This window comes from Pseudomonas sp. NY5710 (assembly GCF_013305665.1).
Lineage (GTDB): Bacteria > Pseudomonadota > Gammaproteobacteria > Pseudomonadales > Pseudomonadaceae > Aquipseudomonas > Aquipseudomonas juntendi.
The window spans coordinates 4,833,390-5,064,075 of sequence record NZ_CP045554.1 but is presented as its reverse complement, the minus strand read 5'-3'; the positions used below and the strand labels follow the sequence as shown (position 1 = coordinate 5,064,075).

The window sequence follows — 230,686 nt, the reverse complement described above, 5'->3', positions numbered from 1 at the left end:
TCTGGTTTCGGTCGAGACCGGCAAGGCACTGACCTACTCGCTGGAAACCCTGCAGGCTCGCGGCAAGCTGTTCGTTGAACACGGCCAGGAGATCTACAACGGTCAGATCATCGGCCTGAACAGCCGTGACAACGACCTGGGCGTGAACCCGACCAAGGGCAAGAAGCTGGACAACATGCGTGCTTCGGGCAAAGACGAAGTCATCGCCCTGGTACCGCCAGTTCGCCACACCCTGGAACAGGCCCTGGAATTCATCCAGGACGACGAGCTGTGCGAAGTCACGCCTAAGTCGATCCGTCTGCGCAAGAAGATCCTGGACGAAGGCGAGCGTACCCGCGCTGCCAAGAAAGCCAAGAACTGAGTTAGCTCAGGCTGAATGAAAACGCCCCCGGTCGAAAGGCCGGGGGCGTTTTCGTTTGTTTGGCGAAGTGGTTTGTAGTCTATGTCTTAAGCAGGCGTAAGTTACGCCACTCATGGGCTTTCCGCCCTTGTGGGGGGCGGCAGGGTGACCTAGCGTGGAGTGATTTCTAGATAAGGAAGCACTCATGAAATACCGGTTCGCGCTCCTCGTCCCCTGCCTGGTGGCGAGCTTGCCCGCTAGCGCGCTGCAGGACTGCACAGGCCTGCGCCCCCAGCACGTTGCGCGCTGCCATATCGACAACGTACGCCAAACCCCGTTGGAGTCCGTGCTGGTTGAACAGGTGTTCGAGCCTGGTTACGCGTTTCGCCGGCTACAGATGGTTTCGCAATCGTGGGCGCCGGAGCCGGTGGTGGAACCACGCCGCTGGCAGCATGATGTGGAGCTGCACATCCCGCACAATGCGGTGCCCGGCAAAGCCCTGTTGGTGGTGAACAACGGCGTGCGCCACGGTCCGGCGCAAACCCCGGACTACGCTCGCGACGCATTGCGTGAGGTCGCCATGAAGACGCAGATGGCCGTGGTCATGGTCAGCGACGCGCCCAACCAGTACGTGACTTTCAGCGATGCCAGCGAGCCCCTGCGTGAAGATGACGCCGTAGCGCATACCTGGGCGCACGCGCTACGTGGGGCCGCAGCCCCGGAGTTGCCCCTGCATGTGCCCATGGCTGCAGCGGCAAGCCGGGCAATGGACCTGGCCGTCAAGGAGCTGCAATTGCAAGGGCTCACGGTGAACCAATTCATCATCACCGGCGCCTCCAAGCGTGGCTGGAGCGCTTGGCTGACGGCATTGGCCGACGAGCGAGTAATGGCCATCGTGCCCAGCGTGATCGTCGTTGCAGATACCTCAGCCATGCTGGCTGGTTTGCGCAAGCGCTATGGCGGCAACTGGCCATTGGCTTTGGCCCCTTACCAGCAGGCCGGGGTGCTGCAACAACTGGGTACTGCGCCCTTCGACAAGCTGATGGCGATGATGGACCCGATGCAGTACCTGGACGAGGACGGCCAGCGCCTGGCGATACCCAAATACCTGGTATCGGCCAGTGGTGACGATTTCTTCGCCCCTGACCCGGTCACCGATTATCAGCAACGCCTCCCAGGGCAGACCAGCCTGAGGGTGCTGCCCAACTCCGACCATGGCGGCGTGCGCCACGCGGTAATCAGTACCTTGGTGCCGGCGCTGGTGCGTCTGCGCGATGAAAAACCGCTGCCCAGCGTAAGAGCGTCAGCCGGCGAGCAGCCAGGACAAACACTTTTCGAGCTGTCCGAGCGGCCTGTGGCCGTGACGGTGTGGACGGCAACCAACAGCCAGGACCGCGACTTCCGTTATGCCTGCGGCGTGCGCTATCAAGCTGAAGCGCTCGCGCCCAGCCAGCGCTTCATGCTGCAGCGGCCGATGCCGGCCGTGGGGTGGCAGGCACAGTTTGTAGAAGCGAAATTCGCGGACGGGTTCATCGCCACCAGTGCGGTCAGCGTGGTGCCGCAGGCGTATCCGGAGCATCCGCCAACAGACCACGGCGGGGCCTGCCAGAGTTTCCCTGCTGGCAGCGGGTGAAAGCCCGCCCAGCTACCTGATCAGCGCCCGACCACCTTGGGCTTGTACGCACAATACCCCGGCCGCGGGCCAACCTTGGGGTGGTTGCGGCAGGTGTCCGGGCGCTTGTCATAAATGGTGCACAGGCGGCTTTTACGATCCAGATACATGCAGTCGTCGTTGCTCATCCGGGTCAGGGTGAAGATGCCTGACTTCTGGTTGAAGCGCTCGATGATGCCTTCTTTTTGCAAGCGCTTGGCCACGTTCTTCGGCGGTTCGTCTTTCTCGAATTCGTCGACTACGCCGATGCGGATCAGATCCTTGATCTTCACCTCCACCGGCAGGGTGCAGCAGGTCGAATGGCAGCCATGGCACATGTTGCTGGTGTAGCGCTGCCAGGTCTCCAGGCGGTCGACTTCGGCTGCGGCGATCAGGGTCGTTTTCATCTTTATAAAGGGCGGATCACGGTCTTGGGGCGCGCGATGATACCGGAATTGTTCAATTTATGAACAACCTTTTGCCGGAATCACCAAGTCGGCATGAAAACTGCGAACCGTAACTGTCTCCCCCTGTCGAAGGGTCTAGTCTGAACACTCTCCCTCCGCTTTCGTCAACTTGCCCGAGGATGCCCCATGTCTCAGGAACCTGAAGCTCGTGACGCCGAAGTCGCGGATTTTCGCGCTGCCGTACTGAACAAGCTGACCTACGCGGTTGGCAAGGACCCGGAGCACGCCTTCGACCATGACTGGTTCGAAGCCATCGCCCTGGCCGCGCGCGATCACATGGTCGACCACTGGATGGACCACACCCGCCAGGCCTATCGACGCAGCCAGAAACGGGTCTACTACCTCTCCCTGGAGTTTCTGATTGGCCGCCTGCTCTACGACAGCCTGAGCAACCTGGGCTTGCTGGACATCGCCCGAGAGGCCCTGGAAGACCTGGACGTGGACCTGGAGCGCATCCGCCTGCTGGAGCCCGATGCCGCATTGGGCAACGGTGGCCTGGGGCGTCTGGCCGCCTGCTTCATGGAAAGCATGTCGACCCTGGGCATTGCCGCCCATGGCTACGGGATCCGCTACGAGCATGGCTTGTTCCGCCAGGCACTGGTCGATGGTTGGCAGCAGGAGCAGACCGAAAACTGGCTGGACTTCGGCAACCCTTGGGAGTTTGAGCGTGCCGAAGTCATCTACCCGATCAGCTTTGGCGGTAGCGTCGAAACGGTGCACGACAGTAACGGCAACCAACGCCAGGTGTGGTCACCTGGCGAGACCGTGCGTGCGGTGGCGTACGACACGCCGGTGGTCGGCTGGCGGGGTTCGAGCGTCAACACCCTGCGCCTGTGGCGGGCACGGGCGCTGGAAGAGCTGCACCTGGAGCGTTTCAACGCCGGTGACCACCTGGGCGCAGTGGCCGAGGTGGCGCGTGCCGAGAGCATTTCGCGTGTGCTGTACCCGGCGGACAGTACCGAGGCCGGGCAGGAACTGCGCCTGCGCCAGGAGTATTTCTTCGTATCCGCGTCACTGCAGGACTTGCTGCGCCGCCACCTGAACCAGCATGCCTCGCTGCTTAATCTGCCCGATGCGGCCGCCATCCAGCTCAACGACACGCACCCGTCCATTGCCGTGGCGGAGCTGATGCGCTTGCTGGTGGACCAGCACGAAATCCCATGGGACAAGGCCTGGGAGCTGACCGTCGGCACCCTGGCCTACACCAACCACACCCTGTTGCCCGAAGCGCTGGAAACCTGGCCGGTGGCGTTGATGGAGCGCATGCTGCCGCGGCACATGCAGATCATCTACCTGATCAACGCGTACCATATCGACAGCCTGCGTGCCAAAGGCCTGCACGACTTCGACGTGCTGCGGGCGGTGTCGCTGATCGAGGAAGACAACGGCCGCCGAGTTCGCATGGGCAACCTGGCATTCCTCGGCTCGCACAGCGTCAACGGGGTTTCGGCGTTGCACAGCCAGCTGATGAAGAGCACGGTGTTCGCCGAGCTGCACAAGTTGTATCCGCAGCGTATCAACAACAAGACCAACGGCATTACCTTCCGCCGCTGGTTGTACCAGTCCAACCCGCAACTCACCGACATGCTGGTGGAGGCGCTGGGGCCGGAGCTCAAGGACGACCCGGAGGGGCGCCTGGCCGGTTTGGTGCCGTTCGCCGACAAGGCGGGTTTCCGCAAGCAGTTCGCGGCTCAGCGCCTGCACAGCAAGCGTGCCTTGGCCAGCATCATCCAGGACCGCGTTGGCGTAACGGTCAACCCCGAAGCGCTGTTCGACGTGCAGGTCAAGCGTATTCACGAGTACAAGCGCCAGTTGCTCAACCTGCTGCATACCGTGGCCCTGTACCAGGCCATGCGCAACGACCCTGGCACCAATTGGGTGCCGCGGGTGAAGATTTTCGCCGGCAAGGCGGCGGCCAGCTACCACCAGGCCAAGCTGATCATCAAGTTGACCAACGACATCGCCCGGGTGGTGAACAACGACCCGACCGTGCGTGGCCTGTTGAAGGTGGTGTTCCTGCCCAACTACAACGTCAGCTTGGCGGAGAGCATCATCCCGGCTGCGGACCTCTCCGAGCAGATTTCCACGGCCGGTTACGAAGCCTCGGGCACCAGCAACATGAAGTTCGGCCTGAACGGCGCACTGACCATCGGTACCCTGGATGGGGCCAACGTGGAAATGTGCGAGCAGGTCGGTGCCGACAACATGTTCATATTCGGCCTGACCGCCCAGCAGGTCGAGGCGCGCAAGCGGGCGGGTGATTTTGGCGCCACTGCGGCGATTGCTGCGTCCAACCGCCTCAACGACGTATTGCAGGCGATTCGCAGCGGCGTGTTCTCGCCGGACGATCCTTCGCGCTACACCGGCTTGATCGATGGGCTGGTGGCCTACGACCGCTTCCTGGTATGCGCCGATTTCGATGCCTACTGGGATGCCCAGCAGCGCGTCGAGGACTTGTGGCACACGCCGGAGCAATGGTGGCGTATGGCGGTCCTGAACACGGCGCGGATGGGCTGGTTCTCATCGGACCGGACCATTCGCGAATATGCTACGCAGATCTGGAAGGCGCTGGATTGAAGATGCCTGCACCGCTTTCTTCACGGGTTCGCTCGCGAAGAAGGCGGGCGCCGACCACCGGCCTGGCACACGCTGAACTACCGACCGATTGTGCCGTCAGAGTGCCGTGGCGAGTCTCATCACTCGCTAGCCTGCAACTCTCCCTGTAAACTGCGGGGGTTTTTCATCTCCCCCATCCTTTCGGAGCCATACATGTCCCGCGTTACCCTGAGTCGCTATCTGATTGAGCAGACCCGCAGCAACAATACCCCTGCCGATCTGCGCTTCCTGATCGAAGTGGTGGCGCGTGCGTGCAAGGAAATCAGCCATCACGTGTCCAAGGGCGCCCTCGGCGGTGTGCTGGGCAGCATGGGCACGGAAAACGTGCAGGGCGAAGTCCAGAAGAAACTGGACGTGATTTCCAACGATATCCTGCTGGAGGCCAACGAGTGGGGCGGCCACCTGGCCGGCATGGCCTCGGAAGAAATGGACAACGCCTACCAGATTCCGGGCAAGTACCCCAAAGGCGCCTACCTGCTGGTCTTCGACCCGCTGGACGGTTCGTCGAACATCGACGTCAACGTGTCGGTCGGCACCATCTTCTCGGTACTGCGTTGCCCTAACGAGTACCTGAGCCAGAATGAAACCCTGAACGAAAACGCCTTCCTGCAGCCAGGCACCCAGCAGGTGGCTGCCGGGTACGCCATCTACGGCCCGCAGACCATGCTCATCCTCACCTTGGGCAACGGCGTGAAGGGCTTCACCCTGGACCGCGAGCTGGGCAGCTTCGTGCTTACCCACGAGAACATCCGCGTGCCGGAAACCACCGCCGAGTTCGCCATCAACATGTCCAACCAGCGCCACTGGGAAGCCCCGGTGCAGCGCTACGTCGGCGAGTTGCTGGCAGGCGAGACCGGCCCGCTGAAAAAGAACTACAACATGCGCTGGATCGCCTCGATGGTGGCCGACGTGCACCGCATCCTGACCCGTGGCGGCCTGTTCATGTACCCACGTGACGCCCGCGAGCCAAGCAAGCCGGGCAAGCTGCGCCTGATGTACGAAGCCAACCCTATGTCGTTCATCATCGAACAGGCCGGTGGCGCCTCTACCAATGGTTACGATCGCATCCTCGACATCAAGCCAGAGAGCCTGCACCAGCGTGTGTCGGTCATTCTCGGCTCGAAAGAAGAGGTCGAGCGCGTTACCGCCTACCACAAGGAGTAAGTCATGCTCGCACCTTGGCAGCCGTTGCTGGAATGGTGGTTCGGTTGGGGCACCAGTGCCCAGGCCGTGGCTGACGAGAAGAGCACGCTGTGGTTCGGCAAGCACCACGATGCCGAGGCCCATGCGCAGTTCGGTGAACTGGTTGAGCAGGCCCTGGCCGGCGGGCTCGACGAGTGGCAGCAAAGCCCGCAGGGCTGGTTGGGTCTGCTGCTGCTGCTGGATCAGCTGCCACGCATGATCTACCGCGACACGCCGCGCGCCTTCGAGGGTGACCGGCGTGCCCAGGTGGTGGCCATGCAGGGCCTGCAGAAGGGCTGGGACTACCAGCTGCTGCCGATCCAGCGGGTGTTCGTGCTGGTGGTGCTGGAGCACGCCGAGGTGCTGGATTGGCAAAACCTGTGCGTCGAACGCTTTCAGGTGCTGCTGGCCGAGCAGCCCGAGGCCAGCCGCCGGTTGTTCGAAGGCTTCCTCGACTACGCCCAGCAGCACCAGCGGGTGATCGCCCGGTTCGGTCGCTTCCCGCACCGCAACCTGGTGCTGGATCGCCCGAGCACCAGCGAAGAGATGGACTTCCTGCTGGAGCCCGGGTCCAGGTTCTGAGATTGCAGGGCCCTGCTACGCAGGCCATCGCCACACAAGGCCGCTCCCACAAGGGGCGGCTTTTTTATTGCCCGTTAACTAATGCTTTGTGATTAATCGCACAGTAGTGGCCACCCGACCAATGGTGTAGGGGTATAGGGGGGAGGGCAGGGAACAAAGGAGGGATTTTCACGTCGAAGGTCACTGCAGGCCACTCGCCTGTCTCATCTACCCAGGAGTGTCCTTCAATGTCGTTGCGTTCCCTCGCCCTGTTGTCGCTGTGCGTCGTGCTGACTGCCTGCAGCAAAATCAACCAGGAAAACTATTCCAAGATCAAGGCCGGTATGAGCAAGGCCGAGGTCGAGCAGTTGCTCGGCACACCGACCGAATGTTCCGGCGCGTTGGGCATGAGCAGCTGCACCTGGGGGGACGAGAAGAGCTTCATCAGCGTGCAGTATGCGGCTGACAAAGTGCTGATGTACTCAGGGCAGGGCCTCAAATGAGGTGTGTGTACCTGCTGATGGCGGTCTGCCTGGCGGTGCTGCTGGGCGGTTGCGCGGGCTCTGTGCATGACCCGTTGGCGCCGAAAACCGCCGGCAACGTAGACCTCAAGCGTTACCAGGGCAAATGGTACGAGCTGGCACGCCTGCCCATGCGCTTCCAGGAGGGCTGCGAACAGTCCGAGGCCCATTACAACCTCAAGCCCGATGGCAGCTACGGGGTACTCAACCGTTGCCGCACCATGGGTGACGAATGGTTGCGCGCCGAGGGACATGCCAATATCCAGGAGCCGGGCCATACCGATAAGTTGTGGGTCGAGTTCGATAACTGGTTCACCAAGCTGGTGCCGGGCGTGGCGCGGGGTGAGTACTGGATTTTGTACGTCGACGAACGCTACCGCACTGCCATCGTCGGCAGCCCGGACCGTAAGTACCTGTGGATCCTGTCACGCACGCCGACCCTACCGGCCTGGCAGCGCGAGAACCTGTTGGCCAAGGCCCGCCAGCAGGGCTATGACACCAGCCGCTTGATCTGGCGCGCTTCCGACCAGCAAATCGTCAAGATGCATTGATGGCAGCGTTGCCGGCCTTATCGCCGGCAAGCCATCTCTCATAGAGCACTACATAACTTATAGATTTAGCAGGGGCCCTGGACTGCCCCCAATAAGTTGGACAGTTTCAGCTAGCAGCCCCTGCAGCATGAGCCCTGTATTTCACAGGGCTCATGCCATTGAGCTTTAGCTTGATGCGGTCATGGTTGTAGTAGTGGATGTACTCATCCAGACCGGATTTCAGTTCTTCAACGCTCTTGAAGCGCTGCGGGTAGAAAAATTCGGACTTAAGCGTACCAAAAAAGCTCTCCATAGCCGCATTATCCAAGCAGTTTCCTTTGCGTGACATGCTCTGCTTCACCCCTTGCTCGGCCAGTTTGTGGCGGTACTGCGAGTGTTGGTAGTGCCAGCCTTGATCCGAGTGGAGTACCAGTTTCGGCTTGTTTCCCAGGCGCTTGAAGGCCTTGCCCAGCATGTTGGTAACCAGCCCAAGGCATGGCCTGCTGGCCACTTCGTAGGCCACAATTTCGGCGTTGTACAAGTCCATCACGGGGGAGAGGTAGACTTTTTCCTGAGCCACTTTGAACTCGGTCACATCGGTCACCCACTTCTGATTCGGGCGCTGGGCGATAAAGTTTCGCTCCAGCAGGTTGGGCGCGATGGTGCCGACGACTCCCTTGTACGACCGATATTTTTTCGGCCGCACGAGTGAGCGAAGATCAAGCTCGATCATCAAACGCTCCACCACTTTTTTGTTAACCAAGGTCCCGCCATTGCGGATCACGATCGCAACGCGCCGGTAACCGTAAAGCCCTTTTTCCTCGTGATAGACACGCTGAATCATCTGCTTCAGAGCAGCATGCTATCAGGTTGGCCTGCGCTTGAAGCTGGTAATAGAACGTACTGCGCGGCAGATCCGCCAACTCCAGAACAGCGGCCAAGGGAAACCTGTCCTTGAGCGCAGACACGATCAGGGTTTTTTGGGCTGCCTTCGCTCCTGCTTCTTCAACTCTTCCAGCTTTTTTAGGTAAGCGTTCTCCATGCGCAGCCATTCAAGCTCAGCCAGCAACTGGTCGCGGCTTTTATCGGTGTCATCAGAGGTTGTGGGTTTGATGGGGTAAGGCTTTTTCGACATGGCAGCAGGTTTTCTTCTCTTGGGAGCAGGCGAAGCCGGACTTCCACTGTAGTACTGCCGCGCCCAAATGCCTATCTGCGAAGACTGACCAAGACCAAAATGGGCGGCGGTCTGGCGCAAGGAAAGCTGATGCTTGTGCATGTACTCAAGGACTGAGCGCTTGTAGGTCGCACTGTACCGCTGGCCTGGTTTACGCAGACTGAACTGGCCATGTTTCTGGAAGCTGGAGACCCAGCGCCGCAGCAGGCTGAAGTCCACTGCAAGTCGCTGGGCTACTTTTCGGAAACCTTCACCACCCTCCAGGTAGGCATGAACGGCTGTAAGCTTGAATTGGTCTGAGTACTTGCTCATATGGACACCCCAAGAAATTGGATTGGTGTCCAACTTCTTGGGGGCAGTCCACCCTGTGGGAGCGGGCGTGTCGAGGCGTCGAACCGCCGCGAACACCGGCGGAGCCGGTGCAAGCCACCGCGGTGGATTTTTCGCGGGCGCGCCCGCTCCCACAGGCCCGCATCGCGCTTACGAATTGGACAGCGCAGCCCGTAGGGCTGTGTGAGCTCCCACAGGTGCTACGTAGTTCTCAAGCTTTGTGATGGCCCTGAATTACCCCAGCAACTGCCGCAGTACCTCGGCAAACGCCACCCGGCTTTGTTCCTCCTGGGCGTGCCGCCCCTGGCGCACTACCCACTGCCCATTCACCATCACATCGCGCACCTGGCGATCGCCGCCGGCAAACAGCCAGCGGTTGAGGATGGCATCACCCTCGGCCATCGCCAGGTAAGGGTCCTGCCCGTCGAGCACCAGCCAGTCGGCACGTTTGCCCACGGCCAGCGCCCCGATTGGCTGCCCCAGAGCTTGGGCGCCGCCCGCCAGCGCGGCGTCATACAGGGTGCGCCCGACCATTGGCTGGTCGCCGCGATACAGGCGGTTGCGGCGCTGGTCACGCAGCCGCTGGCCATATTCCAGCCAGCGTAATTCCTCGACCACGCTCAGCGATACATGGCTGTCTGAACCAATGCCCATGCGCCCGCCCTGGGCCAGGAACTCCACGGCCGGGAAAATCCCGTCGCCCAGGTTGGCCTCAGTGGTCAGGCACAGGCCTGCCACTGCGCCGCTGCGGGCCATGGCTGCCACTTCGTCGGCTGCTGCGTGGGTGGCGTGTACCAGGCACCAGCGCCGGTCGACGTCGACATGCTCGTACAGCCACTGCAGGGGCCGCAGGCCGCTCCAGGCCAGGCAGTCGTCGACTTCCTTCTGCTGCTCGGCGATATGGATATGCACCGGTGCTTGCGTGTTGCTGGCCGCCAGCACTTCGGCGAGCTGCGCCGGCGCCACCGCCCGTAGCGAGTGGAAGCACAGGCCCAGGCGCTGCGCGGGCTGTGCGGCCAGCGCGGGGGCCAGTTGCGCCTGCAGTTGCAGGTACTGGTCGGTAGTGTTGATAAAGCGTCGCTGGCCGTGGTTCGGCGCCAGGCCGCCGAACCCGGCATGGCTGTACAGCACCGGCAACAAGGTCAGGCCGATACCACTGTCAGCGGCGGCCGCACTGATGCGGCGGGATAACTCGGCGGGGTCGGCGTAGGGCTTGCCGGCCTGGTCATGGTGCACATAGTGAAACTCGGCGACCGCGGTGTAGCCGGCCTTGAGCATCTCGATGTACAGCTGGCGGGCAATGACCTGCAGCTGTTCTGGGCTGACCTGGCCGACCAGCCGGTACATCAGGTCGCGCCAGGTCCAGAAGCTGTCGTTGGGGTTGCCAGCAACCTCGGCCAGCCCCGCCATGGCGCGTTGAAAGGCATGCGAGTGCAGGTTGGGCATGCCGGGGACCAAAGGCCCGGCGAGCCGTTCGGCCCCCTCAGGCGCAGCCCCAGGCTCGATACTGGCCACGTAGCCATCGCCGGCGACCTCGATGCGGACATGGCGGGCCCAGCCGCTGGGCAGCAGGGCACGTTCGGCGAAGTAGGCGGGCATGGTGCAAATCCTGTTATTGTTAGCTTGTATATACATATACAGGCGTTTGCCTGCCGGGTAAACTGCGGCAAGCTACCGCCCATTACATTTGCACAAGGATCCAACGCCGTGCCGACACCTCCTGTCTCCGCGCTGGTTGCCCAGATGGGCGAGGGCCCGGCGCCGCTGTATGCGCGGGTCAAACAGATGATCGCCCAGCAGATCGACAACGGCAGCTGGCCGCCGCATCACCGGGTCCCCTCGGAGAGCGAGCTGGTCAACGAGCTCGGCTTCAGCCGCATGACCATCAACCGCGCCCTGCGAGAACTCACGGCCGAAGGCCTGCTGGTGCGCATGCAAGGGGTGGGCACTTTCGTGGCTGAGCCCAAAGGTCGGTCGGCGCTGTTCGAGGTGAACAACATCGCCGACGAAATTGCCGCCCGTGGCCACAAGCATACGTGTCAGGTCATCACCCTCACCGAGGAAGCGGCCGGCTCCGAGCGCGCCCTGGCCTTGGACATGCGCGAGGGCCAGCGGGTGTTTCATTCGCTGATCGTGCATTTCGAGAACGGCGTGCCGGTGCAGATCGAGGACCGTTACGTCAATGCGGCGATCGCACCCGACTACCTCAAGCAGGATTTTACCCGGCAGACGCCCTACGCCTACCTGTCCCAGGTCGCGCCCTTGACCGAAGGCGAGCACGTGGTCGAGGCGATCCTCGCCGAGCCGGAGGAATGCCGGCTGCTGCAGATCGAGCGGGGCGAGCCTTGCCTGCTGATCCGGCGCCGCACCTGGTCGGGCCGCCAGCCGGTGACTGCCGCGCGGCTGATCCACCCCGGATCGCGTCATCGCCTGGAGGGGCGTTTCAGCAAATGAGCCAGTTGCAGGTGCTGCGCGCGCAGGATTACCCGCGCATGCCATGGAAGAACGGTGGCGGTTTCACTGAAGAAATCACCCGCGACAGCGGCGAAGGCCTGGACGGCTTCGGCTGGCGTCTGTCGATCGCCGATATCGAGGACTCGGGCGGCTTTTCCACGTTTGCCGGTTACCAGCGGATCATCACTGTGCTGCAGGGCGACGGCATGCGCCTGGTGGTGGACGGCCAGGCCAGCCGGCCTTTGCTGGCCTGCGATGCATTTGCCTTCAGTGGCGAGAGCCAGGTCAGTTGCAGGTTGCTGGGCGGGGCGATACGCGATTTCAACCTGATCTATGCGCCGCAGCGTTATCGCGCGCGGTTGCAGTGGCTGGACGGTACCCAGCGCATGTACAGCTCGGCGTCGACGGTGTTGCTGTTTGCGGCCTGTAGCCAGGTCGAGGTGGCCTTGGCTGGGCGTGAGACGCAGCGGCTGGGGTTGTATGACTGCCTGCGGCTGGAGGGCAACGAAGCGTTGCTGGAGCTGGATGTGCAGGGGCGGTGCTGCCTGATCGAACTCATTCCAACTTGAGATAGCCGGGGCTGCTTTGCATCCCAATCGCCGGCAAGCCAGCTCCCACAGGTATGCCACAAGTCTCGAAGGCTAAGGTTTACCTGTGGGAGCTGGCTTGCCGGCGATTGGGGCGCGCAGCGGCCCCTTTGTTGTCCTATCCATTCAGCGGACCGTTCCGATTATTTTGGTTGTCCATGCTTGTACATACAAGTAAAGGTGTGTTTGTATATCGACCACGACATACCCGCCCGCGGACGACCGCAGAGGACCCTTCCCGTGACCGACAACAATAAATACCGTGACGTTGAAATCCGTGCCCCACGTGGCAACAAGCTCACCGCCAAAAGCTGGCTCACCGAAGCGCCACTGCGCATGCTGATGAACAACCTCGACCCGCAGGTCGCGGAGAACCCGAAGGAGCTGGTGGTTTACGGGGGCATCGGCCGTGCCGCGCGCAACTGGGCGTGCTACGACAAGATCGTCGAAACCCTGACCCGCCTGGAAGACGACGAAACCCTGCTGGTGCAGTCGGGCAAGCCGGTCGGGGTGTTCAAGACCCACAGCAACGCCCCACGTGTATTGATCGCCAACTCCAACCTGGTGCCGCACTGGGCCAGCTGGGAGCACTTCAACGAGCTGGATGCCAAAGGCCTGGCCATGTACGGCCAGATGACCGCCGGCAGCTGGATCTACATCGGTAGCCAGGGCATCGTCCAGGGCACCTACGAAACCTTCGTCGAAGCCGGTCGTCAGCACTATGGCGGCAATCTGAAAGGCAAGTGGGTACTCACCGCCGGCCTGGGCGGCATGGGCGGTGCCCAGCCACTGGCGGCGACCCTGGCCGGGGCTTGCTCGCTGAACATCGAATGCCAGCAGAGCCGCATCGACTTCCGCCTGCAAACCCGCTACGTCGACGAGCAGGCCACCGACCTCGACGACGCCCTGGCCCGCATCGCCAGGTACACCGCCGAAGGCCAGGCAATCTCCATCGCCCTGCACGGCAACGCCGCCGAAATCCTGCCCGAACTGGTCAAGCGCGGCGTGCGCCCGGACATGGTCACCGACCAGACCAGCGCCCACGACCCACTCAACGGTTACCTGCCCGCAGGCTGGACCTGGGCACAGTACCGCGACCGCGCGCAGACCGAACCTGCGGCAGTGGTCAAGGCCGCCAAGCAGTCGATGGCCGTGCACGTGCAGGCCATGCTCGACTTCCAGAGGCAGGGCGTCCCGACGTTCGACTACGGCAACAACATCCGCCAGATGGCCAAGGAAGAAGGCGTAGCGAACGCCTTCGACTTCCCAGGTTTCGTACCCGCTTACATCCGCCCGTTGTTCTGCCGCGGCGTTGGCCCGTTCCGCTGGGCGGCGCTGTCCGGTGAGGCCGTCGACATCTACAAGACCGACGCCAAGGTCAAGGAGCTGATCCCCGACGACGCCCACCTGCACCGCTGGCTGGACATGGCCCGCGAGCGCATCAGCTTCCAGGGCTTGCCGGCGCGTATCTGCTGGGTTGGCCTGGGGCTGCGTGCCAAGCTGGGCCTGGCGTTCAACGAAATGGTCCGCAGCGGCGAGCTGTCGGCGCCGGTAGTGATTGGCCGCGACCACCTGGACTCCGGGTCGGTGGCCAGCCCCAACCGCGAAACCGAAGCCATGCGCGACGGCTCGGACGCTGTCTCCGACTGGCCGCTGCTCAACGCCTTGCTCAATACCGCAGGCGGCGCCACCTGGGTCTCGCTGCACCACGGTGGCGGCGTGGGCATGGGCTTCTCCCAGCACTCGGGCATGGTCATCGTCTGCGACGGTACCGACGAAGCCGCCGAGCGTATCGCCCGCGTGCTGACCAACGACCCGGGGACCGGTGTCATGCGCCACGCCGATGCCGGCTACGACATTGCCATCGACTGCGCCAGGGAGCAGGGCCTGGATCTGCCGATGATCACGGGCTGATCGCCGGCTTTGGCTCGCACCCCGCAAGGGGTGATACTCAACAACAAGAAGGAGCGCGCAGGCACCACAGACGGGCCTGTGGCTCCAAGCGACTGGAGTAGCAACGTGACCGAATTCACCCTCAAGCCAGGCACCCTGACCCTGGCCCAGCTGCGCGCCATTCACGCCGCGCCCGTGCGCCTGCAGCTGGCTGCCAGCGCCGCGCCAGCCATTGACGCCAGTGTGGCCTGCGTTGAGCAGATCATTGCCGAAGACCGCACCGCCTACGGTATCAATACCGGCTTTGGCCTGCTGGCGTCGACCCGTATCGCCAGCCACGACTTGGAAAACCTGCAACGCTCGCTGGTGCTGTCCCACGCTGCCGGTGTCGGTGCGCCGCTGGATGACGACCTGGTGCGGCTGATCATGGTGCTGAAGATCAACAGCCTCAGCCGCGGGTTCTCCGGCATTCGCCGCAAGGTCATCGACGCGCTGATCGCCCTGGTCAACGCCGAAGTCTACCCGCACATCCCGCTGAAAGGGTCGGTCGGGGCTTCCGGTGACCTCGCCCCCTTGGCGCACATGTCGCTGGTGCTGCTGGGCGAAGGCAAGGCACGCTACAAGGGCCAGTGGCTGTCAGCGACCGAAGCGCTGGCTGTGGCCGGCCTCGAGCCATTGACCCTGGCCGCCAAGGAGGGCCTGGCCCTGCTCAACGGCACGCAGGCTTCCACCGCCTATGCCCTGCGCGGCCTGTTCCAGGGTGAAGACCTTTACGCCGCCGCCATTGCCTGCGGTGGCCTGAGCGTCGAAGCCGCGCTGGGTTCGCGTTCGCCATTCGATGCGCGTATCCACGAAGTGCGGGGCCAGCGCGGCCAGATCGACACCGCGGCGTGCTTCCGCGACCTGCTGGGCGACGCCAGCGAAGTGTCGCTGTCGCACAAGAACTGCGACAAGGTGCAGGACCCGTATTCGTTGCGCTGCCAGCCGCAGGTCATGGGTGCGTGCCTGACCCAGTTGCGCCAGGCCGCCGAAGTGCTGGCGGTCGAAGCCAACGCCGTATCCGACAACCCGCTGGTGTTCGCTGCCGAAGGGGACGTGATTTCCGGCGGCAACTTCCACGCCGAGCCGGTGGCCATGGCCGCCGACAACATTGCCCTGGCCATCGCCGAAATCGGCTCGCTCAGCGAGCGCCGCATCTCGCTGATGATGGACAAGCACATGTCCCAGCTGCCGCCGTTCCTGGTGGAAAATGGCGGGGTCAACTCCGGCTTCATGATTGCCCAGGTGACCGCTGCTGCGCTGGCCAGCGAGAACAAGGCCTTGTCCCACCCGCACAGCGTCGACAGCCTGCCCACCTCGGCGAACCAGGAAGACCACGTTTCGATGGCCCCGGCTGCCGGCAAGCGCCTGTGGGAAATGGCCGAGAATACCCGAGGCGTCCTGGCCATCGAATGGCTGGGTGCCTGCCAGGGCCTCGACCTGCGCAAAGGCCTGAAGACCTCCACCAAGCTGGAGCAGGCGCGCCAGGCACTGCGCAGCGAAGTGCCGCACTACGACCGTGACCGTTTCTTTGCGCCAGACATCGAGAAGGCCGTGGAACTGTTGGCCAAGGGGAGCCTGACCGGTTTGCTGCCGGCCGGTGTGCTGCCAAGCCTGTAATGCCTCTGGGGCCGCCATGCGGCCCAATCGCCGGCCAGCCGGCTCCCACAGTGAGGGAGCTGGCTTGCCGGCGATCTGGCTGCAAGGCAGCCCCCCTCTCGACCTCACGACCACAAAAACAATTCAAGGACGTGACATGCAACAAGCTCAAGGTCTCAAGCGTGGGCTAAGCGCCCGCCACATCCGTTTCATGGCCCTCGGTTCGGCCATCGGCACCGGGCTGTTCTACGGCTCTGCCTCGGCCATCCAGATGGCCGGCCCAGCCGTGTTGCTGGCCTACCTGATCGGCGGCGCCGCCGTGTTCATGGTCATGCGCGCCCTCGGCGAAATGGCCGTGCACAACCCGGTGGCCGGCTCCTTCGGCCACTACGCCACCACCTACCTCGGCCCTATGGCCGGCTTCATCCTCGGCTGGACCTACGCCTTCGAGATGGTCATCGTCGCCATCGCCGATGTGACCGCCTTCGGCATCTACATGGGGTTCTGGTTCCCCGAGGTCGCTCGCTGGATCTGGGTGCTGGGCATCGTGTTCCTGATTGGCGGCCTGAACCTGTGCAACGTCAAGGTCTTTGGCGAAATGGAGTTCTGGCTGTCGTTGCTCAAGGTCGGCGCCATCGTGGCGATGATCCTCGCCGGCCTGGGCATCATGGCCTTCGGCTTCAGCCAGGTGGGCAGCGGGCAGGCCGTTGGCGTGAGCAACCTGTTCGACCATGGCGGCTTCATGCCCAATGGCGTCGGTGGCCTGATCGCCTCGTTCGCCGTGGTGATGTTCGCTTTTGGCGGCATCGAGATCATCGGTGTCACGGCCGGTGAGGCCAAAGACCCACAGCGCGTGATCCCCAAGGCGATCAACGCGGTGCCGCTGCGCATCTTGCTGTTCTATGTGCTCACCTTGTTCGTGCTGATGTGCCTGTACCCATGGCCGCAGATCGGTAGCCAGGGCAGTCCGTTCGTGCAGATCTTCAGCAACCTGGGCATCGGCTCGGCGGCTGCGGTGCTGAACGTGGTGGTGATCTCGGCGGCGATCTCGGCCATCAACAGCGACATCTTCGGTGCCGGCCGCATGATGTATGGTCTGGCCCAGCAAGGCCATGCGCCGCGCGGCTTCAGCAAGTTGTCCAGGCACGGCGTGCCGTGGATGACCGTGGTCGTGATGGGGGCCGCACTGCTGGTCGGCGTGCTGCTCAACTACCTTATCCCCGAGAACGTCTTCCTGCTGATCGCCTCGATCGCCACCTTCGCCACCGTCTGGGTGTGGTTGATGATCCTGGTTACCCAGGTGGCCATGCGCCGCAGCATGCGCCGTGAAGAGGTCGCCCAGCTGAAGTTCCCGGTACCGTTCTGGCCCTATGGCCCGGCCATGGCCATTGCCTTCATGGTGTTCATCTTTGGCGTGCTCGGTTACTTCCCGGACACCCAGGCGGCGTTGATCGTCGGTGTGGTCTGGGTGGTGTTCCTGGTGGCGTCCTACCTGCTGTGGTGCAAGCCGCGGGCAGGGCAGGGCCAGCCAGTTGCAGAGCCGGTTGAGCTACACCGCTAGTACAGGAGATTGTGCATGAGAACCCTCTGGCAGCACTGCCATGCGGCAACCATGGCCGAAGGCCGTTATTCGCTTATCGAAGATGCGGCCATCGTCACCCACGCCGGGCTGATCGAATGGATCGGCCCGCGGGCCGGGCTGGGCCCGGTCGAGGCCGAGCGCACGGTGGACCTGGGCGGCGCCTGGGTCACCCCCGGGCTGATCGACTGCCATACCCACGCGGTATTCGGTGGCAACCGCAGTGGCGAGTTCGAACAGCGCCTGCAAGGCGTCAGCTATGCCGAAATCGCCGCTCAGGGCGGGGGCATTGCCAGCACCGTGCGGGCCACCCGCGCGGCCAGCGAGGATGAACTGTTCGCCAGTGCGCGCCAGCGGGTTCAAGCCTTGATGCGCGACGGCGTGACAACCCTTGAGGTCAAATCCGGCTACGGCCTGGACCTGGCCAACGAACGCAAGATGCTGCGCGTGGCCAGGCGGCTGGCGGATGCCCTGCCACTGACGGTGCGGGCCACCTGCCTGGCTGCTCATGCCTTGCCACCGGAGTACACCGGCCGGGCGGACGACTACATCACGCACATCTGCGACGAACTGCTGCCAAGCCTGGTCGGCGAAGGCCTGGTGGACGCAGTGGACGCCTTCTGCGAACACCTGGCGTTCACCCCGGCCCAGGTCGAGCGGGTGTTCATCAAGGCGCGGGCATTGGGGGTGCCGGTCAAGCTGCACGCCGAACAGTTGTCTTCGCTACACGGCTCCAGCCTGGCTGCGCGTTACCGGGCGCTGTCGGCCGACCACCTGGAATTTATGACTGAAGAAGACGCCATGGCCATGGCCAAGGCGGGCACGGTCGCGGTGCTGCTGCCGGGCGCTTTCTATTTTTTGCGCGAAACGCAACTGCCGCCGATGGACGCCTTGCGCCGCCATGGGGTGAAGATCGCCCTTGCCAGCGACCTCAACCCGGGTACCTCGCCCGTGTTGTCGCTGCGGTTGATGCTGAACATGGGCTGTACGTGCTTGCGTATGACGCCGGAAGAAGCCCTGGCCGGCGTCACGGTGCATGCCGCCACCGCGCTGGGCCTGGGTGACAGCCACGGCTCGCTGGAAGTTGGCAAGGTGGCCGACTTCGTCGCCTGGCAGGTCGAGCGCCCCGCCGATCTGGCGTACTGGCTCGGCGGCGACCTGCCCAAGCGCGTGGTGCGCAGTGGCCATGAGATTTCCAATTGAGGGAGGCAAGATGGACAAGGTATTGAGTTTCCACCAGGGGCATTTGCCGTTGCTGATCAGCATGCCCCACGCCGGCCTCAAGCTGACCCCGGCCGTAGACCAGGGCCTGGTCGACCAAGCGCGCAGCCTGCCCGACACGGATTGGCACATACCACGTCTTTACGACTTTGCCCGGGAACTGGGGGCCAGCGTGGTCGCCGCGCAATATTCGCGGTTCGTCATCGACTTGAACCGCCCGGCTGACGACAAACCGTTATATGCCGGCGCTACAACCGGCTTGTATCCGGCCACGCTGTTCGATGGCGAGCCTTTGTTCAAGCAGGGGCTGGAGCCCACTGCCGAAGCGCGCAGGGCCTGCCTGGCGACAATCTGGCAGCCTTATCACCAAACGATCCGCAATGAGCTGGCGCGCCTGCGGGAAACCTACGGCTACGCGCTGCTGTGGGATGCCCACTCGATTCGTTCGCTGATCCCGCACCTGTTCGAAGGCAAGCTGCCGGACTTCAACCTGGGCACGTTCAATGGCGCCAGTTGCGACCCGGGCCTGGCCGAGCGGCTGGTGCAGGTGTGCAGCCAAGCCCAGGGTTACAGCCATGTGCTTAACGGGCGCTTCAAGGGCGGCCACATCACCCGGCATTACGGCGACCCGGCGCATGACATCCATGCCGTACAGCTGGAGCTGGCGCAAAGCACCTACATGGAAGAGCAGGAGCCGTTTACCTACCGCGAAGACCGCGCCCAGCCGACGCGCGAGGTGTTGAAGGCGTTGCTCCAGGCCGCATTGGCATGGGGCCGGGAGCATCACGGCAAGTAATGGGCGGCGCGCCGTCGCGTGGGTTTACTCAGCTGTTACCCACGAAGGTGAGGGTGAGTTCGCGCAGCAGCGCCAGTTCTTCCTGGTGCTTGTCCTCCCAAAGGCCCTGCTGCAGAGCGACTTCCTCGTGCAGCGGGTGCTCGCTGCCGGACAGCTCCAGTACCCGCTGGCGGTAACGGGCCTCTATCTGCGCGAAGCGCGGCGCATGTTCGCCGCGCAGGCGCTGGGTCCAGCCGGAATTGGCCAGCAGGTAATCGATGAACACTTCACTGTGTTCGCTCTGGCGCACGCTTTCCAGTACCCGCGACAGCTCGCCTCGGGCCAGGTTTGCGGCCCCGCGAAAACGCATGCTGTCGGCGATCGGCAGGTCCAGCTCCCTGGCCAGCTCGCGACGGTAGGCCAGGCGCACCGAGACCAGGTCGCCTGAACCGGTGCGCGTGGCAGCAAGCTTTTCCAGCTGGTCGACGCGGAACAGCCGTAACAGGCGCTGGTGAAGGCTGTGCAGGGTATCGCCAGCGTCGATCAGCAGGCGGTTGGCCATGAGGTACAGTTCGATGTTGTTGAACTCCTGAAGTGCGCCGTCGTGGCACGTCTGCGACCCCGTTTCAGGGTCGGGCAGCGCCGCTGCGGCAATGCTTTCCATGATCGGCCGTTCATCCTGGTTGGCTGCGGCAGCCACCAGCATCAGGCGCACCCGCGCACAGAAGTCGCCCCGGGTGGTGGGGTCGACGAACGGCGCGGCATTGTGCAAACGGCCTGCCAGCCGCAGCAGGTCGCTGCCCTCCAGCTGTTGCCAGCAGCTGCGCAAGGCTTCGTTCTGAGCCTCGTCACCCAGCAGCCAGTCTTCGAGCCTGGGGGTGTCGTCGCCCTGCAACGGGAAATGTGGGTGGTCGAGCGAGCCTTCACTGGAGGAGTTGACCAGCATCAGGTTGTCTGGGATGTCCAGGGCGAACGAGTAACTGCGCTGGCTATCCGAGTAGGCCCGCACGCGCAGGATGGTGGCGTCGGGCAAGGGGTTGTCGAACAACGAAATCGACGAAATCGGCATGGCGTTGTTCAGGTTGGAGAGGATGTGCTCGGGCAGTTGGGTGATGTTATTCGAGCTGAGGTCCAGCAACTCCAGGGGTAGCAGCGCGTCACACCAGTCTGGCCACGCGTGCAGGTTCATGTTGGTCAGTTCGAGGGACGTCAGGTTGGAGGACAACCGCGCAGGCACCTGGGTGATGCTGCCGATGCGGTTGCCAGACAGGTCGAGCGAGGTCAGGTGCTCAAGCTCGGCAAAGGTTTCCAGCATGGTCTGGTCGACCTCCAGGCCCATGTTGCGAAACTCCAGGTAGGTCAGGCGCGGCAGGCGTGGCAAGGCCGATGCCAGTGCAGGCGTAGCACCTTGGTGGGCATCGATGGTCAGGCGGGTGATGTTCGGAAAGCGGGCAAGCAGTTCGCTGAGTTGTGCTGAAGTGCCACTGAGGCGGGTCAGGGTCATCGCATGCACACGCTCGCCGAAGAACGCCGGAAGGCGGCGCGGGAAGTGTTCGATGGCAACGTCCTCCAGTTGCAGGCGAAGGTATTGCTGGCCCTGCTCCTGGCGCTCCCAGAATGCGTTTATCGCCGTTGCCATACGCTGCCGGTCGGTCAGGGCCGCCTGGGTCAACGGGTTGCTCGAACTCGAGGCCTGGACCCAGCCATCGATCGCATCGCGCATGAGTTGCCGCTCGCTGCGGATGCGTTCCAGCCGTTGGTTCAGCGCCAGGGGCTGATCCACGGTGACCTGGGCCGTTTCCGGGCGTTCGTTGAGCAGCAGGCGTTGCAGGTGCATTTCATTGATGGGGTTGCCTTGCAGCGAAATCACCGGCGCGCGTTGCAGCGGCGTTTCCCCCAGCAGGAACGCGGGCAGTGACGTCAGGTTGTTGTCCTGTAACGACAGGTGCCCGATACGATTCAGGGTTTCGCTGTCGATACCGGTGGGCCATTGGCTCAGTTGCATCCGGTTCAAGCCCAGGTAATCCAAGGTAAACCAGTGGAAGCTGGCCCTGTCGATGCCTTGCTGCAGGCGGTTGCCACTGAGGTCCAGATGGGTAAGCCGTGCATGGCCTGCCAGCTCGCCAAGGTGGCTGTTGCTGAACGCCAGGTTCTGGTTGGTCATGGCCAGCCTGCGCAGGTTCGGCAGGGTCGAGGCAATGGTCGGCACGCTGGGCAGCAGCAGCGAGGGGGTTGCTCTGGGGTTGTACGGCCTGCTGATTTCCAGTGCTTCCAGCCCGGGCATCAGCCGCAGCAAGCGTTGCATCAGCCGCTCGCTCTGGCCCCAACCTGCCAGGGTGCCGCTTGGTAGGTCGAGCAGGTGCAGGCTGCGCACGCGGCGGTAGAAGAAATCGGGCAGGGTCAGCGGGATGTCAGTCAGCGGTACGCCTTGCACGCGCAGTTCGGCACCGAGCGCGGCATCATCCTCCAGGGCGGTGTCGTACCAGTGCTGCATGATCGCTTCACGCAGGGTGTCATAGGTGCGGGCCGCCTGGTCGGAGGCCGGTGAAATGGCTTCGCTCCAGTCGTCCAGGCTGCGTTGCAAGGCGTTGCGTTGCTCCATCAGCGTGGTCAGGTATTCGAGGATCTGCAGCCGGTTGCGGCCGTTGGCGGCAAGCGACATCAGCACCTGCTCGGCCGGCCTGCCGGTGCGCTCCGGAATGCCGGTGGCCCTGAGCGTGCTCAGCAGGTGCTGGCGCATGCTGCCCTGGTTTTGGTCATCACCGCTGCTCAAACGGTAGCCAACGCGGCCATCGGCAAGACGCATCGGCGAGCGATAGCCGGGCCGGGGCGGTTGCATGCCCAACGCATCGCGCAAGGCCGGGCGGGGTAACAGCGGGCTCTGTTGCAGCAGGTGCTGAAGGGCCTCGCCGCTGGCGACGCCCAGGCCTTGCATGGCTTCGGGCAAGGCTGCATGCAGCGCGCTGAAGAGCTGCGGGTAGCGACGCACCGCCGCCCCAGGCTCGCCCTGCGCGTGAACGATGTAGCCGGCCGGCGAGTGGGTGATGGTCGCCCAGGGGCTGCTGCCGTGCGCGCCGATGGCATGGTCCTGGTCGGGCCAGTGACTGCGCTGCAACAGGCGCAGCCGCGTGTCTGCGGGCCAGCCCGGCAGGCGGGGCAAGGTTTGCATGATCAGCCGGTCGCTGTCCCAGCTTTGCGCGCCGGCCAGGTACAGGCCCTCATAAGCGCGGGCAAGGCGCACGTGTTGTTGGTAGGCGCGAATTTCCTCGGCCAGGTGCAGAGGCACCTTGCCGGCACCCAGGGCTTGCAGGTCAATGGCACTCGCGTTGCGCACCAGTTCATCGATGATCGGCGCTGGCAGGCTGGGGTAGACCCGGCGGATCACCTCGCTGGTGGCCGGTAGGGGGGTAGCGAGGCGCGCGTACGCCGTGGTGAACGCTGCAGGCCAGGCGCTTTGGTCTGGCAACTGGCGGATGTGGGCATCCAGCTTGAACCGCTGCAGGGTGTCTTCCAGCAGTGCGGGCAACCGCCGGTTGTGGGCCAGGCAGTGGCGCAACGTGTCTTCGTGGATATCGCAGACGTGCAGGATCCGCTGCAAGGTCGCTTCATCGAAAGACCCGCTCAGGTGCCCCAGGCGGCGCAGCAGGCGTGCGCCGTCCCAGTTTTGGGGCTGCTCGGACTCCAGCAACCATGCCCCTGCACCATTGTGCAGCGCTTTGGGCTGGTAGCCTGCCGGGCGGGTCGGGTGTTCAAGGCGGTAACCCGTCGCAGCGGGGGTCACCGAGTAGACCCGGTTTTCCACGGGCAGCCAGGTTTTGCCGCCGTAGTGAAGCAGGCCGGATTCGTCTGGCTCCAGCCCACCCGGCAATACCCGGTCGTGGGCGAAGGGCGCCAGGTCCGCGTGCCACAGGCGGCGCTCGCCGTCGGCCAGGTCGATCGGCTGCAGTTCCTCGATGAATGATGGCGTCTCCACGGGGATCCGCTCGACCACCGGGGTAGCCTGCCCCCCGCCGGCTGCCGCGAGTGCGGCCATGATGGCGACGTTGTCGATCACGTCCATCAAGTAGTCGAATGCCTGCTGGCGATCACCGTCGAGCCAGCTGTCGATGCCCTCGAACGTTTCATTGGCCAGTTGCAGGGCCGTTACCCCAAGCATCGCGGCGCCGAGCGGGGGGATGAACAGGGCGGCAACGTTCAGGCTGACGAAGGCCAGGGCCTTGAAGTAGTCAAGGTGGCGTTGCGCAGTCTTGCCGTTTTGCATGGCTGTCGGCACCGCATGGAACAGCCCGTCATCCCTCAGCCGCTTCTGCCGTTGGCAGGCCAGCTCGTCCAGGTACGGGCGGGTGAAGGGCTGCACGTGCAGACGCACCTGCGCGTTGGCGATGCGCTCCAGGAAGGAGCGCTTGTGCCGATCGGGTAGCAGGCGCTGGCATTCCGGGCGGCGGAACGCAGGCAACTGTTCACGCAGGAACGCTTCGGCATCGGCCCTACTGGCGTGCTGGGTCAACGGCTCGGGCATGCCGGGCAGGTAAAGCACCACCCAACCCGCATACGGGTACACCGGCCCTGGTGGGAATCGGCCGGCGCCCACTGGCCGGCGTGCGTCGAGGCCAATCGCCATGGCCCCGGTCAGAGGAACATGCAGCAACTCGATGCCCGCACACAGAACCGGGCGGCCATCGTGTTCAACCTTTGGCTCACTGGCGAGCTTGAGCAAGGTTGCATGGAGGGCCGTGTCGATCCGGCCCAGCAGGCAGGCGTGGTGAACCTGCAGCTCGAATGTGGAGCGCTCGGCAGCCTTGAACACGCCGGCAATGGCCGGCGCGTTGGGCTGCTCGTCCGGTGGGTCGAGCGCGTCGAGCAGCCGTTGATACTTGCCGCCGATATCCAGCTCGCGTGCCAGGGCCGCGAACGCTTCCGCGACGATGGGCAGTTGCACCGCCTGGGAGGCCAGGCCAACGTCGTTGCTATCGAGAATGGCCGAGGCTTGGCCGCCGGCGCGCAAGCCGTTGGGCTGGGCCTCGAAGGCCTCGAAGTTCTGCAAGGCACTGTGCAGCAGGGGTTGGGTGGCCAGCTTGAGCGCGCGGGACGAGGTGACGAAAGGATCGCCGCCAGGGCTGGAGAGCGCCTCGGTAAGGGCGGCCGCCCTGTTCAGGTTCATCAGGTAGGTACGCTCGACATCGATTGTGGTGCCGAAGCGCTGGCTGACCGCGGTGGACAGCAGCTCGGTGGCATAGCGCTGCAGGTCGGGCAGGGTTGCCAGGAGTGCGCTCAGGTTCGCCTCGGCTTGCACGTGTTGGCCATAGGTTTGCACCAGGGCCTTGGCTACCGTTGGGTTTGCCAGGCATGCGCGTTCCAGCCTGTGGTCGCGCTGGCTGGCCGCTTGGCGCAGCTGGCGGCGCTGCTCTGGCCGGGCGTCGACCACCCAGGCGGGTAGCTTGCTGCTGACCAACTGGTGGTAGAAGTCGGGCTCGCAGGCTGCAGGTTTGGTGGAATCGATCATGGGGAGTCTCACTTCGAGGGTGTTCCCCGATGCTAGGGAGGCTCGCCTGCGCCCTGCACATAAGATGATCTCGCTTAGGTACATGCTCTAAGCGCAATTCAGGTTTATGATGGCCAACGGCCGAATATATCCTCACACGGAGTGCGCGATGCAGACCCTCTACCCGCAGATCAAACCCTACGCCCGGCACGATCTGGCCGTGGAAGCGCCGCATGTGTTGTATGTCGACGAAAGCGGCTCGCCGGAAGGTTTGCCCGTGGTATTCATCCACGGTGGCCCTGGCGCTGGTTGCGACGCCCAGAGCCGCTGCTATTTTGACCCCAATCTGTATCGCATCATCACTTTCGACCAGCGCGGCTGTGGCCGCTCCACGCCCCATGCCAGCCTGGAGAACAACACCACCTGGCACCTGGTCGAAGACATGGAGCGTATCCGCGAGCACCTGGGTATCGATAAATGGGTGCTGTTCGGTGGCTCGTGGGGCTCCACCTTGGCCCTGGCTTACGCCCAGACCCACCCCGAGCGGGTGCATGGCCTGATCCTGCGCGGCATATTCCTGTGCCGGCCGCAGGAAATCCAGTGGTTCTACCAGGAGGGCGCCAGTCGCCTGTTCCCCGACTACTGGCAGGACTACATTGCGCCGATCCCCGCACAGGAGCGTGGAGACCTGGTGGCGGCCTTCCACAAACGCCTTACCGGCAATGACCAGATCGCCCAGATGCACGCCGCCAAGGCCTGGTCCACCTGGGAAGGTCGCACCGCCACCCTGCGCCCCAATCCGCTGGTGGTCGACCGCTTCTCCGAGCCGCAGCGGGCCCTGTCGATTGCCCGTATCGAATGTCACTTCTTCATGAACAACGCGTTCCTCGAACCGGACCAGCTGATCCGCGACCTGCCGAAAATCGCCCATTTGCCGGCAGTGATCGTGCACGGCCGCTACGATGTGATCTGCCCGCTGGACAACGCCTGGGCCCTGCACCAGGCCTGGCCGAACAGCGAGCTGAAGGTGATCCGTGACGCTGGCCATGCGGCCTCCGAGCCTGGCATTACCGATGCACTGGTCCGTGCCGCCGACCAAATGGCACGCCGCTTGCTCGACCTGCCGCTGGAAGAAGCATGAGGGGCCTGCTGCAACGGGTGCGTGGGGCGCGGGTAGAAGTCGCGGGCGAGGTGGTAGGTGCCATCGACCAGGGGTTGCTGGTGCTGGTTGCTGTAGAGCCTGAAGATTCCCGCGAACACGCCGATAAGCTTTTGCACAAGCTGTTGAACTACCGGGTGTTCAGCGACGAGCAGGGCAAGATGAACAAGTCGCTCAAGGATGTGGGCGGCGGCTTGCTGCTGGTGTCGCAGTTCACCTTGGCGGCAGACACCCGCAACGGCCTGCGCCCGAGCTTCTCGACGGCTGCGCCGCCGGCGCTCGGGGCCGAACTGTTCGACTATCTTTTGCAGCAGGCCAACAGCCAATATGCCCCTGTGGCCAGCGGCCGTTTTGGCGCAGACATGCAGGTGCATCTGGTAAATGATGGCCCCGTGACATTTATGTTACAAATTTGAGGTCAATAAACCCCTTGTTCACAGGAAAACAAGGGGTTTTGTACGATAAATAGTTGTTCCAGCCTGATGCGTTGTCACGCGACCTGCTGGATAATCGCGCGCTGCATGGACCTGCGTTCGCAGGTTCGTTTCACTCTGACTCGAGCATTGTCTGGAACCGTTTGGGGAATCATTACGCCCTCTCGGGGTCCGAACAGTGCTCGCCAACCCGGCATTTGTCGCTGGCCGTTGGTTTCATGATCTGTTTTCGGCGAGGGTTGCTCGTGATTGTTAGTCCCCAAAAAGCATCAAGAATCCCCGGCATCCGGTTGCGCAAGGCCCTGATGGCCAGCATGGCCCTGGTTGGCCTGATGAGCGCGGGCCAGCTGTGGGCATTCAATCTTGACGATGTTGCAGCCAAGGCAAAGGATCTGGCCGGCCAGAAGTACGAGGCACCGAAAAGCAACCTGCCGGCAGTGTTCCGCGACATGAAGTTCGCTGACTACCAGAAGATCCACTTCCTGCAGGAAAAGGCCGAGTGGGCCAAGGACAAGACCCCGTTCAAGCTGTCCTTCTACCATCAGGGCATGCACTTCGACACACCGGTGAAAATCAACGAAGTCACCGCGACCAAGGTCGAGGAAATCAAGTACGACCCGAGCCGTTTCGAGTTCGGTGACGTGCCACACGACCCGGATACCACCAAGAACCTGGGGTACGCCGGTTTCCGCGTGCTTTACCCGATCAACAAGGCAGACAAGCAGGACGAAATCATGACCCTGCTGGGTGCCAGCTACTTCCGCGTAGTCGGCAAGGGCCATGTATACGGCCTGTCGGCCCGTGGCCTGGCCATCGACACCGCGCTGCCGTCGGGCGAGGAGTTCCCGCGCTTCACCGAGTTCTGGGTCGAGAAGCCCAAGCCGGCTGACAAGCACTTGGTGATCTACGCCCTGCTGGACTCGCCGCGTTCCACCGGCGCCTACAAACTGATCCTGCGCCCAGGTACCGACACCGTGGTCGACGTGCAGTCCCGCGTGTTCCTGCGTGATCAGGTCAGCCGCCTGGGCATTGCCCCGCTGACCAGCATGTACCTGTTCGGCCCTAACCAGCCGTCCAAAGTGCTCAACTACCGCCCGGCACTGCATGACTCCGAAGGCCTGTCCATCCACGCTGGCAACGGCGAGTGGATCTGGCGCCCGCTGAACAACCCGAAACACCTGTCGGTCAGCAACTTCAGCGTGGAAAACCCGCGCGGTTTCGGCCTGATGCAGCGTCAGCGTGCCTTCAGCGACTACGAAGACCTCGACGACAACTACCAGAAGCGCCCAAGCGCCTGGATCGAGCCGAAGGGTGACTGGGGCAAGGGTACCGTCGACCTGGTCGAAATCCCGACTGCCGACGAGACCAACGACAACATCGTGGCGTTCTGGAGCCCGGAAAAGCTGCCTGAACCCGGCAAGCCGTTCGAGTACGCCTATCGTCTGCACTTCACCATCGATGAACCCAAGTTCCAGGCCCCTGACCTGGGCTGGGTCAAGCAGACCCTGCGCTCCACGGGTGACGTCAAGCAGTCCAACCTGATCCGCCAGCCAGACGGCAGCGTGGCCTTCGTGGTCGACTTCGATGGCCCGGCGCTGGCTGCCCTGCCTGAGGACACTCCGCTGCGCAGCCAGGTCAGCGTGGGCGACAATGCTGAAGTGGTCGAGAACAATCTGCGCTATAACCCAGAGACCAAGGGCTGGCGCCTGACCCTGCGGCTGAAGGTCAAAGAGGCCAACAAGTCGACCGAAATGCGTGCCGCGCTGGTGCGTGATGTGCCAGCCGAACCGGCCAAGCCTGCCCAGGACGCCAAGCAGGACAAGGCCACCGCCAAGCCTGCCAAGGCCGACAAAGCGGACAAGGCCGCCAAGGCCGAACAACCTGCCGCCGACGCGGCGCCCACCAACGGGGCCCCGGCCACCACCGAGAAGGTGCTGACCGAGACCTGGAGCTATCAGTTGCCTGCCGATGAGTAACTCAAGCGCAAGGCCGGAATCGCTTGGCGAGTACCTGGCCCACCTACCACTGGGCGACGAGCAGCGGGCAGAACTGGCCAGCTGCACCTCGTTCAGTGAACTGCACCAACGCCTGGCGGCCAACCCGGCCGCCAGCCCTGCCGAGGCCGTGCAGGCCTCGGTGGGCCCGCGCCTCACCGTAGGCAGCGCCGCCGAGCTGGAAGAGGCCGAAATGCTCGACGTCGACGGCAGCGGCCGCCTGTGCCTGAAGATTGCCCCGCCGATCAAGCGTACCAAGGTCGTGCCGGAGCCGTGGCGCACCAACCTGTTGGTCCGCATGTGGCGCCGCATGACCGGGCGCCCCAATGCACCGCAGCCGCCCAAGCGCGAGCTCCCGGCAGCGCGCTGGCGTACGGTCGGCTCGATCCGCCGTTACATCCTGCTGGCCCTGATGATCGGTCAGACCATCGTTGCCGGCTGGTACATGAAGAGCATCCTGCCGTACCAGGGTTGGTCGTTCGTCGACCTCGACGAAGTGCTCAACCAGCCGTTGTGGGATACGGTGGTGCAGGTATGGCCCTATGCCTTGCAGACTTCCATCCTGATCCTCTTCGGCATCCTGTTCTGCTGGGTGTCGGCGGGCTTCTGGACCGCGCTGATGGGCTTCCTGGAGCTGCTCACCGGGCGCGACAAGTACAAGATCTCCGGCAGCAGCGCTGGCAACGAGCCGATTGCGCCCGAGGCGCGTACCGCGCTGGTGATGCCGATCTGCAACGAGGACGTGCCGCGGGTATTCGCCGGCCTGCGGGCGACGTTCGAATCGGTGGCCGCCAGTGGCAACCTCGACCGTTTCGACTTCTTCGTGCTCAGCGACACCAACGACACCGACATCGCCGTGGCCGAACAGCAGGCCTGGCTGGACGTATGCCGTGAAACCAAGGGCTTTGGCCGGATCTTCTACCGCCGCCGCCGGCGGCGCGTGAAGCGCAAGAGCGGCAACCTCGACGACTTCTGCCGTCGCTGGGGTGGCGAGTACAAGTACATGGTCGTGCTCGACGCCGACAGCGTCATGAGTGGCGAATGCTTGAGCAGCCTGGTGCGCCTGATGGAGGCCAACCCGGACGCCGGTATCATCCAGACCGGGCCGAAAGCCTCGGGCATGGACACCCTGTATGCGCGCATGCAGCAGTTCGCCACCCGCGTGTACGGTCCGCTGTTCACTGCCGGGCTGCATTTCTGGCAGCTGGGCGAGTCGCACTACTGGGGCCACAATGCGATCATCCGCATGAAGCCGTTCATCGAGCACTGCGCGCTGGCGCCGTTGCCGGGCAAGGGGGCCTTCGCCGGCGCCATCCTGTCCCACGACTTCGTCGAAGCGGCGTTGATGCGCCGTGCCGGCTGGGGCGTGTGGATCGCCTACGACTTGCCGGGCAGCTACGAAGAGCTACCGCCGAACCTGCTTGACGAGCTCAAGCGTGACCGTCGCTGGTGCCACGGCAACCTGATGAACTTCCGCCTGTTCCTGGTCAAGGGCATGCACCCGGTTCACCGCGCGGTGTTCCTGACAGGGGTCATGTCGTACCTGTCGGCACCGTTGTGGTTCCTGTTCCTGGTACTGTCGACCGCGCTGCTGGCGACCAACACGCTGATGGAGCCGCAGTACTTCATCGAGCCGTACCAGCTGTACCCGCTGTGGCCACAGTGGCACCCGGAAAAGGCCGTGGCGCTGTTCTCCACCACCATCGTGCTGCTGTTCCTGCCCAAGCTGCTCAGCGTCATCCTGATCTGGGCCAAGGGCGCCGTCGAGTTCGGCGGGCGAGTCAAGGTCACCTTGTCGATGCTGATGGAGATGCTGTTCTCCATGCTGCTGGCGCCCGTGCGCATGATCTTCCACACCCGCTTCGTCCTGGCCGCGTTCCTCGGTTGGGCGGCGACCTGGAACTCGCCGCAGCGCGACGACGACTCCACACCGTGGAGCGAAGCGGTGCGTCGGCATGGCCCGCAGACGCTGCTGGGCATCGCCTGGGCCGGGCTGGTGGCATGGCTGAACCCAAGCTTCCTGTGGTGGCTGGCGCCGATCGTCGGTTCGCTGATGCTGTCGATCCCGGTATCGGTCATTTCCAGCCGCACCCGCCTGGGGCTGGCGGCCAAGGACGAGAAGCTGTTCCTGATCCCCGAGGAATACGCGACGCCGCAGGAGCTGCTGGCGACCGACCAGTACACCCACGAAAACCGCTGGCATGCCCTGCATGACGGTTTCGTGCGCGCAGTGGTCGACCCGCGGCAGAACGCCCTGGCCTGCGCCATGGCCACGGCCCGCCACGGGCAGGCGGCGCCGATCGAGGCGCTGCGTGCCGAGCGCGTGGCCAAGGCCATCGAGGTCGGGCCGAAAGGGCTGGACCTCAATACCCGCCTGGCGTTGCTCAGCGACCCGGTCGCCTTGAGCCGCCTGCACGAGCGGGTCTGGGCCGAGCACAATGCGGCGTGGATCGATGTGTGGCGTGCCTCCATCAAGAACGACCCGCATTCGCCGCTGCTGCCGTTGCATCCGGAGAATGAAGGCCAGCAGGCACTCGCCGGGGCCTGACCGGCCCTTTCGCGGGCGCGCCCGCTCCCACAGGGATCCGCATTTCCCTGTGGGAGCGGGCGCGCCCGCGAAGCTTTAAGGGCCCAACCCCGATTTTGGCCAACAAAGTCCCCCCCAGTGCTAGGTCCCCGGGCCGGCATGCGTTAGCATCCCTCTCCGATAATCCGCATCGGCCGGTACGGCCGTGCCAACACAATAAGATTCGCTACTTTACTTGCTAGGGGACTTGGTGATGATCAAGAAATACCTTTCGCGGCTGCTGGTCGGTGTCACCGCCCTGGTCGCCGTGACAGCGGCGCAGGCCGGCGCCATCGATGATGCGGTCAAGCGCGGCACCTTGCGGGTGGGCATGGACCCGACCTACATGCCGTTCCAGATGACCAACAAGCGTGGCGAGATCATCGGCTTCGAGGTCGATATCCTCAAAGCCATGGCCAAGTCGATGGGCGTCAAGTTCGAGGCGGTGTCCACCGCTTACGACGGCATCATCCCGGCGCTGTTGACCGGCAAGTTCGACATGATCGGCAGCGGCATGACCCTTACCCAGGAACGCAACCTGCGCCTGAACTTCAGCGAACCCTTCATCGTGGTTGGCCAGACCCTGCTGATCCGCAAGGAACTGGCGGGCGAGATCAAGTCGTACAAGGACCTGAACAACGAGAAGTACCGCCTCACCTCCAAGCTTGGCACCACCGGCGAAATGGTGTCCAAGAAGCTGATCGGCAAAGCCAAGTACCATGGCTACGACAACGAGCAGGAAGCCGTGATGGATGTGGTCAACGGCAAGGCTGACGCCTTTGTCTACGACGCGCCCTACAACGTGGTGGCAGTGGACAAGGCCGGTGCCGGCAAGCTGCTGTTCCTCGAAGAACCCTTCACCTACGAGCCGCTGGCCTTTGGCCTGAAGAAAGGCGACTACGACAGCATCAACTTCATCAACAATTTCCTGCACCAGATCAAGCACGACGGGACCTACGATCGTATTCACGACAAGTGGTTCAAGAACAAGGACTGGCTGAAGGAAATGGAATAAAAGCTGGCTTCAAGCCGCAAGCCGCAAGCCACAAGCTTCAAGCTGCAAGTTGCAAGCACAAGCGGACCGTGCACCGATCCGCTTGTGCTTGCAGCTTGCAGCTTGACGCTTTCTGGAGTACCCACGTGATCAAACACAAGAAAGCCCAGTGGCCCTGGCACGGGCTGACCGCGCTGGTCCTGGTGGGCCTGGCGTTCAGCCTGTACATGGCCACCTCGATGATTTCCTACGAGTGGCGCTGGAACCGCGTCCCGCAGTACTTCGCCTACAAGGCCGAGGAAACCCAGCGTGCAGCCGATTACGGCACCGTGCAGGAAATCGTCATTTCCGGCGATAACGCCCGCGTGACGCTGAAGGACGAAAGCGGCGCCGAGCAGGTGCTGGATGTGGACGCGGACAGCCTGCAACTGAGCCGCGGCGACGATGTTGCCGAGGGCGACCAGATCGGTGTGACCCGCCACTGGGCCGCCGGGCCGCTGGCCTGGGGTCTTTGGACCACACTATGGATCTCGGTCGTGTCCGGCGCCTTGGGCCTGGTGATCGGCCTGTTCGCCGGCCTGTGCCGGTTGTCGACCAACCCGACCCTGCGCGACCTGTCGACCGTGTATGTCGAACTGGTGCGTGGCACCCCGTTGCTGGTGCAGATCTTCATCTTCTACTTCTTCATCGGTACCGTGCTCAACCTGTCCCGCGAATTTGCCGGGGTGGCTGCGCTGGCGTTGTTCACGGGCGCCTATGTGGCAGAAATCGTGCGGGCCGGGGTGCAGTCGATCGCCAAAGGCCAGAACGAAGCTGCACGCTCGCTGGGCCTTAATGCCGGCCAGTCGATGCGCCACGTGATCCTGCCGCAGGCTTTCAAACGCGTACTGCCGCCCTTGGCCGGCCAGTTCATCAGCCTGGTCAAGGACACCTCGCTGGTGTCGGTGATCGCCATTACCGAACTGACCAAAAGCGGCCGCGAGGCCATTACCACCTCGTTCTCCACCTTCGAGATCTGGTTCTGCGTGGCAGGCCTGTACCTGCTGATCAACCTGCCGCTGTCGCACATTGCCAGCCGGCTCGAGCGGAGGCTTGCGCAAAGTGATTGAAGTCCGTGACCTGCTGAAAGTCTTCGACACCCGCGGCCACGTGGTCCGGGCTGTGGATAACGTCACCACCCAGGTGGCCAAGGGCGAAGTGGTGGTAGTACTGGGCCCGTCCGGCTCGGGCAAATCCACCTTCCTGCGTTGCCTTAACGGGCTGGAGCACTTCGACCAGGGCCATGTCGCGATCGACGGCCTGCAACTGGCTGACCCGAAGACCGACATCAACGCCTACCGCCGCGAAGTCGGCATGGTGTTCCAGCATTTCAACCTGTTCCCGCACATGACCGTGCTGGAAAACCTGTGCCTGGCGCAGAAGGTGGTGCGCAAGCGCAACAAGGCCGACCGCGAGGCCAAGGCGCGGGCCTTGCTGGAGAAGGTGGGCATTGCGCAGAAGGCCAACGAATTCCCGTCACGCCTTTCCGGTGGCCAGCAGCAGCGGGTGGCAATCGCACGTGCGCTGGCGATGGACCCGAAAGTGATGCTGTTCGACGAACCGACCTCGGCGCTCGACCCGGAAATGGTCGGCGAAGTGCTGGATGTGATGAAAACCCTGGCCCAGGAAGGCATGACCATGGTCTGCGTCACCCACGAAATGGGCTTTGCCCGCGAAGTGGCTGACCGGGTGCTGTTCTTCGACCACGGCAAATTGCTAGAAGACTCGGCCCCGGCCGCGTTCTTTGCCGCGCCGAAAGACCCGCGCGCGCAGGCCTTCCTGCGCCAGGTGCTTTAACCTGCAGCGGCCTCTTCGCGGCTGAAGCCGCTCCTACACGCAACGTGGTCGGTGTAGGAGCGGCTTGAGCCGCGAACACCGGCAATGCCGGTGCCATCCACTGCGATGTCTGCGTCGCGGTCCTCAGATGTTGAACCGCCCGACCATCCCCCGCAGCTGCTGCCCCAGCTGTTCCAGCTCGCCACTCGACACCGCGGTCTGCTCACTGGCCGCACTGGTCTGGTCCGACACATCCCGCACATTCAGCACGCTCCGGTTGATCTGCTCGGCCACCACGCTCTGCTCTTCGCTGGCCGTGGCGATCTGCTGGTTCATGCCCTGGATGTTCGACACCGTGTTGGTGATCTGGCCCAAGGCATCGCCGGCCCTGCGGCTCAGCTCCACACTTTGCTCGGTCAGCTGCTTGCTGTTGTCCAGCAAGCGGGTCACCTCGTCGGTGCCGCTGTGAAGGCTGTCGATCAACTGGCCGATCTCTTCGGTTGCCGTGGAGGTGCGCTGGGCCAGGCCGCGTACCTCGTCGGCCACCACGGCAAAACCGCGCCCGGCTTCACCGGCCCGCGCCGCTTCGATGGCGGCGTTCAGGGCCAGCAGGTTGGTCTGCTCGGATACCGACTTGATGACATCGAGAATGCTGCCAATCCGCTGGCTTTCGCCCGCCAGGTGATGCATGGCCGCCAGGCAATGGTCCATCTGCCCGGCCAGTTGCTCGATGCGGCCGATGGCTTCGGCCACCACTTGGTCGCCCACCTGGGCCTGCTGGTCGGCGCTGGTAGCGGCTTGCGAGGCCTGCTCGGCGTTTTGCGCCACTTCCTGAACCGTGGCGCTCATCTGGTTCATGGCGGTGGCAACTTGGTCGGTTTCCTCGCGCTGCTGGTTGATGCGCAGTTTGGTGTCTTCGCTGCTGGTCGCCAGCTGCGAGGCCGCCTGCGACAGCTGGCCGACGCCCTGGTCGATGCCCCCGATCAGTTCGCGCAGGCTCAAGGTCATCTCACGCATGCTGGTCTGCAACTGGCCCATTTCGTCACGGCGCTGCACGGTGTCGACCTGGCTCAGGTCGCCCTTAGCAATGCGCGCCGCCACCGCCAGGGTCTGGCGCAAGGGCTGGGTAATTTGCAGGGTGATCAGCCAGGCAGCCAGGGCCCCCGCTACCAGTGCCAGCAACGCAACGCTGGTCAGCAGCGAGCGGGCAGCCAGTGCTTCGCGGTCACGTTGCTCGACCTTGCGTTTACCCAGTTCGAGGCTGAGCGCGCGCAACTCGTTGCCCATTCGCTCCATGTTGTTCTGCAATTGCTCGACCCGCACCGCAGCGCGCCGGTATTGGTCCAGGCTGGCGCGGTATTTGGCCAGCTCGACACCGGGCAGCTCGCTGACAGCGCGTGGCAGGCCAAGCGGCGCCAGGCCTTTGAGCAGTTGCTCCAGGCTGGCCTGTGCTGCGTCCAGGGCGCTGTCGCCGACTTTGGCAAAGTCCTCGACCGGGACGAACGTGTAGGCGGGTACCAGGCTTTGCTGGTTGGCACCGTCGACTTGCCGGCTGAGGGTGTCCATTTGCGCCAGGGCACCATTTTGCTGGCTGTGGGCCGGCATGTTCAGCAAAGCCTGGGTCTGCAGCTCGTCGATGGCATCGTTGAGCTTCTGCTCCTGCTCCTGCATCGCCTGGCGCAAGGCCACTCGGTTGGCCACGGTGCGCTGCAACTCGGTGAAGTCATCGCGCAGGCGCTGCAGTAGGGTCAGCTTATCGGTCAGCATCTGGCGCGACTCATCGACGTTGCTGCGCTGCTGCAGGGTGCTGAGCATGCTGTTGAGCTGGTCGAGGATGTTACCGATAGTGGCCTTGCTGGCGTCGTCGTTGAGCACGCGGAAGGTGATGCGCTCTGCGCGCAGGTCTTTGGTCAGGTCGTTGATCCGGCCGATTTCGCTGAGCTGTTGCGAGCGGACGATGGCGTCGTCCAACGCACGCCAGCCGCTGATGGTGGTGGCCAGGGTAAGCAGCAGGACCACAGCGAAGCCGAGGGCCAGCTTGGCAGCCACGCTGATGTTGCCGAGCTTGCGGTTGAGGTAGCCGAGCATGGTGAGTCTCCGTGCGAAAGGGGGAGGGCATGCAGGCGTATTGCCGGCATGACACCTTTGCCCATCGGCAGCGGAGCTGTAGGACTTGACCTGATAATCAGGTAGGAAATTTCGCTGCAGCTAGTAGGAAATGCGCCGCCTGTGCCTGACCTCTACGCGCTGAACTGCCGCGAAGAGGCCAGGCACACCCGATCAAAGCCTGAAGCGCCCCACCAACCCCTGCAAATGGGTACCCAGCCGCGCCAGCTCCACGCTGGAGCTGGCCGTCTCCTCACTGGCCGCCGAGGTCTGGTCGGAAATGTCCCGCACATTCATCACGCTGCGGTTGATCTCTTCGGCTACGGCCGTTTGCTCTTCTGCCGCGGTGGCGATCTGCTGGTTCATCGCCTGGATCGACGACACGGTACGGGTGATGGTTTCCAGCGAGCTGCCGGCGCGGCGGGTCAGCTCGACGCTGCTGTCAGTCAGTTGGCGGCTGCTGTCCATCACGCTGGCCACCCGCTGGGTTCCGCTTTGCAAGCCGGCAATCAGTTCTTCGATTTCTTCGGTCGACTGCTGGGTGCGCTGTGCCAGGCTGCGCACCTCGTCGGCCACCACGGCAAAGCCGCGCCCGGCTTCGCCTGCACGGGCAGCCTCGATCGCTGCGTTGAGCGCCAGCAAGTTGGTCTGTTGAGCCACCGACTTGATCACGTCGAGCACGCTGCCGATCTTGTCGCTTTCGGCCTTGAGCTGGTTCATCGCTTCGCTGGAGTTGATCACTTCGCCGGCCAGGCGCTCGATCTGCGCCACCGCTTCGCCCACCACCCGGTCACCTTCACGGGCCTGCTGGTCGGCCATCAAGGCCGCTTCCGAGGCTTGCTCGGCGTTGCGTGCCACGTCGTGCACGGTCGCGGTCATCTGGTTCATGGCAGTCGCCACCTGATCGGTCTCGACCTTCTGGTTGTTGACCCCGGCGCTGGTCTGCTCGGTCACCGCCGACAGTTGCTCGGCTGCACTGGCGATCTGCGTTACCCCATCGCCGATGCCACCGATCAGTTCGCGCAAGCCTTGGGTCATGCGCTGCATACTGGCTTGCAGCTGGCCCAGCTCGTCACGGCGGTCAACCGGCAGGTTGTGGCTGAGGTCGCCGCTGGCTACTCGCTCGGCGGCGCTCAGGGTCTGGCGCAGGGGCACGATGATCTGCCGGGTGATCGCCCAGGCTGCCAGCAGGCCAAGGGCCAGCGCCAGCACCGTGGCGATCAGCAGCAGGGTCTTGGCCTGGGCGGCAGCGGTATCCCGTACGGCGGTCTGGGAGGTGGTCATCGCCTCGCTGGTCTGCAGCAGCGCTGCGCCGAACTCGACCATGCGTTGCAAGGCTTGATCGCTGGCCGTCTGGGCAGCGCCGAACTGGCTGACCGCATCCCGGTACCCGCCCATGGCGGTGGTTGCATCGTCCAGACTGGCGGCGTAGTCGGCTGGCACCTTGGCCGGCAGGGCACGCAGTTCGAGCAAGGCCTGGTCGATGGCTTTCAAAGCGGTTTGCTGGTACTCGGCATTGCCGCTGTAGGTATAACCGCGGACCTGGAAGCGGGCTTGCTGCAGCAGGGCGCTGACTTCCACGGCGGACTGGTATTGGCTTATGTCGCCGCCCTGGCGCAGGCGCTGTTGCACCCGGTTCAGCAGTTCGACGGCCTTGTCGGCGCTGTCGCCGAGCACTGCGCGGCTTGCCTCGCGGCGTTGGCCGGCCTGCTTCAGCTCGCTGAAAGCCTGCTGATAGCCGCGCACGGCCTCGCGCTGCTGCTCCAGGCGCTGGTGGTCGGCGGGCTGCTCGATCTGCCCGAGCATCACTTGCACCTGGCGATCCAGCGTAGCCAGGGCTTTTTCCAGCTCTGCGACCGAGGCATCGTCACGCTCACGTTGATACCGTTGGCGGGCGATACGCAGTTCCTGAGTGTGCTGCTGAATGACCGAGATGTTCCCCAGCTTGTCGCCACGGCCGATGATGCTGTCCATGCCGAGCCAGCCAGTCAGGGTGATGGCCAGAGTCAATAGCAGGACCAGGCCGAAACCCATTCCCAGTTTGCGGTTCACGCTCATATTGCCCAGCGATTGGGCTAACCATTGATACATGTAGACTCCCGGTCGGCTTGGCAGCACGAAACTTTGTTGTGTTGCCAAGGCCATCGGCGCGGGAAGAGGAAACTTGATGGGCGATTACGTGGCGTTTGCGTCAGAAAATGCGCGAAAGTAGCGCAGTGACGGCCGTCTCCACGCGCAGAATGCGCTCACCCAGCTGCACGGGCGCCAGGCCTGCCTTGCCCAGCAGGTCGATTTCATAAGGAATCCAGCCACCTTCAGGGCCGATGGCCAGGGTCACGGGTTGGTCCACGGCGCGCGGGCAGGCAGGGTACGGGCCGGGGTGACCGACCAGTCCCAGGGTACCAGCAGCGATCGCGGGCAGGCGGTCTTCGACGAACGGCTTGAAGCGCTTCTCAATGATCACCTCGGGCAGTACCGTGTCGCGTGCCTGTTCCAGGCCCAGGATAAGGTTGTCCCGAATGCTTTCCGGCTGCAGGAACGGCGTTTGCCAGAAGCTTTTCTCGACCTTGTAGCTGTTCAGCAGGATCAGCCGCGGTACACCCAGGGTAGCCACGGTCTGAAACAGCCGGCGCAGCATCTTCGGGCGGGGTACAGCCAGCACCAGGGTCAGCGGCAGTTTGGCCGGCGGTTGCTGGTCGAAGGCCACCTCCAGCTCGGCCTGGTGCGGTGCCAGGCGCAGCACCGTGGCCTTGCCCATCAAGCCGTTGACGCGGCCCACGCGCAGCTGGTCGCCTACCGCCACGCGGTGTATTTCCTGCATGTGGGTGAAGCGCCGATCAGCCAGCACCACGCGGTCGGCCGAAACGAAGTCGGCCTGTTCAAGCAGCAGCAGGTTCACGGTTGAGTCGCTGGTGGCTGGTCGTTGGAATCGTCGGCAGTTTCGTCGTGGGCACTGCGCTTGCGCACCAGGCTGCCGCACAGCACGCCGACTTCGAACAGCAACCACATAGGCACGGCCAGCAGGGTCTGCGAGAAGATGTCCGGTGGCGTGAGGATCATGCCGACCACGAAGCAGCCGATGATCACGTAGGGGCGGACCTTCTTCAGGTACTTCACGTCGACCACGCCGATCCACACCAGCAGCACCACCGCCACCGGGATCTCGAAGGCCACGCCAAAGGCGAAGAACAAGGTCATCACGAAATCGAGGTAGTTGGCGATGTCGGTCATCATGGCCACGCCTGCCGGGGTGGCTGCCGCGAAGAACTTGAACATCAGCGGGAACACCAGGAAATAGGCGAACGCCATACCGGCATAGAACAGCAGGATGCTCGACACCAGCAGCGGGATCGCGATGCGCTTCTCGTGGCGGTACAGCCCCGGCGCGATGAAGCCCCAGATCTGCTGGAGGATGAAGGGGATGGCCAGGAACAGCGACACGATCATGGTCAGCTTGAACGGCGTGAGGAACGGTGAGGCCACGTCGGTGGCGATCATCGTTGCGTTGGCCGGCAAGTGATCACGCAGGGGAGCGGAGACCAGGGTGTAGATCTGCTGGGCGAAGGAGAACAGCCCGGCAAAGATCAGGAAAATGACCGCAACGCAGCGCAGCAGACGGGTGCGCAGTTCGGTCAGGTGCGAAACCAGCGGCATTGGCTGGTCGTGTTCCGGATTCTCGCTCATGGGGCTCGCGGCGGTTGAGGCGGTTCAGTGGTTGTGCCCGGGGCGGCCGGCGTTTCCGCTGGCCTGGCAGCGACCCCGGCGGGGGGCTGCACGGTGGCGGTGGTCACGGGCGGCTGTGCCGGTGGCGTCAGCGGGTTGAGGATGCGCTTGGCTTCCTCTTCCATCTGCAGAATGTGCTCGTTGTGCAGCTGGCGGCGGATGTCGTCGGCGCCGATCTCACGCTCCACTTCCATCTTGATGCTGTTGAAGCTGCGCTTGAGCCGCCCGATCCACAAACCTGCGGTGCGGGCGGCGCCTGGCAGGCGCTCGGGGCCGAGCACCAACAGGGCGACCAGGCCGACGAGCAGCAGCTCGCTGAAACTGATGCCGAACATGGGTCAGTCTTTCCGCTGTGGCTCTTGGACCGGCTGTGCCTGGCCCTCGATGGTGTGGCCTGGCTGCGGCTGGGCGGTGTTCTGCACCGGCGGCACAGGCTGGGCAGGCGGTGGGGTTTGCTCGGCCGGCTTGTGCTCTTCATCGTTCATGGCCTTGCGGAAGCCCTTGATCGACTCGCCCAGGTCACTGCCGAAGTTCTTCAGCTTCTTGGTGCCGAATACCAGCACCACGACCACCAGCAGGACGATCCAGTGTTTCCAGTCAAAGATACCCATTTCGTACTCCTGAAAAATGTCAGTGAAGCTTCAGGGGCGCCCAGCGCCCCCGCAAATGCATCAGGCAGAAGGCGTGCGTGCAGCCTTCTCATCATGCCCGGACAGCCCGAAGCGGCGCTCCAGTTCGTCCAGCACCGCTTGCGGATGCTGGCCCAGCGCGCTGAGCATCACCAGGCTATGAAACCACAGGTCGGCGGTTTCGTAGATGACATCGCTGTAATCCTTGCTGTGCGCGGCGTCCTTGGCGGCGATGATGGTTTCGACCGACTCTTCGCCGAGCTTTTCAAGGATCTTGTTCAGGCCCTTGTGGTACAGGCTGGCTACATAGGAGCTGTCGGGCGCCGCTTGCTTGCGTTCTTCAAGCACGGCGGCCAGGCGGTTGAGGGTGTCGCTCATATCAGTGTCCTGCGCTGTAGATGGCATCCGGGTCCTTGAGGACCGGGTCGACGATTTTCCACTGGCCGCCTTCGTAGACGCGATAGAAACAGCTTTCACGGCCGGTATGGCAGGCGATATGGCCCAGTTGCTCGACCATCAGGATGATGACGTCGGCGTCGCAGTCCAGGCGCAGTTCATGCAGCTTCTGCACATGCCCGGACTCTTCGCCCTTGCGCCACAGCTTGCCACGCGAACGCGACCAGTAGATGGCGCGTTGCTCGGCGGCCGTGAGGGCCAGCGATTCGCGGTTCATCCAGGCCATCATCAGCACCCGTCCGGTCTTGTGGTCCTGGGCGATCGCCGGCACCAGGCCATCGCTGTTCCACTTGATCTCGTCCAGCCAGTCTTTCATCGTCGACTCCAAAGCGAGCCCGCTCCTGTACCGGGCCATTTGCGCTAGTGTGCCAGCCACAGGCGCGGCTGGCTATTGGCGCACAATCAGGTAAAGGCCGGCGGCCAGCATCAGCCAGGCGGGCCAGGCTGCAGGCGCGGCCAGGCTGGAGGCCTCGGCAGCACCCGCGGCCAGTACCGCGCCCCCACCCAGCAGGCCGGCCCCGAGCAGGCGCAGCGCCCAGCGGTCGCCCTTGCGGCGCTCTGGCAGTTGCGGGTCATGCAGATGCGGTTGCGACAGGCGTTCGAGCAGGTCGCGGGTCATACCGGCCAGGTGCGGCAACTGCTCGACCTGGCTGTGCAGGTTGCCGAACATGGCCTTGGGGCTGTAGCGCTCGCGCATCCAGCGCTCCAGGTAGGGCTTGGCGGTGCTCCACAGGTCCAGGTCGGGGTACAGCTGGCGGCCCAGGCCTTCGATGTTGAGCAGGGTTTTTTGCAGCAGCACCAACTGCGGCTGCACTTCCATGTTGAAGCGCCGTGCGGTCTGGAACAGGCGCATCAGCACCTGGCCGAAGGAAATATCCTTTAACGGTTTTTCGAAGATCGGTTCGCACACGGTGCGGATCGCGGCTTCGAATTCGTTGACCTTGGTGTGTGCCGGGACCCAGCCCGAATCGATGTGCAACTCGGCCACACGCCGGTAGTCGCGCTTGAAGAAGGCAAACAGGTTGCGCGCCAGGTAGTCCTGGTCTTCGGCGGTGAGGCTGCCGACGATCCCGCAGTCGATGGCGATGTACTGCGGGCTCCACGGTTTGACCGTGCTGACGAAGATGTTGCCCGGGTGCATGTCGGCATGGAAGAAACTGTCGCGGAACACCTGGGTGAAGAACACCTCCACACCCCGTTCGGCCAGCAGCTTCATGTCGGTGCGCTGGTCGGCTAGGGTAGCCATGTCGGTCACGGGCACGCCATAGATGCGCTCCATGACCAATACCTTGGGCCGGCACAGGTCCCAGTACACCTGGGGCACGTACATCAGCTCGGAGCCTTCGAAGTTACGCCGCAGCTGGCTGGCATTTGCCGCTTCGCGCAGTAGGTCGAGCTCGTCGTAGATGGTTTTTTCGTAATCGCCGACGATGTCGACCGGGTGCAGGCGGCGGGCATCGGCAGAGGCGCGCTCGGCGGCCTTGGCAATCAGGAACAGCCAGGCCAAGTCCTGGGCGATGACTGGCTTGAGGCCGGGGCGTACCACCTTGACCACGACCTCTTCGCCCGTTTTCAGGCGTGCGGCATGCACTTGGGCGACCGAGGCCGAGGCCAGTGGCTCGACGTCGAAGCGGCTGAACAGCTCGCCCACCTTGGCGCCCAGTTGCGCCTCGATCAACGCCACGGCGTGTTTCGGGTCGAACGGGGGGACGCGGTCCTGCAGCAGCATCAGCTCGTCGGCGATGTCGGGGGGCAGCAGGTCGCGGCGGGTGGACAGCAACTGGCCGAACTTGATGAAGATCGGCCCCAGGTCCTGCAGCGCCAGGCGCAGACGTGCGCCACGGTTGAGCTCGGACGGCTTGCGCGGCAGCCAGCGCCACGGCATCAGCAGGCGCAGGCTGGCCAGCCACCACGGCAGCAGGGGTTGATCGAACAACAGGTCATCCAGGCGGTAGCGGATGACCACACGCTGAATGCGGAAAAGGCGGCGGACGGCGAGCAGCTTCATGCGTTATCGCTGGAATCAAGGGATCGGGAAAGGCGCTTGAGGCGCGCCTCAAGGCGTTCGGTGTCGAGTTTCAGGGCATCGAGTTCGCTGAAGGCAGCTTCGGCTTCGCGCTTGCCGACCAGCGTGCGCGACTCTTCGGCCAGGTATTCGGACAAATGCTGGCTGAAGCGCGCCAGGCCCTGGCGGGTCCAGCGTGCGCGCAGGCGGATATGGCCGGCCAGCAGGGCCGTGGCCACCGGGCCGAGCCAGCGTTGCAACTCGTGCTCCCAGTCCAGTTCCAGGTCCTGCAGCACACCGAACAGGTCGAGCAGCGCGGCGCTGTCGCCGTGCAGTTCGACCTGCGGGCTGTGCAACACGCCAGTCTTGTCCTTGGCCACGGCCAGTTGCACCAGGCTGCCGGCCGGGGCGCGCAGGCTGCAGTCGACCTCGCCTTGCCAGTGGGCGGCGAGCATCAGGCCCTCTTCATCGGGCAGGATGAACACCTGCAAGGCCGGTTGGCGGCAGTCTATCTCGATGACCTTACCCGCCAGCGCGCCCAGCCGCGGCAGGGCCGTGCTGTCCATGCGCAGGACGCGGTTCAGGCCCTGTTCGACACTGGCAAGCAGCCCGGCCAGCAGCATCAGGGCTTGATTCCCCGGTGCACGGCAACAATGCCGCTGGTCATGTTGTGGTAGGTGACGCGATCAAAGCCGGCCTCGACCATCATGCTCTTGAGGGTTTCCTGGTCGGGGTGCATGCGGATCGACTCGGCGAGGTAACGGTAGCTTTCGGAGTCGTTGGTGATCAGCTTGCCGGCCAGTGGCATGAAGGCGAACGAGTAGGCATCGTAGGCCTTGGACATGAGCTTGTTGGTCGGTTTGGAGAACTCCAGGATCAGCAAGCGGCCGCCGGGCTTGAGTACACGCAGCATCGAGCGGATGGCGGCATCCTTGTGGGTGACGTTGCGCAGGCCGAAGGCAATGGTCACGCAATCGAAATGGTTGTCCGGGAACGGCAGCTTTTCCGCGTCGGCCTGCACGAATTCGATGTTGCCGGCCACGCCGCGGTCCAGCAGGCGGTCACGGCCAACCTTGAGCATCGAGTCGTTGATGTCGGCCAGTACCACTTGCCCGGTCGGGCCGACCAGGCGCGAGAACTTGGCGGCAAGGTCGCCGGTACCCCCGGCGATGTCCAGTACGCGGTTGCCGCTGCGCACACCCGAGAGCTCAATGGTGAAGCGCTTCCACAGGCGGTGCATGCCGCCGGAGAGCACGTCGTTCATCAGGTCGTACTTGGCGGCTACCGAATGGAATACCTCGGCAACTTTCTTGGCCTTCTGACTTTCAGGTACGTCCTGGTAGCCGAAATGGGTGGTGGGTTCGGCGTGGTCGCCTTTGCGCTGGTCGTTCATATCGCTTCACCGAAAAAAATTACCGCCATTCTAGGGCGAACGGGCGGATTTGTCTTGGCGGGGTGTGCCAGTGGCCGGGGGCGGGCATAATGCCGATTATGTCTACATCTTCAGGAACACCCGCATGACCCAGATCAGCGTCGAACGCAACCACTCCCTCGGCCGTGACGCCGCCCGTGCCAAGGCCCAGGCGCTGGTCGACAAGCTCAGCCGCGAGTACGACCTCAAGGCCACCTGGAACGGTGACCGGGTCGATGTCGCGCGCAGCGGCGCCAAGGGTAGCGTGCAGATCGGCGAAGACAGCATCCGCGTGGAGCTGAAGCTGGGCATGATGCTGTCGATGATGGCCGGCACCATCAAGGGCGAGATCGAGCGGGCGCTGGACAAGGCACTGGCCTGACGCCCGCTGTTTTCAGCTGGCGGGGAACGGGATCAGGTCCTCGATCTGGTCCAGGCGCAGGTCACCCCGGTACACCTGGCAACGCTCCGCCGAAGCCTGTGCCCGTTGCAAGCGTTCGTCGCGGCCCATGGCCTCCGGGAACTTCAAATGGCCTTTGGCAAAGCGCCGGGCATTGGCGTTGGCGGTGGTGTAGTGGAAGTGCGCTTCCCAGAGCTTCTGCCTGGGTTGCCGGCGATAGATGTCGTACACATCCAGAAAGTCATTGGCCTTGAGCTGTTTGCGCGCCCTGTTCGGGGCGATTTCGACCTCGTGGGCCTCTACCAGAAAGCGCAGGGCTTTGCTGTCCGGGTAGCGGGTGCCGAGGTAGGCGCAGGTCAAGAGGCGCTGCTTTTCAGCGCGCACTTCGGTGATGGCCTGTTCGATCCTGCTGGCCAGGGGTTGCTCCCGGTCGGGGCCGCTGCGCAGGTTGCCGGCGATTTCTGCCAGGTCCTGCAAGTAGAAATCCAGCAGGTCGGCCAGGCTGTTGGGCCCATCCAGGTGGCGCGCGGCGTGGTTGAGCCTTGCCGCCTGCTGGCTCAGCAGATCATTGCCGATACGCCGCAGGCGCGCGTAGTCAGGCGCAGGCGGAGCGGGGGCAATGGTGTCCCAGTGATCGCCTTGCTGCTGGTAGCGTGCAACGGTTTGCTGGGTCATCGGGTCGATCTGCACGGTTTCGCCGGCCTCCTCGGTTTCCTCCACCACCAGCGACCTGCCTCGCGCCGTGCGGATCACCTTGCGTCGGACAGCCCGCACCCGGTGGGTCAGCGGTTGCTCGGGTACTGCATCCTGGCGATCGGTCGCGGCCGCCAGGTTGGCCATGTCATCCTCGCCAAGGCTTATCAGTGCATTGAGCTCGGCGATGTAGGCCTCGAGTTGGCTGCTGTCCACCGCAGGCATGTTGCGTGAAAGCAGGTATTGGGCATTGCTCAGGGCCAGCTTGTACTCGCGCACGGCGCTCTCCAGGGGCGCCTTTTGCTGTTCGGGCGTCAGGCCGGCGGCAGCCAGGCTGTCGTGGCTCAGCAGTGCCTCGTGGAAATGCTTGCTGCGCAGGGTTTGCTGGGCGAGCAGGGTACTTTCGAAATCGTCTGCGCTGAGCCGGTCTCTGCGGACGATGAGTTGATGCAGGTCACTGATGATCTGGGCGCGGGTAATGAGGGTCGAATACTGCCGGGTGCTGATGAGGCCATCGAGCTTCTTGCGTTTGCCGGGGAACTGGATCTGCCCATCTTGCAAGGCCTCGGCGAGATTCTGGTCCAGGCGTTGGCTGACGCTGAGGATGCGCCTGTGCACAGCCAGTGCGGCTTCGATGTTCTTGCTGTAGTCCAGGTACAGCTCTGCCTGCTCCTGGCCGAACGGCAGTTGCACCAGGCGACGGGACTGGCTCTTGAGCACCTCGTAGTCATTCATGTCGAGCAGGCGGCGGAACTGCTGCAGGTCAGTTTGCAGCAACTGCTCCCACCATTGCCCACGGGCAAATGAAGCGGTGGCTTGCGGGTCGAACCTGAGGTATTTCGGTTCGCCCATGCGGGTGTAGAGTTGTATCTGCTCCCTGATCAGCGTGGCCTGTTTCTCATAGGTGAGTGCCAACACATCGAGGTTGGCGCGCGTCTCCTGGCGAAGCGCCTGCAGCGCGCGCAGGCTTTCCTGCAGGTGTTCCGGCAAATTGTCGAGCGAAGCGCCGGGGTGCTCATCGAGCGATTTCAGGAATGCCTCGAGTGCCTGGTCGTAGGGTTCCACCCGCTTCAGGTAGACACCGACGAAGGTTTCCGTGTTGTTGAGCTTTTGATCATTGGCCACACGGGTCGCCAGCAGGGTGTTGAATGCCTGGGTTTTTTCGTCGATCAGCGCTCGGGCGCTTTTCGGCATGCCTCCGGCAAGGTGCAGGTCCAGCATCCATTCACCGTTCCAGCGTTTCAGCCAAGGGCCACGGCTGCGTTCGCGGCTGGGGAGGTAGTAGCCGTCAGGCTCCGCCCCCCATGACTGCGACCATTCGCTCTGGCTCAGCGGCGGCCCCATGATGCGCATGCCGCTCCAGCTCTCGACCACTTCGTAAGGCACGTGCTGCAACTGCACGTAGTAGCGCCCATCCAGTGCGTACAAACCGCGCATGCGCCCGCTGGCCAACGGCTGCAGCCCACTCAGGCTGACCGGGGCGCGCAGGCGTTCGAGGGCGGCGCGGGCGTCGCGCGGCAGGTTGCCGAGCCGTTGGTCATGGCCCCATTGGCTGACATTCAGCGCTGTCGGCTGGGCTGGCTCGGCGAAGGCTGTCCAGGTTTGCTGTTCCGGTAACGGCTCGGCCAGCGCGGCCGGCGCCCGACGCGGCGGGGCCTGGTACGCGGGTTCGGGCGGTGTGCGGGCAACCGCGGGGCCGTGGGCCAGCAGCATGGCCAGGCTCAGCAGAATATCTGCGCCAGCGAGCCACTTTTCCTGGTCGCTGCCTTCGGTCAGCACGGTCAGGTCACGCCTGATGCCGAGCAGTGCCGTCACCAGCCAGGCCAGCATGCCTGCCGGGCCGCGCAGCAGCGGCGTGACCGTATTGAACGCCACCCAGGCGAACTGCTCGACCAGCGCCCAGCGCAGCTGTTGGTTGGACACGCTCTGCCGCGAGGCCAGCAACAGCAGAACCTCGGCCCGGGCTTGGTAAAGACGGCTGTCCAGGTCGTCGGCCCAGGGGCTGAAGGCCAGGCTGACCGGCACCCTCAGGCGCTCGATGGCAAGCCCCACCAAGGCAGCCCCGGGCGCCAGCAGATGGGCCACCTCGGCCAGCCCGGAATGCAGGTGGGGGTGAACAAAGCCGCCATTGGCGTAAATGGGGCGGGCGTCGTCATCCAGCCAGATGAGGATGTCCTGCTGCAAGGCATGCTCGGTGCGGATGCAGGTGATCAGTTGGTGGCGGCTATCGAACTGCCTGATGGGCTGCCGGGTGTGCAACGGCCGGTACAGTAGCCAGGCCCCGGTGGTGGGTACTTCGATGACGAACATGCCATGCACCGGGTTGCTCTTCGGGCCGCCGGGCACGCTGTTGAATGCCAGCGGCGCCAGCTTCAGCGCGCCGCTGGCATGGGGTTGCCGCCGGCAAAAATCGGCGATGACCTGCCACGTGCGCTCGTCCAGCTGGGCCATGATCTTGGCCTGCAGGCCGCTCAGCAGCAGGCTTGTGCGCCATTCTTCGGCAAAGCGCTGGCGCCGTTGGTCGGCGTCGTTGCCACGTTGCAACTGGTCGTGAACGAATTGCGGGTACTGGCCGCCGATATCCACGCTGTCGACCAGGGTGGCCACGTAATCGAGGTTCATCCAGCTATCCAGTGGCTGCTGGTCGGCGCGTTGAATCGCCGCTGCGACCTGCTCGCCGCCTGGCGGCAGGCGGGTGATGACCAGTTCTGTCAGGCTGATGGTTCTCAGGTGCTCGAGCCGTGCCGGCCCGGTGGAGGAAACCTGCACCACCTGGGCAAGGCTGATTAGCAGCTGATCAGGGTCATACGGGGCCTGCGCAGGGTGGTCATTGCGCATGTGTTCCCGCAAGCGGCGAACCGCGTACTGCTGCAGGTCCTCGATGCCGTCCAGGGATGAACCACCCTGGGCCAGCATCTGCCTGGCCGACAGCGCCAGTAACGCCGTGTGGTACTCGAAACGATCAGTCAGGCTGGCGTTGCCGAGCCAGTCCGGAAACCCTATGGCCGGGGTCGATGGCTGAAGCACAAAACTTGCCGGGAACACCCATGAAGGGTCGCTGAGGGTGTAGAAGCGCTCATCCAGGTCGCTAGCCTTGTCGCCTGGGCGAAGCTGCAGCCGATCGATTCTTTGCAGCAGGCCATTGAGAAGCTGCCGGGCCTGGTAGGCAAACGGGTCCTCGCGCAAGGGCGTGCAGGCCCAGGACATCGAGTCGAACGCATGCTGCTCGTAGAGCGCTTCGCGCAGGGCCAGGGAAAAAGCAGCCAGATCATCGAAGCTACGCACGGTGCCTGAAGGCTGGCACCACAGAATGAGCTCACGGGCACCTTGCCTGCCCGTGACCAGCAGGTCCGGCAGCACCCATTGCAGGGTGTCCCCCGGGCGGGCCAGGAAAACCTGCAACGCTTGCACCTGTGCCGCAGCGTGGCTCTGGGCCAACAGCGCGTACAGCAGGGCTTTCTGGTCATGGTCCAGGCCCTGGCGCTCAAGCGTACCGAGCAGGGCGGCCTTGAGCAGTTGCTGCAGCCATTGCAGGCGGGTCACGTCCGAGTCTTTCTCGCAGCCATTCCAGAAGCTGACCTGCGCCCGCTGGAATGTCTCGCTGAGGGTAGAAAGCATGTTGTCGAAGTCGGTGTTCAGGTCTTCCATGCGCAGGTCGATGGCAGGGTCGCTGTCTTGCGGGCGAAAGACAGCAGGTGGGTCCATGCTCAGCTGGTCGGTCGGCTGGAGCGCCATGGGCTGGCCAGTGAAAAAATGCGTCAGCAGGGTATCGACCAGCTGGCCTGACGCTGTCGGCGGTTGCCCATTCACTCCGCGCAGGATGCTGAAGCCCTGGATCGATTGCAGGTGTGGGTGCTGGCTGCGCGTCCACGGGTAGCGTGCCGCGATGACCTCGAAGCCTGCGCGGGCGATGACTTCGCGCAAGCGCGGGCGATTGGCGAACTGGGTGGCTACAAGCTGCCTGAACGAGAGGGGCGATGACGATGGCATGGCAGGAGGCTCCGGTTGAAGGGAGCCGAATGCTGGAGCAGCGGGCTGCAGCGCCTGTGGTAGATAAAGCAGTGCGCCGATCTTAGGGTGAAGATTCTAATTCCTGCCTCTACCTTATGCTCAAGCCCAACCTCCATGGGCGGTTCCTCCTCCACTCATGAGCATGAGGTACAGAGCATGGCCAAAGTGAATGTGAAGAAAAAGAGCGACGCACCGGGCACGCTGGGTGAGGTGCGGGGTTACGCACGCAAGATCTGGCTGGCGGGCATTGGCGCCTATGCGCGTGTTGGCCACGAAGGCGCCGACTATTTCCACGCGTTGGTCAAGGCTGGCGAAGGCGTTGAAAAGCGTGGCAGGAAGCGCATCGATAAAGAGCTGGACGCCGCCAACCACCAGATCGATGACGCCGCCCAGGAGGTGAGCCGCGTACGTGGCAAGGTAGAAATTCAACTCGACAAGATCGAAAAAGCTTTCGACGCACGGGTAGGGCGCGCCTTGAATCGCCTTGGCATACCGTCTAAACATGACGTTGAGGCGCTGTCGATCAAGCTTGAACAGCTGCACGAGCTGCTTGAGCGCGTCGCGCACAAACCATAAGGAGAGCAGGATGGCTGGCAAGAAGAACACCGACAAAGCAGGCAGCTCCTGGGTCGGCGGGATCGAAAAGTACTCCCGCAAGATCTGGCTGGCGGGGCTGGGTATCTATTCGAAGATCGACCAGGACGGCCCCAAGCTTTTCGACTCGCTGGTGAAAGATGGCGAGAAGGCTGAAAAGCAGGCCAAGAAGAGCGCCGAAGATGTGGCCGAAAGCGCCAAGTCCTCGACCACTTCGCGGGTGTCTGGCGTGAAGGACCGGGCACTGGGCAAGTGGAGCGAACTCGAAGAGGCTTTCGATAAACGCCTGAACAGCGCCATCTCGCGCCTGGGTGTGCCGAGCCGCAACGAAATCAAGGCCCTGCACCAGCAGGTAGACAGCCTGACCAAGCAGATCGAGAAGCTGACCGGTGCCTCGGTGGCGCCGGTTTCCTCGCGTGGGGCAGCAGCCAAGCCGGCAGCCAAACCACTGGCCAAGGCGGCAGCGGCTAAACCTGCAGCCAAAACCGCTACGGCGAAACCTGCAGCCAAGGCGGCCGCGGCAAAACCTGCGACCAAGCCTGCGGCTGCCAAACCTGCAAGCAAGGCGGCAGCAGCGAAATCTGCCGCCAAGCCTGCGGCAAAGTCGGCAGCAGCCAAACCGGCAGCAGCCAAGAAGCCTGCAGCGAAGAAAGCACCGGCCAAGCCGGCGGCCAGCGCTGCACCTGCCGCGACCGATGCCCCGGCCCCGGCTGCAGCCCCGGCCAGCAGCACGCCGTCGGCAGCCAACGGGACCGGTACCCTGATCTGATACCGCATCGCCCTCTTCGCGGGTGGCCCCGCCCCTACAGGTACAGCACGACCCTGTAGGCGCGGGTTCACCCGCGAATGCGTTGGCGGCGGCAGCACAGCCCCTGCAGGCCTAGTCCTCCAGATACTTCATCGCCAACTGCTCCGCAGCCCCCCGCGCCTGAGCCTGCAGGTGCGGCGCCACCAGCATCATCACCTGGTACACCACGATCCCCACATCCCCTTCGCGCCCCAGCACCCGTTGGTAATCCAGCGAGAACAGCAGCGTCAGGGTGATCTGTTCCACCAGTTGCCCCAAGGCCTGGGTGTCACTCTGTACCAGGCCTTGGCCCTTGAGGCTGGCCAGCAGTGCCGCCAGCGTGCGCTTCAAGGCGTTGATCAGGCTGCGCATGCCGCGGGCCAGCTTGGGCAGGCGCCCGGTCAGGTTCGACAGGTCCTGGAACAGAAACCGGTACTGCGCCATGTGCTCGACGATCAGGTGCAGGAACAGCCAGTAGTCCTCGGCATCCAGGCGCACTTCCAGCGGCGGGTCCAGCAGCGGCATCAGCGCTTCCTCGAAACGCTCGAACAACCCCAGCACCAGGGGCTCCTTGCCGTGGAAGTGGTAGTAGAGGTTGCCCGGGCTGATACCCAGCTCGTTGGCAATCTCCAGGGTCGATACGTTCGGCTCGCCCTGCTGGTTGAACAGCTGCAGGGCGCACTCAAGGATACGGTCGCGGGTTTTCATCCAGTCGGTCTGCTCATCGGCTCAGCACGTAGGTGCCGGGCGCAGGGGCCAGCGGCGGGTGGGTGGCGTTGCCCAGGTCGTTGCGTGGCGCCTTGAGCGGCCCGGAGCGCTGGGTGATCCACTCCAGCCACAACGGCCACCAGCTACCCTCGCTGCGCGTAGCTTCGTGGAACCATGCGCGTGGGTCACTGCTCAGCCTGGGGTTGGCCAGGTAATAGGCCTTGGGGTTGCCTGGCGGGTTGATGATGCTCTGGATATGCCCGCTGTTGGCCAGCACGAAGCGCCGATCCCCCCCCAGCAGCAGGGCCGACCGGTACACCGCGTCCCAAGGGGTGATGTGGTCGTTGCTGCCGGCAACGGTAAAACTGTCCACGCTGACCTGTTGCAGGTCGATTGGTGTACCGCAGACCTCCAGCCCGGCCGGGTTGGTCAACGGGTTGAGCTTGAAGAAATCCAGCAGGTCGCCATGTAATGCGGCAGGCAGGCGCGTGCTGTCGGCGTTCCAGTAGAGAATGTCGAACGCAGGCGGCGTCTTGCCGAGCAGGTAGTTGTTGACCCAGTAGTTCCAGATCAGGTCGTTGGGCCGCATCCAGGCAAAGATCCGCGCCACTTCGGCGCCATCCAGCACGCCGCGCTGGTAGGAGCGGCGCTTGGCTGCCTGAAGGGTCTGCTCGTCGGCGAACAGGCTGGCCGGGCTGTCGAACTTACTGTCCAGCAGGCTGACCAGGTAGGTGGCACTGCGCACCCGGCGCAACTGGTTCCTGGCTTGCAGGTGGCCTTGCAAGGCCGCCATGGTCAGGCCGCCAGCGCAAGCGCCCATGAGGTTGGGGTCACGGTTGCCGCTGATGCGGCGGCAGGCATCCAGGGCTTCTTCCAGCGCCTGCACGTAGCTGGACAAGCCCCATTCACGGTGACGCGGGTCCGGGTTGCGCCAGCTGACCATGAATACCTGCAAGTTGTTCTTGAGCATGTACTGGACGAAGCTGTTGTTCGTGCTCAGGTCGAAGATATAGAACTTGTTGATCTGCGGCGGCACCACCAACAGCGGGCGGCTGTGCTGTTTTTCACTCATCGGCCGGTACTGGATCAGCTCCAGCAGTTCGTTGCGAAACACCACCGCCCCAGGGGTGGCGGCCAGGTTGCGACCCACTTCGAAGGCCCGCTCATCGACCTGGCGCGGCAGCCCATCGTTGTGGCGCAGGTCTTCGAGCAACTGGGCCAGGCCGCGCACCAGGCTCTGGCCACCGGTGTTGAACAGCTCTTTCACGGCCAGCGGGTTGAGCAGCGAGTTGCTGGGGGCCAGCGCATCGTTGAGCAGGTTGAACAGAACGTGCGCGCGGGCCCGGTCATCGTCATGCAGCTGGCTTTCGTCGATCCACTGGAGGGTCTGCTGCTGCCAGGCCAGGTAGGCTTGCAGGCCTCGGCGGTAGAACGGGTTCAGGCTCCACGTAGGGTCGCTGAACCGGTTGTCACGCGGGCTGGGCTGAAGCGGTGAATCGCCCAGCATCACCCGCCCCAGTTGCCCGCCAAGGGCCAGCAGGTGATGGGCGGTATGCAACGGGTGGCGCAGCCCGTGGCGGCCGACAGTGCGTAGCGTGGCCAGCAGGTCGCGGCCGCGCAGGCCGAGCATGGCGTGCTGCACGGTCATTTTGGTGGCAGGGAGCGTTTGCGATCCTTTGGCCGGTTTGTCTGTCATGGCAACACTCCCTTGTCTGACCCATTGCGCGTTATAGCCCCTTTCGCGGTACTGGCGGTTACCCTCCCGAGGCCGGGCGCGGGTGCATCACGGCGCGCTGACGTTCTTGCTGCAGGAACTTCATGATGATTGGCGCGACAGCCTCGGCGCGAGTGATCAGGAACAAATGGCCGTCGTCGATAATATGTAGCTGGGCATTGGGAATCCGCCAGGCTAGCAGGCGCATGTTGACCAGCGGGATGAGCGGGTCATCGTCGCCAGCCAGCACCAGGGTCGGCTGCTGGATCTTGTGCAACCAGTGAATGCTGGTCCAGCCCAGGCCGGCGAACAGCTGCCAGTAGTAGCCCACCTTGCCGCCGGAGCGCACCTTGGCTGCGTGGTGCATGGCCAGCTCCGGGTCCCGGCGAAAACCGCCGCCGTAGATCAGTGGAGCAATGCGCAAGACATGCGACGGTTGCACATAGCGCCTGGGGCTGGCCATCATCCACAGCACCTTGGGCTTGCCGGGTACCATCACGGCACCGGCTGCAGTGGCGGCGAGTATCAGCTTCCTGCAGCGTTCGGGGTAGTCGTGGGCGAACTGTTGGGCCAGGGCGCCGCCCCAGGACACGCCAATCACATTGACCTGGCCGTAATCGAGGTAGTCGAGCATTCGTGCCGTCAGCTTCGCCAGCCCAGGGAAGCGATACGGGTGGCGCGGCGTGGACGAGCCGCCGACACCGGGTACGTCGAAAGCGATCACTTCCAGGTCCGGGTCCAGTGCCTCGATGAAGGGGAATACCAGCTCCAGGTTGGCGCCGATGCCATTGAAGATCAGCAGCGGCGTCAAGTGTGGCTTGCCGGGGCGGACGGCGGTGCGGATGGACTGGTTGTCCAGCTCGACGGTCCGGAAGATATACGGTTGCGTCATGCGCGTGACTCTTGGGTGAAATGAACACCGTGGCACCCTGCGGGCCGCCACGGCGCTGCCACTCAACGCTCGTGAACGTAGGTGCCTGGGGCAGCCTCGCCCGCAGCATAGGCACGGTTGCCCAGGCGGGTCGGCGCTTTTTTCAGTTCGCCTGCGCGCTCGGCCAGCCAGCCTTGCCAGTGCAGCCACCAGGAGTCGGCATGCTTGGTGGCATTTTCCTGCCAGGCCAGCGGATCACCCGGGCGGTCGTCACCGGTCATGAAGCGTGCCTTGGGGTTGCCCGGCGGGTTGAGGATGCTCTGGATATGCCCGCTGTTGGACAGCACGAACTCGATCTTGCCCCCGAACAGGTGGGCCGAGCGGTAGCACGACTGCCACGGGGTAATGTGGTCAGCGGTGCCCGCCACGCTGAAAATGTCGCACTGCACGTTTTTCAGGTCGATGGGTGTGCCGCACACTTCCAGGGCGTTGGGGCGTGTCAGCGGGTTGGTCTTGAACATTTCGATCAGGTCGCCATGGAAGGCGGCGGGCAGGCGCGTGGTGTCGTTGTTCCAGAACAGGATGTCGAACACCGGCGGCTCGTTGCCGAGCAGGTAGTTGTTCACCCAGTAATTCCAGATCAGGTCGTTGGGGCGCATCCAGGCGAATACCTTGGCCATCTCGCTGCCTTCCAGCACACCGGCCTGGTAGGAGTGGCGCTTGGCGGCTTCCAGGGTCTGCTCGTCGACGAACAGCGCCACCTGGGTATCCATCGTGGTATCCAGCACGCTGACCAGCAGGGTCAGGGCATTGACCTTGTGCTCGCCGAGGGCTGCGTAGTGCCCTACCAGTGCAGTGCAGGTGATGCCGCCAGAGCAGGCACCGAGCATGTTCAGGTCCTTGCTGCCGGTAATCGCCAATACGGCGTCGACGGCTTCCTTGAGGGCGTCGATGTAGGTGGACAAGCCCCATTCACGCTGGGCCTTGGTCGGGTTGCGCCAGCTGATGATGAAGGTTTGCTGCTGCGAGCGCAGGCAAAAACGTGCCAGGCTCTTTTCCGGGCTCAGGTCGAATACGTAGAACTTGTTGATCTGCGGCGGCACCACCAGCAGTGGCCGGGCGTGCACCTGCTCGGTGATTGGGCTGTACTGGATCAGTTCCAGCACATCATTGCGGTACACCACCGCACCTTCGCTGGTGCCCAGGTTCTTGCCCACCTCGAAGGCGTCCATGTTCACCTGGCTAGGCATGCCGCCGTTGTTGACCATGTCCTTGGCCAGGTTGGACAGGCCGTCGAGCAGGCTCTTGCCACCGGTCTCGAAGAAGCGCTTGACCGCAGCCGGGTTGGACAAGGTGTTGGTCGGCGCCATGGCTTCGGTCATCAGGTTGATGACGAACTGGCCGCGGCTGATGTCCTGAGGTGACAGGTCACTGCTGCCGATCCAGTCCTGCAGTTCGTTGCGCCAGGCCAGATACGTCTGCAGGTAGCGGCGGTACAGCGGGTTGCTGCTCCAGGCCGGGTCGTTGAAGCGTCGGTCGTCGCTTTCCGGGGCCAGGCTGGACTTGCCCAGCAGGACGTTTTTCAGTTCCAGGCCAAAATGGGCCACGTGCTTTGCGCTGTGCAGCGGTTGGCGCACGGCCTGACGCAATACGGTGCGTGCCGAACTCAGCAGGTCTTTGCGGCGAATGCCGATGATCGGGTTCAGCCCCAGGGTGTTTTCCGAGGCCTGCCGCTGCAGCTCATCGTTGTTCTTGTTACTCATCTACGACGCTCCGTTGTCCTGAGACGAGTACCGGTTGCTGTGACGGGGCACAGCCCTGAGCCCGGTACTGCTACTCGGGTGACCAGTGATAAGGAACAGCGGTGCTGCGGGGTTCTGAATACCTGCAGCGTGATGCAGGGAACTTGCCACTCACATTGGTTACCCGACTTTCATGTAATGCGCAAGACGGCCCGTCACTGGGCCGTCTGCCAATCATTCAAACAGATGAAACTAGAAAATGCGCTCTAAACCTTGCAGCCCTTGCGCTAGAGCATGAATTTGACGACCGACTCCGCCGGGTCGCGGGATTTGCCGGCCTTGTGCAGCTCGTCGAGGTATTCGGCCCACAGCTCGTTTTGGCGCAGGCACAGCTGTTCCAGGTATTCCCAGGTGAACAGGCCGCTGTCATGGCCGTCGTCGAAGGTCAGTTTCAGTGCATATTGGCCGGCTGGCTCGATGCCGCTGAGGCCGACGTTGAGCTTGCCGAATTGCAGAATGGGGTTGCCGTGGCCCTGGACCTCGGCGGAGGGGGAGTGCACGCGCAGGAACTCGGCGGGCAGGGTGTAGACCTCACCGGGTGCATAGGTAAGGCTGAGGGTTTTCGAGGCTTTGTGCAGGTTGATGGCGGTGGGCATGCGGGCCATGGGCTGAATCTCTTCTTGGCGACAAGACTCAAGCTTCAAGCTTCGAGCCTCAAGCTGCAAGAGGTGATGCCCAAGACATGTAACGGCCCTGTTTTGCGGTGCTGCAAGCGACGTAGAACAGCTCGTCGCTTGCAGCTTTCCGCTTACAGGATGTAACGCGACAGGTCTTCGTTCTGCGCCAGCTCACCCAGGTGGCTGTTCACATAAGCCGCGTCGATCTGGATCGGCGTTTCGTCATGGGCGCTGGCCAGGTCACCGGCACTGAACGACACCTCTTCAAGCAGGCGCTCCAGCAGGGTATGCAGGCGACGGGCACCGATGTTCTCGGTTTTCTCGTTGACCTGATAGGCAATTTCGGCCAGGCGCTTGATGCCGTCGGCGACGAACTCGATGTTCAGGCCTTCGGTTTTCAGCAGCGCCTGGTACTGCTCGGTCAGCGAAGCGTGCGGCTCGCGCAAAATACGCTCGAAGTCTTCCGGGGTCAGTGCCTTGAGCTCTACACGGATCGGCAGGCGGCCTTGCAGTTCGGGTACCAGGTCGCTGGGCTTGCTCAGGTGGAACGCGCCCGAGGCAATGAACAGGATGTGGTCGGTCTTGACCATACCCAGCTTGGTGTTGACGGTGCAGCCTTCGATCAGCGGCAGCAGGTCGCGCTGCACGCCTTCACGGGACACATCGGCACCGCCCACATTGCCGCGCTTGGCAACCTTGTCGATTTCGTCGATGAACACGATACCGTGCTGCTCGACCGCTTCCAGGGCCTTGGCCTTGAGCTCTTCCTCGTTGACCAGGCGGCCCGCTTCTTCATCGCGGACCATCTTCAGCGCTTCTTTGACCTTCAGCTTGCGCGCCTTGCGCTTACCCTTGCCCATATTGGCGAACAGGCTTTGCAGCTGGTTGGTCATTTCTTCCATGCCAGGCGGCGCGGCAATTTCGACACCTACGGCATCGGCGACTTCGATCTCGATTTCCTTGTCATCCAGCTGGCCTTCGCGCAGGCGCTTGCGGAACAGCTGGCGGGTGTTGGAGTCGCTACTGGTCTGCGCGGCTTCCTCATTGAAGTTGGTCACCCGCGCCTGCGGCAGCAGGGCATCGAGGATACGGTCTTCGGCGGCGTCTTCTGCGCGGTGGCGCACGCGGATGATCTCCTGCTCGCGCAGCATCTTCAGTGCGGCATCGGCCAGGTCGCGGATGATCGACTCGACATCACGGCCGACGTAGCCGACCTCGGTGAACTTGGTGGCTTCGACCTTGAGGAACGGGGCGTTGGCCAGCTTGGCCAGGCGGCGGGCGATTTCGGTCTTGCCGACACCGGTCGGGCCGATCATCAGGATGTTCTTCGGCGTCACTTCGGCGCGCAGCTCAGCCGGCAGCTGCATCCGCCGCCAGCGGTTGCGCAGGGCAATGGCCACGGCGCGCTTGGCGTCGTCCTGGCCGATGATGTGGCGGTTGAGTTCGTGGACGATCTCGCGGGGGGTCATGGACATGATCAATTGGGTCCTTGGGCAGATGAGTCAGCGTGGAAAAGCCCCATCACCGGGATGGGGCGCCAGAACAGCTGAGTCAGTCGGCCAGGTCCTGCTCCTCGATGGTCAGGTTATGGTTGGTGAACACGCAGATGTCGCCGGCGATGTTCAGGGCGGTTTCGGCGATTTCACGGGCCGAGAGGTCGGTCTTGTTCAGCAGTGCGCGGGCGGCAGCCTGGGCGTAGGCACCACCGGAACCCATGGCGATCAGGCCATCTTCGGGTTCGACCACGTCGCCGTTGCCGGTGATGATCAGCGAGGCGTCCTTGTTGGCCACGGCCAGCATGGCCTCCAGGCGGCTCAGGGAACGGTCGGTACGCCATTCCTTTGCCAGCTCGACGGCGGCACGGATCAGGTGGCCCTGGTGTTTCTCCAGCTGCCCTTCAAAGCGCTCGAACAGGGTGAAAGCGTCGGCGGTGGCACCGGCGAAGCCGGCGATGACCTGGCCGTGGTACAGGCGGCGCACTTTCTTGGCGTTGCCTTTCATTACCGTGTTGCCGAGGGATACCTGGCCGTCGCCGCCCATGACGACTTTGCCGTTACGGCGGACAGAAACGATGGTGGTCAAGGGGAGAGTCTCCACGCAGCGGGGCGAAAGTGCCTGATGCAGACTCATATGGGGGTGGGGGGAAGGATTTCAACCGTGGGGGATGAATGGTCGCGCCAGGCCGGGGGCGCCGTGTGAGGGCATTCGCGGGCATGCCCGCTCCCACAGGGTTATCACATGCTTCGAGATGGTGGTGATCCTGTGGGAGCGGGCGTGCCCGCGAAAAGGGTTACTCAGGCCTCGTGGCAAACGTGCCCATCGACCAAGGTATAGCGCACCGCACCCGGCAGGCAGTGGCCGATGAACGGGCAGTTCTCACCCCGCGACAGCCATTGCTCGCCGGCAACGGTCGAGGCTTGCGGGTCGAACAGCACCAGGTCGGCCGCGCCGCCTGCCTTCAGCTCACCCGCAGGCAGGCGCAGGGCGGCAGCCGGGCCGCTGCTCAGGCGCGCGAGCAAGGTGGGCAGGTCGAGCAGGCCGTCCTGCACCAGGGTCATGGCCAGCGGCAGCAGCAGCTCGACGCTGCTGATACCCGGCTCGGTAGCACCGAACGGGGCCAGCTTGGCATCGCGTTCGTGCGGCTGGTGGTGGCTGGAAATCGCCTGGATCACGCCAGACTTCACCGCTTCACGCAGGCCGTCACGGTCAGCAGCAGTACGCAGCGGTGGCTGCACGTGGTACAGGCTGGAGAACTCGCGCAGCGACTCGTCGGTGAGAATCAGCTGGTACAGCGCCACGTCAGCGGTTACCGGCAGGCCAAGTGCCTGGGCCTGGGCGATCAGGCGCGCGCCACGGGCGCTGGTGATCTGGCTGAAGTGCGCGCGCACGCCACTCTGCTCGACCAGCAGGAGGTTGCGCGCCAAGGCAACGGTTTCGGCGCTTTCCGGAATGCCCGGCAAGCCAAGGAAACTGGCCATGGCGCCTTCGTGGGCCAGGCCGCCCTGGGCCAGATCGCGGTCCTGGGAATGGAACACCACGGTCAGGTCGAAGGTGGCGGCATACTCCAGGGCGCGGGCCAGGGTACGGTTGTTGGGGATTTCCTTCAGGCCGTTGCCGAATGCCACGCAACCGGTGTCACGCAGGGCCACCAGTTCCGCCAGTTGCTCGCCTTCCAGGCCTTTGGTCAGGGCGCCGATCGGGTAGACCTTGCTGTTGGCCGCTTCGCGGGCACGGTCGAGAATCAGCTCGGCCACGGCCGAGGTGTCCAGCACCGGCTTGGTTTGCGGTGGGCAGCACAGGCTGGTCACGCCACCGGCCACGGCTGCGCGGGTTTCGCTGGCGATGTTGCCTTTGCGGCTAAAGCCCGGTTCGCGCAGGGCCACGCCAAGGTCGACCAGGCCAGGCGCGGCAACCAGGCCTTGCGCCTGGATCGTGCGGCTGGCGCTGAACCCGGCCGGGGCGGCGCCGATGGCAGCAATGCGGCCACCGTCCAGGTGCAGGTCGGTCACCTGGTCCAGGCCGCTGTTGGGGTCGATGACCCGGGCGCCAAGAATACTGATGGTCACTGGGCGTTCTCCTGGTCGAATTGACGTTGCGCGTTTTGCCCGCTCATGGCCATGGACAGCACTGCCATGCGTACGGCGATGCCGTAGGTGACCTGGTTGAGGATCACCGAATGCTTGCCGTCGGCCACCGCCGACTCAATCTCCACGCCCCGGTTGATCGGGCCTGGGTGCATGACGATGGCATCCGGCTTGGCCCCGGCCAGACGGGCCGTGGTCAGGCCGAACAGGCGGTAGAACTCGCCTTCGCTGGGCAGCAGGCCACCGGCCATGCGTTCACGCTGCAGGCGCAGCATGATCACCACGTCGACATCCTTCAGGCCCTCGGCGAGGTCGCTGTAGACCTTCACGCCGTACTGCTCGATACCGATCGGGATCAGGGTTTTCGGCCCGATCACGCGAATGTCCGGGCAACCCAGGGCCTTGAGCGCCAGCATGTCGGAGCGGGCAACCCGCGAGTGCAGGATATCGCCGACGATCGCTACCGACAGGTTCTCGAAGCTGCCTTTGTGGCGACGGATGGTCAGCATGTCGAGCATGCCTTGGGTCGGGTGCGCATGGCGGCCGTCACCACCGTTGATCACGGCAACGTGCGGGCACACGTGCTCGGCGATGAAATGCGCCGCGCCCGAGTCGGAGTGGCGCACGACGAACATGTCGGCGGCCATGGCTTCGAGGTTGCGCAGGGTGTCGAACAAGGTCTCGCCCTTGCTGGTCGAGGACGTCGACACATTGAGGCTGATCACGTCGGCAGACAGGCGCTGGGCTGCCAGTTCGAAGGTGGTGCGGGTACGGGTCGAGTTCTCGAAGAACACGTTGCACACGGTCTTGCCGCGCAGCAAAGGGACTTTTTTAACGGCCCGTGCACCGACTTCCAGGAAGGAGTCGGCGGTGTCGAGGATCTCGGTCAGCAGTTCGCGGGGCAAACCGTCAAGCGAGAGGAAGTGGCGCAGCTGGCCCTGGTCATTGAGCTGCAGCGGGCGCTTGGCGTCGATTGGCGTCATCGCGGGGGACTCTTAAAGGGCGGAAGCGGGGGCGAGGTCCTGGCGCTCGAGGGCGAGCGGTGCGGGTCCGGTCAATTTTACCCGTTCATCGGGGGCCAGCGACAGGGTGGCGCCGACCACATTCGGGCGGATTGGCAGTTCGCCGGCATCCAGGTCCACCAGGCAGACCAGGGTGACGCTGGCCGGGCGGCCATAATCGAACAGTTCGTTGAGCGCCGCGCGGATGGTGCGGCCGCTCATCAGCACGTCATCCACCAACACCAGGTGCTGACCTTCGACTTCGAACGGCAGCTCGGACGGGCGTACCTGCGGGTGCAGGCCATTCTGGCTGAAGTCATCGCGGTAGAACGAGACGTCCAGGGTACCCATGGCACTCTCGTCGGCCATGGCCTCCTGCAGGGCCTGGGCAACCCAGACACCACCTGTACGAATACCGATGTAACGCGGCTCGCTGATGCTGCGGCGGGCCAGGTGGGCGCGAAGGTCGACAGCCATCTGCCGGACCAGCTCGGCGGGGTTGGGTAGGCTCATTGCGGGCTCCTCGGAAGGGTGCGCCGGGCGTGGCCGGCGGCAAAGATGATCAGGTATTGGCCTCCAGCCAGCCTTGCAGCAACAGGGCCGCGGCGATGGCATCGACCGGGTTGTCGCGGTAGCTGCCGCGCTGGCCGCCACGGGCCATGCGCTCGCCTTTGGCCTCGAAGGTGGTCAGGCGCTCGTCGTGGGTGTGCACGGGCAGGTTGAAGCGGCCATTGAGGCGGCGGGCAAATTTTTCGGCGCGGGCGCTCATTTCGCTGGGCGTGCCGTCCATGTTCAATGGCAGGCCGACGACGATGGCGTCCGGCTTCCATTCGGCAATCAGCTTTTCCACCTGGGCCCAGTCCGGCACGCCGTTCTGCGCCTTCAGCGTGCACAGCTCACGGGCCTGGCCGGTGATGACCTGGCCGACGGCCACACCGATCTGTTTGCTGCCATAGTCGAAACCCAGCAGCAGGCGTAGTTCGGCCATCAGGCGTGGCCCGCCTGGCTGGTCAGCAGGTGCAGGTTGATGCCCAGGCTGGCGGCGGCGGCCTCCAGGCGCAGGTCACTGGCCATTTCAAAAATGATTTGCGGGTCGAACGGGCAGTTGAGCCAGGCATTGTCGGCCAGCTCCGCTTCCAGCTGGCCGGCCTCCCAGCCGGCATAGCCGAGCGTGATCAGGCTTTGCTTGGGGCCGACCCCGGCGGCAATGGCCAGCAGGATGTCCTGCGACGTGCTCAGCGTCAGCCCTTCCAGCGCCACGCTCGCCTGGAAACTGCACTCGCTGCTGTGCAGCACAAAGCCACGGTCGGTCTGCACCGGGCCGCCCTGGTAGATCGGCACCTGCAAGGTGCTGTCCGGCGGCGTTTCGTCCGGGCGCAATTGCTCGAGAATATCGGCCAGGCTCAGTTCCTGCGGCCGATTCACTACCAGGCCCATGGCGCCATGGGCGTTGTGCTCGACAATGTACGTGAGGGTCTGGGCGAAGTTCGGATCGGCCATGTGCGGCATGGCGATCAGGAACTGATGCTTGAGGTAGCTCGGCGTGAGGTTTTTCATGGGGTAGTAGTGTGGCGCCAGGTGGCGAGGCTGACAAGGTTCTCGGTATGCCTGATTTGAGGGCTGCTGCGCAGCCCATCGCCGACAAGCCGGCGCCCACAGGGGCGCGCAGCGGCCCTGGTTCAATTACTGGACAAACGGTCCCCACGGGCAAAGCGCCAGGTGCGGATGATCTCCAGGCGGTCGAACTCGGCCAGGTCCCCGGTAAACGGTGCGAACGGCGCCGCCAGCCGCACGATACGCTGCGCTGCCTGGTCCAGCACCGGCTGCCCGGACGACTCCAGTACCAGCACTTCGTACAGCGAGCCGTCGCGGTTGATCGAGACCATCATGCGCAGGTTGCCGTAGATCTGCTGCCGGCGCGCCTCGTCGGGGTAGTTGAGGTTGCCCACCCGCTCGACTTTCTTGCGCCACTCTTCCTTGTACCAGGCGCCCTTGTCGCGCATGGTCGAGGCAGCGTTCAGGCGGTGGATGCGCGGGCGCTTGGCGTACAGTTGCTGTTCGTTGGACAGCTCTGCCTCCAGGCTGGCGATCTGGCTGGACAGCTGCGAGCTGTCGAAGTCCGGGGCGGGCGCGGCGGGCTTGGGTTGGGCCTTGCTGGGCTTGGGCTTGGGCTCGACCTTGTGCGCCTTGGGTGCGTTGGTCACCACCGCCGACTTCTGCGGGGTTGGTGGCGGCACTACTTCCGGTTTGGCTGTCGGTGGGGGGGTGATCTTGTTGATCTTGCTGTCCTGGAACGGCGCCAGCTCGGTGGTCTTGGGCACGGCCTTCTTGTCCAGGGTGCCGCTGCCTTGCTGGTTGTCCTGGGCCTGGAAATCAGCTTTCTCCGGCGGTTTTTCGCTTTTGAAGGTGGCCAGGGTAATGTCCATGGTATGGCGGATTTCGGCAGGCTTGACCACGGTGAAACCGACGCCGAGGATCAGCGCCAGGTGCACCAGCACAGCCAGGAACAGCGTGAAACCGAGCCGGTCCACAGGGCGAACGCGTGGGGGCAGCAGGTCGGAAGGGATGTCAGCGGGCAGCGTCATCGGGTATCCAGCAACCGCAGGGCGGGGCAGCAGGCCAGGCAAATAGGACCCGCATCATACCCCACTCCGGGTAAATGCCGTGCGTCGGCGGTCAGCGCGCCTGTAACTGGCGATCAATGGCATCCATCAGCTTGCCGCCGATATCGGTGTTGTAGGCGTTGTCGATTTCGCGAATGCAGGTCGGGCTGGTGACGTTGATCTCGGTGAGGTAATCGCCGATCACGTCGAGGCCCACGAACAACAGGCCTTTCTCGCGCAGGGTTGGCCCCACCTGGGCGGCAATCCAGCGGTCCCGGTCGCTCAGCGGGCGCGCCTCGCCGCGGCCACCGGCAGCCAGGTTGCCACGGGTTTCGCCGCTGGCCGGAATGCGCGCCAGGCAGTAGTCGACCGGCTCGCCGTCGATCATCAGGATGCGCTTGTCGCCGTCCTTGATCGCCGGCAGGTAGGCTTGCGCCATGATCTGCTGGGCACCCAGCGCGGTCAGGGTTTCGAGGATCACCGACAGGTTCGGGTCGCCCACCCGGTGGCGGAAGATCGACGTGCCGCCCATGCCATCCAGTGGCTTGAGGATTACATCGCCATGCTTGGCCGCGAACTCGCGGATGATGTCCGGGCGGCGGCTGACCAGCGTGGGTGGCGTGCACTGCGGGAACAGCGTGGCAAACAGCTTTTCGTTGCAGTCACGCAGGCTTTGCGGGCGGTTGACCACCAGCACGCCATCGTTCTCGGCTTGCTCCAGCAGGTAGGTGCTGTAGACGAACTCCATGTCGAACGGCGGGTCCTTGCGCATCAGGATCACATCCAGCTCGGCCAGGGTGCTGTCCTGTTCCTCACCCAGCTCGAACCAGCGGGCCGGGTCGGCGAACACTTTCAGCGGGCGCATGCGCGCACGGGCCTTGCCTTCGCCCTGATACAGGTCGTGCTGTTCCATGTAGAACAGGCTCCAGCCGCGTGCCTGGGCGGCCAGCAGCATGGCCAGCGAACTGTCCTTTTTGTAGGAGATGGACGCGATGGGGTCCATGACAATGCCGAGGCGAACGCTCATGGGGTGGTTCCTCTTGGCGGCGCGTGGCCGCGATGGCTCGAAAGAAAAGTGGCTCAGGGTGGCGCTGCGAACGCCGCCGGTCAAGGGGCGGCGCAGATGGAACGGCCACCCGGAGTGTGCTAAAAATGCAGCTGCAAGCCTTTAGCTACAAGCCTCAAGAGAAAAGCGGTCACGCGCCGATTGGCTTTTTCTTGTAACTTGCTGCTTGCAACTTGCAGCTAAATTCCCATTGGTAGGCGTCTATGGAACAACCCCTGAAGGTGATGGTGATCGACGATTCGCGCACGATCCGCCGCACCGCGCAGATGTTGCTCGGTGAAGCGGGCTGCGAGGTCATCACCGCCAGCGATGGCTTCGATGCCCTGGCCAAGATCGTCGACCACCAGCCTGGCATCATCTTCGTTGATGTGCTGATGCCGCGCCTGGACGGCTACCAGACCTGCGCAATCATCAAGCACAACAGCGCATTCAAGGACACCCCGGTGATTTTGCTGTCGTCGCGCGACGGCCTGTTCGACAAGGCCCGCGGCCGGGTGGTCGGCTCCGATCAGTTCCTGACCAAACCGTTCAGCAAGGAAGAACTGCTCGACGCAATCCGCTCCCATGTGCCCGGCTTTGCCGCACCTCAACAACACGCACCCTGACCGCGCCCCGCCATGGCACGGTCCTACTTTCCTGATGGGGAACCAGCATGGCCCGAGTTCTGATTGTCGACGACTCGCCGACAGAGATGTACCGCTTGACCGAATGGCTGGAAAAGCACGGCTACCAGGTGCTCAAGGCCAGCAACGGTGCCGACGGCGTGGCCCTGGCCCGGCAGGACAAGCCCGATGCCGTGCTGATGGACATCGTCATGCCCGGCATGAACGGCTTCCAGGCCACCCGCCAGCTCAGCAAGGACCCGGAAACCAGCGCCATCCCGGTGATCGTGGTGACCACCAAGGACCAGGAAACCGACCGTATCTGGGCCACGCGCCAGGGCGCCCGCGACTTCCTCACCAAACCGGTGGAAGAAGACGCGCTGATCGCCAAACTCAAAGAAGTGCTGGGGGCTTGACCACCCGCCCGCAGGGTGCGTCGCTGACCGCCTTCGAGCTGTTGCTGGACATTGACCGGCGCTGCCGTTTGCTGGTCGCCGACCAGCCGCCGCAGGACAATCGCCTGCAGGAATGGAGCGGCATCGGCTTTCGCATTGCCGGGCAGTGGTTCGTCGCGCCCATGGGCGAAGTGGCCGAGGTGCTGCGCGAACCGCGCAGCAGCCGCGTCCCCGGTGTGCAGCCGTGGGTCTGCGGGGTAGCCAACCTGCGTGGCCGGCTGTTGCCGGTAATGGACCTGAGCAGCTTCTTTGGCCTGGGCCACGTCGCCCCGGGCAAGCAGCGCCGGGTGCTGGTGCTGGACCATGAAGACCTGTTCGTCGGCCTGCTGGTAGACGAGGTGCTCGGCCTGCAGCACTTTGCCCTCGACAGCCTGCAGCTGTCGCCGCCGCAGCCATTGATCCGCGCGGCTGCCCGCTTTGTGCAGGGGCACTTCCCGCGTGAACGCAATTGGGCGATCTTCAGCCCCTTCGCCCTGGCCCAGGCGCCGGGTTTTCTCGATGTGGCGTTATAGGACCTGCGAACGTGAACACACCCGCCGCCCCCGTCACGGCCACCACCGTGACCCCACGTACCCGCAGCATCGCGCAGATCACCGTGCTGTTCCTGATCCTGATCCTGTCGATCATCCTGCTGTTCGCCAATTTCGCCTACCTGAACACCCAGTCCAATTACGACAAGCAGTACATCGGCCATGCCGGCGAGTTGCGCGTGCTGTCACAACGCATCGCCAAGAACGCCACCGAAGCGGCTGCAGGCAAGGCGTTGGCGTTCAAGTTGCTGTCGGATGCGCGCAACGATTTCGAGCGGCGCTGGGGCTACCTACGCCAAGGTGACAAGGCCACCGGCTTGCCGCCGGCGCCGCCCACCGTGCGTGATGAAATGGAAGCGGTGCGGCGTGACTGGGAAAACCTGCGCAAGAACACCGATACCATCCTGGCCAGTGAACAGACGGTGCTGTCGCTGCACCAGGTGGCGGCGACCCTGGCCGAAACCGTGCCGCAACTGCAGGTGGAGTACGAAAAGGTCGTCGAGATCCTGCTGCAGAGCGGCGCCCCGGCCAACCAGGTGGCGGTGGCCCAGCGCCAGTTGTTGCTGGCCGAGCGGATCCTCGGCTCGGTCAACACGGTGCTGGCCGGTGATGACGCGGCAGCCCAGGCGGCCGATGCTTTCGGGCGTGATGCCGGGCGCTTCGGCCAGGTGCTCGAAGGGATGCTCAACGGCGATGCGGGCATCCAGGTGACCCGTGTTGCAGATGCCGACGCCCGTGCCCGGTTGGCCGAAATTGCCGAGCTGTTCCAGTTCGTTGCCGGTTCGGTGGACGAAATTCTTGAAACCTCCCCAGAGCTGTTCCGGGTGCGCGAGGCGGCGGGCAATATCTTCAGCCTGTCGCAAACCTTGCTCGACGAGGCCTCGCACCTGGCCAACGGTTTTGAAAACCTGGCCGGCGGGCGCACCCTCGATACCGTGGGTGGCTACGCCCTGGGCCTGCTGGCCCTGGCTTCGATCATCCTCATCGGCCTGGTGATGGTGCGTACCACCAACCGCCAGCTGCGTGAGACGGCAGAAAAAAACGAACGCAACCAACAGGCAATCATGCGCCTGCTCGATGAAATCGAAGAGCTGGCCGATGGCGACCTGACGGTGACGGTTTCGGTCACCGAAGACTTCACCGGCGCCATTGCCGACTCAATCAACTATTCGGTCGACCAGCTGCGTGACCTGGTCGCTACCATCAACCACAGTGCGGTGCAGGTTGCCGCCGCTGTGCAGGATACGCAGAACACCGCGCGGCAGCTGGCCAAGGCCTCCGAGCAGCAGGCCGAGCAGATCAGCGAGGCGTCCGAGGCGGTGGGCGACATGGTCGAGTCGATCGACCGGGTTTCCGCACATGCCTATGAATCTGCCAAAGTTGCCGAGCGGTCGGTGGCCATCGCCAACAAGGGCAACGAGGTGGTGCACAACACCATCAACGGCATGGACAACATTCGCGAGCAGATCCAGGACACCGCCAAGCGCATCAAGCGGCTGGGCGAGTCGTCCCAGGAAATCGGCGATATCGTCAGCCTGATCGACGATATCGCCGACCAGACCAATATCCTTGCCCTGAATGCGGCGATCCAGGCCTCGCTGGCGGGCGAAGCCGGGCGCGGCTTTGCCGTGGTCGCCGACGAAGTGCAGCGCCTGGCCGAGCGCTCGTCGTCGGCCACCCGCCAGATCGAGGCGTTGGTGCGCACCATCCAGGCCGACACCAACGAAGCCGTCATATCCATGGAGCAAACCACCGCCGAGGTGGTGCGCGGTGCCCGCCTGGCCCAGGATGCCGGGGTGGCGCTGGCCGAGATCGAAGGGGTGTCGCAGAACCTTGCCGACCTTATCCACAGCATTTCCGACGCCGCTCAGTTGCAGACCTCTTCGGCTGGGCAGATTTCCCACACCATGGCGGTGATCCAGCAGATCACTGCGCAGACTTCCGCCGGTTCTGGTGCGACCGCCGACAGTATTCGCCACCTGGCGCGCATGGCCAGCGAGATGCGCCGTTCGGTGTCTGGCTTCACCTTGCCACCACCTGCCGAGCCCAAGTGAACCGGCCTTGCGATGAGCCGTACTGATATGCCGCGCTGAGGAGTGCCCATGGCTGTAGCAACACTAAGCCCCGAGCGCCACGATACCGTAGCGCTGGCCTGGACCAAGGCCGCCATCCTCGATTGCCTGGGCCAGGCCCGCCAGGCGCTGGAGCGCTTTGCCGGCGAGCCGGGCGAGCTGTCGAGGCTGGCCTTCGTGGTCGACAACCTGCACCAGGTGCATGGTTGCCTTCGCATGCTCGAATTGCGCGGCGCAACACGCCTGGCCGAAGAGCTGGAGCTGTTCGCCAAGGCCTTGGCCGATGGCCAGGTCAGCCCGCGCGGGGATTGCCTGGGCGCATTGTTCCGCGGCCTTGAGCAATTACCGGCGTACCTTGAGCGCTTGCGTGGCGCGCGCCATGACCTGCCATTGGTCATGCTGCCGTTGCTCAACCAATTGCGCGCCTGCCGGGGTGTCGAGCCGCTGGCCCAGGCCAGCCTGATCAGCGGCACGGCGCACCGCTTCGCCGGTGCCGATGACCTGGCCAACCTCGATCTGTCGCTGGGCAATTGGCGTGATCAGCTGCAGGCCGGGCCGGGCAAGGATGCCTTGCGCTCGGTAGTGACCGCGCTGTGCGACGACCTGATGCGCATCAAGGAGCGGCTCGACCAGTTCGTGCGGGGCGACCGCCTGCACCGTGAACAGCTTGACGCTTTGCTGGCGCCCCTGCGGCATGTCGCCGATACCCTCGCCGTGCTGGGCTTTCAGCAGCCACGGCGGGTGATCATCGACCAGGTGCTGGCCTTGCAGGCGCTGGCCGAGGGTGCGCGCGCCGTGGACGATGCGGTGCTGATGGATGTGGCAGGTGCGCTGCTGTACGTGGAGGCTACCCTCAACGGCATGGTCGGCCCGTTGGAAGAAAACGGCCAGGGCGGCCTGGCTGGCTCGGACCTGGCCGAGATTCGCCAGTTGGTGCTGAATGAGTCGCTGAATGTGCTGCAGCAGGCCAAGGACCTGATTGGCGATTGCCTGGAGTCCGGCTGGCCGCCGCAGCGCCTGCAACCCCTGCCGGGGTTGTTGCAGCAGGTTCGCGGGGCACTGGCCATGTTGATGCTGCCCGCGGTGGCCGAGCTGTTTGGGGGGTGTGCCGATTATGTGCAGGGTTGGCTGCAACACCTGGAAGTGGAGCCGCCGGCCGATGAGCTGGCTCACCTGGCGCAGGCCCTGAGCGCGGCCGAGTGTTATCTGCAATGGCGCGTAGCCGATCCGCTGGCCGATGGCCAGCCCTTCATCGACATCGCACGGGCCAGCTTGGCTGCGCTTGGGGTGCAGTGTACGCAACCCACCGCCACTGAGGGCGCCGACTACAGCAGCGATGGCATCGATGATGAGCTGCGCGAAGTGTTCCTCGAAGAGGCCGGTGAGCTGCTACCAGAAATCGAGCGCCACTGGCTGCGCTGGCGTGCCGATAACCAGCAGACGGCAGCGTTGGGCGATGTTCGGCGCGCCTTGCACACGCTAAAAGGCAGTGGGCGCATGGTCCATGCCGAAGCTGTGGCTGAACTGGCCTGGGGCGCCGAACACTTGCTGAACCGGGTAATCGAAGGCCGCAGTGCGCTCAGCGCCCAGGGCGTGGTGGCGCTGCAGCAGGCCTTCGTGCAGTTGCCAGACCTGCTGGCCGACTTTGCCGCAGGCCAGTTACCGCAGCTGAGCGACATCGAACAACTGGCTGGGCATCTGCATGGCCTGGCTGAAAACGACCCACCCGCGGTCGCCGACCTCGATGGCCTCGACCCGCAGTTGCTGGACATCTTCCGCAGCGAAGCGCAAGGCCACCTGGCCAGTCTCGACGCCTTCCTGCAGGGTGCAGGCGGCCATGACACGCCGGTCAGCGATGACCTGCAACGTGCCTTGCACACGCTCAAGGGCAGCGCCGCCATGGCCGGGGTGATGCCGCTTGCCGAACTGGCCACGGCCTTCGACCGCCTGGTACGCGAATACAAAGGCCACCAGTTACCGCTGCAGATGGCTGAAGTCGAGTGGCTTGAGGCTGCCCGCGCGTTGTTCCAGCTGGGCCTGGCACAACTGGACAGCACCCCACTGGCCGCCATTGCCGGGGCCCCGGAACTGATCGAGCGGGTTGGCCAGGCAGTGGACGAGCGGCTGGCCAGCCTGCATGCCGACCCTCGGCAGCAGCGGCGCGGCAGGCATGACCCGCAGTGGGTGGCCAATTTCCTCGCGCAAGCGACGGATACCCTGCTCAACGCCGAGTCATTGCTGTCGCGCTGGCAGCAGCAGCCCGGCCAACGCGATGCGCTGGACACCCTGCTGGATGAAATGACCACGCTGGGCCATGCCGCGCACCTGGCCGACCTTCGCCCAATGGATGACTTGTGCGAGGCCCTGCTCGACCTCTATGGTGCCGTGGAAGAGGGCAGCCTGGCTGCCGATGCAGGTTTCTTCGCCCTTGCCCAGGGCGCCCATGAAGCCCTGATGGACATGCTCGATGAAGTGGCGGCCGGCCAGGATGTAGCGCCGCGCCCGGAACTGGTCGAGCGCCTGCGTGCGCTGCTGGACCAGGCGCTGGCCCCGGATGCCACCGGCCTGGTGGGTATCGACGCGGTCACCCCGCTGCACCCGGACATGGACCTGACCGACGCCTTGGGCCTGGGCTTGCCACGCCCGTCAATGCCGCCGGAAGTGGCCGAGCCCCAGGTCGAGGAGGCCGAAAGCCCTGGCGAGGAGTTGTTGGAGGTATTCCTCGAAGAAAGCTCGGACATCGTCGAAAGCGCCGCTGCAGCCCTGGCCCGCTGGCAAGCCGACCCGCGCAGCAGCGTCGAGGTGGACAACCTGATGCGCGACCTGCACACCCTCAAGGGCGTGGCGCGCATGGTCGAAATCACCCCGATCGGCGACCTTGCCCATGAGCTTGAATTTCTCTACGAACTGCTGGCCGCCGGCCGCCTGCCACCCAGCGCGCCGTTGTTCGCCTTGCTGCAGAACTGCCACGATCGCCTGGCCCATATGCTCGACGCCGTGCGCCTGGGGCAGCCGCTGCACGCGGCCACGGCGCTGATCGACTACATACGCAATTTCAGCAGCGCGGCACTGACCGACAGTGCCGCAGGCCAGGGGCCGCAAGATGCCAGCGCTGCCGAAGTGCCGGCAGCGGCACCCGAGCGCGCCGCCGGCGACATGGTCAAGGTCGATGCCGAACTGCTCGACGACCTGGGTAACCTGGCAGGTGAGCATTCGATCATCCGTGGGCGCATCGAGCAGCAGGTCAACGATGCGCAGTTTGCCCTCAACGAAATGGAAACCACCCTGGAGCGCATGCGCGACCAGTTGCTGCGCCTGGATATCGAGACCCAGGGGCGGATCTCCAGCCGCCAGCCGTTCGAGGGCGATGCCTACGACGATTTCGACCCGCTGGAGCTTGACCGCCATTCGCAGTTGCAGCAGCTGTCGCGGGCACTGTTCGAGTCTGCCTCGGACCTGCTCGACCTGAAAGAAACCCTGGCCCAGCGCGCCCAGGAGGCGCACAGCCTGCTGCAGCAACAGGCGCGGGTGAACAGCCAGTTGCAGGAGGGCCTGACCGCCACCCTGATGGTGCCTTTCGAACGCCTGGTACCGCGTTTGCAGCGGGTGGTGCGACAGGTGGCCAGCGAGCTGGGCAAGCAGGTCGAGCTGGTGGTCGGCAACGCTGAGGGCGAACTGGACCGCAGCGTGCTCGAACGCATGGTGGCGCCGCTGGAGCACATGCTGCGCAACGCCGTGGACCATGGCTTGGAAAGCCGCGAAATGCGCTTGGCAGCGGGCAAGCCGGAGCTGGGTACCATCCACCTGAACTTGCTGCACGAAGGCGCCGATATCGTCATCGAAATGACCGACGATGGTGCCGGCGTGCCACTTGAGGCTGTACGGCGCAAGGCGATCAAACGCGGCTTGCTGGACCCGCAGGCGCACTTGAGCGACCACGAGATCCTGCAGTTCATCCTGCGCCCTGGCTTTTCCACCGCCGAGAAGATTACCCAGATCTCCGGGCGCGGCCTGGGTATGGACGTGGTGCACGAGGAGGTCAAGCAGCTGGGCGGTTCGATGAGCATCGAGTCGGCCCAGGGCAAAGGCGCGCGGTTCCTGATCCGCCTGCCGTTCACGGTGTCGATCAACCGCGCCTTGATGGTGCACCTGGGCGAGGAACAGTACGCCATCCCGCTCAATACCATCGAGGGCATCGTCCGCGTGCCGCCGGCCGAGCTAGCCGCGTGCTACCAGCTGGACACGCCACGCTATGTGTATGCCGGCCACGAATACGAGTTGCGCTACCTGGGCGAGTTGCTGCAAGGCATGCCGCGCCCGAGCTTGCTGGGGCAAAGTGTGCCGCTGCCGGTGCTGCTGGTGCATTCCAAGGAGCAGTCGTTCGCGATCCAGGCCGATGCCTTGTCACCCAGCCGGGAGATCGTGGTGAAAAGCCTGGGGCCGCAATTTGCCGCCGTTGCCGGGCTTTGCGGGGCAACATTGCTGGGCGATGGGCGGGTCGTGTTGATCCTCGACTTGCTGGGCCAGCTGCGTGGCCAGCAGCGCAGGCTGGCGCGCTTGCCCGGGGGCGGCAACCCGCGCCAGTTGCCCGGCCCGGTACCGCGCCGCGCCTTGCTGGTGATGGTGGTGGACGACTCGGTTACGGTGCGCAAGGTCACCAGCCGCCTGCTGGAACGCCACGGCATGAGCGTGCTCACGGCCAAGGACGGTGTCGATGCCATGGCATTGCTGCAGGAGCACCGCCCCGATGTGCTGCTGCTGGACATCGAGATGCCGCGCATGGACGGCTTCGAAGTCGCTACGCGTATCCGCCGTGATGAGCGGCTCAAAGACCTGCCGATCATCATGATCACCTCGCGTACCGGGCAGAAGCACCGCGACCGGGCCATGGCGATTGGCGTGAACGAATACCTGGGCAAGCCATACCAGGAGTCGTTGCTGTTGCAAAGTATTGCCCAGTGGAGCCAGACCCATGCTTGAACTGATTGCCGGCCAGCGCAGCAGCCTGACCGGGTTGTTGCTGCCCTTGGGTGACCGGACCCTGGTGCTGCCGAACGTGGCGGTGGCCGAGTTGAGCGGGCAACGCAACCTGTTGTGCCAGCGCGGCGACCCGCCCTGGCACCTGGGCTGGATCGACTGGCGCCAGCAGCGCCTGCCGCTGATCGGTTTCGAGGCTGCCTGCGGTGGCGAAACGCCGTGCGGGGAGCGGGCGCGGGTGGTGGTGCTCAATGCCTTGGGCGATACCGGCCTGCGCTACCTGGCATTGCTGCTGCAGGACATTCCGCGTTCTTGCAAGCTCGACAGCCAGCTCAACTATGTGGACGTGGCGCTGGGGCGGCTGGAGTTGGCCGCGGTGCAGGTGGGCGAGCAAGTGGCGCGGGTGCCGGACCTGGTTGCGCTGGAAAGGCTGGTGCGTGACGCGCAATTGCAATAGCAGCGCTTGAAGTTTCAAACTTGAGGTTGCGAGCTTGAGGGCGGTGTTCGTTTCACCGCGATCGGCTTGCAACTTGCCGCTTGAAACTAGCCGCTCCTAGAGAGGTCTGTGTTTGCATGTATTACGGTGAACGCTTCAATGCCTGGACGCACCTGGTCGGTGCCATCCTGGCCAGCATCGGTGCCATCTGGCTGATCGTGGTTGCGGGTATGCAAGGTGACCCGTGGAAGATCGTCAGTTTCTCCATCTACGGCAGCACCTTGCTGTTGCTGTACAGCATCTCCACCCTTTACCACAGCACGCGCGGCCGGGCGAAGGTGATCATGCGCAAGCTCGATCACTTGTCGATCTACCTGCTGATTGCCGGCAGCTATACGCCGTTTTGCCTGGTCAGCCTGCATGGCCCGTGGGGCTGGAGCCTGTTTGGCGTGGTCTGGGGGCTGGCAGCGATCGGCATGTTGCAGGAAATCAAGCCGCGTTCCGAAGCGCGGATCCTGTCGATCATCATCTACGCGGTGATGGGCTGGATCGTACTGGTGGCGGTCAACCCCTTGCTGCAGGCACTGGGCACCGCTGGCTTTGCCTGGCTTGCCGCCGGCGGAGTGTTCTATACCGTGGGCATCATCTTCTTCGCCCTCGACAGCCGCCTGCGCCACGCGCACGGTATCTGGCACCTGTTCGTGATCGCCGGCAGCCTTTTGCACTTCGTGGCGGTGTCGTTCTACGTGCGTTAGTTAAAAGTCGCCCCACAACTGCTGCGCCACCGACAGCGCCACTACCGGTGCGGTTTCGGTGCGCAGCACGCGCGGGCCAAGCCGTGCGGCCTGGAAGCCTGCGCGTTGCGCCTGTTCGACTTCAGCGTCGCCAAGGCCGCCTTCAGGGCCGATCAAGAAGGCCAGGGTGGCGGGCCTGGCATGGCTTGTGAGCGGCTCGGCCACCGGGTGCAGCACCAGCTTCAGCTCAGCCTGGGTGCTGCTCAGCCATTCGGCCAGGGTGGTGGGTGGGTTGATGGCCGGCAAGGTGGAGCGGCCGCATTGCTCGCAGGCGCTGATTGCCACCTGGCGCCAGTGCGCCAGGCGCTTGTCGGCGCGCTCGTCTTTGAGGCGCACTTCGCAGCGCTCGCTGATGATAGGCGTGATGGCGTTGGCGCCCAGTTCGGTGGCTTTCTGGATCGCCCAGTCCATCCGCTCGCCGCGGGACAGGCCTTGGCCAAGGTGGATGTGCAGGGGCGAATCGGCCTGGCCGGCGAAGGCCTGGTCGAGGCTGACGCGTACGGTTTTCTTGCCCACTTCGCGCAAATGGCCACGGTATTCCTGGCCGCTGCCATCAAACAGCTGCACGGCGTCGCCGGGGGCCATGCGCAAGACGCGGCCAATATAGTGGGCCTGGGCCTCGGGCAGGTCATGCTCGCCAAGGCTCAGGGGGGCATCGATGAAAAAGCGGGACAGTCTCATGTAGTGCTCGTTGGCAAAGGGAAACGCGCCCTGGGTAGGAGCGGCCTTGTGTGGCGAAAGGGCTGCACGATCAGCCCGGGTCGCGGAAGTCGGGGTGGAAGTTGGCCGGCACCGCCACGCTGATGCGCTCGCGGGTGGCAATGTCGATGCCTTCGCTGGCGACCTCGGCAAGAAAGTCGATCTGCTCGGGGGTGATCACGTACGGCGGCAGGAAATACACCACGCTGCCCAACGGGCGTAACAGCGCGCCGCGGCTCAAGGCGTGTTCGAACACCTTCAGGCCCCGCCGCTGTTGCCAGGGGTAGGCGACCTTACCCGCTTTGTCCTGGACCATCTCGATGGCCAGCGCCATGCCAGTCTGGCGGATTTCGGCCACGTGGGCGTGGTCGGCCAGGTGCGCGGTGGCGCTGGCCATGCGTGCGGCCAGGGCCTTGTTGGCCTCGATCACGTTGTCCTCGGCAAAGATGTCCAGGGTCGCCAGCGCCGCTGCGCAGGCCAGCGGGTTGCCGGTGTAGCTGTGCGAGTGCAGGAACGCCCGCAGGGTCGGGTAATCGTCATAGAAGGCCTGGTACACCTTGTCGGTCGTCAGGCAAGCAGCCAGCGGCAGGTAGCCCCCGGTAAGGGCCTTGGACAGGCACAGGAAGTCTGGGCGGATGCCGGCCTGCTCGCAGGCGAACATCGTGCCGGTTCGGCCGAAACCCACCGCGATTTCATCGTGAATCAGGTGCACGTCGTAGCGGTCGCAGGCCTCGCGCAACAGCTTGAGGTACACCGGGTGATACATGCGCATGCCGCCGGCGCCTTGGATCAGCGGCTCCACGATCACCGCCGAAATGGTCTCGTGGTGCTCGGCCAGGGTCTGTTCCATGCTGGCGAACATGTTGCGCGAATGCTCTTCCCAGCCCATGCCCTCGGGGCGCAGGTAGCAGTCCGGGCTCGGCACCTTGAGGGTATCGAGCAGCAGCGCCTGGTACGTCTCGGTGAACAGCGGCACATCGCCGACCGACATCGCGGCGATGGTTTCGCCGTGGTAGCTGTTGGTCAGGGTGACGAAGCGTTTCTTGCCTGGCTTGCCGACGTTCTGCCAGTAGTGGAAGCTCATCTTCAACGCGACTTCGATGCACGAAGAGCCGTTGTCAGCGTAGAACACCCGGTCAAGCCCGGCCGGGGTCATGGCCACCAGGCGCTCGGACAGCTCGATCACCGGCTGATGGCTGAAGCCGGCCAGGATCACATGTTCCAGCTGGTCGACCTGGTCCTTGATGCGCTGGTTGATGCGCGGGTTGGCATGGCCGAACACATTGACCCACCAGCTGCTCACCGCGTCCAGGTAACGCTTGCCTTCGAAGTCTTCGAGCCATACGCCTTCACCGCGCCTGATCGGGATCAGCGGCAGCTGCTCATGGTCTTTCATCTGGGTGCAGGGGTGCCACAGGACCTTGAGGTCACGTTGCATCCACTGATCATTGAGGCCCATCGGCACTTCTCCTGGCTTTGCGGCGTGGTTCGACCGCGTAAGCCTAAGCAATGCCGCAGGGTAGGACAACCGCCGGGCGGCGGTAGGTAAAAATGTCAGTTGCCAAGGGCACTTGATATCACTGCGCTGGCAGGGCCGGCACAGCTGACGTATTCTTAACGCATCTCGCTCGGGGCATTTCTGCCCCTCCTCGTTCCTGTAACTTCTGACTCGGAGTTCGCCGACATGGCTGCTGCTTGGGTGCGCCTGTGCGCGTTGGTATTGATTGGTGTGTCCAGCGGCGCTGCGCTGGCGAAGGACAAGACACCCACGGCGATCGTCGTCGGCGGTGGCCTGGCGGGCCTTACGGCTGCCTATGAGCTGCAGAACAAAGGCTGGCAGGTGACCCTGCTGGAGGCCAAGGCCAGCATGGGCGGGCGCTCTGGCCTGGCCACCAGCGAGTGGATCGGCAACGCCAAGGCGCAACCTGTGCTGAACCAGTACCTTGAGCGCTTCAAGCTCACAACCCTGCCAGCGCCAGAGTTCGTGCGCACCCCGGGTTACCTGATCGACGGTGAGTACTTCAGCGCAACCGACCTGGCCACCAAGCAGCCGGCCACCGCCGAGGCGCTCAAGCGTTACGAGAAAACCCTCGATGACCTGGCCCGCTCGATCGACGACCCGCTCAATCCACAGGCCACAAGCACGTTGTTTGCCCTTGACCAGATCAACGTCGCCAGCTGGCTGGACAAGCTGCAACTGCCGGCCACCGCCCGGCAACTGATCAACCAGCAAATCCGCACCCGTTACGACGAACCGTCGCGCCTGTCGCTGCTGTACTTCGCCCAGCAGAACCGTGTTTACCGCAACGTCAGTGACCGTGACCTGCGGGCCGCGCGCCTGCCTGGCGGCAGCCCGGTGCTGGCCCAGGCCTTCGTCAAGCAGTTGAAGACCATCAAGACCAGCTCGCCGGTCACCGCCATCGTTCAGGACAAGGACAGCGTCACCGTCAAGGTCGGCAGTGTCGGTTACCAGGCCGATTACCTGGTCATGGCCGTGCCATTGCGCGCCCTGGCCAAGATCCAGATCACCCCGGGGCTGGACAGCCAGCACCTGGCGGCGCTCAAGGGCACTAACTATGGCTGGCGTGACCAGCTGATGCTCAAGTTCAAAAAGCCGGTCTGGGAAAGCCGGGCGCGCATGTCGGGCGAGGTGTTCAGCAACGCCGGTCTCGGCATGCTGTGGATCGAGCCGGCGTTGAAGGGCGGGGCGAACGTGGTGATCAACCTGTCCGGGGACAACGCCCGCCTGCTGCAGGCCTTCGGCGACAAGCAGATGGTCGACCAGGTGTTGATCCGACTGCATGCCTTCTACCCGCAGGCACGCGGTGCGTTCACCGGTTACGAGGTGAAGCGGTATAGCGTCGATGCCGGTACCGGCGGTGCCTACCTGGCCTACGGGCCGGGGCAGATCAGCAAGTTCTGGCGCCTGTGGGAGCGCCCGGTGCAGCGCATCACCTTTGCCGGTGAGCACACCGATGCCTTGTACCCGGGCACCCTGGAAGGCGCCCTGCGCAGCGGCCAGCGTGCCGCCAGCCAGGCCCAGGACCTGCTGGCCGGCAAGTCGTTCGACCCGGCCAAGGCCGCGCCGGTGGCGGCAGCCGCCGCCGGTGCCGGGGCAGCCGCCGCGAGCAAGGGCGGGTTCTTCTCCAACCTGTTCGGTGGCTCGTCCGAGAAGGCGGGCAAGGCTGAGCAGGCACCTGCCAAGGCTGAGTCCAAGGCAAGCGATGAGGCCAAGCAAGACAAGCCAGGCTTCTTCAAGCGCCTGTTCGGTGGCGCTGACGCGCCAGAGGCCAAGACCCAGCCGGTAGCCAAGGCTGACGAAGCGGCGCCGGTCGTTGCCCCTGCGCCAGCGCCCCAGGCAGCACCAGCACCTGCACCGGCGGTGAAGGCGGCGCCAGCCAAGCCTGCTGCGGCCAAGGCCGCCCCTGTCAAGCACGCGCCAGTGCACAAGCCGGCGCACAAGTCAGCGACCAAGCCTGCCGAGCGCAAAAAGGCCAACGCCAAGTCGGAGCCGGCCAAGAAACCGGTCGCCAACCCGCAGGCCAAGGCGGGTTGATCGGTCGCAGTGCCGGCCTCTTGGTGGGTAATCCCGCTCCTGCAACGGACCCTATGGTCCTTGGCGGGAGAGGGCGCCCTGGTAAAGGCCGGCCCTGGCTACCCCATTCACAGCCGTTTGGCGTTAATGTTTCCTTAATGGGAAGCGTTCAGAATTTCTATCGGATATATCGATAATCCGAAGCAATTTTTTCCGCTTTTATTCGATACGTTACGCGTTAGTCTGTGCACAGCTTTCACGGGGAAACACGTCAACATGCAACTGCGCAATTCACCTTCCCGCTACGGCATGGTCAGCATCATCCTGCACTGGGGCGTGGCACTGGCAGTCTTCGGCCTGTTCGGCCTGGGCCTGTGGATGGTCGGCCTCGACTACTATAGCCCGTGGCGCAAAGCCGGCCCCGACCTGCACAAGAGCATCGGCCTGGTGCTGCTGGCGGTAATGCTGCTGCGTGTACTCTGGCGTTTCATCAGCCCGCCACCGCCGGCACCGGCCAACCATGGCAGCTTCACCCGCCTGGCGGCCAAACTGGGCCATCTGGCGCTGTATCTCGGGTTGTTTGCCGTGATGGGCGCCGGCTACCTGATTTCCACTGCCGACGGCGTTGGCATCCCGGTATTCGGCCTGTTCGACGTCCCGGCGTTGATCAGTGACCTGCCGGACCAGGCAGACGTGGCAGGGGTGATCCACCTGTGGCTGGCTTGGGGCCTGGTGATTTTTGCCGTGCTGCATGGCCTGGCTGCTCTCAAGCACCATTTCATCGACCGTGACGCGACCCTGACCCGCATGCTGGGCCGCAAAGCTTGACCCTCAACCTCAATTGCATAGGAAGGAACAGGATGTTGAAAAAGACTTTTGCCGCTCTGGCGCTGGGTACCGCTCTGCTCTCTGCTGGCCAGGCCATGGCTGCTGAGTACAAGATCGACAAGGAAGGCCAGCACGCGTTCGTTGACTGGAAAATCAGCCACCTGGGCTACAGCTTCATCCACGGTACGTTCAAGGACTTCGACGGCAACTTCACTTGGGACAGCGCCAAGCCTGAAGCCAGCAAGATCAGCGTCGACCTGAAAACCGCCAGCCTGTGGTCGAACCACGCCGAGCGTGACAAGCACATTGCCAGCGCTGACTTCCTGGACGTGAAAAAATACCCGGACGCCAAGTTCGTTTCCACCAGCGTGAAGTCGACTGGCGACAAGACCGCTGACGTGACTGGCGACCTGACCCTGCACGGCGTGACCAAGCCGGTCACCTTCAAGGCTACCTTCAACGGTGAAGGCAAAGACCCATGGGGCGGGGAGCGTGCAGGCTTCAACGCGACCACCACGCTGAACCTGAACGACTTCGGCATCAAGGGCCCAGGCCCAGCTTCGCAAACCCTGGACCTGGATATCAGTGTCGAAGGCGTGAAGCAGAAGTAAGCATTGCGTTGCCCATGAAAAACGCCGCCCGTCCGGTAATGCCAGTCAGTTAAGTAATTTGGGGCCGCTTTGCGACCCTTCGCGGGCACGCCCGCTCCCACAGGGGATCGCGCATTCTTGAGTTCAGCGCCTGTGGGAGCGGGCGTGCCCGCGAAGGGCTGCAAAGCAGCCCCAGTAACGCTTAACTGACAGGCATTAGCCCATCGGGCGGCGTTTTTTTTTGCTACCTGGGCGCTTAGCCCTTGCGGGTCAGCAGCGCCGGGCGCTCACCGCGGGGGCGGCTTGGCAGGTCATCCAGCTGCTCAGGCGTAGGGTAACGGTCGAGCTTGGATTCCTTGCGGATGATCACCGGCTGTTTTTCCGCCTGGCGCGGGTTGCGCACGGCTGGCTCCTGCCGGGCAGCATCGTCACGGGCCGGGCGACCACGGCCAGCGCCGCCATCACGACGGGCACCGCCACCGTTGTTGGCGCGCGGCGGGCGTTTTTCGCCGCTGCCACCGCCGCTGCGCTGCTGGCCGCCGCTACGGGCCTGGCCCTGACCACCGGTGTTGCTGCGCTGACCATTGCCTTGGCCCTGGCCCTGACCGCCACCCGGGCGACGATTGCGGCCCTGGTTCTTGCCCTGGTAGGGGCTGACGTAGTCAGCGCGGTTACCGAAGTTGTCGATCTCGTCGTCCAGGAACTCTTCCGGGTCACGGTCGGCCGGAACCTTCGGCACGCTAGGGCTGCTGCTGGCTTGTTGCTGCTGGCGCGGCTTCTTGTCACGCGGCTTACGCGGCTGCTGTTGCCTGTCGCCGCTCTTTTCCTTGTCGGCGGGCTTTTCAGCTGTTTGCTGCTTGGCCTTGCCTTTGTCCTTGCCCTTGTCCTTGCGGCCGCCATTGGCGTCTTTGCCACCTTCGCCGCGGGCCTGCTGGTTACGGCCACCGCGGCCGTTGTTCTGCGGGCGCTCGCGTACTTCAGGCTTTTCAGCTTCTACCTGGCTGGCGTCGAAACCCATCAGGTCGCCATCAGGAATGCGCTGGCGAGTGACGCGCTCGATGCTCTTGAGCAGTTTTTCTTCATCCGGGGCGACCATGGAAATGGCCTCGCCCGAACGGCCGGCGCGGCCAGTACGGCCGATACGGTGCACGTAGTCTTCCTCGACGTTCGGCAGCTCGAAGTTGACCACGTGCGGCAGTTGGTCGATGTCCAGGCCGCGGGCGGCGATGTCGGTGGCGACCAGTACCCGGACGCTGTTGGCCTTGAAGTCGGCCAGCGCCTTGGTACGAGCGTTCTGGCTCTTGTTGCCATGGATGGCGGCGGCGGTCAGGCCGTGCTTTTCCAGGTACTCGGCCAGGCGGTTGGCACCGTGCTTGGTCCGGGTGAACACCAGCACCTGTTCCCAGGCACCGAGGGTGATCAGGTGCGCCAGCAGGGCACGCTTGTGGCTGGCCGGCAGGCGATACACGCGTTGCTCGATACGCTCCACGGTGGTGTTCGGCGGGGTGACTTCGATGCGCTCCGGGTTGTGCAGGAGCTTGTCGGCGAGGTCGGTGATGTCTTTGGAGAAGGTGGCCGAGAACAGCAGGTTCTGACGCTTGGCCGGCAAGCGGGCAAGTACCTTCTTCACGTCGTGGATAAAGCCCATGTCGAGCATGCGGTCGGCTTCGTCCAGGACGAGGATTTCAACGTGGGCCAGGTCGACCTTGCCTTGGCCGGCCAGGTCGAGCAGGCGGCCAGGGCAGGCGACCAGTACGTCGACACCCTTGGCGATGGCCTGGATCTGAGGGTTCATGCCTACGCCCCCGAAGATGCAGGCGCTGACCAGGGGCAAGTCGCGGGCATAGACCTTGAAGCTGTCATGCACCTGGGCGGCCAGTTCGCGGGTTGGGGTCAGTACCAGCACGCGGGGTTGGCGCGGGCCATGGCGCTGCGACTTGTCGGGGTGGCCGGCCGGGAACAGGCGCTCGAGAATCGGCAGGGCAAAGCCGCCGGTCTTACCAGTACCAGTCTGGGCGGCAACCATCAGGTCGCGGCCTTGCAACACGGCGGGAATGGCCCGCTGTTGCACGGGGGTCGGCTGGGTATAGCCCGCAGCTTCGATAGCGCGGACAAGAGCCTCGGAGAGACCGAGGGAAGCAAAGGACATGGGCGATCCTGTTCTCGTTTGGGCTGGGCCCGTATGGGATGTTCTGCCTGGCGCGACGGGCATCGTCGGGATGCGATCGCGTCCGGTCCAGCTGGGCTTTCACTGCACATCCGGGAAACGGAGGGTGGACGCGAAGGTGCGCCAGTGCCGATCGGGATGCCTGTTGCGAGGCCGAGCGTCCGGGCGTGAGCCGGGCGGGAAGGCCCGAGTATAACAGAGCTATCGCGCTGTGCTGCTTTCCTGCTGCTCAACGGCGTTGAGAATGTTTTCGGTGTCGCCTGTGTAGCGGTTGCTGATCGCCGTATAGGCCGCTTCCTGCTTGAAACGCCGCAGTTCTTCGGCAAACGCCTCGGCCAGTGCCTCGCGGCCCGGCTTGCGCACCAGGGCCAGGTACTGGTGCTGGCGCCTGACCACCAGTGGCAGCGCCTCGACCTGCCGTTGCAGGCCCAGCTGCTGCGCCAGGTAATGGCCAGCCTTGCGGTCGGTGATCGCCAGGTCGACACGGCCCAGCATCAGCTTGCCGAAATTGGCTTCGTGGGTGGGCGCGGCTTCGCGCTTGAAGTAGGTGGCCCCGCTGAAGGCTGCGCCATAGGTGTAGCCGGGCGAGGTGCCGACGGTTAGCCCGGCCAGGTCTTCCAGCTGGTTGACCACGTGGCGGCGCACACTGGCCTGGAACAGGATGAACTCGACCTCCGACATGGGCTCTGGCGCGTAGACCAGGTAGGGCTGACGCGACTCGGTCTGGAAGATATCGACAATACCGTCGGCCAGGCCTTGTTCGACCATTGCCAGGCAACGCTTCCACGGCAGGAACTGCCATTCCACCTCGACCCCGAGGCGGGCGAACACCAGGTTGGTCACTTCGTAGTCGATGCCGCGTGGATGGCCGTCCTGCTGGTACACGTAGGGCGCCCAGTCGTCGGAGACCAGGCGCAAGCGTTCGCCCAGGGCCAACGGGCTCAGGCAAACGAGCAGCAGGATCCAGAACAGCCGGGCGATGTTGGGCATGCCGGGAGATTACGCGCTCGGCCGGTGCAAGGCCAGAGGGCAGGGCACCGGGCCATTCAAGCGTGGGAAGACCTGAGCAGGTGATGCTCGATGTCCTTGCGTCGTTCCCCCAGCGACAAGCGCAGCCCGGGGTGGCGCAAGCACTGGCGCAGGCGCTCGGGGTCGGTGGGGCCGTGGCGGGCATTGAGGTTTTCCAGGGCCTTGTCCCACCAGGCCGACGCGCAGGCGCGGTCGAACTCGTTGGCGTAGGGGTAGCAGCCGTACAGCAACTCACGGGCAAACTGACGTTCCTGGGGCGGAAGGGTCAGGCTCAATGCCTTGTAGCCCAGGCGGTGCAAGGCCGGTGGCCGGGGCAGCTGGTCGTTGACCAGGGCGACGTCGGCCAGCGCTGCCAGGCTGAGTGGATGTTGCCCATGTTTGGCCAGCCAGGCCTGGATCTTGGCGCGGAACTGCGCCTTGCGGCTCCAGTAATGGTGAATGACGTCGGAGCATGCCGCGAGCTGCAGGTGACCATGGGCCGCGACTGCCAGGCAGAATTCTTCCAGGGTGTAGGCCTCGCGGGCCAGCGGGTAGAGCGTGTCCATCAGGTCGATGGAGCGGTCCAGGGTGCCGGCGTCGGCGGCAGTGAGGCCGATCACCCCGGAGTTGACCAGGGGCATCTGGCAGTCGGCCAGGCCGCGGGACTGCAGAGGGCCCAGCAGGTTTTTATACAGCAGGCACTTCGGGTTTGCCCCATAGTGCGGGCCGATGGTGTTGCACAGCAGCTTGCCGGGCGCGACCCGGTCGAACAGTTGCAGTGGTGACTTGCGGAAAAAGGTATCGGTGTCGATCAGCACGGCCAGCGGGTGCTGGCGCAGTACCTTGCGCAACAGCACATGCTTGCTGCGAAAGTGGTAGCCGTGCGGGGCGTTCCAGGCTTGGCGCGTGGCCTCGTCCAGTACATGGGTGGTGACCGGTAGCCCGGCGTAGGGTTGCGGGTTGTCGGTGTAGACCTGGATGTCCATGAGGCTGCTGGCGCTACTGCCCAGCTGGGCAAGGGCGCTGACGATGCTGAAACAGGCTTCCTGATGATAGGTCGCGGGGCCAAAAGCCAGGTAGACGAGCTGTGGGCGAGATGGCTGAGGATGCTGCATGGCAGGCAAGACCTGTGTAACCCAAAAAAGAACAAGGCCTTAGTCTATGACCAAAGCCTTAATCATTTCTTAAGCAGACATTGCCAAAAAGTTTCAGCGCGGGAGCTTGAGGTTGTTCCACAGCGCCAGGCTCGCCTCGGCCTGGTTCAGGGTGTAGAAGTGCAGGCCCGGTGCGCCGCCTTGCAGCAGTTGTTCGCACATGCGGGTGATGACTTCTTCGCCGAAGGCCTGGATGCTTGCGGTGTCATCACCGTAGGCTTCCAGCTGCTTGCGGATCCAGCGCGGAATCTCGGCGCCACAGGCATCGGAGAAGCGTGCCAGTTTGCTGTAGTTGGTGATTGGCATGATGCCCGGCACCACCGGGATATCCACGCCCAGCTTCTGCGCGCGCTCGACAAAGTAGAAGTAGCTGTCGGCGTTGAAGAAGTACTGGGTGATGGCGCTGTCGGCCCCGGCCTTGACCTTGTGTACGAAGTTGCCCAGGTCGGCCTCGAAGTTGCGCGCCTGTGGGTGCATTTCGGGGTAGGCAGCCACTTCCAGGTGGAAGTGATCGCCGGTTTCCACGCGGATGAACTCGACCAGGTCGCTGGCGTAGCGCAGTTCGCCGCAGGCCATGCCCATGCCCGACGGCAGGTCGCCGCGCAAGGCCACGATGCGCTTGATGCCGGCGGCCTTGTACTCGGCCAGCAGGGCGCGCAGTTCAGCCTTGGTGTCGCCCACGCACGACAGGTGCGGGGCGGCCGGTACCTGTACTTCGCTTTCCAGCTGCAGCACGGTGTTCAGCGTACGGTCGCGGGTCGAACCACCGGCACCATAGGTGCAGGAAAAGAAGTCCGGGTTGCAGGCAGCCAGCTGGCGGGCTACACCCATCAGCTTTTCGTGACCGGCATCGGTCTTGGTCGGGAAGAACTCGAAACTGTAGCGGCGTTCTTGTGACATCAGGCGTTCCTCTGGCGGCAAGCGGCAAGCGGCGAGCTGCAAGCTGCAAGCTGCAAGCTTCAAGCTGCAAGTAAAAGCCAGATCGGTGATGGCCGGTCTGGCTGGTCATCGTTCAAGGTTTTAAAGGCTGGAGCTACAAGCAGCAACACGGTCTGCTTCTGCTTGCAACTTGCAACTTGCAACTTGCAACTCGCTGCTCGCTGCTCGCTGCTCCAAGCCTGCCGCTTAGTAGCGGTAAGCGTGCGGCTTGAACGGGCCTTCGACGGTCACGCCGATGTAGTCGGCTTGCTGTTTGGTCAGCTGGGTGACCACACCGCCGAAGCCGCGGACCATTTCCAGGGCCACTTCTTCGTCGAGCTTTTTCGGCAGCACTTCCACGGTCAGGCGCTCGGCCTTCTTCTCGGGCGACAGGTCGGCGAACTTCTGCTCGAACAGGAAGATCTGGGCCAGGACCTGGTTGGCGAACGAACCGTCCATGATGCGGCTTGGGTGGCCAGTGGCGTTGCCCAGGTTCACCAGGCGGCCTTCAGCCAGCAAGATCAGGTAGTCGTCGTTCTGCGGGTCGAAGCTGCCGGCACCGGTGCGGTGGATCTTGTGCACCTGCGGCTTGACCTCCTCCCAGGCCCAGTTCTTGCGCATGAAGGCCGTGTCGATCTCGTTGTCGAAGTGGCCGATGTTGCACACCACGGCACGCTTCTTCAGGGCCTTGAGCATGTTGGCGTCGCAGACATTGACGTTGCCGGTGGTGGTCACGATCAGGTCGATCTTGCCCAGCAGGGCTTTATCGATGCTGGCTTCGCTGCCGTCGTTGATACCGTCGATGAACGGCGATACCACCTCGAAGCCGTCCATGCAGGCCTGCATGGCGCAGATCGGGTCGACTTCGGTGACCTTGACGATCATGCCTTCCTGGCGCAGCGACTGCGCCGAACCCTTGCCCACGTCGCCGTAGCCGATCACCAGCGCCTGCTTGCCCGACAGCAGGTGGTCGGTACCACGCTTGATGGCGTCGTTCAGGCTGTGGCGGCAGCCATACTTGTTGTCGTTCTTGCTCTTGGTGACCGAGTCGTTGACGTTGATTGCCGGGACTTTCAGCTCGCCCTTGGCCAGCATGTCCAGCAGGCGGTGCACGCCAGTGGTGGTTTCTTCGGTCACGCCGTGCACGCGGTCCAGTACCTGCGGGTACTTCTTGTGCAGCAGCTCGGTCAGGTCGCCACCGTCGTCGAGGACCATGTTGGCGTCCCATGGCTGGCCATCCTTGAGGATGGTCTGCTCCAGGCACCACTCGTACTCTTCTTCGGTTTCACCTTTCCAGGCGAACACCGGGATACCGGCAGCGGCGATGGAGGCGGCGGCCTGGTCCTGGGTGGAGAAGATGTTGCAGGACGACCAGCGTACTTCGGCACCCAGGGCTACCAGGGTTTCGATCAGCACGGCGGTCTGGATGGTCATGTGGATACAGCCCAGGATCTTCGCGCCCTTGAGCGGTTGCTCGGCCTGGTACTTGCGACGCAGGCCCATCAGTGCAGGCATTTCCGATTCGGCGATGATGGTTTCGCGACGGCCCCAGGCGGCCAGGGAGATGTCGGCAACTTTGAAATCGGTAAAACCAGCAGGCATGTTTGCAGCGCTCATGAGAGCCTCCATTCGTAGTGTGCGAATGGGCGCCGTTGTGCGTTAAGCGCCCGCGAGAGCGAGCAACGCCCCATCCGAGCCTGACAGGCCTAGCCTGCTGCAGCGCCCCTCGGACAGGTGGCGGGCATGGCACCGCTGTGGGCAACCATGTGAAACGGCGCAGATTATAGCTGTGCCTGCCGGCTTGCCCAAGGTTTTCTGTCGATTAATCGCGACGATAGTCGATGTGCAATGGAGCGATCGCGGCCGCTCTGCCATCATGGGCACACGTTAGCCAAGCAGGTCAGGAGTACTGATGAACTTTCACACCCGCAAGTGGGTTAAACCCGAAGACCTCAACCCCAATGGCACACTGTTCGGTGGCAGCCTGTTGCGCTGGATCGACGAAGAGGCGGCGATCTACGCCATCGTGCAGTTGGGCAACCAGCGCGTGGTGACCAAGTACATGTCGGAAATCAATTTCGTCAGTGCCTCGCGCCAGGGCGACATCATCGAGCTGGGCATCACCGCGACGGAGTTCGGCCGCACCTCGATCACCCTCAAATGCGAGGTACGCAACAAGATCACCCGCAAGAGCATCCTGACCGTCGATAAGATGGTCTTCGTCAATCTGGGTGAAGATGGCTTGCCGGCGGCCCATGGGCGGACCGCGATCAAGTATGTGCAGGACCAGTTCCCGGACTCTGCCGTCGAGTGATCGTATGGGGCTGCGCTGCAGCCCATCGCCGGCAAGCCAGCTCCCACAGGGATCGCATCAGGGTTGCCAGGTGCTCGCCGCTGCATGTCTTGTGACAAACACCTGTCAGCCCAGATGCGATCCCTGTGGGAGCTGGCTTGCCGGCGATGGGCCGCAGAGCGGCCCCGGCATTCTCAAGGCTGGGCGCTGACCTTGCGCACCACCCGCCCGATGCTCAAGCCCTGCACCAGGATCGACGACAGCACCACGATGTAGGTGATCGACAGCAGCAGGTCGCGCTCATCGCCCAAGGGTAGCGACAGCGCCAGGGCCACCGAGACCCCGCCACGCAAGCCCCCCCAGGTCAGTACCCGCACTGTGCCTTTGGGCACCGGCCGCCAGCGTCGCAGTAGCACGATGGCCGGGGCCACGGTCAGCAACCGCGACAGCAGCACCGCCAGCGCCAGAACGCCGCCAGCGGCCAGGTGCATCCAGTTGAACGGCAGCAGCAACAGTTCCAGGCCGATCAGGGCGAACAGCAGCGCATTGAGCATGTCATCGATCAGCTCCCAGAAACCGTCCATGTAGCGGCGGGTCATGTCGTTCATGGCCAGGTTGCGCCCCAGGTTGCCGATGATCAGGCCCGCCACCACCATGGCGATCGGCGCCGACACGTGCAGCTCGTAGCACATCGCCGAGCCGCCGATCACCAGTGCCAGGGTCAGCATGACCTCGACCTGGTACTGCTCCACGCTCTTGATCATGCGGTAGGTGGCGTAGCCGATCAGGCCGCCGAAGAGCACACCGCCAATGGCCTCGCGGGCGAACAGCACCGCCGTGTCGCTGATGCTTGGGGTTTCGCCCAGCTGGATGATGCCCAGCAACACGGTGAACACCACCACGGCGGTACCGTCGTTGAACAACGACTCGCCGACGATGGTGGTCTTCAAGGGTTTTGGCGCATTGGCCGTACGCAACGCGCCAAGCACGGCAATCGGGTCGGTCGGTGAAATCAGTGCACCGAACAGCAGGCAGTAGATCAGCGGAACCTGCCAGCCGAACATGGCAAATACCCAATGCGACAGGTAGCCGATGACCACGGTGGCAATCAGCACGCCCACGGTCGCCAGTAGCCCAATTGGCCAGCGGTAGCTGCGCAGGTCGGTGAGGTTGACGTGCAGGGCGCCGGCAAACAGCAGAAATGCCAGCATCCAGTGCATCAGCAGGTCATTGAAGTCGATCTGGTTCATCAGGCCTTCGACGCGCTCTTCCAGGCCAGGGAAGCCGATCAGGCTGAGGCCTTGCAGCATCAGCGAAAACAGCAGCGCCGTGACCATCACGCCGATGGCGGGCGGCAGGCCGATGAAACGGTAGTTCACATAGGTGAGGAGGGTGGTCAGGCAGATAAACGCGGCAACTAATTCAAGCATCCCGAATCCTGTAACAGTGGCTTCCAAGTCGTAACCCGAATGGCTCGGGCAGTTCTTTGATGACCTGGCGAGGGGTTCGGGACACAGCCTTTGACCGAATTCGTTGGCAACGTTCCCACTCTGGCGCCTTGCGATTGGCCGCACAATGGCCCGCGAACGCTCTATATTCACAGCCACGAAAAGCCATAAGGAAAACAAGACGTGCTGGCAACATCCCTGGTGCTGGTCGCCGCGCTGCTGCACGCGACCTGGAACACCCTGATCAAATTCAGCGGCGAGCGGCTGCTGGTCATTGCCAGCATGGACAGCGTGGCGTTGGCCTTCGCCGTGCTGGCGGTGCCGTTCGCACAACGACCACCGGCCAGCATCTGGCCGTGGTTGCTGGCTTCGGCGCTGGCCGAGCAGCTGTACCGCTACCTGTTGATCCAGGCCTACCGGGTGGGTGACCTGGGCCTGGTCTATCCTCTGATGCGCGGGTTGTCGCCGCTGGTGGTGCTGGGCTTGACCCTGGCGTTTGCCGGAGAGTCGCTGAGCCAGCAGCAGATCATCGGGATCCTGCTGATTCCTTGTGGCATGGCCTGCCTGCTGTGGCAGGGCGGCGGCGGTGACCGGCTGCCCTGGTCGATGCTACCGGTGGTGGCCCTAATCGGCCTGTGCATCGGGTGCTACACCTGGTTCGACGGGCAGGCCGTGCGCTTGTGGGGCAAGCCGTGGGACTACCTGGTGTGGCTGACCCTGCTCAGTGCCTGGCCATTCCCGCTAGTAGCCAGTGTGGCGCGGCGTGCGCCGTTCGTAGCGTTCTGGCGCAGCCAGTGGCGCCTGGGGCTGGCGGTGGGGTTCTGTGTGTTGTTCAGCTACGCGCTGGTGCTGTGGGCCATGCACCTGGGCTCTGTGGCCGAGGCTGCGGCATTGCGGGAATTGAGTGTGGTGCTGGTGGTGTTGCTGGGTATGCGCTACCTCAAAGAACCTTTTGGCGGCCCAAGACTCCTAGCTTGCGGGCTGGTGCTGGCCGGCATGCTGGTAATGAAGCTCTGACCTTAAGACTGAACAAGGAGTCCTGCCTATGACCGTCGCTTTGTGGTGCATCCTGATCGCTCTGTTTCTGCCGCCGCTGTGTGCCTTGATCGCCAAGGTCAGCAGTGGCCGCTTTGGCATGCGGGACAACCATGACCCGCGTGCCTTCCTCGATACGCTGTCCGGGCTGCCACGTCGCGCGCATGCTGCGCAGCAGAACAGCTATGAGGCATTCCCGGCGTTCGCCGCAGCCGTGCTGGTGGCAGACATTGTCGGCAATGCCGAGCAGGTGACCCAGGATGTGCTGGGGGTGATGTACATCACCAGCCGGCTGCTCTACATCATTTGCTACCTGGCCGACTGGGCGGCCTTGCGCTCGCTGGTGTGGCTGGCCGGGCTGGCGATCATCGTGGCGTTCTTCGTGGTTTCCATCTGAAGGCCTGTGCGGGCCCTGTGGCGCGGCTGAAGCCGCCCCCGCACTGCCCGCGCAACGTCAAGGAACCTTGGGCACCTCTGGCAGTGGCTGGCCCTTGGGCCAGAGCATCCAGATCTGCCCTTGCTGCTTCATGTTCCCCGCCAACTCGCCGGCCTCGGGCCCGGTACCCCAGAACAGGTCGGCACGCACTTCGCCAGCAATGGCGCCGCCCGTGTCCTGGGCGCCAACCGGGCGCACCACCGGCGAGCCGTCGGGGCGTGTGGTGGACAACCACAAGAGGCTACCCAAGGGAATCACCTTGCGATCGATGGCCACGCTGTAGCCTGCTGTCAGCGGTACGTTCAGCGACCCGCGCGGCCCCTCGTTGCTGTCCGGGCGGGTGCTGAAGAACACGTAGCTTGGGTTGCTGGCAAGCAGCTCCGCGACACGCTGGGGGTTCGCCTGGGCCCAGGCATGGATGGCGCCCATGCTCACCTCGTCCTTTTTCAGCTGGCCCTGCTCGACCAGCCAGCGACCGATCGGCCGGTAGGGGTGGCCGTTCTGATCGGCATAGCCCAGGCGCAGCTGGCGGCCATCTTCCAGCTGGACCCGGCCTGAGCCCTGGATCTGCAGGAACTGCAGGTCCATCGGGTCGCTCAGCCAGGCCAGCACGGGGGCTTTCACGCCGTCACGGTTGATCACTTCGGCGGTGTCGTAAGGCTTGAGCACTCGGCCATCGAGGCGGCCACGCAAGCGCTTGCCCTTGAGTTCGGGGTACACGCTGGCCAGGTCGACGACGATCATGTCCTCGGGCACGCCGTAAACCGCCACATGGTTGGTTTTCGATGGGCTCAGGCTGCCGGGGTAGACCGGTTCGTAGTAGCCGGTGATCAGGCCGTTGGCGTTGTTCTCGGCCGAGCGCAGGCCGTAGACCTCCAGGTTCTGCTCCAGGAAGGTGCGCACCTGCGCGGCACTGGCCTGGGCGCTACCCGCCGCTTCGCAGGTCGCGGCCCAGACCGGGTCGCGCTTGAGTTTTTCGCAACCGCTGCGCCAGGCGTAGAACCCGGCCAGCAAGTCTTCGTCACTGACTGCGGGCAGGTCTCTCCAGGTGGCGGGGGCGTAGGTGGCTACCGCATGCGGCTCGGGTTTGGCGCTCTCGCCGCCATTGCAGCCAGCCAGCAGGGCCAGTACCGGGAATGTCCAGGCCAGGTGGCGCAGGGCAGATTTCATGTGTGCATTCCTGTGGTGGGCGAACATGAAGATTCGCCCCTGTTTTTTATGTGGCTATTGGTGTTTGGCTGCGGGGCAGCGATACTGGCCGCCCCTTTTCGCAGGCCGAAGTGAGCGTCATGTTGAAGCGATTGACCATTGTAGTGCTGGCAGCAATGGCCCTGGGTGCAGCCTTGAGTGGTTGCGAGCGGGTTGACCCCAACTCGCCGCTGGGCAAGCGCAAGGTCATTTTCAAGGACATGCTCAAGACCAGCGAAGACCTGGGCGGCATGTTGCGTGGCCGGCTGCCGTTCGACGGGGTGAAGTTTGCCGGCGGTGCGCTGCAACTGGACACCCTTTCGCACCAGCCGTGGCAGCATTTCCCGCAGGTACGCGATGGCGGTGACAGCAGTGCCCGTGCCGAAGTGTGGGAGCGCCAGGCGCGGTTCCATGAGCTGGCCAGGCAATTGGAAGGCGCGACCGGCGAACTGGTCGATGTGACCCGCACGCAGCCGCTGGACCCTGCGCAGCTGAAAGCGCCGATGGACAAGGCCGAGGCGGCCTGCAAAGCCTGCCATAGCGAGTTCCGCAATCATTGATGGCTGTGCTGTTCGCACAAACCTGAGGCTTGCACATGCTTCTGTGGGAGCGGCCTTGTGTCGCGATAGGGCCGCACAGCGGCCCCAGGGTTTCAGCCGTAACGCATAGATTGCTGGGGCCTTGTGCGGCCCTGTCGCGACGCAAGGCCGCTCCCACAAAGACCGCGCTTGCAAGTCAAATGCCTTAGCGATCGAGATCGTCTACTGCTTCCTGCAGCTCTTTGCGCGACTCGGCGAGTTTGTCCTTGCGCTTGTTGATCTTCTCGGCGTCGCCCTTTTTCTCGGCCTTCTTCAGGTCTTTTTCGCGCTGCGCCACTTCATGACGGGCGTCGAGCACTTTTTGCTCGCGTTCCTTGCGCAGGCTGGCGTCGGTGCAGTTGTCGACCCCGCGCAGCGCTGCTTCCAAGCCTGCGACCTGGTCACTGTTGCCGTGGTCACGGGCAATCTTCAGCTGGTTCTCGATGGCGCTGCGCTTGGCGGCGCAGCCAGTCAGGCCGGCATCCGGCTGGGCAGCCTGGGCGGCGCCTGCAGCCAGCGCAACGGTCGCGAGCAGGAAAAGGGTCGAAATACGTTTCATGAAAAGCCTCCTGGACGGGGCGGGGCAGCAAAAAATTTAGGGTGAAATCCTGCCTTGGTTTTGCCCTTTTAGGAACCCTTGCCGGGTATTTCCGCTTGAATCTCAGGAATTTCCTACAGGTTAATTGGTAAAAAATCATTGCCTAGGGCGCGCAAAGCCTTCGATACCGTGCTCGCCCAGCTGTGTTGCCAGGGCTTGAACGTCGGCGGCTGCAAAAAAATCCACCAGTTGACGTGCGCGCTTTTCGCCAATGCCGGGTAATGCCTGCCAGGTGTCAGCCGTGCGGGCCGCCAGCGCTTGCCAGTCGCCGGTAAGCTGCATGCCATTGGGTAGGGGAGCGCCCAGCCCCCGCAGCCACTGGTCAAACGACCGGGTGCGGGCATCGTCGAAACTGCTGCGCAACTGAGCTGCCGTTCGCTCACTGATTCCTGCAACCTGGCTCAGCTGTGTGGCATCCAGTTGCAGCCAGTCAGTGAGCGAGGTTGCCAGCCCGGCTGCGACCAGCCGGCGCCAGGTACCCGGCCCGATACGCGGCAGGGCCAGGCCCTGCTTGCCGCTCAGCCACGCCAGGCGGGCAATGAACTGTTCTTCACAGCCCACGCTGGCCTGCCAGCAACTGTGGGCGTGATACTGGCCGGCTGCCGGTGCCGATACCGGCACGCGCTCGACAGCGCGGTGTACCACCTGCTCCAGGCGCGGAATGGTCAGCCCGGCCAAGCTCACCGCCACCTGGTCCCCCGGGCGAATGTCCAGGCTGTGCCAGCGCGCCAGCGAACCCATGCTCACTTGCGTGACCCGTCGGTTGTCGAGTGTTACTGGCAGCAGGTGCAGCACGGGCGTGACCCGCCCGGTACGACCGACCCGAAAACGCACGTCGCGAACCTCGGCCAATGCTTGCATGTACGGGTATTTCCAGGCGGCGATCCAGTACGGTGCCTTGGTCTGCCACCGTTCAGCGGGTGGCCGGCTACCCTGGCGCAGCACCACACCATCGCTGGCGAAGGGCAGGGCAGCGTGGTACCAGTGTTCACGCCAATGGGCCGCCTCATCCAGCGTATTGATGGCAACGCTGTAGCGCTGGCTGTCGGCAAAGCCCAGCTGTGCCAGCTGCGCGAGGCGTTCGGCCTGTTGCTCGGGGCCTTGCGGCCAGTCCCAGACGAACAGCCCCACAGCCTTGCCTTGTTCGCTGCTCAGGCGCTTGCGGGCGAGCAAACCGGCCACGGTGCCGCGCGCCTTGGCGCCGCCCGCCTGGGCCTGAACATGCGCGTTCAGGCGCAGGTACAGCTCACCCTGCAACTGCAGGTCAATGGCCTGTGGCAACTGGCGGGTGATGCTACCCAGCTGGGGGATGTGCCGGCTCCAGTCGTGCCCTTGGGCGCCGTCGCCCCGGCTGATCAGCTGCACCAGGCGGCCCTGTCGGTAAATGAGCGACACCGCCACGCCATCGACCTTGGGCTGGACCCAGACATCGGCCTTGCCGGCCAGCCAGCGCTGCACGGCGTGGCGGTCGGGCAGCTTGTCGACGCCCGTGTGGGGGATGGGGTGGGGTACCGGGCCGCCAGCGTTGGCCAGGGGCGCAGGGCCGCCGGCCAGGCCGAAGCACTGCTGCAACTGCGCGAGGCGTTGGCGGCTCTGGTCGTAAAGCTCATCAGGTACCAAGGCAATGCCTTGGCGATGGTAGTGGTCGTCCCAACTGCCAACGGTTTCTCGCAGTTGAGCAACCTCGCTGGCGACTTGCTGGGGGTTCCAGCCGGGGCAAGAGCTGGCGTGCGCCAGTGGCGCGGCAAGCACCCCCAGCAGGGTGATGAACAACATGAGCGGCATGGCCTGCATCCTTGCATGGCGGGTTGGCCCCTCAGCGTAGGCAAGCTGGCGGGCATTGCCGGTAAGCGATTGTGAGTCGATATGTCATGAAAAAGCCCCTGCCGATCGCTCGGCAGGGGCTTTCGTCCAGCGCTACAGGAAAACTTACAGGCCAGCAGCGTCACGCAGCGACTGGGCGCGGTCGGTACGCTCCCAGGTGAAGGTGGTGAAGGTGTCGTCGCCGACAGTCTTCTGCTGTGGGGTACGGCCGAAGTGGCCGTAGGCAGCGGTTTCCTGGTACATCGGGTGCAGCAGGTCCAGCATGGTGGTGATGGCGTACGGGCGCAGGTCGAAGCACTCGCGCACCAGCTGGATGATCTTCTCGTCGGAGACCTTGCCGGTACCGAAGGTGTTGATCGAAATGGAGGTCGGTTGGGCCACGCCAATGGCGTACGATACCTGGATCTCGCAACGCTCGGCCAGGCCGGCGGCGACGATGTTCTTGGCCACGTAGCGGCCGGCGTAGGCGGCGGAGCGGTCGACCTTGGACGGGTCCTTGCCGGAGAACGCACCACCACCGTGACGCGCCATGCCGCCGTAGGAGTCGACGATGATCTTGCGGCCGGTCAGGCCGCAGTCGCCCACCGGGCCACCGATGATGAAGTTGCCGGTCGGGTTGATGTGGTACTGGGTACCTTTGTGCAGCAGTTCGGCAGGCAGGGTGTGCTTGACGATCAGCTCCATCACCGCTTCTTGCAGGTCTTTCTGCGAAACCTCAGGGTTGTGCTGGGTCGACAGGACCACTGCGTCGATGCCTGCGACCTTGCCGTTTTCATAGCGGCAGGTGACCTGCGACTTGGCATCCGGGCGCAGCCATGGCAGCAGGCCGGACTTGCGTGCTTCGGCCTGGCGCTCGACCAGGCGGTGCGAGAAGCAGATAGGCGCTGGCATAAGCACTTCGGTTTCGTTGCTGGCATAACCGAACATCAGGCCCTGGTCGCCGGCACCCTGGTCTTCCGGCTTGGAGCGGTCGACGCCCTGGGCGATGTCTACCGACTGCTTGCCGATGATGTTCATCACGGCGCAGGTCGCGCCGTCAAAGCCGACGTCGGAGCTGTTGTAGCCGATATCGATGATGACTTTGCGCACCAGGTCTTCCAGGTCGACCCAGGCCGAGGTGGTGACCTCGCCGGCGATGATGGCGACACCGGTCTTGACCAGTGTTTCACACGCTACGCGGGCGTATTTGTCCTGGGCGATGATGGCATCGAGGACTGCGTCCGAAATCTGGTCGGCGATCTTGTCCGGATGCCCTTCGGACACGGACTCGGAGGTGAAAAGGGAGTATTCGCTCATCTCGAAGGTTCCTGAAATTTACCGATGGTGTATGTCGCCAGCCGTGCGCTGGAAGTGCCGGACCTGGATCTGGAAGCCGTTGCGCAAGCCCACGTACAGGCTGTCCGCATGGGCCAGCCCGGCCGCGTTGGCCCAGCGGGCCAGGTCATCCTGTTCAAAGCCAAGCCACAGATCGCCGCAGGCTTCGCGGGCCCACCCCTGGTCATGGCTGCACAACTCGGTGACCAGCAGGCTGCCGCCTGCCTTCACCCGTTTGGCCAACTGGCGCAAGGCCAGGGCCGGGTCGCTGAAATGGTGCAGCACCATGTTCAGCACAACGCAGTCGGCGGCCACATCCGTGGCACCCAGTGCATCGGCCAACTGCAGGGTCACATTGTCGAGCCCCTCGCGCTGGCACACCTGGCGTGCCAGTTCGAGCATGGTCGCGCTGTTGTCCAGCGCAGTGACGTGGGCAAAGCGCCGGGCCAGGTCGGGCAGAAAACCACCGTCGCCGGGGCCGACTTCCAGGGCACTGGCCGCCGGGTCGAAATGCAGCTTGTCGAGCAGCGCCAGCAGGCTCTCGCGGTACTGCGGCAGGCCGGCGATCAGGTCTTGCTGGGCGCGGAACTTCTCTTCCACGCGCAGGAAGAAGTCCTGGCTGGTGACCGCGCGGCGTTGCTGGACCTGCGCGATGCGCGCCTGCACATCGGCCGGCAGGGCCAGGGCGTCCACCTCTTCCAGCAGCGCCGCGTGCAGCCGGCCACCCAGTCGCAGGCTATCGGGCAGGGCGCGGCGGTAGAAGATGGCATTGCCTTCACGGCGGGTAGCGACCAGCTCTGCCTGGGCCAGCACCTTGAGGTGGTGGCTCATGCCCGACTGCCCGATGCCGAAGATCTGGGCCAGCTCCAGTACGCCGAACGAGTCGTTGGCCAGGGCTCGCAGCACGTTCAGGCGCAAGGCGTCGCCACTGGCCTTGCACAGGGCGGCCAACGTTTCGCATTGCTCGGGGATCGATTGCACACGGAGGTTCATGGGCGGGCAGTCTAGTCAGGCATTGGTGCCCTAGCAAGGCCAATATCAAAAAGTTTTGATATTGACGATGAGTTGCAGCCTTCAAACTGCACGCGACAGGCTCCAGAGCAGTCCAGCTCGGCCCGTGCTTCTTTCTTGTAGCTTAAAGCTGGCCGCTTGGCGCTTAAATGTTTGCCCCAAGCCCCCCAGTGGGCGAAAATGGTCGTCTTTTTCGTGACACCACCTCTACAAGCCCCCCAGGAGACCAGCGATGCCCAGCCGTCGTGAACGTGCCAACGCCATTCGCGCCCTCAGCATGGATGCCGTGCAAAAGGCTAATAGCGGCCACCCAGGTGCCCCCATGGGCATGGCGGATATCGCCGAAGTACTGTGGCGTGACTACCTGAAACACAACCCGAGCAACCCGCACTTCGCCGACCGCGACCGCTTCGTGCTGTCCAACGGCCACGGCTCGATGCTGATCTACTCGCTGCTGCACCTGACCGGCTACGACCTGTCGATCGACGACCTCAAGGCCTTCCGTCAATTGCACAGCCGCACCCCGGGCCACCCGGAATACGGCTACACCCCGGGCGTGGAGACCACCACCGGCCCGCTCGGCCAGGGTATCGCGAACGCCGTGGGCTTCGCCCTGGCAGAAAAAGTGCTGGCTGCCCAGTTCAACCGTGACGGCCACACCATCGTCGACCACAACACTTATGTGTTCCTGGGCGATGGCTGCATGATGGAAGGCATCTCCCATGAAGTCGCCTCGCTGGCCGGCACCCTGGGCCTGAACAAGCTGGTCGCCTTCTACGACGACAACGGCATCTCCATCGACGGCGAAGTGCACGGCTGGTTCACCGACAACACCCCTGCGCGCTTCGAAGCCTACAACTGGCAGGTGATCCGCAACGTCGACGGCCATGACGCCGACGAGATCAAGACCGCCATCGAAACCGCCCGCAAGAGCGATCGCCCGACCCTGATCTGCTGCAAGACCACCATCGGTTTCGGTTCGCCGAACAAACAGGGCAAGGAAGACTGCCACGGCGCACCGCTGGGCAACGACGAAATCGCCCTGACCCGCCAGGCCCTGAACTGGAACTACGGCCCGTTCGAAATCCCGGCCGACATCTATGCCGAGTGGGATGCCAAGGCTGCCGGTGCCCAGGTCGAAGCCGAGTGGAACCAGCGCTTCGACGCCTACGCCAAGGCTTACCCGGAGCTGGCTGCCGAGTTCAAGCGCCGTACCCGCGGCGAACTGCCGGCCGACTTCAGTGCCAAGGCCCAGGCCTACATCGAAGAAGTGGCTGCCAAGGGTGAAACCATCGCCAGCCGCAAGGCCAGCCAGAACGCTCTGAACGCCTTCGGCCCGTTGCTGCCCGAGTTCCTCGGTGGTTCGGCCGACCTGGCCGGTTCCAACCTGACCCTGTGGAAGGGCTGCAAGGGCGTCGAAGCCAATGACGCCAGCGGCAACTACGTGTTCTACGGCGTACGCGAGTTCGGCATGACCGCCATCATGAACGGTGTTGCCCTGCACGGCGGCCTGGTGCCTTACGGCGCGACCTTCCTGATGTTCATGGAATACGCCCGCAACGCCGTGCGCATGTCGGCGCTGATGAAGCAGCGCGTGATCCATGTGTATACCCACGACTCCATCGGCCTGGGCGAAGACGGCCCTACCCACCAGCCGATCGAGCAGCTGACCAGCCTGCGCAGCACGCCGAACCTGGACACCTGGCGCCCGGCTGACGCCGTTGAATCCGCCGTGTCCTGGAAAAACGCCCTGGAGCGCAAGGACGGCCCTTCGGCGCTGATCTTCTCGCGCCAGAACCTGCAGCACCAGGCGCGCAGCGCGCAGCAGATCGCCGACATCAGCCGTGGCGGCTATGTGCTCAAGGACTGTGCAGGCGAGCCTGAGCTGATCCTGATCGCCACCGGTTCGGAAGTGGGCCTGGCGGTTCAGGCCTTCGACAAGCTGACCGAGCAGGGCCGCAAGGTACGCGTGGTTTCCATGCCGTGCACCAGCGTGTTCGATGCCCAGGATGCTGCCTACAAGCAGTCCGTACTGCCGCTGGAAGTGGGCGCGCGCATCGCCATCGAAGCCGCCCACGCCGACTTCTGGTACAAGTACGTCGGCCTGGAAGGCCGCGTGATCGGCATGACCACCTACGGTGAGTCGGCGCCGGCTTCGGCCCTGTTCGAGGAGTTCGGCTTCACCCTGGAGAACATCCTCGGTACTGCCGAAGAGCTGCTGGAAGACTGATGTAACCCGGGAGGGCAGTGACGCCCTTCAGGTCGTGCAAGGGGAGGGCTTTGCCCTCCATCGCGACACAAGGCCGCTCTCACAGGGTACAGCGCATGCCGCACCCTGTGGGAGCGGCCTTGCGTCGCGATGGGCCGCCACGCGGCCCCAACAGCCATCATGCGTTAGCGAGCCAACGAATGCCCCACCTGCGTCCCTACAAAGTTGCACTCAACGGTTATGGCCGTATCGGCCGCTGTGTCCTGCGCGCGCTGTTCGAGCGGGGGGCGAAGGCCGGTTTCGAGATCGTCGCGCTGAATGACCTGGCCGACCAGGCCAGCCTGGAGTACCTGACTCGCTTCGACTCCACCCACGGCCGCTTTCCTGGCCAGGTGAAGGTCGACGGCGACTGTCTGCATATCAATGGCGACTGCGTGAAAGTCATGCGCAGCGCCACCCCCGAAGGCATCGATTGGGCTGCCCTGGGTATCGACCTGGTGCTGGAGTGCTCCGGTGCCTACAACACCCGCGCCGACGGCCAGCGCTTCCTCGATGCCGGTGCCCCGCGCGTGCTGTTCTCCCAGCCCATGGCCAGCGAGGCCGACGTCGATGCCACCGTGGTCTATGGCATCAACCAGGCTTGCCTGACCGGCCAGGAGCGGCTGGTTTCCAATGCCTCCTGTACCACCAACTGCGGCGTGCCCCTGTTGCGTGTACTGGACCAGGCGTTTGGCATCGAGTACGTGCAGATCACCACCATCCACTCGGCGATGAACGACCAGCCAGTGATCGACGCCTATCACCACGAAGACTTGCGCCGCACCCGTTCGGCCTTCCAGTCGGTGATTCCGGTGTCCACTGGTCTGGCGCGCGGTATCGAGCGCCTGCTTCCGGAACTTGCCGGGCGAATCCAGGCCAAAGCGGTACGCGTGCCGACCGTCAACGTGTCTTGCCTGGACATCACCCTGCAGACCGCCCGCGACACCAGTGCCGCCGAGGTCAACCGGGTGTTGCGCGAGGCCGCGCTGGACGGCCCGCTGAAAGGCTTGCTGGCCTACACCGAGTTGCCGCATGCCAGCTGTGATTTCAACCATGACCCGCATTCGGCGATCGTCGATGCCAGCCAGACTCGTGTTTCCGGGCCCCGCCTGGTCAACTTGCTGGCCTGGTTCGACAACGAATGGGGGTTCGCCAACCGTATGCTCGACGTTGCCGAACACTATCTGCACGTCGTTCACCCAACCCGCAATAAACAGCCCTGAAGGACTGCATTCATGACCGTGTTGAAGATGACCGACCTCGACCTGCAAGGTAAGCGCGTATTGATCCGCGAAGACCTCAACGTGCCTGTGAAGGACGGTGTGGTAACCAGCGACGCGCGCATCCTGGCAGCGCTGCCGACCATCAAGCTGGCTCTGGAGAAGGGCGCGGCGGTAATGGTCTGCTCGCACCTGGGCCGCCCGACCGAAGGGGAGTTCTCTGCCGAAAACAGCCTCAAGCCGGTTGCCGAGTACCTGAGCAAGGCCCTGGGCCGCGAGGTGCCGCTGGTTGCCGACTACCTGGGCGGCGTGGCGGTGCAGGCCGGTGAGCTGGTGCTGTTCGAGAACGTGCGCTTCAACAAGGGCGAGAAAAAGAACGCCGACGAGCTGGCCCAGCAGTACGCTGCGCTGTGCGACGTGTTTGTCATGGACGCGTTCGGCACCGCGCACCGCGCCGAGGGCTCGACCCACGGTGTGGCCAAGTTCGCCAAGGTTGCAGCTGCAGGCCCCCTGCTGGCTGCCGAGCTGGATGCCCTGGGCAAAGCCCTGAAAGCGCCGGCCAAGCCAATGGCGGCCATCGTCGCCGGCTCCAAGGTTTCCACCAAGCTGGACGTGCTGAACAGCCTGAGCGCGGTCTGCGACCAACTGATCGTCGGTGGTGGCATTGCCAATACCTTCCTGGCCGCTGCCGGCCACCCTGTCGGCAAGTCGCTGTACGAGCCGGACCTGGTCGACACGGCCAAGGCCATCGCTGCCAAGGTCAGTGTGCCGCTGCCGGTTGACGTGGTGGTCGCCAAGGCGTTCGCCGAAGATGCCGAAGCCACCGTCAAGGCCATCGCCGATGTTGCCGCCGACGACATGATCCTGGACATCGGCCCGCAAACCGCAGCCCAGTTCGCCGAGCTGCTGAAGTCGTCGAAGACCATCCTGTGGAACGGCCCGGTCGGCGTGTTCGAATTCGACCAGTTCGGCAAGGGTACCCAGGTGCTGGCCAAGGCCATCGCCGACAGCGCCGCGTTCTCCATCGCCGGTGGCGGTGACACCCTGGCGGCCATCGACAAATATGGCGTTAGCAAGGAAATCTCCTACATTTCTACCGGTGGCGGCGCGTTCCTCGAGTTCGTCGAGGGCAAGGTCCTGCCAGCCGTGGCAATTCTGGAAGAGCGGGCCAAGGCCTGATGACTTCGGCGCCTGGCAAAGGGAGCGGCCTGATGGTCAAGCAATTGCCTGTGATGGTGCTGGCGGGTCTGCTGAGCGCGTGCTCAGGCAGCCCGGCTTCGCCTGACGACCCGGCGCAGCCGCCCAAGGGCGGCTGCTACCAGTCCGAGTGGCAGGCCGAGACCGTGCCGGTGATCAGCAAGCGTGTGGGCCCGGAAGGCCTGGAAAAGTACGACGAAGACCACCAGCGCAAGGCGCCGGGTTGCCCTTGATCGGGTAACAGGCAACCTGAAGGCTGATTTGTGGTCTTGGAAAGGGGCCGCTGTGCAGCCCCAAATCGAGGAAACTGAATGAAAGCGCTTTTGGCCGTGACGGTCCTGGCGACACTGGCAGGCTGCTCACTGTTGCAGCCGGCGCGACCCGCCCCGGCAGACAACTGGACCCGCTGGGTCTGCGACACCCAGGCCGAGGTGCTGTGGCGCTTCGCCGATGCGCAGCGTGACCAGGTCGACGTGCGCCTGGGCGGTGGTGACCAGGTTTACCGGCTCAAGGCCGAACCAGGTGCCTCGGGCGCGCTGTACAGCGATGGCATGCTGGCCTTCCACACCAAGGGCGAAGAAGGCCTGGTGTACTGGGTGGCAACCAACGATCTGATTGGGCGGGGCTGCAAGGCACCGTGACTGGCCGGGCCGCAATGGCGGCCCACACTACTTGAACAGCAACCGCCCCTGCGGCAGGCTTGCACGAAACATACGACGCTTGTCGGGAGAGAGATACACAATGGCACTCATTAGCATGCGCCAGATGCTGGACCACGCCGCCGAGTTCGGTTACGGCGTACCAGCTTTCAACGTCAACAACCTCGAGCAGATGCGCGCCATCATGGAAGCGGCCGACAAGACCGACTCCCCGGTGATCGTGCAGGCCTCGGCCGGTGCCCGCAAATACGCCGGCGCCCCGTTCCTGCGCCACCTGATCCTGGCTGCCATCGAAGAATTCCCGCACATTCCGGTGTGCATGCACCAGGACCACGGCACCAGCCCTGATGTCTGCCAGCGCTCGATCCAGCTGGGCTTCAGCTCGGTCATGATGGACGGCTCGCTGGGCGAAGACGGCAAGACCCCGACCGACTACGAATACAACGTGCGTGTCACCCAGCAGACCGTGGCCATGGCGCACGCCTGTGGCGTTTCGGTAGAAGGTGAGCTGGGCTGCCTGGGCTCGCTGGAAACCGGCATGGCCGGTGAAGAGGACGGTATCGGTGCCGAAGGTGTGCTGGACCACAGCCAGATGCTGACCGACCCGGAAGAAGCCGCTGACTTCGTCAAGAAGACCCAGGTCGATGCATTGGCCATCGCCATTGGTACCAGCCACGGTGCCTACAAGTTCACCAAGCCGCCAACCGGTGACATCCTGGCCATCGAGCGTATCAAGGAAATCCACAAGCGCATCCCCAATACCCACTTGGTGATGCACGGCTCCTCGTCGGTACCGCAGGAGTGGTTGGCGATCATCAACCAGTACGGTGGCGAGATCAAGGAAACCTACGGCGTACCGGTTGAAGAAATCGTCGAAGGTATCAAGTACGGCGTGCGCAAGGTCAACATCGACACCGACCTGCGCCTGGCCTCCACCGGTGCCATGCGCCGCCACATGGCCATGCACCCGAGCGAGTTCGACCCTCGCAAGTTCTTCGCTGAAACCGTGAAGGCCATGCGTGATGTGTGCATCGCCCGTTACGAAGCGTTTGGCACTGCAGGCAATGCCTCGAAGATCAAGCCGATCTCCCTGGAAGGCATGTTCCAGCGCTATGCCAAAGGCGAGTTGGCGGCCAAGGTCAACTGATCGAACCGTTGAGCGTTGCAAAAAACCCGCAGAAATGCGGGTTTTTTATTTGCTTGGCATTCAGGCCCTGGCGCGGCCTGGCGGCACGTTCACGGTCCTTTCGCACAGCTACCGTTAGTCGACTAATTTCTTCGTCCATGGCTTATTGCCATGCCTTGCATTGCGTCTTTCGCAGCCACGACTAGAGTTAAGCTTCGGATCCAATAGCAAGTCGTAGTTGGTCATACAAGAGAAGCAGCATGGATGGCGCTCACCCTCAGCCACTGGATGGCAGTTCGGTTCTTCTGGTGGTAGACGATTACCCCGAAAACCTCATCAGCATGCGGGCTTTGCTGGCCCGGCAAGATTGGCAAGTGTTGACGGCAAGCTCGGGGACCGAAGCCCTTAGTGCCTTGCTGGAGCATGATGTCGACCTGGTACTGCTGGACGTGCAAATGCCGGAGATGGACGGCTTCGAGGTCGCCCGGCTGATGCGTGGCAGCCAACGTACGCGGCTCACACCGATCATTTTCCTGACCGCCAACGAACAGTCCGAAGCGGCCGTGCTCAAAGGCTACGCCAGCGGCGCCGTGGACTACATGTTCAAACCGTTCGACCCCAAGGTTCTCAAGCCCAAAGTCCAGGCCTTGCTCGACCAGCAGCGCAACCGGCGCATGCTGCAGCGGCTGACCCGGGAGCTGGAGGCCGCCAGGGCGTTCAACGGGTCGATTCTGGAGAACGCTGCCGAAGGCATTCTGGTGGTGGACGCACAAGGCGTGATCAGCTTTGCCAACCCGGCCATTTCCCGCTTGCTGGCGGCCCCCGTGCCGCACATTCAGGGCGCCCAACTGCTCGACCTGGTGCAGCTTCCCAATGCCTGCCCATGGCTTGAGTCGGCTTTCTACCGGGCGTACCTAGGGCAAGAAATCTACCGCGTGCACGACGCGCAACTGCGCACCCTGGCCGGCGAGCTTGTTCCCGTCGCATTGTCGTGCGCGCCGTTGCCAGCCGACCAGCAGGCCATGGTGGTGACCGTGCTGGATATGTCGGCAGTGCGCAACCTGCACCAGCAGCTGGAGTACCAGGCCGTTACCGACCCCCTGACCGGCCTGCTGAACCGCCGCGGCTTCTACCAGGCGGCCGAGGGCGCGCTGTTGCGCAACGAGCGCTCGGACAAGGCCCAGGCGCTGATGTACATGGACCTGGACGGCTTCAAGCGCATCAACGACACCCTTGGCCATGACGCCGGTGACCGGGTGCTGCGCTGGGTCGCCGAGCAACTCAAGGACTGCCTGGGCAGCGAGGCTTTGCTGGCGCGCATGGGCGGCGATGAATTCACCGCGCTGTTCGACAGCCTGCCTTACCCGGAGCAGGCTGGGCGTTATGCCGAGCGGCTGCTGGAGCGGGTGTCCATCCGCCATGAAGTGGACGGCCTGGATGTGTGCCTTGGGGTGAGCATCGGCATTGCCACCTATCCGGAATGCGGTGCCAATGTCGAAGGCCTGCTGCGCGCGGCCGATGCGGCGATGTATGCCGCCAAGCAGGCCGGCCGCCAGCAGTACCGTTTTTACGACCAGGAGCTCAACGGGCGGGCGCGTTCGCGGCTGATGCTCGAAGACAGCGTGCGCACTGCCATCGAGCAACAGGACTTCACCCTGGTGTACCAGCCGCAAGTCAGCTTCATCGATGGCCACCTGCGGGGTTTCGAGGCCTTGTTGCGCTGGCAGCACCCAAGCGTTGGCGATGTGCCGCCAGGCCTGTTCATTCCTCTGCTCGAGGAGGCGCGCCTGATCAACCGACTGGCCAGCTGGATCTACCGGCAGGGCGCGGCCCAACGCCATGCCTGGTACCAGCACTTTCCCGCAGACCTGGTGCTGGGCATCAGCCTGAGCCGCGCGCAGTTCGTCATGCCCGGCCTGGTCGAAGAACTGCAGCGGGTGATTCAGTTATACCAATTGGACCCTGCGCAACTGGAGGTTGAGGTCGCAGAGACCTCGCTGATGTACAACATCGATGCGGCGGTGAAACAGATCCATCGCCTGCGCGAGCTAGGGGTGCGGGTGGCACTGGATGACTTTGGCGCTGGCGACTGTTCACTGCGCATGCTGCGGGACCTGCCGATCGATACCCTGAAGCTGGATCGCCACCTGGTGGCACGCTTGCCTGATACGGCAGTGGATACCGCCTTGGTGCGCAGTGTCATCAGCTTGTGCGCCGACTACGGCATCACGGTCATTGCCGAAGGTGTGGAAACCCCGGCCCAGGCAGCCTGGCTCAAGGCCAATGCTTGCGAGTATGTGCAAGGGTTCCTGGTGGCCCACCCCATGACCGCCTCGGACGCTACCCGCTTCCCGGTGATTTTCTCCTGGCCAGCGCCATGATTGGCTAGAATCGGCATTCGTTACGCCGAATGCACTGCCATGACCGTATTACGTTACCTGCAAGCCTACCCGCCGCACCTGCAAGAGCAGGTGCGCAAAATGATCGACAGCGACCGCCTGGGCGAGTACCTGCAGCGCCGCTACCCCGGGCGCCATGACGTGCAAAGCGACAAAGCGCTGTACGGCTACGCCCAGGACCTGCGCCAGCAGTACCTGCGCAGTGCGCCGGGCCTGGACAAGGTGTTGTTCGATAGCCGGCTCGACCTGACCCACCGCGCGCTGGGCCTCAATACCGCGGTGTCGCGGGTGCAGGGCGGCAAGCTCAAGGCCAAGAAGGAAATCCGCATCGCCTCGCTGTTCAAGGAGGCTTCACCGCAGTTCTTGCGCATGATCGTGGTGCATGAGCTGGCGCACTTGCGCGAGCGCGACCATAACAAGGCGTTCTACCAGCTCTGCCAGCACATGGAACCCGATTATCACCAACTGGAATTCGACCTGCGCGTCTACCTGACCTACCGGGAACTGTCGGGCAACCTCTGAGGAACATGCAGCATGGACGTGAGCAAGACCAAAAGCAGCTTCTACCGGCGCCTGTACGTCGCCTGGCTGATCGACAGCCGTACCGCGACCAGTGTGCCCGCCCTGGTGGAAGCCACCGGTATGCCGCGGCGCACCGCGCAGGACACCATCGCCGCGCTGGCCGACCTGGACATCGTTTGCGAGTTCGAGCAACAGGAAGGGGCCCGCAACCACGCCGGGCATTACCGTATTCGTGACTGGGGCGCGGTCGACAAGCAGTGGATCAGCCAGCACCTGCGGCAGCTCCGCGACGTGCTGGGTTACCCTTGAGGCCAAAAATAGAGGCAAAATGACACTATTGGCCGCTGCCCCCGGCAGTGCGTTTGTGTAATCTCACCCGCAGTGTGTGCCCTCCATGGCAAAAGGACGTAAGCATGCGGCCACTGCTTTGTGTGCTGGGAGTACTGGCAATCTTGCTGGCAACACCCGCCCTGGGTCAGGGCAAGCTGCGCCTGGTGGCGGACAAATGGCCCCCCTTCACCGATGTCGACCTGCCGGGTGGTGGCCTGGCGACCAGCATCGTGACCACGGCGCTGGCCCGTGCCGGCTACGAAAGCAGCTATGAGGAGGCGCCCTGGGCGCGGGCGCTGCTGGGGGTTGCGCAAGGGCGCTACGACGTGTTGATCGATGCCTGGTACAACGAGGCGCGCGTCACCATCGGGCAGTTCTCCACGCCATACCTGACCAACCGCATCCGCTTGCTGCAGCGAAAAGGCCAGGCGATACGTTACCGGCAGCAGTCGGACCTTTACCCCTACACCATCGCTGTCGTACGTGATTACGCCTATTCCCCTGGGTTCGACGGCGATACGCGCCTGCACAAAGTGGCGGTGCGCACCTTTTCCTCGGCACTGCGCATGGTCGCAGCAGGGCGAGTAGACCTGGCGGTGGAAGACGACTACGTGGCCCGCTACAACCTGCAGCGTGAACCACAGCAGGTGCGTGATGGGGTGGTGCTGGTGGAGCCGCCGCTGGCGGAGAACACCCTGCATATCCTGGTCAGCCTGAAGCACCCGGAGCGTGAGCGGATTGTCGAGCGGTTCGAGCAAGCGATTGCGGCGATGAAGGCCGATGGCAGCTATGCCCGGCTGCTGCGCCAGCACGGCTTCTGAGCCTGGACGCGCTACCGGCTTCGTCATGCGTACAGGCCGGGGTAGACCTCAGCCTGGGTTACCTTCCTTGATCAAGTGCGCTGCCAAGGTCCGCAATGGTCCCAACTGCCGGCAGATCAGCGCCAGCTGTGTCTGCACCAGCCGTTGATGTTCATCCAGCTCATCCGGCATCTGCTCCAGAGCATTGGCCAGCGCTTCTTCGGCATCGCTATGAATGGCCACGGGCAGCCGTGCTGCCAGGCCGTGGGCGATTTCGTCCAGGCTGCTGGCCAGGCTTTGCCCGGCACCTTCTATCAACTGTTCCTGGGCCTGGGCCGGCAATGCCGTATCGCGGTGCGCGCCCAGCCCCGAGAGGTAGCTGAGCAGGGTGTGCGACAGCACCAGGAAACGGAAGCCGACATCGGCCTCCTTACGGAAATGCCCCGGCTCCATCAGCATGTTGGCCAAGGTGGTGGATAGCGCTGCGTCGGCGTTGTGGGCATTGCGCCGGGCCAGGCGGTAGGCCAGGTCGTCGCGCTTGCCGTGAGCATACTGCTGCATGATCTGGCGCAAGTACACGCTGGCACAGGCCAGGGTATTGGCCAGCGCTTTGTTCAGGCGCCGCCCCTGCCAGTCAGGCAGGAACAGGAACACCGCAAGGATGGCAATCAGGCTGCCCACCAAGGTATCGAACAGGCGCGGCAGGAACAGGCCGTAGCCGTCGCCGATCTGGTTGAAGCAGAACAGTACCATCAGCGTGATCGCGGCCGTGGCCAAGGTGTAGCGGGTAGTGCGGTTGACGAAGAACACCACCCCGGCAACCACGGCGAACAGCGACTGGATGAGCGGGTTGGGGAACAGGTCGAACAAGGCCCAGCCGACGGTCAGGCCAATGGCCGTGCCGAAAATGCGCTGCACCAGCTTGCGCCGGGTCGCACCGTAGTTGGGCTGGCAGACGAACAGGGTGGTGAGGATGATCCAGTAGCCCTGGGTGGGGTGGATCAGGTGAACCATGCCGTAGCCGATCGACAGCGCCAAGGGCAGGCGCAAGGCATGCCGGAACAGCAGCGACGTGGGGGTCAGCTGGGTACGGAGGCGTGTCCACACATCTTTGAGCGAACGTGGCGAGCGGTCGAGCAGGCTGCTGTCGCTGGCGTCGGCCAGGCTGTCGGGGTTGCTCGCGGCACTGAGCAGGCGGTCGAGCGTGGCCAGGTTGGCGGCCAGGGCCCGCAGCGAGCGCAACAGGCCGCGCCAGGCCGGGTTGTTTTGCAGGCGCAGGTGCTCCAGCGCAGCGTTGAGGTCTTCGAGGGCCTCGGGATAACCGCTGGCCAGCACGAAAGGCTGGCGCAGGCGGATCGAACGGGCCAGCTCCTGGCAGGACGAGCCCTGTTTGCGCAGCAGGCGCTGGCAGCGGAACATCACATCACTGTGGAAGAACGTTTCGGTCAGGGCGTTGTAGGGGTAATGCGATGCACTGACCCGCTCGTGGATGTCCTGGGCCAGGAAATACAGCTTCAGGTAGCGGCTGACCTTGGAGTTTGGCTGACTGTTGCCGACCCGGTGCAGGATGATTTCCTTGGCCGCGTTCAGGGCCGCCACCACCTTGCCATTTTGCTGGGCCAGGGCCAGGCGTGTGGCCTCGACGTCGAGGGTGCGCACCGGCTCGAACAGACTTGCCTTGAGTTTGAGGTAGCTGCCCAGCTCGAAGAACAGCTTGGCCAGGCTCTGCTGGACCGGCTGGTTGGAGAACAGCGCCTGCCACAGTACCGATAACAACCCGTACCAGGCCGCGCCCGCCACCAGCAGCATGGGCTCGTGCCAGAAATCCGTGACCTGGCCGCCACGCTGGTCTACGCCGATCATGGTGTACACCGCAGTGATCAGGGTCGCCGAGGCAATGGCCCCGTAGCGCTCGCCCAGTGCGCCGAGCATGGTCAGGCTGAACGCTGCCAGGGCCAGGGCGATGGCGAAGAACCAGGGGTAGGGGAACAGCAGTTCGACCGCCAGCGCAGCAATGGCGAAACACACCAGGGTGACGGCCAGGGCGCTGAGGCGGCCCTGCCAGCTGTCGTCGGTTTCGGCCAGGGCGCTGGCGATGATGCCGAGGAACAGCGGGATCAGCAGGGCCATCTCGTTCTGGTACCAGCACAGGGCCAGGCTGCCGGTGAGGGCGATGGTGACCCGGATGCTATAGCTGAACTTGTCTTGGCCCCACAGGCGACGCAGTGACTGACGGAACGAGCTCGATGACATGTTGGCCTGCTAGGCAGTGATCAGAGGAATACCTTTCAGAACCGGTTACTGGGGCCGCTTTGCGGCCCTTCGCGGGCGCGCCCGCTCCCACAGGTACTGCACAAAACCCCGTGGGAGCGGGCATGCCCGCGAAGGGGCGCGAAGCGGCCCAGATTCCGGCGCTGGGCACGGGCCAGCAAGAAGCGTTCCGTGCTGCTGAATGGATTCTACTCTACACGAACTGCGCTGCGGCGTTGGCCGATGCCCAGGCCCACTGGAAGTTGAAGCCACCCAGGTGGCCGGTGACATCCAGCACTTCCCCAATAAAGTACAGCCCGGGGCTTTTCAGCGACTCCATGGTCTTGGACGACACTTCGCGGGTATCCACGCCGCCCAGGGTCACTTCGGCGGTGCGGTAGCCCTCGGTGCCCGCAGGCACCACCTGCCAGTTGGCCAGCTTCTCGGCAATGTGCGCCAGTTCTGCCGGGGTGTACTGCTTCATGGGCCTGGACTCGAACCACTGCTCGGCCAGCAGGTTGGCCAGCTTGCGGGTGAACACTTCGCCCAGCACGGTCTTCAGTTCGGCATTGGCGCGCTCGGTTTGCATCTGCTGCAGCCAGGTGAGTGCATCGCGGTCGGGCAACAGGTTGATCTCGACAGTGTCACCGGCTTCCCAGAACGACGAGATCTGCAAGATTGCCGGGCCACTCAGGCCACGGTGGGTGAACAGCAGGTTTTCGCGGAAGCTGGTGCCGTTGCAGGTGGCCGTGCAATCAAGCGAAGTGCCGGACAGCTCGCTGCACAATGCCTTGAGTTGTGGCTCGGTGATGGTGAACGGCACCAGCCCGGCGCGGGTCGGCAGCAGGGTGTGGCCAAACTGGCGCGCGACCTGGTAGCCGAACCCGGTGGCGCCCAGGGTCGGGATCGACAGGCCACCGGTGGCGATCACCAGTGACTGGCAGGCGAACTGCCCGCCGCTGGTCTGCAACAGGTAGCCGCTTTCGGTTTTTTCGATCTGTTCGATGCTGGTGTGCATGCGGATTTCGGCACCGGCCTCGTCGCATTCGGCCAGCAGCATGTCGAGGATGTCGCTGGCCTTGTTGTCGCAGAACAACTGGCCGAGCTTCTTCTCGTGGTACGCCACGCCATGCTTGCACACCAGCTCGATGAAGTCCCATTGCGTGTAGCGGGCCAGCGCCGATTTGCAGAAATGGGCGTTGTGCGAGAGGAAGTTGGCCGGTTCGGTGTACATATTGGTGAAGTTGCAGCGCCCGCCGCCAGACATGAGGATCTTCTTGCCTGGCTTGTTGGCGTGGTCGAGCAACAGTACCCGGCGGCCGCGGCGGGCGCTGAGCTGGGCGCACATCAGGCCGGCGGCGCCGGCGCCGAGGATGATCACGTCGGTGGAGTGCACGGTGTTACCTCATGGATAGCCGGGGCCGCTGTGCGGCCCATCGCAGGCAAGCCAGCTCCCACAGGTACTGCACAAGCCTGAAGGCCTGTGGTGATCCTGTGAGAGCTGGCGTGCCTGCGATGGGCTGCAAAGCAGCCCCAAAAATGTCAGACGATGCGGACTTTCAGGGACCGGCCCTTGATCTTGCCGCTGTTCAAGCGCTGCATGGCCTGCTCCCACAGGTACCGCACAAGCCTGAAGGCCTGTGGTGATCCTGTGGGAGCTGGCTTGCCTGCGATGGGCTGCAAAGCAGCCCCAAAAATGTCAGACGATGCGGACTTTCAGGGACCGGCCCTTGATCTTGCCGCTGTTCAAGCGCTGCATGGCCTGCTTGGCAAGCGCTCGCTCCACCGCCACAAACGCCTGGAAGTCAAAGATCGCAATCTTGCCCACCTGCTTGCCTGGGATACCGGCATCACCGGTCAGCGCGCCCAGGATATCGCCAGGGCGCAGCTTGTCCTTGCGCCCGGCGGCGATGCACAGGGTGCTCATCACCGGCAGCAGCGGCTCGCCGCCCTTGTTCTTCAGGCTGTCGAGCTGGTCCCAGCGCAGCGGGCTTTTCTGCAGTTGCTCGATGGCCTGGGCGCGGTGGCCTTCTGCCGGGGCAACCAGGCTCACCGCCAGGCCCTTCTCGCCAGCGCGGCCAGTACGGCCCACGCGGTGCACGTGGATTTCCGCATCGCGTGCCAGCTCGACGTTGATGACCATGTCCAGGCCATCGATGTCCAGGCCGCGCGCGGCCACGTCGGTGGCCACCAGCACCGAGCTGCTGCGGTTGGCGAACATGGTCAGAACCTGGTCGCGGTCGCGCTGCTCCAGGTCGCCGTGCAGCGCCTGGGCGACGATACCCTTGGCGGTCAGGTGGGCAACCACGTCTTCGCACTGCTGCTTGGTGAAGCAGAACGCCACGCATGACTGCGGGCGATAGTGGCCCAGCACGCGGGTCACCGCCTCCAGACGCTGCTCTGGGTCGATCTCGATGAAGCGCTGCTCGATCTGGTTGTCGGTGTGCAGGCTCTCGACTTTCACTTGCTGCGGGTTACGCATGAAGTCGGCGGCCAGTTGCTTGATGCCGGCCGGGTAGGTGGCCGAGAACAGCAGGGTCTGGCGGCGCGATGGGGTTTTGCCGATGATGCTGGCAATGGCATCGAAAAAGCCCATGTCGAGCATGCGGTCGGCTTCGTCGAGCACCAGGGTGTTCAGGCCATCGAGTACCAGGGTGCCTTTGTCCAGGTGCTGCTGGATGCGCCCAGGCGTACCGACGATGATGTGCGCACCGTGTTCCAGCGAGGCGATCTGCGGGCCCAGCGAAACACCACCGCACAGGGTCAGGATCTTGATGTTGTCCTCGGCGCGGGCCAGGCGGCGCAGTTCCTTGGCGACCTGGTCGGCCAGTTCGCGGGTCGGGCACAGCACCAAGGCCTGGCAGCCGAAGTAACGCGGGTTGATCGGGTTCAGCAGGCCGATGCCGAAGGCGGCGGTCTTGCCGCTGCCGGTCTTGGCCTGAGCAATCAGGTCCTGGCCCTTGAGGATGACCGGCAGGCTCTGGGCCTGGATCGGTGTCATCGCGGCATAGCCGAGGGCGTCCAGGTTGGCCAGCATGGCAGTGGACAGCGGCAAGGTGGCAAAGGCGGTGGATTCGGTGGTCACGAGGCGGGCCTGCGGTGCGAAGCTAAAAATGCCGCATAGTCTACCAGCCTCGTGGCCATTCGCCCTAAGACTCCACGTGGTGTTCCGGACGACGGGCACGCCTTCCGTCCGTCGGTGCCAGCTGCAGGAAGATCGCCGCCGCCAGCATGGCCATCACGCCGATGGTGACGAAGGTCAGCTGGAAGGCGCCCAGCGTGGTGTCCACGCCTTCGGCACTGCCAGCGGCGGTGAAGCCGCCCAGCAGGGCGCCGGCGCAGGCCACGCCCAGGCTCAGCGCCAGCTGCGCGACCACCGACAGCAGGCTGTTGCCGCTGCTGGCGCTGGCATCGTCGAGGTCGATCAGGGTTACTGTGTTCATTGCCGTGAACTGCATCGAGTTGACCGCGCCCAGCAGCCCCAGCTGGATCAGCAGCACGGCATAGGACGTCTGCTCGTCAACCAGCCCAAGGCTGGCCAGCAGCAGGCCCAGCAGCAAGGTATTGCTGGTCAGGATGATGCGGTAGCCGAAGCGTTCGATCAGCGGCCTGGCGATGGATTTGGCCACCATTGCCGCCGCCGCCAGTGGGATCATGCTCATGCCGGCCTGGGCCGGCGAATAGCCCAGTGCGACTTGCAGCAGCAATGGCACCAGGAACGGCAGGGCGCCGCTGCCCAGGCGCGCGAACAGGTTGCCCAGGATACCGATGGCGAAGGTGCGCACGCGGAACAGGCTGGGGGAGAACAACGGCTCGGGGTCGCGCCCGGCGCGCAGCCAGTAGGCGGCCAGGCACGCCATGCCGGCAAACAGCAGCAACATCACCCGCAGGTGTGGCAGGTGCAGTTCGCCGAGCCCCTCCATGGCAATGGTGATCAGCACCATCGCGGCGCCGAACAGCAGGAAGCCAGGGGTATCGAAGCGGGTGCGTTCAGCGCCGCGCAGGTCGGGGATGAACTTCCAGACGGCGTAGCAGCCCAGCAGGCCGACAGGCAGGTTGAGCAGGAAAATCCAGTGCCAGCTGAGGATTTCCACCAGCCAGCCGCCCACCGTAGGCCCCAGCAACGGCCCCAGCAGGCCGGGGATGGTGATAAAGCTCATGATGCGTACCAGCTCGCTGCGCGGGTAGGCGCGCAACACCACCAGGCGCCCTACCGGCAGCATCAGGGCGCCGCCCAGGCCCTGCACCACCCGGGCGAAGATCAGGAAGCCGAGGTTGTTGGCGGCGGCGCACAATAACGAGCCGAAGCTGAATAGCAGGATGGCGCTGAAGAAGATGCGCTTGGTGCCGAAGCGGTCGGCGATCCAGCCCGAGGCGGGTATCAGCAGGGCCACCGTGAGCATGTAGGCAATGATTACGCCCTGCATGCGCAGCGGGTCTTCGGCCAGCGAGCGGGCCATGGCCGGCAGCGCGGTGTTGAGGATGGTGCCGTCCAGGGACTGCATGAAGAAGGCGATGGCGACCACCCAGGGGATCCAGCGGGCGGTGGCGGGGTCTAGCGGGGTGCGTTCGGGCATGACTTCCTCGTTTGTCAGTGCCGGCCTCTTCGCGGCTAAAGCCGCTCCTACAAGGGCTACGCGTTCGTTGTAGGAGCGGCTTTAGCCGCGAAAGGACCGGCAAGTCCAATCACAATGTCAGGGCCAGGCCTTTGACCAGCGCACCCGGCAAATGACTCGACCCGGTGCTGCGCTGCCCATAGGTGCTGGTCGACAGGATCATCTCGCGCTCCTGGGTCAGGTCCTCCAGTTGGCTACCGAGCAAACTGAACAGGCTGTCATCGAAGCGCATTGTGCTCACCGGCCCCTGGATCTGCCCGTTCTCCACCCAGAAGGTGGCGAAACGGGTCAGCCCGGTCATGCGCGCTGCTGGCAGGTCCGAGTAGTTGAGGTACCACAGGTTGCTGATGTACAGCCCAGTGCCCAGCCGCTGCAAGACCTCGTCCATGGGCAGGCCACCCGGTGCCAGGCTGAGTGCGCAGGGCGACTCGTAACTGTCGGCGCCGTTGGCCAGCAGCTTGAATTCGGCGGCGCTGCGCGCGCTGATCAGCCGTTGCGCCGCCCGGCCTTGCTGGATCAGCGGCACATCCAGGCGCGGTGAGCCTTCGTCGGAAAACGCCGGGCTCAGCGAGCCGCTGACCTGCTCGGTGAAACTCACCAGCGGGCTCAGCCGTGCATCGCCGTTGTACAGGCGCTGCAAGGCGCTATTGCCGGTGGCCAGCGCCTGGGCGGAAAAACCGCCCCAGCACAGCATGCCGGCGATTTCGTCCATCGCCGCCGGGGCCAGGTAGGCACGGTAGCTGCCGGGTTCGAGGGTGACTGCCGGGCGCCCGAGGAAGCCCAACTGCTCCCGCGCCTGGCGCAGGCGCGCGGTGAAGTCGTCGGAGTTCCACACCTGGCCGGCGTAGTTGGCCTTCACCGCCTGGCCGTTTTCGTGGAACAGGCTCCAGTCGAAGTTGAAGCTGTTGGCCTGATGCCAGCCGAAGGCGCCGAACGAGCTGGCGAAGCCCCGGCAGACCGGGCCCGCGGCGTAAATGCCGACCAAGTCCAGGTCACCCGCTTCGCGGTCGAGCAACGCCAGCACATCGCTTAATTCAGGTAGCGGCTGCTGTTGCTGGCTGTGGCTGTGCCAGGCCCTTTCATCCAGGTGCAGGTAAGGGTCGACGGCCAGCAGTGGCAGGGTCTGGCGCAGTTGCGCCAGGGCATCCGCCAAGCGTTGGCGGTCCAGTTGCGCATCGCCGCTCAAGGTCACCTGCTGTTCGGCCTGGCGGCCGTCGCGGATCAGCCGCAGCTCCGCACTGACCTGGCTGACATGCCCGGCCTGGCGCACCTTGGCGTGGTTGAAGCGCACGAACTGGGACCGCTCGGCGCTGTAGCCAAGGGTGAACTGCTCGCCACTTTCCAGGGCGGCGCGCACCTCACCGGCCAGGGTTTCAAAGGCGTGTTTCATCAGGCGTCCCCTCCGAATACGTCGATCTGGCGGAACACGCAGGCCGGCGAGGCGTGGCCCACGCGCACCACCTGGTTGGGTTCGCCCTTGCCGCAGTTGGGCGTGCCCAGTACCTGGAAGGTGCTGCGGTCGCCGACCGCTGCCAGGTTGCGCCAGAACTGTGCGGAGATGCCCCGGTAGTTGGGGTTCTTGACGATGCCCTTGAGCTCGCCGTTCTCGATCAGTTGGCCCCATTCGCAGCCGAACTGGAACTTGTTGCGCGCGTCGTCGATGGACCAGGACCGGTTGGTCCGCATCAGGATGCCGTGCTCGATGCCTGCGATCAGTTGTTCGAGGGAGTGCTCGCCCGGCTCGATGTTGAGGTTGGCCATGCGGTCGATCGGCGCACGGTTCCAGCCACAGGCGCGGCTGTTGGCCACACCGTCCAGGCCGGAACGGAACTGCGACAAAGCGCCACCCAGTGGGCGCAGCAGCAGGCCGTCGCGGATAAGGAACTGCTTGCTGGCCGGAGTGCCGTCATCATCGAAGCTGTAGCTGGCCAGCTCTTCGCCGATGGTCGGGTCGAAGGTCACATTCAGCAGGCTGGAACCGTACTGCAGGTAGCCGAAGTCACTGGCTTTGACGAAGCTGGTGCCCGCGTAGTTACGCTCGTCGCCGAGGATGCGGTCCATCTCCAGCGGGTGGCCGATCGATTCGTGAATCTGCAGCATCATCTGGTCGGGCATCAACAGCAGGTCGCGCGGGCCACTGGGCGTATTAGGGGCCAGCAGCAACTGCAGGGCCTCGTCGGCGACCTGGCTGGCGGCACCCACCAGGCCACAACGCTCAACGATCTCGTAACCGCCTTGCTGGCCGAAATTGTCGCGGCCCAGGCTGCGGCTCTGGCTGTCCTGGCCGTTGCTGGCAGTTACCCCCAGCCCCGGGAACAGAAAGCGCTGGGCATGGCGCAGCTCGGCGCCGGCTGAGTTCAGGTAGGTCTGCTCGACCAGGCTCAGGCCGAGACTGGCCTGCCAGTCCACCAGGCGGCTGTCCTTGGGTACGCTGGCTGATTCCGCGGCGAGCAGGCCAAGGCAGTCGGCCAGGCTGGGCATGGGCTGGTCGAGGTTGGGCGAGATGTGGTCGTGGCGGGCGCTGGTCACCGGTTGCCCGCGCAGGTCCAGCAGGCTATGCCGGGCGATCTGCCGGGCCAGGGCTTCGGCCTGCTCCAGGGCGCGCTGCAGGCCGGCCGGCGACAGATCGGCGGTGGCCGCATAGGCCTCCACGCCATTGACCCGTACGGTAAGCATCGCGCCCTCGTCCTGGCTGAACGAGGGTGGCTCGGCCACATTGCGGCGAACCGAAAGCGCCTGGTGCGACTGTTTCACATGGCGCAGGGAAAACAACTCGGCCTTGCTGCGCAGCGCGGCAAAGCGCTGGCGCAGCAGGGCGCTGGAATCGAACATGTGCAAGCCTCCGTGTACACGGTGGCTCCCCCTAGAACCACTCGTCCTGCATCGCGAGGCAAGTGTTGTCGCGCGCCTCGAGCAATGCCAGCTCATTATGGCAGCCTGGTACTTCCCAGGTCAGGAAATAACGGGCGGCCTGCAGCTTGCCGAGGTAAAAGTCGCGCTCGCCAGCGTCGGCCTTGAGCAGCCCGAGTTCGGCGTGGACTGCCTGTTCCAGCCACCGCCAGCCGATTACACAGTGGCCGAATGCTTTCAGGTACAAGGCCGAGTTGGCCAGGGCGCCGGCGACTTTACCCTGGGCCAGGTCAGCGAGCAGGGTCAGGGTGACCCCTTGCAGGCGGTTGACCAGTTGCTCCAGTGGCTGGCGCAGCGGGTCGAGGTTGGGGTGATGGCTGGCGCGCTCACCGGTGGCGGCGATTCGGCGAAGCAGTTGCTTGAGGCCGGCGCCATTGTTCTGCGCCAGCTTGCGGCCGAGCAAGTCGAGCGACTGGATGCCCTCGGTGCCTTCGTGGATCGGGTTCAGGCGGTTGTCGCGGTAGTACTGCTCCACCGGGTATTCGCGGGTATAGCCGTGGCCGCCGAGAATCTGGATCGCCAGTTCGTTGGCCTTGAGGCAGAACGCCGAGGGCCAGGACTTTACGATCGGGGTCAGCAGATCGAGCAGTTCCTGCGCCTGCTTGCGGGCGCTTTCATCGCTGGCGGTATGGGTGTCGTCGAACAGGCGCGCGGCATACAGGCCCAGGTCGAAGGCGCCTTCTACGTAGGCTTTCTGCGCCAGCAGCATGCGTTTCACATCAGTGTGCTGAATGATCGGCACGGCGCTGCTGTGCGGGTCCTTGTTGTCCGGCAGCCGGCCCTGCGGGCGCTGGCGGGCGTATTCCAGCGAATACAGGTAACCGGCATAACCCAGCATCACCGCACCCATGCCGACGCCGATACGCGCTTCGTTCATCATCTGGAACATGCAGGCCAGGCCTTGATGCGGCTGGCCGACCAGATAGCCGACGCACTGGCCGTTGTCACCGAAGTTGAGCGCCGTGGAGGTGGTGCCGCGCCAGCCCATCTTGTGGAACAGCCCGGCCAGCAGCACATCGTTGCGCGGACCGCAGCCGCCGTCGGGGTTGACGTGGTACTTGGGCACGATGAACAGCGAGATACCTTTCACCCCAGGCGGGGCGTCCGGCAGCTTGGCCAAAACCATGTGCACGATGTTTTCCGACAGCTCGTGGTCGCCGCCGGAGATGAAGATTTTGTTGCCCTTGAGCCGATAGCTGCCGTCGCCGGCAGGTTCAGCGCGGGTGCGGATGTCGGCCAGCGACGAGCCGGCGTGGGGTTCGGTCAGGGCCATGGTGCCGAAGAAGCGCCCGTCGATCATCGGCTGCAGGAACAGGCGCTTCTGCTCTTGCGTGCCGAAGCTTTCGATCAGGTTGGCCGCGCCCATTGTCAGAAACGGGTAGGCCGTGGTACCGGCGTTGGCGGCCTGGAAGTGGGCGAAGCAGGCCTGTGAGACCAGGCTGGGCAACTGCATGCCGCCGACGTCGAAGTCGCGGTTGGCGTTGAGGAAGCCCGCTTCGAGAAAGGCATCGACGGCGGGTTTCACCTCGGGGATCAGCTCGGCGCGGCCGTCGACGTAGCGCGGCTCGTTTTCATCGGCTTTGCGGTTGTGCGGGGCGAAGAACTTCTCGGCGATGGTGCGCGCGGTGGTCAGCGCGGCGTCGAAGGTTTCGCGGCTGTGCTCGGCGAAGCGGGGGCGCTGGGTGAGGGCTTCGGCGTCGAGGACTTCGTAGAGCTCGAAGGCGAGGTTGCGGGGGCTGAGCAGGGTCTCGGGCATGGGGGCGGTCCTTGAGCGGGCTTTAGGCGAGTCTAGGATTGGCCGAATAAGACTGGCTACCATGATCGATTCAGATGATGTTCAGTCACAGATCCTCGCATTTGGAGCGTCTGATGTTGATTGACGGGGGAAGGGGCGGGGTTGAGTGAGCGTCAACGGAACCAGATGTTCGCAGCAAGCATTCCAGCACCTGTGAGATCAAAAGGCATGCAGCTATCAGTCTTGGCGCCTTTGAAGTTCTGCTATTCCTGCGACGGCATGAACAATTTGAGGCGCTAGATGTTTCTTCGGAGAAGGCGACAGGAGAATTCCTACGTGCGTCGCAGAAATTTCCTACGTCCGAAGTGATGAAAAATGAGGTAGATGTTCAGTCTTCACTATGGAGGAATCTGGAATCTATAGACAGGATTTGTGAGTGGCGCGACGTTTGGAAAGAAGATTTAGAGAGGGTTGAAGACCCTTTTTTTGCTTGTTCGATAGTTCAGAGAGCTTTGCTGCAAAATACGATTCTGCGTGGGTTGTGTGACTTCCAGAAAGCATGTGGTTTGCCTCAAGGGCGGCCTGTGTTGCAGGATGATATTGGGCGGGCTTTGAAACTGGTGGAAGACGGCAGGTGGTTCCTTATTCGGGAGCAGCCAATTTCTCCGACTGATGTAGCGCGTTACCCTCGCTTGAGATGGGCGGAATCAAAGCTAGTTTCGCCAGGCTGTCGGTTATACATCGATATGGGGATGTACGACGGATAACGCAAAATTATGTACAGGCTGATGATGCATGGGCGATCACCGGGGTCCTGGCACTGGCGTCCTGTTGTGCCTAACGAGGAGTATGAATATAAAAGAGGTGCCTATTGATGGTGTTAAATACTAATAAGCTGCGCGCTATACATTTGCTTTGGGCGATTATGGATGCGTTTTATATTATTTTGTACATCTTGCGTAATGTCGCCCGAGGAGCAATACCTTTTTGGTCGGATTTGAATAGTGGTCTTGAAGTGGTGCGGAGTTGGGGTGGCTCAGGTCTTGTGATCTGGATCGGGCTGTTTTTACAGCTTTCAGTTATTGTTACATGCATGGGGTTTTTCAGGTGTCAAAAATTCGTGATGTTTTTGGCGCTGGTGCAGATGCCATTCAGATTTTTTTTCATTGTTCCATCAGTTTCGGTGGTTTTGCTCTTGCCCATGGTCGTTGCTGGTATCAATAACTGGATATGGGTTGGGTTGTTGCTTGCTTCAGAAGCGTTTAAGGGATGGAGTATCTGGTGGCTTTGGCGTCACTCTGAGTCGCGCATCTTGGAAAGATAGTGTGGCACCTGCTCGGTCACGGATGCCCGCTTTTGTGGCTTGACGACATTTCCCTGTCGCCGCGGCTGCCGCCCCGCATTCTTTCGGTCATGCGCCGGTGAGGCCGAGCGCCGATGTGTTCGCCTCGACACATTCAGCGCCTGTAAAACCGAGCGCCGCCCGCGCGGCGCTTCGCGGGTAAACCCGCTCCTACGTTTGTTTCCGGCCAGTATTGCCTGTGCCGGACGCGCGCGACCGCCTTGTTTGTACGACGCGATATCGTGGCGTGCGCCAATGCGTTCGCGCGCAAATCCCACAGGAATGATTGGCCCGAAACAAACGTAGGAGCGGGTTTACCCGCGAAGCGCCGCGCGGGCGGCGCTCGGTCTCACAGGCGCAGAAAATGTTGTGTCGGTCACCTGTCAGCCCACCCCCAATCTCAAGGCGGACACCCATAAAAAAGGAGAGCCAAAGCTCTCCCTTTCCCTCAACAACCCTCAGCCTCAGCCAATAGTCATCAAGCTGGCGTTACCACCGGCTGCCGCAGTATTCACACTCACCGCCCGCTCAATCACCAGTCGCTCCAGCGCAATCTGGTGATCCCCGCTGGACAACCCGTGCACACCCACGATCGCCCCGGCACGCTTGGCCACCTGCTGGCAAACGCCACGCAGCTGGTCCGAGTCGCCATGGTGGATCACGGCGTCGAACGCCACTTCATCCTTGTTCCAGTCTGCCACCAGCTTCACCTTGGCCTGCAGCTCACGCGGCAGGCGCGCGCGCAAAGCCTTGCCCGGTTCGCTGTCAGCCCACACCGCCGAGCTGCCAACAGCCAGCACCGCGGCGAGCTGCGCCAGCAGGTCGGTTTCATTGTCGGCCAGGCACAGCACATGCTCGCGCGGCAGGATGGTGTAGCTGTTGCGCTCACCGGTCGGGCCTGGCAGCAGGCGGGCGATGCCGCTCTGCGACTGGCCAGCGAATTGTTCGCACAGCGCTGCCAGGTCGGTCAGCTGATTGCTCTCGGCCCAGGCCTTCAGACCGTGCAGCGGCTTTACCAGTTGCTCATGCAGAGTACGGTCCGGCTTGCCTTCGCCATCCTGTTGCTGGAAGTGGCGGCCAATCGCGTCGGCCGGGCGGGTCGACAGCAGGCGATACAGGTACAGCGGGCCGCCGGCTTTCGGGCCGGTACCAGACAGGCCTTCACCACCGAAGGGCTGCACGCCTACCACGGCGCCAACGATATTGCGGTTGACGTACATGTTGCCGGCATTGGCGGTTTCCACCACCTTGGCAATGGTCTCGTCGATGCGGGTGTGCACGCCGAGGGTCAAGCCATAGCCGGAGTTGTTGATCTGCTCGATCAGTTGGTCGAGGTTGCGGCGGTTGTAGCGCACCACATGCAGTACCGGGCCGAAGATTTCACGCTTCAGCTCGTCGAAGCTGTCCAGCTCGATCAGGGTCGGCATGACGAAGGTGCCGCGCTTGATTTCGGCGGCATCGGCAATCGCGACCTGGTAGACCGAGCGGCCTTTCTCACGCATGCCCTGGATGTGCTTCTCGATACCGGCCTTGGCTTCGGCGTCGATCACCGGGCCAATGTCCACTGCCAGGCGGTCCGGGCAGCCCAGGCGGCTTTCAGCCATGGCCCCCTTGAGCATTTCGATCACGCGGTCGGCGGAGTCTTCCTGCAGGCATAGCACGCGCAGGGCCGAGCAACGCTGGCCGGCACTGTCGAAGGCCGACGATACCACGTCGATCACCACTTGCTCGGTGAGCGCAGAAGAGTCGACGATCATGGCGTTCTGGCCACCGGTTTCGGCGATCAGCGGGATCGGCCGCCCCTGGTTGTCCAGGCGGCCGGCGACGTTGCGCTGCAGCAGGCGGGCGACTTCGGTGGAGCCGGTGAACATCACGCCTTTGACCCGCTCGTCACCGACCAGGCCGGCACCCACGGTTTCACCGCGCCCTGGCAGCAACTGCAGTACACCTTCCGGAATGCCGGCTTCCAGTAACAGGCGCACGGCCTGCGCGGCGATCAGTGGGGTCTGTTCGGCAGGCTTGGCCAGTACCGGGTTGCCGGCAGCCAGGGCTGCGGCTACCTGGCCGGTGAAAATCGCCAGCGGGAAGTTCCAGGGGCTGATGCAGACCACCGGCCCCAGCGGGCGGTGCGCGTCATTGCTGAAGTCGTTGCGGGCCTGCACCGCGTAATAGCGCAGGAAGTCCACCGCCTCGCGTACTTCGGCGATGGCGTTGGCAAAGGTCTTGCCGGCTTCGCGAATCAGCAGCCCCATCAGCGGCTGGATTTCTGCCTCCATCAGGTCGGCGGTACGCTCCAGAATCGCGGCGCGCTCTGCCGGCGGGGTGGCCTGCCAGATCGGCGCCGCGTTGATGGCGCACTGGATGGCATTGTCCACGTCGGCGACCGTGGCTTCCTGCACATGGCCTACCACATCGCGGTGGTCTGCCGGGTTCAGCACCGCTACCGCAGCTGTCTCACTGGCGGCGCAGGCCAGCAGCGGGGCGGCTTTCCAGTCATTGTGAGCGGTGGCCAGCATGGCGCAGGACAGCGAAGCCAGGCGGTGCTCGTTGGCCATGTCGATACCGGCCGAGTTGGCCCGTTCGCTGCCATACAGGTCACGCGGCAATGGGATGCGCGGGTGCGGCAGGCCGATGCTGCCCTCTTGGGTGCCCATGCGTTCGATGCTGGCGACCGGGTCGGCGACCAGTTCCTGGATCGAGATCGAGTGGTCGGCAATGCGGTTGACGAACGAGGTGTTGGCGCCGTTTTCCAGCAACCGGCGCACCAGGTAGGCCAGTAGTGTTTCGTGGGTGCCCACCGGTGCATAGACGCGGCAGGGGCGGTTCAGCTTGCCATCGGCCAGCTTGCCGACCACCTGCTCGTACAGGGGCTCGCCCATGCCGTGCAGGCACTGGAACTCGTACTGGCCCGGGTAGTAGTTCTGCCCTGCAATGTGGTAGATAGCCGACAGGGTGTGGGCGTTGTGGGTGGCGAATTGCGGGTAGATGGCCTCGGGCACGGCCAGCAACTTGCGTGCGCAGGCGACGTAGGACACGTCGGTGTACACCTTGCGCGTGTAAACGGGGTAGCCCTCCAGCCCCTCGACCTGGGCGCGCTTGATTTCGCTGTCCCAGTAGGCACCTTTGACCAGGCGGATCATCAGGCGGTGGCGGCTGCGCTTGGCCAGGTCGACAACGTAGTCGATCACGTACGGGCAGCGTTTCTGGTAGGCCTGGATGACGAAGCCGATGCCGTTCCAGCCAGCCAGCGCCGGCTCGAAGCACAGGCGCTCGAGCAGGTCCAGCGACAGCTCCAGGCGATCGGCTTCCTCGGCATCGATGTTCAGGCCGATGTCGTACTGCTTGGCCAGCAAGGTCAGCGACAGCAGGCGCGGGTACAGCTCTTCCATCACCCGCTCGTACTGGGCGCGGCTGTAGCGCGGGTGCAGCGCCGACAGCTTGATCGAGATGCCCGGGCCTTCATAGATGCCGCGGCCATGCGAAGCCTTGCCGATCGAGTGGATGGCCTGCTCGTAGGACGCCAGGTATTTCTGCGCGTCGTGCTCGGTGAGGGCGGCCTCGCCGAGCATGTCGTAGGAATAACGGAAGCCCTTGGCCTCGAAACGGCTGGCATTGGCCAGGGCTTCGGCAATGGTTTCGCCCGTGACGAACTGCTCGCCCATCAGGCGCATGGCCATGTCGACACCCTTGCGGATCATCGGCTCGCCGCTCTTGCCGATGATGCGGGTGAGCGAGGAAGTGAGGCCGGATTCGTTGTGCGTGCTGACCAGCTTGCCGGTCAGCAGCAGGCCCCAGGTGGCGGCGTTGACGAACAGCGACGGGCTGTTGCCCAGGTGCGGCTGCCAGTTGCCGGTGCTGATCTTGTCGCGGATCAGTGCGTCGCGGGTGCCCTTGTCGGGGATGCGCAGCAGGGCTTCGGCCAGGCACATCAGGGCCACGCCTTCCTGCGAGGACAGCGAGAACTCCTGCAACAGGCCCTGAACGATGCCAGCGCGGCCGCCCGCGCTTTTCTGGTTGCGCAGTTTTTCGGCGATGCCGGCGGCCAGCTTGTTGGTCGCCTCGGCCAGCGGTGCGCTGAGGCGCGCCTGTTCCAGCAACATCGGTACCACTTCCTGCTCGGGGCGGCGGTAGGCGGCGGTAATGGCCGAGCGCAGTACCGACTGGGGCAGGATGCTCTCGGCGAATTCCAGGAAGCACTGATGATTGTGGTCAGGCTGGACCTCGCCGGCGTCATCGGCCAGGCTGCCGGAATCGCCGTTGAGGTCGTTCAGGGTCGCGCCACCCTCGAGCTTCTCCAGGTAGTTGAAGATCGCTTGCTTGATCAACCAGTGCGGCGTGCGGTCTATCGACTGCGCTGCTGCCTTGAGTCGCTCACGGGTAGGGTCATCGAGTTTGACCCCAAGGGTGGTCGTCGCCATTTCTTATCCTCGTTATTGCCACGGCTGTGGCCTAAGCTGGCGCCAAGATTAGCTGTAGGACAATTCGGGTGCAACCAGGTGCAACCTGAATTTTTCGAGTAAAAGGTGCAACTCGTCCGACAGCAACCTGCGCGCTCGAGGATGGGGCGTTTTTGATGCGGTTTACTATTAAAAACACCGGCAATGCTCCAAAAGGGAGCAAAAAATCGGCTTTATCGGAAAATGCGCGTTGGGTGCAACTTGTCTATGAAAAATGGTTGCACCCGCTTCGCTTTGTTGCATAGCATTCGCCGCCTGGGTGCAACCGCAATCACTGTGGTTGTGCATGAGATAAAAACAAACGCCAGGGCACACACATGGGCAACCCACTAACGATCACCTTCGTGATCTACATCGCGGCAATGGTGCTGATCGGCCTCGCCGCCTATCGCTCCACCAACAACCTTTCCGACTACATTCTGGGCGGGCGCAGCCTGGGCAGCGTGGTAACCGCACTGTCTGCCGGGGCGTCCGACATGAGTGGCTGGCTGCTGATGGGCCTGCCGGGCGCCATCTACTTCGCCGGCCTGTCCGAGGCCTGGATCGCCATCGGCCTGACCGTGGGTGCCTACTTGAACTGGCTGTTCGTGGCTGGTCGCCTGCGCGTGCAAACCGAGCACAACGGTGACGCATTGACCCTGCCGGACTATTTCTCCAGCCGTTTCGATGACAACAGCGGCTTGCTGCGCATCATTTCCGCCATTGTCATCCTGGTGTTCTTCACCATCTACTGCGCTTCCGGCATCGTTGCCGGTGCCCGTCTGTTCGAAAGCACCTTCGGCATGTCCTACGAGACCGCCCTGTGGGCTGGTGCTGCAGCCACCATCGCCTACACCTTCATCGGTGGCTTCCTGGCGGTGAGCTGGACCGACACCGTGCAGGCTACGCTGATGATCTTCGCGCTGATCCTGACGCCCGTGATCGTGCTGATCTCCACAGGCGGCTTCGACACCACCTTCGCGGCGATCGAGGCGGTCAACCCGACCAACTTCGACATGTTCAAAGGCGCAACCTTCATTGGCATCATTTCGCTGATGGGTTGGGGCCTGGGCTACTTCGGCCAACCGCACATCCTGGCGCGCTTCATGGCGGCCGATTCGGTGAAGTCGATCGCCAAGGCGCGTCGCATCTCCATGACCTGGATGATCCTGTGCCTGGCGGGTACCTGTGCCGTTGGCTTCTTCGGAATTGCCTACTTCTCTGCACATCCGGACCTGGCGGGCCCGGTGACCGAGAATCACGAGCGTGTGTTCATCGAGCTGGCCAAGATCCTGTTCAATCCATGGATTGCCGGCGTGCTGCTGTCGGCGATTCTGGCGGCAGTGATGAGCACCCTGAGCTGCCAGCTGCTGGTGTGCTCCAGCGCCCTGACCGAGGACTTCTACAAAGCCTTCCTGCGCAAGCATGCGTCGCAGCGTGAGCTGGTGTGGGTCGGCCGCCTGATGGTGCTGGCCGTGGCCCTGATCGCCATCGCCATGGCGGCCAACCCGGAAAACCGTGTGTTGGGCCTGGTGGCGTACGCCTGGGCCGGCTTCGGTGCCGCCTTTGGGCCCGTGGTGCTGATCTCTGTGCTGTGGAAAGGCATGACCCGTAATGGCGCGCTGGCCGGTATCGTGGTGGGTGCTTTGACAGTGATCCTGTGGAAGAACTTCGACACCCTCGGGCTGTACGAAATCATCCCTGGCTTCCTGTTTGCCAGCATCGCCATCTTTGTGGTGAGCAAGCTGGGCAGCCCGTCGCAGGCCATGGTGCAGCGCTTCCAAGCCGCCGATGCTGCGTATCACGCTGACAAGTAACACCCGTTGAACCGGCGGCGCCTGCCAAGCGGGCGCCGCCGATCAGCAGCCAGGCCTGACTCCGCCTGCAAGGCAAGGTAAACTTGCCGCCTTCGCAGGAGTTGCCATGAACTATCGTCACGCCTTCCACGCCGGCAACCACGCCGACGTCCTCAAACACATCGTGCTGACCCGCCTCATCGCCCTGATGTCGCGCAAGGAGCAGCCATTCGCCTACATCGATACCCACGCAGGGCTTGGCCTCTACGACTTGCAGGGCGACCAGGCAAGCCGCACCGGCGAGTATCAGCAAGGCGTGGCCCGCCTGTGGCACCGCGATGACCTGCCGCCCATGGCCGCTGACTACCTGCGCGTGATCAAGCGTTTGAACGCCGACGGCGAGCTTCGCTACTACCCTGGTTCGCCTGAGCTGGCCCGGCGTTTGATGCGCCAGCAGGACCGTGCCCTGCTCAACGAGAAGCACCCGGAAGACGGGCCGCTGCTCAAGGAGAACATGAAGAAAGACCCGCGCGTTACCGTGCACCTAGGTGAAGGCTGGCACGTGCCGCGGGCTTTGCTGCCCGTGCAGGAAAAGCGCGCGATCATGCTGATCGACCCGCCGTTCGAGCAGGCCGATGAGCTCAAGCGCTGCACCACGGCCATGAAAGAGGCCATTGGGCGCATGCGCCAGACGGTTGCAGCCATCTGGTACCCGATCAAGGACCAGCGTTCGTTGACACGCTATTACCAGGACCTGACCAGCACCGGCGCGCCCAAACTGCTGCGGGTGGAGCTGTATGTGCACCATCAGGACAGCCCGCAGGGGCTCAATGGTTCGGGCCTGGCCATTGCCAACCCGCCGTGGGGGCTGGAAGACGAGCTCAAGGAGTTGCTGCCGTGGCTGGCCAAGGAGCTGGCGCAGACTGCCGGTAGCTACCGCATGGACTGGCTGATCGCCGAGTAGTCCTGGTTGGCTGTACCGGCCTCATCGCCGGCAAGCCAGCTCCCACAGGGACAGCGCAGGCCTCAAGGGCGATGCTCTACCTGTGGGAGCTGGCTTGCCGGCGATGAGGCCGGTACAGGTTGCCGCGTTGCGCACATGTTTGCGTTATAATCCCGCCTTTTAGTCGCCACCCGCCCAAGCGGCCGCTGGCGCATCTCTACCGAATGAAGAGGCTAATCCCTTGGCATTGACGATTCTTGGCCTGTCCGGCGCCCTTAGCCATGACCCTTCCGCGGCCCTGTACATTGATGGCAAGCTGATTGCCGCCGCCGAAGAAGAGCGCTTCGTGCGTGACAAGCATGCGAAGAACCGCATGCCCTACGAGTCGGCGAAGTTCTGCCTGGAGCAGGCAGGCATCAAGCCATCCGACGTCGACGTGGTTGCCATCCCGTTCGCGCCCATCAGCCTGTTCGGCAAGGCGCGCTGGCACTATGCCAAGCGCTACTGGTACGCCCCGGATCGCGCCCTCGATGCAATCCTGATGGGCAACCGCCGCTACAAGCGTTACCGCAAGAAGATCGTCTGGTGCCTGGAGCAACTGGGCTTCGACCCGAAAAAGATCAAGATCGAGCCGGTCGAGCACCACCTGGCCCATGCTTCCAGTGCCTATCACTGCTCGGGCTTCAAGGAAAAAACGGCCATCCTTGGCATTGACGGTAAAGGCGAGTACGCCACCACCTTCTTCGGCTACGGCGAAAACGGCAAGATCCACAAGATCAAGGAATTCTTCGACCCGGACTCGTTGGGTGGCCTGTACGGTGCCATTACCGAGTTCCTCGGTTTCGAGATGCTCGATGGCGAGTTCAAGGTCATGGGCATGGCGCCGTATGGCGATGCCAGCAAATACGACTTTTCGCGCCTGGCCAGCTTCGAGAACGGTGAACTGGTGATCAACACCGAATACGCCAACGTCATCGGCCTGCGCCGCCATAAAGAAAAGGGCAAGGGCTTCTACTTCTCGCCCAAGCTGATCGAATGGCTGGGGCCCAAGCGCGAAGGCGATATCGCCGACGAGCCGTACATCCATTACGCGGCCAGCATGCAGGCGTTGTTCGAGAAGATCGCCCTGCAGATGATCGACCACTACCTGGGCGACACCCTGCGCGAAACCGGCAAGCTGGCGTTTGCCGGCGGCTGCGCGCTGAACGTCAAGCTCAACCAGAAGATCATCGCCCGCCCGGATGTCAAAGAGCTGTTCGTGCAGCCGGCTTCCGGCGACGCCGGTACTGCGGTTGGCGCTGCGGCCTACGTGTCCCACTCCCGTGGCGTACCGGTCGAGAAGATGGAGCACGTCTACCTCGGCCCGTCCTATTCCAACGAAGACGTGATCGCTGCCTGCGCTCGGCACCCGAATGCACCGACGTGGCGCAAGCTCGACGACATGCCGCAGCGTATCGCCAAGATCATGGTCGATGGCAACCCAGTGGCCTGGTTCCAAGGCCGCATGGAGTTCGGCCCGCGCGCCCTGGGTGGCCGTTCGATCATTGGTTGCCCGAGCGTGCCTGGCGTCGCCAACCGTATCAACGAGCAGATCAAGTTCCGCGAGCGCTGGAGACCTTTCTGCCCGTCGATGCTCGACACCGTCGCCCCGCAGATGATCAAGGTCGATCACCCGGCGCCGTTCATGACTTTCACCTTCGAAGTGGCTGAAGAGTGGAAAACCCGTGTGCCGGAGGTGGTCCACGAGGACGGTACCTCGCGTGCCCAGGTGCTCAAGCGCGAGTACAACCCGCGCTACTACGACATGATGAAGGCGCTCGAAGACCTGACCGGCAACGGCGTGTCGCTGAACACCTCGCTGAACCGCCGTGGCGAGCCGATGATCTGCTCGCCAACCGACGCCCTGAACATGTTCTTCGGCTCGGACCTGCAATACCTGATCATGGAAGACATCCTGGTTGTGAAGGACGGCGCTGCCGCCTATGACCAGCCGCTCTGAACCGCGCATCCTGCAGTTCTGCCATGGCTATGACGGGCCGTTCCTGGACTGTGCCCGTCAGTACGCCAGCCTGTTTCAGGGGCGTGGCTACCGGGTCACCACGGTGTTCCTCACGGGAGCAGCCGACCCGCAAGTAGCGGCGGGTTGCGCCTCGGACGAGGTGCTGTTCCTGGGTTTCAGCTCCAAGGCCGTGCGTGGTCTCAAGCTCGGCGCGATCCGCGCGCTGCGGCGGATTGCGGCCGAGCGCAATTTTGCGTTCTGCATCGCCCACCGCTTCAAGCCGATCTATGTGGCGTTGCTGGCTACTGGTTTGCCGGTGATCGGCGTGCACCATGCCTTTGGTGACTACCAGCGCAAGGGGCGGCGCATTTTCGCCAACCTGTTCGGCAAGCGCCTGAGCCTGCTCGGGGTGTCGGACGCCGTACGCGACGACATGCGCCGTTGCTTGCCGCAGTGGCCGGCCGACCGCATCCAGACGCTGTACAACCGTATCGACATCGATGCCCTGCAGGCGGCCCAGGTGCCGCGCGCTGAGGCGCGGCATGCGCTGGGGCTGGATGCGCAGGCATGGATCGTCGGCAATGTCGGCCGGCTGCACCCGGACAAGGACCAGGCCACGCTGTTGCGCGGCTTTGCCCAGGCATTGCCTGGGCTGCCGGCCGGCGCCCGGCTGGCGATCCTTGGCAAGGGGCGCCTGGAAGGCAAGCTCAAGGCCCTGGCTGGCGAACTGGGCATTGCCGGGCAGGTCGACTTCCTTGGCCAGGTACCGGATGCACGGCGTTATTTCCGAGCCTTCGACGTGTTCGCCCTGAGCTCCGACCATGAGCCGTTCGGCATGGTCCTGCTCGAGGCCATGGTGGCCGGGGTGCCCGTGTTAGCCACCGCCTGTGGCGGTGCCCGCGAGGTGGTCGAGGGTGTTGGCGTGCTGTTCCCGCTGGGCGACCCCGGGCAGTTAGCCCAGGGCCTGGAACATATGGCCTTGCTCGACGGGCAGCAGCGCCAGGCCTGTGCCGAACACATGCTGCAACGCCTGCGTGAGCGCTTTTCCGACCAGGCCGTGCGCGGGGCTTTCTGGCAACTGCCGCAGGTGCGTGCGTTGGTGGGGCAGGCGTGATGCTCAATCGCATTCAGGCTTGGCGCGAACGCGGCTGGCAAGTGATCGACGCCCACGCCTATGCCCAGGCGTGGGCCCGCTTTGGCGGCAGCGTCGCGACTCACCCGCTGGTGGTCGAGCAACTGGCTGACCTGGCGCAGATACCCGTGCGCTACCTTGGCTGGCACCAGAATGGCGAGCTGAAAGCCGCCATTGCGACCTGGGGGCGCCACCTGGCGCTGTCCAAGGACGTGCTCAAACGCGCCGGCAAGAAAGCCCTGTTCGACCTCGGCAACGCCGAAATCATCCTGCCGGCCGCACCCGATGCCGGCGCACCGCTGCGTCACAGCGTGCGCTACCTGTCCGAACTGAACCAGGGCCGCTTCAGCGGGCTCAAGGTGCAGAAGGAGCAGCTGGCCATGGCCCGCGCGCACGAAGACCTGTCGAAGAAGTTCCGCTACAACCAGCGCCGCGAGCTGCGCCTGCTGGAAGAGGCGGGCGGGGTGGTGCGCCCGATCAGCGCGTTCAGCGCACAGGAAATCGCCAGCATGTACTGCGACCTGTTCCAGCGCCGCTGGGGCTTCCCGGCCACCGGTGCCGAGCGCATGGCCGATGTGCTGGAGCGTCTGCGTGAGCTGCTGATCGGCTCGGTACTGCTGCTGGACGGCAAGCCGATCGCGATCCAGTTGGTTTACCGCGTCGAGGCACCGCAGTGGGTCAGCGTGGAGTACATCAACGGCGGTGTCGACCCCGAAACCAAGGCCTTCAGCCCAGGTAGCGTGTTGAGCTTCCTCAACACCCAGGCGGCCTGGGACGACGCCCGAGCGCGCAACAAGCCGCTGCGGTTCTCGTTCGGTCGTGCCGACCGCGAGTACAAGGAGCGCTGGTGCAACCCTGTGCCGGTGTACCAGGCGTGAGTCGCAAGCAGCAGTTGCTCAAGCGCCACCGGCGCAACAAACGCCTGGCGCTGCTGGCAGGGCTGGCCGGGCTGTTCGCTTTGGGCCTGGCCACTTGGTGGTGGCTGCCGCTTTTGCTGTTGCCGCTGCTGTGGGCTGCGCATGAGGCGTGGTTTGCCGATCATCTGTTCTACACCCCGGGCGAAGATTACGCCTACGACTTCGGGGAGTACACCCAGCCCGTGGCCGCGCGCTTGCAGGCCGGTCTGCTCAAGGCCGACTGCGTGCTGCAGGGTGGGGAAACCCTGGTGCTCGAACTGCACATAAAAAGCAGTTGGCTGGGGCGTTTTCTCGATCCGCGGGTCGAACTGCTGGGGGGCGAGCAGGCCGACCAGCAAACCTTCGAGCGCGGTGCGGCCGGCTTGCGTTATCTGAACCTCACCGGCCTGGCCGCGCCCCTGCAGGCCGGCACACTGCGCTTGCGTGGCCGGCATTGCCGGCTGCTAGGCCAGCCGCGCTTGTGGATAACCCCGGCGGTCGAACTGCAACGGCGGCGGGTAATGGTGATTGCACCCCATGCCGATGACGCCGAGTTGGCCGCCTACGGGCTGTACAGCCAAGCGCAGGAAGCCTGGGTGGTCACGCTGACCGCCGGTGAAATCGAGGCCGAGCATTATCAGCAGATGGGTCTGGGCAAGGCCGAAGCCGCCCGCCTGAAAGGTCGCCTGCGCGCCTGGGACAGCATTGCCGTGCCGCGCTGGGCCGGGGTGCCGGAGTCTCGTTGTGTGCAGCTGGGCTACTTCTGCCTGCAATTGCCTGCCATGCAGGCGGCGCCCGATCGGCCTGCGGTGTCTCGTGAAGCCGACATGGCCGATATCCGCCCGTTCCGCCAGTTCAACCCGTTCCCGCTGCCCGCCGATCAGGACGGTGCCCCTACCTGGCGCAACCTGTTGGCCGACTTGCGGGCTGTAATCGAGTTGGCCAGGCCCGAAGTGCTGGTGCTGCCGCACCCTCAGCTGGACCCGCACCCCGATCACGTCTGCGCCCAGGCCGCCGTGCTCGAAGCCTTGCAGGGGCTGGCCTGGAAGCCACAGACCCTGCTCTGCTACGCCAACCACCTGCATGACAACGATCGCTGGCCAATGGGCGATAGCGGCGACGGCGTGGCGTTGCCGCCGCAGCTGAGCGCGGATCAGGCCTGGGCCCCCTGCAGCCTGGTGCTGGACCTGGCCAGCCAGCGTGACAAGGCGATGGCGCTGGGCATGATGCACGACCTGCAACCGCCAGCCCCTTTCAAGCGTCGCCTGCGCCGCTTGCTGCAACGTTGGCTGGCCGGGCGCCGCCCGTCGCCCTATGGGGAGAACGAGTTCTTCCGCAAGGCGGTGCGCCGGCATGAGCTGTTCTGGCGGCGTGAGCTGTAAAACTGACCGCGTTGGCGCAGAGCGCCCAAGGAACATGATGAAAGTCCTATTTCTGGTACAGAAGGAACAGCGCGCGATTCTGGATCGCCTGTACGACGGCGTCGCGGTCAACTGCGAATGCGACCTGCGCTGGTTGACCAGCGAAGACCAACGCAACCTGCGCCGCTACTTCAAACGCCACGTGCAGGTCGAGCGCTATGACCGCATTGTTTTCTTTCTGCGCTTCAAGCAGGAAATCCGCCAGGTCGCGTTCATTCGTACCGTGCCGAACCTGGTCATACTCGAACACGACGCCTACCAGAACTACATCCCGTGCAAGTACACCGGCAAGTTCAGCGCCCACTACCGGCAACTGCCCTGGGCGCGTGTGATCAGCTCTGGCTACATGGTCAGCGAGCGCCTGCGTCAGGAAGGCTTCGATGCGGTATTCGTGCCCAAGGGTTATGACGAGCAGTTGCTGGCTGACCAAGGGCGCGAGCGCGATATCGAACTGGCCTTCGTCGGCAGTGTCAACAGCGTGGCCTACAGCGGCCGCAAGGCGCTGCTGGACGAGCTGGGGCAGGTCGAGGACCTGCTGGTTACCCGCACCAAGTCGGGCGAGGACTATTGCAACACGCTCAACCGAATCCGTTTTTTCGTCAGCGCCGATGTAGGCATGGGCGAATACATGATCAAGAACTTCGAGGCCATGGCCTGCGGCTGTGTATTGCTGGCCTATGACCAGGGCGAGCAGGAAAACCGTGCGTTGGGTCTACAGGACATGCACAACGTGGTGTTGTATGACACCATCCCGACCCTTCAGGCCAAGCTGCGACGCTTGCGTGCCGAGCCCGAGCTGGCGCGGCAGATTGCCGAAAACGGTCGCCATCTGGCGGTTTCCCGTTTCAGCTTCGGCGCGGTAGGACGTAGCATCGTCGAGCACATGCGCCCAGCGCTCAGGCCCCGCCCGCCATTGTCTGCATGGCAGCGGCTGCGCCTGAAGCTGGGCTTCTAACATAAGAGCTTTTGCGCCCAGGAACGGGCGTTGAAAGCCGACAGTCGCAACGCGGGGGGAGTCCGGTGCGCTTTTCAAATGAGAGTGATGTCACGCTTGTCGTGACCAGTTGTGGGCGGTTCGACCTGCTCAAAGATACCCTTGAGAGTTTCGATCGCTACAACACGGCGCCCATACGCGAGGTATTCATCACCGAAGACTCAGGTGACGATGCCGTGCATGACGCTGTGCCAGAGCACTGGAAACCGCACTGCAAGGTGTTCGTCAACCGGCCCAAGCTAGGCCAGCTGGCGTCTATCGACCTGGCCTACAGCCATGTCAAGACGCCCTACATCTTCCACTGCGAGGACGATTGGCACTTCTATCGCCAAGGCTTCGTCGAGGACTCGCAGGCCATTCTGGCTGCCAGCCCCAACCTGCTGCAGGTGTGGCTGCGCAGCCATGCCCACGACCTGGCCGTGCACAGCCCGTACATTCACCTCGGGGATCGTCAGGTGATCGCCGGCGTGCCGTGCTACCCGCTGTTGTCGGACAAGGCTGAATGGCAGGCGTTTTCGTTGAACCCTGGCCTGCGGCGGCTGAGCGATTACCAGCGCTGTGCGCCATTTGCCGCCTATGCTGGAGAAAAGGCGCTTTCCCGGCGTTATGCCGAGTTAAATCTGACAGCGGTCACGTTGGAGGGTGATGCAGTATTGCACACTGGGTTTGGCAATCACGTGACCCTGCCCATCGAGGTGGAGCGCAAGGCCAAGCGCCGACAGCGTGACCGGATGAAGCTGGCATTGACGCTGGTGGCGGGCGCTTTGATCGGCATGGGCATCACCGTTTTTGTTCAATGAAGTCGCTGTCCCACCTGACATGACCGGGAGAGGGCCCATGAACATCGTCAATATGATGTGGGCGGGTGGCACGCCGTATGTGTCCATCCACAAGGTTCATCGGCAGGTGCTGTCGAACGCGGGTGCCGATGCCCGGATCAGTAACTGGCTGCTGTTGGGGAGTGGGCTGTGCTGTGGGCTGGGTTCTACACGCGAATGGCATATGCCCTCACGTGCACTCAAAGGGCGCCATGTGTGGCGCCTGCTGCGGCCATGGTTGCGCCTGCGCTTGCGCAGGGCGCTGACCGAGGCGGGGGCCGACATCGTGCTGCTGGACGGGATTGGGGTTGCGCGCTTGGTGCTGCCATTGTTGCAGGGCGTTCCGCAACTGCGGGCCAAGGTGTTGTTCCATGGCAAGACGCGGCTGAACAGTGGCGATATTCGCTTGTTGCGCGGGCTGCCGCCCGACCGGCTGAGTATCGCTGCGGTGTCGCAGACATTGGCCGAGTCGCTGCAGCGGGACCTGGGCAGACCGGTGCAAACCTTGCGCATGGCGCTCGACCCGCTGGCGTTCAGCGGCCCGCTGCGCAGTCGAGACCAGGCCAGGCAGGCGCTGCGTTTGCCGCACGATGCCGAGCTGATATTGGGTGCAGTCGGGCGGCTGGTGGAAAGCAAAGGCTTCGAGATGCTGATCGAGGCATTTGCCCAGGCCCGTGCCCGGCAGCCAGGCCTGCAACTGGCGATCATTGGTGAAGGCCCCTTGCAGGCAGTGTTGCAAGCGCGCATCGATGCCTTGGGCCTTGCAGGGTGTGTTCACCTGCGTGGTTACCGTGAAGACCTGCAGCAACTGTACCGGGCATTCGACTGGCTGCTGGTGCCTTCGCGTTCAGAGGGCCTGGGCCTGGTGGTGCAAGAGGCGGTGATGGCTGACGTGCCGGTGGTGTGCAGCGACCTGCAGGTGTTTCGCGAGCAACTGGGGGACACTGGCGGCTACCTGCCGGTTGCCGACCAGCGCGCTTGGGCACAGGCCATCGAAGACTGCCCGCTGCAAGATGCCGCGCAAATGGCTGCCCGGCAGCGCCAGGCGCTGGCCCCGGAACAGGCTTGGCAAGCCTTCTGCAACAGTTCGCAGAACCTGCTGCGCAATTGACCTCAACGCGCCAGCAGGGCGCTCTCGAACGCCGCGAGGGGGAAACGGTCGCCCAGGTTTTCCCGCTCGATGTAGCGCACCATATGCTGCACATTGCGCCGAATCATGCGCGCCGACAGCGGTGGGCGCAGGAAACGCATATCGGCCACGTCGATCAGGCCCAGGCGCTGCTCGGGGGTGACCACCACGTTGCCCAGGTGCAGGGAGCGGAAGTACACACCGCTGCGGTGCAATTGGCGGATCAGTTCGACCAGGCGTGGCAGGTATACGTCCCAGCTAAACCCTTCATCACGCGACATCTGCAGCAGGGTCCGCCCCGGCAAAGGGCGGTACAGCACCGCCGTGCGGCCGGGCAGGTCGAGCTTGTGCTGGCTGATGACCTCGAGTGTGGGAATGCCCAATTGCGCCAGGCGTGCAGCGTTGTCGACGAAGCGCTGCGAGTAGGGGCGCAGTAGTGCAGATGAAATCAGTCGTTTCCTACGAAAAACCTTGAGGAAATTTCCATCTGCGAGCAGGTAGACTTTGGCGCCATGGCTGTCTGCCTCAAGCACCTGGGCGCCGTGTGTCAGCTGGTCGAACTCGACCTGGTTGAGCCGGGAGCATTGCATGAATAGAGCCTTGTCGTCTGGCGAGCAAAATGACCGGCAATAATGCCGAAAATAATGCAGTAGCACCATGGATGGTGTCTGGATTCATCGGGGAGAAGCGATGTTGTATCAAAAAAACTGGGCGCGCGCCTGGCTGGGGTTCGGGCTGGTCTGGTTTCTCGCGGCGATAGCCCTGGCCCCTAGCAACAAGCTGTACCAGCAAGGCCTGGTGGTGTTCCTGTGGGTGCCAACCCTGGTATTGGTTTGGTCTGCCCGCGGCGTACTGCTGCACGCCTGGCAACGGCAACCGGCCTTGTGGGGCAGTGTGTTGCTGCTGATGGTCTGGTGCGCGCTCACGCTGGCCTGGTCGGCGGGTGAGGCGCCCGGGCGCGAGCTAAAACGCTTGCTCTACATCCTGGTGTTCCTGCTGGCCTTCCCGTTACTGGCCCAGCTGGGGCACGCCCGGCTGCGCTGGCTGGTGCGCGTGGGGAGTGCGCTGCTGGCAGTGGCTGCAGCGGTGTCGATCGTCCGGTTCTATGGCTTCGAAGGCTTCCCGTTGCTCGCCCGCCTGGCCGGTATCGGTGAAATTTCACATCCGATCCTTGGCGCCTACGTGATCGGCACCGCTGTGCTGTTGATGCTTTACGACCGGCCTGCCCATCGTGCCGCACAGCTGGGCTGGGCGGCTGCGCTGGCCTGCCTGGGCGCTTTCGTCATTCTCAGCCAGAGCCGGGGGGCGGTGTTGGCGCTGGTGTTCACCGTGGTGATTGCACCGCTCTGGTACCGCGACACGCACAGCAGGCTGCTGGCACTGCTGGCCTTGCTGGCCACAGGGCTGGCGTTCTTCGAAATGTACGGCGTGATCACGCAGCGCGGCGCTTCCTATCGTCCGGAGATTTTCGCCGCCGTGCTCCACATGATTTCGGAGCGGCCGTGGACCGGGCTGGGGATGGGCAGCCCCTACGTGGTACAGGCGGTAGGTTTGCAGTTCGATCATTCCCACAACATGTTCACCCACGTTGCGGTTGAGCTGGGGTTGCCCGGGATGCTGCTGTGGTGCGCCGTGTGGCTGTACACCCTGGCAGCCATCGTTCGCGCCCGCGGCACGCCATTGGGCAATGTGCTGCTGGGGCTGTGGGTATACTCGACCCTGGCGATGCAGTTCGATGCTGCGAGCCTCACCGGCACGCCGCGTGCCGAATGGTTCATCAGCTGGCTGCCGGTGGGCCTGGCCATGATGCTGCCATGGGGGCGTGCCGAAAATGACGCCTGTGGTAAAATTTCCGGTTCAACCTGAACAGCGAGCTTGATAATGGCCGAAACACCGCGACCGGCGGAGCACACATCCAGCCTGAAGATCTACTTCCGGCTGCTGGGCTATGTGAAACCCTACGTCGGCATTTTCCTGCTGAGCATCATCGGTTTCGTGATCTTCGCCTCGACCCAGCCGATGCTGGCCGGCATCCTCAAATACTTCGTCGATGGGCTGAGCAACCCCGAAGCGGTGTTGTTCCCCAACGTGCCGTACTTGCGCGACCTGCAATTGCTTCAGGCCGTGCCGCTGCTGATCATCCTGATCGCCGCCTGGCAAGGCCTGGGCTCGTTCCTTGGTAACTACTTCCTGGCCAAGGTCTCCTTGTGCCTGGTGCACGACTTGCGGGTGGAGTTGTTCAATAAGCTGCTGGTGTTGCCTAACCGCTACTTCGACAACCACAACTCCGGGCACCTGATTTCACGCATCACCTTCAACGTGACCATGGTCACCGGCGCTGCCACCGATGCCATCAAGGTTGTGATCCGCGAAGGCCTGACCGTGGTGTTCCTGTTCGCCTACCTGCTGTGGATGAACTGGCACCTGACCCTGGTGATGGTCGCCATCTTGCCGGTCATCGCGGTAATGGTCAGTGTCGCCAGCAAGAAATTCCGCAAGCAGAGCAAGAAGATCCAGGTCGCCATGGGCGACGTCACCCACGTTGCCTCGGAAACCATCCAGGGTTATCGCGTGGTCCGCAGCTTCGGTGGCGAGGCCTATGAGGAGCAGCGTTTCGGCAAGGCCAGCCTGAGCAACACCGACAAGCAGCTGCGCATGACCAAGACCGGCTCGTTGTACACGCCGGTGTTGCAACTGGTGATCTACACCGCCATGGCCGCATTGATGTTCCTGGTGCTGTTCCTGCGGGGCGAGTCCACCGCTGGCGACCTGGTCGCCTACATCACCGCTGCCGGCCTGTTGCCCAAGCCGATTCGCCAGTTGTCGGAAGTCAGCTCGACCATCCAGAAGGGCCTTGCAGGTGCCGAAAGCATCTTCGAGCAACTGGACGAAGCCCCTGAGCTGGACACCGGCACGGTCGAAAAGGAGCGCGTGGAAGGGCACTTGGAAGTGCGCAACCTCAGCTTTACCTACCCCGGTACCGACCGCGAGGTGCTGAGCGACATCAGCTTCACTGCCGAGCCCGGGCAGATGATCGCCCTGGTCGGCCGCTCGGGCAGTGGCAAGTCGACGCTGGCTGCGCTGATCCCGCGCTTCTATCACCACAGCAAAGGGCAGATCCTGCTCGATGGCGTGGAGATCGAGAACTACCGCCTGCGCAACCTGCGCCGCCATGTGTCGCAAGTGACCCAGCATGTCACCCTGTTCAACGACACCGTGGCCAACAACATTGCCTACGGCGACCTGGCCGGCGCCCCGCGCGCAGACATCGAAGCCGCTGCGGCCGATGCCTACGCCAAGGAGTTCGTCGACCGCCTGCCGAAGGGCTTCGATACCGAAGTCGGTGAAAACGGCGTGCTGCTGTCCGGCGGTCAGCGCCAGCGCCTGGCAATTGCCCGTGCATTGCTGAAAAACGCCCCACTGCTGATTCTCGACGAGGCCACCTCTGCCCTGGACACCGAGTCCGAGCGGCATATCCAGGCGGCGCTGGACCACGTGATGCAGGGGCGGACCACGTTGGTCATCGCCCATCGCCTATCCACCATCGAGAAGGCCGACCAGATCCTGGTCATGGATCAGGGCCGGTTGGTGGAGCGCGGTACCCATGCCGAGTTGCTTGCGGCCAATGGCCATTACGCCCGCCTGCATGCCATGGGCCTGGATGAGCCGGCCAAGGCCGACATCACCTGAAACCTCCTTGATCGGGGCCGCCATGGCCCCGATTGTCACGGGAATTTTCCATGGGCTATCTGGCCGTAAAGCCATTGACGACCCTGTGCTAATATCCTGCCCCTGTTCACTATTTCCATATGGGTTGCCCATGAAGTTGTCCATGCCGCGTTTCGATCAAGCCCCGGTACTGGTGGTCGGCGATGTCATGCTCGACCGCTACTGGCATGGCGGTACTTCGCGTATTTCGCCTGAGGCGCCAGTGCCGGTGGTCAAGGTCGATCAGATCGAGGATCGCCCCGGCGGTGCGGCCAACGTTGCCTTGAACATTGCCGCGCTGGGCGCACCTGCGTCGCTGATCGGCGTCACCGGCCAGGACGAGGCCGCCGACAGCCTGGCCAACAGCCTGCAGGCTGCCGGGGTGCGCTCGGTGTTCCAGCGCATTGCCCACCAGCCGACCATCGTCAAGCTCCGGGTCATGAGCCGACACCAGCAACTGCTGCGTATCGATTTCGAAGAGCCCTTCGCCACCGACCCGCTGTCGCTGGCCAGCGAGGTCGACAACCTGCTCGAGGGGGTCAAGGTGCTGGTCTTGTCCGATTACGGCAAGGGTGCGCTGAAAAATCACCAGGCCCTGATCCAGGCGGCCCGGGCCAAGGGTATTCCGGTGCTGGCCGACCCCAAGGGCAAGGATTTTTCCATTTACCGTGGCGCCAGCCTGATCACCCCCAACCTCAGCGAGTTCGAGACCATCGTGGGTCGATGCGTCGATGAGGCCGACTTGGTCGCCAAGGGTTTGCAGTTGCTTCAGGATCTGGACCTGGGCGCCTTGCTGGTCACCCGGGGCGAGCACGGCATGACCCTGCTGCGCGTTGGCCAGCCAGCGCTGCATTTGCCGGCACGGGCGCGCGAAGTGTTCGACGTTACCGGGGCTGGCGATACCGTCATCTCCACCCTGGCCGCCGCGATTGCCGCCGGTGAGGACTTGCCCCACGCAGTGGCCCTGGCCAACCTGGCGGCAGGTATCGTGGTCGGCAAGTTGGGTACCGCCGCCATCAGCGCCCCTGAACTGCGCCGTGCGATCCAGCGTGAGGAAGGCTCCGAGCGCGGTGTGCTGGGCCTGGAACAGCTGTTGCTGGCCATCGATGACGCGCGGGCGCACAAGGAGACGATCGTTTTCACCAACGGTTGCTTCGACATCCTGCATGCCGGGCACGTGACCTACCTGGAGCAGGCGCGGGCCCAGGGCGATCGCCTGATCGTGGCCGTCAACGACGATGCTTCGGTCAGCCGCCTGAAAGGGCCCGGCCGGCCGATCAACAGCGTCGACCGGCGCATGGCCGTGCTGGCCGGGCTGGGTGCGGTGGACTGGGTGATCAGCTTCTCCGAGGGCACCCCGGAAAACCTGCTGAGCCAGGTCAAGCCGGATGTGCTGGTCAAGGGGGGGGACTACGGTATCGACCAGGTGGTCGGCGCCGATATCGTCAAGGCCTACGGCGGCACCGTGAAGGTGCTGGGGCTGGTCGAGAACAGCTCGACCACGGCTATTGTCGAGAAAATTCGCAAGAACTGATCGAGCGCCACTCTTTCACTGGTCTGTGTAGGAGCGGCCTTGTGTCGCGAAAGGGTCGCTCCTACAGGGACCACGCAGGCTTCAGGATCTTATTTGTGAAGTGAGGTGCGCGCCCGCTGCAGCAACGCCCGCGCCTTGTCGCCAAAGCGTTGCAGGCGCGAGGCCCGCGCCGGCTTGCTTTCCACCAGGCCTTGCTGCTTGACCCAATCCCTCCAGCGCACCCGCTCGTCCGCCACTACCCAACCGTCCTGTTTGGCAAAGCTTTCGGCCAGGTACAGGCCGCGCGTACTCGCAGGCACCAATTCGTCCTTCTTCAACGTGTACAGCTCTGCCAGCGGTTGGCCGTCCTGCAACGGCATCAGGTACAGGTCAGGGCGCTTGCGGTTGAGCCTCGCCACCAGTTGGTCGCCTTCCAAACGCTCGTCCACGTGGAACAAGCTGAGTTTCTTGGCGTCCCGCGGTACCTGCAAACGCATGTCATAGATCAGCTGCAACGACGCAGTGGGCGAGTGCACATAGGCCCGCGGCCGCTCCAGCAGCATCAGTTTGCCGCAGTGGACGGGCCGGGCAGCGCCGGATTCCGGAGCCAGCAAGAAGTGCGGTGTTTCGCGATAGTGCAAGGCTGCGGCGTAGGGGGCGGGCAGCCAGGTATCGTTGAAACGCCCGCCCAGCCAGCCTTCCGGGGTTTCCAGCAGGCACTCCTCAGCCACTTCCTGTACAGCCGTGTGCAAAGGCAGGTTCAGCTCCTGCGCGGGAACATAGCCGGAAATCAGTTTCAGCACCACATCGCCCCGGTCTTGCCGGCGCTGCCGTACCAGTACCCAGTAATCGCGGTTCTGCCAATGCAGGGTAAGGCGCACCGACACACCCAAGTTGGCCAGCTCGACCACGAAACGCTGCGTGTCGGGCAACTGGATAGCCTTGCGCCGCTGCTGGGTCTGGGCAAAGTTCAGCGGCATGCCGATGCTCTGGTAGATCAGCCCTTCGGGTGTGGCTTCGACATGCAGTGGCAGTGTCTTGAAGTTGCTCGGGTTCTTGCGGATCAGCGTTCGCGCCACGAGGCTCCTCCTTGCGTCGGGTCATTCGCCTGGCTCTTGGGCCGGGGGCAACTCAGTGCTGGCCCAGGATACGGGCAACGGTGGCCACGTTATGGGCCAGGTGCAACGGGTTGATGGTGCCGACGATAGCACTGCTGACGCCCGGGTGGGCGAACAGCAGTTCGAAACTGGCCTTCACAGGGTCGACACCCGGCGCCAGGCAAAGGTGCCCGCTGGCCAGCGCCTTTTTCACCAGGATGGCCTTGCCGTGCTCGGCAGCGTAGTCCAGCACCGGCCGTTCTGCCTGCTCGCTGAGGTTGTAGGTGACCATGGCGCAATCGCCTTGCTCCAGGGCCTTCAGGCCGCCGGCGACGGTTTTGCCGGACAGGCCGTAGCCAAGGATCTTGCCCTCTTGTTTGAGCGCGGCCAGCGTCTGGTACACCTCTTGCTGCTCAAGAATGGCCAGGTCGTTACCGTCGGAATGCACTAGCACCAGGTCGATGCGGTCGGTTTCCAGGCGGCGCAGGCTGCGCTCCACCGAGCGGCGGGTGTGGGCGGCGGTAAAATCGAAATGTGACTGGCCACCGTCGAATTCTTCCCCGACCTTGCTCACGATCACCCACGCGTCGCGCTGGCCGCGCAGCAGCGGGCCCAGGCGTTCCTCGCTGCGGCCATAGGCGGGGGCGGTATCGATCAGGTTGATGCCCAGTTCGCGGGCCTGGGCCAACAGCAGGCGGGCTTCGTCGTCGCTGGGGATGGTGAACCCGTTGGGGTACTTCACGCCTTGGTCGCGGCCCAACTTGACCGTGCCCAGGCCCAGCGGTGAAACCTTGAAACCGGTGCTGCCCAACCGGCGGTGGAAGTCATGCAGGGTAGGCAGGCTCATGGCAGCAGTTGCTCCCAGGCCGGTACGCCAAGCGGCGGGCGGGGTAGGCCAGCCAGGTCCGGCTGGGCCTGTGGGCGTATACCGTCGCGCTCCAGGTGGCTGATGACCCGGTCGCTGAAGTCTGGCGCCAACGCCAGCTTCGTCGGCCAGCCGACCAGCAAGCGTTCCTGGTCGGCGAGAAATGCGTTATCCGGGCGCACCAGGCCGGATTGTGCTGGCTCTGCGCGGTCAACCCGCAGGGTGGCCCAGCGCACCTGGCTTTGGTCTACCCATGGCAGCAGGCTGGCGATTTCTTTTTGTGCTGCGGCAATCTGCGCGGCAGGCTCGCGGGCGACGCCATCGGCTTCGGCCAGGTCGCCACCCAGGTACCAGACCCATTGGCCATCGGCAGCCGGGTGGGTAGTGACGGTCACCCGCGGCTTGGGCCCGCCGCCCAGGCAGTGGGCATACAGTGGTTTCAGGTTGGCGCCCTTGGCCATGACCATGTGCAGCGGCCGCGTTTGCATGGCCGGCTGGTTCAGGCCCAGGGCGTGCAGCAGGTCCTCGGTGCCAGCGCCAGCGCTAAGCACGACGCGCTGGGCGCGGATGTCGCGGCCATCGACGCGCAGGCCGACCAGTTCGTCATTTTCGCGCAGCGGCTCGATGCGTTCCCCGGCCAGCAGGCTGTCACCGGCCAGTTCAGCCAGGTTGGCCAGCAAGGTGGGCACGTCGATGACCAGCTCGGCCAGGCGGTAAACCTTGCCCTTGAAGGCACGGTCTTGCAGGGCCGGCGGCAGTTGCTCGCCCTTTACCTGATCGACCCGGCCGCGCACGGCCTTGCTGGCAAAGAAGCTGGTGAGGTTGCCGGCCAGGGTGCCTGGCGACCACAAGTAGTGGGCGTCGGACAACAGCCGAGTGCGGGTCAGTTCCAGCTCGCCACTGCCGTTCAAGGCTTCGCGCCAGCGTCGTGGCATGTCGGCGATGGCCTCCGAGGCGCCAGTCAGCGCGCCGTGCAGGGCGTACTTGGTACCGCCATGGATGATGCCTTGCGACTTGATGGTCTGTTCGCCGCCAAGGCTGGCGCGTTCCACCATCACTGTCGAATACCCCATGCGGCGCAGGCGTGCATTGAGCCAGAGGCCTGCGACCCCGGCGCCGACGATCAGCACGTCAGTGGAAATGGCGGATGGCATGGCGGTACCTCGAAGACTGGGACAGCTGGCAAGTATACAGGGTATCCCCCAGCGGGCCCTACCGCCGGCAAACCAGGCCAGTGCTACCCCGTGGGCGCTGGCTTGCCGGCGATGGGGCTCGCATGGCGCAACTCAATGCCCGGCGGTCTTGGAGAACAGCTGAATCACCACGACCCCGCCAACAATCATCGCCATCCCCAGCATCGCCGGCACATCCAGTTTCTGCCCGTAGATCACCAGCGCCGCCACACTGATCAGCACAATGCCCAGCCCCGACCAGATGGCATAGGCAATACCCACCGGAATGCTGCGCACCACCAGGGTGAGCATCCAGAACGCAATGCCGTAGCCCACCACCATCAGCAGCAGCGGCAACGGCGTGCTCAAGCCTTTTACCGCTTTCATCGAAGCGGTGGCGATGACTTCGGCGCAGATGGCAATGGCAAGATAGGTGTAGGCATTCATGGTGGGATCCTCCGGTTCTGGCGGGCATTCTAGGCGCAACCTGGATGCGGTAAAGTCATTACCTATCAATTTTGGAGATAGGCCAATGGCCGAGCAGTGGAACCTGGAGCAACTGCGAACCTTTGTGCGCGTTGCAGAATTGCGCTCGTTCTCTGCCGTGGCCCGTGAACAGCGCAAGGCCCAGTCGGCGATCAGCAGCGCGGTCGCCCTGCTGGAAACCGACCTGGGCGTCACCCTGTTCGAGCGCAGCAGTGGCCGGCAGCCGAAATTGACGGAAAACGGCAGCGCGCTGCTGGAAGATGCCCGTGAACTGCTGCGCCAATGCGAACGCCTGGATGGCCGGGCGCTGGCGTTGATGCGCGGGCAGGAAGCCTTGCTGCGCGTGGCGCAGGACGAAGCCATGCCCTACCAGCCGGTGATTGACAGCCTCGATGAGTTGGCTAGCCACTTTCCGCTGCTGGAGGTGCAACTGGCCAGCGGGGCCCAAGGTGATGTGGCGCGTAAACTGGTCGAGCGGCGCGCCGACCTGGGGCTGTTCTTTCACCACGAGAGCATCCCGGCAACCCTGGAGCGGCGCGCCTTGGGCAGCGTGGAAATGGTCACGGTGTGTGCGGTCGACCACCCGCTGGCGGGTCGTTGCCGGGTCACCCGCCAACAGCTGGCCCGCCATCGTCAATTGCTGATCACCCCCCAGCAAAGCGGTTACCCCGGTGGCGAGGCCATCAGCCCGCAGGTGTGGCGTGCCGACAGCTTCTACGTCCTGGCCGAGCTGTTGATGCGCGGCCTGGGCTGGGCCTGGTTGCCACGGCATGTCGTGCAGTACCCCACGTACCAGGCGCACATGGTGGAGCTTGACAGTGAGTGGCGCCCACCGGCGTTGGTGGCGGAACTGGCCTGGCGCCGTGATGAACCCCTGGGCCCTGCTGCGCAATGGTTGGCCGAGCGCTTTGCAGTGCACTTGCGCGCGATCGGGTAAACTCCGCTGCCATGAACAGAACCCTCTATAGCTTGCTCTTTAACCTGGCCCTGCCGCTGGTCGCGCTGCGCCTGTACCTTCGCGCGCGCAAGGCGCCGGCCTATGGCCAGCGCATCGCCGAGCGGTTTGCCTTCAGGCTGCCGGCCATGCGCCAGGGCGGTATCTGGGTGCACGCGGTGTCGGTCGGCGAAAGCATTGCCGCGGCGCCGATGGTGCGCGCCTTGCTCAAGGCCTACCCGCAACTGCCGATCACGCTCACCTGCATGACCCCTACTGGTTCCGAGCGCATTCGCGCCATGTTCGCCGACGAACCGCGCGTGCAGCATTGCTACCTACCCTACGATCTGCCGTGGGCGGCCGGGCGCTTTCTCGACCATGTGCAGCCCAAACTGGGCATCATCATGGAGACCGAGTTGTGGCCCAATCACATCCACCAGTGTGCCAAGCGCGGTATTCCAGTGGTGCTGGCCAATGCGCGTTTGTCCGAGCGCTCGGCCCGTGGTTATGCGCGTTTTGCCAAGCTGACCCGGCCGATGCTGGCAGAGATGAGCCTGATTGCCGTGCAAACGCAAACCGAGGCGCAGCGCTTCCGTGATCTGGGGGCGCGTCCTGAGTGCGTTCAGGTCACCGGTTCGATCAAGTTCGACCTGAAGATCGATGAGCAACTGCGACCCCGTGCCAAGGCATTGCGTGCGCAGTGGGGGGCGCAGCAGCGCCCGGTGTGGATTGCTGCCAGCACCCATGAAGGTGAGGACGCGTTGGTCCTGCAGGCGCACCAGCAGTTGTTGCAGATGCATGGCGATGCCTTGCTGATCCTGGTGCCGCGCCACCCTGAGCGGTTCAATGCGGTACATGCGCTTTGCAGCGAACGGTTCAGCACCGTTCGCCGCTCCACTGGCGCGCCCGTCGACGCACAAACCCGGGTATTGCTGGGCGACACCATGGGCGAATTGCTGTTTCTGTATGCGCTGGCCGATATCGCTTTCGTGGGCGGCAGCCTGGTGCCGACCGGCGGGCACAACCCGCTGGAACCGGCAGCACTGGCCTTGCCGGTGATCATGGGGCCGCACGTGTTCAACTTCCTCGAAATCAGCGCAATGCTGGTAGCGGCGGGGGCGTTGCAGCAGGTGGACGATGCCGATGGGTTGGCCGAGGCCGTGCGGCGGTTGGTCGAGTTACCGCAGGATGCCCAGCGCATGGGTGCGGCGGGCAGGGCGGTGATGCAGGCCAACCAAGGTGCATTGCAGCGCTTGCTCGATGGGCTGGCTGCGCTAATGCGCTGAGATTCGCAGCGGTGCGATCACTGTAGCGGCCTTGTGTCGCGAAAGGGGGGCGCAGCACCCCAGGGATTTTCGCACGACCGCAAGATTGTCGGGGCCGCTGTGCGGCCCTTTCGCGACACAAGGCCGCTCCTACACTGCCCGCGTGCTTCCTGAGTTCAAGGGCGGCGCTCGAAGTTCTTGGCTGCAGCCGCCGCCAGATCCGGTGGCAAGAAATCCTTGTCCGGGTTGTAGTCGGCCTTCAGGTACCGCCCCAGGTCCTGCAGGTCTTGCGGGCTCAGGGTGCCGGCGGCCTGCTTCAGGCTCAGGTTGTCGAGGATGTAGTCGTAGCGGCTGTTGTTGTAGTCGCGCACCGAGGTGTACAGCTGGCGCTGGGCATCGAGCACGTCGACGATGTTGCGGGTGCCGACCTGGTAGCCGATTTCAGTCGCTTCCAGTGCGCTCTGGTTGGAAATGATCGACTGCTTGCGTGCCTGCACCTGTTCCACGTCGGTGTTCACCGCGCGGTGCAGGTTGCGGGTGTTCTCCACCACCTGGCGGCGCAGGCTCTCGCGCTGTTGTTCGCTCTGGCTCAGGCGCTGGTAAGCCTCGCGTACCTGCGAGCTGGTCAGGCCGCCGCTGTAGATCGGGATGTTCAGTTGCAGGCCGATACTGGTCTGCTCGACGTCGCCGCTGTAGCGAACGTTCTGTTGGGGAGCAGGGTTGGTAAAGCCGAGGCTGTCGTTGTCACCCTTCTGGTATTTGGCCACCGCATCCAGGGTGGGCGCATGGCCGGCCTTGCGCTGGCGCAGGGTTTCTTCGGCGGCAGACACCGCATAGTTGGTCGCCAGCAGGTTGAGGTTCTGGCGCCCGGCCGTTTCCACCCAGGCCTTGGCATCGTTCGGCGTAGGCACCTGCACTGGCAGGCTGTGCACCACACCCTGGATCGAGCTGTACTCACGGTTGGTCAGCGTTACCAACGCTTCGAAGGCATCCTGCACCTGGCGTTCGGCGATGATGCGGTTGGCCCGGGCAGTGTCGTAGCCGGCCTGCGACTGCAGCACGTCGGTCTTGTCCGACAGGCCGACATCGAAGCGTTCGTTGGACTGGTCGAGCTGGCGCTTGAACGCGGCTTCCTCCGCCTTGGTCGCGGCCAGGTTGTCCTGGGCGCGCAGCACGGCAAAGTAGCTTTGGGCCGTTTGCAAGATGAGGTTCTGCTCAGTGGCCGACAGCTCCAGGGCAGCCTGTTCGTTGACCGCCTCGGCGGCCTGCAACTGGAACCAGCGGTCGGCGCGGAAAATGGGTTGGGCCAGGGTTGCACTCCAGGCATTGCCGCTGCGGTTGGAGGTGATCGACGGCTCGTCCAGCTTGGTGCGGGTGTTCATCATCTCGGCCCCGGCCGACAGGTTCGGCAGCAAGCCGGCGCGGGCCTGCGGTACCACCTCGCGGCGTGCGCCGTAATCGGCGCGCGCTGCTGCCAGGTCGGCGTTGTTGTCGACCGCTTCCTGGTACACGCTGACCAGGTCGGTCTTGACCGTCTGGGGCGCGTCCGCTGCCCAGGCCACTCCGTTGGACGCACAAGACACGGCTATTGCCAGTGAGAGTTTGCGCAGCATAGAGGCAATCCTTGTACGAAATTGAATTACTGAACCGTTGAGTATTTGGCGATGCGCCAGTTTAGTGCCATGTGCCCCCGGCAACAATCGCCGGGCGCGCCTTTCATCATCTGCGCAGAAACCCGCTTGGCTTTGCCGACCACAGCAGTCTAGACTGCGCAAGTTCTTGTCGGGGTGCCTTGAAGCAAAGGCTGAGATCGCAGAGGTGCGGATCCCGTTGAACCTGATCAGGTTAGCGCCTGCGTAGGGAACAAGATTGCTCGCCTTCCCGGGGAGCCTCTTGTGCCAGGTCCGGGATTGTCACAGCTGCATGCAGCTTCAAGGCACCCCCATATCCGGCACTGCATCCACTAATGGATGCGTCCGCGCCATTCAGGTTCACCCCGACATTCCACTGCTAGGAAGCCGTCTGGAGAGCCTGTGATGACCCAACAAGAAAAAACGATCAACCTCAGCGAATCGGCAAAAGTCGATCAGCAGTCCGTGCAGCCGTTCCCGCGTTCGCGCAAGGTCTATGTGCAGGGCTCGCGCCCGGATATCCGCGTACCCATGCGGGAAATCAGCCTGGCCGATACGCCGACCGATTTCGGTGGCGAGTCCAATGCCCCGGTGCTGGTCTACGACACCTCCGGCCCCTACACCGATCCCAGTGTGATCATCGACGTGCGCAAAGGCCTGGCCGACATGCGGTCGGCCTGGATCGACGCGCGTGGCGACACCGAGCGCCTGGTCGGGCTGAGCTCCGACTTCGGCCAGCAGCGCCTGAACGACGCCGAGCTGGCCAAGCTGCGTTTTGCCCACGTGCGCAACCCGCGCCGGGCCAAGGCCGGCGCCAATGTTTCGCAAATGCACTATGCCCGCCAGGGCATCGTTACCGCCGAGATGGAATACGTGGCCATCCGCGAGAACATGAAGCTGCAGGAGGCGCGCGCCGCAGGCCTGCTCGACGCGCAACATGCCGGGCATAGCTTCGGTGCCAATATTCCGAAAGAGATCACCCCCGAATTCGTGCGCCAGGAAATCGCCCGTGGCCGTGCGATCATCCCAGCCAATATCAACCACCCGGAGCTGGAGCCGATGATCATCGGCCGTAATTTCCTGGTGAAGATCAACGGCAATATCGGTAACAGCGCCCTGGGCTCGTCCATCGAGGAAGAGGTGGCCAAGCTGACCTGGGGCATCCGCTGGGGGTCGGACACGGTCATGGACCTGTCCACCGGCAAGCACATCCATGAGACCCGCGAGTGGATCATCCGCAACTCGCCGGTGCCGATTGGTACCGTGCCGATCTACCAGGCCCTGGAAAAAGTCAACGGGGTGGCCGAAGACCTGACCTGGGAGCTGTTCCGCGACACCCTGATCGAGCAGGCCGAGCAGGGTGTGGACTACTTCACCATCCATGCCGGGGTGTTGCTGCGCTACGTGCCGCTGACCGCCAAGCGGGTCACGGGCATCGTCAGCCGTGGCGGCTCGATCATGGCCAAGTGGTGCCTGGCCCATCACAAGGAAAACTTCCTCTACACCCACTTCGAGGAAATCTGCGAAATCATGAAGGCCTACGACGTCAGCTTCTCGTTGGGCGATGGCCTGCGCCCCGGCTCGATCGCCGACGCCAACGACGCTGCGCAGTTCGGTGAGCTGGAAACCCTTGGCGAGCTGACCAAGATTGCCTGGAAGCATGATGTGCAGTGCATGATCGAAGGCCCTGGCCACGTGCCCATGCAGTTGATCAAGGAGAACATGGACAAGCAGCTGGAATGCTGCGACGAGGCGCCGTTCTACACCCTCGGCCCACTGACCACCGATATCGCCCCGGGTTATGACCACATCACCTCGGGCATTGGTGCGGCAATGATCGGCTGGTTCGGCTGCGCCATGCTCTGCTACGTGACCCCCAAGGAGCACCTGGGCCTGCCGAACAAGGATGACGTCAAGACCGGCATCATCACCTACAAGATCGCCGCGCATGCTGCCGACCTTGCCAAAGGCCACCCCGGCGCACAAATCCGCGACAACGCCCTGTCCAAGGCGCGCTTCGAGTTCCGCTGGGAAGACCAGTTCAACCTCGGCCTCGACCCTGACACTGCCCGCGCCTACCACGACGAGACGCTGCCCAAGGAGTCGGCCAAGGTCGCGCACTTCTGCTCGATGTGCGGGCCGAAGTTCTGCTCGATGAAGATCACCCAGGAAGTGCGGGAGTACGCCGCCAAGATCGACACCGTGGACGTCACGGTCGAGCAAGGCATGCGTGAGCAGGCCGAGCGGTTCCGCCAGGAAGGCAGCCAGCTGTACCACAAGGTCTAAGAACGCTGTGGGCGGCTCCCACAGGAACCGCGCCAGGCTCAAGGCCAGCGCGTTTTTTGTGGGAGCGGCCTTGCGTCGCGATACGAGGACGAAGTCCTCGCCAGGAACACCAACAACATTGCCGGCGAGCGCCAACCATGACATCACCCAGCCAGTTCTCCCCCGACCACCCGGTCCCCACCCACCAGCGCATCTTCGGTGCGCGTGACCTGTTCTCCCTCTGGTTTTCCCTGGGCATCGGCCTGATGGTGCTGCAAGTCGGCGCCATGCTCGCGCCGGGTCTGGGCCTTGCTGGCGCAGTACTGGCCATTGCCCTGGGCACCGGCGTGGGCGTGCTGTTGCTGGGCGCCGCCGGGGTCATCGGCAGTGACACCGGGCTGTCGGCCATGGGCACCCTGAAGCTCAGCCTGGGCAGCCATGGCACGCGCTTGCCGGCGGTGCTCAACTTGCTGCAACTGGTGGGCTGGGGGGCGTTCGAGATCATCGTCATGCGCGATGCCGCCAGCCTGCTGGGCGCACGTGCCTTCGGTGAGCACAGCGCCTGGAACAGCCCGATGCTGTGGACCCTGTGCTTTGGTGCCCTGGCGACCTTGCTGGCGGTGAGCGGGCCACTGGCGTTCGTGCGCAAGGTGCTGCGCGCCTGGGGTATCTGGTTATTGCTGGGCGCCTGCGTCTGGCTGACCTGGAACTTGTTCGCCAAGGCCGACCTGGCTGAGTTGTGGGGGCGCGCCGGGGCTGGCTCGATGTCGCTGGCAGTAGGCTTCGACATCGTCATTGCCATGCCGCTGTCGTGGCTGCCGCTGATCGCCGACTATTCACGTTTCGCCCGTAATGGCAGGCACGTGTTCGGCGGTACCGTGCTGGGCTACTTCATCGGCAATACCTGGCTGATGAGCCTGGGCGTCGCCTACACCCTGGCCTTCGCCGCCAGTGGCGAAGTCAATGCGCTGTTGCTGGCCTTGGCTGGCGCCGGCATGGGGATTCCGTTGCTGCTGATTCTGCTCGACGAGTCGGAAAAGGCATTCGCCGACATCCACTCGGCGGCGGTCTCCACCGGGGTGCTGCTACCGTTGAAGGTGGAGCACCTGGCACTGGCCATCGGCGTGCTGTGCACCCTGATCGCCTTGCTGGCGCCATTGGCTCAGTACGAGAACTTCCTGTTGCTGATCGGTTCGGTGTTTGCGCCGCTGTTCGGCGTAGTGCTGGTAGACCATTACGTGGTGCGTCGCCGTGGCCTGCCAGTACAGGTCAAGGGTTTGCACTGGCAGGCGCTACTGGCCTGGTTCGCGGGGGTGGCGGCCTACCACCTGATTGCCGCCAATGCCCCCGAGCTGGGCGCCACCCTGCCAGCATTGCTGCTGGCAGGTGTGCTGCACGGGCTGTTGAGCTTCAGCCGCGGCCGGGGAACAGTTCCGGCTTGAGCACGCCGTTGAGGCGCGGGTAGGGGATTTTCAGTTCCACGTGGCCCATGGAATAGGGCGCGATGGCATAGACCTCGTATTTGACCACCAGCGCGCCGTACGTCAGGGCGATGTGCGGCGACTTCTTGAACGGCCAGGTCTTGACGAACTCGGCGTCCTTGTCCATGCCCACGCTCATCAGCCAGGCGCGGTGCGACTCTTCGACGGTTTTCCAGAAGGTCTCTTCCTGGCCAGGCACCAGCATGTCCTGCAGGGTCAGCACCTTGTCCAGCTTGCGGGAGTAGTTGATGAAACCACGCCCGGGCATGCCGTGCGCGCCACCGCTGTCCAGGTAGCTGGACAGCTCGATGATCACCAGGCCGTCATGCTGCTCGCGTACCTTGGCTTGCAGGTAGCTGCTGTTACGTTTATCGGCGCTGGCCAGGTATTGCTGTTCATAGGCCTGCAGGGTGGCCGGCGCGGTGCCATGCTGATTGTCTTCGGTCAGTTGCAGCAAGCGCTTTTCGACGATGCCGTCAAGCTTGGGCAGGGCCGGGAAGTGCACCATGTCGATGTTCACCAGCGGGCAATCGCTTTCGCTGCAACCGGGTTTTACATGCTCCCAGGCGTCGCGTTTGACCTCTAGCGGGGTCCGGTAGTTGGGCGTGAACAGGCTCTGGCAGGCGCCCAGAGCGAGTGCCAGCACGGCCACGGAAGTCAGTTTGACAATGGTCATGATGATCCTTGCAGAACAGGGAAAAGTCGGCCTTTGACCGTCTGCGCGGCCTTCGGTTCGCCACTAAGCTAACAGAGTGCGCGCGTGCTGTCCCGACTGTGCGAATGGTTGCTGGAAAGGGGTGAAACGCGCTGGCGTGCGGAGTAGGATGGCGCGATGCTGTGATTGAGGTAGCGAGGATTTCCATGTCAGAGACGTTGAACTCAGTGCCCAGGGCGGTCGAGATCGTCAAGCGCGAAAACTGCTTCCAGGGCTTCTACAAGCTCGACAAGGTGCACTTGCGCCACGAGCTGTTCGCGGGCGGCATGGGGCGCGAGATCAGCCGTGAACTGTTCGTGCGTCACGATGCGGTGTGTGTCCTGCCCTACGACCCGCTGCGCGATGAAGTGGTGCTGATCGAACAGTTCCGCGTCGGTGCAATGGGCAAGGCCGAAAACCCCTGGCTGATCGAAATGGTGGCCGGGCTGATCGACAAGGACGAGCAACCCGAGGAAGTCGCCCACCGCGAAGCCGAGGAAGAAGCGGGCCTGACGTTCGCTGCCCTGTGGCCGATGACCCGCTACTTCCCGTCGCCTGGCGGCAGCGATGAGTACGTGCACTTGTTCCTTGGCCGCTGCAGCAGCAAAGGGGCAGGGGGGCTGCATGGCCTGGAGGCCGAGGGTGAAGACATTCGCGTGCGGGTATGGTCGTTCGAAGATGCCTTGCAGGCCGTGCGCGAGGGGCGCATCTGCAACGCGGCGACCATCATCGGCTTGCAATGGCTGGCGCTGAACCGTGACGAAGTACGAGGAATGTGGAAGTGAACCTGCTGCGCGAGCGCTATCGAGTCGACCTGGCCGGGCTGCAGGCAGCCTGTGAGGCCAACTATGCCCGGCTGATGCGCTTGCTGCCGGACATGCGTACCACCCAGAGCTCGCGCCGCATCGGTATGACCCAGGGCGACCAGATGCTTGGCGTGCTGGTGCTCGACGTGGTGCTGGCCTGCCCGTACACCACTACCCTGCATATACGTCAGGAACACAGCTTGCCATGGCTGCCGGTGCCGCACCTGGAGGTGCAGGTGTATCACGATGCGCGCATGGCCGAGGTGATCAGCGCCGAACATGCCCGGCGCCTGCGCAGCATCTACCCCTACCCGAACGAGGCGATGCACCAGCCAGACGAAAAAGCCCAGCTCAACCTGTTCCTGGGTGAGTGGCTGAGCCACTGCCTGGCCTGTGGCCACGAGCTGGCCAGCGTTCGCTGAAGTTTGACGCAGGTCGTTCGCGGGTGTTTGCTCACGGCCTTCGCCCGGCCATAATTGCGGCTGAACCCGTTCGAGGAGATGGCCGTTGCCGCCGCCAGACCAACCGCGCCCCGTGCATGTGGTGCAACTGACCGATGCCCACCTGTTCGCCGCCCCGGGCGGTAGCATGCTGGGGCTCAATACCCGTGACAGCCTGCGCCATGTGGTGGCCCAGGTACAACGCGAGCAAGCTCAGGTGGATGTGCTGCTGTGCACCGGCGACTTGTCACAGGACGCCAGCGTTGCCTCGTATCAAGCGTTCCGCGAGCTGACTGCGCCGCTTGCCGTGCCCACCCGCTGGTTGCCGGGCAACCACGACGAAGCCCAGGTCATGGCGCAGGTTGCGCCGGAACTGGTGCAGGCGGTGACCGATGTGGGGGCCTGGCGCATCGTCATGCTCAACACCGCCGTGCAGGGCGCGACCCACGGTTTTTTGCAGGGTGACCAATTGGCCGTCCTGGGCGCCGCGTTGAAAGAAGCGAACGGTCGACATTGCCTGGTGTGTTTCCACCATCAGCCGGTAGACATCGGTTGCGCCTGGATCGCGCCGATCGGCTTGCGCAATGCCCAGGCCCTGTTTGACACCATTGCCGGTTACCCACAGGTTCGGGCATTGCTGTGGGGGCATGTGCACCAGGAGTGGGATGAGCTACGCGATGGCCGGCGTTTGCTGGCTACGCCATCGACCTGCATTCAGTTCGCGGCCCGCAGCGAGGACTTCAAGGTGAGCGAAGAGCAGCCTGGGTACCGCTGGCTGCGCCTGCACGCCGACGGGCGGCTGGAGACCGGGGTGGAGCGGGCATGGGACTTTGAAGTGAAGCTCGACTTCGATAGCCCAGGTTATTGAGCGGGTTGCGCGGCCAACTGCAGGAGCGGCCTTGTGTCGCGAAAGGGCCGCAAAGCGGCCCCGGCAATATCTGCGGCGAAGCTGAAATTCTGGGGGGCGCTTCGCACCCCTTTCGCGACACAAGGCCGCTCCTACAGGGTGCCCTGTTGCAGCGGGCTATGGTGAAGAAATTGTTGCGAAACCCGTGACACTGCGTCAAAACCCGGCTAACGCGCTACACTGCGCGTCCCTGCGCCCGCATCATCAGGCGCGAAGCCACAGATTCCGGGGGCAGCATGTCGGGTTCCATCCTCTATATCCATGGCTTCAACAGCTCGCCGCTTTCCACCAAGGCGCGCCAGCTCGAAGCGGTCATGCAGCAGCTCGGCCTGGCCGACCAACTGCGGGTGCCCGCCTTGCACCATCACCCACGCCAGGCCATCGCCCAGCTTGAGGCGGCCATCGCCGAACTGGGCGCGCCATTACTGGTGGGCAGTTCGCTCGGCGGCTACTATGCCACCTGTCTGGCGGAGCGCCATGGCCTCAAGGCCTTGCTGGTCAACCCGGCGGTTACCCCGCACAAGCACTTTGACGGCTACCTGGGTAGCCAGCGCAACCACTACACCGATGAAACCTGGGAGCTGACCCTGGACCACGTGCAGGCCCTGGCCGAACTCGAAGTGCCAGCGCCGGTCGATGCCAGCCGCTATCAAGTGTGGTTGCAAACCGCCGACGAAACCCTGGATTACCGCCATGCCGAGCGTTATTACCGTGCTTGCGCCCTGCGCATCCAGGCCGGTGGTGACCACAGTTTCCAGGGCTTTGCCGAGCGCCTGCCGGCCCTGCTGGCGTTTGCCGGTATTGCGCGTGGGCAGTATGCAGCGCTCGATTTTTCTGTATTTTGACTTTTTTGCACTCACCAGACTGACGACGAGACCCTATGGCCAATCCCAGCGCTAGCGCCTATAACGCAGACGCCATCGAAGTCCTCTCGGGCCTTGACCCGGTCCGCAAGCGGCCGGGCATGTACACCGACACCAGCCGCCCCAACCACCTGGCCCAGGAAGTGATCGACAACAGCGTCGACGAAGCCCTGGCCGGGCACGCCCGCTCCGTGCAGGTCATTCTGCATGCCGACCACTCGCTGGAAGTCAGCGACGACGGCCGTGGCATGCCGGTGGACATTCACCCCGAAGAGGGCGTGTCCGGGGTCGAGCTGATCCTGACCAAGCTGCACGCCGGCGGCAAGTTCTCCAACAAGAACTACCAGTTCTCCGGTGGCTTGCACGGCGTTGGCATCTCGGTGGTCAACGCCCTGTCGACCCAGGTGCGCGTGCGTGTCAAACGCGACGGCAATGAGTACCAGATGACCTTCGCCGACGGCTTCAAGGCCAGCGAGCTCGAAGTTGTCGGTTCGGTCGGCAAGCGCAACACCGGCACCAGCGTGTATTTCAGCCCCGACCCCAAGTATTTCGATTCGCCGAAATTCTCCATCAGCCGTCTCAAGCACGTGCTCAAGGCCAAGGCCGTGCTGTGCCCAGGCCTGCTGGTCAGCTTCGAGGACAAGGCCAGCGGCGAAAAGGTCGAATGGCACTACGAGGATGGCCTGCGTTCCTACCTGGTCGATTCGGTCAACGAGTTCCAGCGCCTGCCCGATGAGCCGTTCTGCGGCAGCCTGGCCGGTAACAAGGAAGCGGTAGACTGGGCCTTGTTGTGGCTGCCCGAAGGCGGCGACAGCATCCAGGAAAGCTACGTCAACCTGATCCCTACCGCCCAGGGTGGTACCCATGTCAATGGCCTGCGCCAGGGCCTGCTGGATGCCATGCGCGAGTTCTGCGAATTCCGCAACCTGCTGCCGCGCGGGGTCAAGCTGGCACCTGAAGACGTTTGGGAACGCATCACTTTCGTCCTTTCGATGAAGATGCAGGACCCGCAGTTCTCCGGGCAGACCAAAGAGCGGCTGTCTTCACGTGAGGCGGCGGCATTCGTCTCTGGCGTGGTCAAGGATGCCTTCAGCCTGTGGCTCAACGCCCACCCTGAACTGGGCATGCAACTGGCGGAGCTGGCCATCAGCAACGCCGGCCGCCGCCTCAAGGCCAGCAAGAAGGTCGAGCGCAAGCGCATCACCCAGGGCCCGGCATTGCCCGGCAAGCTGGCCGACTGCGCCGGCCAGGACCCGATGCGTGCCGAGCTGTTCCTGGTCGAGGGTGACTCGGCCGGTGGCTCGGCCAAGCAGGCCCGGGACAAGGAATTCCAGGCCATCCTGCCGCTGCGCGGCAAGATCCTCAACACCTGGGAAGTGGACGGCGGCGAAGTCCTGGCCAGCCAGGAAGTGCACAACATTGCCGTGGCCATCGGGGTCGACCCGGGTGCCACCGACCTGGCGCAACTGCGCTATGGCAAAATCTGCATCCTCGCCGACGCCGACTCCGACGGCCTGCACATTGCCACGCTGTTGTGCGCGCTGTTCGTGCAGCACTTCCGTGCACTGGTCGAGGCCGGGCACGTGTATGTGGCCATGCCGCCGCTGTACCGCATCGACCTGGGCAAGGAAATCTACTACGCCCTCGACGAAGCCGAGCGTGATGGCATTCTCGACCGCCTGGTGGCCGAGAAGAAACGCGGCAAACCCCAAGTCACCCGCTTCAAGGGTTTGGGCGAAATGAACCCGCCACAACTGCGTGAAACCACCATGGACCCGAATACCCGGCGCCTGGTGCAACTGACCCTGGACGACGTGCAGGCGACTTGCGAGCTGATGGACAAGCTGCTGGCCAAGAAGCGCGCCGGTGACCGCAAGAACTGGCTGGAAACCAAAGGTAACCTCGCCGAGGTCATGGTTTGATTCGTTTGCTTCTGGCGGCCTGGCTGGCGCTGGTTGCCCTGCCGGGCCTGGCGGGCGACTGGCCAGAGCTGAAGATGACTGCCGAGCACCCGATAGACGGTATGCGCGGTGGCAACCTGTCTGGTCTGGCAGTCTGCCGGGGGGCGTTATGGGGCGTGTCCGACCGCGACGATGACCGCATCTACCGCTTCGACCAGCAGAGCGCTACCTGGCGCGCGCAGGCGCTTGCCTTCACTGCACCGCCGGTGCCGGAAAGCGGCCTGCCGTGGGGCCTGAAGTCACGCAACTGGGCGGCGTCGTACATTCGCGGCGGCGCGCTGGACTTCGAAGGCATCACCTGCGACCAGGCAAACAACCTGTACCTGGTCAGCGAGGCCCACGCTGCGGTGCTGCAACTGCCGCCCGAAGGTGAGCCCGACTGGCTCAAGATCGACCCGGCCATGGTCCGTCAGGCGCGGGCCAGTGGCATGCTGCTGAACTTCAATGCGCTGTTTGAGGGGCTGGCAATCAACCCGGCGGGTGACCGCCTGTGGCTGGCGGCCGAGCGCGAGCGGCGTGGCCTGGTGGCCATCGAACGGCAGCAGTCGGTATGGACCTGCGGGCGCGGTTGCGTGCTGCTGAGCGAGGCCGGGGTCGAGATGCAGCCGCCGCAAATGCCAGCGGCCCGGGCCCTGTCGCGCGACTTTTCCGACCTCGCCTGGTTCGAGGGCAAGCTGTTCACCCTTGAGCGCAACGCCTACCGGATATGCCGGCGGGATGCCGACAGCGGCGAGGTCGAGCGCTGCTGGTCGTTCGCCGCCGAGGCGCTGGAGCCCATGCGCCGCTACGATCAGCCGTTCGGCCTGGCCGAGGCGCTGGTGATCGACGGCAAAGGCGCTTGGGTCGGGTTGGACAACAACAATGCTGACCGTGCCGATGGCGAGCGGCGCCCGATCGTGTGGCGCTTCGAGGCGCCTCAGGGCGGCTGGGGCGCCAAACCGTGAGCCAGGCACCGGGCAAGCGCGCAGGCCGGGTGCTGATGGTGCTTGCCTGGGCGGCTGCGCTGTTTCTGGCCACACGCTTTTTCGGCCAGTGGGAAGACAGCCAGCGCAACCCTAACCGCCAGGTGCAGTCGGAGCACGGCCAAGGTTTCATCGAGGTGCGCCTGCTGAGTAATGGCCAGGGGCATTTCGTGGTGGATGGCGCGATCAATGGCCAGGTGGTGCATTTCATGCTCGACACCGGGGCCACCGACGTCGCGATCCCCGAAGGGCTGGCCCGCGACTTGGGCCTGGCGCGTGGCAGCCCGGTGCTGCTGAGTACCGCCAATGGCCGCACCGAGGGCTACCGCACGCGGTTGGCCAGCCTGCAACTGGGCGACATACGCCTGCAGAACGTACGCGCCATCGTCGTGCCGGGCCTGGATGGCCCCACCGTGCTACTGGGCATGAGTGCCCTGCAACAACTTGAATTTACCCAGCGCGGTGGCACCATGCTGCTGCGCCAGAACCTGAAATGACGAGGCCCGCATGAGCGACTCACTGGAACTCAGCCTGGACGGCGTAGAACGCCGCTCGCTGGCTGACTTCACCGAACAGGCCTACCTCAACTACTCCATGTACGTGATCATGGACCGCGCCCTGCCGCATATCGGCGATGGCCTCAAGCCAGTGCAGCGGCGCATTGTCTACGCCATGAGCGAGTTGGGGCTCGATGCCGATGCCAAGCACAAGAAGTCGGCGCGTACCGTCGGTGACGTGCTCGGCAAGTTCCACCCCCATGGCGACTCGGCCTGCTATGAAGCCATGGTGCTGATGGCGCAGCCGTTCAGCTACCGCTACACACTGGTCGATGGCCAGGGCAACTGGGGTGCGCCGGACGATCCGAAGTCGTTCGCGGCCATGCGCTACACCGAGGCGCGGTTGTCCCGCTATGCCGAAGTGCTGCTCAGCGAAGTCGGTCAGGGCACCGTCGATTGGGTGCCCAACTTCGACGGCACCTTGCAGGAGCCCGCCGTGTTGCCGGCACGCCTGCCCAACATTCTGCTCAACGGCACCACCGGTATCGCCGTGGGCATGGCCACCGATGTGCCGCCGCACAACCTGCGTGAAGTGGCCAGCGCCTGCGTGCGCCTGCTCGACGAGCCCAAGGCCACCATCGAGCAGTTGTGCGAGCATATTCAAGGGCCGGACTACCCGACCGAGGCCGAAATCGTCACGCCGCGGGCCGAAATCCTCAAGATGTACGAAAGTGGCCGTGGCTCGATCCGCATGCGCGCCGTGTACCGCGTCGAGGACGGCGACATCGTTGTAACCGCGTTGCCCCACCAGGTGTCGGGGGCCAAGGTGCTGGAGCAGATCGCGGCGCAGATGCAGGCCAAGAAGCTGCCGATGGTGGCCGACCTGCGCGACGAGTCGGATCACGAAAACCCTTGCCGCATCGTCATCATCCCGCGGTCCAATCGTGTGGATGCCGACGAGCTGATGCAGCACCTGTTCGCCACAACCGACTTGGAAAGCAGCTACCGGGTCAACGTCAATATCATCGGCCTCGACGGCCGGCCGCAGCTGAAGAACCTGCGCACGATCCTGGTGGAATGGCTGGAGTTCCGCACCCATACCGTTCGTCGCCGGCTGCAGCACCGCCTGGACAAGGTCGAGAAGCGCCTGCACCTGCTGGACGGTTTGCTCACCGCGTTCCTCAACCTGGATGAAGTGATCCACATCATCCGCACCGAGGACCACCCCAAACAGGCGCTGATCGCGCGCTTCGGCCTGACCGAAATCCAGGCCGACTACATCCTTGAGACCCGCCTGCGGCAGTTGGCGCGTTTGGAAGAGATGAAAATCCGCGGCGAGCAGGACGAACTGCTAAAAGAGCAAGCCAAATTGCAGGCGCTGCTGGGCAGCGAAGCCAAACTGCGCAAGCTGGTGCGCAGCGAGCTGATCAAGGATGCCGAAACCTATGGCGACGACCGCCGCTCGCCTATCGTCGAGCGCGCCGAAGCCAAGGCGCTGTCGGAAAATGAGCTGATGCCGACCGAGCCGGTGACCGTGGTGCTGTCGGAAAAAGGCTGGATACGCTGTGCCAAGGGCCACGACATCGATGCGACCGGCTTGTCGTACAAGGCAGGCGACGGCTTCAAGGCCGCTGCTGCTGGCCGCTCCAACCAGTTTGCCGTGCTGATCGACTCGACCGGGCGCAGCTACTCGCTGGCCGCCCACAGCCTGCCTTCGGCGCGTGGTCAGGGTGAGCCGCTGACGGGGCGCCTGACGCCTCCGCCTGGGGCCACCTTCGATTGCGTGCTGCTGCCAGAGGACGATGCGCTGTACGTGGTCGCGTCCGACGCCGGCTACGGCTTCGTGGTCAAGGGTGAAGACCTGCAGGCCAAGAACAAGGCCGGCAAGGGTTTGCTCAGCCTGCCCAACGGCGCCAAGGTCATGACGCCGCGGCCGGTGGCCAACCGTGAGCAGGACTGGCTGGCGGCGGTGACCACCGAAGGCCGCCTGCTGGTGTTCAAGGTCAGCGACTTGCCACAGCTGGGTAAAGGCAAGGGCAACAAGATCATCGGTGTACCCGGCGACCGGGTCGCCAGCCGCGAAGAGTTCGTCACCGACCTGGCCGTGATCGCCGACGGGGCGACCCTTGTATTGCAGGCCGGCAAGCGTACCCTGTCTCTGAAGCCCGACGACCTTGAACACTACAAGGGCGAGCGTGGCCGGCGTGGCAGCAAGCTGCCGCGTGGGTTCCAGCGCGTCGATAGCTTGCAGGTGGAAGTGCCGGCGTAACCGGTGGAAATGTCTGGAACGGCAATTACAGCGCCGTTCCGGGCAGAAACACTGGAGTCGGACGGTTATTTCGCGGATGATATGGCCCTTGTGGCGCCGGCGTGGTCGTGTGCCCGTTTGAATTTATATGTATCACTGCGGTGTGCCTGTAGGCAGCCGCCTGGATGGGATGATGAAATTTCTGCGCCTTCCACTTGCGCTGTTGATGACTGGCCTGCTGGGGCTGGGCGGGTGCACCATGCACCAGCCTGTCGCCTTGTACCAGCTCGACAGTGGTGATCCTGGCCAGCCGTCGCAGAGTGCGGGCATGGCCGTTGTACTCGGGCCGGTATCGGTGGCCGATTACCTGCAGCGCGAGACGTTCCTGCAGCGCCAGGCCGATGGCAGCCTGAGCGCGGCGACCGACGGTCGTTGGGCGGGTAGCCTGTCGTCGGACATCGACCAGTTGCTGGTGCGCCAGCTGGCCTGGCGCCTGGACAGCCAGCGTGTGGTACTGGCCCCGGCAACGGCCGGTTTCACGCCGGATGTACAGGTGCTGCTGTCGATTACCCGCCTGGACTCGGGCAAGGACCAACCGGCCATCCTAGACGCCCAGTGGCGCCTGCTGGACCGCCGTGGCCGCGTGCGTGACAACCGTATCGTTCACCTGGAACAGCCACATGAGGGCAGCGAGTCGTCGCAGGTACAGGCCCAGGGCCAATTGCTGCAGAAGCTGGCCGAGCAGCTGAGCACGGCGGTGAAGCCGCTGGCCAACCAACCGGCAATTGCTGAAGACACGCCGAAAAAGCCGGCTGCACCGGTGCAGGTGAAGAAGGCGCCGGAGAAGTCCAAGATCCCGATGGCCTCGCCGATTCGCACCGATATGGAAGTCTATCGGTTCTGACCTAACCGCCAGGTGCAAAAAAGCCCGCGATGCTGCGGGCTTTTTCATGTCTGCGTCAAACCATTGCGGAGCTTGGCTGGGGCGCTGGACGCGCGGCCTTGCGTTGCTAAGGGGCTGCGCGGCAACCCCAGTGCCCAGCGCAGCCTGTCAGGCCCTACGCTCGTGCATGCGCGCCAGTTGCCGTTCCAGCATCGACGGGTACGGTTCCAGCAGGCGCTCCACGCAGCAGGCGCCCTCAGGGCTGGCAATCGGGCGAATGCGTGCGCGCTGGCGAATCAGTGCGTCATCGCTGATCTGCCGCTCCACCAGCAACAGGTTGCGGCTGTGCTGCGACAGCGCCAGGGCATCCTGGGCTTTTTCGGCGATCAACACGTCTACCAGCTCCAGCCCATGCAGATCGTTGCCCAGCACCAGGCCAAGCTGCAATTGCAAGGTGATGCCGCTGTCGGCCACTTCGATCTGCAGGGCATGGCCCAGGGCGCGCAACAGCTCGCCGCAGCAGATGGCGTTGGTCAGGTAGTCCTCGCCACATACGCGGCTGTGGAACAGCACCAGGGTGCTGCCATCGTTGAGTGTGTGCGTTTCGCCGTCGTACAGCGATGCGGCATGCTCCAGGCAGTCACGGTAACGCTCGGTCAGCTCGGTCAGGCGGGTGCGCGGCAGACGCCGCAGTTGCTCCTGGGAGCCCAGCTGCACGGCGAGGATGGCGCTGAAGTGCGGTTCGTCGGATTCGTCTACCACTGCGGTTCTTGGCCCAGTGTCGTCGTCGAGCAGGCCGGCGAATGCTTCGTCATCTTCCACGTCTGGCACTGCGGCGACCTTGGCGCGCGGCGCGGCCTTGAGTGCCGGGCTGGCGTGCTGCGGGTCGTCGAACGGTTCATCGTCGTCTTCCTCAGGCTCTGGCTCCGGCTCCGGCTCTGGTGGCGGCGGTGGCGCCAGGCGCGCATGCAGCTGGCGGGCGATGTCGCCGATTTCATCCTGGCGGTCGGTGGCCGGGGTGTAGTACTGCGGGTCGCGCAGCCATACCCGCAACTGCAGCAACGGCAGGGTGATGTAGCGGCCCTGACGCAAGCTGAGCGCCAAGGCCAGCGCCAGCAGGATGGCCGCCAGAATGCCCATGCTTTGCAGGCTGATCAGCATGGGCTGCTGGAATTGGCTCATGTCCAGGCTGATGCGCAGCTGCCCGGCAGCCACGTCCTGGAAGCTGATCTTGGTCTGGTACACGCCTTCGGCCTCGCCCAGCAGGCTATTGCGCGGGCGTTGCCCGGCTTCGGCGAGGATGCGGTTGTCCACGCTGTAGATGGCCGCATGGGCCACCAGCGGGTTTTTCACCAGGTTGCCCAGCAGCACGTTGAGGCTGAGGATATCGTTGGCTACCAGCAGTTCGGTCGCCGAAGTGGCCGTTTGCGTGGTCAGGCTCTGGCCGAGGGCGTCGGCCTGCTCGTGCATGGCCTGCTTGAACTGCAGGCCCATCACACAGGCGTAGATCACCAGTGCCAGCGCCACCAGAAAGATGTTGGTGCAGGCGATGCGCAGTGCCAGCGGCACGCGACGTTGACTCAGGGCACGATAGATCATCAGGAAGAAGTTGTCTGGTTTGACGGGCGTGGGCCGGTTCACAGAGCTCGGCTCTTAATGGCAAGAAAGTGGGGGGAGTATAGCGAGCCGGGTTTTGTCGGCAAAGTATCGTTGGCGCCCGATGGTCATGGAAAGTCGGTAGAATGCGCATTTTTCATCGAAGTCGGAGCCAGGTTGTGCGCGAAATCGTCCTGATCAACATCACCGGTGAGGACCGTCCCGGTCTCACTGCGGCAATCACCGGCGTCCTGCTGCAGGGCGGTGTGAGTATCCTCGACATCGGCCTGGCGGTCATGCACGGCACCCTGTCGTTCGGCATCCTGGTCGATATCCCTGACAACGAAGTGGCAACTGCCCTGCTGCAGGGTGTGCAAGCCAAGGCCCACGAGCTGAACCTGCAGGCCCGTTATACGCCGATTTCCGAGGCGGACTACCAGCACTGGGCCGACGGCCACGGTGAGGCGCGCCATGTGGTGACCCTGCTCAGCCGCAAGATCACCCCCGAGCAACTGCAACGGGTCAGTGCGGTGATCAGCCAGTACGGCCTGACGATCGAACGCATCGAGCGGCTGTCGGCCCGGGTGGCGCTGGACGCCGACACCGGCAAGGGCAAGGCGGCGGTCGAGATATCCGTGCGTGGAGTGCCGAGCGATGCCCAGGCCCTGCGTGCCGATTTCTTCGCCCTGGCGCAGGCGCTGAGCGTCGACATTGCCTTCCAGAAAGACGACCTGTTCCGCCGCAACCGCCGCCTGGCGGTATTCGACATGGATTCGACGCTGATCGAGGCCGAGGTCATCGACGAACTGGCCAAGGCGGCTGGCGTGGGCGAGCAGGTGGCTGCCATCACCGAACGGGCCATGCGTGGCGAACTGGACTTCCGCGCCAGTTTCAAGGAGCGCATGGCCTTGCTCAAGGGCCTGGATGTGGGCGTGCTGGACGAAATCGGCGCCTCGCTGCGCCTGACCGAAGGCGCGGAAAACCTGTTCGCCGAGCTCAAGCGCCTGGGTTACAAGACTGCCATTCTGTCCGGTGGGTTTACCTATTTTGCCCGCCAGGTGCAGGCGCGCCTGGGTATCGACTATGTGTTCGCCAACGAGCTGGAAGTGGTGGATGGCAAGGTGACTGGTGTGGCGGTCGAGCCGATTGTCGATGCCCAGCGCAAGGCCGAACTGCTGCAGAAACTGGCCAGCGATGAGGGCTTGCAACTGGAACAGACCATTGCCGTGGGCGATGGCGCCAACGACCTGCCAATGCTGGCGCTGGCCGGCCTGGGCGTGGCATTTCGCGCCAAGCCGCTGGTGCGCCAGTCGGCCAAGCAGGCGATTTCTACCCTGGGCCTGGACGGCGTGTTGTACCTGTTGGGCTTGCGCGACCGCGACGCGCGCGGCTGATCGGGAAATCTGGGGCTGCTTTGCAGCCCTTCGCGGGCATGCCCGCGAAGGGCCGCGAAGCGGCCCAGCTTTTATCAGGCCATCAAGCCTGCACAGGCGCCGCCAGCTGCTGCCCCATGCGCACGGCAGACCCGGCACCCAGGCTCTCGGCCCACTTCACCTGCTGCGGCCCGAACAACACGATGGCCGTCGAACCCAGCTTGAAGCGCCCCAGCTCGGCACCTTTCTCCAGGTGGATCGGCGCACGGCTGGCGTCGTCGTATCGGAAGGTCTTGAGCTCACGCTTGGGCGGCGTCACCAGGCCAGCCCACACGGTCTCGATCGAAGCAACGATCATCGCACCCACCAGCACCACGGCCATCGGCCCGCGTTCGGTGTCGAACAGGCAGACCACCCGCTCGTTGCGGGCGAACAGCTCGGGCACGTTTTCAGCAGTGGTCTGGTTCACCGAGAACAGGCGGCCCGGCACGTAGACCATCTCGCGCAGGGTGCCGGCCAGCGGCATGTGCACGCGGTGGTAGTCCTTGGGCGACAAGTAGATGGTGGCAAACTCACCGCCCATGAACGGGGCGGCCAGCGCCGGGTCACCGCCCAGCAGCTCCTGCGCGCTGAAACCGTGGCCTTTGGCCTGGAAGATGCGGCCATGCTCGATCGGGCCAAGCTGGCTCACGGCGCCGTCGGCGGGGCACAGGATGGCGCCCGGGGTTTCATCCAGCGGGCGGGCGCCCGGCTTCAGGGCGCGGGTGAAGAATGCGTTGAAGTGCTCGTAGGCGCTCAGGTCTTCGACCAGCGCCTGGCTCATGTCGACCTGGTAGCGCTTGGCGAACCAGGCGGTGAAGGCGTTCTTGAACCAGCGCACGCGGCACTCGGCGACGCAGCCGGCCAGCCGCGACAGCAGGTGGTGCGGCAGCAGGTACTGGCTGATGATGAACAGACGGGATTTCATGCAGGTTCCTTAAACTTCTACAGGCGTGTCCGGGTGGTTGCCCCATTCGCTCCACGAGCCGGCATAAGCCTTGACGCGTGGGTAGCCGAGGGCCTTGGCCACCAAATAGGTGAAACCGGAACGGCGGTGGGACTGGCAATGGGTAACCACCTCCTTGTCGGAGGTGATGCCCAGGCTTTGCAGCACTTCGGCGATATCCTCGCGGATCCGCAGGTGGTCGTTGAGGTCCATGCCGGCGGTCCACTCGAAGTTGACCGCACCAGGGATGTGACCGCCCTTGGCCGACAACACTTTTTCGCCGTTGAATTCCTGTGGGGCGCGTGCGTCCCAGATCACCAGGTCATCGGCGCCCAGGCGGCTTTGCAGGTACTCGCGGGTGGCTGTAGGTGCAGTGTCGAGGTGCAGGTGCACCGGGGCGGTGCCGCTTGCGGGCACTTCGGTGGACAGCTTGTCGGCTGGCCAGGCCTGGATACCGCCATTGAGGTAGTGGTAGCGCGCATGGCCGATCACGTCGAGCAGCCAGATGAAACGCCCCGCCCAACCACCGCCTTCATCGTCATACACCACGTAGACGGCATCATCGCGGTGGCCGAGTTCGCTGAACAGTTTTTCCAGTTCGCCCAGGGGCGGCAGCAGACCAGGGGCCGGTGGCTGGCCAAGCTGGGTGCGCTTGCCCTCGACAAAGCGGGCGCCGGGGATATGCCCGCTGACATAGCGGTTGGCGCTGCTCAGGTCGACCAAGATCAACTGCGGTGAATCCAGGCGCGGCAGCAGGTCTGCAGCTTCGATCACCAGGGGCAGGCCGGAAAAGTCGGTCATCCACGGTCTCCAGAGTGGAAAGAGGAGCGATTGTAGCGCAAGGCTCAGGCTTTGCGGTTGGCGAACAGCGACAGTGCCCGCTCGATGCATTGCACGGTTTTGCCGAAGGCTTGCACGCTGATATCGGTCATGGGCCTGCAAGCCTGGTCGGCCACCAGCAGCATGAGCACCTGATCGTTCACCGCCAGCGAGCGCAGCAGCACATGCTCACTGCGGAACAGGGCGCGCAGCGGTGCTGGCAGCAGGGCGGCGAACTGGCTGTGGTTCTGCGGGGTGATGCGCAGCTGCCCGGCCTGGCTCATCAGTTTCTGCAGCAGTTTGTTCTGCGCCACCTGCAGGGCCAGGCCCGCGGCCTCCTTGGGCAAGCCGGCGGTCTGCTGCACGCGCAGGGTATCGGTGCTCTTGTCCAGGCTCAGCAGCATGATGCGTTGCATGCCGCAGGCCAGCAGGGCCTCTTGTGCCTGGGTGGCCAGGTGCACGGTATTGGTGAACGGGCTGGGTTGCGCCAGCAGGTGCTGGCACAGTGTGCGCCAGCGCGCCAGCTCTTCACTGCTGGGCGGTGGCGCCGCCAGCATGTCTGGGTGCGGGCGGCGCTGGTGCCACGGCCATATCAGGGCCTCGGCTGGATGGAACAGTGCATGCCGGGCATGGCGACGGGCGCTGGCGGCTGCCTGCTGGTGAACTTGTTGCTGCACGTCTTCCAGCGAAGTCTGCAGGTACAGGGCGGTCAGCAGCTGCCAGCGCAACAGGTGCGGGTTGTCCCAGCCGACCTGCGCCGCCAGGGCCAGGTTGTTGGCCAGCAATACGGTATTGGCCGGCTGGTTGAACCAGCGCCGCAGGCCGGGCTCTGCGTCCAGGCGGTGTTGCTGGCTGAGCAGGTCTTCGTCGCGGGCGATGCTCAGCACCTGGGCCAGTTGCTCGCGCTCTTCCAGCAGCAGGCGGTAACCCTGGGTCACCCACTGCGGCAGGCGCCAGTATTCGGCCATGGTCTGGCACAGCGCCATTATGCGCACGCCAAACAGTTCTTCCTCGACATGAGCGGCCTCTTCACCCTTGTGGATCACCCGCAGCTCCCAGGTGTCGAGCAGCTTCGGGTAGGCCAGCGCCAGCGGCCAGAGGGGCGACAGGAACAGCAGGCTGCCCCAGTGGATTTCCTGCCACAGCCGCGCCAGGCGGCTGGCGAACAGGCCGCTGGCCTGCTGCGCTGCGTGCTGGCTGATCATCTGGAACTGGCACAGAACCGGTGGGATTTCTTCAACAGGCACTGCTGGCAGGCGCTTGAGCAACAGCTCGCTGCGCTCCAGGCCGAGCCGGTTGAGGGCCACTTCAAGGCTTTCGGCCGGTTCGGCCATGCTGGCGTTGGTGGCGTGGTTGGCTTCACGCATCACCGACAACACCAGCGCCGGGCTATCTTGCATCAGTTCGGCGATGTCGCGCAGCGAGCGGCGGCTATCGTGGATGGCCGCCATGACCCGGTCGTAGCTGTGCTTCGGCACCGGGATGCGAACACTCTCGAGCAGCTTGACCCAGGCCTCTAGCGTTCGCGGAGCCTGAGCGGGCACCTTGGTTTCAATTGGCATTTTGACATCAGTCCGAACTGGCTTTTCGCATTGTGTGGCTATAGTCTGGCGCAGTTCTGCCGATAAGTAGAAGAAGAGTTTTACAGCTCTCGTCTCTTCCCCTGACCACGACAGCAAGTGCTTTGAACCTATGGCTAAAATTATCGGCATCATCGTCGTATTCGCGAGCGTGCTCGGCGGCTACGTGCTTTCCCACGGCAAGATCGCGGCGCTGATCCAGCCGTTCGAAGTACTGATCATCGGCGGTGCGGCCTTTGGTGCATTCCTGCAGGCCAACCCTGGCTACATGACCATGCACGTCATCAAGAAGTCGATGAAGATGTTCGGCTCGCGCTTCAGCCATGCGTTTTACCTTGAAGTGCTGGGGCTGGTGTACGAAATCCTCAACAAGAGCCGTCGCGAAGGCATGATGGCCATCGAGGCCGACATCGAAGACGCCGCCGCCAGCCCGATTTTCGCCAAGTACCCCACGGTACTGGCCGATGAGCGCATGACCGCGTTCGTCTGCGACTACCTGCGCATCATGTCTACCGGCAACATGGCCCCGCACGAGCTCGAGGGCCTGTTCGACATGGAGCTGCTGAGCATGAAGGAAGAGCTTGAGCACCCGTCCCATGCGGTGACCGGCATCGCCGATGGCATGCCCGGCTTCGGTATCGTAGCGGCGGTGCTGGGTATCGTGGTGACCATGGCCTCGCTGGGTGATGGGGACCAGGCGGCCATCGGCATGCACGTGGGGGCGGCGCTGGTCGGTACGTTCTTCGGTATTCTCGCGGCTTACGGCTTCTTCGGCCCGCTGGCCAAGTGCCTGGAGCACGACGCCAAGGAAGAGCTGAACCTGTACGAGTCGATCAAGGCATCGCTGGTGGCCTCGGCTTCGGGCATGCCGCCGTCGCTGGCGGTCGAGTTCGGGCGCAAGGTGCTGTACCCCAAGCACCGCCCAAGCTTCGCCGAGCTGGAACAAGCGGTTCGCGGTCGCTGATTCATGGAGAACAATCAGCCCATCATCGTCAAGCGCGTCAAGCGCTTTGGCGGCGGCCACCACGGCGGCGCCTGGAAAATCGCCTTTGCCGACTTCGCCACGGCGATGATGGCGTTCTTCCTGGTGCTGTGGCTGTTGTCCACGGCCACGCCTGAGCAGAAGATCGCCATTGCCGGTTACTTCCAGGACCCGATTGGGTTCTCCGAAAGTGGTACGCCCTACGTCATCGACCTGGGTGGTTCCCCCGAAATGGCGCCGGACAAAACCATCAACCCGGAAGTGAAAACCGAGCCCACGCAGCCGTCGCCCACCCAGCTGGACAAGGACCAGGTGGAGACCATGGCCGAGCAGGTCGAGCGCGAGCGCCTTGAATTGCTGTTGCAGGAGCTGCAGAACAAGGTCGAAGAGAACCCGCAACTGCAGAAGTTCAAAGACCAGATCCTGTTCGAGATCACCCAGGATGGCCTGCGTATCCAGATCATGGACGCCGAGAACCGTCCGATGTTCGATATCGGCAGTGCGCGCCTGCAGCCGTACTTCGAAGATATTCTGTTGGCCATGGCCGACACCATCAAGGCAGTGCCCAACAAGATCAGCATCAGCGGCCACACCGATGCCAAACCGTATGCCGGCACTGGCGAGTTCGGCAACTGGGAGCTGTCGGCCAACCGCGCCAATGCCGCACGCCGGGCATTGGTAGCAGGTGGGTACCCGGACGGCCAGGTGGCTCGGGTGGTGGGGTATGCATCGTCATCGCTGTTCGACCGCAAAAACCCGTTCAACCCGGTAAACCGCCGCATCGACATCATCGTGCTGACCAAGAAAGCCCAGCGCAACATCGAGGGTGAGCAGGGCGAGCAGGGTGCACCGCAAGCACCGGCAGCCCCGCCTGCGGCCCCACCGGCCAGTGGCGCGGCGCCCGGTGCCGGGGCCGGTCAGGCGCCGATGCAACCACGTGAACTGCGCCAGAAGCTGAACATCTTCGAGGATGGCACGCTGAAGATGGACGAGAGCAAGGAGCAGTAGGCCCCGCGAAACCTTGCACGGCGCTTTGCAGGGCCGTGCGGGCGGGCCTCGCAGCGTAAAAAGGCTTACCGCCCGGTCAGTAGCTGTCTTCCGTCAGGCTGGCGATGATCGAGCGGTAGCTGTTCATGCGTTGCTGCGAGATCCGGCCATCGTCCAGCGCCTTGAGCAACGCGCAGCCGGGCTCGCGGTCATGTTTGCAATCGCGGAAGCGGCAGGTGCCGAACAGGTCGCGGAACTCGATGAAGCCATCCTCCACATCGCTGCGGCTGACGTGGCCAAGGCCGAATTCGCGGATGCCCGGCGAGTCGATAAGGTCGCCGCCATTAGGGAAATGGTACAGCCGCGCGGTGGTGGTGGTGTGGGTACCCTGGCCCGACCATTCCGACAGGTCGCCGACGCGGGTGCCGGCCTCTGGCAGCAGGCTGTTGACCAGCGAAGACTTGCCCACACCCGACTGGCCGACGAACACGCTGATGTGCCCGTCAAGTTGCTGCTGCAGGCGTTGCATGCCATCACCGTGGTGGGCAGATACCTCCAGCAGCGGGTAGCCCAGCTCGCGGTAGACCTCGAGCAGCGCCCGCAGGCCGGGGCCGTTCTCGGCGTTGATCAGGTCGGCCTTGTTCAACAGCAGCAGCGGGCGCAGGCCTGCATGCTCGGCAGCGACCAGGTAACGGTCGATCAGGTTCGGGTGCGGTTCCGGGGCCGGGGCAAACACGATCACGATGAGGTCGACGTTGGCGGCGACCGGTTTCAACTGGCCATGGTTGTTCGGCCGGCAAAGTTCGGTGCTGCGTGGCATCTGCGCCACGATCACGCCTATGCCCTGGTTGCCTGCACGCCATACCACGCGGTCGCCAGTGACCAGTGCTGGCAGGTTGGCGCGCAAGTGGCAGCGGAACACCTGGCCTGCAACGTCGCCATCTTGGGCCTCTACCTCGACCTGCACGCCAAAGTGGGCAATCACCAGGCCCAGTTGTTCCGGCCCCAGGTCGCCACCTTCCAGTTCCTGCAGCACATGCTGCTCGCGTTTGGCCGCGCGAGCAGCTCGCTCGCCCTGGATTTTTTCGATGCGCCAGTTCTGGCGGCGATTGAGCTGGCGTTTGGCCATGAACATTCCGTGAGAAGGGCCCGGGTCAGGGCATTGAAAACGGCAGGCAGTTTAGCACGCCAGGCGGTGCACCATTGTGCTTGTGTGACCGGCATGCGGTGAATGGGCGTGGCTGGGCCACTAGGCTAATATGACGGGCTATATGAGGAGCTTCTGCATGCAAAACCCACAGAACCTGATCTGGATCGACCTGGAAATGACCGGCCTCGATCCGGACAGCGACGTCATCATCGAAATGGCCACCATTGTCACCGACAGCGAGCTGAACACCCTGGCCGAAGGCCCGGTGATCGCCATCCACCACAGCGATGAAGTACTGGCCCGCATGGACGAGTGGAACACCCGCACCCATGGAGCGTCTGGTCTGACCCAGCGTGTGCGCGACAGCAAGGTCGGCATGGCCGAGGCCGAGGCCCAGACCATTGCTTTCCTCGAGCAGTGGGTGCCCAAAGGCAAATCGCCGATCTGCGGCAACAGCATCTGCCAGGACCGTCGCTTCCTCTACCGGCACATGCGCAACCTGGAAAACTACTTCCACTACCGCAACCTGGATGTCTCGACCCTGAAAGAACTGGCAGCGCGCTGGGCGCCGGACGTGCGTGACAGTTTCAAGAAGGGCAATACGCACCTGGCGCTGGACGACATTCGCGAATCGATTGCCGAGCTGCGCCACTACCGGGAGCATTTCATCAAGGTGTGAACCGTTACGGCGCAGATATTCTGGCTGCGCCCCCTTTTGGTGCCTTGGGCAACTGGTTAGACTGCGCGCCTTTCCCGCACGGACCCGCACCATGTTGCTGATGCTCTACCTCATTGCCATCACTGCCGAAGCCATGACCGGTGCGTTGTCTGCCGGGCGTCGCGGCATGGACTGGTTCGGCGTGGTGCTGATCGCCTGTGTTACCGCCCTGGGTGGCGGGTCGGTGCGCGATGTGTTGCTCGGGCACTACCCGCTGACCTGGGTGAAACACCCCGAGTACTTGGTGTTGACCAGCTTTGCTGCCCTGTTGACCATTTTCATCGCGCCGATGATGCGCCGCCTGCGCTCGCTGTTCCTGGTGCTCGACGCGCTGGGGCTGGTGGCGTTTACCCTGATTGGCTGTATGACGGCGCTGGAAATGGGGCAGGGCATGCTGGTGGCCTCGATCAGCGGAGTGATTACCGGTGTGTTCGGCGGGATCTTGCGCGATATTTTCTGCAACGACATCCCACTGGTGTTCCGCCGCGAGCTTTACGCCAGCGTGTCGTTCGCCGCGGCGTGGTTCTACCTGGGCTGCGTGTATTTCAAGGTGCCGGCGGAGCAGGCGATGCTGCTGACCCTCTTTGGCGGGTTTCTGGTGCGCTTGCTGGCGATTCGTTTCCATTGGGAAATGCCCAAGTTCCACTACAACGACCAGCAGTAAACCTGCCCCAGGCCCGGCGCGGTCCCTGTAGGAGCGGGCATGCCCGCGAACACCGGCGCAGCCGGTGCCAGCCACCGAGTTGCCTGCTTCGCGGGCGCGCCCGCTCTCACAACGACCAGCAGTAAACCTGCCCCAGGCCCGGAGCGGTCCCTGTAGGAGCGGGCATGCCCGCGAACACCGGCGCAGCCGGTGCATCCACCGAGTTGCCAAATTCGCGGGCGCGCCCGCTCCCACAGTGGGCCGAGTAGCTATTGAATGCCGTGCCGAGCAAGCGCCCACTCGACATGCTCGCGCACCAGCTCCGACGCATCCTCGCGCCGCGCCTTCAGCGCCTCGATCACCGGTATCGTCGACGGCGCATTGCCCAAGCCCACCGCCAGGTTGCGCAAGAACCGCTCATAGCCAGCCCGGCGTAGCGGCCCGCCCTCGGTCTTGCGCAGGAAGGTACGCTCATCCCACAGGAACATCCCCGCCAGCTCGGCATTCTCCAGCCCGTGCCGCGGCTGGAAATCCTGCTCCTGGCTGTGCTTGGCGAAGCGGTTCCACGGGCATACGATCTGGCAGTCATCGCAACCAAATACACGGTTACCCATCATCGAACGCAGGTCGACAGGAATCGGCCCCCTCAGCTCGATGGTCAGGTACGAGATGCAACGCCGCGCATCCAGCACATAGGGCCCGACGAACGCCTGGGTCGGGCAGATGTCCAGGCACGCCTGGCAACGCCCGCAGTGTTCACTGGTGGTGGCCTCGTCCACCGGCAACGGCAGGTCAACGAACAATTCAGCTAGGAAGAAGTAGCTGCCGGCCTTGCGGTTGAGCAGCAGGGTGTTCTTGCCGATCCAGCCCAGCCCGGCCTGCTCGGCCAGGGCCTTCTCCAGCACTGGGGCACTGTCGACGAAGGCGCGGTAGCCGAACGGGCCGATGGCTTGCTGAATACGGTCTGCCAGGAATTGCACGCGCTTGCGCACCAGCTTGTGGTAGTCACGGCCCAGGGCGTAGCGGGACACGTAGGCTTTTTCCGGTTGCGCCAGGCGTTGCGCCATCTGCGTATCGCCGGGCAGGTAGTCCATGCGCAGCGAGACCACGCGTACCGTGCCGGGGATCAGTTGGTCGGGGTGCGCCCGTTTGCCGCCATGGGCACCCAGGTACTCCATTTCGCCCTGGTAGCCGGCATCGAGCCAGCGTTGCAGGTGCTGTTCGTGTTCGCCAAGGTCGACCCCGGCGATGCCGACGTGGGCAAAACCGAGTTCCTGGCCCCATATCTTGATCGATTGGGCCAGTTGGGCGAGGTCAGGTGTAGAGGCAGGCATGGATGGGCAAGGCAATACGGGCTCAGGTGCGTATAATTCTGCCAGACATTGGAGCCTTTGACCCCATGCCGCAGACCAAACACCCTGGCAATACCCCGCAACTGCTCAGCAGCGTGACTGTCGCACACCTGCCGGCACGGCACCCGCATGCGCACAAAGGCGACTTCGGCCATGTGCTGGTAGTGGGCGGCGACCTGGGCACCGGTGGCGCTGTGCTGCTCAGCGCCGAAGCCGCCTTGCGCTGTGGCGCCGGCCTGGTCAGCGTGGCGACCCGGCCCGAACATCTACCCGCGAGCCTGGCCCGCCTGCCTGAGGTGATGTGCCTGGGGGTACAGTCGGCCAACCAACTGGTCGGCGTGTTGGAGCGCGCCACGGTACTGGTGGTGGGCCCTGGCCTTGGGCAGGCTGCCTGGGGGCGGAGCCTGTTGTCGGCAGTGGCGAACGCCGAGCGCCCGCAGGTGTGGGACGCCGACGCCCTGAATTTGCTGGCAGGCACCCCATTGGCCCTGCCCAGCGGTAGCATCCTCACCCCTCACCCCGGGGAAGCGGCGCGGCTGCTGGGCATTTCCACCGAAGCGGTGCAGGCCGACCGGCCGGGCGCTGCGCGCAAGCTGGCGCGGCGCTACAACAGTGTGTGCCTGCTCAAAGGGGCAGGCACCCTGGTGGCGCACCCGTCCGGCCAGTTGATGCTGTGCGAGCGCGGGCACCCGGCCATGGCCGGCGCGGGCCTGGGCGACGTGCTGACCGGGGTGCTGGCGGCGTTGCTGGCCCAAGGGCTGGACGCCTGGAGTGCCGGCTGCCTGGGTACCTGGCTTCACGCCTGTGCCGGTGAGCGTTTGGGGGTTGAAGGTAGAGGCCTGGCGGCCAGCGATCTGGCGCCGGTCATTCGAGCGTTGTTGGAGGAGCATTCTGCGTGTGTGGCTTAAATCTGTTTCTGGCCGATGAAGCGGCTACAGTCGACTTCGGTGCAAAAATGGCCGAAGTGACCGGTGGTCGCGGTGTCATTTTCCTGGAAGGCGACCTGGGGGCTGGTAAAACCACGCTCTCGCGTGGCCTGATCCGTGGCCTGGGCCATACTGGTGCAGTGAAAAGCCCGACGTTCACCGTGGTCGAACCCTACGAGATCGGCGATGTCCGAGCTTTTCACTTCGACCTGTATCGCCTGGTCGATCCGGAGGAGCTGGAGTTCATGGGGATTCGTGACTATTTCGAGGGCGACCCGTTGTGCCTGTTCGAGTGGCCACAAAAGGGTGCGGGCGTTTTGCCAAAGCCCGACCTGACCATTACCATAAGCCCCCAAGCGGGCGGACGCTCGCTGAACCTGTCGCCGCAGGGGGCTCGCGGCGAGGCCTGGTGCGTGGCACTGGCCAAACACTATAAACAGTAAGTGGGGTAGGTATGCGCATACGCGCACTGGTCGCCATCGTTGGGCTGCTGCTGACAACGGTGACCGTTGACGCTCTGGCCGTCACTCAAGTCAAGAGCATGCGCCTGTGGCGCGCGCCAGACAACACGCGGCTGGTCTTCGACCTGTCTGGCCCCGTGCAGCACAGCGTCTTCACCTTGAGCGCACCCGATCGCCTGGTTATCGACATCAATGGCGCGACCTTGGCGGCGCCATTGAAAGTGGCGACCTCCAACACGCCGATCAGCAGCGTGCGTTCGGCCCAGCGCACGCCGACCGACCTGCGTGTGGTGGTCGACCTGAAAAAGTCGGTCACCCCCAAAAGCTTTACCCTGGCGCCCAATGCCCAGTACGGCAACCGCCTGGTGGTCGACCTGTACGACCAGGAAGCCGATGCCATTGCAGCAACGGCGCCAACCCCACCACCGACCCCGGTGCAAACGCCTGCCACCACGCCAGCGGTCCCGGTCACGCCGACCCAGCCAGCCATCAAGCTGCCGCCGGTACCTAGCGGCAAGCGCGACATCGTCATTGCCATCGACGCCGGTCATGGCGGCGAGGACCCGGGTGCTTCCGGCTCGCGCGGCCAGCATGAGAAAGACATCGTGCTGCAGATTGCCCAGGAGCTGCAGCGCCAGATCAACACGGAGAAGGGTTTCCGCGCCGAGCTGACCCGCACCGGTGACTACTTCATTCCGCTGCGCAAACGCACCGAAATCGCCCGCAAGAAGGGCGCCGACCTGTTCGTTTCGATCCACGCCGACGCCGCGCCGTCCAAGGCTGCGTTCGGCGCATCGGTGTTTGCCCTGTCCGACCGTGGCGCTACCTCCGAAACCGCACGCTGGCTGGCAGACACGGAAAACCGTTCTGACCTGATCGGGGGCGCCGGCAACGTCAGCCTCGACGACAAGGACCGCATGCTTGCGGGTGTGCTGCTCGACCTGTCGATGACGGCCACGCTCAGCTCCAGCCTGAACGTCGGGCAGAAAGTGCTGGGCAACATGGGCCGCATCACCTCGCTGCACAAGCAGCGAGTGGAGCAGGCTGGCTTCATGGTGCTGAAGTCGCCCGATATTCCGTCGATCCTGGTAGAGACCGGGTTCATCTCCAACGCCAACGAGGCGGCCAAGCTGGCCAGTCGCAGCCATCAGCAAGCGCTTGCGCGGTCGATTCATACCGGGGTGCGCCAGTTCTTCCAGCAGAACCCGCCGCCTGGCACCTATATCGCCTGGCTGCGCGATACCGGCAAGATCGCCGCCGGCCCACGTGAGCACACGGTGCGCCCAGGCGAAACCCTGGCAATGCTGGCGGTGCGCTATCAGGTCAGTGTGGCCAGCTTGCGCAACACCAACAGCTTGAAGTCCGATGAGCTGAAGGTCGGCCAGCGTCTGGATATCCCTGCCACCACATTGGCTTCGCAATGAGTGGTGGTTCGCGCATCCAGCTGCTCAGCCCGCGGCTGGCCAACCAGATTGCCGCGGGTGAGGTGGTCGAGCGGCCGGCCTCGGTAGCCAAGGAACTGCTGGAAAACAGCCTGGACTCCGGTGCCCGGCGCATCGATGTGGAAGTGGAGCAGGGCGGCGTCAAGCTGCTGAAGGTGCGGGATGATGGCAGCGGTATTTCTGCCGACGACCTGCCGCTGGCGCTGGCCCGTCATGCCACCAGCAAAATCCGTGAGCTGGAAGACCTTGAAGGCGTATTGAGCCTGGGGTTCCGTGGCGAAGCCCTGGCCTCGATCAGCTCGGTGGCGCGCCTGACCCTGACCTCGCGTACCGCCAGTGCGACAGAAGCCTGGCAGGTTGAAACCGAAGGCCGCGACATGCTCCCGCGGGTGCAGCCGGCCGCCCACCCGGTGGGTACTTCGGTCGAAGTGCGTGACCTGTTCTTCAATACCCCGGCGCGGCGCAAGTTCCTCAAGGCCGAGAAAACCGAGTTCGATCACTTGCAGGAGGTCATCCGGCGCCTGGCGTTGGCGCGTTTCGACGTCGGCTTCCACTTGCGCCACAACGGCAAGAGCATCCTCAGCCTGCACGAGGCCCATGATGAAGTGGCGCGTGCGCGGCGGGTGGGAGCCATCTGCGGCCCGGGCTTCATGGAACAGGCGCTGCCTATCGACGTCGAGCGCAACGGCCTGCGCTTGTGGGGCTGGGTTGGGCTGCCGACCTTCTCGCGCAGCCAGGCCGACCTGCAGTACTTTTTCGTCAACGGCCGTGCGGTGCGCGACAAGCTGGTGGCCCATGCCGTGCGCCAGGCCTACCGTGACGTGCTGTTCAACGGCCGGCACCCGACCTTTGTGCTGTTCCTTGAACTGGAACCCAACGGCGTCGATGTCAACGTGCACCCGACCAAGCATGAAGTGCGCTTCCGCGAAGGGCGTTCGGTGCACGACTTCCTGTACGGTACCCTGCACCGGGCCCTGGCCGATGTGCGCCCGGAAGACCAACTGGCCGCCCCGGCTGCGGTGCCTGAGGCGATTCGCGCCTCTGGCCAGCAGGCCGGTGAGTTCGGCCCGCAGGGGGAAATGCGCCTGGCTTCGCCCGTGCTCGAGCAGCCACGTGCACCGCAACACACGGCCAGCAATGGCGGCAGTGGTGCCGGTTACCAGTACCAGTACACTCCGCGGCCCTCGCCACCGCTGCCGGCGGCCGAGGCGCAAGCGGTGTACCGCGAGTTTTACAAGCCGCTGGACAATGGCGCCGCCCCGGCAGCCACCCTGCCTGAAAGCCAGGGCGACATTCCGCCGCTGGGTTATGCCCTGGCGCAGCTGAAGGGTATCTACATCCTGGCCGAGAACGCTGTCGGCCTGGTGCTGGTCGACATGCACGCCGCCCACGAGCGCATCATGTACGAGCGCCTGAAGGTAGCCATGGCCAGCGAGGGCCTCAGCGGCCAGCCGCTGCTGGTGCCGGAAACCCTGGCCCTGAGCCAGCGCGAAGCCGACTGCGCCGAAGAGCACGCGCAGTGGTTCCAGCGCCTGGGCTTCGAACTGCAGCGCCTGGGCCCGGAAACCCTGGCCATCCGCCAGATCCCGGCTTTGCTCAAGCAGGCCGAGGCCAACCGCCTGGTGCAGGATGTGCTGGCCGACCTGATGGAATACGGCACCAGCGACCGTATTCAGGCCCACCTCAACGAGCTGCTCGGCACCATGGCCTGCCACGGCGCGGTACGCGCCAACCGGCGCCTGGCCATTCCCGAGATGAACGCCCTGCTGCGCGATATGGAAAACACCGAGCGCAGCGGCCAGTGCAACCACGGCCGTCCCACCTGGACCCAGATGGGCCTGGACGACCTGGACAAACTTTTCCTGCGCGGTCGATGAAATGAGCGGCAAGCCCCCAGCGATATTCCTCATGGGTCCGACGGCCGCCGGCAAGACCGACCTGGCCATCGAACTGACCAAAGTGCTGCCGTGCGAGCTGATCAGCGTTGATTCGGCGCTGATCTACCGCGGCATGGACATCGGTTCGGCCAAACCGTCGAAAGCAGTCCTTGCCGCCCACCCGCATCGCTTGATCGACATCCGCGACCCAGCCGAAAGCTACTCGGCCGCGCAGTTTCGCGCCGACGCCCTGCAGGCCATGGCCGAGATCAGCGGGCGCGGCAAAATTCCGCTGCTGGTCGGCGGTACCATGCTGTATTACAAGGCGTTGGTCGACGGCCTTGCCGACATGCCAGCGGCCGATGCGGGCGTGCGTGCCGAGCTTGAAGCCCAGGCTGCGGCCTTGGGGCTGGGCGAGTTGCACCGCCAACTGGCCGAGGTCGACCCGGTGTCGGCGGCACGCATTCACCCCAACGACCCGCAGCGGTTGATCCGCGCATTGGAGGTCTACCGGGTGAGCGGTGAGAGCATGACGGCCCACCGGCAACGTCAATTCGCTGAAAGTCGCGGTGCAGACGCAGGCGCTGGCGGGCATTTGCCCTATACTGTCGCCAGCTTGGCGATCGCTCCTACAGATCGTCACATTTTGCATCAGCGAATTGCGTTACGATTTTCGCAGATGCTGGAACAGGGCTTTATCGACGAGGTCCGATCACTGCGAGCCAGAAGTGACTTGCACGCCGGGTTACCGTCTATACGGGCAGTGGGGTATCGGCAAGTCTGGGATTACCTGGACGGTAAGCTGTCAGAGAGTGAAATGCGTGAACGCGGTATCATCGCGACCCGGCAGCTGGCCAAACGGCAGTTCACCTGGTTGCGTGGCTGGCCTGACGTACACTGGCTTGACAGCCTGGCCTGCGACAATCTGTCCCGCACCTTGAAATACCTAGGGCCCATCTCCATATTGAGCTGAGTCCCTGCTGATTGCCGTCTATTCTTGCGAAGGGGCGGCCTAATTTATCGTTTTCATTGATTTTCTATTATTTATCCTTACAGGAGTGCGGCATATGTCAAAAGGGCATTCGCTACAAGACCCTTACCTGAACACTTTGAGAAAAGAGAAGGTCCCGGTTTCCATTTACCTGGTCAACGGCATCAAGCTGCAGGGTTCGATCGAGTCGTTCGACCAGTTCGTGGTACTGCTGAAGAACACCGTGAGCCAGATGGTCTACAAGCACGCCATTTCGACCGTGGTGCCAGCCCGTCCGGTTCGCCTGCCAAGCCCGTCCGATTCCGAGCATGGTGACAGCGAGCCAGGCAACGCCTGATAGGAGCCTGCATTGTTCTTTGAGCGCCACGGTGGTGGTGAGCGGGCGTTGCTCGTTCACTTGGAAGGTCAGAACCCTGAGGCGCGCGAAGACCCGCAGGAGTTTCAGGAACTGGCATTGTCGGCCGGTGCCGACATCATTTCGCTGGTCACGGTGACAAGGCATCAGCCTTCCGCCAAATACCTGATTGGCAGTGGCAAGGTCGAAGAGCTGCACGACCTGGTCCATGCCGAACAGGTAGACCTGGTGATATTCAATCACACCCTCACGCCCAGCCAGGAGCGCAACCTTGAACGTGTGTTCGAGTGTCGTGTGCTCGACCGCACCGGGCTGATCCTCGATATCTTCGCCCAACGGGCGCGTACCCATGAAGGCAAGCTGCAGGTCGAACTGGCCCAGCTGGAGCACATGAGCACGCGGTTGGTGCGTGGCTGGACTCACCTGGAGCGGCAAAAAGGTGGTATCGGCCTGCGCGGCCCGGGTGAAACGCAGCTGGAAACCGACCGGCGCCTGTTGCGCGTGCGCATCCGCCAGATCAAGTCGCGCCTGGAAAAGGTCCGTAGCCAGCGCGAGCAGGCACGGCGCGGGCGCAAGCGTGCAGACATCCCTTCGGTGTCGCTGGTGGGTTACACCAACGCCGGCAAGTCCACGTTGTTCAACGCCCTGACCGAATCCGAGGTGTACGCCGCGGACCAGCTGTTCGCTACCCTCGACCCGACCTTGCGCCGGCTCGAGCTCAACGACCTTGGCCCGATCGTGCTGGCCGACACGGTGGGCTTCATTCGCCATTTGCCGCACAAGCTGGTCGAGGCATTTCGGGCTACGCTCGAAGAGTCGAGCAACTCCGACCTGTTGCTGCATGTGATCGACGCCCATGAGCCCGAGCGCATGGAACAGATCGAGCAAGTGTTGGCGGTATTGGGCGAGATTGGTGCCGAAGGCTTGCCGATCCTCGAGGTGTATAACAAACTCGACCTGCTCGAAGATGTCGAGCCACAGATCCAGCGCAATGCCGATGGCAAGCCGGAACGGGTCTGGGTATCGGCACGCGATGGGCGTGGCCTGGAGCTGGTCGGCCAGGCGATAGCCGAGTTGCTGGGGGAAGATCTGTTTGTCGGTACCCTTTGCCTGGAGCAGCGTTTTGCCCGCTTGCGCGCGCAATTCTTTGCCTTGGGTGCGGTGCAGAGTGAAGAGCATGATGAAGAAGGGCGCAGCCTGCTGAGCGTGCGACTGCCCATGGTCGAACTGAATCGCCTGGTCAGCCGCGAAGGCATGGAGCCGCAAGTGTTTGTCGAGCAACACACTTTGCAATAAATGCCCGTCGAGGTCGCCGGGCAGCAGTGACAGGCATTCTGTAGCATTGGACGGCGCGCCGTGGGCGCGTCTTTGCTTTATCAGATGGAGAGCGCTATGGCTTGGAACGAGCCGGGTGGCAACTCGAACAATCAGGATCCCTGGGGCGGCCGTCGTGGTGGCGGTGGCGGCGGTGGTGACAAGAAAGGTCCGCCGGATCTGGACGAGGCCTTCCGCAAACTGCAGGACAGCCTCAATGGCATGTTCGGCGGCAAGAAGAAACGTGGCGGCGGTGACCGCAACATCGGCAAGGGCGGTGGCCTTGGCCTGCTGGGCATCGGCCTGGCGGTGCTGGCTGCCATCTGGCTGTACAACGCCGTGTATGTGGTCGACGAGCAGGAGCAGGCCGTGGTGCTGCGCTTCGGCAAGTACTATGAGACGGTCGGTCCCGGCCTGAACATCTACTTCCCGCCGATCGATCGCAAGTACATGGAGAACGTCACGCGTGAGCGTGCCTACACCAAGCAGGGCCAGATGCTGACCGAAGACGAGAACATCGTCGAGGTGCCGCTGACCGTGCAGTACAAGATCAGCAACCTGCAGGACTTCGTGCTCAACGTCGACCAGCCTGAGGTGAGCCTGCAACACGCGACCGAAAGTGCCCTGCGCCACGTGGTGGGTTCCACCTCGATGGACCAGGTGCTCACCGAAGGCCGTGAGCAGATGGCCGTGGATATCCGCGAGCGCCTGCAGCGCTTCCTCGACAACTACCGCACGGGTATCACCGTTACCCAGGTCAACGTGCAGAGCGCGGCAGCCCCGCGTGAAGTGCAGGAAGCCTTCGATGACGTGATCCGTGCCCGCGAAGACGAGCAGCGCGCCCGCAACCAGGCCGAGTCCTACGCCAACGGCGTGGTGCCGGAAGCCCGCGGTCAGGCGCAGCGCATCATCGAAGACGCCAACGGCTACCGTGACGAAGTCATCGCCCGCGCCAAGGGTGAGGCCGATCGCTTCAGCAAGTTGCTCGGCGAGTACCGCAAGGCACCTGACGTGACCCGCCAGCGTCTGTACCTGGAGACCATGCAAGAGGTCTACAGCAATTCGAGCAAGGTCATGGTGGCAACCAAGGATGGGCAGAACAACCTGCTCTACCTGCCGCTGGACAAAATGGTCGAAGGCAGCCGCAACGCGTCCGCGCCAACCACCGGCGTATCGCCATCGGCCAACGATGCGGCCGCGCGTGCGGCGCAGGACATGCAACAGCAACAGCAGCCGCTGCGCACTAGGGAGAGCCGCTGATGAGCAACAGATCGCTGATCGCCCTGATCGCTGCCGTGGTCCTGGCCATCGTGGCCTGGAACAGCTTCTACATCGTGTCCCAGACCGAGCGTGCAGTGCTGCTGCGCTTCGGTAAGGTGGTCCAGGCAGATGTTCAGCCAGGCCTGCACGTGAAGATCCCGTACGTGAACCAAGTACGCAAGTTCGACGCTCGCCTGATGACCCTCGACGCCCCGACCCAGCGGTTCCTGACCCTGGAGAAGAAAGCGGTGATGGTCGACGCCTACGCCAAGTGGCGCGTCAAGGACGCCGAGCGCTTCTATACCGCCACGTCGGGCATGAAGCAGATCGCCGACGAGCGCCTTTCGCGTCGCCTGGAAAGCGGCCTGCGTGACCAGTTCGGTAAACGTACCCTGCACGAGGTGGTATCCGGTGAACGCGACGCACTGATGGCTGACATCACCGCATCGCTGAACCGCATGGCCAACAAGGAGCTGGGCATCGAGGTGATCGATGTGCGCGTCAAGGCCATCGACCTGCCGAAGGAAGTCAACCGCAGCGTGTTCGACCGCATGAGTACCGAGCGTGAGCGTGAAGCCCGCGAGCACCGCGCCAAGGGTAACGAGCTGGCCGAAGGTATTCGTGCCGACGCCGACCGCCAGCGCCGTGTGCTGCTGGCCGAAGCGTACCGCGAAGCGGAAGAAACCCGCGGTGACGGCGACGCCCAGGCGGCCGCCATCTATGCCAAGGCCTACACCCAGGACGCAGACTTCTATGCGTTCTACCGTAGCCTGCAGGCGTACCGCGAAAGCTTCTCGAGCAAGAGCGACGTGCTGGTCCTGGATCCGAAGAACGAGTTCTTCCGCTTCCTGGACAAGAGCAAGCCGTAATGCTCAGGCCCTGATTTTCATGCGGCAGCGCTCCGCCTGGCAGCTAAAACACCAGGCGGGGTGCATCCTGTATGAAAAGGGGTGTATCATGAGGCAGCCGGGAAATTTCCCGGCTTTTTTGCGTCTGCAAGGTTGATTGGCACAGCGCCGGTTGACGGTTTGCTCAGCGCGCAAGGCAATTCGAGGGTATCGGGTACGGTGGCTGCGCTGGGATCAGTGCTGCCCGCTGCTGTGCGCGATACCGGCTTTACTGACGGCTCGCCTGCTGGCAAGCCGCCCGGACCAGAGGGGAAATGGCGTAATGGCAACGGTAGACCGCTGGCTGCTGCCAGATGGCATCGAGGAAGTACTGCCACCTGAGGCTGCGCGTATCGAGATCGCGCGCCGCCAGGTGTTGGACCTGTTCCAGGGTTGGGGCTACGAACTGGTCGTCACCCCGCATATCGAGTACCTGGAGTCGCTGTTGACCGGCGCCGGCCAGGACCTGGACCAGCGCACCTTCAAGGTGGTGGACCCGCAGTCCGGCCGCCTGATGGGCTTCCGCGCCGACTTCACCCCGCAGGTGGCCCGTATCGACGCGCACACCTTGCGCCGTGAAGGCCCAAGTCGGTTGTGCTATGCCGGTAGCGTGCTGCACGCCCAGCCGCGCGCACTGTCCACCTCGCGCAGCCCGATCCAGCTGGGTGCCGAGCTTTACGGCGATGCCAGCCCTACCAGCGACGTCGAAGTCATCAGCCTGATGCTCGCCACGCTGCAACTGGCTGACGTGCCGGACGTGCACATGGACCTTGGCCACGTCGGCATCTACCGCGGCCTGGCCCGGGCGGCCGGCCTGTCCGGGGCAGTGGAGCAGCAGTTGTTCGATGCGCTGCAACGCAAGTCGGTCGATGAGGTGCAAGCCTTGACTGCCGACCTGCCCAAGGACCTGGGCAACATGTTGCGTGCGCTGGTCGAGCTGTGCGGTGGCCGTGAAGTGCTGAACGAAGCGCGCGTGCGCCTGGGGCGCGCCCCGGCCAGCGTGCTGGCCGCGCTGGACGACCTGCTGGCGATCGCGGACCGGCTGGCGTCGCGCTACCCAGAACTGCCGCTGTACTTCGACCTCGGTGAGCTGCGCGGTTACCACTACCACACCGGTGTGGTGTTCGCCGTGTTCGTACCGGGCGAGGGTCAGTCCATTGCCCAGGGCGGGCGCTATGACGACATCGGCGCCGATTTTGGCCGGGCACGCCCAGCCACAGGTTTCTCCACGGATTTGAAGACCCTGGTCACACTGGGGCGAGCGGAGGTCGTATTGCCAACTGGCGGGATCTGGATGCCCGACAGTGGCGACGCGGCCCTCTGGCAGCAAGTCTGCCAGTTGCGCAGCGAGGGCCAGCGTGTGGTCCAGGCTTTGCCTGGCCAGCCGTTGAGTGCTGCTCTCGAGGCGGATTGTGATCGGCAATTGATTCAGCAAGACGGGCGCTGGCAGGTTCTGCCGCTGGCCCAGTGAGTTTCTGCGTCGGCGACAGGCCGGCAACCAAGTTTGCGTGAATGAGGACCAATGTAATGGGTAAGAATGTCGTCGTCCTGGGCACCCAGTGGGGTGATGAGGGCAAAGGCAAGATCGTCGATCTGCTGACCGAACATGCTGCCGCCGTAGTGCGCTACCAGGGTGGCCACAATGCGGGCCACACCCTGGTGATCAACGGTGAAAAAACCGTTCTGCACCTGATTCCGTCTGGCATCCTGCGTGAAGGCGTACAGTGCCTGATCGGCAACGGCGTGGTCGTTGCCCCGGATGCGCTGATGCGTGAAATCACCAAGCTGGAAGAGAAGGGCGTACCGGTGCGCGAGCGTCTGCGAATCTCCCCGGCAGCGCCGCTGATCCTGTCGTACCACGTGGCCCTGGACCAGGCCCGTGAAAAAGCCCGTGGCGAAGCCAAGATTGGCACCACTGGCCGCGGCATCGGCCCAGCCTACGAAGACAAGGTCGCCCGCCGCGGCCTGCGCGTGGGTGACCTGTTCCACCGCGAGCGTTTCGCTGCCAAGCTCGGTGAGCTGCTGGATTACCACAACTTCCAGCTGGTGAACTACTACAAAGAGCCGGCCATCGACTTCCAGCAGACCCTGGACGAGTGCATGGCCTACGCCGAACAGCTCAAGCCGATGATGCTCGACGTCACCGCCGAGCTGCACAACCTGCGCCGCGCCGGCAAGGACATCATGTTCGAGGGCGCCCAGGGTTCGCTGCTGGACATCGACCACGGTACCTACCCGTACGTCACCAGCTCCAACACCACGGCTGGTGGTATCTCCACCGGTTCCGGCGTGGGCCCGATGTACCTGGACTACATCCTGGGCATCACCAAGGCTTACACCACGCGCGTGGGCTCCGGTCCGTTCCCGACCGAGCTGTTCGACGAAACCGGCGCTACCCTGGCCAAGCGTGGCCACGAATTCGGCTCCACCACCGGCCGTGCTCGCCGTTGCGGCTGGTTCGACGCCGTGATCCTGCGTCGCGCCATCGATGTCAACAGCATCTCGGGCATCTGCCTGACCAAGCTGGACGTGCTTGACGGCCTGGAAACCATCAACATCTGCGTTGGCTACAAGAACGAGAACGGTGCCGTCATCGATGCACCTTCCGATGCCGACAGCTACATCGGCCTGGAGCCGGTGTACGAAGCGATGCCAGGCTGGAGCGAGTCGACCCTGGGCGTTAAAACCCTGGAAGAGCTGCCACAGGCTGCACGTAACTACATCAAGCGCATCGAAGAGTTGGTCGGCGCCCCGATCGACATCATTTCGACCGGCCCGGACCGCAACGAGACCATCGTTCTGCGTCATCCGTTCGCCTGACCTGCCTTCCAGGCTGATCTGACGCCGTGGCCCTGAAAGGGGCTGCGGCGTTTTTGTTTGTGGCGTATGCCTGCCTTGAGCGCTGTGGGCTTGCTGTGGAAGCTGGCTTGCCGGCGATAGGACCAGCCCAGGCAACCCCGTTGCTCAACCTTGGCGCATATCCCTGCTCCCCCCGGCACAACCCTTGCTGTAAGAAACATCTGACGATGCCATCAAAATAGTGGCGCCAGAAAACACGAGGGTTACAACGTGTCTGCCATCCTCTCACTGTTACGAAGCCGCCTTCTGCGGCCTGTGTTTGTTGCCCTTGGTATCGCGCTTTTGGTGCAGGTGCTGGTTGCCGTTGCCCTCACCCGCAGCACGGTGACTGCCCTGGAGGCCGACCTTGGCGAGCGCCTGGGTAATGACAGCCGCCAACTCGCCAGCGAGCTGGAGCAAGCCGGGCAAGATGTACGTTCGGGCCTCGACGGCCTGTCCAGCAGCACTCGCCAGCGCCTCAGCGCGGGGTTGGCGACGCGCCTGCAAAGCGAGCAGCAGCAACTGCGCAGCACCCTGGAGAAGAACCTCAAGGATTCGGCCAGCGACATGGCCGAGTTACTGGCCTCGGTCGCCCCGCGGGCGATCTGGGATAACGACGTGCCGGTACTCTCCGACTTCGCCCGCCGCGCCCAGCGCAATCCCAATGTGCTGTTCGTGATCTACGACGACGCCCAGGGCCAGCACTTGACCCGCTACCTGAACCGGCAAAACCCGATCAACCAGGCGTTGATGGAGAAAGGCCAAGGCGAGCGCGCGCTGGACAAGGTGATCGACGCCGCCCGGCGCGACCCGGCGGTGTACTTCGTGGAAGCGCCGATCAACCCCAATGGTGCGGAAATCGGCAAAGTGGTCATGGGGGTTTCCACCGCAGGCATCGACCAGGAACTCAAGGCCCTTGACCAGCGCTTTTCGGCGCTGATTGCCAGTGGTGAACAGTTGGTTGGCGACAGCCTGAACGGTGCTGCCGCCGACAGCGGCAACACCTTGCGCGAACGCCTGGAGAAAGCACAGGGCAGTGCAGCGGCAATGCAGGTCAACACTGCGCAGACCGTACGCGATGCCGCTGCCGAGCTGCGCTGGCGCATCGGCCTGGGCCTAGCGGTGGTGGGGCTAGGTGTATTGCTGGTCGTGGCCGTGGTGCTGGGGCGCCGGGTGCTGAGCAAGTTGCGCCTGTTGATAACTGCCCTGAATGACCTTGCGGCGGGCGAGGGCGACCTGACCAAGCGCGTGCCGCTCGACAGCCGCGATGAAATTGGCGACATGGCCTCGGCGGTGAACCGTTTTGTCGACAAGCTGCAGCCAATCGTGCGAGAGGCGGGCGAAGTGGCGCAGCGTACCGGCGTGGAGATAGGCGCGATGGCCCAGCGCAATGCCGGCGCCGATGCTGCTGCCGCGCTGCAGCGTGATGAAGTGGCAGCCAGCCTGCGTGACCTGTCGAGCATGGCCGATGAGGCGCAGGCCGAAAGCCATGCGATGCAGGCGGCTCTGCAGCAGGTGGTGGATATTCGCCAGGCCACCGACGAGAACAGCCGCAGCTCGACCCAGCTGGCGAGCTTGATCGAGAACCTGGCCGGCCAAGTGGAGACGGGCTCCCAGGTGATCGAGCGCCTGGCCAAGCAGAGTGAGCAGATCGAAGTGGTGCTGACGGTTATTCACGGCATCGCCGAGCAGACCAACCTGCTGGCCTTGAACGCCGCCATCGAGGCGGCCCGGGCAGGTGAGACCGGGCGCGGGTTTGCCGTGGTGGCCGATGAGGTGCGGGCGCTGGCGAGCAAGACACAAAGCTCCACTGGCGATATACAGTCGCACATCGCCGCGTTACAGAAGGGCGCCAAGGAGGCCGTGGCTACTATCAGCCAGGCCGGGCTCAAGGCCAGTGAAGGCCTGTTGGTGCTGCGCGACAACGAACGTCGCCAGCAGTCGGTGCAGGCTGCGGTGGAGCAAGTTCACGCGGCCATTGGTTTGGCGACTCGCGCTGCCGAACAACAGGCCCATGGCGCACAGGCGGTGCGGGGGCGGGTGGAGAACATCCATGCCCAGGCCGAACGCTCGGCTGAGGTGGTGATGCAGACCACGGCCAGCAGCAAGGTGCTGGATGACTTGGCGGCTCAGCTACGCGCCAGCCTGGGCCAGTTCCGGGCCTGAATCCTGCGCAGTCTCTTCTTGTGGGAGCGGCCTTGCGTCGCGAAAGGACCGCAAAGCGGTCCCAGGATATTCGCGTAAACACATCTATTGCTGGGGCCGCTTCGCGGCCCTTTCGCGACACAAGGCCGCTCCTACAGCGAGTCATGTTGCTATGCTGTCAGCGACACATGACAAAGGGAGTTGCTCATGTCCGCCCAATTGGTCGCCGCCCAGGCAGACCTCGATTTTCTCCACAGTGCCAGCATACAGCTCACTGCCCCGATGACCGCCCTGCAAGCCTACTGCGCCATGACCTCGGATGTTCCCGCCTGGCTGGCCAAGGCCTTCCGCATTCGTGACTTCATCTCGCGTCGATTCAATGTCGCCGATATCCATGGCTTCACTCCCCAGAATCCTGGGCATGTGCCAGCCGACGGCGAGCATCTGGACTTCTTCACTGTCGAGGCCATCAGCGACCAGCAACTGGTGCTGACGTCGCGCGATACGCACTTGGCGGTGATGGTCTGCATGGATGTGAATGGGCAGCGCTTGAAAGTGACCACGTCGGTGCGGTGTTTCAATGCCTTTGGCCGGCTGTACATGCTGCCGGTTGGCCAGGTACATGGCCTGATTGTGCGTCGGATGTTGGCGAATTTGTAGACAGCGCTGAATATGAAGGTGAAACATTCATTTACGTGATCAAGTCTGCATCTTCCTCAAAATTGTAGGATATTTCCCGAATAGGTCTCGTTAGAGTGTTTGCTGTTGCAGCGCTAGACGCAGGGAGCTAGTGTCGATCTTGCCTGAAGGCACTCGGCAAACTTCGCCGCTTTCTTCAGGAACAACCTCAGGACGGCGATGTCGGAACATCGTCGTTATCAGCCCAATTTTTACCAAGGAGTGGTAAGCATGGCTTTCGACGCTTATATTCAAATCGCGGGAATCACTGGCGAAGCACTGGACGAGCAGTACGCCAACTGGATCGAAATCATCGGCTACAAGTTCGGTGCCAATCAGAGCACCTCTGCCACCGCAAGCTCAGCGGGTGGCGCATCATCAGGCCGCACCACACTCACCAACTTTACCTTCACCAAATACCTGGACAGTGCTAGCTGCAAGCTGCTGGAGGCTAGCTGTGCCGGGCAGCACCTGAAGGAAGTGAAGCTGGTGGTGTGCCGTGCCGGTACCGAAAAGCTCAAGTACTACGAAGTGGTGCTGGAGGAAGTGATCATTGCCGATTATGTCCAGAGCGCCAGCGCCGGCGTGCCAATTGAAGTGGTGCAGCTGAACTACGGGCGCATCAAGACAACCTACACCCGGCAGAAACGTCTCGATGGCAGCGCCGGCGGTAATGTCACTGGGGGTTGGGACCGCATCAACAACAAGAAGTACGCGTGAGGTGCGACCATGTCCGAGGCACGCAGCTTTATCAATCCTCAGGCGCAATCGTATGAGTCGCTGAAGGCTGGCACGCCCATGTCGGCCAATCAGCGGGCCAAGTTTGATGTGCTGAATGCACATATCGCCAATGGTGTGGTTGTCGGCGGGGAGCTTGTGATTGTTGGTGATCCCAGCACGCCCATGTGCACAGGTCATGAAGCACTCTTGATGGCTAAGGCGGCGGGAATACATCATCAGCTTGAGATTAACGGCGCAGGGGTAGATGACTTTCTTCTGGATAACTACGAGTTTTTGAAAAGCCTGCTCGCCCATGCTTCCATGGGAGCTGGCGCTGTGAGCGACGGCTGGAGCAGATACCTTGAAGCGATCAAGAAGACTTTGGAAGAAATCGAGATGTTACATCGGGAGTATTTGAAAGGTGGAACACTGAAAGCGCGTGAAGAATTTTATACCAAGCGAATGGCGTTGTTTGTTAAGTTGGAGGAGCAACTGAACAAAGTGGCTGCGCATGGTTCAGGCTTACGAAAAAAAGGCTCGATGAAAAGAACGCTTGAGATATCCACCAAGAGCTATCTACATACAGGTGAGATTGCTGGATATGCCGAGAAGGTCGCGGGTGTATCGAAAGCAGCGAATTTGATAAAGAAGGGTACTTACATCGGTTTGGGGCTCGATGTGGCGTCAACGGGACTGAGTATCCATCATGCGTGTACCTTTGGGCGTCCTGAAGACTGCAGAAGGGCCAAGTATGTAGAAGGAGGCTCTCTGGTTGGCAGTACAGGTGGATCAATCGCTGGCGGATCGATTGGTGGATTTATAGGTGGTGCTGGATGCGTGCTTTTCCTCGGTGTGACTACAGGAGGTCCGGGGGCTCTCGCGTGTACTGTGATTGGCGGTGCTGTTGGTGGTGCTATAGGCGGTACGGCCGTAGGTGATATCGGTGAGATGGTTGGTGAGTTGTTATATGAGGTGCCGCAATGACTAGCTTCGACACGAGGTGGTTAGGTCTTCCTTTGATGGTAGCTATGTTTATAGTCATATTTGTGTGGATTTATATTTCAGTTCGTTATGTAAATTACATAGAATCGTTACTTTCTAATAGTTCAATGGTTTCGGGTAACAAAAGGATTTTTAGCTCCGCCGGCTTGCTAGGTAAAGTGATGCGTACCGGTTCGGCGTCCGTCATGTTGTCGATGAGGGCGATTTGTATTCGTAAAGGCCTTCTGGATCGTCAGGATGTAAAGAGGTTTCCTGGTGGTTTGCGGCGTATGCTAGTTGGCTTGTGGTTTGTTCATGTGGCTGTTTTTTTATCGCTCATTGGTCTTTGGGTGTGGTTGAAATTGGTAGGCTATTAGTAGTTTTCGGCTGGAGCCTGCGGTGAGCGGAAGCGAGCTGTCTTCATCGTTAAATTTGTAAGGAATTTCGCACAATAGTCTTGGTTAGTTACCTACTAGTGCAGTGCCAGGCACCGGGGTATAGTGTCAGCCGGGCCTGAAGGAAAAGTGCGAGAATGAGTGCCGAAGCTTTGACGATAATCGCGTCTATCCTGCTCGCTTGTATGGCAATCAGCGTGTGTGTGATGGTTTACTTAGCTTGTCGATCTATAGAGGCTATCGAAAAAGCTTTAGCGAAATGCAAGTATATTCAGAATAACAGGGAAAACTTTTCAGCGGCTGGTCTTGTTGGAAAATTAATGCGTACTTGCCTGGCGGCAAATATGCTGATGATTCCAGGGTTGTTTGTTCGAAAAGGTGTGGCAGATGTTTCAGATCTCGAGAATTTTCCAAGGCCTATTAAAAGAGTTTTGTTGCCGTCTTGGATGGGGCTTGTAGTGTCGACGACCTTGTTCTTTGCTTTCAACTGGCTGGTGGGAGTTTTAAAGTGAACTTGTGATGAAGTCTCAAGTACTCAGGCTTGTGCCCAGGCCACATGGCAGCCTGGGCAAGCTTTCAAGCCTTGTTCAGGTACATCCGCGTAGTCAGCAAATACACCGGCAACCCCGACACCACAATCAGCAATGCCGCATAAGGCGCCGCCGCCGCGAACTCGACGTTTGCCGTATGCGCCCACACCTCGGTCGCCAGGGTGGTCATGCCGGTCGGGCTGAGCAGCAGCGTTGCCGTAAGCTCTTTCATGGCATCCAGGAACACCAGGGCAAACGCTGCCGCCATGGCCGGGAAGATAATCGGTAGGGTCACCCGGCAGAACGCGGCAAAACTGCTCGCACCCAGCGTACGCGCAGCTTCTTCCAGCGTTGGCGAAGCCTTGTTCAGCGCGGTGCGCACCGGCGATTGCGCCAGCGGCAGGAACAGCAGTGCATAGGCCAGCAGCAACAGTGCCGTGGTCTGGTACAGCGCCGGCACATAGTGCAAGGCGAAGAACACCAGGGTCAGGGCGATCACCAGGCCGGGCAGGGCGTGCAGCAGGTACGGCAGGCGCTCGGCCCAGATCGCCAGGCGGCCTTTGTAGCGCACCACCAGGAAGCTGATCGGCAGCGCCAACAGCACGCAGAAGCCGGCACCGCCAAGTGACACCGACAGTGAGGTGAACAGCGCCTTGGAAATGGCCGCCACCGGGAATGCCGCTGACGAACCTACGCTAAGCCAGTAGCCGAGCATGGCCAGGGGAATGCCGCTGCCCAGCACTGCCAGGCCCAGGCAGAACAGCTGCGCCGGCACTGCCCAACCACGCAGCCGCACCGGTTGTGCACGGCGTGCCACGCCCTGGCCGATGCGTACATGGCGGGCCTTGCCGCGCACGCGCAGCTCCAGCCACAGCATCACCAGGCACATCGCCAACAGGACGGCAGACAACATGGCCGCGTTGGCGTTGCTGAACTCCAGTTCGAACTGCTGGTAAATCGCCGTGGTGAAGGTTTGCAGGCCAAGAATCGACAGCGCACCGAACTCCACCAGCATGTGCAGGGCAATCAGCAGGGCACCGCCGAGCATCGATGGCCACAGCAGGGGCAGGGTCACCTTGGTGAATACGCCCCAGCGGCTACAACCCAGGGTGCGCGCCGACTCCTCCAGGGAGGTGTCGAGATTGCGCAGGGTCGCGGCCACCGGCAGGAACACCAGCGGGTACTTGGACAGGGCCATGACCATGATCGCCCCGCCCAACCCTTCGAAGTCCGAGCTAAGCGATACCCAGGTGAAGCTGCTGACGAACGACGGTACGGCAAACGGCAGGCACAGCAGCACCCCCCACAGCCGGCGACCGGCCAGGTTGCTGCGCTCCAGCAGCCAGGCCAGCGCCAGGCCGACCACCATGCAGGTCAGCGTTACCCCGACCATCAGCAGCAGGGTATTGCGCATCAGCCCCCAGACAAAGGGCCGCCACAGCAAGTACAGGGCTTCGTGCCAGCCGGCTTCCCAGGCTTTGATCGCCACATAAGCCAGGGGCAGCAAGCTCATCGCCACCAGGAACAGCACAGGCAGCACGACCCAGATCGAAGGGCGCTTGCGGCGCGGTACGAAGCGTACCGGCAGCGGGGTGGACAGGGCGGCGGTCATCAGAGCAGGCCGACCTCGCGTTCCAGCTCGATGGCTTCTTCGGCATTACCCAGGTCAGCTGGCGAAATCTTCGGCGGGCGCAGTTCATCGAACGGTTTCAGGCCGCGGTCCGAGACCATGCCCTTGTGCAATGGGTACTCGGCGGTGGTCTGGGTGATCACGCGCTGGCCTTCTTCGCTGGCCATCCAGTTGAGCAGGGCCTGGGCCTCTTTCGGGTGCTTGCTGGCCTTCACGGCCGCGGCGCCCGAGATGGTCACCAGATTGCCGGCGTCGCCGTCGGCCAGGTAGTACAGTTTCGAATCGAGCTTGCCGCGCTCACGCTCCAGGGCATACCAGTAATAGTTGTTCACCAGTACGGCAGCCACTTCGCCTTTTTCCACGGCCTTCAGCGCGACCATGTTGTTGGTGTAGGTCTTGCCGAAGGCCTTCAGGCCGGTCAGCCATTCTTCGGTGGCTTCACGCCCGTGCATCTTCAGGATGGCAACGGCCTGCTCCTGGAACGCACCGCTGGTCGGTACATAGCCTACGCGCCCTTCCCAGTCAGGGTTGGCGAAGTCCATGACGGTGGTCGGCAGGTCTTTCTCGTCGATCTTCTTCGGGTTGTAGACCACCACGCGGGTGCGCGCGGTAACGCCCATCCAGGTGCCGTTGGCAGCCACATATTCCTTGGGCAGCATGTTCAGCGTGGCGTCGTCGATTTTCGCCAGCAGGCCCAGCTCGCCCAGGTTGTTCAGCGGTGGCGATTCTTCGGTGTAGATGATGTCGGCCGGCGAGCGATCGCCTTCCTCGATGATCTGGCTGGCCAGCTGGTTGCTGCTGCCTTTACGGATATTGATGTGGATACCGGTCTTGGCCTCGTAGGCCTTGGCGATGGCTTCGCCGATTTCCTTGTGCTGGCCGTTGTACATGGTCAGGGTGACCGGTGCGTCAGCCATGGCGGCCGGAGCGCCGATGACCAGGCTCAGCACGGCGGCGGCCAAGGTACGCATCAGCGGTTGCGGGCGGATCGTCATGCGGGTACTTCCTCGCTTACGGCAACATATTTGGAAACAATGGTAAACGAAATCGTTTCTCATGTGGCCGGGTGACGATAAATTCATCGTCAGACCATGGTGCAAGGGGGGGGGAGGGTACAAAAATCGCAGGCAAGAAAAAACCCACTAGCAAGCTAGTGGGTTTTTGTATGGTGCCCAGGAGAAGACTCGAACTTCCACGACCGTTAAGTCACTGATACCTGAAACCAGCGCGTCTACCAATTCCGCCACCTGGGCAAAGCTTTACATCATCTGGAGAAGGCGACAATCGTTCGCTTTCACACAGTAGTAACAGATCCTTGGTCATCTGTTACTTGAAATACTTGGTGCCCAGGAGAAGACTCGAACTTCCACGACCTTGCGGTCACTGATACCTGAAACCAGCGCGTCTACCAATTCCGCCACCTGGGCACACATTCGAGATTATTTGGTGCTTTACAGCGCCGCTAATCTCTATTACAACTTCGGGCTAGTCCGTCGTTGTGGTGCGCACTATACGGACGGCTTGGGGGGCTGTAAACCCCCTTGGCAAAAAAAAATTCAAAAATTTCAACTTGTTGATTCCACTGGCCTATTCCTGCTGTTTACGCACTGCAGCGGGGGCTGTCCAAGGCCGACATTTCCGGTTTCAATACGCCTATGCCAGAATTCCTATCTATATACCCCAAGGTGAACCCCTTCTGATGGCCGATTGGCAATCCCTCGATCCCGAGGCCGCTCGCGAAGCGGAAAAATACGATAACCCCATTCCCAGCCGTGAGCTGATCCTGCAACGCCTTGCCGACCGTGGCGAGCCCGCCGCACGCGAGGAGCTGGCGAAAGAATTTGGTCTGTATGAAGAAGACCAGATCGAAGCCTTGCGCCGCCGTCTGCGTGCCATGGAGCGCGATGGCCAGCTTATCTATACCCGGCGCGGCACTTATGCCCCGGTAGACAAGCTGGACCTGATCTGCGGCCGGGTCTCTGGCCACCGCGACGGCTTCGGGTTCCTTATTCCAGATGACGGCAGCGAAGACCTGTTCCTCAGCCCGTCGCAGATGCGCCTGGTGTTCGACGGTGACCGCGGCCTGGCGCGCGTGTCCGGCGTGGACCGCCGCGGCCGTCGCGAAGGCGTGCTGGTCGAGGTCATCTCCCGCGCCCACGAAAGCGTGGTCGGCCGCTACTTCGAAGAAGGCGGCATCGGCTACGTGACTCCCGACAACCCCAAGATCCAGCAAGAAGTGCTGGTGACTGCGGGGCGCAACGGTGGTGCCAAGATCGGCCAGTTCGTCGAGATCAAGATCACCCATTGGCCAACCCCGCGCTTCCAGCCGCAAGGCGACGTGGTGGAGGTCATTGGCAACTACATGGCCCCCGGCATGGAAATCGACGTTGCCCTGCGCAGCTACGATATCCCCCATGTGTGGCCCAAGGACGTGATCAAGGAAGCGCGCAAGTTCCGCTCTGAAGTCGAAGACAAGGACAAAGAGAAGCGCATCGACCTGCGTCACCTGCCGTTCGTCACCATCGACGGTGAAGATGCCCGCGACTTCGACGACGCCGTGTACTGCGAGCCGTTGGGCAAGCTGCGCCTGTTCTCCGGTGGCTGGCGCTTGTATGTGGCCATTGCCGACGTGTCCAGCTATGTACGCCTGGGTTCGGCCCTGGACGTCGAAGCGCAGCAGCGCGGCAACTCGGTGTACTTTCCCGAGCGCGTGGTGCCGATGCTCCCCGAGGAGCTGTCCAACGGCCTGTGCTCGCTGAACCCGCACGTCGATCGCCTGGCCATGGTCTGCGAAATGACCATGAACAAGGCCGGCCAGATGGTCGACTATCAGTTCTACGAAGGCGTTATCCACTCCCACGCCCGCCTGACCTACAACAAGGTCAGCAGCATGCTCGAGCACTCGCGCACCCGTGAAGGCAAGGCGCTGCGCGAAGAGTACAAGGCGGTCGTGCCAGACCTGAAGAACCTGTACAACCTGTACAAGGTGCTGGTGGAGGCGCGTCACACCCGTGGCGCCATCGACTTCGAGACCCAGGAAACCCGCATCATCTTCGGTGACGAGCGCAAGATCGCGGAAATCCGCCCGACCGTGCGCAACGATGCCCACAAGCTGATCGAAGAGTGCATGCTGGCTGCCAACGTGGCCACTGCCGAGTTCCTGCAGAAGCACGGCGTGCCAGCCCTGTACCGTGTGCACGACGGCCCGCCGCCGGAGCGTCTGGAAAAACTGCGCGCCTTCCTTGGCGAACTGGGCCTCAGCCTGCACAAAGGCAAGGACCCGTCGCCGAAGGATTACCAGGCCCTGCTGGCGAGCATCGCCGGGCGCCCGGACTTCCACCTGATCCAGACGGTGATGCTGCGCTCGCTGAGCCAGGCCGTGTACAGCACCGAGAACAATGGCCACTTCGGCCTCAACTACGAGGCTTACACCCACTTCACCTCGCCGATCCGCCGTTACCCGGACCTGCTGGTGCACCGCGCCATTCGCAGCATCATCCGCTCCAAGGTCGACACCCCGCACGTCAAGCGGGCCGGTGCCATGAGCATTCCCAAGGCGCGCATTTACCCGTACGACAAGAACACCCTCGAGCAACTGGGTGAGCAGTGCTCGATGACCGAGCGCCGGGCCGACGAAGCCACCCGCGACGTGGCCAACTGGCTCAAGTGCGAGTTCATGAAAGACCGCGTGGGCGAGACCTTCCCGGGTGTGATCACCGCCGTGACCGGCTTCGGCCTGTTCGTCGAGTTGACCGATATCTACGTGGAAGGCCTGGTGCATGTCAGTGCGCTGCCGGGCGACTACTACCACTTCGACCCGGTGCACCACCGCCTGTCCGGCGAGCGCACCGGCCGCAGTTTCCGCTTGGGCGACACCATCGAAGTGAAGGTCATGCGGGTAGACCTGGACGAGCGCAAGATCGACTTCGAAGTGGCCCAGTCGACCCTGGCGGCACCTATCGGTCGCAAGCAGCGCGGCGCCGCGCCAGCAGTTGACCAGGCCGAGCAGCCGCCGCTGAGCGAGGCGAAGGCCACGCCCAAGCCGCGCAGCCGTAAAAGCGAGGCCGCCGAAGCCTACTTCCCGAAAGACGCCGTGCAGCGTAATGCCGAAGTGCGCAAGAGCCGCGAGATGAAAAAGGCGCTGATGAGCGAGGCGCGCACGGGCGGCCACGCCAGCAGTAAGTCGGACAAAGGTGGCAAGGCCACCGGCAAACCGACCAAGCACCGTAAAGGCCCACCGAAGTCCGGTGCGCCACGCAAGAGCAAGAGCAAGTCATGAGTCAGCTGGAAAAGATCTACGGCGTGCACGCCGTGCAGGCATTGCTGCAGCACCATCCGAAGCGGGTCAAGCAGATCTGGCTGTCGGAAGGGCGCAGCGAGCCACGCCTGCAGGCATTGTTGGCACTGGCCGCGGAAAACCGCGTGGCGGTTGGCCAGGCCGAGCGCCGCGAAATGGATGCCTGGGTCGAGGGTGTGCACCAGGGCGTTGTCGCCGAGGTCAGCCCTAGCCAGGTGTGGGGCGAACTGATGCTCGAAGAGTTGCTCGAGCGCACGGAAACCCCGCCGCTGATCCTGGTGCTGGACGGCGTGACCGACCCGCACAACCTTGGCGCCTGCCTGCGTACTGCCGATGCGGCCGGCGCCACGGCAGTGATCGTGCCCAAGGACAAGTCGGCTACCCTGACCCCGGTGGTGCGCAAGGTGGCCTGCGGCGCTGCCGAGGTCATTCCGCTGGTGGCTGTCACCAACCTGGCGCGCACGCTGGAGAAACTGCAGCAACGTGGCCTGTGGGTGGTCGGTACCGCGGGTGAGGCCGAGCAGGAGATCTACCAGCAAGACCTGACCGGGCCGCTGGTGATGATCATGGGCGCTGAAGGCAAGGGCATGCGCCGCCTCACCCGCGAACATTGCGACTTCCTGGTGAAATTGCCGATGAGCGGCAGCGTCAGCAGCCTTAACGTGTCGGTCGCCACGGGCGTGTGCCTGTTTGAGGCCGTGCGTCAGCGCCAGGCCAAGCGCTGATCTTCAGCCTGTACCGGCCCTTTCGCGGGCATGCCCGCTCCCACAGGTTCGCTGCTGCCTCTGGCATTGCAGATTTCCTGTGGGAGCGGGGTTACCCGCGAATGGGGCTTTGACGCCATGTGAATATGTTTCAGGCTGTTCAAATATTCGCCAATTGCCTTGCTTGTGCGCAACGCCTTCTCTACAATTGCGCCCCTTGCCGAGCTGGCAGGCGCTCATGTGCCTCCCCTCCGTGCAAGACATACAGTGTCATTCACTCCTTGTCTGACCAGATTCACTGGCAGACTACTAACCCGTAAGGAGCATTCATGCGTCATTACGAAATCATCTTCCTGGTTCACCCGGACCAGAGCGAACAAGTCGGCGGCATGGTTGAGCGTTACACCAAGCTGATCGAAGAAGATGGTGGCAAAATCCACCGCCTGGAAGACTGGGGCCGTCGTCAACTGGCCTACGCAATCAACAATGTTCACAAGGCTCACTACGTGATGCTGAACGTTGAGTGCACCGGCAAGGCCCTGGCCGAGCTGGAAGACAACTTCCGCTACAACGATGCCGTGATCCGTAACCTGGTCATCCGTCGTGACGAAGCCGTTACCGGCCAGTCCGAGATGCTGAAGGCTGAAGAGAACCGCAGCGAGCGCCGTGAGCGTCGCGAGCGTCCTGAGCATGCTGACTCCGCCGAAGGCGACGACAGCAATGACAGCGACTCCAGCGATAACGCTGACGAGTAATCCACGGACCTTTAGAGGAGCCTATTAAATGGCACGTTTCTTCCGTCGTCGTAAATTCTGCCGCTTCACTGCTGAAGACGTGAAAGAGATCGACTTCAAAGATCTCAACACCCTGAAAGCTTACGTATCCGAAACCGGCAAGATCGTTCCAAGCCGTATCACCGGTACCAAAGCTCGTTATCAGCGTCAGCTGGCTACCGCTATCAAGCGCGCCCGCTTCCTGGCCCTGCTGCCCTACACCGACAGCCACGGCCGCTGAGACCGGGCCGTCGACAAGCAGTAAGGGATTAGCATGCGAGCGTTAGCAAGTTTCATCATGCGCGGTCGTATGCAGGCCACCCTGGTGGTGGTCATCAGCGCGGTACTGCCGCTGCTGTTCTGGTTGAGTGCCGCTGCCGGCAGCCTTGTGCTGCTGCGGCGTGGCTTCAGGGATGCTACATCGGTCATCGTCGGCGGCTTGCTCGCCGGGCTGGCTGTGTGGGTCATGGGCGATCCCATCACCTTTCTGGTGATTGCGGGTGCCCTGGCCTTGGCCGCCATGTTGCGTGCCGAGCATCCCTGGAGCCGGGTGTTGCTCGCCAGTGCCGTGTTCGCCGTGGCTTTCAGCCTCGTGCTTGATCTGGCACTGGCGCAGACCTTCGATATGCTGGCCAAGGCGTTTGCCGAAGCCATGCCGAAAATCGAAGGGGAGCCCGTGCTTTCCGGTGAGCTGATCCGCCCTGTGCTGGTCGCCTCCACAGCAGTGACGGTGCAATTGTTCAGTGTGCTGGCGTTGATGCTGGCGCGCTATTGGCAAGCAGCGTTGTACAACCCTGGAGGCTTCGGTCGCGAGTTTCGCGAACTGAAGTTGCCGAAACAGACCATGTCGGTCTTGGTGGCAGTGATGGTGGTGGCGCCGTTTATCGGTCCGCAGTTCATCATTCTGGCATCGGCTTCCAGCCTGGTACTGGTGCTGGCCGGCATCGCGTTGATGCACGGGCTGGTGGCACAGGGGCGACTCGCCGGTTTCTGGCTGGTGGGCATGTACGTGACGTTGCCGCTGATCATGCAGCTGATTTATCCGTTGCTGGTGGTTTTGGCCATTGTCGACAGCCTGATTGATTTTCGCGGTCGCAAGTCCCCCAAGGGGAATGACTCCGCGAACGGTGAAGGTTAAAAGTTAAGAGGTTTTACCAAATGGAACTGATCCTGCTGGAAAAAGTCGCTAACCTGGGCAACCTGGGCGACAAAGTAAAAGTTAAGGCTGGTTACGGCCGTAACTTCCTGCTGCCATTCGGCAAGGCCACCGTTGCCAACGCCGCCAACCTGGCTGCGTTCGAAGAGCGTCGTGCCGAGCTGGAAAAAGCAGCCGCTGACAAGAAAGCTTCGGCTGAAAGCCGCGCTGCCCAACTGGCCGAGCTGGAAGTGACCATCACTGCCACCGCTGGCGACGAAGGCAAGCTGTTCGGTTCGATCGGCACCCACGACATCGCTGACGCCCTGACCGCCTCTGGCGTTGAAGTGGCTAAAGCTGAAGTTCGTCTGCCGAACGGCACTATCCGTCAGGTTGGCGAATACGACGTAGCTGTGCACCTGCACAGCGACGTTGAAGCCACTGTACGTGTGGTTGTCGTAGCTGCCTAAGCTGCGCTGACTGACTGGCTCCCTGCGAGCCAGGCAGTTAACATCGGGCACGGTCCTGTTTCCTACAGGCCGTGCCCTTTGTCTTTTTCGTCCTCCAGAATTCTTTCGTGGCCATGAACGAGATCACCACTTCCGAACAGCTAGACCTGCAAACCGCAGCCCTCAAGGTGCCGCCGCATTCCATCGAGGCCGAACAGGCCGTGCTCGGTGGCCTGATGCTGGACAACAACGCCTGGGAGCGGGTGCTGGATCAGGTATCGGACGGCGATTTCTATCGGCATGACCACCGCCTGATCTTCCGTGCCGTGCACAAGTTGGCCGACGCCAACCAGCCATTCGACGTGGTTACCCTGCACGAGCAACTGGACAAGGAAGGCCTGTCTTCGCAAGTCGGCGGCCTGGCGTACCTGGCCGAACTGGCCAAGAACACGCCGTCGGTGGCGAACATCAAGGCCTATGCCGCGATCATTCGCGAGCGCGCCACGTTGCGCCAGCTGATCAGCATCAGTACCGACATCGCCGACAACGCCTTCAACCCGCAAGGGCGCAACGCCGAAGAAATCCTCGACGATGCCGAGCGGCAGATTTTCCAGATTGCCGAGGCCCGGCCGAAAACCGGTGGCCCAGTGGGGGTCAACGAGCTGTTGACCATGGCCATCGACCGTATCGACACCTTGTTCAACTCCGACAGCGACATTACCGGTGTATCCACCGGCTTTACCGACTTGGACGAGAAGACCAGCGGCCTGCAGGCGGCCGACTTGATCATCGTTGCTGGCCGCCCGTCGATGGGCAAGACCACCTTTGCCATGAACCTGGTGGAAAACGCCGTACTGCGTACCGACAAGGCCGTGCTGGTGTTCTCGCTGGAAATGCCAGGTGAGTCGCTGATCATGCGTATGCTGTCTTCGCTGGGCCGCATCGACCAGACCAAGGTCCGTTCCGGCCAGCTGGACGACGATGACTGGCCGCGGTTGACCTCGGCGGTGAACCTGCTCAACGACCGCAAGTTGTTCATCGACGACACCGCGGGCATCAGCCCCTCGGAAATGCGCGCGCGCACCCGCCGCCTGGCCCGTGAACACGGCGAAATCGCCATGATCATGGTCGATTACCTGCAACTGATGCAGATTCCGGGTTCGGCCGGTGATAACCGCACCAACGAAATTTCCGAGATTTCCCGCTCGCTCAAAGCTTTGGCAAAGGAATTCAACTGCCCGGTCATCGCCCTGTCGCAGCTGAACCGCTCGCTGGAACAACGCCCGAACAAGCGCCCGGTGAACTCCGACTTGCGTGAGTCCGGTGCAATCGAGCAGGACGCCGACGTGATCATGTTCGTGTACCGCGACGAGGTGTACCACCCCGAGACCGAGCACAAGGGCGTGGCGGAAATCATCATCGGTAAGCAGCGTAACGGTCCGATCGGCTTTGTCCGTTTGGCGTTTATCGGCAAGTACACCCGCTTCGAAAACCTCGCGCCGGGCATGTACAACTTCGATGATGATGAATAACTCACTGTAGGAGCGGCCTTGCGTCGCGATGGGCTGCGCAGCAGCCCCCACACTGTTTGCATTTGCACTGAATCCTGGGGCTGCTGCGCAGCCCACCGCGACGCAAGGCCGCTCCTACAAGCTGTAAGGAACGCCGGCTAGCGGGGGATTCTGAGCGATGTTCGTTTGCATTTGGCCGATGATCCGACCCTCGCTCATGGTGATAACCCGGTCAAACCGCGACAGCACGCTCTGATCATGCGTCACACAAACCAGCCCTCTTCCGTTGAATGCCTCAAACAACAGATCCCAAGTGCGCTCTGCCGACCCGGCATCGAGCCCAGCTGTAGGTTCATCAAAGAAATTGAATTCCCCAGGCTGATTGAGAAGGCGTAGCAGCGTCAGCCTGCGTGCTTCGCCGCCGGAAATCGATTCTGCGCGTGCATCCAGATCAAGTTCGTACCAGTCTTTGCTCAGGCCCAACCGTTCAAGCCATCGCTCGATTTGAGCGCGATCATGAGTTTGCTCGAACAGCACCGCGCGGGGCAGGGAGCCGGGTATGAAATGCGTATCCTGAGGACAGAGTCGTAAGCGACTGAACTGTTCTCTCGCGTCGAGCGACGCCAGGCACCTGCCTTGCAGATAAACCTCTTTACGTAACGGGAAAATCGTTCCCGCTAACGTATGCAAAAGTGTCGATTTGCCACATCCGCTGGGCCCTATCAGCGCGACCCGTTCTCCTTTGTGCAGTACCAAGGGTTCTTCGATGTGAAGTTGTACAGCATCTCGAGCGCGCAACTGGCACGGGGCGATGCTCAGGCCGGCGCCCTTTCCGTGGGACGTCGCCTCAATAGTGCGTGCCGGGCCAAATGAGGGGAGCTGGAGCCAGTGCTCGAGCTTGCGCTTGTCTAGCCGAAACTGATCTACCAATCGCCAAGCCTCAGCGAGTTGCGCAACCCCTGCCAGCAATCCGCTCACCAAGGTAAAGAGAGCAACTAACTCGCCCAAGCTCAGCTGCGGTGTTGCCAGACCCTAATCATGGATACCCCACATGAGTAAACCGCCACTGCCCAGGCCTATGAATAGGGTGCGCAGGCTCTGTATCCAACCCCCACTGTAAGCTACCTGCACTGCTGATTCGGCATAGTGCGAAAGCGTCTGATTGACCGGGAGCATTGCGGCATCCTCGGCCTTTTCCAGTTTGACCGTTGTCGCGCTGGCGAAAGTATCTACCCATTGTTCCGCCAGCTCATCCTCGCGCGCGTTCACTGCCTCAATATGTGGTCGGCGCCAGCGCACCAGGCGATCGTTGGCCCATAGGTAGACAAGGCTCAAAGGGATGAGGCCGATCAACACCGAAGTTGCCCCCAAGTAAGCGAATAGGGTTATCAGCACTGCAGCCTCGGTCAACACCGGCCATGCCGAGCCAATCAAAAAGCCTAGCCACCGCTCCTGTGCGGTAATCCCCCTATCCAGCACTTTCACCAGTGTTCCGCCATGGAGTTGTCCATAGGCCTCGAAGCGTTTGTCCAGCAATTCGCGGCACCAGCGGATGGAAAGTTGCTTCACGCGTTCTTGGCAAAGTCGCGCCAGGCACCAAGCCTGCAAAGGGGTCATTGACGCTTGTAATGCTACCAGGCATATGAAGGCTCCGAGCAAAAGCTGGGAAGACGCCGCTGAAGCGGCCAGGTTGTCAATGATGTCGGCCAAGACTAGGGCCGGTACGACGGTCGCGATTTTCAGGAGTAGCGTCGCACCTAGGGCGGCGAGAATGCCTTTATAGAGATGCATGTCATTGCCTTATGCCTTTGAGCGCGCTCTGCGGCGCGACTGGGATACCTGACCTGATAAGGTGGAATCGTTCGAGTCCGGGTATGAACACCTGGACAACGGTAGCGAAGTTCGGGTGCTCATAAAGAGTGCGATAGAATGCGGCCGTATTTTGTTTTTCCAGATTGATCAGCGTTCGCTTGACTTGTCCGCGCACGCTGAGGTCAGTTCGGGGAGGGTGAAAAGCGGGTACCGCGTACCTGGGGCATGGGTGTAGAAGTGCCGAAAGTCGGGTTGAGTGCGCCAGAATTTTTGCGACGGCTTGGTCTTCTTGTTTTTCTTCTGGCCCAGAAAGTTCCGCGCACTGAATTTGCTCCGTCACGGCACGGTACAGTGCAATGCCGGGATTGATAGAGCTACCGGAACCTACGCTACTGAGTGAACCTTCTTTTTTGCAGCGAGAAACAGCGATGCAAAATGGAACATCATAGAAATCGTGGGTCAGGTATATTTCCAGTTTATGTATCTGGCGGATCAACTTGCTGTCATGGCCAAATGTTTCTTCCAGAAAAGAACTCGAGGGTTTGTAGAGTTTTGGTGGGGAAGTCAGGCCGCAAAGTGACAGATAGTACATGGAGAGTGCGTGGCGTTCGAGAGCTTCATTTATCGCGTGCAGTAAAGCTTCATTCTCGGTGCAACCAAGTGCTGTGCCAGAATTGGTGGCATATTTGGCGAGGAAGCCCCCTGCAGTTTTCTCTATTTCATCAATGTTTTTGGAGCACGGTGCAACCAATATAGCGGGAATGGTTATATCGTCGTACGTATTCAGTGCCTGAAAGCTGAGGGAAGGTATTCGGCAACCAGGTGGTATGGACTTGAGCAACCAGTCATCATACGGGGCGATCGATTCCAGGATCTGATCGCTGTCAAGGAATGTGGATTTCAGAACGACGACGTCCCATGGTTGGTACTCCTATGAAGTTGATTTGAGAACGCCTTTCAGCGCGTCACTGTTGTATCACTTGTTTTTTTCTGGGTTCAAGATCAGCGCCGGGCTTATAGCGGAAAGTTCTCGTAAGAATGGTTACCGGTGCTTGAGGTTTAAGTCCTACATTATTTCGGAATATTTAGAAAATCATCTAATAATTAGCAGGTTAGAGTTTGCGTAGGGTTGAGGAAGCAAAACATTCAGTAAAAAATTGAGGGGTTGAGATCACTTAGCAGGGAAAAAGGGGGCGCTCACCATCTGCCGTCGCGGATCTAAAGCCGAGAACGTCGAGGGAAGCGCCATTGTTGTAGATCGGTTAGCCGGCCAATAATCAATTGCGTGCCCTTTCGTGTAGGCCGTTTCTGCAATACCAACCTACCGCCTTGGTGCCATTGCGGTGGTTTTCCGGGCGGCCTGGTCTAGGTCTGTCGTGGCCAAAGCAGTGATCGGGCCTGTAAGCCCGCAGACGATTAATACCGCTATTCGGATTGTTCAAGGCAACCCGCTGCGAGGGCAGATGCCTTTGTAAGGCTTGTTTTGATGTCGCCTGGGCGGGCCCTTTCGCGGGCATGCCCGCTCCCACAGGTACGGTGCAAGTCGCGAGGTTTGTGGTGACGTTGTGGGAGCGGGCGTGCCCGCGAAGAGGCCCGTCCAGGCAGTAGAGAATTATCTTGGGAATGAACACTCAGTTCACCGTCGGCAAGACCACGTTCTATCAAGGCGAAAATGGCACCTACCCGTCGTTCCGCATCGAGCCTGGAATCCCATGCCAGGACGCTCGCGACCAGTCTTCGGCGTTGATGGGGTATGAGCGCCAATTGACCATGACCGGGTTGATGGATGAAACAACCCCCAAGCCAGCCCGCCGTCACCCCACCCACCAATCCCCCACGAAGACAGTCGGATTTGGTCAAAATTTGTGCTATATTTCGCGCCCGCGATTTTCCTGCACACCAGAACCGGTCACTGACATGCAAGCAGCCAAACCACTCTACGACTATCCCAAGTACTGGGCCGAATGCTTCGGGCCAGCACCTTTCCTGCCAATGAGCAGGGAGGAGATGGATCTGCTCGGCTGGGATTCCTGCGACATCATCATCGTGACCGGGGATGCCTACGTCGATCACCCCTCGTTCGGCATGGCCATCATCGGCCGGCTACTGGAAGCCCAGGGTTTCCGCGTGGGCATCATTGCCCAGCCGAACTGGCAGTCCAAAGACGACTTCATGAAGCTCGGCGAGCCCAACCTGTTCTTCGGCGTGGCCGCCGGCAACATGGACTCGATGATCAACCGCTACACCGCGGACAAGAAAATCCGTTCCGACGACGCCTACACCCCGGGGGGCCTCGCCGGTAGCCGACCAGACCGCGCCAGCCTGGTGTACAGCCAGCGCTGCAAGGAAGCCTACAAGCATGTGCCGATCGTACTCGGCGGCATCGAGGCATCGTTGCGTCGCATTGCCCACTACGACTACTGGCAGGACAAGGTTCGCCATTCGATCCTGATCGACGCCAGCGCCGACATCCTGCTGTTCGGCAACGCCGAGCGCGCGGTGGTCGAGGTGGCCCAGCGCCTGTCCAATGGCGAAAGCATCGAAAGCATCACCGACGTGCGCGGCACCGCCTTCGTGCGCCGTGATACGCCGCAGGGCTGGTACGAAATCGACTCGACCCGCATCGACCGCCCAGGCCGTGTCGACAAGATCATCAACCCCTACGTGAACACCCAGGACACCCAGGCCTGCGCCATCGAGCAGGCCAAGGGCGACCAGGAAGACCCGAACGAAGCCAAGGTGGTACAGATTCTCGACAGCCCGGCGGTCACGCGGGAAAAGTCGGTCATCCGCCTGCCATCGTTCGAGAAGGTGCGTAACGACCCGGTGCTCTATGCCCACGCCAACCGCGTGCTGCACCTGGAGACCAACCCGGGCAACGCCCGTGCACTGGTGCAGAAACACGGTGACGTGGACGTGTGGTTCAACCCGCCACCCATTCCGATGAGCACCGAGGAAATGGACTACGTGTTCGGCATGCCTTACGCCCGTGTACCGCACCCTGCGTACGGCAAGGCGCGTATCCCGGCCTACGAAATGATCCGTTTCTCGGTCAACATCATGCGTGGCTGCTTCGGCGGCTGCACCTTCTGCTCGATCACCGAGCACGAAGGCCGCATCATCCAGAACCGCTCGCACGAGTCGATCCTGCACGAAATCGAAGAGATGCGTGACAAGGTGCCAGGTTTCACTGGCGTGGTGTCCGACCTTGGCGGGCCGACTGCGAACATGTATCGCATCGCGTGCAAAAGCCACGATATCGAAAAGCACTGCCGCAAGCCCTCGTGCGTGTTCCCTGGCATCTGCGAGAACCTCAACACCGACCACAGTTCGCTGATCGAGCTGTACCGCAAGGCTCGCGCTCTGCCAGGGGTGAAGAAGATCCTGATTGCCTCGGGCCTGCGCTACGACCTGGCCGTGGAGTCGCCGGAATACGTCAAGGAGCTGGTCACCCACCACGTAGGTGGCTACCTGAAGATTGCCCCGGAGCACACCGAGCGTGGCCCGCTGGACAAGATGATGAAGCCCGGCATTGGTACCTACGACCGCTTCAAGCGCATGTTCGAGAAGTTCTCGAAAGAAGCGGGTAAAGAGCAGTACCTGATCCCGTACTTCATCGCCGCGCACCCGGGTACCACCGACGAAGACATGATGAACCTGGCGCTATGGCTCAAGGGCAACGGCTTCCGTGCCGACCAGGTACAGGCGTTCTACCCGTCGCCGATGGCCTCGGCCACCGCCATGTACCACTCGGGCAAGAACCCGCTGCGCAAGGTGACCTACAAGAGCGAAGGTGTGGAAATCGTCAAGAGTGACGAGCAGCGCCGTCTGCACAAGGCCTTCTTGCGCTACCACGACCCGAAAGGCTGGCCAATGCTGCGTGAAGCGCTACAGCGCATGGGCCGCGCCGACCTGATCGGGCCTGGCAAGCACCAGTTGATTCCGGCGCACCAGCCGCAGACCGACAGCTACCAGAGCGCGCGCCGCAAGAACTCGACCCCGGCGGGCAGCCACAAAGTGGGCAAGGACCAGAAAATCCTGACCCAGCACACGGGCTTGCCACCGCGTGGCAGCGATGGCAGCAAGCCGTGGGACAAGCGCGAGAAAGCCAAGGCCGAGGCGTTTGCGCGTAACCAGCAGGCGGCCAAGGAGCGCAAGGAAGCGGGCAAGGGTGGCAAGGGCAACAAGAAGCCGCGTCAGCCTGTCATTCCGCGCTGATTTCGGGGGCCGCCTTGCGGCCCAATCGCCGGCAAGCCAGCTCCCACAGGGATTGCATACATCCCAAAGTGAGCATTGTCCCTGTGGGAGCTGGCTTGCCGGCGATTGGGCTGCAAAGCAGCCCCTGAATCTGGTTTAGTCAGGCTTCTTGTCGACCCACTTCGGCGCCACCGGCGCGACAAAGCGGTCCATCCCGCTCAGCAGTTCATCCGGCTGCTGCCCCAGCAGCAACATATCCCGGTGCTGCGGGCGCACGAATCCTTCCTCGACGATATGGTCGAGGAACCCGCCAAGCTTGTCATAGAAGCCGTTCACATCCAGCAGCCCCAGCGGCTTGGCGTGGTAGCCCAGTTGCCCCCAGGTCCAGACCTCGAACAGCTCTTCCAGCGTACCCAGGCCACCCGGCAAGGCGATGAACGCGTCGCTCAGCTCGGCCATGCGAGCCTTGCGCGCATGCATGCCATCGACCACTTCCAGCCGCGTCAGGCCTTTGTGGCCGACCTCGGCGTCCAGCAGGCTCTGCGGAATGATCCCTACCACGTCGCCACCTGCTGCCATCGCGGCGTCGGCTACCACACCCATCAAGCCAACTGCACCACCGCCATACACCAGCGTCCAGCCTCGGCGGGCAATCGCCTCGCCCAGCGCGACCGCCGCCTCACGGTAGGCGGGGTTGCTGCCAATGCTGGCACCACAAAATACACAAACGGAACGTACGGGCATTACTCACCTCCAGTCACTCAGGGTGACAGGGTACGGTGGCTGACCGTCGCCTCCAAGGCCGTGTTCATTCCGGGCGGGAAAATTCGCAGATGGCGCCAGTAGCGCCGTGGGCGTACGCGGCGAGCAGGCTGTTCAGAAACTGGGAGATGGGCATTTGGTATTGCTCCTAAATGAGAGGTTGTCCCATCGTCCAATAAAAGGGCATGATGTGCTCTTAGATTGGTTGTATACAATCCATTGAACAATTCAACTGACTGGCCACTTGACACCCCCTTGACCCATATCAGCAGGGTGCTGAACGGTTTCAGGCAGTCTCGCAATTGATAAAACCCTGCCAAGGAGATTCATGATGTTTGCGAAAGCTGTAGCGGTATCCCTGCTGACCCTCGCCAGCGCCTCTGTCTTCGCCGCCGAGTGCTCGGTAACTGTCGACTCCACCGACCAGATGTCCTTCAACACCAAGGAAATCACCGTCGACAAAAGCTGCAAGGAATTCACGGTCAAACTGACCCACTCCGGCAACCTGCCGAAGAACGTCATGGGCCATAACCTGGTGATCAGCAAGACTGCCGACATGCAGGGCATTGCGACCGAAGGCATGAGCCAGGGCCTGGAAAAGGACTACATCAAGGCTGACAACGCCGCGATCATTGCCCATACCAAAATGATAGGCGCGCCGGAAAAAGAAACCGAAGTGAAGTTCGACCCTTCCAAGCTTGAAGCCGGTGGTGACTACAGCTTCTTCTGCACCTTCCCGGGCCACATCTCGATGATGAAAGGCAAGGTTGTCGTCAAGTAATTAGCTGACGCCTAGCCCTGTAGGAGCGGGTTTACCCGCGAATGCGGTGCCAGATCCACCATCGCATTCGCGGGTAAACCCGCTCCTACAGGTAGTGCTACAGCCTGATCAAGGGGCGAACGGCAATTCGCGCTTGTGCTGGGTCTTGCGGTAGGTGGCCACGATGATGTCAAACGCTGCCTGGTCGACCGGCTGCCCATGCAGGAACGCGTCGATCTGCTGGTAGGTCACCCCATGCGAGGCTTCGTCCGGTTTGCCCGGTGCCAGGTCTTCCAGGTCTGCAGTCGGCACCTTCTCCACCAGTGACTCCGGGCGCCAAAGCTGCGTGCAATGGCCCGCACCTGGTTTTTCACCAAGCCGCTCAGCGGCGCCAGATCGCAGGCACCATCACCAAACTTGGTAAAGAACCCCATCACCTTACTCCCCCCAAAATAGTGCCCAATACATCGATGGTAAAGGGTCCTGCTGGTATGGGTGAGGTGTGCATAATCCATAGCCTGCACAACAAAGAAAAAATTTCAAACAGTCCAATCGCGTCGGCCTTGCTTGAAATACAGGCACGGTGAGATTGCCTGATGGGGCATAATGAATCGGTTATCACGAGGTGCTGCGACAGGTAGGGCGTGGTTCCCCTGTGAGCGTTGGGTGACTGGAGAAGCTCTCCTCAGGAGCCGTTCGGTGGAACATCAGTTGAGCCACCAATATGTATTTCATTCATGGATCTAGCTCAACCTCCGCTGAGAAGCTTTGGCCCAAGGCGCAGAATCTCGTAGATCCCACGTAAGGCCTTTCTGGAGGACCCATGGAGCAGCGTTTGAGAGTGGTAATGGCCCAGTTGAACATCCGCGTCGGAGATGTTCACGGTAACGTCGAGAAAATCATCGAGGCGGCTCATAAGGCTCGGGATAAGGACGGCGCTCAGGTCATCGTCTTCCCAGAGCTGACCCTTTGCGGTTACCCGCCTGAGGATCTACTCCTTCGCTCTAGCATGCAGAGCCGCATTGAGAAAGCGCTTGAGCGCGTTCGAGAAGCGGCGCGTGGCATCGTCATCATCATTGGCTTCCCATGGGTTGAAGCCGGTTCTCGATACAATAGCTGCGCGGTCATTTCAGATGGAGAAGAGATCGCGCGCTATTACAAACAGCGGCTGCCCAATTACCGTGTGTTTGATGAGAAGCGCTATTTCGAGTCAGGCAGCGGCCCATGCGTCGTCAACCTGTTTGGCATCCAGGTAGGGATCACTATCTGCGAAGATATTTGGTTCTCGGAGCCCCTCAAGCAGGCCTGTGATGCTGGAGCGCAGATCATGCTGACGCTTAATGCGTCCCCATTCCACCGGGGTAAGCAAGCCGAGCGTGAAGAGCTTCTTGCTCAGCGAGCCCGCGAATGTGCAATCCCGATGATTTATGTGAATCAGGTCGGTGGTCAGGACGAACTGGTATTTGACGGCAACAGCTTTGTTGTTGACGGTAGTGGCAAGGTCACCCAGCGCGCTCCAGCGTTCGAAGAGGGATTGTTCGTAGCTGACTTCCAATGCTCAGAGAGCGCCTTGGAGCCAGTTCCTGGTGTTGTGACTGATCTACTGAGTCTGGAAGCCAGTGTGTACCAGGCATTGGTTGCGGGGGTACGTGACTACGTTCAGCGCAATGGTTTTAAGGGTGTAGTTCTTGGGCTCTCTGGTGGGATCGACTCGGCACTCTGCCTAGCGGTTGCGGCTGATGCGTTGGGAGCCCAGAACGTCGAGGCAGTCATGATGCCTTACCGCTACACCGCTCAGATGAGCCAAGACGATGCCAAGGAAGAGGCAGAGATCCTTGGCGTCAAATATAGCGTTTTGCCAATTGCTCCGATGGTAGAGGCTTTCCTTGAGACGCTTGCACCCGAGTTCGAAGGGCTGGCTAAAGACACGACGGAGGAGAACCTTCAGGCACGGTGTCGCGGCACGATGCTCATGGCCATCTCTAATAAAAAGCGCTATCTCGTACTTACTACTGGTAATAAGAGTGAGATGGCCGTCGGCTACGCGACACTCTATGGAGACATGGCGGGCGGATTCGATGTTCTGAAGGATGTGCCCAAGACGCTTGTATTTAAGCTTTGCGAGTACCGCAATACTTTGGGGTATGTGATCCCGCAACGAGTAATCGACCGTCCGCCATCAGCAGAACTTGCCCCTGATCAGAAAGACGAAGACTCGCTGCCGCCTTATCCAGTACTGGATGAGATCTTGCGTCTGTACATTGAGCAGGACCTGTCCGCTGACGCTATCATCGAGCATGGCTTTGACGCTGAGATAGTGCGTAAGGTGATACGTCTGGTAGATCTGAACGAATATAAGCGTCGGCAAGCAGCAGTAGGGCCGAGAATCACTGAGCGTGGGTTTGGGCGAGATCGCAGATATCCCATTACCTCCGGTTGGCGTATTGGGGACTGATACTCTGTTCTTAAGACGGTAGATAGGCTCTAAGCTGGATATTGGTAAGCCTATCTACCTGCCTAACTTCTCACTAGCCGGGTTTATAATTACTGGCATGTAGCTCACAATTGAGTGAGGCGATCTGTGAACGAGTATGATTTTTCAAGGCTGAACGACAAAGAGTTCGAGGTTTTTTGTACTGATCTGCTCAGTGCAAGGGAAGGCGTGAAGTTTGAAAGATTCAAGCCGGGACGTGACGGTGGAGTTGATGGGCGCTACTTTAAGTCTGAGGGTGATGAGTGGGTTCTTCAATGTAAGCATTGGGTTTCGACGCCTTTAGAAAAGCTTGTTAGGCATATTGATGAGTCTGAAAGTCGGAAAGTTACACGGTTGGCACCAAGTCGTTATATTTTAGCGGTCTCTCACTCGCTCTCGCTAAATGATAAGAAGATCTTGATGCAGAAGCTTTCGCCTTTTGTTCTGTCTCCAGAAGATATACTTGGGCGAGAGGATTTGAATGATGTCCTGGCAAAGCATCCAGATGTTGAAAAACGACACTATAAGCTTTGGATTGCTAGCTCCAATGTCTTGAGCTATTTCTTCAATAAACCCATGCATGATAGAAGTCAGTTTGAGATCGAAGAGATCATGGACGCTTCTAAACTATATGTTCCTACTCTCAATCATAGTGAAGCGCTTGAGAAGCTAGAGTCTACCAAGGTCGTGATAATTACTGGCCCTGCTGGTATTGGTAAGACGACTTTGGCGGGGCAGCTGATTTTGCAGTATGTTGCGCAGGGCTTTGAGCTTTCAGTTATTTCTGACGATATTAAAGAGGCTGAAGGGGCTTTTAACCCTGATTCAAAGCAGATTTTTTATTTTGACGATTTTTTAGGTCGTAACTACTTGGAAGCGCTCTCGGGGCATGAGGGGGCGAAAATTGTCAAATTCATTAGTCGTATAGTCAAAGACTCAAAAAAGCGATTTGTGTTGACGTCTCGAACTACTATCCTTAACCAAGGAAAGATTCTAAATGACGTATTTCATAACTCAAATGTAAGTCGCAATGAATTTGAGGTAACGCTAGCGTCCATATCGAAAATGGATAAGGCTCGAATTCTCTATAATCATATTTGGCATTCTGATTTGGGTGGCGATTATGTTGAGGAACTATACTCGCATAAACGTTATCGAACCATTATTGATCATCCAAATTTTAACCCTAGATTGATTAGGTTCATTACCGACGCTCAGCGATTGGAAAGTGTCCCGTCAAGCTTATACTGGTCACATGCAACTGCATTGCTGAACAACCCTTCCCAGGTCTGGGATCATCCGTTCCAAGCGCAGCTTGACGACTGCGGTCGTACTCTGGTTCTACTGGTTGCAATGAATGGCCGCCTAATAACTGAGTCTGAGCTTTCAGAAGCATTCTCGCGTTTCTTATCTGACCCAAGTGCAGCTAGTCTCACAGGTAAGAAGGATTTCATATTAAATCTTCGCCATCTTTCTGGCTCAATGCTCACTAGATTTGTAGCTGGTGAAAGTCATACCTTTATTCGATTGTTCAATCCTTCTTTGGGGGATTTTGTGATCAACAGATACGCAAGCAATGGGCCTGCTTTGCGGCAATGCTTCGGTAGTCTTAAGACAGTTTCCTCTCTGAGGACCTTGAAAGACATGTCGGATAACAAAATAATCAAAAATGAAATGGCTGTGGACGTAGTTCGCCATGTCTTTGCATGTGTCTCGGAAATGAATTTCCTGGGATGTGATTCGGAGTTTATTGCTCACTTGTGCATTGTCAGGTCTGAGCTTATAAGACCTTTTTGTACTTCAGATGATAATCTTCTAAAAGCGATTGATTTCGTTGCTGGTGAGAAGTGTGGGCGATCATTTGAATCGTCAGCGCGACTCCTTTTGTGGGGGATGCGTAGGGGGCTTGTTACTAAGGATTTGGTCGAATTATTCTTGGATGGTGCTTTTGATAATGATCCTCATCATCAAGAATTATTGACGTTATCGCAAATCGTTAGATGCTTTGATATATCTGGGAATGAATCGCTCTACGAAAGGTATGACGAGGTTGTTACAGAGCATTTGATTGCAACAGTTGAAGACGAGTTTCCGGAGTCTGAGATTTTTTCTGATTGTAGTACGCGGCATGAAGCCAGAAGAAAGATGATGGGGATAATGGATGAGCGGGCGCTTGAGCTGGGGGCGATTGATCCATCAAGCGTTGCCGATAGCGTTGTTGGCTCTGTGAATGTTGATAAATATTACGACAAATATTTTTATGAGGAAGAACATGAGCCTGACTACTATTCCTATCGGGAACAGCGAATTAGTTCGCCGGTGTCTTCTTTTATAGCCATTGACCCAATTGATGACTTGTTTTCACGCGATTGATTATTTGCGACTTCATTTACGTGGTAGTAGCTGATTAGTGGTCGTTTTTGTCAAACCATCCTCTGGCTCACTCTGCCGTCGTCCCCGATGCTGCTTTTTGACGACCACTTGGCTACCTATCTCACACTTGGCTCTCAGGGATCGAAAGCTGTATCGCTGTCACTGAGAGCGTCCCCTGGCCACCAAAGCCTTTGGTGCTAAGATTTGTGGTTTGGCAGCAGCTTCACATGAGATTATCCTTCAGGAGGAACGCATGGGTGCGGAGACTTCTATCGTATTCACGCTGGGCAGAGGAAGTCTCTCTGGTCTCATCTAAATATTGAAACTATGCTTTCTTTGGGGGTTTTGTGAGTGACGTAACAGGTGCTCGTGGTGAGTTCAGTGTGGGCTTCAGCATGATGCGGGACGTTAATGGGAAACCTTTGTTTTTTGTGAGGCACTTGGGTGAGAAAGCGAATTTACTTGATTTTATGGTAAACTTGCTTGACGGGGATGAACAAGAGACTGGAGAGTTTTTTATGATCCAAGTCAAATCAACAAAGGCAGCAAAATCAACAGGAAGTATCCCTGCTAGATTCAAAGCTGCTGAAGTAAGTGCTGCACATAGTCGGAAGGTTCCTGTTTACCTTGTGGCTGTTGATGATGCGCCGGGCCGTAATAGAGAAATATTATTTATTGCAATTGATAAAAATAGACATGCTGGTGTTTCTCTCGTGCCAAGACTGCACGATCTCAATTGTGATGTGACGCTGGAATCGCTACGTGACGAGGTTCGAGCACACCATGCGAGCAAACTTGATAACTTTGTATCTAAATTTGGGGTCGATAAATGACTAGCCCTGTGCGCGTGGAACGCGCCAAACTTGCTGTTTCGCTTGCGCTTGCCTATAAAGACTTCGAGGTTTATAGAGATGTACGCGCTGGTGAGCATTATTTCGATATAAAGGCTGAAAAGCTTGTTGGAGATAAATATGACACCTTCTACGTATTGATCGAAGTGGTGCCGAATACGCCTAGATTTAGTATAAAGTTGGCAAGTGAGACGAGGCGATTGTCAGAAGTCGTAAAGCGACCTGTTTATTTTGTAAGGATAAAGGACAATGCTGCTGAGGTGATGCTTGATCCTAGGCTTCAAAAGCGAGTTCTATTCCCGGCTACAACAAGACTGCTGGACATGCCAGACTTTGGCCCAAGTCTATAATAACCGTAAATTCTCTAGCCTTGGGCAATTGCAGGCAGCTACGCGATTAATCAAATTCAGTGAGAGGCACCATGCATCAAAATTTAACGGAAGAGGAGATGCGCCAAGCGCTTTTTGGATCTGCCGAGAAGACAGCCAGCGCTACGCAGAATCATCAAGCCCCAGCCAAGGCCAAGAGTAAGATGTCAAAGTCTTATACGCCAGGGCTTACGGTGGTCTTACACGTCGGTAATGATTTTGAAGGGCAGAGGTTTGAGTTTATATACCAAGCAGACACGTTGAGTTCCCTTCTGGCTCAGCAAAACGCTTTGAAGGTAGCAAGAAAGAAATATCGATACGCTGAAGTCGTCTCGGTAGCACCTATGTAGGCTGACGACCAATTCCTGCGATTGGGCTGCTGACTCCTCCGGGAGCGTCAGATGGCCACCGCAGTCAAAAGCCATGTGCTGATTTCTAATCTTCAGCCGAGACCTTTCCGTTCTGCTCCTTGTAGCGTAAGGACTGAGCTTGACTCGATGGGATGAGCAAGAATTTTTGCAACAATCCGAGCAAGGCTTTGTTGCCCTGCCACCACCCGCGAAGGTGGTTTCACAGGGGGCCGAGGGTCTGAACAAGCTCCATCAGCTCGACTAGGGCCTCCCTCGCAACCACAGTAGCTTCTTCTCCTGCTGATTCCGCCTCAACCAAAGCGACGAGCGATACGGCACCTATGCCTAGGACGTCCGCCAGCCCCACGATTGTGGAAAGAGACGGCGAATACTGGCCTCGTTCGAGCATGCGGATGTAACGCTCGCTGACGACCGAGGAGAAGTCCTCCTGGGTCATTCCCTTCAGCAACCGCAGGCGCTTGAACGCTAGGCCGAAAGCCAGGTTGTTCTCCATTTTCGCGTGCTCAAAACGGAGCATTCAACACCTTGCGCGCCTCCCCGAACAGGAAGTATGCTTCCGATCATTGTTACCGGAACAATACTTCCGGTGCGACAGTGGCGCCGATCTGCCTGCATCGTGCCCGCTCGCAGCCGCCCTGATGAGGTTGGCCAGGGCGCACGCAGAGAGGCCGTTTGATGATCCATTCAGGACCTCACCAAGGAGGCGGTTGTGGAAAAACGCGATGAAGATGAGCTGATAGGTCGATATTCCGAGTTGTTTAGGCAAAGCGCGCAAAACCCTGTTGGGGTGCCCTATTGGGGTGTTCAATGCGATGTAGGCTGGTATCCCCTAATCGATAGGTTGTGCTCGAAAATCCAAGGCAGGATTAATAATCTCAAATCCCCAGAAGTGACAATCATACAAATCAAAGAGAAGGATGGAAGCCTGAGAGTCAGCTACCACGGTGGTGATGATTACATTGCAGGCTTGATAGATATGGCGCAGGAGTTATCCAGTTGCATTTGTGAGGTGTGTGGCTGCTCTGGAGCTAAAAAGAAGCTATTACTCGGCTGGATTAAAACGCTATGTGAAAGCTGCGAGAAAAAATTAAACGAAGGGATATAGATAATGCTCCTCACTCATCCTGCTGCGCTTAAAAAGTCGTTTATGAATGATAGCAAACATCACGAGTGGCGGTTCGTGATTTTAGGATTCAACAGTCCTTGGATTCATGTGACCCAGACTGTTCTGAAAAAAGGCAAAGCAGTAGAAAGCAAAACGCTAATAGTCACTGATCCGTGTGAATTGCATAATATGCATAAAAGTATTAGTGCGGAAGTGTGCTATGAGGAGGCGTATCTCATAACCTCAGCTCACATCAATCAGTCGTGGGGATGCAATCAGAACTTGCTGAAGCAAATAGACCGAGTTGTCGAGCATACAGAGGACCACATCAATATCTACCATGTCTACACGGTCGACAATGGCAGAAAACTGCTATCGAGTGCTCCGCTCGTAGAGCCGGATAGCCGCAGCGTTACGACCCTCTATGAAGCACCTGTAGAGGTTGCGCGCCGCTGGACTCAGCAAGAAACAATATGCAATACCCGCCGATTAGAAATTCTGCGTGCTGCGTCAACGCTACATGGTGGGGACCCAGACGCTGGCTTTTGTTGGGCCTTTGAAAGCATTAATTGCTTGGATGGGCAGCGCCCAATAGATATGACTACAGATCAACAGTTTGAAAAAGTAATACTTTACGTAAATGAACTTATTTCTAATCAGGCAGTAGCCAGTTCGTAATCCGCCATCAGGAGCAAGTATGCAAGCCCCCCAGTTGATTCTTGCAAATCACCAGGATGCGGTTAAAATCGCAGTGGACAGACTCAACAAGCTGTGGAAGGTGAGAGATCGATCGCCTCTGTTTATGCTTCGTAGTATTATTTCTTCGCCTAGGCTAGCTGACGTATACGTGAAGGGCTTTTGTCCTGATGGACTCCGGAGGGTTGCGGATAGCTACCTTTGTGATCATACCTTATTGGGGGATCTTCCCCAGGCAACCTTCGGCATTGAATTGAGTAGTTGGCGGAGTCTAAATTTGCCGACACTATTACCCAATGAAATTCGAAATCATCATACTGACATTATTCGGTTACAGATCTGGCCATTCGACCCCAACAGTTTAAGCGAAGAACAAATGCGTTTGGCGGTCGCTGTGAGCTTTACTGATCTTGAGTTTTTTGAAGAGTCAAGACTCTCCGGCTCGGTGGATTACCTCCTTGAGGCATTCAAAATCGACAGTGAGTTTAATTACAGGGCTCGCCGATCAGAGCTTGTCTGAGTGTTGCCGCTGACCGAAAACTGACCCAGTTTCGCCCATTGTGCTGACTGAAAACTGACCCAGGTGTTCCACTGTACCTGCTCAATTTTTGAGCAGGAGAACACAGGGTGATCAGCATGGAAATGATGGGCAAAATTCGGCGGATGTATTTCCGCGACAAGCTGTCGTTGCATGAGATAGCCAAGCGCACCGGCCTGTCGCGCAACACCATCCGAAAATGGGTCAGAGCGTCGGAGTCCAAGCAGCCGGTTTATCAGCGTCGAGCCGTGTTCAACAAGCTCAGTCCCTTTCACGAGATGTTGGAGCAGGCGCTGCGGGCTGATGCCTTGAGGGCCAAGCAACATCGTCGCAGTGCCAAGGCGCTGCTGGCCATGATCCGCGCTGAAGGCTATGACGGCGGCTACAGCCAGCTCACTGCCTTCGTTCGTCATTGGCGCGGAGAGCAAGGCAAGGCGGTACGGGCATTTGTGCCGTTGGCGTTCGCATTGGGCGAGGCCTTCCAGTTCGATTGGAGCGAGGAAGGCCTGCTGATTGGCGGTGTTTTCCGACGTGTCCAGGTCGCGCACATGAAGCTATGTGCCAGCCGAGCCTTCTGGCTAGTGGCCTATCCCAGCCAAGGGCATGAAATGCTGTTCGATGCCCATACCCGCTCATTCGCCGCCATGGGCGGCGTGCCGCGTCGCGGCATCTACGACAACATGAAAACGGCGGTCGACAAGGTCTCCAAGGGTAAAGGCCGCACGGTCAACGCTCGCTTCATGGTGATGTGCTCGCACTACCTGTTCGACCCGGACTTCTGCAACGTAGCGTCCGGCTGGGAAAAAGGTATCGTCGAAAAGAATGTCCAAGATAGTCGGCGCCGCATCTGGCTGTCTGCCTGCGACAATACTTTCCATAGCTTCGAAGAGTTGAATGCCTGGCTTGCCCAGCGCTGTCGGGCTCTGTGGCACGAGCTGATCCATCCGCAGTACAACGGCCTCACCGTTGCAGAAGTCTTAGAACTGGAGCGCGTCGAAATGATGCCGATGCCGACGCCTTTCGACGGTTATGTAGAGCGCACGGTTCGCGTTTCCAGCACCTGTCTGATCAACGTGGCCCGCAACCGCTATTCAGTACCCTGTGAGCGTGTTGGCCAGTGGGTCAGCAGTCGGCTCTATCCCTCGCGAATCGTCGTGATTGCCGATGATGGTGTGATTGCCAGCCACGAGCGCCTGTTTGATCGCGATCAGGTCAGCTACGACTGGCAACACTATATCCCCCTCATTGAGCGTAAACCGGGAGCCCTACGCAATGGTGCCCCGTTTGCCGACCTACCCAAGCCACTACGCCTGCTCAGGCGCGAGCTGCGGCGGCATCTACAGGGTGATCGGGTCATGACCCAGGTCTTGGCCGCCGTGCCCGTCGCTGGCCTGGATGCTGTCCTCGTAGCGGTTGAGCTGGTTTTGGAATCTGGCAGCCTGAGCGCTGACCACATCCTCAATATCGTGGCCCGTCTGACCGCCCGTGAAGCACCACCCTCGGTCGAAACCAACCTGCAACTGAAAGTTACCCCTATCGCCAATACCGCGCGCTATGACCGGTTGCGCAGCACAGATGAGGAGGTGCGCAATGCGTGATCTTACAGAGGAACTCAAAGACTTACGCCTGCACGGCATGGCCACTGCCTGGGCAGATCTGGCCGCACAAGGTGAATCCACCACCGCCTCATCGAAATGGCTGATCGAGCATCTCCTCGATCAGGAACACGCCGACCGGGCAGTGCGCTCGGTACATCATCAGATGAATATGGCGAAACTGCCCATGCACCGCGATCTGGCTGGCTTCGACTTCGGTGTATCCAGCGCTGATGCCCGGCTGATCAAGGAACTGTCCACTCTGACCTTCACCGACACAGCTCAAAATGTGGTGTTCATCGGCGGCCCTGGCACCGGTAAAACGCACCTCGCCACCGCCCTGGCGGTGGCCGGCATCACCCAACACAACAAGCGTGTACGCTTCCACTCCACGGTCGATCTGGTCAACCTGCTGGAGCGTGAGAAGCACGAGGGCAAGACAGGGCGTATCGCCCGAGGACTACTGCGTGCAGATCTGGTAATCCTTGATGAGCTTGGCTACCTACCTTTCAGCCAGAGCGGCGGGGCCTTGCTGTTCCACTTGCTCTCTAAGCTTTACGAGCACACCAGTGTGATCATCACCACCAACCTCAGCTTCGCCGAATGGTCGAGCGTATTTGGCGACGCCAAGATGACCACGGCCTTGCTCGACCGATTGACCCACCACTGCCACATCGTCGAGACGGGGAATGAATCGTACCGCCTGCAAAACAGCACCTTAGTGGCCAAGACCAAGATCCAGGCGAGGGAGCGCAGGCGACAGGATATCGAGGAGGCGGAGGACGACCCGTTTTGACCTCTTTGGGCTGGCCTTGCTGAGTGCAGGGTCAGCACTTTTACGACGCTGTCGACTGCTAGGCTTATCCACAATTGCCGGGGTCTAAATCGGCAAGCAGCCCTGGGTCATTTTTCAATCGGCAGGGTGGGTCAATTTTCAATCAGCGCCGACACTCATGCGGATCAACCAGCGGCAGGTTGAAGCCTTTCACGCGGTTATGCGTACGGGATCGATGACAGGTGCCGCGAACCTGATGTCAGTTACCCAACCCGCTGTAACGCGTCTAGTCCGAGACTTTGAGGAAGCAATCGGGCTGCCACTATTCGAGCGTAAAGGAAGTCAGCTCATTCCGACCCCTCAAGCGGTCGCATTGATTCCTGAGGTTGAGCGGTCTTTCATTGGGCTAGACCGCATAGGTCGACTGGCCGCCGGGATTCGTGAGCACACCGCAGGATCGCTAAGGATTGCGGCGATGCCTGCCGTTGCTAACACGCTGCTACCTCGATTCTTGTCTCAATTCCTACCGGATCGACCAAATTTGCAGATCAGCATCCTCGGTGTTCCATCGCACCAGGTTGTTGAGATGGTATCCGCAGGTCAGGTTGACATTGGCTACGCAGAAGGGCCCTTGAACCCTCACGGTGTAGAGATGGAGGCCGTGGAAATGGATGCGGTTGCTGTAATGCCCACCGGCCATCCAATGACCAAATTGGAAGTAGTGAGCCCATCAGACTTTGCAGGAGAGCGATTTATCTCCATGCGGCCAGGGTCCTTGTTCTCATCGGGGGTGCAATTGGCTCTTGCCCAAGTGCCAAGGGTGGCCCGCCTTGAAGCGAGCTTGACACACACGGCATGCGCTCTTGTGTCGCAGGGTTTGGGGGTCAGCATCGTTGACCCGCCAACGGCTATAGACTTTGCAGGAAAAGGACTGGAGGCTCGACCTTTGTCCGTAAAAATTGACACGGGCTTCCTTGTGATCAGATCCAGCAACTCAGCTCAGCAGGGCCTTACCCAGGAATTTTCTGACCAGTTCCTCAAATTTTATAGAAGTACAGATGTAGTGGTCTACTAACCCCGGACACCCATTTAGGCGAGAATGCTCGCCACAGAGAGGTGTCTGATGACCAAGCAACGCCGTACCTTTACCCCTGAGTTCAAGCGCGAAGCTGCCTGCCTGGTGCTCGATCAAGGCTACAGCCATGCCGAAGCGGCCCGTTCGCTCGGCTTGGTCGAGTCGGCACTGCGCCGATGGGTTAATCAGCTTCAGCAGGAGCGCGGCGGCGTTACGCCGGCCAGCAAAGCGTTGACGCCAGAGCAGCAAAAAATCCAAGAGTTGGAAGCCCGGATCACGCGCCTTGAACGCGAGAAATCGATACTAAAAAAGGCTACCGCGCTCTTGATGTCGGAAGATCTCGAGCGTACGCGCTGATCCGCCAGCTCAGCGATCATGAGCCCGTTGATTGTTTGTGCGAAGTGTTTGAAGTCACTCGCTCAAGTTACTACGCACATCGTCACAGAAGGCGAACTCCGGACGTTGAACGACTGCGGTTGCGCAGTCGAGTGAATGAGTTGTTCACGCGAGGTCGAGGTGCGCCCGGCAGCCGTACCATCAAGGCAATGATGCAAGAAGAAGGTGAGCAAATCGGGCGGTTCAAGGTACGCAGCCTGATGCGTGAGCTGGCGTTGATCAGCAAGCAGCCAGGATCACATGCGTACAAAAAGGCCACAGTGCAGCGGCCAGATATTCCGAATACCTTGAACCGAGCGTTTGATGTCGAAGCGCCAAATCAGGTCTGGTGTGGAGACATAACTTACGTCTGGGCTCAAGGCAAATGGCACTATCTCGCAGTTGTACTGGATCTCTACGCACGCAGAGTGGTGGGCTGGGCCTTATCAGAGAAGCCGGATGCAGACTTAGTCGTCAAAGCGCTGGACGTAGCTTACGAACAGCGTGGAAAGCCTCAAGGACTACTGTTCCACTCCGACCAGGGATCGCAATATGGCAGCCGTCAGTTCCGCCAGAGACTGTGGCGCTACCGCATACGCCAGAGCATGAGCCGCCGAGGCAACTGTTGGGATAATGCACCGATGGAGCGAGTCTTCCGCAGCTTGAAATCAGAGTGGATACCGACCACGGGCTACCTGACCGGGCAGCAAGCTCAACGAGACATTGGCCAATACCTAATGGGCCACTACAACTGGATCCGGCCTCATCAGTTCAACGATGGACTAGCTCCAGCGAAAGCAGAAGAAAAACTCAAAACCGTGTCCGGGATGAGTTGACCACTACAAGACATGCTGGATCTAGAGGGATCAACGAGCGCTAGGGATTCTCCGATCAAGTCAGCACAGGCCGTTCGGCCTGTGCTGAAATAGCCCTCCGTTCAACCCCCCACAAGCCTTTTCCATGAGCCAGATGAGCTTTTCCGATTCCGAGTACGCCGGTAATCGCAAGCAAACCTGCCGTGAGCGTTTCCTTGCCTAGATAGAGCAGGTCCTACTGTAGAGCGGTTTGGTGGCAATGATCGAGCCGCATTACCCAAAGGCCGGTGGCGTTCGCAAGCCGTAGTCATGACTTGCGTGTGTAAATGTCAGTAATCACCGCCTGCGACTGATGCAGTAAAGTTTTGCAGTCGTGAGGAAATTTTTGTCCGTGGACGAATGAGGGGCGAGAGACATCTCGTTCAAAGCGGACTTTTAGCGAAAGCCCTGCCCTTCATAAATGGTACGCGGGGCTTTTTGCTTCAGTCCTAGAAATATGGACTTAACCTCTGTAGTGGGTGTTGATGTGTAAGCGGCCAGCCAAGTCATCTTCCGAACTCCAGCATTAAGGGAGATGGTTTCCGCGTATCTTCAAGCGGACGCGATCACCTTTATCATCAGGATTTCCATGCGCCAACGAAGCTATCGGCCCCCGGCGTCACCGAAATAATCATCCTTTGCGACTAGACCGAGATTATCGGTGAGATCCTGGTCGTCCTCGCTGAACAGATGTTGAGTTCGCCGTTCCTGCCTTAGGTAAGCCAATGTTTGGAAGAAGCAATTCTCGCAAAGGTGTAGTTCGTAACGCTGCCCATCATGGGCAGTGTCATAGCCCCAATGTGCTTGTAGGGTGCCGAACTGATGCCCGCCAGTATCCAAGCGGGTGGAGCAAAGGCATACATCGCACACGACGTCTGTAACGGCCTCGACTTCGACTCTTCCGGTTATTTTCATAGCTGACTCCTACAAACGCCTCTCACCTTCACTTTCAGCATACATCCTCTAGGTCGGAGCGTAGGCTAGCCATTGTAGTATCCACTGTGTGAATCCCTAGCCGATCTCTACCGGTCATGCTCATGAAATGTGGTGGTCAATTCCATGCCAATGGCTAGTCAGATCGAATGCAATTGGATGGTCGAGTCTGCGCAATACCCCAACCACGCAAGTGAGTTGGCGGAACGCTTACGTTGATGTCGCTGATGTCGTCCAGCACCTCCTAAAAGGGCACATCATCGTCAAAAGCGGGTGCTGTTAATGCATTCCATGGCGGTGGTGTCGGAACTGGATGAGTTGGTGGGGGCGCAGCGGGAGGTGGCGGTTCGTCAGGTCTTTGGGTTGCCCAGCCACTGAAGTCAGCATCACCCGAATGCGGAGTTGGTGACGCATCAGCAGCACGAATCAGCGTTGGCATGGAGATGCTCCCACCAAAAACGATTGCCGTCTGCCGGGGCAAGCCCGCTATACGGCGGATTTCTCGCCGATCGGCCCACTCACTGGCTGACTGGATCGCCGCAAGGTCCTTTTCAGAGGTCAGTCTGAAGGACACCCAGTTATTGCATTGAGAAAGAACGGTCGGGGAAATTTCAGAGGGTCGTTGTGTGCTCAGCCACAGCGCAAGGCCGAACTTCCTGCCTTCTTTGGCGAGTCGTTCGTAGGCCAGTGAGTTTTCACCTGCATCGTCACCAGAACCGATGGGGCGCAGGTAATGGTGTGCCTCTTCCAGAACGAGGAGGGTTGGGATTTTGTTTTCCTGTCCTCTGCGGAAAAGCTCGTAAGCGTAAAGCTCCAATAGCGACCCCAGGATAAATGGGGTTAGATCATGTGATAAATGACGGAGGTTAATGATGTGCACCCGCCATGGCACATCCCGGCCACCAAAGATCTGTTCAACCAGGTTAGTGGATTCTTGCGCCCAATCGAGCGTTGTCCCGGTCCCCCTACCACCCTCTACATCAACTACGGCGCGGAACATGGGATCTTCAGCGAAGCGATTGATTCGTGTGATGAGTGGTGAGACGTTCGAGTAACTGAAGGCGTTTCGTTCTGGGCCCCTGGCAGTGGGTTGAATCCCGTGACTTTCTGCTACCAGCGCAGCGAGGGCGGCCATATTGGGCCACTCCGTAGCTGTGCCCGCTTGGCCACTGCGGATCTGCTGAATCCGGCCATCAGCATCAGCGGCGCCTCCTTGACGGCAATCATCGAAGAGATAGGGCACCGTGTCGCTCGCTAAACCTGCCCCTTTGAGTTGGGGAAACCAGCGTACTTGGTGGAGGTGTTCCAGAGCGAAAGTTAGCGCTGGTCTCTGCGTTTTTTCGCTAGGAATTAGCAACCTATTGAGGCCATGGCGCCCCAGTGCGTAATAGGGGATTTTGAAGGCGTCTGCCCCTGGCCCACCGATGGTTGTACATCTAACGGAGCCTTCTGGAAGCTCAGGAATGTCGAGAGCAGCTTCGTACTCACCGTTGATGTCGAAGACAACGATCCTCGCACTGGGTAGGTTGACGATCTGCTGGAGTACTGCCGCTGTGAAGCAGCTCTTACCTTGGCCAGAGCTGCCCAGAACTGCGACATGCCTGGAGATCAAGTTTTTGAGCCCCACATTCAAGCTCCCGCCGCCACGTAGGTCATCACCAAGCTTAATCGGAATGTCGTCTTGGTCGTCACAGCACAGGATTGCTGCTAACTCTTCAGTACTTAAAGGGAAGGCTTCAGCTCCGAGTGGAGGGGTGGCGAGTGAGTCGCTGGTGAAGCGCGCCTTGCCTTGCTCTCTGGAGAGGCGCCCAACAACTGCGCCTGAAATGTTGCGCAAAGGTTCGGTTTGATGAGTGCTAGAACCTATCCCCAACCGATGCGCCTCACGAGGCTCATCAAAGCTGAGAGATACGACCTTCATCACCAAAGCGCGACTACCTGCATCCAGCACCAACAGACTACCGACCTCAGTCACTGACGATATGCCTTGAGCATGCGACGCTAATTGGCCTCGGTGCATATCGAGTAAATTAAGTGTGACATCTGAGCCTTCAATCCGGACCACATACCCAACAGGAAGGCGCCCTCTCATAGCTCCCCCCTCTGTGCAGTTACCTGCTCTTGAGGCTCTCGCTCGTCCCTAAGGGCTTTCTCAAACTTGCGCATGTCCTCGTCGTAGATGAGAGGGTCGGGGAGATGGCGTGCCAAGGAATCGATATACGCGAAGTCCGCACCACCGCCCACCACGGTGATACGTGGATTCTTAAGGGAAAGTAATTTCCGCAATGCCGGGGGCAGACGCTCATCAGTTGGATCACCATTAAATCCGGATGAGTAAATAACCAATTGGAGCGTGGGGTTGAGAAGCGCCGACCGAATCAGCCGGTTGATATGCTCATCTCCGAACCCATAGCCACACAAGATCAAGCAACTCTGTGGCTTGGACATAAACTCCGCAAACCTGCGGAAAAGCTCGCCCAGGACGTAGCCAATGGTGTCCATGTACTTCGCGGCTCTTGGCATTACCATCAGGCCGAGGTCCGAGCCATCTCGTTCGTTCATGAACGCTGCAATGCGTTGATGAGCAAGGGGCGCAGACACCTCAAAGACTTGGCCACTTTCCTCCTTCCAGGTCAGTGAACCATGCAATTTGGCGAGATAAACGTTGTAGACGCCGAATCTAGCCTCGCCCCTAGCTTGGGTGTTTCGAAAGCCTAGGTCGAAGCTCTGCGGAGAGAAGCGCCTGGTGTGCGTACCTAGGAAGCCATTTGAGACCTGAAGATCAATGGACTCAGCTGCCCACTCGATAGCCAGGTCGTAATTTGTGGTGAACACCCAAGGGGACGATTGACCCGGTTGCCGAGCTGAAACTAGCTTCTGGAGAATCGTGCGCTGGCTTGCGAGACCCTCGTCGTTTGACTCAACCCCACTAGGAGAGAGCCACCACTCCCGGTGGAGCAAGGCCGCGCTGACGACAGATCTGAAGAGCGCTGCTTTTACGTTCTTAAGCCTACTGAGTTTGCCCTCCAACTCTTGCTCACCCGGTTCGTAGTCAATTGGATTATCTCCGAACATACCCATCTGCCTGGTCCAATCGGACAGGGCGATTTCGAGGCTATCGATCAGGTGCTCGAAGTTAGGTGTGGCGGGCTTAGGAAGGGCGGTAGCATTCTCAGTGATGAATCCATGCTCAACCATCCAGGCTGCTTCTTCAGGCGATGTCCTGATGAAGTCAGCCCATAGCGCGATCATCGTGAGACCGCCAGCGGCTACTGATGATCCTGCGCCTAGAAGCAGGCCGACGTTTTCTAGCCTGAGAAGCGAGGCCAGATATGCCTCAAGTTCAGTTTCATCCGATAGAGCAGTACCACCACGAATTGCGGCAAACGGCATCCTGACCTCCGAAAAAACGCTGGACCAGTCCCTTTGCGCCCCATGCAGCCCGGGGCGTGGAAGGCTTCATGGAGGCTACTGAATTGCCATCACACTGTCCACATCGCTATCGGTATGTATGAAACCGGCTTCGCCGAATTATCCGAGGGTCTATTTACTGTAGCTGCTATGCGTGTTCGACCCTCACCCTCAATGAACAGCTTCATGATCGACCCGCCACGATCTCGACGATCAGAAGGTTAGACAATCGCAGGTGTTCTCACAGCGGCTGGGTTGAAGGCAGCCTCGGACGACAGACCGCTCTCAGAGTATGGTCGTCCACGACAAGGCCTGATGCCATCCAATTTGGCTCCTAGAGGTATAAAAAAGATTCGGGGATTCGAGACTAGCTGGAAGAGCTTGATGCTAGATGGCAAAATGCCGCCAGACCATCAGAATCAAAGACAAGGACGCTTCAAAAAATGGCAGTTGCGATCAAAAACATCTTGGAGGCATTTCAACCTGCTAAAGAGATTTCTGACCCAGAAAGGTTCTCAGGTAGAAAAAAACAACTAGAGCAGGGTGCGGAGCTATTGCTTTCCTGCGACCATATTTTCATCCATGGGAACCGGGGTATTGGTAAGTCCTCTCTGGCAAGGCAATTGGCAATAATTGCCTCAGGGAAAAATGACTTACTAAAATCTATCGAATCTGATTTGGTTAATGAAACATTTGACTTCGTCACATGCTTTTTTGTCCGGGACTCATCTGTTCGAAACATCAACCAGCTACTCTACAGATTGTTAATTGATGAGTCGGCGCTGGCCCAGTGGTCTGGCTTGCTTGGCCTCGACGAAGTGGGCGTGTATGAACTAGAAGGTGAATTGAATCCCAAGTTGGTTTCTGATTTCTGGCAGCGCGTCTCGCTAATTTCTGCGCTCACCGAAAATGGATTGGCAATTTTTATCGATGAATTTGAGTTGATTGATGACCATTCCGGGTTCGCATCGCTCATCAAAGCAAATCCTGCAAAATGTGTATTTGTTGTTACAGGGATTGGTAAAACCGAGCAGGAATTGGTTAGAGATCATGAGTCAATCAAGAGGCAGCTCAGTACTGGTACTCTTCGAGTGCCAAATATGACTGAAGAAGAGTTGTCTATAATTATATCAAAGGCTCAAGACTACTTATCGAACGAAATAACTTTTGAAATTGAAGCAGTCCAAAATCTTGTTAAGCTAGTTAGTGGCCATCCATACCTGCTCCATCTTATTGGGAAGCAAGCATTAAGAGTTGCATTTCAAAAAAAGAAGTCATCAATTTCGCAGGACTTGATTGATGAGGCCCTCCAGCAGATTGTCACAGAAAGCATTGATAGCTCATTGGAGTCCAGGTATCTAAAAACAATTGGTAGTTCGAGGGTGCGCGAGAGGTTTCTTCGAATTATTGCCCTTCAGAAAGATGATGTGGTTAGTACGGGAACCATCTATCCTGAAGCAGAAGCCCAAGGTATTGATAATCCTCCATACTGGCTTGGCGAACTTCAAAAAGAAGCATATGGATCTGAGTTGGAAAAGGTCTCCGATCAGTACTATAAAATTACCGACCCTCTTTTCAAAGCTTACATATCTGCGACACCCGCAAGGCTTGAGGCGGTGACAGAGGCGGAGCCTGAAGAAATTTCAGATATGAGGTTGTCACTCGTTCATGTCTCTGATTTGCATTTTGGCGCCAATCACTACTTTGATAGCCTACCAATTGCCGGTGATCATGTTCCAGAAGCGGACAAACCTTCGCTTCAAAAGTATCTGATAGATTCGTTAGCGCAAAGTTATGGACCTGCGGACTTCCTGGCGGTCACAGGGGATCTCACTCAGATGGCACTCACATCGGAATTCAGAAAAGCTTCAGCGTGTATCACCAGCGTGGCACAGAGCCTTAGCGGCGGTGTCAGTAATTGGTCAAAAAATATCGCGATAATTCCAGGCAACCATGATGTTAACTGGGACATGAAGCGAGCCGACCCCGAAGCTCGTTACGCTGGATTCACCCCATATATTAGATTCAGGAACAGTTTGGGGTATAGT

190 protein-coding genes, 2 tRNA genes, 7 pseudogenes and 2 riboswitches (2 of these 201 only partly in view) are annotated in these 230,686 nt (G+C 62.4%); of the genes and pseudogenes, 119 read left to right on the top strand and 80 right to left on the bottom strand.

Translation table 11 applies throughout. From position 1 onward, the window contains the following. Positions 1 to 361: the 3' end of a translational GTPase TypA gene (gene typA, locus GEV39_RS23300; RefSeq protein WP_009681218.1), read on the top strand. 1,460 nt of this gene lie to the left of the window's left edge; the window shows 361 of its 1,821 coding nt (coding positions 1,461-1,821); its start codon lies off the left edge, out of view; it ends in the stop codon at positions 359 to 361. A gap of 184 nt (positions 362 to 545) precedes the next feature. After that, the gene (locus GEV39_RS23295) at positions 546 to 1,973 is read left to right on the top strand and encodes a PhoPQ-activated protein PqaA family protein (protein WP_173891376.1); all 1,428 of its coding nucleotides are present in this window, start codon (positions 546 to 548) and stop codon (positions 1,971 to 1,973) included. A gap of 20 nt (positions 1,974 to 1,993) precedes the next feature. On the opposite strand, the gene GEV39_RS23290 is transcribed toward GEV39_RS23295, so the two are convergent. Continuing rightward, complete coding sequence (locus GEV39_RS23290; RefSeq protein ID WP_003249225.1) at positions 1,994 to 2,398, bottom strand: YkgJ family cysteine cluster protein; 405 nt, start codon at positions 2,396 to 2,398, stop codon at positions 1,994 to 1,996. 186 nt (positions 2,399 to 2,584) lie between these two features. Between GEV39_RS23290 and GEV39_RS23285 the strand changes: the two genes are divergently transcribed. The 5 genes from GEV39_RS23285 (at position 2,585) to GEV39_RS23265 (ending at position 7,889) form a co-directional block, all read left to right on the top strand. Beyond that, positions 2,585 to 5,035, top strand: a complete 2,451-nt coding sequence (locus tag GEV39_RS23285; protein ID WP_173891375.1) for a glycogen/starch/alpha-glucan phosphorylase — start codon at positions 2,585 to 2,587, stop codon at positions 5,033 to 5,035. A 192-nt stretch (positions 5,036 to 5,227) separates the two neighbouring features. Further along, positions 5,228 to 6,238, top strand: a complete 1,011-nt coding sequence (locus GEV39_RS23280) for a class 1 fructose-bisphosphatase (RefSeq protein WP_009681216.1) — start codon at positions 5,228 to 5,230, stop codon at positions 6,236 to 6,238. A gap of 3 nt (positions 6,239 to 6,241) precedes the next feature. Then, on the top strand, positions 6,242 to 6,838 hold the full coding sequence (locus GEV39_RS23275; RefSeq protein WP_173891374.1) for a DUF924 family protein: 597 nt from the start codon (positions 6,242 to 6,244) through the stop codon (positions 6,836 to 6,838). 227 nt (positions 6,839 to 7,065) lie between these two features. Further along, positions 7,066 to 7,320, top strand: coding sequence for an outer membrane protein assembly factor BamE domain-containing protein (bamE, locus tag GEV39_RS23270; protein WP_009681214.1), 255 nt, complete (start codon positions 7,066 to 7,068; stop codon positions 7,318 to 7,320). After that, on the top strand, positions 7,317 to 7,889 hold the full coding sequence (locus tag GEV39_RS23265; RefSeq protein ID WP_173891373.1) for a lipocalin family protein: 573 nt from the start codon (positions 7,317 to 7,319) through the stop codon (positions 7,887 to 7,889). Before bamE ends, GEV39_RS23265 begins: the two co-directional genes overlap by 4 nt. 106 nt (positions 7,890 to 7,995) lie before the next feature. On the opposite strand, the pseudogene GEV39_RS23260 reads toward GEV39_RS23265, so the two are convergent. Both GEV39_RS23260 and GEV39_RS23255 read right to left on the bottom strand, forming a co-directional pair. After that, positions 7,996 to 9,354: pseudogene (locus tag GEV39_RS23260) on the bottom strand (IS3 family transposase). Positions 9,355 to 9,606: 252 nt separating this feature from the next. Continuing rightward, complete coding sequence (locus GEV39_RS23255) at positions 9,607 to 10,971, bottom strand: formimidoylglutamate deiminase (RefSeq protein WP_173891372.1); 1,365 nt, start codon at positions 10,969 to 10,971, stop codon at positions 9,607 to 9,609. Between the two features lie 144 nt (positions 10,972 to 11,115). Between GEV39_RS23255 and hutC the strand changes: the two genes are divergently transcribed. The 7 genes from hutC (at position 11,116) to hutG (ending at position 19,540) form a co-directional block, all read left to right on the top strand. Continuing rightward, complete coding sequence (hutC, locus tag GEV39_RS23250; protein ID WP_173891755.1) at positions 11,116 to 11,826, top strand: histidine utilization transcriptional repressor HutC; 711 nt, start codon at positions 11,116 to 11,118, stop codon at positions 11,824 to 11,826. After that, a complete protein-coding gene (locus GEV39_RS23245; protein ID WP_173891371.1) occupies positions 11,823 to 12,395 on the top strand; it encodes a HutD/Ves family protein in 573 nt (190 codons plus the stop codon). Before hutC ends, GEV39_RS23245 begins: the two co-directional genes overlap by 4 nt. A gap of 258 nt (positions 12,396 to 12,653) precedes the next feature. Beyond that, the gene (gene hutU, locus GEV39_RS23240) at positions 12,654 to 14,327 is read left to right on the top strand and encodes a urocanate hydratase (RefSeq protein WP_173891370.1); all 1,674 of its coding nucleotides are present in this window, start codon (positions 12,654 to 12,656) and stop codon (positions 14,325 to 14,327) included. Between the two features lie 105 nt (positions 14,328 to 14,432). Beyond that, the gene (hutH, locus tag GEV39_RS23235) at positions 14,433 to 15,965 is read left to right on the top strand and encodes a histidine ammonia-lyase (protein WP_173891369.1); all 1,533 of its coding nucleotides are present in this window, start codon (positions 14,433 to 14,435) and stop codon (positions 15,963 to 15,965) included. Positions 15,966 to 16,101: 136 nt separating this feature from the next. Further along, entirely contained in the window at positions 16,102 to 17,505 is a 1,404-nt protein-coding gene (locus GEV39_RS23230; protein ID WP_173891368.1) for an L-histidine transporter HutT, read from the top strand. 15 nt (positions 17,506 to 17,520) lie between these two features. Further along, complete coding sequence (gene hutI, locus GEV39_RS23225) at positions 17,521 to 18,726, top strand: imidazolonepropionase (protein WP_173891367.1); 1,206 nt, start codon at positions 17,521 to 17,523, stop codon at positions 18,724 to 18,726. 10 nt (positions 18,727 to 18,736) lie between these two features. Continuing rightward, positions 18,737 to 19,540 (top strand): N-formylglutamate deformylase, encoded by an 804-nt coding sequence (hutG, locus tag GEV39_RS23220; RefSeq protein ID WP_173891366.1) that lies wholly within the window; start codon positions 18,737 to 18,739, stop codon positions 19,538 to 19,540. 28 nt (positions 19,541 to 19,568) lie between these two features. On the opposite strand, the gene GEV39_RS23215 is transcribed toward hutG, so the two are convergent. Beyond that, complete coding sequence (locus GEV39_RS23215) at positions 19,569 to 25,022, bottom strand: dermonecrotic toxin domain-containing protein (RefSeq protein ID WP_173891365.1); 5,454 nt, start codon at positions 25,020 to 25,022, stop codon at positions 19,569 to 19,571. Between the two features lie 148 nt (positions 25,023 to 25,170). Between GEV39_RS23215 and pip the strand changes: the two genes are divergently transcribed. The 7 genes from pip to GEV39_RS23180 all read left to right on the top strand — a co-directional run bounded on the left by pip (position 25,171) and on the right by GEV39_RS23180 (position 33,984). Next, complete coding sequence (gene pip / locus GEV39_RS23210; protein WP_029885408.1) at positions 25,171 to 26,142, top strand: prolyl aminopeptidase; 972 nt, start codon at positions 25,171 to 25,173, stop codon at positions 26,140 to 26,142. Continuing rightward, positions 26,139 to 26,576, top strand: a complete 438-nt coding sequence (dtd, locus tag GEV39_RS23205) for a D-aminoacyl-tRNA deacylase (RefSeq protein WP_009684267.1) — start codon at positions 26,139 to 26,141, stop codon at positions 26,574 to 26,576. Before pip ends, dtd begins: the two co-directional genes overlap by 4 nt. A gap of 263 nt (positions 26,577 to 26,839) precedes the next feature. Beyond that, positions 26,840 to 28,570: a glucan biosynthesis protein G gene (locus tag GEV39_RS23200; protein WP_218581700.1), complete on the top strand. Its 1,731-nt coding sequence runs from the start codon at positions 26,840 to 26,842 to the stop codon at positions 28,568 to 28,570. After that, the gene (mdoH, locus tag GEV39_RS23195) at positions 28,563 to 31,136 is read left to right on the top strand and encodes a glucans biosynthesis glucosyltransferase MdoH (RefSeq protein ID WP_173891364.1); all 2,574 of its coding nucleotides are present in this window, start codon (positions 28,563 to 28,565) and stop codon (positions 31,134 to 31,136) included. The genes GEV39_RS23200 and mdoH overlap by 8 nt, the downstream gene beginning before the upstream one ends. 235 nt (positions 31,137 to 31,371) lie before the next feature. Next, complete coding sequence (locus tag GEV39_RS23190; protein WP_033690660.1) at positions 31,372 to 32,169, top strand: transporter substrate-binding domain-containing protein; 798 nt, start codon at positions 31,372 to 31,374, stop codon at positions 32,167 to 32,169. Between the two features lie 125 nt (positions 32,170 to 32,294). Then, positions 32,295 to 33,257 (top strand): amino acid ABC transporter permease, encoded by a 963-nt coding sequence (locus tag GEV39_RS23185; RefSeq protein WP_054905298.1) that lies wholly within the window; start codon positions 32,295 to 32,297, stop codon positions 33,255 to 33,257. Further along, positions 33,250 to 33,984 carry an amino acid ABC transporter ATP-binding protein gene (locus GEV39_RS23180; protein WP_173891753.1) on the top strand — a complete coding sequence of 245 codons (735 nt, stop codon included), beginning with the start codon at positions 33,250 to 33,252 and terminating at the stop codon, positions 33,982 to 33,984. Before GEV39_RS23185 ends, GEV39_RS23180 begins: the two co-directional genes overlap by 8 nt. 123 nt (positions 33,985 to 34,107) lie before the next feature. On the opposite strand, the gene GEV39_RS26670 is transcribed toward GEV39_RS23180, so the two are convergent. The 13 genes and pseudogenes from GEV39_RS26670 to ubiE all read right to left on the bottom strand — a co-directional run bounded on the left by GEV39_RS26670 (position 34,108) and on the right by ubiE (position 44,275). Continuing rightward, a complete protein-coding gene (locus GEV39_RS26670; protein ID WP_392509059.1) occupies positions 34,108 to 34,821 on the bottom strand; it encodes a methyl-accepting chemotaxis protein in 714 nt (237 codons plus the stop codon). A gap of 141 nt (positions 34,822 to 34,962) precedes the next feature. Further along, a pseudogene (locus GEV39_RS26665) lies at positions 34,963 to 36,051 on the bottom strand (methyl-accepting chemotaxis protein); the annotation flags it as partial. A gap of 192 nt (positions 36,052 to 36,243) precedes the next feature. After that, positions 36,244 to 36,957: a methyl-accepting chemotaxis protein gene (locus GEV39_RS26660; RefSeq protein ID WP_404940681.1), complete on the bottom strand. Its 714-nt coding sequence runs from the start codon at positions 36,955 to 36,957 to the stop codon at positions 36,244 to 36,246. A 141-nt stretch (positions 36,958 to 37,098) separates the two neighbouring features. Further along, a pseudogene (locus tag GEV39_RS26655) lies at positions 37,099 to 38,043 on the bottom strand (methyl-accepting chemotaxis protein); the annotation flags it as partial. Between the two features lie 217 nt (positions 38,044 to 38,260). Next, complete coding sequence (locus GEV39_RS23165) at positions 38,261 to 38,968, bottom strand: 16S rRNA (uracil(1498)-N(3))-methyltransferase (protein WP_009684303.1); 708 nt, start codon at positions 38,966 to 38,968, stop codon at positions 38,261 to 38,263. Further along, entirely contained in the window at positions 38,965 to 39,753 is a 789-nt protein-coding gene (gene tatC, locus GEV39_RS23160) for a twin-arginine translocase subunit TatC (RefSeq protein ID WP_173891361.1), read from the bottom strand. Before tatC ends, GEV39_RS23165 begins: the two co-directional genes overlap by 4 nt. Next, complete coding sequence (tatB, locus tag GEV39_RS23155; RefSeq protein ID WP_173891360.1) at positions 39,750 to 40,127, bottom strand: Sec-independent protein translocase protein TatB; 378 nt, start codon at positions 40,125 to 40,127, stop codon at positions 39,750 to 39,752. Before tatB ends, tatC begins: the two co-directional genes overlap by 4 nt. A gap of 3 nt (positions 40,128 to 40,130) precedes the next feature. Next, on the bottom strand, positions 40,131 to 40,403 hold the full coding sequence (locus tag GEV39_RS23150) for a twin-arginine translocase TatA/TatE family subunit (RefSeq protein ID WP_029886370.1): 273 nt from the start codon (positions 40,401 to 40,403) through the stop codon (positions 40,131 to 40,133). A 60-nt stretch (positions 40,404 to 40,463) separates the two neighbouring features. After that, positions 40,464 to 40,799 carry a phosphoribosyl-ATP diphosphatase gene (locus GEV39_RS23145; protein WP_009684306.1) on the bottom strand — a complete coding sequence of 112 codons (336 nt, stop codon included), beginning with the start codon at positions 40,797 to 40,799 and terminating at the stop codon, positions 40,464 to 40,466. 1 nt (position 40,800) lies between these two features. Beyond that, positions 40,801 to 41,193, bottom strand: coding sequence for a phosphoribosyl-AMP cyclohydrolase (hisI, locus tag GEV39_RS23140; protein WP_173891359.1), 393 nt, complete (start codon positions 41,191 to 41,193; stop codon positions 40,801 to 40,803). 72 nt (positions 41,194 to 41,265) lie between these two features. Beyond that, the gene (ubiB, locus tag GEV39_RS23135; RefSeq protein WP_173891358.1) at positions 41,266 to 42,885 is read right to left on the bottom strand and encodes a ubiquinone biosynthesis regulatory protein kinase UbiB; all 1,620 of its coding nucleotides are present in this window, start codon (positions 42,883 to 42,885) and stop codon (positions 41,266 to 41,268) included. After that, positions 42,882 to 43,505, bottom strand: a complete 624-nt coding sequence (locus GEV39_RS23130) for a ubiquinone biosynthesis accessory factor UbiJ (RefSeq protein ID WP_173891357.1) — start codon at positions 43,503 to 43,505, stop codon at positions 42,882 to 42,884. The genes ubiB and GEV39_RS23130 overlap by 4 nt, the downstream gene beginning before the upstream one ends. Then, on the bottom strand, positions 43,505 to 44,275 hold the full coding sequence (ubiE, locus tag GEV39_RS23125; protein WP_009682367.1) for a bifunctional demethylmenaquinone methyltransferase/2-methoxy-6-polyprenyl-1,4-benzoquinol methylase UbiE: 771 nt from the start codon (positions 44,273 to 44,275) through the stop codon (positions 43,505 to 43,507). The genes GEV39_RS23130 and ubiE overlap by 1 nt, the downstream gene beginning before the upstream one ends. A 124-nt stretch (positions 44,276 to 44,399) precedes the next feature. On the opposite strand from ubiE, the gene GEV39_RS23120 reads away from it, so the two are divergent. Continuing rightward, the gene (locus tag GEV39_RS23120) at positions 44,400 to 44,675 is read left to right on the top strand and encodes a polyhydroxyalkanoic acid system family protein (RefSeq protein WP_173891356.1); all 276 of its coding nucleotides are present in this window, start codon (positions 44,400 to 44,402) and stop codon (positions 44,673 to 44,675) included. Positions 44,676 to 44,687: 12 nt separating this feature from the next. Here GEV39_RS23120 and GEV39_RS23115 read toward each other — a convergent pair whose 3' ends face one another. Further along, entirely contained in the window at positions 44,688 to 49,376 is a 4,689-nt protein-coding gene (locus tag GEV39_RS23115; RefSeq protein ID WP_173891355.1) for a DUF6543 domain-containing protein, read from the bottom strand. A 177-nt stretch (positions 49,377 to 49,553) separates the two neighbouring features. On the opposite strand from GEV39_RS23115, the gene GEV39_RS23110 reads away from it, so the two are divergent. Together GEV39_RS23110 and GEV39_RS23105 are read left to right on the top strand one after the other, a co-directional pair. Continuing rightward, positions 49,554 to 49,973, top strand: coding sequence for a phasin family protein (locus GEV39_RS23110; protein WP_173891354.1), 420 nt, complete (start codon positions 49,554 to 49,556; stop codon positions 49,971 to 49,973). Positions 49,974 to 49,983: 10 nt separating this feature from the next. Continuing rightward, positions 49,984 to 50,760, top strand: coding sequence for a phasin family protein (locus GEV39_RS23105; RefSeq protein ID WP_173891353.1), 777 nt, complete (start codon positions 49,984 to 49,986; stop codon positions 50,758 to 50,760). A 111-nt stretch (positions 50,761 to 50,871) separates the two neighbouring features. Here the strand turns inward: GEV39_RS23105 and GEV39_RS23100 are convergent, their stop codons facing one another. The 14 genes from GEV39_RS23100 to gshB all read right to left on the bottom strand — a co-directional run bounded on the left by GEV39_RS23100 (position 50,872) and on the right by gshB (position 64,705). Continuing rightward, positions 50,872 to 51,486 (bottom strand): TetR/AcrR family transcriptional regulator, encoded by a 615-nt coding sequence (locus GEV39_RS23100; protein WP_029886365.1) that lies wholly within the window; start codon positions 51,484 to 51,486, stop codon positions 50,872 to 50,874. Between the two features lie 13 nt (positions 51,487 to 51,499). Beyond that, complete coding sequence (gene phaC / locus GEV39_RS23095) at positions 51,500 to 53,182, bottom strand: class II poly(R)-hydroxyalkanoic acid synthase (protein ID WP_173891352.1); 1,683 nt, start codon at positions 53,180 to 53,182, stop codon at positions 51,500 to 51,502. A 58-nt stretch (positions 53,183 to 53,240) separates the two neighbouring features. Continuing rightward, complete coding sequence (gene phaZ / locus GEV39_RS23090; RefSeq protein WP_173891351.1) at positions 53,241 to 54,092, bottom strand: poly(3-hydroxyalkanoate) depolymerase; 852 nt, start codon at positions 54,090 to 54,092, stop codon at positions 53,241 to 53,243. A 62-nt stretch (positions 54,093 to 54,154) separates the two neighbouring features. Further along, positions 54,155 to 55,834 carry a class II poly(R)-hydroxyalkanoic acid synthase gene (phaC, locus tag GEV39_RS23085; protein WP_173891350.1) on the bottom strand — a complete coding sequence of 560 codons (1,680 nt, stop codon included), beginning with the start codon at positions 55,832 to 55,834 and terminating at the stop codon, positions 54,155 to 54,157. 266 nt (positions 55,835 to 56,100) lie between these two features. After that, entirely contained in the window at positions 56,101 to 56,478 is a 378-nt protein-coding gene (locus GEV39_RS23080) for a gamma-butyrobetaine hydroxylase family protein (RefSeq protein WP_029886361.1), read from the bottom strand. Positions 56,479 to 56,621: 143 nt separating this feature from the next. Beyond that, positions 56,622 to 57,965 carry an ATP-dependent protease ATPase subunit HslU gene (hslU, locus tag GEV39_RS23075; RefSeq protein WP_173891349.1) on the bottom strand — a complete coding sequence of 448 codons (1,344 nt, stop codon included), beginning with the start codon at positions 57,963 to 57,965 and terminating at the stop codon, positions 56,622 to 56,624. A gap of 76 nt (positions 57,966 to 58,041) precedes the next feature. Then, positions 58,042 to 58,572 carry an ATP-dependent protease subunit HslV gene (gene hslV / locus GEV39_RS23070; RefSeq protein ID WP_009682353.1) on the bottom strand — a complete coding sequence of 177 codons (531 nt, stop codon included), beginning with the start codon at positions 58,570 to 58,572 and terminating at the stop codon, positions 58,042 to 58,044. A 212-nt stretch (positions 58,573 to 58,784) separates the two neighbouring features. Continuing rightward, entirely contained in the window at positions 58,785 to 60,056 is a 1,272-nt protein-coding gene (locus GEV39_RS23065; protein ID WP_173891348.1) for a dihydroorotase, read from the bottom strand. Further along, complete coding sequence (locus tag GEV39_RS23060) at positions 60,053 to 61,057, bottom strand: aspartate carbamoyltransferase catalytic subunit (RefSeq protein WP_173891347.1); 1,005 nt, start codon at positions 61,055 to 61,057, stop codon at positions 60,053 to 60,055. The genes GEV39_RS23065 and GEV39_RS23060 overlap by 4 nt, the downstream gene beginning before the upstream one ends. 12 nt (positions 61,058 to 61,069) lie before the next feature. Further along, complete coding sequence (pyrR, locus tag GEV39_RS23055; protein ID WP_173891346.1) at positions 61,070 to 61,588, bottom strand: bifunctional pyr operon transcriptional regulator/uracil phosphoribosyltransferase PyrR; 519 nt, start codon at positions 61,586 to 61,588, stop codon at positions 61,070 to 61,072. Between the two features lie 49 nt (positions 61,589 to 61,637). Beyond that, positions 61,638 to 62,063, bottom strand: a complete 426-nt coding sequence (ruvX, locus tag GEV39_RS23050; protein WP_003249316.1) for a Holliday junction resolvase RuvX — start codon at positions 62,061 to 62,063, stop codon at positions 61,638 to 61,640. Continuing rightward, entirely contained in the window at positions 62,063 to 62,632 is a 570-nt protein-coding gene (locus tag GEV39_RS23045; RefSeq protein ID WP_173891345.1) for a YqgE/AlgH family protein, read from the bottom strand. Before GEV39_RS23045 ends, ruvX begins: the two co-directional genes overlap by 1 nt. A 122-nt stretch (positions 62,633 to 62,754) precedes the next feature. Then, positions 62,755 to 63,660 carry an energy transducer TonB gene (locus tag GEV39_RS23040; protein ID WP_173891344.1) on the bottom strand — a complete coding sequence of 302 codons (906 nt, stop codon included), beginning with the start codon at positions 63,658 to 63,660 and terminating at the stop codon, positions 62,755 to 62,757. 91 nt (positions 63,661 to 63,751) lie between these two features. After that, positions 63,752 to 64,705 carry a glutathione synthase gene (gene gshB, locus GEV39_RS23035; protein WP_173891343.1) on the bottom strand — a complete coding sequence of 318 codons (954 nt, stop codon included), beginning with the start codon at positions 64,703 to 64,705 and terminating at the stop codon, positions 63,752 to 63,754. A 242-nt stretch (positions 64,706 to 64,947) separates the two neighbouring features. Between gshB and GEV39_RS23030 the strand changes: the two genes are divergently transcribed. The 7 genes from GEV39_RS23030 to trhA all read left to right on the top strand — a co-directional run bounded on the left by GEV39_RS23030 (position 64,948) and on the right by trhA (position 74,571). Beyond that, the gene (locus GEV39_RS23030; protein ID WP_173891342.1) at positions 64,948 to 65,349 is read left to right on the top strand and encodes a response regulator; all 402 of its coding nucleotides are present in this window, start codon (positions 64,948 to 64,950) and stop codon (positions 65,347 to 65,349) included. A gap of 47 nt (positions 65,350 to 65,396) precedes the next feature. After that, complete coding sequence (gene pilH, locus GEV39_RS23025) at positions 65,397 to 65,762, top strand: twitching motility response regulator PilH (protein ID WP_012274551.1); 366 nt, start codon at positions 65,397 to 65,399, stop codon at positions 65,760 to 65,762. Beyond that, positions 65,759 to 66,313, top strand: a complete 555-nt coding sequence (locus GEV39_RS23020; RefSeq protein ID WP_173891341.1) for a chemotaxis protein CheW — start codon at positions 65,759 to 65,761, stop codon at positions 66,311 to 66,313. The genes pilH and GEV39_RS23020 overlap by 4 nt, the downstream gene beginning before the upstream one ends. 47 nt (positions 66,314 to 66,360) lie before the next feature. Then, positions 66,361 to 68,385 (top strand): methyl-accepting chemotaxis protein, encoded by a 2,025-nt coding sequence (locus GEV39_RS23015; RefSeq protein WP_249414375.1) that lies wholly within the window; start codon positions 66,361 to 66,363, stop codon positions 68,383 to 68,385. Positions 68,386 to 68,433: 48 nt separating this feature from the next. Continuing rightward, positions 68,434 to 73,383, top strand: a complete 4,950-nt coding sequence (locus GEV39_RS23010) for a hybrid sensor histidine kinase/response regulator (protein ID WP_173891339.1) — start codon at positions 68,434 to 68,436, stop codon at positions 73,381 to 73,383. Then, the gene (locus GEV39_RS23005) at positions 73,376 to 73,837 is read left to right on the top strand and encodes a chemotaxis protein CheW (protein WP_054904974.1); all 462 of its coding nucleotides are present in this window, start codon (positions 73,376 to 73,378) and stop codon (positions 73,835 to 73,837) included. The genes GEV39_RS23010 and GEV39_RS23005 overlap by 8 nt, the downstream gene beginning before the upstream one ends. A 116-nt stretch (positions 73,838 to 73,953) precedes the next feature. After that, positions 73,954 to 74,571, top strand: a complete 618-nt coding sequence (trhA, locus tag GEV39_RS23000) for a PAQR family membrane homeostasis protein TrhA (RefSeq protein WP_173891338.1) — start codon at positions 73,954 to 73,956, stop codon at positions 74,569 to 74,571. On the opposite strand, the gene GEV39_RS22995 is transcribed toward trhA, so the two are convergent. Continuing rightward, positions 74,572 to 75,291 (bottom strand): 16S rRNA (uracil(1498)-N(3))-methyltransferase, encoded by a 720-nt coding sequence (locus tag GEV39_RS22995; protein WP_173891337.1) that lies wholly within the window; start codon positions 75,289 to 75,291, stop codon positions 74,572 to 74,574. It abuts the gene before it with no gap. Positions 75,292 to 75,361: 70 nt separating this feature from the next. Further along, positions 75,362 to 76,768 carry an adenosylmethionine--8-amino-7-oxononanoate transaminase gene (locus GEV39_RS22990; protein ID WP_173891336.1) on the bottom strand — a complete coding sequence of 469 codons (1,407 nt, stop codon included), beginning with the start codon at positions 76,766 to 76,768 and terminating at the stop codon, positions 75,362 to 75,364. A 225-nt stretch (positions 76,769 to 76,993) separates the two neighbouring features. Here GEV39_RS22990 and GEV39_RS22985 point away from each other — a divergent pair, with 225 nt between their 5' ends. From GEV39_RS22985 to GEV39_RS22975, 3 genes are all read left to right on the top strand, one after another. Then, on the top strand, positions 76,994 to 78,865 hold the full coding sequence (locus tag GEV39_RS22985; protein ID WP_173891335.1) for a flavin monoamine oxidase family protein: 1,872 nt from the start codon (positions 76,994 to 76,996) through the stop codon (positions 78,863 to 78,865). Between the two features lie 255 nt (positions 78,866 to 79,120). Beyond that, entirely contained in the window at positions 79,121 to 79,672 is a 552-nt protein-coding gene (locus GEV39_RS22980) for a cytochrome b (protein WP_173891334.1), read from the top strand. A gap of 32 nt (positions 79,673 to 79,704) precedes the next feature. Next, positions 79,705 to 80,283, top strand: coding sequence for a YceI family protein (locus tag GEV39_RS22975; protein WP_173891333.1), 579 nt, complete (start codon positions 79,705 to 79,707; stop codon positions 80,281 to 80,283). A gap of 235 nt (positions 80,284 to 80,518) precedes the next feature. Here GEV39_RS22975 and rhlE2 read toward each other — a convergent pair whose 3' ends face one another. The 5 genes from rhlE2 to ahcY all read right to left on the bottom strand — a co-directional run bounded on the left by rhlE2 (position 80,519) and on the right by ahcY (position 87,126). Continuing rightward, on the bottom strand, positions 80,519 to 82,411 hold the full coding sequence (gene rhlE2, locus GEV39_RS22970) for an RNA helicase RhlE2 (RefSeq protein WP_173891332.1): 1,893 nt from the start codon (positions 82,409 to 82,411) through the stop codon (positions 80,519 to 80,521). A 219-nt stretch (positions 82,412 to 82,630) separates the two neighbouring features. Beyond that, positions 82,631 to 83,419 carry a substrate-binding periplasmic protein gene (locus tag GEV39_RS22965; protein WP_173891331.1) on the bottom strand — a complete coding sequence of 263 codons (789 nt, stop codon included), beginning with the start codon at positions 83,417 to 83,419 and terminating at the stop codon, positions 82,631 to 82,633. A gap of 56 nt (positions 83,420 to 83,475) precedes the next feature. Further along, positions 83,476 to 84,552 (bottom strand): hypothetical protein, encoded by a 1,077-nt coding sequence (locus tag GEV39_RS22960; RefSeq protein ID WP_173891330.1) that lies wholly within the window; start codon positions 84,550 to 84,552, stop codon positions 83,476 to 83,478. A gap of 93 nt (positions 84,553 to 84,645) precedes the next feature. Then, positions 84,646 to 85,491, bottom strand: coding sequence for a methylenetetrahydrofolate reductase [NAD(P)H] (metF, locus tag GEV39_RS22955; RefSeq protein WP_173891329.1), 846 nt, complete (start codon positions 85,489 to 85,491; stop codon positions 84,646 to 84,648). A gap of 225 nt (positions 85,492 to 85,716) precedes the next feature. Next, positions 85,717 to 87,126: an adenosylhomocysteinase gene (gene ahcY / locus GEV39_RS22950; RefSeq protein WP_173891328.1), complete on the bottom strand. Its 1,410-nt coding sequence runs from the start codon at positions 87,124 to 87,126 to the stop codon at positions 85,717 to 85,719. 20 nt (positions 87,127 to 87,146) lie between these two features. After that, positions 87,147 to 87,243: riboswitch (S-adenosyl-L-homocysteine riboswitch) on the bottom strand. Positions 87,244 to 87,421: 178 nt separating this feature from the next. On the opposite strand from ahcY, the gene GEV39_RS22945 reads away from it, so the two are divergent. Continuing rightward, a complete protein-coding gene (locus GEV39_RS22945) occupies positions 87,422 to 87,823 on the top strand; it encodes an acyl-CoA thioesterase (protein WP_009682837.1) in 402 nt (133 codons plus the stop codon). A gap of 173 nt (positions 87,824 to 87,996) precedes the next feature. On the opposite strand, the gene GEV39_RS22940 is transcribed toward GEV39_RS22945, so the two are convergent. Next, positions 87,997 to 89,232, bottom strand: coding sequence for a cation:proton antiporter (locus GEV39_RS22940; RefSeq protein ID WP_029886258.1), 1,236 nt, complete (start codon positions 89,230 to 89,232; stop codon positions 87,997 to 87,999). Positions 89,233 to 89,433: 201 nt separating this feature from the next. Between GEV39_RS22940 and GEV39_RS22935 the strand changes: the two genes are divergently transcribed. Beyond that, positions 89,434 to 90,267, top strand: a complete 834-nt coding sequence (locus GEV39_RS22935; RefSeq protein ID WP_173891327.1) for an EamA family transporter — start codon at positions 89,434 to 89,436, stop codon at positions 90,265 to 90,267. A gap of 28 nt (positions 90,268 to 90,295) precedes the next feature. Beyond that, entirely contained in the window at positions 90,296 to 90,682 is a 387-nt protein-coding gene (locus tag GEV39_RS22930; RefSeq protein WP_009681388.1) for an MAPEG family protein, read from the top strand. 57 nt (positions 90,683 to 90,739) lie between these two features. On the opposite strand, the gene mltA is transcribed toward GEV39_RS22930, so the two are convergent. Beyond that, positions 90,740 to 91,891: a murein transglycosylase A gene (mltA, locus tag GEV39_RS22925; RefSeq protein WP_173891326.1), complete on the bottom strand. Its 1,152-nt coding sequence runs from the start codon at positions 91,889 to 91,891 to the stop codon at positions 90,740 to 90,742. A 119-nt stretch (positions 91,892 to 92,010) separates the two neighbouring features. Here mltA and GEV39_RS22920 point away from each other — a divergent pair, with 119 nt between their 5' ends. After that, on the top strand, positions 92,011 to 92,469 hold the full coding sequence (locus GEV39_RS22920) for a c-type cytochrome (protein WP_173891325.1): 459 nt from the start codon (positions 92,011 to 92,013) through the stop codon (positions 92,467 to 92,469). A gap of 184 nt (positions 92,470 to 92,653) precedes the next feature. Here the strand turns inward: GEV39_RS22920 and GEV39_RS22915 are convergent, their stop codons facing one another. The 4 genes from GEV39_RS22915 to GEV39_RS22900 all read right to left on the bottom strand — a co-directional run bounded on the left by GEV39_RS22915 (position 92,654) and on the right by GEV39_RS22900 (position 97,216). Further along, positions 92,654 to 93,046: a DUF1090 domain-containing protein gene (locus tag GEV39_RS22915; protein WP_173891324.1), complete on the bottom strand. Its 393-nt coding sequence runs from the start codon at positions 93,044 to 93,046 to the stop codon at positions 92,654 to 92,656. A gap of 135 nt (positions 93,047 to 93,181) precedes the next feature. Further along, entirely contained in the window at positions 93,182 to 94,870 is a 1,689-nt protein-coding gene (gene ligB / locus GEV39_RS22910; protein ID WP_173891323.1) for an NAD-dependent DNA ligase LigB, read from the bottom strand. Between the two features lie 144 nt (positions 94,871 to 95,014). After that, entirely contained in the window at positions 95,015 to 96,205 is a 1,191-nt protein-coding gene (gene metK, locus GEV39_RS22905; RefSeq protein WP_054904964.1) for a methionine adenosyltransferase, read from the bottom strand. Between the two features lie 18 nt (positions 96,206 to 96,223). Next, positions 96,224 to 97,216: an ArsR/SmtB family transcription factor gene (locus GEV39_RS22900; RefSeq protein WP_009681380.1), complete on the bottom strand. Its 993-nt coding sequence runs from the start codon at positions 97,214 to 97,216 to the stop codon at positions 96,224 to 96,226. A 250-nt stretch (positions 97,217 to 97,466) separates the two neighbouring features. On the opposite strand from GEV39_RS22900, the gene tkt reads away from it, so the two are divergent. The 6 genes from tkt to fba all read left to right on the top strand — a co-directional run bounded on the left by tkt (position 97,467) and on the right by fba (position 103,705). Continuing rightward, positions 97,467 to 99,464 (top strand): transketolase, encoded by a 1,998-nt coding sequence (gene tkt, locus GEV39_RS22895; RefSeq protein WP_029886254.1) that lies wholly within the window; start codon positions 97,467 to 97,469, stop codon positions 99,462 to 99,464. Between the two features lie 179 nt (positions 99,465 to 99,643). Continuing rightward, positions 99,644 to 100,705 (top strand): erythrose-4-phosphate dehydrogenase, encoded by a 1,062-nt coding sequence (gene epd / locus GEV39_RS22890; RefSeq protein ID WP_173891322.1) that lies wholly within the window; start codon positions 99,644 to 99,646, stop codon positions 100,703 to 100,705. Positions 100,706 to 100,717: 12 nt separating this feature from the next. Next, on the top strand, positions 100,718 to 101,881 hold the full coding sequence (locus GEV39_RS22885) for a phosphoglycerate kinase (RefSeq protein ID WP_173891321.1): 1,164 nt from the start codon (positions 100,718 to 100,720) through the stop codon (positions 101,879 to 101,881). Beyond that, positions 101,881 to 102,132 carry a hypothetical protein gene (locus tag GEV39_RS22880; RefSeq protein ID WP_029886252.1) on the top strand — a complete coding sequence of 84 codons (252 nt, stop codon included), beginning with the start codon at positions 101,881 to 101,883 and terminating at the stop codon, positions 102,130 to 102,132. Before GEV39_RS22885 ends, GEV39_RS22880 begins: the two co-directional genes overlap by 1 nt. 78 nt (positions 102,133 to 102,210) lie before the next feature. After that, positions 102,211 to 102,540 carry an MliC family protein gene (locus GEV39_RS22875; protein WP_173891320.1) on the top strand — a complete coding sequence of 110 codons (330 nt, stop codon included), beginning with the start codon at positions 102,211 to 102,213 and terminating at the stop codon, positions 102,538 to 102,540. 100 nt (positions 102,541 to 102,640) lie between these two features. Further along, positions 102,641 to 103,705, top strand: a complete 1,065-nt coding sequence (gene fba / locus GEV39_RS22870) for a class II fructose-bisphosphate aldolase (protein ID WP_009681373.1) — start codon at positions 102,641 to 102,643, stop codon at positions 103,703 to 103,705. Here fba and GEV39_RS22865 read toward each other — a convergent pair. Beyond that, positions 103,698 to 103,844, bottom strand: a complete 147-nt coding sequence (locus GEV39_RS22865) for a hypothetical protein (RefSeq protein WP_173891319.1) — start codon at positions 103,842 to 103,844, stop codon at positions 103,698 to 103,700. The two genes, fba and GEV39_RS22865, sit on opposite strands and share 8 nt — an antisense overlap. A gap of 100 nt (positions 103,845 to 103,944) precedes the next feature. Here GEV39_RS22865 and GEV39_RS22860 point away from each other — a divergent pair, with 100 nt between their 5' ends. From GEV39_RS22860 to GEV39_RS22845, 4 genes are all read left to right on the top strand, one after another. Next, the gene (locus tag GEV39_RS22860) at positions 103,945 to 106,065 is read left to right on the top strand and encodes a putative bifunctional diguanylate cyclase/phosphodiesterase (RefSeq protein WP_173891318.1); all 2,121 of its coding nucleotides are present in this window, start codon (positions 103,945 to 103,947) and stop codon (positions 106,063 to 106,065) included. A 39-nt stretch (positions 106,066 to 106,104) separates the two neighbouring features. Beyond that, positions 106,105 to 106,605 (top strand): M48 metallopeptidase family protein, encoded by a 501-nt coding sequence (locus GEV39_RS22855; RefSeq protein ID WP_173891317.1) that lies wholly within the window; start codon positions 106,105 to 106,107, stop codon positions 106,603 to 106,605. A gap of 12 nt (positions 106,606 to 106,617) precedes the next feature. Then, positions 106,618 to 106,914: a winged helix-turn-helix domain-containing protein gene (locus tag GEV39_RS22850; RefSeq protein WP_173891316.1), complete on the top strand. Its 297-nt coding sequence runs from the start codon at positions 106,618 to 106,620 to the stop codon at positions 106,912 to 106,914. Between the two features lie 104 nt (positions 106,915 to 107,018). Next, positions 107,019 to 107,756, top strand: a complete 738-nt coding sequence (locus tag GEV39_RS22845; protein ID WP_173891315.1) for a substrate-binding periplasmic protein — start codon at positions 107,019 to 107,021, stop codon at positions 107,754 to 107,756. A gap of 48 nt (positions 107,757 to 107,804) precedes the next feature. On the opposite strand, the gene yccS is transcribed toward GEV39_RS22845, so the two are convergent. From yccS to GEV39_RS22810, 7 genes are all read right to left on the bottom strand, one after another. Next, positions 107,805 to 109,988: a YccS family putative transporter gene (yccS, locus tag GEV39_RS22840; RefSeq protein ID WP_173891314.1), complete on the bottom strand. Its 2,184-nt coding sequence runs from the start codon at positions 109,986 to 109,988 to the stop codon at positions 107,805 to 107,807. A 211-nt stretch (positions 109,989 to 110,199) separates the two neighbouring features. Next, positions 110,200 to 111,381: a BaiN/RdsA family NAD(P)/FAD-dependent oxidoreductase gene (locus tag GEV39_RS22835; RefSeq protein ID WP_064314815.1), complete on the bottom strand. Its 1,182-nt coding sequence runs from the start codon at positions 111,379 to 111,381 to the stop codon at positions 110,200 to 110,202. Positions 111,382 to 111,684: 303 nt separating this feature from the next. Beyond that, a complete protein-coding gene (gene dbpA, locus GEV39_RS22830) occupies positions 111,685 to 113,022 on the bottom strand; it encodes an ATP-dependent RNA helicase DbpA (RefSeq protein ID WP_232108669.1) in 1,338 nt (445 codons plus the stop codon). Positions 113,023 to 113,134: 112 nt separating this feature from the next. After that, positions 113,135 to 114,562 (bottom strand): multidrug transporter subunit MdtD, encoded by a 1,428-nt coding sequence (gene mdtD, locus GEV39_RS22825; RefSeq protein ID WP_173891313.1) that lies wholly within the window; start codon positions 114,560 to 114,562, stop codon positions 113,135 to 113,137. A gap of 109 nt (positions 114,563 to 114,671) precedes the next feature. Further along, complete coding sequence (locus GEV39_RS22820; RefSeq protein WP_173891312.1) at positions 114,672 to 115,991, bottom strand: TldD/PmbA family protein; 1,320 nt, start codon at positions 115,989 to 115,991, stop codon at positions 114,672 to 114,674. Next, positions 115,991 to 117,433 carry a TldD/PmbA family protein gene (locus tag GEV39_RS22815; protein ID WP_173891311.1) on the bottom strand — a complete coding sequence of 481 codons (1,443 nt, stop codon included), beginning with the start codon at positions 117,431 to 117,433 and terminating at the stop codon, positions 115,991 to 115,993. The genes GEV39_RS22820 and GEV39_RS22815 overlap by 1 nt, the downstream gene beginning before the upstream one ends. Before the next feature lie 31 nt (positions 117,434 to 117,464). Then, the gene (locus tag GEV39_RS22810) at positions 117,465 to 119,267 is read right to left on the bottom strand and encodes an acyl-CoA dehydrogenase (protein WP_173891310.1); all 1,803 of its coding nucleotides are present in this window, start codon (positions 119,265 to 119,267) and stop codon (positions 117,465 to 117,467) included. An 853-nt stretch (positions 119,268 to 120,120) separates the two neighbouring features. On the opposite strand from GEV39_RS22810, the gene GEV39_RS22805 reads away from it, so the two are divergent. Further along, complete coding sequence (locus GEV39_RS22805; RefSeq protein ID WP_249414374.1) at positions 120,121 to 120,570, top strand: hypothetical protein; 450 nt, start codon at positions 120,121 to 120,123, stop codon at positions 120,568 to 120,570. A 482-nt stretch (positions 120,571 to 121,052) separates the two neighbouring features. Here the strand turns inward: GEV39_RS22805 and putA are convergent, their stop codons facing one another. After that, complete coding sequence (gene putA / locus GEV39_RS22800; RefSeq protein ID WP_173891308.1) at positions 121,053 to 125,006, bottom strand: trifunctional transcriptional regulator/proline dehydrogenase/L-glutamate gamma-semialdehyde dehydrogenase; 3,954 nt, start codon at positions 125,004 to 125,006, stop codon at positions 121,053 to 121,055. Between the two features lie 356 nt (positions 125,007 to 125,362). On the opposite strand from putA, the gene putP reads away from it, so the two are divergent. From putP to GEV39_RS22755, 9 genes are all read left to right on the top strand, one after another. Then, positions 125,363 to 126,841 carry a sodium/proline symporter PutP gene (gene putP, locus GEV39_RS22795; protein ID WP_173891307.1) on the top strand — a complete coding sequence of 493 codons (1,479 nt, stop codon included), beginning with the start codon at positions 125,363 to 125,365 and terminating at the stop codon, positions 126,839 to 126,841. Positions 126,842 to 126,947: 106 nt separating this feature from the next. Next, entirely contained in the window at positions 126,948 to 127,784 is an 837-nt protein-coding gene (locus GEV39_RS22790; protein ID WP_173891306.1) for a 23S rRNA (adenine(2030)-N(6))-methyltransferase RlmJ, read from the top strand. A 220-nt stretch (positions 127,785 to 128,004) separates the two neighbouring features. Next, complete coding sequence (locus GEV39_RS22785; RefSeq protein WP_173891305.1) at positions 128,005 to 129,762, top strand: carbamoyltransferase family protein; 1,758 nt, start codon at positions 128,005 to 128,007, stop codon at positions 129,760 to 129,762. Further along, positions 129,746 to 130,876: a glycosyltransferase gene (locus GEV39_RS22780; RefSeq protein ID WP_173891304.1), complete on the top strand. Its 1,131-nt coding sequence runs from the start codon at positions 129,746 to 129,748 to the stop codon at positions 130,874 to 130,876. Before GEV39_RS22785 ends, GEV39_RS22780 begins: the two co-directional genes overlap by 17 nt. Further along, positions 130,876 to 131,772: an antimicrobial resistance protein Mig-14 gene (locus GEV39_RS22775; RefSeq protein ID WP_009681351.1), complete on the top strand. Its 897-nt coding sequence runs from the start codon at positions 130,876 to 130,878 to the stop codon at positions 131,770 to 131,772. The genes GEV39_RS22780 and GEV39_RS22775 overlap by 1 nt, the downstream gene beginning before the upstream one ends. After that, positions 131,769 to 133,172, top strand: coding sequence for a PIG-L deacetylase family protein (locus GEV39_RS22770; RefSeq protein ID WP_173891303.1), 1,404 nt, complete (start codon positions 131,769 to 131,771; stop codon positions 133,170 to 133,172). Before GEV39_RS22775 ends, GEV39_RS22770 begins: the two co-directional genes overlap by 4 nt. Before the next feature lie 37 nt (positions 133,173 to 133,209). Then, the gene (locus GEV39_RS22765; protein ID WP_173891302.1) at positions 133,210 to 134,166 is read left to right on the top strand and encodes a glycosyltransferase family protein; all 957 of its coding nucleotides are present in this window, start codon (positions 133,210 to 133,212) and stop codon (positions 134,164 to 134,166) included. A gap of 65 nt (positions 134,167 to 134,231) precedes the next feature. Beyond that, positions 134,232 to 135,005: a glycosyltransferase family 2 protein gene (locus GEV39_RS22760; protein WP_173891301.1), complete on the top strand. Its 774-nt coding sequence runs from the start codon at positions 134,232 to 134,234 to the stop codon at positions 135,003 to 135,005. A 37-nt stretch (positions 135,006 to 135,042) separates the two neighbouring features. Then, positions 135,043 to 136,134: a glycosyltransferase gene (locus tag GEV39_RS22755; RefSeq protein WP_173891300.1), complete on the top strand. Its 1,092-nt coding sequence runs from the start codon at positions 135,043 to 135,045 to the stop codon at positions 136,132 to 136,134. 2 nt (positions 136,135 to 136,136) lie between these two features. Here the strand turns inward: GEV39_RS22755 and GEV39_RS22750 are convergent, their stop codons facing one another. Further along, positions 136,137 to 136,742 carry a toluene tolerance protein gene (locus GEV39_RS22750; protein ID WP_173891299.1) on the bottom strand — a complete coding sequence of 202 codons (606 nt, stop codon included), beginning with the start codon at positions 136,740 to 136,742 and terminating at the stop codon, positions 136,137 to 136,139. 100 nt (positions 136,743 to 136,842) lie between these two features. On the opposite strand from GEV39_RS22750, the gene GEV39_RS22745 reads away from it, so the two are divergent. The 3 genes from GEV39_RS22745 (at position 136,843) to hldE (ending at position 141,394) form a co-directional block, all read left to right on the top strand. Continuing rightward, complete coding sequence (locus GEV39_RS22745) at positions 136,843 to 138,018, top strand: O-antigen ligase family protein (RefSeq protein WP_173891298.1); 1,176 nt, start codon at positions 136,843 to 136,845, stop codon at positions 138,016 to 138,018. A gap of 15 nt (positions 138,019 to 138,033) precedes the next feature. Beyond that, positions 138,034 to 139,842, top strand: a complete 1,809-nt coding sequence (msbA, locus tag GEV39_RS22740; protein ID WP_009681345.1) for a lipid A export permease/ATP-binding protein MsbA — start codon at positions 138,034 to 138,036, stop codon at positions 139,840 to 139,842. A 130-nt stretch (positions 139,843 to 139,972) separates the two neighbouring features. Next, on the top strand, positions 139,973 to 141,394 hold the full coding sequence (gene hldE / locus GEV39_RS22735) for a bifunctional D-glycero-beta-D-manno-heptose-7-phosphate kinase/D-glycero-beta-D-manno-heptose 1-phosphate adenylyltransferase HldE (RefSeq protein WP_173891297.1): 1,422 nt from the start codon (positions 139,973 to 139,975) through the stop codon (positions 141,392 to 141,394). An 89-nt stretch (positions 141,395 to 141,483) separates the two neighbouring features. Here hldE and GEV39_RS22730 read toward each other — a convergent pair whose 3' ends face one another. From GEV39_RS22730 to GEV39_RS22715, 4 genes are all read right to left on the bottom strand, one after another. Then, positions 141,484 to 142,452: a metal ABC transporter ATPase gene (locus GEV39_RS22730; protein WP_173891296.1), complete on the bottom strand. Its 969-nt coding sequence runs from the start codon at positions 142,450 to 142,452 to the stop codon at positions 141,484 to 141,486. A gap of 52 nt (positions 142,453 to 142,504) precedes the next feature. Continuing rightward, positions 142,505 to 143,317, bottom strand: a complete 813-nt coding sequence (locus tag GEV39_RS22725) for an aldo/keto reductase (protein ID WP_173891295.1) — start codon at positions 143,315 to 143,317, stop codon at positions 142,505 to 142,507. Beyond that, positions 143,314 to 144,489 carry an NAD(P)/FAD-dependent oxidoreductase gene (locus GEV39_RS22720; protein WP_173891294.1) on the bottom strand — a complete coding sequence of 392 codons (1,176 nt, stop codon included), beginning with the start codon at positions 144,487 to 144,489 and terminating at the stop codon, positions 143,314 to 143,316. The genes GEV39_RS22725 and GEV39_RS22720 overlap by 4 nt, the downstream gene beginning before the upstream one ends. A 132-nt stretch (positions 144,490 to 144,621) precedes the next feature. Then, on the bottom strand, positions 144,622 to 144,954 hold the full coding sequence (locus GEV39_RS22715) for a DMT family transporter (RefSeq protein ID WP_008095055.1): 333 nt from the start codon (positions 144,952 to 144,954) through the stop codon (positions 144,622 to 144,624). 85 nt (positions 144,955 to 145,039) lie between these two features. Here GEV39_RS22715 and GEV39_RS22710 point away from each other — a divergent pair, with 85 nt between their 5' ends. Together GEV39_RS22710 and waaA are read left to right on the top strand one after the other, a co-directional pair. Then, positions 145,040 to 145,930 (top strand): LysR family transcriptional regulator, encoded by an 891-nt coding sequence (locus GEV39_RS22710; RefSeq protein WP_173891293.1) that lies wholly within the window; start codon positions 145,040 to 145,042, stop codon positions 145,928 to 145,930. Positions 145,931 to 145,941: 11 nt separating this feature from the next. Then, on the top strand, positions 145,942 to 147,213 hold the full coding sequence (waaA, locus tag GEV39_RS22705) for a lipid IV(A) 3-deoxy-D-manno-octulosonic acid transferase (protein WP_173891292.1): 1,272 nt from the start codon (positions 145,942 to 145,944) through the stop codon (positions 147,211 to 147,213). Between the two features lie 155 nt (positions 147,214 to 147,368). On the opposite strand, the gene GEV39_RS22700 is transcribed toward waaA, so the two are convergent. Continuing rightward, positions 147,369 to 148,805 carry a TolC family outer membrane protein gene (locus GEV39_RS22700; protein WP_125854904.1) on the bottom strand — a complete coding sequence of 479 codons (1,437 nt, stop codon included), beginning with the start codon at positions 148,803 to 148,805 and terminating at the stop codon, positions 147,369 to 147,371. Between the two features lie 160 nt (positions 148,806 to 148,965). Beyond that, a riboswitch (TPP riboswitch) is annotated at positions 148,966 to 149,072 on the top strand. A gap of 156 nt (positions 149,073 to 149,228) precedes the next feature. On the opposite strand from GEV39_RS22700, the gene thiC reads away from it, so the two are divergent. Then, complete coding sequence (gene thiC, locus GEV39_RS22695; RefSeq protein WP_173891291.1) at positions 149,229 to 151,109, top strand: phosphomethylpyrimidine synthase ThiC; 1,881 nt, start codon at positions 149,229 to 149,231, stop codon at positions 151,107 to 151,109. Positions 151,110 to 151,246: 137 nt separating this feature from the next. Beyond that, complete coding sequence (cytX, locus tag GEV39_RS22690) at positions 151,247 to 152,530, top strand: putative hydroxymethylpyrimidine transporter CytX (protein WP_173891290.1); 1,284 nt, start codon at positions 151,247 to 151,249, stop codon at positions 152,528 to 152,530. Here the strand turns inward: cytX and GEV39_RS22685 are convergent. Next, positions 152,499 to 153,245 carry an RsiV family protein gene (locus GEV39_RS22685; protein WP_173891289.1) on the bottom strand — a complete coding sequence of 249 codons (747 nt, stop codon included), beginning with the start codon at positions 153,243 to 153,245 and terminating at the stop codon, positions 152,499 to 152,501. The two genes, cytX and GEV39_RS22685, sit on opposite strands and share 32 nt — an antisense overlap. A gap of 185 nt (positions 153,246 to 153,430) precedes the next feature. On the opposite strand from GEV39_RS22685, the gene GEV39_RS22680 reads away from it, so the two are divergent. From GEV39_RS22680 to GEV39_RS22640, 9 genes are all read left to right on the top strand, one after another. Next, positions 153,431 to 154,048, top strand: a complete 618-nt coding sequence (locus GEV39_RS22680) for an NUDIX domain-containing protein (protein WP_173891288.1) — start codon at positions 153,431 to 153,433, stop codon at positions 154,046 to 154,048. Beyond that, entirely contained in the window at positions 154,039 to 154,491 is a 453-nt protein-coding gene (locus GEV39_RS22675) for a DUF1249 domain-containing protein (RefSeq protein ID WP_009681331.1), read from the top strand. The genes GEV39_RS22680 and GEV39_RS22675 overlap by 10 nt, the downstream gene beginning before the upstream one ends. 85 nt (positions 154,492 to 154,576) lie before the next feature. After that, positions 154,577 to 155,377, top strand: a complete 801-nt coding sequence (cpdA, locus tag GEV39_RS22670) for a 3',5'-cyclic-AMP phosphodiesterase (protein WP_173891287.1) — start codon at positions 154,577 to 154,579, stop codon at positions 155,375 to 155,377. A gap of 275 nt (positions 155,378 to 155,652) precedes the next feature. Then, on the top strand, positions 155,653 to 156,261 hold the full coding sequence (locus GEV39_RS22665) for a YqiA/YcfP family alpha/beta fold hydrolase (protein ID WP_173891286.1): 609 nt from the start codon (positions 155,653 to 155,655) through the stop codon (positions 156,259 to 156,261). A gap of 35 nt (positions 156,262 to 156,296) precedes the next feature. Further along, positions 156,297 to 158,201 carry a DNA topoisomerase IV subunit B gene (gene parE / locus GEV39_RS22660; RefSeq protein WP_009681328.1) on the top strand — a complete coding sequence of 635 codons (1,905 nt, stop codon included), beginning with the start codon at positions 156,297 to 156,299 and terminating at the stop codon, positions 158,199 to 158,201. Beyond that, complete coding sequence (locus GEV39_RS22655) at positions 158,198 to 159,184, top strand: esterase-like activity of phytase family protein (protein WP_173891285.1); 987 nt, start codon at positions 158,198 to 158,200, stop codon at positions 159,182 to 159,184. Before parE ends, GEV39_RS22655 begins: the two co-directional genes overlap by 4 nt. Beyond that, complete coding sequence (locus GEV39_RS22650) at positions 159,181 to 159,699, top strand: retropepsin-like aspartic protease family protein (RefSeq protein WP_173891284.1); 519 nt, start codon at positions 159,181 to 159,183, stop codon at positions 159,697 to 159,699. The genes GEV39_RS22655 and GEV39_RS22650 overlap by 4 nt, the downstream gene beginning before the upstream one ends. Before the next feature lie 10 nt (positions 159,700 to 159,709). Next, positions 159,710 to 161,968 carry a DNA topoisomerase IV subunit A gene (gene parC / locus GEV39_RS22645; RefSeq protein WP_110676621.1) on the top strand — a complete coding sequence of 753 codons (2,259 nt, stop codon included), beginning with the start codon at positions 159,710 to 159,712 and terminating at the stop codon, positions 161,966 to 161,968. A gap of 172 nt (positions 161,969 to 162,140) precedes the next feature. Next, positions 162,141 to 162,851: a PqiC family protein gene (locus tag GEV39_RS22640; protein WP_173891283.1), complete on the top strand. Its 711-nt coding sequence runs from the start codon at positions 162,141 to 162,143 to the stop codon at positions 162,849 to 162,851. Positions 162,852 to 162,998: 147 nt separating this feature from the next. Here GEV39_RS22640 and GEV39_RS22635 read toward each other — a convergent pair whose 3' ends face one another. Continuing rightward, on the bottom strand, positions 162,999 to 164,471 hold the full coding sequence (locus tag GEV39_RS22635) for an AhpA/YtjB family protein (protein ID WP_173891282.1): 1,473 nt from the start codon (positions 164,469 to 164,471) through the stop codon (positions 162,999 to 163,001). 134 nt (positions 164,472 to 164,605) lie between these two features. Here GEV39_RS22635 and serB point away from each other — a divergent pair, with 134 nt between their 5' ends. Continuing rightward, a complete protein-coding gene (gene serB / locus GEV39_RS22630; protein WP_173891281.1) occupies positions 164,606 to 165,820 on the top strand; it encodes a phosphoserine phosphatase SerB in 1,215 nt (404 codons plus the stop codon). Positions 165,821 to 165,902: 82 nt separating this feature from the next. Here serB and asd read toward each other — a convergent pair whose 3' ends face one another. Genes asd through GEV39_RS22615 form a run of 3 tightly spaced genes read right to left on the bottom strand, consistent with a single transcriptional unit; the run spans position 165,903 to position 169,165 of the window. After that, complete coding sequence (gene asd, locus GEV39_RS22625) at positions 165,903 to 166,766, bottom strand: archaetidylserine decarboxylase (RefSeq protein ID WP_029887865.1); 864 nt, start codon at positions 166,764 to 166,766, stop codon at positions 165,903 to 165,905. A 9-nt stretch (positions 166,767 to 166,775) separates the two neighbouring features. Further along, positions 166,776 to 167,585, bottom strand: a complete 810-nt coding sequence (locus GEV39_RS22620; protein ID WP_173891280.1) for a rhodanese-like domain-containing protein — start codon at positions 167,583 to 167,585, stop codon at positions 166,776 to 166,778. Positions 167,586 to 167,629: 44 nt separating this feature from the next. Beyond that, entirely contained in the window at positions 167,630 to 169,165 is a 1,536-nt protein-coding gene (locus tag GEV39_RS22615) for an HDOD domain-containing protein (RefSeq protein WP_173891279.1), read from the bottom strand. Between the two features lie 130 nt (positions 169,166 to 169,295). On the opposite strand from GEV39_RS22615, the gene motA reads away from it, so the two are divergent. Further along, entirely contained in the window at positions 169,296 to 170,147 is an 852-nt protein-coding gene (gene motA, locus GEV39_RS22610) for a flagellar motor stator protein MotA (RefSeq protein ID WP_009681315.1), read from the top strand. A 3-nt stretch (positions 170,148 to 170,150) separates the two neighbouring features. Further along, the gene (gene motB, locus GEV39_RS22605) at positions 170,151 to 171,173 is read left to right on the top strand and encodes a flagellar motor protein MotB (RefSeq protein ID WP_173891278.1); all 1,023 of its coding nucleotides are present in this window, start codon (positions 170,151 to 170,153) and stop codon (positions 171,171 to 171,173) included. A 76-nt stretch (positions 171,174 to 171,249) separates the two neighbouring features. Here motB and rsgA read toward each other — a convergent pair whose 3' ends face one another. Beyond that, positions 171,250 to 172,281 (bottom strand): small ribosomal subunit biogenesis GTPase RsgA, encoded by a 1,032-nt coding sequence (rsgA, locus tag GEV39_RS22600; RefSeq protein WP_173891277.1) that lies wholly within the window; start codon positions 172,279 to 172,281, stop codon positions 171,250 to 171,252. 157 nt (positions 172,282 to 172,438) lie between these two features. Here rsgA and orn point away from each other — a divergent pair, with 157 nt between their 5' ends. Together orn and GEV39_RS22590 are read left to right on the top strand one after the other, a co-directional pair. Continuing rightward, positions 172,439 to 172,981, top strand: a complete 543-nt coding sequence (gene orn / locus GEV39_RS22595) for an oligoribonuclease (protein ID WP_009681312.1) — start codon at positions 172,439 to 172,441, stop codon at positions 172,979 to 172,981. 91 nt (positions 172,982 to 173,072) lie between these two features. Further along, entirely contained in the window at positions 173,073 to 173,684 is a 612-nt protein-coding gene (locus tag GEV39_RS22590; RefSeq protein WP_003249516.1) for a trimeric intracellular cation channel family protein, read from the top strand. Between the two features lie 248 nt (positions 173,685 to 173,932). Here the strand turns inward: GEV39_RS22590 and queG are convergent, their stop codons facing one another. Further along, entirely contained in the window at positions 173,933 to 174,997 is a 1,065-nt protein-coding gene (gene queG, locus GEV39_RS22585) for a tRNA epoxyqueuosine(34) reductase QueG (RefSeq protein ID WP_173891276.1), read from the bottom strand. A gap of 65 nt (positions 174,998 to 175,062) precedes the next feature. Here queG and GEV39_RS22580 point away from each other — a divergent pair, with 65 nt between their 5' ends. From GEV39_RS22580 to GEV39_RS22500, 18 genes and pseudogenes are all read left to right on the top strand, one after another. Then, on the top strand, positions 175,063 to 175,923 hold the full coding sequence (locus GEV39_RS22580) for an NAD(P)H-hydrate dehydratase (protein WP_173891275.1): 861 nt from the start codon (positions 175,063 to 175,065) through the stop codon (positions 175,921 to 175,923). Further along, on the top strand, positions 175,911 to 176,384 hold the full coding sequence (gene tsaE, locus GEV39_RS22575; protein WP_173891274.1) for a tRNA (adenosine(37)-N6)-threonylcarbamoyltransferase complex ATPase subunit type 1 TsaE: 474 nt from the start codon (positions 175,911 to 175,913) through the stop codon (positions 176,382 to 176,384). Before GEV39_RS22580 ends, tsaE begins: the two co-directional genes overlap by 13 nt. An 11-nt stretch (positions 176,385 to 176,395) precedes the next feature. Beyond that, positions 176,396 to 177,826 carry an N-acetylmuramoyl-L-alanine amidase gene (locus GEV39_RS22570; protein ID WP_173891273.1) on the top strand — a complete coding sequence of 477 codons (1,431 nt, stop codon included), beginning with the start codon at positions 176,396 to 176,398 and terminating at the stop codon, positions 177,824 to 177,826. Then, positions 177,823 to 179,721, top strand: a complete 1,899-nt coding sequence (mutL, locus tag GEV39_RS22565; RefSeq protein ID WP_173891272.1) for a DNA mismatch repair endonuclease MutL — start codon at positions 177,823 to 177,825, stop codon at positions 179,719 to 179,721. The genes GEV39_RS22570 and mutL overlap by 4 nt, the downstream gene beginning before the upstream one ends. A gap of 1 nt (position 179,722) precedes the next feature. Next, entirely contained in the window at positions 179,723 to 180,694 is a 972-nt protein-coding gene (miaA, locus tag GEV39_RS22560; protein WP_029887991.1) for a tRNA (adenosine(37)-N6)-dimethylallyltransferase MiaA, read from the top strand. A 94-nt stretch (positions 180,695 to 180,788) separates the two neighbouring features. Further along, complete coding sequence (hfq, locus tag GEV39_RS22555) at positions 180,789 to 181,049, top strand: RNA chaperone Hfq (RefSeq protein ID WP_003258160.1); 261 nt, start codon at positions 180,789 to 180,791, stop codon at positions 181,047 to 181,049. A gap of 12 nt (positions 181,050 to 181,061) precedes the next feature. Continuing rightward, entirely contained in the window at positions 181,062 to 182,363 is a 1,302-nt protein-coding gene (hflX, locus tag GEV39_RS22550; RefSeq protein WP_009681305.1) for a ribosome rescue GTPase HflX, read from the top strand. A 96-nt stretch (positions 182,364 to 182,459) separates the two neighbouring features. Next, a complete protein-coding gene (hflK, locus tag GEV39_RS22545) occupies positions 182,460 to 183,641 on the top strand; it encodes an FtsH protease activity modulator HflK (protein ID WP_173891271.1) in 1,182 nt (393 codons plus the stop codon). Next, complete coding sequence (gene hflC / locus GEV39_RS22540; protein WP_009681303.1) at positions 183,641 to 184,510, top strand: protease modulator HflC; 870 nt, start codon at positions 183,641 to 183,643, stop codon at positions 184,508 to 184,510. The genes hflK and hflC overlap by 1 nt, the downstream gene beginning before the upstream one ends. Before the next feature lie 301 nt (positions 184,511 to 184,811). Further along, positions 184,812 to 185,999, top strand: coding sequence for an ATP phosphoribosyltransferase regulatory subunit (locus GEV39_RS22535; protein ID WP_009681302.1), 1,188 nt, complete (start codon positions 184,812 to 184,814; stop codon positions 185,997 to 185,999). Positions 186,000 to 186,055: 56 nt separating this feature from the next. Next, a complete protein-coding gene (locus GEV39_RS22530) occupies positions 186,056 to 187,348 on the top strand; it encodes an adenylosuccinate synthase (RefSeq protein ID WP_009681301.1) in 1,293 nt (430 codons plus the stop codon). Between the two features lie 585 nt (positions 187,349 to 187,933). After that, positions 187,934 to 188,674, top strand: a pseudogene (locus GEV39_RS26650) (HAMP domain-containing protein); the annotation flags it as partial. 342 nt (positions 188,675 to 189,016) lie between these two features. Further along, positions 189,017 to 189,532: pseudogene (locus GEV39_RS26645) on the top strand (methyl-accepting chemotaxis protein); the annotation flags it as partial. A gap of 186 nt (positions 189,533 to 189,718) precedes the next feature. Beyond that, on the top strand, positions 189,719 to 190,171 hold the full coding sequence (locus GEV39_RS22520) for a DUF2867 domain-containing protein (protein ID WP_009681299.1): 453 nt from the start codon (positions 189,719 to 189,721) through the stop codon (positions 190,169 to 190,171). Between the two features lie 249 nt (positions 190,172 to 190,420). Next, positions 190,421 to 190,909 (top strand): Hcp family type VI secretion system effector, encoded by a 489-nt coding sequence (locus GEV39_RS22515; protein WP_173891752.1) that lies wholly within the window; start codon positions 190,421 to 190,423, stop codon positions 190,907 to 190,909. A gap of 9 nt (positions 190,910 to 190,918) precedes the next feature. Continuing rightward, entirely contained in the window at positions 190,919 to 191,893 is a 975-nt protein-coding gene (locus tag GEV39_RS22510) for a hypothetical protein (RefSeq protein ID WP_173891269.1), read from the top strand. Then, positions 191,890 to 192,267 carry a hypothetical protein gene (locus tag GEV39_RS22505; RefSeq protein ID WP_033690021.1) on the top strand — a complete coding sequence of 126 codons (378 nt, stop codon included), beginning with the start codon at positions 191,890 to 191,892 and terminating at the stop codon, positions 192,265 to 192,267. The genes GEV39_RS22510 and GEV39_RS22505 overlap by 4 nt, the downstream gene beginning before the upstream one ends. A gap of 155 nt (positions 192,268 to 192,422) precedes the next feature. Continuing rightward, positions 192,423 to 192,797, top strand: a complete 375-nt coding sequence (locus tag GEV39_RS22500) for a hypothetical protein (RefSeq protein ID WP_173891268.1) — start codon at positions 192,423 to 192,425, stop codon at positions 192,795 to 192,797. Positions 192,798 to 192,861: 64 nt separating this feature from the next. Here the strand turns inward: GEV39_RS22500 and GEV39_RS22495 are convergent, their stop codons facing one another. The 4 genes from GEV39_RS22495 to GEV39_RS22480 form a co-directional block, all read right to left on the bottom strand. Further along, positions 192,862 to 194,427 carry an ABC transporter permease gene (locus GEV39_RS22495; protein ID WP_173891267.1) on the bottom strand — a complete coding sequence of 522 codons (1,566 nt, stop codon included), beginning with the start codon at positions 194,425 to 194,427 and terminating at the stop codon, positions 192,862 to 192,864. After that, positions 194,427 to 195,440 (bottom strand): extracellular solute-binding protein, encoded by a 1,014-nt coding sequence (locus GEV39_RS22490; RefSeq protein ID WP_009681291.1) that lies wholly within the window; start codon positions 195,438 to 195,440, stop codon positions 194,427 to 194,429. Before GEV39_RS22490 ends, GEV39_RS22495 begins: the two co-directional genes overlap by 1 nt. Before the next feature lie 171 nt (positions 195,441 to 195,611). After that, positions 195,612 to 195,698: transfer RNA gene (locus GEV39_RS22485), tRNA-Leu, on the bottom strand. Positions 195,699 to 195,785: 87 nt separating this feature from the next. After that, positions 195,786 to 195,872 (bottom strand) — tRNA-Leu (locus GEV39_RS22480). Between the two features lie 272 nt (positions 195,873 to 196,144). On the opposite strand from GEV39_RS22480, the gene rnr reads away from it, so the two are divergent. The 7 genes from rnr (at position 196,145) to dnaB (ending at position 203,335) form a co-directional block, all read left to right on the top strand. Beyond that, positions 196,145 to 198,724: a ribonuclease R gene (gene rnr / locus GEV39_RS22475; protein ID WP_173891266.1), complete on the top strand. Its 2,580-nt coding sequence runs from the start codon at positions 196,145 to 196,147 to the stop codon at positions 198,722 to 198,724. Next, entirely contained in the window at positions 198,721 to 199,467 is a 747-nt protein-coding gene (gene rlmB / locus GEV39_RS22470; RefSeq protein WP_029887883.1) for a 23S rRNA (guanosine(2251)-2'-O)-methyltransferase RlmB, read from the top strand. Before rnr ends, rlmB begins: the two co-directional genes overlap by 4 nt. Before the next feature lie 308 nt (positions 199,468 to 199,775). Beyond that, positions 199,776 to 200,201 (top strand): 30S ribosomal protein S6, encoded by a 426-nt coding sequence (rpsF, locus tag GEV39_RS22465; RefSeq protein WP_003249557.1) that lies wholly within the window; start codon positions 199,776 to 199,778, stop codon positions 200,199 to 200,201. Positions 200,202 to 200,229: 28 nt separating this feature from the next. Next, the gene (gene rpsR / locus GEV39_RS22460; RefSeq protein ID WP_003249563.1) at positions 200,230 to 200,460 is read left to right on the top strand and encodes a 30S ribosomal protein S18; all 231 of its coding nucleotides are present in this window, start codon (positions 200,230 to 200,232) and stop codon (positions 200,458 to 200,460) included. A gap of 33 nt (positions 200,461 to 200,493) precedes the next feature. Beyond that, the gene (locus tag GEV39_RS22455) at positions 200,494 to 201,357 is read left to right on the top strand and encodes a YybS family protein (protein WP_173891265.1); all 864 of its coding nucleotides are present in this window, start codon (positions 200,494 to 200,496) and stop codon (positions 201,355 to 201,357) included. A 20-nt stretch (positions 201,358 to 201,377) separates the two neighbouring features. Then, positions 201,378 to 201,824, top strand: coding sequence for a 50S ribosomal protein L9 (rplI, locus tag GEV39_RS22450; protein WP_003249568.1), 447 nt, complete (start codon positions 201,378 to 201,380; stop codon positions 201,822 to 201,824). Between the two features lie 113 nt (positions 201,825 to 201,937). After that, a complete protein-coding gene (gene dnaB / locus GEV39_RS22445) occupies positions 201,938 to 203,335 on the top strand; it encodes a replicative DNA helicase (RefSeq protein WP_009681285.1) in 1,398 nt (465 codons plus the stop codon). A gap of 114 nt (positions 203,336 to 203,449) precedes the next feature. Here dnaB and GEV39_RS26280 read toward each other — a convergent pair whose 3' ends face one another. The 3 genes from GEV39_RS26280 to GEV39_RS22435 are packed head-to-tail and all read right to left on the bottom strand — an operon-like array spanning position 203,450 to position 205,967. Beyond that, complete coding sequence (locus GEV39_RS26280; protein WP_249414302.1) at positions 203,450 to 204,322, bottom strand: ATP-binding cassette domain-containing protein; 873 nt, start codon at positions 204,320 to 204,322, stop codon at positions 203,450 to 203,452. Between the two features lie 24 nt (positions 204,323 to 204,346). Next, positions 204,347 to 205,105 (bottom strand): ABC transporter transmembrane domain-containing protein, encoded by a 759-nt coding sequence (locus tag GEV39_RS26275; protein WP_249414301.1) that lies wholly within the window; start codon positions 205,103 to 205,105, stop codon positions 204,347 to 204,349. 1 nt (position 205,106) lies between these two features. After that, the gene (locus tag GEV39_RS22435; protein ID WP_173891264.1) at positions 205,107 to 205,967 is read right to left on the bottom strand and encodes a YcaO-like family protein; all 861 of its coding nucleotides are present in this window, start codon (positions 205,965 to 205,967) and stop codon (positions 205,107 to 205,109) included. Between the two features lie 782 nt (positions 205,968 to 206,749). On the opposite strand from GEV39_RS22435, the pseudogene GEV39_RS26640 reads away from it, so the two are divergent. Then, positions 206,750 to 206,917, top strand: a pseudogene (locus GEV39_RS26640) (DUF3077 domain-containing protein); the annotation flags it as partial. Positions 206,918 to 207,043: 126 nt separating this feature from the next. Further along, the gene (locus GEV39_RS22430) at positions 207,044 to 209,344 is read left to right on the top strand and encodes a YgiQ family radical SAM protein (RefSeq protein WP_173891263.1); all 2,301 of its coding nucleotides are present in this window, start codon (positions 207,044 to 207,046) and stop codon (positions 209,342 to 209,344) included. Between the two features lie 135 nt (positions 209,345 to 209,479). Here the strand turns inward: GEV39_RS22430 and GEV39_RS22425 are convergent, their stop codons facing one another. After that, positions 209,480 to 210,067, bottom strand: a complete 588-nt coding sequence (locus GEV39_RS22425; protein WP_173891262.1) for a cytokinin riboside 5'-monophosphate phosphoribohydrolase — start codon at positions 210,065 to 210,067, stop codon at positions 209,480 to 209,482. A 349-nt stretch (positions 210,068 to 210,416) separates the two neighbouring features. On the opposite strand from GEV39_RS22425, the gene azu reads away from it, so the two are divergent. After that, positions 210,417 to 210,866 (top strand): azurin, encoded by a 450-nt coding sequence (gene azu / locus GEV39_RS22420; RefSeq protein ID WP_029885725.1) that lies wholly within the window; start codon positions 210,417 to 210,419, stop codon positions 210,864 to 210,866. A gap of 108 nt (positions 210,867 to 210,974) precedes the next feature. Here azu and nadE read toward each other — a convergent pair. Then, positions 210,975 to 211,285: pseudogene (gene nadE, locus GEV39_RS22415) on the bottom strand (NAD(+) synthase); the annotation flags it as partial. Between the two features lie 383 nt (positions 211,286 to 211,668). On the opposite strand from nadE, the gene GEV39_RS22410 reads away from it, so the two are divergent. From GEV39_RS22410 to GEV39_RS22395, 4 genes are all read left to right on the top strand, one after another. Continuing rightward, the gene (locus GEV39_RS22410; protein ID WP_173891261.1) at positions 211,669 to 213,300 is read left to right on the top strand and encodes an NAD+ synthase; all 1,632 of its coding nucleotides are present in this window, start codon (positions 211,669 to 211,671) and stop codon (positions 213,298 to 213,300) included. A 126-nt stretch (positions 213,301 to 213,426) separates the two neighbouring features. Then, entirely contained in the window at positions 213,427 to 215,691 is a 2,265-nt protein-coding gene (locus tag GEV39_RS22405; protein WP_173891260.1) for an nSTAND3 domain-containing NTPase, read from the top strand. 347 nt (positions 215,692 to 216,038) lie between these two features. Continuing rightward, on the top strand, positions 216,039 to 216,524 hold the full coding sequence (locus GEV39_RS22400; RefSeq protein WP_173891259.1) for a DUF4365 domain-containing protein: 486 nt from the start codon (positions 216,039 to 216,041) through the stop codon (positions 216,522 to 216,524). After that, positions 216,521 to 216,892 carry a hypothetical protein gene (locus tag GEV39_RS22395; protein WP_173891258.1) on the top strand — a complete coding sequence of 124 codons (372 nt, stop codon included), beginning with the start codon at positions 216,521 to 216,523 and terminating at the stop codon, positions 216,890 to 216,892. The genes GEV39_RS22400 and GEV39_RS22395 overlap by 4 nt, the downstream gene beginning before the upstream one ends. 588 nt (positions 216,893 to 217,480) lie before the next feature. Here GEV39_RS22395 and GEV39_RS22390 read toward each other — a convergent pair. After that, positions 217,481 to 217,798 (bottom strand): helix-turn-helix domain-containing protein, encoded by a 318-nt coding sequence (locus tag GEV39_RS22390; protein WP_082916832.1) that lies wholly within the window; start codon positions 217,796 to 217,798, stop codon positions 217,481 to 217,483. Between the two features lie 192 nt (positions 217,799 to 217,990). Here GEV39_RS22390 and GEV39_RS22385 point away from each other — a divergent pair, with 192 nt between their 5' ends. From GEV39_RS22385 to GEV39_RS22355, 7 genes are all read left to right on the top strand, one after another. Further along, on the top strand, positions 217,991 to 218,386 hold the full coding sequence (locus GEV39_RS22385; RefSeq protein ID WP_173891257.1) for a hypothetical protein: 396 nt from the start codon (positions 217,991 to 217,993) through the stop codon (positions 218,384 to 218,386). 3 nt (positions 218,387 to 218,389) lie between these two features. Further along, the gene (locus tag GEV39_RS22380) at positions 218,390 to 219,064 is read left to right on the top strand and encodes a hypothetical protein (RefSeq protein WP_173891256.1); all 675 of its coding nucleotides are present in this window, start codon (positions 218,390 to 218,392) and stop codon (positions 219,062 to 219,064) included. Between the two features lie 19 nt (positions 219,065 to 219,083). Then, entirely contained in the window at positions 219,084 to 219,602 is a 519-nt protein-coding gene (locus GEV39_RS22375; RefSeq protein WP_173891255.1) for a hypothetical protein, read from the top strand. Positions 219,603 to 219,718: 116 nt separating this feature from the next. Further along, the gene (gene istA, locus GEV39_RS22370; protein ID WP_166525001.1) at positions 219,719 to 221,218 is read left to right on the top strand and encodes an IS21 family transposase; all 1,500 of its coding nucleotides are present in this window, start codon (positions 219,719 to 219,721) and stop codon (positions 221,216 to 221,218) included. Further along, positions 221,211 to 222,011, top strand: a complete 801-nt coding sequence (istB, locus tag GEV39_RS22365) for an IS21-like element helper ATPase IstB (protein ID WP_064328547.1) — start codon at positions 221,211 to 221,213, stop codon at positions 222,009 to 222,011. The genes istA and istB overlap by 8 nt, the downstream gene beginning before the upstream one ends. Positions 222,012 to 222,168: 157 nt before the next feature. Beyond that, positions 222,169 to 223,065 (top strand): LysR substrate-binding domain-containing protein, encoded by an 897-nt coding sequence (locus tag GEV39_RS22360; RefSeq protein ID WP_218581699.1) that lies wholly within the window; start codon positions 222,169 to 222,171, stop codon positions 223,063 to 223,065. Between the two features lie 48 nt (positions 223,066 to 223,113). Continuing rightward, positions 223,114 to 224,276, top strand: a protein-coding gene (locus GEV39_RS22355) for an IS3 family transposase (RefSeq protein ID WP_173888027.1) whose coding sequence is annotated in 2 segments (ribosomal slippage) — positions 223,114 to 223,369 and positions 223,369 to 224,276 — 1,164 coding nt in all. Because the reading frame shifts where the segments join, the coding sequence is not laid out codon by codon here. A 621-nt stretch (positions 224,277 to 224,897) separates the two neighbouring features. On the opposite strand, the gene GEV39_RS26265 is transcribed toward GEV39_RS22355, so the two are convergent. From GEV39_RS26265 to GEV39_RS22340, 3 genes are all read right to left on the bottom strand, one after another. Further along, positions 224,898 to 225,209 carry a hypothetical protein gene (locus tag GEV39_RS26265; protein ID WP_223998009.1) on the bottom strand — a complete coding sequence of 104 codons (312 nt, stop codon included), beginning with the start codon at positions 225,207 to 225,209 and terminating at the stop codon, positions 224,898 to 224,900. Positions 225,210 to 225,471: 262 nt separating this feature from the next. Then, positions 225,472 to 227,319 carry an anti-phage-associated helicase HerA gene (herA, locus tag GEV39_RS22345; protein ID WP_173891254.1) on the bottom strand — a complete coding sequence of 616 codons (1,848 nt, stop codon included), beginning with the start codon at positions 227,317 to 227,319 and terminating at the stop codon, positions 225,472 to 225,474. Continuing rightward, positions 227,316 to 228,620, bottom strand: coding sequence for an SIR2 family anti-phage-associated protein (locus GEV39_RS22340; protein ID WP_173891253.1), 1,305 nt, complete (start codon positions 228,618 to 228,620; stop codon positions 227,316 to 227,318). Before GEV39_RS22340 ends, herA begins: the two co-directional genes overlap by 4 nt. A gap of 461 nt (positions 228,621 to 229,081) precedes the next feature. Here GEV39_RS22340 and GEV39_RS22335 point away from each other — a divergent pair, with 461 nt between their 5' ends. Further along, positions 229,082 to 230,686, top strand: partial view of an nSTAND1 domain-containing NTPase gene (locus tag GEV39_RS22335; RefSeq protein ID WP_173891252.1) — the 5' portion only. It continues 600 nt past the right edge of the window; only the first 1,605 of its 2,205 coding nucleotides appear in the window; it begins with the start codon at positions 229,082 to 229,084; its stop codon lies off the right edge, out of view.

Bases quoted from the DNA above. Each gene is read 5' to 3' on its own strand.
- GEV39_RS23295 (WP_173891376.1), top strand. From the start codon at position 546: ATGAAATACCGGTTCGCGCTCCTCGTCCCCTGCCTGGTGGCGAGCTTG.
- GEV39_RS23290 (WP_003249225.1), bottom strand. From the start codon at position 2,398: ATGAAAACGACCCTGATCGCCGCAGCCGAAGTCGACCGCCTGGAGACC.
- GEV39_RS23285 (WP_173891375.1), top strand. From the start codon at position 2,585: ATGTCTCAGGAACCTGAAGCTCGTGACGCCGAAGTCGCGGATTTTCGC.
- GEV39_RS23280 (WP_009681216.1), top strand. From the start codon at position 5,228: ATGTCCCGCGTTACCCTGAGTCGCTATCTGATTGAGCAGACCCGCAGC.
- GEV39_RS23275 (WP_173891374.1), top strand. From the start codon at position 6,242: ATGCTCGCACCTTGGCAGCCGTTGCTGGAATGGTGGTTCGGTTGGGGC.
- bamE (WP_009681214.1), top strand. From the start codon at position 7,066: ATGTCGTTGCGTTCCCTCGCCCTGTTGTCGCTGTGCGTCGTGCTGACT.
- GEV39_RS23265 (WP_173891373.1), top strand. From the start codon at position 7,317: ATGAGGTGTGTGTACCTGCTGATGGCGGTCTGCCTGGCGGTGCTGCTG.
- GEV39_RS23255 (WP_173891372.1), bottom strand. From the start codon at position 10,971: ATGCCCGCCTACTTCGCCGAACGTGCCCTGCTGCCCAGCGGCTGGGCC.
- hutC (WP_173891755.1), top strand. From the start codon at position 11,116: ATGGGCGAGGGCCCGGCGCCGCTGTATGCGCGGGTCAAACAGATGATC.
- GEV39_RS23245 (WP_173891371.1), top strand. From the start codon at position 11,823: ATGAGCCAGTTGCAGGTGCTGCGCGCGCAGGATTACCCGCGCATGCCA.
- GEV39_RS23230 (WP_173891368.1), top strand. From the start codon at position 16,102: ATGCAACAAGCTCAAGGTCTCAAGCGTGGGCTAAGCGCCCGCCACATC.
- hutI (WP_173891367.1), top strand. From the start codon at position 17,521: ATGAGAACCCTCTGGCAGCACTGCCATGCGGCAACCATGGCCGAAGGC.
- hutG (WP_173891366.1), top strand. From the start codon at position 18,737: ATGGACAAGGTATTGAGTTTCCACCAGGGGCATTTGCCGTTGCTGATC.
- GEV39_RS23215 (WP_173891365.1), bottom strand. From the start codon at position 25,022: ATGATCGATTCCACCAAACCTGCAGCCTGCGAGCCCGACTTCTACCAC.
- pip (WP_029885408.1), top strand. From the start codon at position 25,171: ATGCAGACCCTCTACCCGCAGATCAAACCCTACGCCCGGCACGATCTG.
- dtd (WP_009684267.1), top strand. From the start codon at position 26,139: ATGAGGGGCCTGCTGCAACGGGTGCGTGGGGCGCGGGTAGAAGTCGCG.
- mdoH (WP_173891364.1), top strand. From the start codon at position 28,563: ATGAGTAACTCAAGCGCAAGGCCGGAATCGCTTGGCGAGTACCTGGCC.
- GEV39_RS26670 (WP_392509059.1), bottom strand. From the start codon at position 34,821: ATGAACCAGATGAGCGCCACGGTTCAGGAAGTGGCGCAAAACGCCGAG.
- GEV39_RS26660 (WP_404940681.1), bottom strand. From the start codon at position 36,957: ATGAACCAGATGACCGCGACCGTGCACGACGTGGCACGCAACGCCGAG.
- tatC (WP_173891361.1), bottom strand. From the start codon at position 39,753: ATGAGCGAGAATCCGGAACACGACCAGCCAATGCCGCTGGTTTCGCAC.
- tatB (WP_173891360.1), bottom strand. From the start codon at position 40,127: ATGTTCGGCATCAGTTTCAGCGAGCTGCTGCTCGTCGGCCTGGTCGCC.
- GEV39_RS23150 (WP_029886370.1), bottom strand. From the start codon at position 40,403: ATGGGTATCTTTGACTGGAAACACTGGATCGTCCTGCTGGTGGTCGTG.
- GEV39_RS23145 (WP_009684306.1), bottom strand. From the start codon at position 40,799: ATGAGCGACACCCTCAACCGCCTGGCCGCCGTGCTTGAAGAACGCAAG.
- hisI (WP_173891359.1), bottom strand. From the start codon at position 41,193: ATGAAAGACTGGCTGGACGAGATCAAGTGGAACAGCGATGGCCTGGTG.
- ubiB (WP_173891358.1), bottom strand. From the start codon at position 42,885: ATGAAGCTGCTCGCCGTCCGCCGCCTTTTCCGCATTCAGCGTGTGGTC.
- GEV39_RS23130 (WP_173891357.1), bottom strand. From the start codon at position 43,505: ATGCTGCTGGCCGGGCTGCTTGCCAGTGTCGAACAGGGCCTGAACCGC.
- ubiE (WP_009682367.1), bottom strand. From the start codon at position 44,275: ATGAACGACCAGCGCAAAGGCGACCACGCCGAACCCACCACCCATTTC.
- GEV39_RS23120 (WP_173891356.1), top strand. From the start codon at position 44,400: ATGACCCAGATCAGCGTCGAACGCAACCACTCCCTCGGCCGTGACGCC.
- GEV39_RS23115 (WP_173891355.1), bottom strand. From the start codon at position 49,376: ATGCCATCGTCATCGCCCCTCTCGTTCAGGCAGCTTGTAGCCACCCAG.
- GEV39_RS23110 (WP_173891354.1), top strand. From the start codon at position 49,554: ATGGCCAAAGTGAATGTGAAGAAAAAGAGCGACGCACCGGGCACGCTG.
- GEV39_RS23105 (WP_173891353.1), top strand. From the start codon at position 49,984: ATGGCTGGCAAGAAGAACACCGACAAAGCAGGCAGCTCCTGGGTCGGC.
- GEV39_RS23100 (WP_029886365.1), bottom strand. From the start codon at position 51,486: ATGAAAACCCGCGACCGTATCCTTGAGTGCGCCCTGCAGCTGTTCAAC.
- phaC (WP_173891352.1), bottom strand. From the start codon at position 53,182: ATGACAGACAAACCGGCCAAAGGATCGCAAACGCTCCCTGCCACCAAA.
- phaZ (WP_173891351.1), bottom strand. From the start codon at position 54,092: ATGACGCAACCGTATATCTTCCGGACCGTCGAGCTGGACAACCAGTCC.
- phaC (WP_173891350.1), bottom strand. From the start codon at position 55,834: ATGAGTAACAAGAACAACGATGAGCTGCAGCGGCAGGCCTCGGAAAAC.
- GEV39_RS23080 (WP_029886361.1), bottom strand. From the start codon at position 56,478: ATGGCCCGCATGCCCACCGCCATCAACCTGCACAAAGCCTCGAAAACC.
- hslU (WP_173891349.1), bottom strand. From the start codon at position 57,965: ATGTCCATGACCCCCCGCGAGATCGTCCACGAACTCAACCGCCACATC.
- GEV39_RS23060 (WP_173891347.1), bottom strand. From the start codon at position 61,057: ATGACGCCAATCGACGCCAAGCGCCCGCTGCAGCTCAATGACCAGGGC.
- pyrR (WP_173891346.1), bottom strand. From the start codon at position 61,588: ATGAGCCTACCCAACCCCGCCGAGCTGGTCCGGCAGATGGCTGTCGAC.
- ruvX (WP_003249316.1), bottom strand. From the start codon at position 62,063: ATGGCCGAACTACGCCTGCTGCTGGGTTTCGACTATGGCAGCAAACAG.
- GEV39_RS23045 (WP_173891345.1), bottom strand. From the start codon at position 62,632: ATGAAAAACCTCACGCCGAGCTACCTCAAGCATCAGTTCCTGATCGCC.
- GEV39_RS23040 (WP_173891344.1), bottom strand. From the start codon at position 63,660: ATGACGCTGCCCGCTGACATCCCTTCCGACCTGCTGCCCCCACGCGTT.
- gshB (WP_173891343.1), bottom strand. From the start codon at position 64,705: ATGAGCGTTCGCCTCGGCATTGTCATGGACCCCATCGCGTCCATCTCC.
- GEV39_RS23030 (WP_173891342.1), top strand. From the start codon at position 64,948: ATGGAACAACCCCTGAAGGTGATGGTGATCGACGATTCGCGCACGATC.
- pilH (WP_012274551.1), top strand. From the start codon at position 65,397: ATGGCCCGAGTTCTGATTGTCGACGACTCGCCGACAGAGATGTACCGC.
- GEV39_RS23010 (WP_173891339.1), top strand. From the start codon at position 68,434: ATGGCTGTAGCAACACTAAGCCCCGAGCGCCACGATACCGTAGCGCTG.
- GEV39_RS23005 (WP_054904974.1), top strand. From the start codon at position 73,376: ATGCTTGAACTGATTGCCGGCCAGCGCAGCAGCCTGACCGGGTTGTTG.
- trhA (WP_173891338.1), top strand. From the start codon at position 73,954: ATGTATTACGGTGAACGCTTCAATGCCTGGACGCACCTGGTCGGTGCC.
- GEV39_RS22995 (WP_173891337.1), bottom strand. From the start codon at position 75,291: ATGAGACTGTCCCGCTTTTTCATCGATGCCCCCCTGAGCCTTGGCGAG.
- GEV39_RS22990 (WP_173891336.1), bottom strand. From the start codon at position 76,768: ATGGGCCTCAATGATCAGTGGATGCAACGTGACCTCAAGGTCCTGTGG.
- GEV39_RS22985 (WP_173891335.1), top strand. From the start codon at position 76,994: ATGGCTGCTGCTTGGGTGCGCCTGTGCGCGTTGGTATTGATTGGTGTG.
- GEV39_RS22980 (WP_173891334.1), top strand. From the start codon at position 79,121: ATGCAACTGCGCAATTCACCTTCCCGCTACGGCATGGTCAGCATCATC.
- GEV39_RS22975 (WP_173891333.1), top strand. From the start codon at position 79,705: ATGTTGAAAAAGACTTTTGCCGCTCTGGCGCTGGGTACCGCTCTGCTC.
- rhlE2 (WP_173891332.1), bottom strand. From the start codon at position 82,411: ATGTCCTTTGCTTCCCTCGGTCTCTCCGAGGCTCTTGTCCGCGCTATC.
- GEV39_RS22965 (WP_173891331.1), bottom strand. From the start codon at position 83,419: ATGCCCAACATCGCCCGGCTGTTCTGGATCCTGCTGCTCGTTTGCCTG.
- GEV39_RS22960 (WP_173891330.1), bottom strand. From the start codon at position 84,552: ATGCAGCATCCTCAGCCATCTCGCCCACAGCTCGTCTACCTGGCTTTT.
- metF (WP_173891329.1), bottom strand. From the start codon at position 85,491: ATGTCACAAGAACGCCGCTACAGTTTCGAGTTCTTCCCGACCAAGACC.
- ahcY (WP_173891328.1), bottom strand. From the start codon at position 87,126: ATGAGCGCTGCAAACATGCCTGCTGGTTTTACCGATTTCAAAGTTGCC.
- GEV39_RS22945 (WP_009682837.1), top strand. From the start codon at position 87,422: ATGAACTTTCACACCCGCAAGTGGGTTAAACCCGAAGACCTCAACCCC.
- GEV39_RS22940 (WP_029886258.1), bottom strand. From the start codon at position 89,232: ATGCTTGAATTAGTTGCCGCGTTTATCTGCCTGACCACCCTCCTCACC.
- GEV39_RS22930 (WP_009681388.1), top strand. From the start codon at position 90,296: ATGACCGTCGCTTTGTGGTGCATCCTGATCGCTCTGTTTCTGCCGCCG.
- mltA (WP_173891326.1), bottom strand. From the start codon at position 91,891: ATGAAATCTGCCCTGCGCCACCTGGCCTGGACATTCCCGGTACTGGCC.
- GEV39_RS22920 (WP_173891325.1), top strand. From the start codon at position 92,011: ATGTTGAAGCGATTGACCATTGTAGTGCTGGCAGCAATGGCCCTGGGT.
- GEV39_RS22915 (WP_173891324.1), bottom strand. From the start codon at position 93,046: ATGAAACGTATTTCGACCCTTTTCCTGCTCGCGACCGTTGCGCTGGCT.
- ligB (WP_173891323.1), bottom strand. From the start codon at position 94,870: ATGCCGCTCATGTTGTTCATCACCCTGCTGGGGGTGCTTGCCGCGCCA.
- metK (WP_054904964.1), bottom strand. From the start codon at position 96,205: ATGAGCGAATACTCCCTTTTCACCTCCGAGTCCGTGTCCGAAGGGCAT.
- GEV39_RS22900 (WP_009681380.1), bottom strand. From the start codon at position 97,216: ATGAACCTCCGTGTGCAATCGATCCCCGAGCAATGCGAAACGTTGGCC.
- tkt (WP_029886254.1), top strand. From the start codon at position 97,467: ATGCCCAGCCGTCGTGAACGTGCCAACGCCATTCGCGCCCTCAGCATG.
- epd (WP_173891322.1), top strand. From the start codon at position 99,644: ATGCCCCACCTGCGTCCCTACAAAGTTGCACTCAACGGTTATGGCCGT.
- GEV39_RS22885 (WP_173891321.1), top strand. From the start codon at position 100,718: ATGACCGTGTTGAAGATGACCGACCTCGACCTGCAAGGTAAGCGCGTA.
- GEV39_RS22880 (WP_029886252.1), top strand. From the start codon at position 101,881: ATGACTTCGGCGCCTGGCAAAGGGAGCGGCCTGATGGTCAAGCAATTG.
- GEV39_RS22875 (WP_173891320.1), top strand. From the start codon at position 102,211: ATGAAAGCGCTTTTGGCCGTGACGGTCCTGGCGACACTGGCAGGCTGC.
- fba (WP_009681373.1), top strand. From the start codon at position 102,641: ATGGCACTCATTAGCATGCGCCAGATGCTGGACCACGCCGCCGAGTTC.
- GEV39_RS22865 (WP_173891319.1), bottom strand. From the start codon at position 103,844: ATGGACGAAGAAATTAGTCGACTAACGGTAGCTGTGCGAAAGGACCGT.
- GEV39_RS22860 (WP_173891318.1), top strand. From the start codon at position 103,945: ATGGATGGCGCTCACCCTCAGCCACTGGATGGCAGTTCGGTTCTTCTG.
- GEV39_RS22855 (WP_173891317.1), top strand. From the start codon at position 106,105: ATGACCGTATTACGTTACCTGCAAGCCTACCCGCCGCACCTGCAAGAG.
- GEV39_RS22850 (WP_173891316.1), top strand. From the start codon at position 106,618: ATGGACGTGAGCAAGACCAAAAGCAGCTTCTACCGGCGCCTGTACGTC.
- GEV39_RS22845 (WP_173891315.1), top strand. From the start codon at position 107,019: ATGCGGCCACTGCTTTGTGTGCTGGGAGTACTGGCAATCTTGCTGGCA.
- yccS (WP_173891314.1), bottom strand. From the start codon at position 109,988: ATGTCATCGAGCTCGTTCCGTCAGTCACTGCGTCGCCTGTGGGGCCAA.
- dbpA (WP_232108669.1), bottom strand. From the start codon at position 113,022: ATGCTGGCCAACCTGGACGCCCTCGGCTATGCCGCGATGACACCGATC.
- mdtD (WP_173891313.1), bottom strand. From the start codon at position 114,562: ATGCCCGAACGCACCCCGCTAGACCCCGCCACCGCCCGCTGGATCCCC.
- GEV39_RS22820 (WP_173891312.1), bottom strand. From the start codon at position 115,991: ATGAAACACGCCTTTGAAACCCTGGCCGGTGAGGTGCGCGCCGCCCTG.
- GEV39_RS22815 (WP_173891311.1), bottom strand. From the start codon at position 117,433: ATGTTCGATTCCAGCGCCCTGCTGCGCCAGCGCTTTGCCGCGCTGCGC.
- GEV39_RS22810 (WP_173891310.1), bottom strand. From the start codon at position 119,267: ATGCCCGAGACCCTGCTCAGCCCCCGCAACCTCGCCTTCGAGCTCTAC.
- GEV39_RS22805 (WP_249414374.1), top strand. From the start codon at position 120,121: ATGGTGTTAAATACTAATAAGCTGCGCGCTATACATTTGCTTTGGGCG.
- putA (WP_173891308.1), bottom strand. From the start codon at position 125,006: ATGGCGACGACCACCCTTGGGGTCAAACTCGATGACCCTACCCGTGAG.
- putP (WP_173891307.1), top strand. From the start codon at position 125,363: ATGGGCAACCCACTAACGATCACCTTCGTGATCTACATCGCGGCAATG.
- GEV39_RS22790 (WP_173891306.1), top strand. From the start codon at position 126,948: ATGAACTATCGTCACGCCTTCCACGCCGGCAACCACGCCGACGTCCTC.
- GEV39_RS22780 (WP_173891304.1), top strand. From the start codon at position 129,746: ATGACCAGCCGCTCTGAACCGCGCATCCTGCAGTTCTGCCATGGCTAT.
- GEV39_RS22775 (WP_009681351.1), top strand. From the start codon at position 130,876: ATGCTCAATCGCATTCAGGCTTGGCGCGAACGCGGCTGGCAAGTGATC.
- GEV39_RS22765 (WP_173891302.1), top strand. From the start codon at position 133,210: ATGAAAGTCCTATTTCTGGTACAGAAGGAACAGCGCGCGATTCTGGAT.
- GEV39_RS22755 (WP_173891300.1), top strand. From the start codon at position 135,043: ATGAACATCGTCAATATGATGTGGGCGGGTGGCACGCCGTATGTGTCC.
- GEV39_RS22750 (WP_173891299.1), bottom strand. From the start codon at position 136,742: ATGCAATGCTCCCGGCTCAACCAGGTCGAGTTCGACCAGCTGACACAC.
- GEV39_RS22745 (WP_173891298.1), top strand. From the start codon at position 136,843: ATGTTGTATCAAAAAAACTGGGCGCGCGCCTGGCTGGGGTTCGGGCTG.
- msbA (WP_009681345.1), top strand. From the start codon at position 138,034: ATGGCCGAAACACCGCGACCGGCGGAGCACACATCCAGCCTGAAGATC.
- hldE (WP_173891297.1), top strand. From the start codon at position 139,973: ATGAAGTTGTCCATGCCGCGTTTCGATCAAGCCCCGGTACTGGTGGTC.
- GEV39_RS22725 (WP_173891295.1), bottom strand. From the start codon at position 143,317: ATGAGCCTGCCTACCCTGCATGACTTCCACCGCCGGTTGGGCAGCACC.
- GEV39_RS22720 (WP_173891294.1), bottom strand. From the start codon at position 144,489: ATGCCATCCGCCATTTCCACTGACGTGCTGATCGTCGGCGCCGGGGTC.
- GEV39_RS22715 (WP_008095055.1), bottom strand. From the start codon at position 144,954: ATGAATGCCTACACCTATCTTGCCATTGCCATCTGCGCCGAAGTCATC.
- GEV39_RS22710 (WP_173891293.1), top strand. From the start codon at position 145,040: ATGGCCGAGCAGTGGAACCTGGAGCAACTGCGAACCTTTGTGCGCGTT.
- waaA (WP_173891292.1), top strand. From the start codon at position 145,942: ATGAACAGAACCCTCTATAGCTTGCTCTTTAACCTGGCCCTGCCGCTG.
- GEV39_RS22700 (WP_125854904.1), bottom strand. From the start codon at position 148,805: ATGCTGCGCAAACTCTCACTGGCAATAGCCGTGTCTTGTGCGTCCAAC.
- thiC (WP_173891291.1), top strand. From the start codon at position 149,229: ATGACCCAACAAGAAAAAACGATCAACCTCAGCGAATCGGCAAAAGTC.
- cytX (WP_173891290.1), top strand. From the start codon at position 151,247: ATGACATCACCCAGCCAGTTCTCCCCCGACCACCCGGTCCCCACCCAC.
- GEV39_RS22685 (WP_173891289.1), bottom strand. From the start codon at position 153,245: ATGACCATTGTCAAACTGACTTCCGTGGCCGTGCTGGCACTCGCTCTG.
- GEV39_RS22680 (WP_173891288.1), top strand. From the start codon at position 153,431: ATGTCAGAGACGTTGAACTCAGTGCCCAGGGCGGTCGAGATCGTCAAG.
- GEV39_RS22665 (WP_173891286.1), top strand. From the start codon at position 155,653: ATGTCGGGTTCCATCCTCTATATCCATGGCTTCAACAGCTCGCCGCTT.
- parE (WP_009681328.1), top strand. From the start codon at position 156,297: ATGGCCAATCCCAGCGCTAGCGCCTATAACGCAGACGCCATCGAAGTC.
- parC (WP_110676621.1), top strand. From the start codon at position 159,710: ATGAGCGACTCACTGGAACTCAGCCTGGACGGCGTAGAACGCCGCTCG.
- GEV39_RS22640 (WP_173891283.1), top strand. From the start codon at position 162,141: ATGAAATTTCTGCGCCTTCCACTTGCGCTGTTGATGACTGGCCTGCTG.
- asd (WP_029887865.1), bottom strand. From the start codon at position 166,766: ATGAAATCCCGTCTGTTCATCATCAGCCAGTACCTGCTGCCGCACCAC.
- GEV39_RS22620 (WP_173891280.1), bottom strand. From the start codon at position 167,585: ATGACCGACTTTTCCGGCCTGCCCCTGGTGATCGAAGCTGCAGACCTG.
- GEV39_RS22615 (WP_173891279.1), bottom strand. From the start codon at position 169,165: ATGCCAATTGAAACCAAGGTGCCCGCTCAGGCTCCGCGAACGCTAGAG.
- motA (WP_009681315.1), top strand. From the start codon at position 169,296: ATGGCTAAAATTATCGGCATCATCGTCGTATTCGCGAGCGTGCTCGGC.
- motB (WP_173891278.1), top strand. From the start codon at position 170,151: ATGGAGAACAATCAGCCCATCATCGTCAAGCGCGTCAAGCGCTTTGGC.
- rsgA (WP_173891277.1), bottom strand. From the start codon at position 172,281: ATGGCCAAACGCCAGCTCAATCGCCGCCAGAACTGGCGCATCGAAAAA.
- orn (WP_009681312.1), top strand. From the start codon at position 172,439: ATGCAAAACCCACAGAACCTGATCTGGATCGACCTGGAAATGACCGGC.
- GEV39_RS22590 (WP_003249516.1), top strand. From the start codon at position 173,073: ATGTTGCTGATGCTCTACCTCATTGCCATCACTGCCGAAGCCATGACC.
- queG (WP_173891276.1), bottom strand. From the start codon at position 174,997: ATGCCTGCCTCTACACCTGACCTCGCCCAACTGGCCCAATCGATCAAG.
- GEV39_RS22580 (WP_173891275.1), top strand. From the start codon at position 175,063: ATGCCGCAGACCAAACACCCTGGCAATACCCCGCAACTGCTCAGCAGC.
- GEV39_RS22570 (WP_173891273.1), top strand. From the start codon at position 176,396: ATGCGCATACGCGCACTGGTCGCCATCGTTGGGCTGCTGCTGACAACG.
- mutL (WP_173891272.1), top strand. From the start codon at position 177,823: ATGAGTGGTGGTTCGCGCATCCAGCTGCTCAGCCCGCGGCTGGCCAAC.
- miaA (WP_029887991.1), top strand. From the start codon at position 179,723: ATGAGCGGCAAGCCCCCAGCGATATTCCTCATGGGTCCGACGGCCGCC.
- hfq (WP_003258160.1), top strand. From the start codon at position 180,789: ATGTCAAAAGGGCATTCGCTACAAGACCCTTACCTGAACACTTTGAGA.
- hflK (WP_173891271.1), top strand. From the start codon at position 182,460: ATGGCTTGGAACGAGCCGGGTGGCAACTCGAACAATCAGGATCCCTGG.
- hflC (WP_009681303.1), top strand. From the start codon at position 183,641: ATGAGCAACAGATCGCTGATCGCCCTGATCGCTGCCGTGGTCCTGGCC.
- GEV39_RS22535 (WP_009681302.1), top strand. From the start codon at position 184,812: ATGGCAACGGTAGACCGCTGGCTGCTGCCAGATGGCATCGAGGAAGTA.
- GEV39_RS22530 (WP_009681301.1), top strand. From the start codon at position 186,056: ATGGGTAAGAATGTCGTCGTCCTGGGCACCCAGTGGGGTGATGAGGGC.
- GEV39_RS22520 (WP_009681299.1), top strand. From the start codon at position 189,719: ATGTCCGCCCAATTGGTCGCCGCCCAGGCAGACCTCGATTTTCTCCAC.
- GEV39_RS22515 (WP_173891752.1), top strand. From the start codon at position 190,421: ATGGCTTTCGACGCTTATATTCAAATCGCGGGAATCACTGGCGAAGCA.
- GEV39_RS22510 (WP_173891269.1), top strand. From the start codon at position 190,919: ATGTCCGAGGCACGCAGCTTTATCAATCCTCAGGCGCAATCGTATGAG.
- GEV39_RS22505 (WP_033690021.1), top strand. From the start codon at position 191,890: ATGACTAGCTTCGACACGAGGTGGTTAGGTCTTCCTTTGATGGTAGCT.
- GEV39_RS22500 (WP_173891268.1), top strand. From the start codon at position 192,423: ATGAGTGCCGAAGCTTTGACGATAATCGCGTCTATCCTGCTCGCTTGT.
- GEV39_RS22495 (WP_173891267.1), bottom strand. From the start codon at position 194,427: ATGACCGCCGCCCTGTCCACCCCGCTGCCGGTACGCTTCGTACCGCGC.
- GEV39_RS22490 (WP_009681291.1), bottom strand. From the start codon at position 195,440: ATGACGATCCGCCCGCAACCGCTGATGCGTACCTTGGCCGCCGCCGTG.
- rnr (WP_173891266.1), top strand. From the start codon at position 196,145: ATGGCCGATTGGCAATCCCTCGATCCCGAGGCCGCTCGCGAAGCGGAA.
- rlmB (WP_029887883.1), top strand. From the start codon at position 198,721: ATGAGTCAGCTGGAAAAGATCTACGGCGTGCACGCCGTGCAGGCATTG.
- rpsF (WP_003249557.1), top strand. From the start codon at position 199,776: ATGCGTCATTACGAAATCATCTTCCTGGTTCACCCGGACCAGAGCGAA.
- rpsR (WP_003249563.1), top strand. From the start codon at position 200,230: ATGGCACGTTTCTTCCGTCGTCGTAAATTCTGCCGCTTCACTGCTGAA.
- GEV39_RS22455 (WP_173891265.1), top strand. From the start codon at position 200,494: ATGCGAGCGTTAGCAAGTTTCATCATGCGCGGTCGTATGCAGGCCACC.
- rplI (WP_003249568.1), top strand. From the start codon at position 201,378: ATGGAACTGATCCTGCTGGAAAAAGTCGCTAACCTGGGCAACCTGGGC.
- dnaB (WP_009681285.1), top strand. From the start codon at position 201,938: ATGAACGAGATCACCACTTCCGAACAGCTAGACCTGCAAACCGCAGCC.
- GEV39_RS26275 (WP_249414301.1), bottom strand. From the start codon at position 205,105: ATGCATCTCTATAAAGGCATTCTCGCCGCCCTAGGTGCGACGCTACTC.
- GEV39_RS22430 (WP_173891263.1), top strand. From the start codon at position 207,044: ATGCAAGCAGCCAAACCACTCTACGACTATCCCAAGTACTGGGCCGAA.
- GEV39_RS22425 (WP_173891262.1), bottom strand. From the start codon at position 210,067: ATGCCCGTACGTTCCGTTTGTGTATTTTGTGGTGCCAGCATTGGCAGC.
- azu (WP_029885725.1), top strand. From the start codon at position 210,417: ATGTTTGCGAAAGCTGTAGCGGTATCCCTGCTGACCCTCGCCAGCGCC.
- GEV39_RS22410 (WP_173891261.1), top strand. From the start codon at position 211,669: ATGGAGCAGCGTTTGAGAGTGGTAATGGCCCAGTTGAACATCCGCGTC.
- GEV39_RS22395 (WP_173891258.1), top strand. From the start codon at position 216,521: ATGACTAGCCCTGTGCGCGTGGAACGCGCCAAACTTGCTGTTTCGCTT.
- GEV39_RS22390 (WP_082916832.1), bottom strand. From the start codon at position 217,798: ATGCTCCGTTTTGAGCACGCGAAAATGGAGAACAACCTGGCTTTCGGC.
- GEV39_RS22380 (WP_173891256.1), top strand. From the start codon at position 218,390: ATGCTCCTCACTCATCCTGCTGCGCTTAAAAAGTCGTTTATGAATGAT.
- GEV39_RS22375 (WP_173891255.1), top strand. From the start codon at position 219,084: ATGCAAGCCCCCCAGTTGATTCTTGCAAATCACCAGGATGCGGTTAAA.
- istA (WP_166525001.1), top strand. From the start codon at position 219,719: ATGGAAATGATGGGCAAAATTCGGCGGATGTATTTCCGCGACAAGCTG.
- istB (WP_064328547.1), top strand. From the start codon at position 221,211: ATGCGTGATCTTACAGAGGAACTCAAAGACTTACGCCTGCACGGCATG.
- GEV39_RS22360 (WP_218581699.1), top strand. From the start codon at position 222,169: ATGCGGATCAACCAGCGGCAGGTTGAAGCCTTTCACGCGGTTATGCGT.
- GEV39_RS26265 (WP_223998009.1), bottom strand. From the start codon at position 225,209: ATGAAAATAACCGGAAGAGTCGAAGTCGAGGCCGTTACAGACGTCGTG.
- herA (WP_173891254.1), bottom strand. From the start codon at position 227,319: ATGAGAGGGCGCCTTCCTGTTGGGTATGTGGTCCGGATTGAAGGCTCA.
- GEV39_RS22340 (WP_173891253.1), bottom strand. From the start codon at position 228,620: ATGCCGTTTGCCGCAATTCGTGGTGGTACTGCTCTATCGGATGAAACT.